Source organism: Novosphingobium sp. KA1 (genome assembly GCF_017309955.1).
In the GTDB taxonomy this organism is placed as follows: Bacteria; Pseudomonadota; Alphaproteobacteria; order Sphingomonadales; family Sphingomonadaceae; genus Novosphingobium.
This window is the reverse complement of the sequence record NZ_CP021247.1, coordinates 1,265,001-1,487,337: the sequence shown is the minus strand read 5'-3', so window position 1 is coordinate 1,487,337 and position 222,337 is coordinate 1,265,001. Positions and strand designations below refer to the sequence as shown.

Here is a 222,337-nt window from a genome sequence, read left to right as displayed (position 1 = left end):
AGCCCTACGAGAAGTGGCTTGAAATGGCGCAGTACAACCTCGCCGACCTCGACGTGATCGAACCCGAACTGGCCCAGCTTCCGGAACCGACCGGCTCGCTGCTCGATCGCCAGCAGGCCTTCGGCTACACCCAGGAAGACACCTCGCGCTTCCTCGAACCGATGGCCGTGGCAGCAGACGATCCGCTCGGCTCGATGGGCACCGACACGCCGATCCCGGTGCTGTCGAACCGCTCGCGCCTGCTCTACGACTACTTCAAGCAGAACTTCGCGCAGGTCACCAACCCGCCGATCGATCCGATCCGCGAGGAACTGGTCATGAGCCTCGTCTCGATGATCGGCCCGCGCCCGAACCTGCTGGGTCATGACGCCGGTGCGCACAAGCGCCTCGAAGTCAGCCAGCCGATCCTCACCGACGAGGACCTGGCCAAGATCCGCTCGGTCGAGGCTGCGCTGGACGGCGCGTTCCGCACCGAGACCATCGACATGACCTGGGACGCCTCTGCCGGCGCCACCGGTCTGGAGATGGCGATCAAGGAAATGTGCTGGGCGGCCACCGAGGCCGTGCTGGCGGACAAAAACATCCTTGTCCTGTCCGACCGTGCCCAGGGCCCGGACCGCATCCCGATGCCGGCGCTGCTGGCGACGGCTGCCGTCCACCACCACCTCGTCCGCCAGGGCCTGCGCATGCAGACCGGCCTCGTGGTGGAAACCGGCGAGGCGCGTGAAGTCCACCACTTCTGCGTGCTCGCGGGCTTCGGCGCGGAAGCGATCAACCCTTACGTCGCGTTCGAGACGATCGAGGACATCCGCGCCCGCAAGAACCTGCCGGTGACCGCCGAACAGGCGCGCAAGAACTACATCTACGCGATCGGCAAGGGCATCCGTAAGGTCATGTCCAAGATGGGCATCTCGACCTACCAGTCGTACTGCGGCGCCCAGATCTTCGACGCGGTCGGCCTGTCGAGCGCCTTCGTGGAGAAGTACTTCACCGGCACCGCCACCACCATCGAAGGCGCCGGGCTGACCGAAATCGCCGAAGAGACCGTCCGCCGCCACGCTTCGGCTTATGGCGACGATCCGGTCTACGCGAACATGCTCGACGTCGGCGGCATCTACGGTTCGCGCGTGCGCGGCGAGGAACATGCCTGGACATCGGAGAACATCGGCGCGCTCCAGCACGCGGTGCGCGGCAACGTGCCCGAGAAGTACCGCGAGTTCGCGCAGTCGATCAACGACCAGTCCAGCCGCCTGCTGACCATCCGCGGGCTGATGGACTTCGTGCCCGGTGCCTCGGTGCCGCTCGACGAAGTCGAACCGGCCAGCGAAATCGTCCGGCGCTTCGCCACCGGCGCGATGAGCTACGGCTCGATCTCGTGGGAGGCGCACACCACGCTGGCGCTTGCCATGAACCGCATCGGCGGCAAGTCGAACACCGGTGAGGGCGGCGAGGATCCCAGCCGCTTCAAGCCGCTGCCGAACGGCGATTCGATGCGTTCGTCGATCAAGCAGGTCGCCTCGGGCCGCTTCGGCGTCACCACCGAGTACCTGGTCAACGCCGACGACATCCAGATCAAGATGGCCCAGGGCGCCAAGCCCGGCGAAGGCGGCCAGCTGCCCGGCGACAAGGTCGACAAGACGATCGGCGCGACGCGTCACTCGACGCCGGGCGTCGGCCTGATCTCGCCGCCGCCGCACCACGACATCTACTCGATCGAGGACATCGCGCAGCTCATCCACGACCTCAAGAACGTGAACCCCACGTCGCGAGTCTCGGTCAAGCTGGTGTCCGAAGTCGGTGTCGGCACCGTGGCCGCAGGTGTCTCCAAGGCGCGTGCAGACCACATCACGATCTCGGGCTACGAGGGCGGCACCGGCGCTTCGCCGCTGACCTCGCTGACCCACGCGGGTTCGCCCTGGGAAATCGGCCTTGCCGAAACCCAGCAGACGCTGCTGCTCAACAACCTGCGCAGCCGCGTGGTGGTTCAGGCCGACGGCGGCCTGCGCACCGGACGGGACGTGGCCATCGCGGCACTGCTCGGCGCCGACGAGTTCGGCTTCGCCACTGCCCCGCTGATCGCGGCCGGCTGCATCATGATGCGCAAGTGCCACCTGAACACCTGCCCGGTCGGCGTCGCCACCCAGAACCCGGTGCTGCGCGCGCGCTTCACCGGCCAGCCGGAACACGTGATCAACTACTTCTTCTTCGTGGCCGAAGAGCTGCGCGCGATCATGGCGGAACTGGGCTTCCGCACGCTCGCGGAGATGGTCGGCCGCGTCGACCGTCTCGACATGAAGAAGGCGATCACCCACTGGAAGGCCAAGGGCGTCGACCTGTCCAAGGTGCTCTATCAGGCCCCGCTGGGCGACAGCCCGTCGCTCAACTGGAGCCAGACGCAGGACCACGGTCTGGAGCACGCTCTCGACAACGTGCTGATCGAAGCCGCCGCCGACGCGCTGGACAAGCGTGAGCCGGTGCGGATCGAAAAGCCGGTGATCAACGTCAACCGTACCGTGGGCGCCATGCTTTCGGGCGAAGTCGCCCGTCGCTACGGCCATGCCGGCCTGCCGGACAACACGATCAACGTGAAGCTGACCGGCGTTGCCGGGCAGAGCTTCGGCGCCTGGCTTGCCCACGGCGTCACGCTCGACCTGACCGGCGACGGCAACGACTATGTCGGCAAGGGTCTGTCGGGCGGCCGCGTGATCGTGCGCCAGCCGGGCCACGTGAACCGCGACCCGCTGCAGAACATCATCGTCGGCAACACCGTGCTCTACGGCGCGATCTCGGGCGAGGCGTTCTTCAACGGCGTCGCCGGCGAACGCTTCGCGGTGCGCAACTCGGGCGCCGTCACGGTGGTCGAAGGCTGCGGCGATCATGGCTGCGAGTACATGACCGGCGGCGTGGTGACCGTGCTGGGCAAGACCGGCCGCAACTTCGCGGCGGGCATGTCGGGCGGCGTTGCCTACGTCTATGACGAGGACGGCCAGTTCGAGAAGCTGTGCAATCCCGCCATGGTCGATCTCGTGAAGTTCTCGGCCGAAGCCGACGAGGAAGACGGTGCCGGCCGTCCGCAGCAGCGGACCAACGGCGTCCACGACCTCGGCATGGGCGACATGCTGCGCCACGACGCGGAACGCCTGCGCGTACTGCTCGAACGGCACCACCTGCACACCGGCTCCAAGCGGGCCCGTGCGCTGCTCGACGACTGGGCGACCACTGTGTCGAAGTTCGTCAAGGTGATGCCGCGCGACTACGCCAAGGCTCTCCGCCAACTCGAGGCCGAGCGGCTTGAAGCCGCTTCGGTGGCCGCAGAATAATTCGAAGGTAATAGAAATGGGCAAGGAAACCGGCTTCCTCGAACTGGACCGCCAGGATCGCACCTATGGCGACAAGGCCGAGCGTCTGACGAACTACAAGGAGTTCATCGTTCCGCTCTCGGCCGAGACGCTCAAGAACCAGGCCTCGCGCTGCATGAACTGCGGCGTGCCGCACTGCCACACCGGCTGTCCGGTCAACAACATCATCCCCGACTGGAACCACCTGGTCTACGAGGACGACTTCAAGAACGCGCTGGAAGTCCTCCACTCGACCAACAACTTCCCCGAGTTCACCGGCCGCATCTGCCCCGCCCCGTGCGAGGCGGCCTGCACGCTGAACATCATCGACCAGCCGGTCACCATCAAGTCGATCGAATGCGCGATCGTCGACAAGGGCTGGGCCGAAGGCTGGATCACGCCGAAGGTCGCGGCCAAGCGCACCGGCAAGTCGGTGGCGGTCGTGGGTTCGGGCCCGGCGGGTCTGGCCGCGGCCCAGCAGCTGGCCCGCGCCGGCCACTCGGTGACGGTGTTCGAGAAGAACGACCGCGTCGGGGGGCTGATGCGCTACGGCATTCCCGACTTCAAGATGGAGAAGCACCTCATCAACCGCCGCATGGTGCAGATGATGGCCGAAGGCGTGGAGTTCCGCACCTCGGTCGAAGTCGGCGTGACGGTTTCGGTGGCTTCGCTGAAGGAAAACTTCGACGCCGTGGTCTTTGCCGGCGGTGCCGAGGATCCCCGTCCGCTGAACATCCCCGGTTTCGAACTGCCGGGCGTGCGCTTCGCGATGGAATTCCTGACCCAGCAGAACAAGCGCAACGCAGGCGACGACGAAATGCGCGCCGCTCCGCGCGGCACGCTCTCGGCCACCGGCAAGCACGTCATCGTCATCGGCGGCGGCGACACCGGTTCGGACTGCGTCGGTACCTCCAACCGCCAGGGCGCGGCTTCGGTCACGCAGCTGGAAATCATGCCCAAGCCGCCGCTGCACGAGAACAAGGCGATGTCCTGGCCGAACTGGCCGCTCAAGCTGCGCACCTCGTCGAGCCACGAGGAAGGCTGCGAGCGTGACTGGGCGGTACTGGCCAAGCGCGTCATCGGCGACAACGACGTCACCGGCCTCGAATGCGTCCGCGTCGAGTGGAAGGACGGCAAGATGCAGGAAGTGGCCGGCAGCGAGTTCACGCTCCAGGCCGACCTGATCTTCCTTGCAATGGGCTTTGTCGGTCCGCGCAAGGCGGGCATGCTCGACCAGTCGGGCGTCGACCTGGACGCACGCGGCAACGTCAAGGCGACCATGGCCGACTACCGCACCAGCGACCCGGCGATCTGGTCGTGCGGCGACATGCGCCGTGGCCAGTCGCTGGTGGTCTGGGCGATCCGCGAAGGCCGCCAGTGCGCGCGCGCGGTGGACGAGGCGCTGATGGGCGTTTCCGAACTGCCGCGCTGATCGGCACAGACATGGCACCGGTCGCTCGACCGGTGCTGCAAGAGGGGCGCCCCCACGGGAGCGCCCCTTTTTGTGTCCGGAGCGACCATGGCCTTACTGCCATTCCCCTAGCCCCTCGAAAGCGGCCGATTCATCGGGAGCGCTTAGCCTCGCTGCCGTTGCCGAGGCTGTCGAGGGCGGACACAGAAATGATAAGGGACCAGTCCAAACGGATTGGCCGGCTGCTTGTAGGGCTGGTGGCGCTCGCCATCGTCATCGCCGGCTTCAGCACCTACAAGATCCGCTTCGGCGGTCCGATCCAGGCGAAACACGCGCTTCAGGACGAGATGCTCGCCGATATCCTGCCGCCGCCCGCCTACGTGGTGGAACCCTATCTCGACGCCACCCTGGCCGTGAACGATCCCGCCCAGGCCCCGGGCCGGCTGGAAGAGCTGGCCCGGCTCCAGGCCGAGTTCCGCGACAGACAGGCCTATTGGCGCGATGCACCGCTGCCGCCGGACGTCGAACCGCAAATGACCCGGGTAATCGCCACCGCCGCCGCGTTCTGGGAGGCGATCGACCGCGAGTTCGTACCGGCGGTGCGCGCGCGCGACAAGCAAGCCATGGAGCGCGTGCACCGAACCATCCTGACCCCGCTCTACCACCGCCAGCACGAGGAGGTGGTCAGGCTGGTCGACATGTCGCGTGCCTATTCGGCCCGCGAACTGCAGCGTGACATGCTGCTGACAACCGCTTCGCTTGCCCTCAGCACGCTGATCGCGCTCAGTGTAGCCGCGGCGATCGGCTGGACCGCCGCGCAGGCGCAATCCCGTGTCGTCCGGCCGCTCGAAGATGCGAGGCTGGCCTTCGGCGAGCTGGCCGCGGGAAGGCTGGAAACCGCGATTCCTGGCCTCGATCGAACCGACGAACTCGGCGCGATGGCGCGGGCAATGGACGTGTTCCGCCGCGCCGCCATCGATAACCGCGACGCAGAATCCGCGCAGCACGATCTTGTCGAGACATTGTCCAGCGGCCTGCGCAAACTGGCCGACAAGGACCTGGAGGCGCAGATTCACGACAGCTTCCCTGCCGATTACGAGCAGGTGCGCCAGAACTTCAACGCCGCCGTCGCAGCGCTGGCCGACGCCATGGCGACCGTCGGGACGGGATCGGGCAATCTGTCGCGCACCATCGTCGAAATCCGCATGGCCACCGACGACCTTTCCGCGCGCAACCAGCAGCAGGCCGCCAATCTCGAGGAAACCGCCGCTTCGATGCAACTCGTCAGCAACCGCGTGCGCGAGAGCGCGGCCACGGCGACGCGGGCACGAAGCGCAGTCACCCAGGCTCATGCCCAGACCGGCGAGAGCGCAGGGGTTGTCCAGCAGGCGGTGACCGCCATGGCCGCGATCGAATCGTCCGCGCAGGAGATCGGCACCATCGTCGACGTGATCGACTCGATAGCCTTTCAGACGAATCTGCTTGCCCTCAATGCCGGGGTCGAAGCGGCACGTGCGGGCGATGCCGGCAAGGGCTTCGCCGTTGTCGCCGCCGAAGTCCGCGCGCTGGCGCAGCGTTCGGCGGATGCCGCCCAGAACATCAAGCTGCTCATCGCCAGAAGCGCCGAACAAGTCGGCGCAGGTGTCGCCCTCGTCTCCGAAAGCGGCTCGCGGCTGGGCGAGATCGCGGCCCGCATCGCCGAATTGAACGACATGATTGCCGCCATGGCCCAATCGGCCATGGATCAGTCGACCGAACTCGACCAGGTCAGCACCGCCATCAGCGAACTCGACCGGGTCACCCAGCGCAATGCCGCGATGGTCGAGCAGACGACCGCCGCAACCCGCGAGCTGGAAAGCGAAGCGCATACGCTGACCGCGCTGATGGCGCAGTTCCGCACCCAGCGCGGCATTGGCCATGCCGGATCACTGCCCGCGCCCGACTCGCGCACCGAAATCCGCAGGCTGCAACCGGCGGCCTGAATCCGTCCCGGCGTTTCCTGCCACGCAGGCTTGACCCACCCGCCATGCAGACCGATTCTCCGGCAGTTACGGAGACGAGGCCATGCTTCTCGAAATTGCGGAAATCGACGTCCGCCCAGGATCGGAACCGGCGTTTGCCCAGGCCATGCGCGGGGAAGGGGTCGGCCTGCTGGCCAGTTGCGACGGCGTGATCTCGGTGCAGTTCGGCCAGGGCGTCGAACATGCGTCGCGCTTCGCCTTCAACGTCGTGTGGACCTCGCTCGAGGCGCACGAAGCAGCTCGCAAGCTGGATGCCTTTGCCCGCTTCCGCAGCCTGTTCGGCGATCTCGCCATCGGCGGGACCATGCATCACTTCGAGATGGATGCGCCGGTGGCCGGCAGTTCAGCCTGAACGGGCGGCGTTTACCGGCACTTGCCAGTCGATCCGGCCCCGTCCGTGGGCTTCGAGAAAGGCATTGGCCTGGCTGAAATGGCCGCATCCGAAAAAGCCCGCATAAGCCGAAAGCGGGCTCGGGTGCGGCGCGGTCAGGACAAGGTGATGGCTCGAGCCCAGTCCCGCCACGCGCATCGCCTTTTTCCGGGCATGGCTGCCCCAGAGCAGGAACACGCAAGGCTCCGCCTGGGCGGCGACTGCCGCGACCGCCGCATCGGTGATTGCCTCCCAGCCGCGTTTCTGGTGTGAACCGGGCTGCCCGGCCTCGACGGTGAGCGCATTGTTGAGCAGCAGCACGCCCTGGCGTGCCCAATGCTCCAGACTGCCGTGCCCCGGCGCGATCACGCCGCAATCGCTCGCCAGTTCCTTGTAGATGTTGACCAGCGAAGGGGGCACTTTAACCCCCTCCATCACCGAGAACGCCAGGCCATGCGCCTGCCCGGGGCCATGATAGGGATCCTGCCCCAGGATCACGACCCGCACCTCGTCCAGCGCCGTGAGTTCCAGTGCCCGCAGCCACTGCCCGGCGGGGGGATAGATGGTCTTGCCGGCCCGCGCCTCGGCCTCGAGCCAGCCTGCCAGCCGGCGCGACTCGGGGCTCGCCAGCACCGGGGCCAGCGCCTCTGCCCAGGCAGGAGGCACCCCTTGCATGGCCTCGGCTGCTTCCATCGCTGCGCTACTCCCGATTTGTCCGCATCTGACCGTCCACAAGGGCATCCGCCCATTGCGAAAAGCCAGCCCAGTCCCTAAGCATTTCCGGACTATGGCTGTCTATCTCCACGAAGAAGATCTCCCCGAAGGCGTGCTCGCGCCCGGGCCCGTCGCCGTCGACACCGAAACGATGGGACTGATCACCCCCCGCGACCGGCTTTGCGTGGTCCAGATTTCCGATGGCAAGGGTGACGAACATCTCGTCCGCTTCGCCCCGGACAGCGCCTATGACGCGCCGAATCTCAAGGCCGTGCTGGCCGATCCGGCCCGCCTGAAGCTCTACCACTTCGCCCGTTTCGACCTTGCCGCGATCGAACACTACCTCGGCGTCGTCGCCGCTCCGGTGTTCTGCACGAAGATCGCCAGCAAGCTGACCCGCACCTACACGGACCGTCACGGTCTCAAGGATCTGGTGCGCGAGCTGCTGGGCAAGGAAGTCTCCAAGCAGCAGCAGTCGAGCGACTGGGGCGCGGCAGAGCTGACCGACGCGCAGAAGGACTATGCCGCCTCGGACGTGCGCTACCTGCACGCCATGCATGAAATTCTCGTCGTGCGTCTCGCGCGCGAGCATCGCACCGAGATCGCGCAGGCCTGCTTCGACTTCCTGCCCGCCCGCGCGAAGCTCGACCTCGCCGGCTGGCCCGACCACGACATCTTCAGCCACGAAGCCGCCTGAGCCGGAGAGCACGCGCGCATGTCCGAAGACGCCATCCAGATCCGCAACCGCCGGCGGCACTTTGCCGCTCCCGGTGGCTCGCATGATCGCCTGGTGGGCTTCCTGGCCAAGGCGCTGCCCACCGGCATTGGTCTGATCGCCGCCGTGATGATCCTGGTGCCACTCTCGCCGCGCGGCGAGATCAGCTTCCTGCTCGATCGCAACAAGGTGGCGGTGACCGGCGAGCGCGTGGCCGTGTCCAACGCCGCCTATCGCGGGCAGGACAAGGCCGGACGAGACTTCCTGGTCACGGCCGGAACCGCGGTGCAGCACGCGCCAGACGTCCCCGTGGTCGAAATGCTCGACCTCGTCGCCAAGATGAACATGAAGGATGGTCCCGCCAACATCGCCGCACCGCGCGGGGCCTACAACTTCGATGCCGATACCATGAAGGTCGACGGCCCGGTCAATTTCCAGGGCGCCGGTGGCTACAACATGACCACCAGCCAGGTGAACATCGACATCAAGCAAAAGACCGCGGTGGCAACCGGCGGCGTTTCGGGAGCCGTTCCCAACGGCACCTTCACCGCCCAGACCATGCACGCCGACCTCGACAACCGCGTCGTTACGCTCGAAGGCAATGCCCGGATGCGCATGACGCCCGGCAAGCTCAGGATCCCGCAATGAACTTCCGCTCCGGCCTTTTCCGTACCGCGATCGCCGTGCCGGTCTTCGGCCTGGCCGCTCTTGCCGCCTCGCAGCAGCTCGGCGCCCAGGTCTTCTCCGGTCACGACACCAATGCCCCCGTCGATTTCGGTGCCGATCGGATCGAGATGCAGGACAAGCAGAACCGCGTGATCCTGACCGGCAACGTCGACATCAAGCAGACCGACTTGCGCATCCGCGCCGCCCGCACGGTGATCGACCTTGCCGATGCCAAGCAGCTCAAGGTCAATCGCATGACTGCCAGCGGCAGCGTCGTGGTGACGCGCAATGACGAGACCGCCACCGGCGATAACGCGATCTACGATTTCAACCAGCGCATCATCACCATGGTCGGCAATGCCACGCTCAAGCGCGCCGGCGGCGATACGCTGCGCGGGGGGCGCTTCGTGATCGATCTCAAGAGCGGTGTCTCTTCCGCTTCCGGCGGCCGCGTCACCGGCACGTTCAACGTTCCCAAGAAAAAGTAAGTTCATCGTTGCCGGACAAAAGTCCGGCATCGCGAAAGAATTTTCCTACACGCATCGATCTGCGTATCTGGATTCGGGCCTTCTTCTCTTCCCTTGGAAAGGAGTCCCGATGTCCAGCAATCCCATTACCGTGCCCAGCGGATACGCCACTGCCTTCGCGATCGGCTTTGCCGATGCCGCCAGCGGCAATCTCTCCATCGTCGACAGCGGGCGCCCGCTTCCCGTGTCGCCCATTCGTGCCGCCGCCTCCGCCCCGCTGACCGGTAGTACCGCGGCCTCCGGCACGTTCGGCCCGTTCACACCCATAGCGCAGCGTCCGGTCTTCATCACTCTGGGCGGCACCTGGCAAGGCACGGTCTCTCTGCGGCGTTCGCTCGACGGGGGGCAGACCCTGCTGCCGCTCACTCTCGGCGGTCAGGCCTGGGCCACCTTCAGCGCCAACGCCTGCGAGCCGCTCTGGGAAGAGCACGAAGACGGGGCGACCTTGTTCCTCGCCGTCACGCTGACCAGCGGCACAGTGAGCTACCGCCTCTCGCAGTAAGCAGAGGCTCGCCTCCCTCCCCATCTTCCAGATCCGGAGACACGCATGTCCCAAGATTTCCTTGCCCGCGGCATGGCTGCGGCGCAGCGCCGTGACCTTGCCTCGACTCAAGCCGGTCAGGGTGCCGCACTGATCGGCACCGAGGATGGCCGCACGGTCACCGCCTGCCTCGCCGACTTCAAGGGAGCCCTGACGCTCAAGGCGTTCGGCGCCCGGGGGGACGGCACCACATCCGACCATACCGCCCTGCTCTCGCTGTCGAACCGCTCGGACACCATCATCGTCCCGCCCGGCAACTACCTCATCGACAACAGCACCGTCCGCCAGATCAACTACTTTCGCGGCAGGCTGATCTGCTCGCCGGGCGTGACGTTCACGTTCACCGACAAGAGCCAGCGCGGCCTTCACTTCTATGGCGGATCGCCCAAGCTGTCCGGACTGCGGCTCACCACCCGCGATGCACCGCTCAGCCGCGAACTCAACGCACCGATGCTCTGCATCGACGAGGCCAGCGACGTCGTGATCGACGATCTCGAGATCGTGCGCTCGGCCGGTGCAGGAGCGTTGTTCCGCCTTTGCTCCGGCTTCCAGGGAACAAACATCCGCATCCGCAACACGCTGGCGGACGGGCTGGACTTCTTCAATTCGAGCAAGATCGCGCTGACCAATTTCCTTTCGGAAAACACCGGTGACGACGGCCTGGCGTTTCTTTCCTACACGTCGCTGGCGCAGTCCTACGACATCGTCGCGCGCAACATCATTGTGAAGAACAGCGATACCCGCGGCATCAGCGTGGTTGGCCCGGAGCGCGTGATCATCGATGGTTTCACGGTGGAATCGACGCGCGGGACCGGCGTAATCGTCTACCAGGACACCGCGAACGGCCTGCGTCAGCCGGGCAATGTGAAGATCTCGAACGGCATCATCAAGGATGCCGGACAGCGGCTCGTGTCCGGCACCTACAGCGGCAATCGATACGGGATCGAGATCGCCAATTGCGGCGACGCCGACTTCCTCAACATCCACATCGAGAATTGCGCCGCGTCCGGCTTCGTCTCGTCCAACACGCAGCCATCCGTGCTCACCAGCCGCAACGTCCGGGTCAAGACAAGCGGCGACAAGGGCTTCCACGTTTCGGTACCCAGCGGCGGGGCCTGGCACCATGATGGCTGCGAAACGATCGACACGCAGGGACACGGCTTCAATTCCACGGTCGCGGTGGGCGGCATCATGACTTTCGGCACCCGCATCGTCCGGCAAGGCGCAATGGCCGGGGGCGGCAACGGCGTCAACAATCGCGCCATATCCGACAGCATCGGCGGCGCGGTGGCGGGACGATCGACCGTGATCATCGACAACCAGGCGGCCAACACCGGCTACATCTACTACAACGATGGCAATGGCAACGGCAGCGTGGGCGACTTCGACTTCACCACCTCGAGCGGTTATTACGCCTTCCAGCAGAACGCCAACAACATAGCGCTCCAGGGCATCCGGCGCAGCAAGCGCAGCAACCAGCTCACGCAAGTGTCGGGCAGCATCGCGCTCAGCGGCACGCGCGGCGAACAGGACTACTTCACGACCGCTGCCCTGACCGGCGCGCTCGACATCGTGCTGCCCACCTTCGGCCTCTGGCACAACGCCGAGTTCTCGCTATCCCGCTTCGACACGAGCGGCAGCTATGCGGTCACCTTCAAGTCGGGAAGCACCACGATTGCCGCGATCGAAGCCGGCGGCAATCCGGCAAAGATGGTGGTGCGCTACGACAGCGTGAACAACCTGTGGCGCAAGGCCGGTCGATACGATCTCTCAAACAGGCTGGAACCAGTGCGCCCCGGCAATGGGCGCACTGTACCCGCCGTCAAAATGCGCGATCGTGCACAAGCACGCGCAGCGTGAGGAACACGATCTGGATATCCCGCAGGATGGTCCAGCCCTCGAGATACTCGAGATCCGACTGGAGACGGTTGACCAGGTCGGATTCCCGATCGGTGGCGCCGCGATACCCGCGCACCTGGGCCAGGCCCGAAAGCCCGGGCTTCAGCGAATGGCGCTGCCAGTAACGAAGGTCGACTTCCCAGAACAGCTTGTTGCCGGCCAGCGAACCGGTTGCGTGGGGGCGCGGGCCGACCACGCTCATATCGCCCAACAGGACATTGAGCAGCTGCGGCAGTTCGTCGATGCTGGTCCGGCGGATGAAACGGCCGACAGCAGTGATCCGCTGGTCGTCCTTCGAGGCCGACTGATTGCCATCCCGATCGCACAGCGCCTGCGTCATCGAGCGGAACTTGTACATGTTGAAGAAGCGGTTGCCGCGACCCATGCGGCGCTGGGTGAAGAACACCGGCCCGCCGTCCTGCAGCTTCACCGCCAGGGCCACCGCGATCATCAGTGGCGAGAGCGCCAGAACTGCGATGCCTGCGAAAGTGACGTCGAACAGGCGCTTGATCGCCCGCTCACGCAGGCCCAGCGGCCCTGCCGATACCAGCAGCAACCCGTGGTTGGCAGTGACGCGCGCGCCCTGGGCACCGAGGCGGGCCACTTCATCATCGAGCACTTCACCGTCGACATTGGCGCCCTTGAGGATCATCGCCCATTCCATCCGGCGATCCGCCGGGCAGCTGATGATGACCCTGTCGATGTTGCGCAGCGCCAGCCCGAGCCGGTCGAGCGCATGGGGATCGGTAAGGTCGGCACGCAAGCCCATGGCTGCCGCCGAAATCCGGATCGCGCCGGGCAGACGCAATTGCGGGCCGCCGTCATCGATGATCAGTTCGTTGATGACGTTCGATCCGCAGCGCCAGGTGACGAAACTGCGCAGTTGCAGCCGGGACCAGGCCATCAGGACCAGCGCCAGGATCGCTCCGCCGCTGAAGGCGCCGCGTGAGGCCTCGCTCGACGATTTCATCAGGAACTGCACAAAGACGACCACCGCCAGCGCAACAAGCATCGCCACTTGTGCCCGCAGCACCCCGCGCCAGCCTTCGCGCAACGAGAGGGTCGAATAGGAACCGTTGTACAGCGCCAGGGTCAGGAAGATCGGCAGCAGCACCTGGGCGTACACCAGCGAACGCGAGGCGCCGTCGGCGGTATCGTAGAGCAGGCCGGCCAGCCCGAATCCGACCAGCACCGCCGCCATGTCACCGACGATCAGCGCCAGATAGCATTGCAGGCGTCGCCGCTCGAGCGAGGGGGCAACCAGGAGGTCATCGGCTTCAGACCGCTGCCCTGCTTGTTGCGTCACTGAAAAAGGCGCGTTCACCCGTTCAACACTCCCCATTGCCGAACCTACGCTGTCCGCTTTGCCAAAGTTCTGCCTCAGCCGCTGCGAACCATGCCCTGTTGCAGCGCAATACGTATATTACCTTAGTGCCAGGACAGGCAATGGGAAAAGACCTTAGGGCTAAGACGTTCTATTTGTCCGATGTTCAACATCGAGACACGCGATTCTGGCGATTTCGAGCAATCCGCGCGCAAGAAGAAGTTCTGCATCCTGACTATTGGCAAGAAGTGTTTGATGCAATGCAACAAGTCGGGCTACCAGACGTTCGAGCCGGGGGCCGCGCCATATGCGCAATTGCACCGTCAACACCGGCTTGTCTTTCCAGAACACGCGCCGCGCGGCAGATTCTGCTTCGAGCAGGGCGCCGACATCGCCCCCCCGGCCGAGACGGGCGTTGAGGCCGGCAAGCTGCGCGGCCCGGCGCTCGAATGCCAGCAGCAGGCCGACCGGATTGATGCTCATGTCATGCAAGCGCTTCAGTTCGGGCCCGATCGCGCTGCGTTTGCCCCCCAGCACGGCGTCGACCAGCGGCGCGAAGTCGTCGTCCTCGGTGGAAGCGCCGATGGCGTCGAGATCGGCCGAAGTGACCGGCCGAGGCGTTTCGGCGCTGGCATCGAGGTAGAGAGCAAGCTTGTTGACTTCCGAGCGCGCCAGCCGGGTGTCGAGGCCCGAGGCCCGCGCGATCCGTTCGGCCAGTTCGCCCCCCATCTTGAGTCCGGCCCCGTTGGCCAGCGTGCGCACCGCGCCGGTGACCGTGCCGAGATCGGGGGCGTGGAACATCACCGCCAGCCCGTCATTACGCGCGGCCAGCAACTTGGCGGTGCGGGACTTGTCGGTGGCGCCGGTGGCGACAATCACCACCGGATAGGATTCGACCGGGTTCTCGATAAGGATCTGCACGGCATCGTGCGCCTCGTCGCCTTGCGCGCGGACCCAGATATGCCGGGCAGTGCCGCCGAACAGCGAATTCGAGCGCGCCTCATCTCCCAGCCGGACCGGATCCTTGCGCAGTTCCGCGCCCGCCATCTCGACACGCTCGCCGGGATCGGCAAGCAGCGAGACGATCCTTTCCGCCGCATCGCTTGCCCCGGCTTCGTCGGGGCCACAGAAGAAGAAGACCCGGGCCTGCTGCGCGGCGCGCGCCGCCATGCCCGCAAAGTCCTTGCGCGTGGCCTTCACGAAAGAGCCGCCATCAGCAGCGCGTCATTGCCGCGTATCGCCCCGCAGCCGCAACGCGACCCCGGTAACGATGCGCGTGGCGACGTCCTTGGAGAGATTTTCGAGCGCGGTCTGTTCCGCCGCGATCGTCGCATAGTCCGACGAGACGACGTCGATGCCCGCATCCGAAGCCGCCGTCGCATCGAGCACGATCTCGCCGGTGGAGGTATCCACCAACTGATAACGCGCGCGCAGGGTCCGGCGTTCGCGTCCGATCGTATCGTCCGAAAGCAGCGCGAAGCCTTCCAGCTTGTCGTCGAGGCGGACATCGAGCCGGTACCTCGGGGTGACGCCCTTGTCGGAGCCGAGCTTGTCGACCAGCGCATTGCGCACCAGCCAGCCGGCCCGCCCCTCGATCGCGGCGACCTGCACATCGGCAAGGCCGCGCGCGACAGCACCGTTGCCTCCCCCCGCATACATCGGGGTGAGGCCGCAGCCGGAGAGCAGCAGGGCTCCGAAAAGGACGCTCAGACGCTTCACGCGACGAGATTCACCAGACGGTCGGGTACGACGATCACTTTCCTCACCTCGGCACCATCGAGTGCACGCTGCACTTTCTCGCTGGCAAGGGCAAGCGCTTCAAGCTCTTCCTTCGACGTGCCCTTGGCCACGATCAGGGTATCGCGCAGCTTGCCCTTCACCTGAACGGCCACGGTCACCTCGTCCTCGACCAGCAGTGCCGGATCGACTTCGGGCCATGCCGCCTGCGCCACGAGACCTTCCCCGAAAGTCGCGAAGGCTTCTTCGGCGAGGTGCGGCATCATCGGCGAGACGAGCAGCAGAACCGTGCGGATCGCGTTCGAGCGGCTGGCCGAAGGGGCAGCCTTCTCGACCGCGCCGGTCAGTTCGTAGATGCGCGCCACGGCCTTGTTGAAGCCCAGCGATTCGATGTCCGAGGCAACAGCGGCCACCGTCTGGTGGACCTTGCGGTCGATTGCCTTGTCCTCGCCCTCGGCCGCAGCGTCGTACTGGGCAAACAGACGCCACAGGCGCTGGACGAAGCGGCCGCAGCCCTCGATGCCGGCTTCAGACCAGGGCAGATCGCGCTCCGGCGGGCTGTCGGACAGCATGAACCAGCGGATCGCGTCGGCGCCGTAAGTCGCGACGATCTCGTCGGGGTCGACGACGTTCTTCTTCGACTTCGACATCTTGATGACGCGGCCGACTTCGACAGCGGCACCGTCAGCCTTCAGCGTCGCGCCATCGGAGGTGCGGTCGATCTCGCTCGGGGCGAAGTAGATGGGCTGGCCATTGGCCGCGTTGACGCGCGAATACGTCTCGTGCGTAACCATGCCCTGCGTGAACAGGCTGGCGAAGGGCTCCTTCACCTCGACCTTGCCGATGCGGGCCAGCGCGCGCGTCCAGAAGCGGGCATAGAGCAAGTGCAGGATCGCATGCTCGATGCCGCCGATGTACTGCTCCACCGGCAGCCATTCGGCGATCTTCGCCGGATCGAACGGACGATCCTCGGGCTGGCTGGCGAAGCGCAGGAAGTACCACGAGGAATCGACAAAGGTGTCGAGCGTGTCGGTCTCGCGGCGGGCGGCGTGGCCACACTGCGGACAATCGACATGCTTCCAGGTCGGGTGGCGCACCAGCGGATTGCCGGGGGTCGAAAAATCGACGTCCTCGGGCAGGGTGACCGGCAGGTGCTTCTTGGGCACCGGCACCACGCCGCAAACCTCGCAGTGGATGAACGGGATCGGCGTGCCCCAGTAGCGCTGGCGCGAGACGCCCCAGTCGCGCAGGCGCCACACGGTCTTGCCCTCGCCCCAGCCTTCCGCCTCGGCGCGCGCGATGACCGCGGCCTTGGCGTCCTTCACGGCCATGCCGTTGAGGAAGTCGGAATGGACGCAGACGCCGTCACCGGCCTCGGATTCGCCTTCGAAGGGCTTGTCGGCATCGGCCTCGCTCGCCGCGACGACGCGCAGGATCGGCAGGCCGTACTTGGTGGCGAACTCGAAGTCGCGCTGGTCGTGGCCCGGAACCGCCATGACCGCGCCGGTGCCGTAGTCCATCAGCACGAAGTTGGCGATAAAGACCGGCAGGTCGGCGCCGGTGAACGGATGCCTGGCCTTGACGCCGGTATCGAAGCCCAGCTTCTCCGCCGTTTCAAGTTCGGCCGCAGTGGTGCCGCCCTGCTTGCACAGCGCGATGAAGTCCTCGACCTCGGGGCGGCCGACGGCAGCCGCCTGCGCGATCGGGTGATCGGCAGCGACGGCCACGAAGCTGGCGCCGAAGATCGTGTCCGGACGGGTCGAGTAGACTTCCACCGAACCGATGCCGCCGATTTCTGCGGTCAGATCGAACGTGAACTGCAGGCCTTGCGACTTGCCGATCCAGTTTTCCTGCATCGTGCGGACCTTCTCGGGCCACTTGTCGAGGGTGGAGAGGCCTTCCAGCAGCTCGTCGGCAAAGTCGGTGATCTTGAGGAACCACTGGGAGAGCTTGCGCTTCTCCACCAGCGCGCCCGAGCGCCAGCCGCGCCCGTCGATCACCTGCTCGTTGGCGAGCACGGTCTGGTCGACCGGATCCCAGTTGACCGCCGATTCCTTGCGGTAGACCAGGCCGTTTTCATAAAGATCGATGAACAGCGCCTGCTCGTGGCCGTAGTATTCCGGCTCGCAGGTGGCGATCTCGCGGCTCCAGTCCAGCGCGAAGCCGAGGCGCTTGAGCTGCGCCTTCATGTTCGCGATGTTCTCGCGCGTCCAGCCGCCCGGGTGCACGCCCTTTTCCATGGCCGCGTTCTCGGCGGGCATGCCGAAGGCGTCCCAACCCATCGGATGGAGCACTTCGTGGCCGGTCATGCGCTTGTAGCGCGCCAGCACGTCGCCCATCGTGTAGTTGCGCACGTGGCCGATGTGGATGCGCCCCGAGGGATAGGGGAACATCTCAAGCACGAAGCTGCGGGGCTTCGACGAGGTATCGTCAGCCTTGAAGCACTGGGCTTCGTCCCACGCAGCCTGCCAGCGCGTGTCCGCCTGAGCCGGGTCGAACCGCTCGGTCATTTCTATCAAGTCTCCTGCGGAACCTTATTGGTTCCGGGTTTTGCGGCACCGGCCCACGCCCCCACCAGACCTCCCACTCAGTGTATCCTAGATGGGAGGTCGGGTGGGGGCGCGGGCCGGCGCCGCGCCAAAACTGTTATCCGCCGATGGAATCGCGGCGCAGGTCACGGGCGCGGGTGAGGATGATGTCCTCGAGCTTCTGCACGGTCGCCGCCTGGACCGGTGCCGGCGCCCAGGCGCCGTTCGACGCGACTTCGCGCTGCGCGGTCACCCGCAGGGCATCGGCGCGCAGGTCCTTGTCGAGGATCATGACGGTGACCTTGACGCGCTCGTTCGGTTCCTTGGGATTGGTGTACCAGTCGGTGACGATCACGCCGCCGGCGCTGTCCGACTGGAGCAGCGGCATGAACGAGAGCGAATCGAGGCTGGCGCGCCACAGGTAGGAATTGACACCGATGGTGGTCACCATCGAGGGCGCGGACGCGGCAGACTTCGCCTGCTTCTGCTTCCGGCCGCCACCGCAACCGACCAGCGCAAGCGCCGCCACGGCGCAGAAGCCCGCGGTCGCCAGCGATCGAGCGGTGAAGAGGCCCTTGTCGGTGCTGCCTGTCATTGTCGGTTCCCAGTTCCTGTCTTGGCGTAGAGCGGCCGGACGTTCCGGCGATTTGCCATCCATCGCCTCTATAGCCGCCGTTGCCGGGGCGGCAAGTGCGGCCGCATCGGCTCGGCACGCTAAACTGCACGCCGGCTAAACGCTTCATGAACGCGGACCTGCCCACTTGCCGGCCCCGGCGCACGCCCCCTCTCCCTTGGTCCATCATCCTGTGTTAAGGTAAGGCAGTGATGATGACCACGACTGCCGATCGAGTTTCCAGCCCCTCCCCGAAGCAGGAGGAGATGCACGTTCTCTCGGCACGGTCACGGAAGGGCATCGAGGGTACCACGATGGAAATGCAGCGCGCACGCTCGTCGAAAGGCAGCATGAAAGCCGGCATCATGCTGGCTGGTTGCGTGGGCGTGCTGGCGCTGCCCAGCGCGGTCCTGGCCTTTTCCACCTCGTTCAAGGGTATCGGCGGGCGCAACCCGGCGGTCGATTCGCTCGACCCCGACACCTCGTCGGAAAACCTCTCGCGGGTGATCGCGATGCGCTCACTGGGCAAGGAACAGCCGTTCCCGTTCACCCCGGCCGGCACGCCCAATCGGCCGGACCGTGCAGTCACCGTGGCCGTGCGTGTCGATTCCGAGGCGGCCAAGTCGATCATCGTCGTGCACAACCGCCTGCAGGTGGCGCAGGCGGACAATGACGTCGGCCGCCTCAGGATCGCGCCCGCCGCCTTCAACCTCGGCGTCTCGCGCGGTTACCAGAATTTCTCGGCGGACACCGCACAGCAGCAGCCGGTCGGCCACGGCATCGCCGACGCGCCCGAACTGCGCAAGTTCAGCCTTGCGGCCGGCCCCGCCGACAGGAACGATTCGCGCTTCAGCACCCGCATCTCGATCGACGAGAAGCGGGCCGCCGGGCGCGCCCCGCACACCTTCACGAGCGAGGCAGGCGAAGTCGACCTCGGCGGCGCCTATCGCCTCACCAAGAACATCGATGTCACCGCCGGCCTGCGCTACTCGCAGGACCGCGAGCGCCTTGTCCCGCTGACCGATGGCAAGCAGGATTCCCAGGCGATCTACGTGGGCACCCAGTTCAAGTTCTGACCCCGTCGCGCTCGGGCGCCCGCAAGAGCCGGCTTCCCGAGCGCCTGTTGGCGCCCTCCGATTGAGCGCCATGCAATCGCGATTGCGCTTGTATCAATCATTTCGGCGCAAATTGCGCACCGGGGCGACAGGCTCCGACTTGCCCTCGTCATGTGCATTTCATAGCCTGCCCTTGGTGGATGCACTAAGCGAAAGGCTTGATATGGCGCGTGTTGCGATCGTTACCGGCGGAACCAGGGGTATCGGCGAGGCAATTTCCCTCGCCCTCAAGGAACGTGGACATACCGTAGTTGCAAATTACGCCGGCAATGAAGAGAAGGCCAAGGCCTTCACCGAACGCACTGGCATCCCCGCCTACAAGTGGGACGTAGGCGATCACGAAGCCGTTCTCGCGGGCGTAGCCGAAGTGACGGAAACGCACGGCCCGGTCGATATCGTCATCAACAACGCCGGCATCACCCGCGACGGCGTGCTGCACCGCATGACGTTCGACGACTGGAACGACGTCATGCGGATCAACCTGGGCGGCTGCTTCAACATGGCCAAGGCCACGTTCCCCGGCATGCGCGAGCGCGGCTGGGGCCGCATCGTCAACATCGGCTCGATCAACGGCCAGGCCGGCCAGTACGGCCAGGTCAACTATGCCGCGGCCAAGTCCGGCATCCACGGCTTCACCAAGGCTCTGGCCCAGGAAGGCGCCAAGTACGGCGTCACCGTGAACGCCATCGCGCCCGGCTACATCGATACCGACATGGTCGCCGCGGTGCCGGCACCGGTGCTGGAGAAGATCGTCGCCAAGATCCCGGTCGGCCGCCTCGGCACCGCTTACGAGATCGCCCGCGGCTGCGCCTTCCTCTGCTCCGAGAACGCCGCCTTCGTCACCGGATCGACGCTGTCGATCAACGGCGGGCAGCACATGTACTGAGGAAGCCGGACCGGCGCGCCACCAGCGCGCGCCGGTCCGCTCCGGTCCATCCGGCTCAGGCGGCCGCGAAGGCCTGCCCGAGCCATGCGGCCAGTGCGGCCAGATCGTCGCCCTCGAGGGCCACCGCGTGGCCAAGGTCAGGTACCTTGGGCCAGCCGCAATCGACGAACTCACGCCCCTGCCACTCGCGCGCGCCCTCGTAGCGAGGAATCACGTGGAAGTGGACGTGGGGGTCCACCATCATCAGCATCAGGTAATTGAGCCGGGCATAATCGACAGCGCCGGCCAGCGCCGCCTCGATCGCGGCGCTCACCCGCTTGAGCTCGGCATGCGCCTCGACCGGCAGATTGCCAAACGCGGTCGCCTCGGACCTGGCCGCCAGCACCAGCGAACCCAGCGTCGGCTGGGCCGGGCGGGCCAGCACCAGCCAATGCTCGAACTCAGCCACCAGGCTGGCCGGATAGCCGAACTTCTCGATCGTCGCGTTCATGATTGCCGTCTCCGTGTCGGGCCGCTCAGGCGTCCGCAAGCCAGGAGGTGATCCTGCCGCCGCGCGCCCGCACAATCCATGCCTGCACCAGCCGTACCGCGTGGATCAGGCAGGAAATCGCCGTCCACCAGGCCACCGCGACAAGGCCAAGGTCGGGGCGCGCGAAAACCATCGCCACGAACAGGATCACCATGTTGGGATTGCGCCGCGCGGTGATCAGCCGGAACTGGCTGTCGAAGCGCTGCCAGACGTGGATGTGCATCGTCCCGTTCTGGCGCATGAACACGCCCTCGATCAGGCGCTGGACAACATAACCGCCCTGAATCGCCCCCTGGACCCACCAGAAGGTGGCCGTGTCATAGGCCAGCCCCCAGGTCGCCAGGCCGGTCGCCCAGAACCACCACCAGAACGGAGGATGGACGAGGTCCATGCCGTGGTCGAACACGTTGCCCCAGGCCGAGGACGTGATCGTGCAGCGCGCCAGCTTGCCGTCGACAGTATCGAGCACCATGAACACGAGACCGAGCGCCATGCCCAGCCAGTAGTGGCCATAGGCAAACAGCACCGTGGCGACGACGCAGAACACGGCACCCACCGACGTCACCATGTTCGGCGTGATGTGCAGCTTCGCGCAAATCCGCGTCAGCACCAGCGCCCATTCCGGCCAGAGGTACTTGGTCAGCACGTCGGTCACGCCCTTGTAGGCGCCGAAGTAGCTGGCCCGCTCGATCGGGCGCACGGTCTCGCGCGTCAGCGCCATCAGGAACGGCGTCTCGCGCTTGCGCAGTTGCTTGTTCTCGATCGTCGGACCGCTTTCGAACGCGACGACATCGAGTCCGGCCGAATCGATGAGCTCCGAACCGGTGCGCATCGCCTGCACGATTCGCGCGGCCTGCTCGCCATCGGCGGCATGGGCGAGCGCGGGAACGCCGCCCAGCGTCAGCACCATGCCGGGTTTGGCAGAAATGTGGCGGAACCATGCCGGGTCCCAGGCGAAGGCCGCGTTCGACAGAACGGCAGGGCCATTGCCGAGACTGCCGGCAGCCGCATCCGCGGTGACAAAACCGTTCGCGCGGGCGATCCGCCCGACCCGTTCGGTCATGGTAAGTCCCCATAGTTTCACGGGGTTATCGCCGACCGTGACAACGACCGGCGCGATTTGGGAGGAAGAAGACGTGGAAACCATGTCTCTGGCGTTAGTCTTTAAGCGGCGATTTGGGAATGCGCTAAGAGCCCGTTTGGAAATTCGCGGAAAGCGAATTTCGCGGCGCCAGCCCACTCTCAAAATGCCCTTTCGGGCATTTTCAAACAGATTCTAAAGTGCCCCGCGTTTCCGCCCCGGCTTTCGTGACCCGCCAGAGGCTTGCAGGAAATGCGCAACGAGTTGCTTCAATTTCAACCCCTCATAAAACCGCCATGGAACTGTAACTTGAATGTGTCATGGAATGTTTCTTGGTGATTTCCGGGGCAGGCAGCACTACATAGGGCCCCGTGTACGGAACCATCTACGAATTCGAGACGCTGCCGCAGGTCGGTGAGCAAGGCCCGCGCAGGATCGCACGCCCCGGACGACAGGCTCGTCGCGGGCGGTCGGTCCCGCTCGTCGGCATCATCCGCAATCCCCGCAGCCACCGCAACAAGGGCCATGCGCCCGAGATGGCGGATTGCTCCAACATCCTGACCGAGACGCCGCGCACGCGCAGCGCCCTCTACAGCGTGCTGGAAGGTTTTGCCCAGCGCGGCATCGACTACCTCGTGGTCGACGGCGGCGATGGCACCGTGCGCGACGTGCTGACGTGCGGCGCCGAGATCTTCGGTGACCAGTGGCCCACGTTCATCGTCCTGCCCAAGGGCAAGACCAATGCGCTGGCGATCGACCTCGGCCTGCCCAATCACTGGTCGCTGGCCGAAGCCCTGGCCGCCGCCCACAAGGGCCATACGCTGTCCCGCCGGCCGCTGCGCATTTCCTCGCGCGATGGCAGCAACGGCTGCGTGCAGGGCTTCATCCTGGGCACCGGCGCCTTTGCGCTCGCCACCGAGGCCGGGCAGGAAGCGCACCGCCGCGGTGCCTTCAACAGCTTCGCGGTCGGCCTGACAGTGCTCTGGGGCATCATCCAGACCCTGTTCGGCCGCACCGGCAATCCCTGGCGTTCGTGCACCCCGACCCGCCTGATCGACCACCACACCGGCAGCGACCTGCCTTACGACGGCCCGGGCGATCCGCATGAGCGGTTCATGACCGTGGCCACCACGTTCGAGCAGTTCCCGCTCGGCGCGCGGCCGTTCGGCCGCCACGTCGCCCCCGGCATGAAGATGGCGGTGATCGACTGGCCGGTGCGCTGGGTGGTGGCACTGCTGCCGCTGATCATGATGTTCGGCCTGGCCGGGCGTTTCCTCGAGAAGCGCGGCACCCACCGCTTCGCCACCAGCGCGGTCGATCTCGACATCGGCGGCCCGTTCATCCTCGACGGCGAGGCTTTCCCCTCGGGCGACTACGTGCTTGAGGAAGGGCCGCAGATCACCTTCGTGGTGCCCTGAACTCCACGCGAAAGATGTTTCACCCGCAACCGGCCCGCGCTTTCGGGCCGGTTTGTTTTTCGCCCCCCGTTGATTTCAGAGCCATCCTGCCCGAGAGCGTGAAGCCATGAGCGAAGATCTCGAAGGACGCGTGCGCGGCGCGCTGGAACGGCAGGTCGTGCCCGAGGTCCGCGCCTTTGCCCGAAAGCTCGCCGAAGCGGCGCCGGGCACTGCCGCCGTACTGTTCTACGGCTCGAACCTGCGCACCGGCTCGCTCGAAGGCGTGCTGGACTTCTACGTGCTTGTCGATGGCCCGCAGGTCGAGAAGATCTGGCCCCGCGTCAGCTATCATGAGTGGGACCGCGAAGGTGTGACCCTGCGCGCCAAAGTGGCGACGATGGCGCTGGAAACGTTCCGCGCCGCCGCTGCCGGCGAACTGGTCGACACCACGATCTGGGCTCGCTTCGTTCAGCCCAGCGCGCTGGCCTGGCAGCGCGGCCCCGCCGCCGCCGAAACCGTGGCAGACGCGGTAGCAGGCGCGGCCCGCACCGCCGCCCGCCTTGCCGTCGCGCTCGGTCCCGAGAAAGGCACGGCCGAAGATTACTGGCGCGCCCTGTTCCGGGCGACTTATGCCGCCGAATTCCGGGTCGAGAAGTCCGGCCGCGAGGATTCGATCCTCTCGGTCAATCAGGTCCATTTCGACGGTCTGCTGCCGCTCGCCCTCACCGCCGAGGACATCCGCTTCGAACGCCAGAGCGACGGCACGATCCGGCCCGACCTGCCCCGCCCCCGGCGCGAGGCGCTGCTGCGTTGGTGGGCACATCGCCGCCGCATGGGCAAACCCTACAATGTCATGCGCCTGCTCAAGGCCTCGACCACGTTCGACGGGGCCGCGCGCTATGCCGCGTGGAAGATCGAGCGCCATACCGGCGTGCCGGTGACGGTCACGCCCTGGCGCGAACGCCATCCGGTCCTCGCCGCCCCCGGCGTGCTCTGGCATGTCTGGCGGACAAAACGAGCCATGGAGCGCAAGTCCGCATGATCTCTCCCGCCCCCGTCCTCCCGGCCGCGCTGATTCTCGCCGGATCGCGTCCCGGCGCTCCCGACCCGGTCGCTGCCGCCGAGGGTCTGAGCCACAAGGCGCTGGTCGGGATTGCCGGGAAACCCATGCTTGCCCATGTCGTCGCCGCCTTGCGCGATGCCGGGGCCGAGCGCATCGCCGTGGTCGCCAACGACCCGGCTGTCATCGCGCTGGCCGAAACCCTGGGCTGCGAAGTCCTGCCTGCCGCGGCGGGGCCAAGCGCGAGTGTCGCCGCCGGCTTTGCCGCGCTTGGGGCACCGATGCTGGTCACCACCTCGGACCACGCTCTGCTGCGCGGCGAATGGGTCCGCGACTTCCTGCAAGACACCCCCGAAGATGCCGACGTCGCCGTGCTGCTGGCCGAACGCGGCCGCATCGAGGCGGCCATGCCCGGCTCGAAGCGCACTTACTTGCGCTTTGCCGATGGCCAGTGGTCGGGCTGCAACCTGTTCCTGCTGAAAACGGCGCAGGCCGCCAAGGCAATCGAAACCTGGAAGCTGGTCGAGGCCGACCGCAAGCGTCCCTGGCGGATTGCCGCCAGGCTGGGGATCGGCATCCTGCTTGGTTATGCGCTGGGCCGCCTGACACTGGCCGCCGCCCTTGCCCGGCTCGGTTCGAAGATCGGCGTCAAGGCCCGCCTCGTCGCCGCGCGCGACGGTCTGGCTGCGGTCGACGTCGACAAGCCTTCCGATCTTGTCGACGCCCGCGCCATCCTTGGCCGCAGGTAAAGGCGAACCCGCGGCAATCCATCCGTTACATGTAGCGCATCTGCACCCGGATCGATTTCACCTCGTCGCCCACCGCCACGCCGACCTTGGTGTAGCTCGGCTTGCCAAGGTTGAAGATGCTGATCGAGGGGTTGTTCGACATCGCCCCGCCATCGGTGCTGATATCGGTCTTGCCATTGCCGTTGACGTCATGACGCACGGCAACGCCGTAAGTGCCGCCGGACGGCAGCGGCAGGCAGAACGTCATCGTCCCGGCGCGCGCGGGCACCTCGATCCGCGAGATCCACTTGCCCGACTGCAGCCACTCGGCCGAAGTCGCGCGGTAGCTCTGAACACGAACCGTCCCCTGCGAGGCCTTGATGCCGTCAACCGTGACGAGCATGGCCGGCCCGGCACCGGCCCGGCACTTGCTCATGTCGTTGCGAATCTCCTCGTGACCGCGCACGGCTGCCCCGGCCGAGACCGCCAGGCCCAGCACGCCCAGTACCGCAGCGGCAACCGGGAGACGGCGCACCCAGCGGCGCGCGGGCAGCGAAGACTTCACGTTCATAACTGGCCTCATCACACATCACGATGCGCCTGCGCCGGTTCCGGTCGCCATGCGACCGCCCGGACCTTGCGCCATTTCACGCCGCGAATTGGCGCCAAGGCCGTGAATGCACTCTGAATTGCCAATTCACAATCGGTGAAGCCGCAAGCCCGGCCGCCGCGATTCCCCTCGAGATTGCCCGGTAAAGCGCAATCTCGCCTTTCCCGCGCGGCCTTCCCGATCTATGGGGCCGCTCCATATCGCGTGTGGAAAACGGCCCGCCGCCTTCTTGTCGCCACTAGATGTGGTGTCTTATTCATTGTTGCCGAGGAGTTCCCGTTTCCATGACCGTGCCGCTGATTTCGCCTTCGATCCTCTCCGCCGACTTTGCCCGCCTGGGCGAGGAAGTCCGCGCGATCGACGAGGCCGGTGCCGACTGGATCCATGTCGACGTGATGGACGGCCACTTCGTGCCCAACATCACCATCGGCCCCGCCGTCGTGAAGGCGCTGCGCCCGCACTCGGCCAAGGTCTTCGACGTCCACCTGATGATCTCGCCGGTCGACAGCTATCTCGAAGCCTTCGCCGATGCCGGCGCGGACTACATCACCGTCCATCCCGAAGCCGGTCCGCACATCCATCGCACCGTGCAGACGATCAAGAACCTCGGCAAGAAGGCCGGTGTCTCGCTCAACCCGGCCACGCCCGCCAAGATGCTGGACTACCTGATCGACGATATCGACCTCGTCCTGATCATGAGCGTCAACCCCGGCTTCGGCGGCCAGAGCTTCATTTCCAGCCAGCTTCGCAAGATCGAGGCCGTGCGCAAGATGATCGACAAGTCGGGCCGCGACATCCGCCTCGAAGTCGACGGCGGCGTCGATGCCAGGACCGCGCCGCTCTGCGTGGCCGCCGGTGCCGACGTGCTGGTCGCGGGTTCCGCCACCTTCCGCGGCGGCCCCGGCCAATATGCCGCCAATATCCGGACGCTCAAGGGACTGGACTGACCATTGGCCACACGCTCCCATCCGCGCGGCAAAACCGGACGTCCGGGCGCGGAGGGGAGCAACCGGCTGGTCTCAGGCGCGTTGTCGGGGAGCCCGGGATCGGCGGGAGGGGAGGAAAGTGCAGTGGACAGGGGTATGACATCGACCGTCTCGCCGGCTGACGACGCCCCGGCCTCGGCCACCGCCGCCGTTCGTCCCGCGAGCCCGTTCGACGCGGCCGAGGCGCAGCCCCGCTACGAGACAGGGCGCCAGCTGGCGCTCGCCGATTTTTCGACGCCCGCCGCGGGCGCCGCCGACCGCTTCATCCGCTTCGCCTACCGCCTTGGCGTTCCCGCGACGATGCTGACCTCGCCGATCGGCCGCAAGCCGCGCACCCGCCTGCTGGCCACCGTCAACAACACCGTGCCCGGCAACGGCGCGGCAGGGACGGCGCTGCGAGCCGGTCACTTCCTGATCCACGGTGCCAGGACACCGATCGCCCAGGTCGATTATGCGGGCGCTGCGCGGGTCACCCCGCCGCTCGAACGCGTGGTGCACAGCTTTGCCTGGCTCTCCGACCTCGAGGCCTGCGCCCCGCGGGAACAGTGCACGGCCGTGGCCGAGCGCATCCTCACCGCATGGCTCCAGGCCAATCCCGCCCCGCCGGCCAAACCGGGCAAGGGGCCGGCATGGGCAGTGGGCAATACCGGCATGCGGCTGATGAACTGGATGGTGCACGCGCCGCTGATCCTTTCCGGCGACAAGGCCTTGCGCAACCGCACCCTCGCCCACATCGCCGCCACCGCGCGCTGGCTCGACCGGCGCGTCCACAATGCCGAGGACGGGCTTGCCGCCGTCGCCGGCTGGTGCGCGATCATCGCCGCCGGCCTGCTGCTGCCGGACGGCCGTCCGCGCCGTCTCTACGGCGAGGCGGGGCTGATCAAGGCGCTGGGCGATCTGATGGGCGACGATGGCGGCGTGCTTTCGCGCAGCCCGCTCGCGCAGATGGAGGCGATCGCCCTGCTGGTGCGCCTGCGCAACTGCTATCACGCGACCCGCAAGGACCCACCACCGACGGTCGAGCGCGTGGTCGAGATGCTGGTCCCGCCGCTCCTGGCGCTGACCCACGGCGACGGTTCGCTGGGATCATGGCAGGGCGGCTGGGCGGTCAGCGCGGAGGACGTGGAAGGACTGGTTCAGGCCAGCGGCGTGCGCACCCGCCCGCTGCGCGACGTGCGCCAGTGGGGTTACCAGCGCGTCTCCGCGCATAAGGCGATCCTCCAGTTCGACACGGCGCCGCCGCCGCTGCCCGGCCATGCCCGCTACGGCTGCGCCTCGACGCTGGCTTTCGAACTGTCGCAGGGCAAGCACCGGCTGATCGTCAACTGCGGCGGCGCCGCCAGCGGCGGCGGGCTTGTTCCCGTGCGGCTGGAGCAGGCCCTGCGCGCCACCGCAGCGCATTCCACGCTGACACTCGACGATGCCAATTCCACCGCGATCCTCATCAACGGCGCGATCGGCTCGGGCGTCAGCGAGGTCGATGTCGACCGCAAGTCGCTGGTGCAGGAGAACGGCGGCAATGCCACGCGCCTCGAAGCCAGCCACAACGGTTATGCCGCCCGCCACGGCCTCACCCACCGCCGCATCCTGATCCTGCGCGACGATGGCAGCGAACTGCGCGGCGAAGACGTGCTGCTTCCGGCGGGACGCAAGGGCAAGCGCGGCAAGGTCGGCTTCTCGATCCGCTTCCACCTGGGACCCGAGGTCGAGGTGGCGCCCACCGCCGACGGCCAGGGCGCGGCACTGACCCTGCCCGACGGCAGCTACTGGCAGTTCCGCAGCACGGCGGGCGACGTTGCCATCGAGGATTCGCTCTGGGTCGACGGCATGGGGCGCCCGCAGGCCACGCAGCAACTGGTGATTCAGGGCATGGTCTCGCGCGGCGGCGGAAACTTCGGTTGGCTTCTCAAGAAAATGCGATAGTTTCGGCCGGGATACGCCACCCGTTGTGGCTTACCCACCTTGCGGCATCGCCCCTGTGGACCTAGAGGGCGCGCAAATCTTTGCCCGCCCTATTCGCAAGAGGCTTCACCGATGACCGATATCGTTCCGATCCGCCGCGCATTGCTTTCGGTTTCCGACAAGACCGGCCTCGCCGATCTCGGCAAGGCGCTTGCCGCGCGCGGGGTGGAGCTGGTTTCCACCGGCGGCACCGCCAAGGCGCTGCGCGACGCCGGCCTCGAGGTGAAGGACATTTCGGACCTCACCCATTTCCCCGAAATGATGGACGGCCGCGTCAAGACGCTGCACCCCAAGGTCCACGGCGGCCTGCTGGCGGTGCGCGACAACCCGGAGCACGCCAAGGCCATGGCCGATCACGAGATCGGCGCGATCGACCTCGTCGTCGTCAATCTCTATCCCTTCGAAGCGACCGTCGCCAAAGGCGCCGACCGGGACGAGATCATCGAGAACATCGACATCGGCGGCCCGTCGATGGTGCGTTCGGCCGCGAAGAACCATGCTTTCGTCGCCATCGTCACCGATCCCAAGAACTATGCCGGCCTGCTGGCCGAGCTGGAAACGACCGAGGGCGGCACCACCCTGTCGTTCCGCAAGCTGCTCGCCGCGCGCGCCTACGCGCAGACCGCCGCTTACGATTCGATGATCTCGCAGTGGTTCGCCTTTGCCGATCAGGGCCTCGAGTTCCCCGAGATGCTCAGCGTCAACGGCCGCCTCGCCACCACGCTGCGCTATGGCGAGAACCCGCACCAGAAGGCCGCGCTCTACACGCCGGTCGGCCCGTTCACCAAGGGTCTGGCCCAGGGCGAGCAGGTGCAGGGCAAAGAACTGTCCTACAACAACTACAACGACGCCGACGCCGCCTTCGAACTCGCTGCCGAGTTCAAGGGTCAGGACCCGGCCGTGGTCATCGTCAAGCACGCCAACCCCTGCGGCGTGGCGCAAGGCTCCAGCCTGCTCGAAGCCTGGCAGGGCGCGCTGGCCTGTGACGACGTTTCGGCCTTCGGCGGCATCGTTGCGGTGAACACCACGCTCGACGGTCCGACCGCCGAGGCGATCTGCCAGATCTTCACCGAAGTCGTCGTCGCCCCCGATGCCGACGAGGAAGCCCGCGCGTTCTTCGCCAAGAAGAAGAACCTGCGCCTGCTGCTGACCGGAGGCCTCCCCGATCCGCGCCGGCCCGGCCTGACCGTGAAGCCGATCACCGGCGGTCTGCTGGTGCAGGGCCGCGATGCCGGTGCCATCGGCCTTGATGACCTCAAGGTCGTGACCAAGCGCGCGCCGACCGAGCAGGAACTCAAGGACTGCCTGTTCGCCTGGACCGTGGCCCGCCACGTCAAGTCGAACGCGATCGTCTATGCCAAGGACGGTGTCACCGCCGGCATCGGCGCGGGTCAGATGAACCGCCGCGATTCCTCGCGTATCGCCGCGATGAAGGCCGCCGAAGCCGCCGAGAAGTTCGGCTGGACGCAGGCGCGCACGGTCGGCTCGGCCGTCGCCTCGGACGCATTCTTCCCCTTCGCCGACGGCCTGCTGGCCGCCGCCGAGGCGGGCGCGACGGCCGTGATCCAGCCGGGCGGCTCGATCCGTGACGAGGAAGTCATCGCCGCTGCCGACGAGGCCGGTCTGGCGATGGTCTTCACCGGCATGCGCCACTTCAAGCACTGATAGGACCGGGAGGAAGGCGCGCATGGGGGTAGACTGGCTCGGACCGCTGGTTGCCCTCGCCTTCCTCATCGGCATGGCCGCATCGGCCGTGCTGGTGCGGCTGGGCAAGGTTCGACGCACGCCGCAAATCATGCTGGCGCTGGCGCTGCCGTTCGGCTGCGCGGTTCTCCCCATCACGATACTGGTCATCGCTTCGCTGGGATGGGGTGCGATCGGCGCATTTCTGCGCTGAAATTCGTCCGAAACGGGTTCCATTGCCGAACGACAATGACGGAAATGGGGCAGTTCCCGCGATTCAGCGCGGCATCCGAACCGTTCGTCGCACAACGCCTCACAGGTCGTCGATATTCACTCGACGGAAAGGCGAATCGGGCCAAGGGGCGTCACGCAATTTTCGTGAACCACTGGATAGCTGAACCGATCATGGGACTTTTCAAGGCCGACTTCTACCGCTTCTTCGCTCTCGGCTTCGCCGGCGGCGCGCTGCTGGTGTTCGGCGCCATGGGAATCGGCAACCACGCGCTCACCGAAAGCCTGGTGCCCCCGGCCCAGGCGGCATCGCTCCAGCACTGATCATGCCGGGAGCATCCGCAGGGATGTTCTTGCGATTGCGTCGCGGCCGGCGAGCCCCCATATGGGCCGCATGGCAAGTGCGCACAAACATCACGAACACTCGGGCGAGGGCCTGATCGAAGAGGCTCGCTCCGTCCTGCTCGCCGCCGGCGAGCAGTGGACGGAAATGCGCGCCGACGTGTTTGGCGCGCTCGCCCAGCGCGAACGCCCGGCCTCGGCCTACGATCTGGCCGAAAGTGTCTCGGCGCTGCGCGGCAAGCGGGTGGCGCCCAACAGCGTCTACCGCATCCTCGACCTCTTCGTGCGCACCAACCTCGCCCGCCGGGTCGAAAGCGCCAATGCCTACCTCGCCAACAGCCATCCCGGCTGCCAGCACGACTGCATCTTCCTGATCTGCGATGTCTGCGGCCAGGCCGTCCATATCGACGACGACGCCCTGACCGGAGCGCTGGTCGCCGCCGCGAGGCAGGCCGGTTTTGCCGATGTGCGCCCGGTCGTCGAACTGCGCGGGACCTGCGCCGCCTGCAGCTGACGGCGCCGGGGCGGAAGCAAAGCCCCAACCCCGCACAGTGCCTAAATCAAAGCGCCTTGCGCATTCGGGCCAACGGCACCGGCGCGCCGCCACGATCGTCCTCGATTCTTTCGATCACCTGGTAGCCGGCGACTTCGTAAAGCGGCTCACCCGAGCGCGTGCCCATCAGTTCACAGCTGGCAAACCCTTCCTTGCGCGCCTGCGCCTCGCAGTGCGCCAGCAGCGCCCGGCCGATGCCGCGGCGGGCAAAAGCGGGATGGGTGTACATCGCCCGCACCCGCGCGGCCTCGCTGGCCGGATCGAGCAGACGCGGCTCGCGCAGGCCCGCACTGTGGTCGCCCCCATAAAGCGTCGCACGCCGGCTCCAGCCGCCGCAGCCGACGATCTCGCCATCGAGTTCGGCGGCAAAGTAGGTGCCGTCATCCACCAGCTGGCGGTCTAGGCCCATGACCGCGCGGCTCGATTCGATCTGCGCGGGATCGAGAAACCCCTGCTGCAAGGTGCCGATGGCGGCATCCATGATCGCCATGAGGCGCGGCAGGTCGCCCTGGGTCGCGGGGCGGATCGAAAGGACTGTCGATGACTCGATCGAGGACGGCAACGAGAGGCTCCTGAGACTTGGGGGGAACGGCTAGATGGCAGCTTTGCCGCTCCCCCGCCACCCTTGAGAAAGACCTCAAGACGGGGGGCAGGCCGAGCATATGGCGATCGGGATCGGGGAACCCGCAGACCGTTACGCCCCCGCCGGGCGCCGTATGCGGACGCCGCTGGTACCCCGGCACGCCGGCCAGCCGCATCGCCGCGCCATCGCCCAAGCGGAAGATCGCTGCAAAGTCGTGTTCCGCGATTACCGGCAGCTCCACCGGCAGCTCCAGGGAATCCGCGCGGAATGCGCCGGGGTTGGCCCAATCGACCGTGCGTACGAAGGCAATCGGCCGGGCACCGTTCAACGGAATCATGGGGACCTGCGGCGCATATTCCTGTATCGTGGACCATTCGCCGCCTAAGGCGCAGCGAAAATTCGACACCAGAACCACTCCCGTGTACACGACACCCATGACAGCCAACCCGGCAACACCGCTTCTCGATACCGTCGATACGCCTGACGACCTGCGCAAGCTGAAGCCCGCGCAACTTCGCCAGTTGGCCGACGAACTGCGCACCGAAATGATCTCCGCCGTCGGCCAGACGGGCGGGCACCTTGGCTCGGGCCTTGGCGTGGTCGAACTGACCGTCGCCATCCACTACGTGTTCGACACGCCGGTGGACCGCCTGATCTGGGACGTCGGCCACCAGGCCTATCCGCACAAGATCCTCACCGGACGGCGCGACCGCATCCGCACGCTGCGCCAGGGCGGCGGGCTTTCGGGCTTCACCAAGCGCTCCGAAAGCGAGTACGACCCCTTCGGCACCGCGCATAGCTCCACCTCGATCTCGGCCGCGCTCGGTTTTGCCGTCGCCAACAAGATCAAGGGTGCACCCGGTCGCGGCATCGCCGTGATCGGTGACGGCGCGATGAGCGCGGGCATGGCCTATGAGGCGATGAACAACGCCGAGCAGGCGGGCAACCGCCTGATCGTGGTGCTGAACGACAACGACATGTCGATCGCGCCGCCGGTCGGCGGGCTGTCGGCCTATCTGGCGCGTCTCGTCTCTTCGGGCCGGTTCCTCGGCCTCAGGGAACTTGCCCGCAAGTTCGCCCGCCGCCTGCCGCGCCCGCTGCACATGGCCGCGAAGAAGACCGACGAATTTGCCCGCGGCATGGCCATGGGCGGCACCCTGTTCGAGGAACTGGGCTTCTACTACGTCGGCCCGATCGACGGGCATGACCTCGACGCGCTGATTCCGGTTCTGGAAAACGTGCGTGACGCAGGCGAGGGCCCGATCCTGGTCCATGTCGTGACGCAGAAAGGCAAGGGCTATGCCCCGGCCGAGGAAGCGGCCGACAAGTATCACGGCGTACAGAAATTCAACGTCGTCACCGGCGAGCAGGCCAAGGCGCCCGCCGGTCCGCCCAGCTATACCGGCGTCTTCGCCAAGGCGCTGGTGGCCGAGGCGGAGCGCGATCCCACGATCTGCGCGATCACCGCGGCCATGCCCTCGGGCACCGGACTCGACACGTTCGCCCGGCAGTTCCCGGACCGCATCTTCGATGTCGGCATTGCCGAACAGCACGCGGTTACTTTCGCCGCCGGGCTGGCCGCCGAAGGCATGCGCCCGTTCTGCGCCATCTATTCCACCTTCCTGCAGCGCGCCTTCGACCAGGTGGTGCATGACGTCGCCATCCAGAACCTGCCGGTGCGCTTCGCGATCGACCGCGCCGGTCTGGTCGGCGCCGACGGTGCCACCCACGCGGGCTCGTTCGACATCACCTATCTGGCAACGCTGCCCAACATGGTGGTGATGGCCGCTGCCGACGAGGCGGAACTGGTCCACATGACGCACACCGCCGCGCTCTACGATGCCGGCCCGATCGCTTTCCGCTATCCGCGCGGCAATGGCGAAGGCGTGGCCTTGCCCGAAACTGCCCAGCAGCTGGAAATCGGCAAGGGCCGGATCGTCCGCGAAGGCTCGAAGGTGGCGCTTCTCTCGCTGGGCACCCGCCTCGGCGAAGCGCTGAAGGCGGCCGACACGCTGGAGGCCAAGGGTCTTTCCACGACCGTCGCCGACCTGCGGTTTGCCAAGCCGCTCGACACCGACCTGATCCGCAAGCTGATGCTCAGCCACGAAGTGGTCGTCACGGTGGAAGAAGGCGCCATCGGCGGTCTCGGCGCGCATGTGCTGACCATGGCGAGCGACGAAGGGCTGACCGATGCGGGCCTCAAGATCCGCACCATGCGCCTGCCCGACGTGTTCCAGGACCACGACAAGCCCGAGGCGCAGTACGACGAGGCGGGCCTCAACGCCCCGCAGATCGTCGATACCGTGCTCACGGCGCTGCGGCACAACAGTGCCGGCGTGAACGAAGCACGCGCCTGAACGTGGATAGCGGCGCTGTCGTCTCTCCGGCGGCGGCGCCGGAAGCTGGGCCGGTAACCGGCATAAGCGACTCGACGAGGCTGCGCGCGATCCTGGCGGGATCGGCGGGCAACCTCATCGAGTGGTACGACTTCTACATCTACGCCTTCACTGCGCTCTATTTCTCGCCCGCCTTCTTTCCCAGGAGCGACCAGCTGGTGCAGCTGATGGCGACCAGCGCGATTTTTGCGGTAGGATTCCTGCTGCGCCCGATCGGCGGCTGGTTCTTCGGCCGCTATGCCGATCGCCACGGCCGGCAGAGCGCGATGGTGCTCTCGGTCATGATGATGGGCGCAGGCGCGCTCTTGATCGCGGTGCTGCCGACTTTTGCGCAAGTGGGCATCCTCGCCCCGATCCTGCTCCTGATCGGCCGTATGGTGCAGGGGTTCTCCACCGGCGGGCAATACGGTACCGCCGCGACCTATCTCAGCGAGATCGCCGGACGCAGGCGCCGGGGCTTCTGGTCCTCGTTCCAGTACGTCACCCTGGTCGGCGGGCAACTCTGCGCGACGGTGGTGATCGTGCTCCTGCTGCAGGTGCTGAGCAAAGCCGAGATGGCGGCATGGGGCTGGCGCGTCGGCTTCCTGATCGGCGCGGTGGGCGCGCTGGCCATCGTCCTGTTCCGCCACCACATGCACGAGACCGCCAGCGCCGAAGACCGCGCCGGCGAGACATCCGGCAGCCTTGCCGAACTGTTCCGCGTGGCAACCCGCCCGTTCCTGATCGTGGTCGCGCTGACGGCGGGCGGCAGCCTGTCGTTCTATACATTCACCACGTACATGCAGAAGTACCTGGTGCTGACGGTGGGGCTCTCCAAGGAGGTCGCGACCAGCCTGATGCTGGGTGAACTGGCGCTGTTCATGGTGCTGCAGCCGCTGATGGGCCTGCTCTCGGACCGGATCGGGCGGCGCAACAACATCCTGATCTTCGCCGTGCTGGCGACCGTCTGCACGGTGCCGATCTTCACCGCGCTGGCAGGCGCCAAGGCGGTGGGCCCGGCCTTCCTGCTGGTGCTGGCGGGGCTCGTCATCAACAGCTTCTACACGTCGGTCAGCGGGTTGTTCAAAGCCGAGATGTTCCCGACCCACGTCCGCGCGCTGGGCGTCGGCCTTGCCTATGGCGTCGGCAATGCGCTGTTCGGCGGCACCGCCGAGAACGTTGCGCTGGCGTTCAAGTCGGCGGGCCACGAAAGCCTGTTCTACTGGTACGTCTCGGCGATCGGCGCGGTGTCGCTGGTCGCCGCCTTCCTGCTCAAGGACAGTCGCCACGACAACCTGCTCGACCGGCTGACGGTGTGACCACGGCCACTGCCCGAGCCGCATTCCGGAAACATCCCGTGCTGACGGCCCTGCTGGCCCTTTTCGGACTCTACGCCGCGGTCGTGCTGGCGCTGTTCGCGGCGCAGCGGGCAATCCTCTTCCCGGCCCCCAAAGGCCCATCGCAAATCCCCAGCGGATTCGAAAAAGCCGAACTGCACACGCGCGACGAACTGACGCTCACCGCCGCATGGCGCCCCGGAGCCCCCGGCAAGCCCACGGTTCTGTTCTTTCATGGCAATGGCGACAGTCTGCCCGGCGCCGCCGTCGCAACGCAGGGCCTGAGCAAGGCTGGATATGGACTGCTGCTGGCCGACTACCGCGGGTATGCCGGCAATCCCGGCAATCCCACGGAGGCCGGACTGATCGCCGATGGCCATGCCGCGCTCGCCTTCCTGACCCAGCGCGGCATCGCACCGCGAACAATCGTGCTGATGGGGGCCTCGCTGGGTACCGGCATCGCGACACGACTGGCCAGCGAGACGCCGCCCCGGGCTTTGGTGCTCGTCTCGCCCTTCACCAGCCTTCGCGACGCGGCGGCCGACGCATTGCCCTGGGTTCCGGCGCGCCGGCTTATCCGTGATTCCTTCGAAAGCGCCGCCCTCATGCCCGACGTGAAGGCCCCCGTCCTCGTGCTCCATGCGCGGGACGACCGGGTGATTCCCTTTGCACAGGGTGAGGCGCTTGAACGGGCGGCGCTCGATGGTCACCTGATCCCGTTCAGCGCTTACGGCCATCAATTGCAGTTCACGGCCCCCGCGCAGGACGCCGTGCTGAACTGGCTCGCCGCCCGGAGGCTGTAAACACCCCGGACCACAGTATATGCGGCCCGGGGCTAGGCATCTTACCAGTCGTAAGCCTTGGGCAGGTAAGTGCGATCGAGGCTCCTGTAGCGTTGGCGCAAGCGGCTCTGGTGGTTTTCGAGCGGCTGCTTGACGCCGTCGATGAACACATCGAGCGGGGCCGATGACAGCTCCAGCGGATCGCCGTCCCAGATCACCACGTCGCCAACGGCGCCGGGCGCCAGAACACCGGCCCGAACTCCGCCATTCTTGCCGCCCAGGCCGCTGATCTCGGCAGGCACCGAGGTGATCGCGGCAAAGGCCTCGCCCCAGGTCAGGCCCGCGGCGCCCGGCAACTTGCCGAGAGCGACGAGGTTGCCCGCCTCCTGCGGCGCATAGCGCGGCTGGTTGGAGGTATTGAACATGCCGATGGCGACCTTCACCCCCGCCTTCTTCATGCGCCCGACGTTGGACTGCGTCGCCGCCAGCGCCTCGAACGCAGAGGGCAGATCGCGCAGCGGCATCGTGATCACCGGCACCTTGGCCGCAGCGATGTCGCCCGCCACCAGCCAGCCCTCGGTCGCGCCGACCAGCACGAGGTCAAGCTTGGGGAACTCGCTCTTGAGCGCCAGCACGCTGCGGATGTCGGAGGCCCGCTCGACCCCGACGTAGAGCGGCTGCCGGCCGTCGATCACCTGGGCCAGCGCCGCAGCGTCGGCACGGGTCAGCAGCGCATCCGGGCTGCGCGCGGCATTGGGCGAAGCGGCCACCTCGCGTGCTTCCCGCAAGGCATTGCGCAGTGCGACATGGGCGGCCACGCGGCTGCCACCAGCCAGCCTGGCGCCCTGCTCGCCCAGTTGCACGAACTGGAAGGCGCGCGCCTTGGTCACCGCATCGGGATCGGCGCCGAGGTCGATCACCGCGCCTTGCCCGGCGAAGATCGAATGGCCGTTGTAAGGCGAGACCGTCGCGCGGGTAACGCCGCCTTCGCGGCTGACGGCGATATGCTCGCTGTCCGGATTGACCGCCGGGCTGACGTCAAGCGCGGCATTGAACGGGCTTTCGTCCGCCTCGCTATCGTTGCTGTCCTTGACGCCCTCGACATCGAGCAGGCCAAGGTCGGTGACGGCGGCGAAGAGGCCGGGCGTCACCCACTTGCCGGTGCCGTCGATGCTCTGGACACCGGCGGGAACGGCCACGCCCGCACCGGCGGCAACCACCTTGCCGCCGCGCACGACGACGGTGCCGTGCTCGATAGGCGCGGAGCCGTCACCCGTGGCGACAGTGGCGTTGGTGATCGCGAAGTCCTGCGCAAAGGCGGCAGGCGAGAAGGCGGCCGCCGCGAGCGCGGCCGCGATGATGGCGCGGCGGCTCATTTCACATCTCCTTCACCGGGCTGGCCCAACTCGAAATCGCTGACCGGGCGGCGCTTGGGGTCCATCGCGTCGAACAGCAGGGCGCCGTCCACCCAGACCTTCTCGGGGCGGGAATAGACCGAGAGCGGATTGCCGTTCCACAGCACCACGTCAGCCATCTTTCCGGATTCGAGGCTGCCGGTCCTGTCGCCGATGCCCATGGCCTTGGCGGCGTTGTAGGTGAACCAGCTCACCACCTTGGCGTCGGGAATGTCGATGCCGATGCGGCGGCCGTCGGCCTGCGCCTTGGCGGCTTCCTGGTTGAGGCGCTGGATGCCGTTCTCGTCGTCCGAATGGATCACCACGCAGGTGCCGGCATTGGCCAGCAGCGCGGCGTTCTCGGGAATGCCGTCATAGGCTTCCATCTTGAAGCCGTACCAATCGGCCCAGACGGCGGCGCAGATGTCGTTCTCGCGCAGCAGGTCGGCGATCTTGTAGGCTTCGACCGCGTGGTGGAAGGCGGTGACCTTGTAGCCCATCTCCTTGGACATATCGATCACCTGCGCCATCTCGTCGGCACGGTAGCAGTGGTTCTGGACAAGGATCTCGCCCTTCAGCACGCCTTCCAGCGTGTCCTTGCCAAGATCGCGGTCGGCATGGTCGCCGTCCATGTACTTGCGCGCATCGATCCAGGCCTGACGGTCCACCGAGAAGTTGCCCATGCGGGTCGATGGCTTCTGACCCTTGCCGCCATAGACCCGCTTGGGGTTCTCGCCGCAGGCCATCTTCAGCGCATAAGGCGCGCCGGGGAACTTCATGCCCTGCACGGTGATCGAGGGCACGTTCTTGAGCGTGACCGCGCGGCCGCCGATGAGGTTGCCTGAACCCGGGAGGATCTCCAGCGTGGTGACGCCGCCATTGGCCAGCGCGCGGGTAAAGCCGGGGTCCTGCGGCCAGACCGAATGCTCGGCCCAGACGTCGGGCGTGGTCGGGCTGGTCATCTCGTTGCCGTCGGACAGCGCATCGACGCCGGGCGAGGGATAGACGCCGAGGTGCGAATGGATGTCGATCACGCCCGGGGTCACGAACTTGCCGGCGGCGTCGATCTTCGTGAAACCGTCGGGGATCGCCATGTCGGCGCCGCCGATGCCGACCAGCTTGCCGTCCTTGAACAGCACCACGCCGTTCTCGATCCTGCCGCCGCGCCCGTCATAGACGGTGGCGCCGACCAGCGCCGTGGCCGTGCCCGGATAGGGCTTGTAGGTGGACGGATAAGGATTGGCGGCGATCGGGGCCGGCTTCTTGTCCTCTTTTTTTGCATCGACGCTGTTCGCGCTCAGGGTGAGCGCGGTGCCCAGCACGAGCAGCGACGTCCAGCGCCGCAATCCCGGCGATTTGGTCATCTTGAATTCCCCTGTTGTGAAACCGGCCCGGAAACGCTGTGTTTCCGGGCCGGGTTGAATGTGTCAGTGTGCCTTGAGCGTTGGATGGGCGCCGGCTTCCTGCGCCTCCAGCCCGATCTCGGAGGATCCCTCCAGCTCGATGTCCTTCAGCGTATCGACGTGCATCCAGCGCTTCACCAGACGGGCGACGAGGATGACCGCGACGCCGATGCCCACGACCCACCAGCCGATGGTGCCATAGATCGCGACAGTGCCTTCACGGGTCATCGCGCCATGTTCGCCGCCGGTTGCCTGGCCGATCATGCCGGCCACGAAGTTGCCGCCGGCGGTGGCGAAGAACCACGCGCCCATGATGAAGCTGGCGAGGTGGCGGGGGGCCAGGCGGTTCATCGCGCTGAGGCCCACCGGCGAGAGGCAAAGCTCGCCCAGCGTGTGGAACCAGTAGATCAGGAAGATGAAGAACACCCCGACCTTGGCACCCTGCCCGGCAACCGCATCGCCCCAGACCAGCGACACGAAGCCGAGGCCGACCAGCACGAGGCCGAAGCCGAACTTGGCCGGGGCCGAAGGCTCCACCTGCTTGCGGCCGAGCGTGCGCCACAGCCAGGCCAGGATCGGCGCGAAGGTGACAATAAAGATCGGGTTGACCGCCTGGAACAGCGAGGTCGGCACGCCGCCACGCTCCACGAAGCGGTCGGTGAACAGCGAGAGCGAGCCGCCCGCCTGTTCGAACAGACCCCAGAAGATCGGCTGGAACGCCAGCAGGAAGATGATCGCGAAGATGCGCTCACGCGGTTCCTTGGGCATGCGGAAGGCTTCGACCAGCAGGTAGCCGAGCAACGCCACGGCCGAGATCAGCAGCAGCGTGCCGACGATCGCCTGGAACTGGATCAGCGCCCAGAGCACCGCGACCGAGGCCGTACCGATGACGTAGAGCGACCATTCGCGCTTCTTCGTCAGCGGCCCCGGGGCCTCGCCGCGGCCGTTGAGCGCGGGCTTGCCGACGATGAAGATGATCAGGCCCAGCACCATGCCGATGCCGGCAAGGCCGAAACCGTAGCCCCAGCCGATCGTCTCGCCGAGATAGCCGACCAGGATCGTGCCCAGCGCGGCGCCGGTGTTGATGCCCATGTAGAACAGCGAATAGGCGCCGTCGCGGCGCTCGTCGGTGAGCTTGTAGAGCTGGCCGACGATCACCGAGATGTTCGCCTTGAGGAAACCCGAGCCGACGATGATGAAGGCAAGCGCCAGCCAGAACACGTTGATCGTGGGATCGCTCTGCCCGCCGGTGCCCTCGAACGCCATCAGCACGTGGCCGAAGGCAAGCAGCACACCGCCGAACAATACGGCCTTGCGCTGGCCGAGATAACGGTCGGCGAGATAGCCGCCCAGCACCGGAGTGATGTAGACGAGGCTGGTATAGGCGCCGTAGATCAGGTTCGCCTTGCCGTCATCGAACAGCCAGTGCTTGGTGAGATAGAGGATGAGCAGCGCGCGCATCCCGTAGTACGAGAAGCGTTCCCACATCTCCGTGTAGAACAGCACGAACAGGCCGCGCGGGTGGCCGACCACTTCCTGGCTCTTGCGCGAGGCGATGACGCCGCCGATGGCCAAAATGGCGAACAGCAGGACCGCGCCGATCGCGCCGACCCAGTCCCCCTCATTCCAGGTTCCGATATCCTTCATGCGCCCTCTTGTGCATCTTTCACGGCCGCCCGTAGCGGCAAAGAGCGCGACGTTAACGGGCAAATCGGCGCTGTAAATGGGCGAAAGCACCCGCGGCACCGTGCCGTCCCGGCCGCTGCCCCCGAGTCGCGGGCCGATCCGGACTCATCCTGTCGTAGCATTGCGCGAAATGGCCGGTGATGGCATTTTCCCGAACAAGCTTGCCCAAGTCACACGAAATATTGTGATTCGAGCGTGGCCTGCGGATTTTTTCCGGCGGAAATTTTTCCCGCTGGCTCTAGGGAAGGTGCGCAATGATCAGATCCGAACTGCTGCAAGCCCTGTCCAAGGAAAATCCCGAACTGCGCGGGGAAGACGTCGAACGTGCGGTCGATACCTTCTTCGACGAGATCGCCCAGCGCCTTGCCGATGGTGGCCGGGTGGAACTGCGCGGCTTCGGCGCCTTCTCGACCCGTCATCGCGACAGCCGCAAGGGCCGCAACCCGCGCACCGGTGAAAGCGTGGAAGTGCCCGAAAAGCGGGTGCCCTACTTCAAGCCGGGCAAGGAAATGCGCGCGCGCCTCAACGTGGACTGAAAGACACCTAGGGGTACCTGAAACGCACCTGAAACGCACCTGGGCGGGACATGGCCTGTGCCGCCAGCCATTGATGTCCGTTTCACGCGTGTATTCCCAAGGGCTATCCTCACGATAGCCCTTCGCCACTGTTGCTCCTGTCGCTTCAATCTGTCAGATCGCCCCTCACATGCGCGGCAGAGTGCGTGAACGATGCGCTGTGCGGGCGTGGCGGAATGGTAGACGCCGGGGACTTAAAATCCCCTGATCCTTGATCGTGCGGGTTCGAGTCCCGCCGCCCGCACCAGTTCTTCCCGCACCTGTTATCCCCCGCACTCGTCCTTCCCGGACTCGCCCTTCGCGTACTGGCCCTTCGCGCCGCCCTTTACGCTTCGGTAACGTTCCTGCCGGTACGCAGGACATCGACCGCTTAGCTCCTTCTGATACCGATTCCCGGCCCTGGCGGTTCGGCGATGCTGGTTTGCGCCCCAGCCGGATCTCCGGCCCGGGCAGAAAAAGGGTGCCTCGCGACATGATTTCCGCAGATCGCCAGCCGGATGATGGCCCGCCCCCGGCGGATAGCCCGAGCTCCGGCGATTCCGCCCCGGAGCAGCGCGTCCAGCCGCGGTTCGCACTGCTGCTGCGGCAAGCCAAGCTGCTGGCCGACGGCTGCGAATACCTGTGCATCGTGCGCGACGTCTCGGAAAGCGGGGTCAAGCTCAAGCTGTTCCATCCGCTGCCGCCGCTGCGGCCCGACAGCAGCGGCTTTGCGCTGGAAATCACCACCGGCGAGAGTTTCCCGATCGCATGCGTCTGGGAACAGGAAGGCGAGGCGGGCTTCCGTTTCACCGCCCCGGTCGACCTCCTGCGCTTCATCGCCGAGGCCGGTCCTTTCCCCAAGCGCCCGGTCCGCCTCAAGGTCGAGCACCCGGCGCTGATCGCCTTCGCCGGTCAGGAACACTTCGCGATGATCCAGGACCTGTCCCGGCAAGGCGCCGGGATCGAGACCGAGCAGCTGCTCGCCATCGGCCAGAAACTGCGCTTCAGCGCCCGCGAACTGCCGCATTTCGACGCCACCGTGTGCTGGCGCCAGCATCCTGCCTATGGACTGGTCTTCGACCAGTTGCTGAGCCTCGAACAGCTCGCCTTGCGCACCTATCGCATCCAGCATCCGCTCGCCCCGCTGGCGGGCGAATGATCCCCTCTCACCCGGCCCGGAACGTCATCGCCGCCCCGTTCATGCAATAGCGCTTGCCGGTCGGCGGCGGGCCGTCATCAAAGACATGGCCAAGATGCCCGCCGCAGCGCGCACAGTGGACTTCGGTGCGCGGCACGCCGATCGCGTAGTCCGTCGCGGTCTCGATCCCGCCGGGCAGCGGCTTCCAGAAACTGGGCCAGCCGGTATGGCTGTCGTACTTGGTGGCCGAGGAAAACAGCGGATGGCCGTCCGCCGCGCAGAGGAACGTGCCCTTGCGGTGCTCGGCATTGAGCGGCGAGGAGAACGCACGTTCGGTCCCCTGCTTGCGCAGCACGTGGAACTGCGCCGGGGTCAGCCGCCGCCGCCATTCGGCGGTGCTGAAGCGCACCGGATAGTCCTTTGCCTCCGCCGCATTGCCGCAAGCCGAAAGTACCGGCAGTGCGGCCCCCGCTCCCAGCCAGCCGAGTATCTGACGACGAGTGGACCGCAGCATCATCGCGCCTCTCCCGAAATATCCGCCAGGCTTAGCGGATATTTTCAGTTCGATGCAGTCTGCTCTCCGGTTACACGCCTGCGCCCCCAGCGCCGCTTGCGCAGGCGCGCCGGGCCCGACTTCATCACCCGCGAGCGGAACAGCCGCGCGCCGATGCGCACCAGGATCAGCACCCAGAGCGCCTGCCAGCCGATCGCCAGCACATGCGGCATCAGCGCCGGGTCCTGCGCGCCGCGCGCCAGCATCGCGAAAGGCGAGCTGAACGGGAACAGCATCGCCGCCTGTTCCATCAGGCCGCCGGGCTGGGTCATCGCGAAGCTGGCGAAAAAGAACACCATCAGCTGCAGCATCGTCACCGGCATCGACAGCGTCTGCACCTCGCGCACCGTCGAGGCCATCGAGCCGATCGAGAGGAACACCGATCCCAGCAGGAGATAGGCCATGGCAAAATAGACGACGCCCAGCGTGACCAGCAGCGGCCAGCCGACCGCCGGTTCGGGCAGCGCCGGGAACAGCGGCCCATGCGCCAGATAGAGCAGCCCCGCCGCCCCCGTCCATGTCGCGATGCCGACCAGCGAGACGCCCAGCATCGCGAAGAGCTTGCCGAAAAACACCGAATCCATCGGGATGGCCGCAGCCAGCACTTCGATGATCTTGTTGCCCTTTTCCTCGACGAGGTTGGACAGCACCATGCCCGCCAGCATCATCGTCAGCAGGAACAGCATCATCTGCGCGCTCTGTGCCGTGGTCAGGCGCCCGCGCCGTTCGCTCGCGGTGCTGGTGGCGGCCACCCGCAGGGCGACTTCGGGATAGGCCAACGCCTCGCCCGAACGGGCCTGCGCCGCCAGCATCGAGACCGGCCCGCGCCAGTCATGGATCAGGCCTTCCGGCCCGGTCAGCACCGGCATGGCGAGGTTGCCCGAGAGCACGGCGGCGACATTGCCCTTCTTCGCCGCCAGTTCCCGTGCGGTATCGACCGATTCGCCAGGGCCAAGCCGCCGCAGCACCACCAGCCCCGGCAAGGCATCGCCCGCAACCGGCGCCAGCCGCGCCCGCGCCGCGCCGAGCGCATCGATATCGGCGCCGCGCATGACGACCCCGAGCTGCGGCTGCTCCGCGCTCGCCTGTACCCGCGCGCCGACACTGCCCGCCAGCCCGCCGACGATCACCGGGAACAGCGGCCCCAGCAGGAAAAAGAAGAAGCTGCGGCTGAACAGGATCGCCGTGAAATCACGCCGCGCCACCACCCAGGCCGCCGCCAGCACCGAAAGTCGGCCGGTCCGCATGGCATCGTTCATCGGCGCTGCTCCTGGCCCTGGTCCTGTTCCGGGCTTTCCTCCAGCGCCCGCGCCGCCGCCTCGCCGGCGATGGCGACAAAGGCATCGTGCAGCCCGGCCCGCTCGATGGAGAGCGAGAGAATGCCCGCATCGCCCTCGATCAGCGCGCGCAGCAGCGGCTCCACGCCGGTTTCGGGCAGCGAGAAGATCCAGAACGCGCCTTCGCTGCGGGCGTCCGCGGGCAGCGCGGCCCGCCACGCCCCCCCGCGCGCGCGGGTCTCCAACCGCACCTGCGGGCGGATCCGGTCGCGCGCGACATCGACCGGCCCCGCAAAGGGCACCTTGCCGCCGGCAATGATCGCCACATCGTCGCAGAGGCGCTCGGCATGGGCGATAACGTGGGTGGAGAAGATCACGGTTGTCCCGTCTTCGGCAAGGCCGCGCATCATCCGCTCCAGCTTGCCCTGGTTGAGCGCATCGAGCCCGGAAAACGGCTCGTCGAAGATCACCAGCTTCGGGCGGTGGACCAGCGTGCCGAGGATCTGCACCTGCTGCGCCATGCCCTTGGAAAGCTGCCGGATCTGCCGCTCCGCCGCATAGCCGAGGCCGTGGCGTTCGAGCAGTTCGTGCGCCCGGCGGCGCCCTTCCTTCAGCGGCAATCCGCGCAGCGCGCCCAGAAAGGCGATCGCCTCGGTGGCCTTCATCGCCGGGTAGAGCCCGCGCTCCTCGGGCAGATAGCCGATGGCGTGGGCGACATCGTGCGGCCGCTCCGCCCCCAGGATGCGGCGCGTGCCCGCGTCCGGGTCGATGATGCCGAGCAGCATGCGCAGCGTCGTTGTCTTGCCCGCGCCGTTGGGGCCGAGAATGCCGTAGACCGCGCCCACCGGCACCCGCAGGTCGACCCCGTCGACGGCCGTGAACCCGTCGAAGCGCTTGACCAGCCCGCTCGCCTCGATCGCAAGGGGACGCGGATCGACGTGCGCCGGATCGGCTCCCTCATTGCTGGCCACGGGCCAATCTCCTAGTGCGATGTTCATCAAGGCCGTCTACCCCCATCCCGTGAACCGGAGCATCCGCAAGCTTGGTTAACAACCCTCTAAGTGATTTGACCCCCTTGGACTTGTTAAAGGGTGATCTGGAAGCGCAGGCCCGCGCACTGGGCTTCTGCGCCTTCGGAATCGCGTCCGCCGAAGAGGACCCCGAACGCGCCGCCCGTCTCGATTCGTGGCTGGAGGCGGGCATGTACGGATCGATGGAGTGGATGGCCGACCGCGCCCACCATCGCCGCTCCCCCCAGGGCCTGTGGCCCGAGGCCCGCCGCGTCATCGCGCTGGGCATGAGCTACGCCCCGGCGTCCGACCCGCTGCAGCTGGCCGAAGTGCCAGACGTGGGCCGCATCTCGGTCTATTCGCAGGGCGCCGACTATCACGACGTGGTGAAGAAGGCGCTCAAGCACCTCGCCCGCTGGCTGGTCGAGGAAGCGCGCAAGCGCGGGCTGGGCGAGGCCGGGGTCAAAGTCTTCACCGATACCGCCCCGGTCATGGAAAAGCCCCTCGCCGCCGCCGCCGGGCTGGGCTGGCAGGGCAAGCACACCAATGTGGTCAGCCGCGAGCATGGCTCCTGGCTGTTCCTCGGCGAAATCTACACGACGCTGGACCTGCCGCTCTCCGCGCCCGGCCGCGACCGCTGCGGATCGTGCCGCGCCTGTCAGGACGCCTGCCCCACCGCCGCCTTCCCCGCGCCCTACCGCCTCGATGCGCGGCGCTGCGTCAGCTACCTCACCATCGAGCACAAGGGGCCGGTGCCGGAGGAATTCCGCGCAGCGCTGGGCAATCGGATATACGGCTGCGATGACTGCCTTGCCGTCTGCCCGTGGAACAAGTTCGCCGAGACCGCCCACACCATCAAGGCCTTCCTCCCCCGCGCCGAACTGACCGCGCCGCAACTCGGCGACCTGCTGACGCTGGACGACGCGGGCTTCCGCAAGCTGTTCTCCGGCTCGCCGATCAAGCGGATCGGGCGGAATCGCTTCGTGCGCAACTGCCTCTATGCGGCGGGGAACAGCGGGCGGGCGGCGCTGCTGCCGTTGGTTGAGGCGCTGTGTTCGGATGAGGATGAAGGGGTGGCGGATGCGGCTGTCTGGGCTTTGGGGAGGTTGAAGGAAGAAAGGGGAAGTCCTGGGGGATGATCCCCCAGACCCTCGGAATGTCTTCGTTGCGCGCGCAGCCGCGTTTTGCACTCCCTGCGGCGCAGCCAATATGTCTCCCGACGCCCCCATGGGCGCGCAACGGATAGCGCAGGGGACCACGGAGACGGTATTGGGGGTGCAGGGGGGCTATGCTCCCCTGCTTAATCCTTCTTCCTCAGGCCTTGACGCCTTCCATGGCCCCCATAGCCAGTTCCAGCGACCGCACTTGCGCATCCGGGTCGAACATCGCGCCCGAGACGATCAGTTCGTCCGCCTGCGTACGCTTCTGGAAGGCGAGGATTTCGTCGCGCACTTTCGCCGGGGTGCCGATCGCGCTGACCGAGCGGACTTGCGCCAGCATCGCGCGGGCCGAGCCGGGCAGGCTTTCGCGGTAGTCGCGGATCGGCGGCGGCATCTTGCCGGGCGTGCCGGTGCGCAGGGCGACGAAGCTCTGGTCGGTGGAGGAGGCGAGGTAGTGGGCTTCCTCGTCGCTGTCGGCGGCGTAGACGTTGATGGCGGCCATGAAGTGCGGCTTGTCGAGCACTTTGCCGGGCTGGAAGCGTTCGCGGTAGATGCGCGCGGCTTCGTCGAGCATGGCCGGGGCAAAGTGCGAGGCGAAGGTGTAGGGCAGGCCCAGCATCGCCGCCAGCTGCGCGCCGAAGGTGCTGGAGCCCAGGATCCACATCTCGACATCGGCGCCGACCGCCTGCGGCGAGGAGACCCCGCCCACCGCCTGTCCGGCAAAGCGGGCCTGCAGTTCCGCCACGTCCTGCGGGAAATGCTGCGAGGCGCCGACGATGTCCTTGCGCAGCGCATTGGCAAGGCGCCCGTCGGCGCCCGCCGCGCGGCCGAGGCCAAGGTCGACGCGGCCGGGGAACAGCGCGGCCAGCGTGCCGAACTGCTCGGCGATCACGTAAGGGGTATGGTTGGGCAGCATGATGCCGCCCGCGCCGATGCGGATGGACTCGGTCGCCGCGCCGATATGGGCGAGCACGACCGAGGTGGCGCCGCCCGCGATCCCGTCCATGCCGTGGTGTTCGGCCACCCAGAAGCGCTTGTAGCCGGCCTTTTCGGCGACTTGCGCGGTGCGGGCGGAGATCGCCAGCGCCTGGGAGACCGTGCCGCCTTCGCGGACGGGGACAAGATCGAGAACGGAGAGTGGGAGCATTATCTGGCCTTTGCGGGGGGCGCCTTGGCGTCGGAACCGAGTTGGGTGAGGTAACCCCTGGCGGTAGCCGCCTGCGGGCTGTCCGGGCTGGTGGCGACAACCGAGTTCCAGCTGCGCCGCGCCGCCTCGTTGCGGCCCGCAAGCACGGCGATGACGCCTGCCTCGAGGCCGACTTCGGGATCCTGCGGGGCCAGCGAGGCGGCCTGCTCGATCTGGGTCTGGGCCTCGATCAGCTTGTTCTGGCGGCGCGAGAGGGTGGCGGAGAGCAGCCAGGCCTGGGCATTGGCGGGATCGGCGGCGCGGGCTTCGGCCAGCGCGTTACCCGCCTCGTCCGGCTGGCTGAGCGCCACCAGCGCCCGCGCGCGGTCCAGCGCGATCGAGGCCAGCAGTTCCTTGTCCTCGGTCTGGCGGGCATCGGCGGCGGCAGGGGCGAGCAGCGAGAGCGCATCGCCCGGCTTGCCGTCGGCCAGCGCCGCGCTGCCCGCCATCGCGCCAAGCCGCGCGCGGCTGGGATGGTCTTCGAGATCGGCCGCGTCGCGCGCCTGGACAAAGGCGGTGCGCGCCTCGCCCCAGCGGTCAAGCTGGGAAAGCGCGGCGCCGAGGCAGAGCCCGGCGCGCACGCGGGCACGGCCCTGCGCCTCGGCCATGGCCTTGCGGGCGATCTCGGCGGAACCGGCGGGATCGGATTCGACCGCCAGCATGCAGCCGGTGTTCGATTCGGGAATGGCGGGCCCTGCGGCCTGCGCCGCCTGCTCGGCACGGCGCTTGCGCTCCTCCTCCATCTTTTTCTCGACGATCTCCTTGGGGAGCTGCGAGGCGTAAGGGCTGGCGATGCCCGCCGCATCGACATTGGCTTGCATCAGGAGGAGGGGAAGCAGCAGGGGCATGGGGGGATGGTCTCCGGGTCAGGCCGCCGGGTTGCGGGCGAGGACCAGCTCGGCCACGCTGCGCAGGAGCAGGTGGATGTCGGCATCGCGCGAGAGGCGGTGGTCGCCGTCCTTGATGAGAGTCACCTGCACCTCGGATGAACGCAGCTTTTCGGCCAGCCGCACCCCGATTTCCCATGGCACGTCATCGTCGCGCTGGCCGTGGAGCAGGCGCACCGGGCCGTCGAAGGGAATGACCTTGTCCAGCATGAGGTTGGCCTGCCCGTCGGCCCAGAAGCCGGGGTGGGTGGGCGTGGGTTCGGGGCCGTAGGGATTGTCTTCCCAGATCGTCTCGCCATCGGCGAGAACGTTCTTGTCCATCTGGGCAATACCCCATTCGGTAAAGTCCGGCGCGGCAGCAATGCCGACCATGCCCTTCACGCGGTCTCCCAGCTTCTCGGCAACCATCAGCATCAGCCAGCCGCCCATCGACGAGCCGACCAGCAGCACGTCACGCAAGTTCGCCGCCTCGATCAGCGCGATCACCTCGTCCCGCCAGCGGCTGAGGGTGCCATGCTCGAACGCGCCGGGGCTCTGGCCGCAGCCCGAATAGTCGAGCAGCATGCAGGCGCGGCCGCTGGCCACCGCCATGTCGAACAGGGCCGCGGCCTTGCTGCCGGTCATGTCGGACATGTAGCCGGGCAGGAACACGATCGTCGGGCCGAGGCCGGGCGTGAAACGATGGGCGATCTGACGCCCGTCGGGCATCTCGTGGAAACGAAGTTCGGTCATGCGCGCGATAGTTGGGGGCACGGACCGGCGGGGGCAAGAGGCCAGGCGGGAAAGAAGGGCGGATGGTTGTGGCTGCTTTTAGGGATTTTCATCCTCATGCAGGCGTTCCGGATTCGCCCCATGTCGGACATTCACCGTCGTAAAACTATTTGGCGTTCAAGACCGTTGCTACCGTGGGGATGCGGGATCAGTTGCTGTTAATCAGTTTAAGTGCGAGGGTCTCGAAATGATTAGCCAACGGCATATTCATCGTCAGCGCAAAGCCATGAACGTAATGCTCGGGCTTACCGCAGCTTTTTTGACGCCTCTGTGGCTAGCAACAATTTTTGATCAACTGTTTCATCTCGGCTTAGGCTGGGATAGGCAGCTACTTTGGCTCGCGCCATCAGCGGTCCTATTCATGGTAGTTTTCCGCTTTTTCTGCATCAGTATCTTTCGGTTCGCAGGGGGTGTATTCAAAGACCGCTAGCGCCCCATTGTGGTCGTTATGGTAAATTCGAACTGCGCTTCAGCATTGTCAGCGCAGGTGTTCAGCTTATAGTCTGGCCATGAACTTTGTGCGCCCGATAATGCCGCCCCGTGCGTCCGAACTGTTTTGTTTTGCAATGGGTGGTATTGTCGCGGTTGGGTCGCTAGCGTATTTGATCTGGAGCGATTTCAGAGGCTTGGTTGAAACGACGGAAGTGCCGTTATTTTGGCTACGTTTCTTGCTCGCGGAGTCGCCGTTGGTCCTACTTGGCGTACTATTTCGGTATCATCGGATCCGGAAATTGGCGGCGTTGCGCGAGTACGAGCGCATCTTGTCACAGCTTTCAACAAAAGCGTAGACGTCCGCTCTCCACCCAAAGCTGCCCTCTCCACCCGCTCAGGCTGAGCTTGTCGAAGCCCCTGCGAGCCGTGGCGCAAGGCAGACGTTCCGAGGGTCCGGGGGATCTCCTGAGTTTATCGAAGGGCCCCGGAATCTTCCCTTCCTTTCTTCTGAAACCGTCCGCCTGACCCGCAGCGATCCCGGCTTCTGCCGCGATGACGGAGATCTGCGGGATGGTCGAAGCCCATTTCCCGCTCCCCCCCGTCCCAACGGTTGCCCCCGAAGCGCCGAACCGCGTAAGGCGATGTTAAAGCACCTCCCTCAGGATGCCGCAGCATCATGTCCGCGCAGATTCTCGATTTTCCGACACGTCCCGGCCGGCTGGCCCTGCGACTCGAATGGTTCGCCACCGAGCGGTCGGTGCTGCTGGCGATCTGGGCGCTCTATTTCGCGCTGCGGGTGGCGGTGCTGTTCATCGACCTGGTGCCGACTTCGGATGCCGAGTGGTATTTTTCCCGTGCGGCGAGCCTTGCCGCCGGGCGCGGGTATCTTGGCAATGACGGGGCGCCGACCGCGTTCTGGCCGGTCGGCTGGCCGGCGGTGCTGGGTTTGGCGTTCAGCCGGTTCGGCGCCTCGGCGGTGACGCTGGGCGTGTTCAACCTCGTCTCCTCGCTGCTGATCGGCGGGCTGACGCTGGCGCTGGGGCGCCGCCTGTTCGCCAGCGAGGCGGCGGCGCGGCTGGCGCTGCTGCTGCTCGCGGTCTATCCCAATGCCATCGGCTACGTGCCGCTGGCGCTGACCGAGGTGTTCTACACGCTGCTGCTGATGGCGGGGTGCTGGGCGGTGATCGTGCGGGAGAACCGCTGGCAGCTGGTCGGCGCCGGGCTGGTGTTCGGCCTGGCCACGCTGGTCAAGGCGCAGACGCTGGTGGTGGTGCCGCTGCTTTTCGCGATCGACTGGCTGCGGATGAAGCCGATGGGCAAGCGCCTGCCCGGCCTCGTGCTCGACGCCCTGGTGGTGCTGGCCGCCGCCGCCGTGGTGATCGCGCCCTGGACGGTGCGCAACCGGGTGGAGCTGGGGCACTGGGTCATGGTCTCGACCAATGGCGGCTACACCTTGCTGACCGGCAACCACGACCGCGCCAATGGCGACTATTCACCCGATGCGCCGGTGGTGGACCGCCTGATGGCGCGCGGCGATCTCGACGAGGTTGCCCGCGACGGCGAGGCACGGCGGCTGGGCATGGCGTGGATCAGGCAGAACCCCGGAAAGTTCCTCGCGCTTGCCCCGCGCAAGCTGGCGCGGCTCTGGCTGCCCGATGGCGAGGCAGAATGGGCCTATCAGGGCGGCGCGCCGGGGTATGCCGGGGCCGAGGGGGTCTACCGCGCGGTGCGCTGGATCAACCAGGGCTATTACGGGCTGCTGATGCTGGGCTTCGCGCTGGCGCTTGCGGTGATGACCCTGCGCCGCCGTCATGACCGCATGCGCTGGGCGGGCTGGTGGCTGCTGCCCTATGGGCTGGCGCTCTATCCGACCGCGATCTGCCTGGTGTTCTCGGGCCAGTCACGCTTCCACTATCCGGTCATGCCGTTCGTGTGCATGGCGGCGGCATGGGTGGTGGTGGCGGCGCTGGAGCGGCTGGCCTGGCGCAAGCGCCGCGTGACGGTTCACTGAGCGGGCGATCGAAACTTCGCAAAAAGCGAATCTTGCAGCACCAGACCAACCGTGGCCCAACCCCTAGGTCGTAAACGCATAAACGGCACCATCGAGGTTTGCGGCAAAATGGCTCAGCGGCAGGAGGGAAGACGCTGGAATATGTCGATATTTCAAGACTTCCCGACGCAGCGCTGGGCCATTTTTGGCAAATCCCGCAGCGACGCCCAAATGGCTTCCATCTCGAACCGAAGCGGCCTTGGACGGGCAACCAGCCCGCCCGGCGGCACCTTCGGCCCGAGCTGTTCGCCATTTGGGCGCCTCGATGGTGCCGTTTATGCGTTTACGACCTAGAGCAGAACGGGTCCGATCACGCGAACGATGATAGTGGTGCCGGTGGGCGCGCCGCGCTCCGCCGTCTCATGACGGGCGGACAGGCTTTCGTGCAGCGCACCGAGGCCAAGGCCAAGCGCCGCCACGATAGCCACCCACGCGCCGATCCTGCGCCCGCGTCCTGACAGGCCCGCCCGCCCGTTCATCGTCCATCACCCCTTCTGGAATATGTCCTCGATCCTCATATCAAAGATCTCGGCGATGCGAAATGCCAGAGGCAAGGAGGGATCGTAACGCCCCGTCTCGATGGCGTTGACGCTCTGGCGGCTGACGTCCAGCCGCTCGGCGAGATCCTGCTGGCTCCAGCCGCGCCGGGCGCGCAGGTCCTTGAGGTGGTTCTTCATGCCGGGCAGTGGGCGCCCATGGTCAGGCGATTGAACAGCATCCCGACAAACAGCCCCAGCGCCCAGAGCGGGAAGACAAAGAACAGCGCCAGCCTGGGCACCGTGGGGGCGAACAGTTCGAGCAGCCCCCAGACACTGCAGACGGCCAGGGTGAATGCGGTCGCCACCAGGAACTTGCGAATTTCCAGCATGCGCAAGTACTCGTCCTCGAGCTCGACCAGCAAGCGCCCCATCGCCCAGACCCAGCCGACAACCGCCAGCCCCGGCAGCAGGGCCAGGCCGATCGTGCGGGCATCGGCCGGCGCATGGTCGGGAATCAGCCGCACCGCAAGCGCGATCGCCCCGACATAAAGCAGGCTCAGCGGCAGCATCCGGCGAAGATAGCGGCGATAGGCGGGGTTCTTGCGAAAAGTCGTCATGTCGAAAACCACTCCGGTCCGCGCCGGAGCAGCCCGGCGGTCATGTAAAGCAAACTTGTCACCCCGCATCATTGGAGTCAAGCGTCCTTTACATTCACAATGACGGGATGACATCCCGGCCGGCAATCGCTACATTCGCACCGATGACGCAGCTGTGCACCACCACTGGCACGACCACTACCACCACCCGGCGCTCCCGGGGACGGTGGGTCGCGGCCTGAGCAGGCAGCCACCGTCGCCCGGGGTTCGGGCGAGCGGCGTCTCTTTCCCGAATCGAGCGAATTTCTAAGGCGCAAAAGCTTCACCCGCGCGCGCGCCTGTGCCATTGGGCCACAAAATCGGCGCGCAGCCGGAAACCGGAAAGACGAGTTCGATGTCCGAGATGTTCAAGATCAGCCTGCCCGACGGTTCGGTTCGCGAGATGCCGCAAGGCTCCACCCCTGCCGACGTCGCCGCCGCCATCGGCCCCGGCCTTGCCAAGGCCGCGCTTGCCGCGAAGATCGACGGCGAGCTGGTGGACCTCAGCCGCCCCTTCACCGGCGATGCCAGCCTCGCGCTCGTCACCAGCCGCGACGAGGACGAGGCGCTCGACCTTGCCCGTCACGACTTTGCCCACGTCATGGCCGAAGCGGTGCAGGCGCTGTTCCCCGGCACCCAGATCACCTTCGGCCCTTCGACGGCGGACGGTTTCTACTACGACTTCGCGCCCAATCCGGAGCGCGGGCCGTTCACCGACGAGGACCTGCCGGCGATCGAGGCGGAGATGCGCAAGATCATCGCCGCCGACAAGCCGCTGCGCCGCGAGGTCTGGGACCGCGAGACGCTGATCAGCCGCTGGAAGCAGCAGGGCGAGAACTTCAAGGCCGAATGGGCCGCCGAACTGCCGGGCGACGAGCCGCTGACCGTCTACTGGTCGGGCGAGGACTGGCTGGACATGTGCCGCGGCCCGCACCTGCCCTCGACCGGCAAGCTGGACCCGGCGGCCTTCAAGCTGACCCGCGTTTCCGGCGCCTACTGGCGCGGCGACCAGAACAACGCGATGCTCAGCCGCATCTACGGCACCGGCTGGCTCAACAAGAAGCAGCTGGCCGCCCACCTCACGCGCCTCGAGGAAGCCGCCAAGCGCGACCACCGCAAGCTCGGCAATGAGATGGACCTGTTCCACCTCCAGGCCGAAGCGCACGGTTCGGTGTTCTGGCACCCCAAGGGCTACGTGATCTATCGCGCGCTCGAGGATTACATGCGCCGCGCCGTCAGCCAGGCCGACTGCAAGGAAGTGAAGACGCCGCAGGTCATGGACGCGCGGCAGTGGGAAGCCTCGGGCCACTGGGGCAAGTACCGCGAGAACATGTTCGTCATCCCCGACGAAGTGCCCAACACCGAGGATGACGGCCCGATCATCTCCAACGACGCGCAGTGGATGGCCTTGAAGCCGATGAACTGCCCGGCGCACGTCTTGATCTTCAAGCAGGGCATCAAGTCCTACCGCGACCTGCCGCTGCGCATCGTCGAGAACGGCTGCTGCCACCGCAACGAGCCGCACGGCGCGCTGCACGGGCTGATGCGCGTGCGCCAGTTCACGCAGGACGACGGCCACATCTTCTGCCGCGAAGACCAGATCGTCAGCGAAGTGCAGGCCTTCTGCGAGATGGCGGACCGCGTCTACAAGGACTTCGGCTTCACTTACGCGATCAAGCTGGCGCTGCGCCCGGACAACCGCATCGGCACCGAGGAGCAGTGGGACAAGGCCGAAGCCGAACTGCGCGACGCCGTCGTGCGCGCCGGCCTCGCCACCGAGGAGTATGGCTGGGAAGAACTTCCCGGCGAAGGCGCGTTCTATGCGCCCAAGCTGGAATGGCACCTGACCGACGCGATCGGCCGCACCTGGCAGGTCGGCACGATCCAGTCCGACCGCATGCTGCCCGAACGCCTCGACGCCCACTACATCGGCGAGGACGGCGAAAAGCACCGCCCGGTCATGTTGCACCGCGCGATCTTCGGTTCCTACGAGCGCTTCATCGGCATCCTGATCGAGCACTTCGCCGGCAAGCTGCCGGTCTGGCTCGCCCCGGTCCAGGCGGTCGTCACCACGATCGTCTCCGATGCCGACAGCTATGCGCAGGAAGTCTCGCAGAAGCTGAAGGCCGCTGGCGTGCGGGTCGAGACCGACCTGCGCAACGAGAAGATCAACTACAAGGTGCGCGACCACTCGCTGAAGAAGGTTCCGCATCTGGTGGTGGTCGGCAAGCGCGAGGCCGAGGAAGGCACCGTCGCCATCCGCACGCTGGGCGCCGAGCACCAGAAGGTCATGACGCTCGACGAGGCCATCGCCATGCTCAGGACCGAATCCACCGCGCCGGACCTGCTTGAAGGTCTTCCGGCATGATTCGCCGCGAGCTGATCGACACCGCGTGGATTCCCGATGGGGAGAAGCTGGAGCTCTACAAGCACGATTCCGATTACATGATCGTGCTGGGGCACAACGAGCTGATGTCCACGCGCAAGTGGGGCAGCGAGGAAGCCCTCGCGACGATGGCCTACGAGCGCATCAAGGGCATCACCAAGCGCCCCCACTTCCTGATCGGCGGCTACGGCATGGGCTTCACCCTGCGCGCCGCGCTGCGCACGCTGCCCGAGGATTCGAAGATCACCGTGGTCGAACTGGTGCCCGAGATCATCGAATGGGCCCGCGGGCCGATGGCGGAGCTGGCGCAGGGCTGCCTCGACAATCCGCGCGTCAATCTGGTGATGGGCGATGTGGCGCACGTGATCGACGGATCGCGCGCCGCCTACGATGCGATCCTGCTCGACGTCGACAATGGCCCCGACGGGCTGGTGCGCGAGGACAACAACGTCATCTATTCCAAGGCCGGCCTGCGCGCGGCGCGCAATGCGCTGACCCCGGACGGCGTGCTGGCGGTCTGGTCGGCGGGCGCCGATCCCGCCTTCACCCGCCGTCTGGAACGCGCCGGGTTCAAGGTGGACGAAGTGAAGGTGCCCTCGCGCAGCAACGGCAAGGGACCCAAGCACGTGATCTGGTTCGCCACGCCGGAGTGATCCCGGCGGGCGGATCTCCGCACCCGACGTCCGCAATTCCAATACTTGCGTCGCCCCCGCGAAGGCGGGGGCCCCGCTTCCTTTGCGCCCCGCCTCAAGAAAAAGCGGGATCCCCGCCTTCGCGGGGATGACGGGGAGAGGTTAGACTGGATTGTTTGAAACGTCCGGATAGTCAGCCCCGCAGGCTGCGATCCCCGCGCGCCCGAATCCGTCGCGCCTTGGCCCGTCCAGCCGCTGCCACCAGAACACTGGTGCTCAGCAGAATGCCCGAAACCAGCATGCCCACGGCGACCAGTCCGGGCGGGCTGAAATCGGTGCGGGCGTCGAGTTCCGCCCATTTGCCCAGCCGTATGCTGGCGCGGGCGGTCTGGCGATCCTTGGAAAGACGCATCACGGCTCCTTAGCGCGAGTTGCGCAAAGGTTAGCCCTCCTGCGCCAGCCGATCCAGCCAGGCCTGCGCCTGCCTGGGCTCCCCCACCGCATGCGAGGATACCGGCCCGCACGCGGCGAGGAATTCGGCGTGAAGCGCAAACGGCTCCATATCGAGCTGATCGCGCAACGCGTCGATCTCGTCGGCCAACTCTGTGAGCCCGTCCACCAGCGGCGCGGCCTTGGCGCGGGCCTGCTTGTCCTTGTTGTGGCCGAACAGGCCCCACTGCCCCGCCGCCGTCACCTTGAGCGCCGCGACCAGCGCGGCGCGATATTCGCTTTCGAGTTCGGCGCGGCGGGTGTCCATGCGCTCAAGACGGTCTATTTTGGCCATGGACCGCCTCTAGAGCGTTTTGGGCGCAATCACCACAGGATGCCGTGCTTGTCCGGCAGGATCGGCGGCGGCGCTTCCTCGCCGATCGACTGGAGCAGGTCGATCTCGATGGTGCGGCACATGGCGTTGAGCGGCAGGTCGTGCACCGTATTGGCGAAGGGATCGACCAGATCGTCGCCGATCGCCAGCACCGCCAGGAACATCACGCCCGCCAGCGTCGAGCCGAGCGGCGTCGCCACGCCCAGCGTCTCGACCAGGCCGATCGGCAGCAGGATGCAGAACATGTGGGTGAAGACGGTGGGGAAGAAGCGGTACTGGTACGGCAGCGGCGTGTTCTTCAGCCGCTCCATGCCGCCCTGGGCATTGGCGATGTCCACCAGCACGGCTTCCATCTGCGTCTGCTGGATGGTGTCGATCCAGCCCTTGCGGCGGGCCTCGTCGATGCGGCGGCCGGTATCGTCGAGAATGCCGTTGGCGACATTGGTGCGTTCCAGCGATTCGTCCGCATCCCCGCGCGAGAGCATGCGCAGCACTTCGGCGTCGGGCTTGATGCGGCGCAGCTGGCAGCGCAGCGCGTTGACGTAGGCAATCTGGCGCAGCACCACCCGGCGCTTCAGCTCGGTGGCTTCCGGATCCGGCATGAAGTTGCGGGCACTACGCGCGATGTTGCGGCTGGCATTGATCATCAGCCCCCAGAGGCCGCGCCCTTCCCACCAGCGCTGGTAGGCGGAATTGCTGCGGAAGCCGAGGAACAGCGCCAGTGCCGAGCCGAACAGCGTCACCGGCAGTTCGGGCGCATGGAACGGCAGCATGAAGTACGTCACCGTGACGATGACGTCCCAGACGAACAGCAGGGTAATCGGCTTCCAGATCTCGCGCAGGATCTGGACGGGTTGCAGCGAAGGGGTAACGATCATCGGTTGATGGATTCCTCCACGGCAGTCGCCGCCTTATCCTTGACGGGGATGGCCGTCTTTGTGGTGGCGGCATGAGAGAGCGCGACCGAGGTTCCCGAAACCGGCCGCAGGGTGAACCATTCGGCCCTGTCGACGGCGACCAGGAAGCCCAGCACGCCCAGGCCGAACAGCAATAGCAGAAAATTCCCGATCAGCGATTGGCGAAGACGCGCCCGCTCGGCTTCGGTCGTGGGTTGCATGGGGTATCTCCAGTTCAAGTCGCGTGAACGCCTAGATTGGGAGACGATGATTTCGTTTGCATCGACCAATCGTGACAATTCATTGCTGCATCGCAGCAGACACGATGTGCAGTGCAGCAGAAACGATAAGACGCAATCGGGTGCGTCAAAACATTTTGAAACAGAATGGAAAGTTTTCCGGCGCGTGTGCCGAGAGCACATTCCCGCCGATCAGAAGGGCAGTTCGGCCCTGGCGAGAATCAGCGCCAGTGCGCAGCCGCACACGACCATGGCGCGCAGAATCTCCGCCGCAACGGCGGGACGGGCGATGGGGGCAAGGGCAAGAATGCGGGCCATGAAAGGAGTCATGCGCCGGACAGGGTTGCCAATCGGTTAAGGCGGCGGGGAGCGCGCGGCTCCCCGCCGTTTGTCACGTCGAGGGCATCTGCTGGCTGGAGCAGTGGAACGAGCCGCCACCGGCCAGAACCGCATCGGCCATGACGCCCACGGTCTCGCGATCGGGGAACAGTTCGGCGATCGCGGCAATGCCGTCCGCGTCGTGCTCGGTGCCGTAGATCGGCACGACCACCAGATTCGAGGTGATCGCGAAGTTCATGTAGCTGGCCGGCTCGATTCGGCCGTCCGACTCGACCCGCCCCGGCGAGGGCACTTCGCGCACGGTCACCCCCATCGCCTCGGCGCGGGCCTTGGCATCGGCATAGATCGCGGCGTTGGGATCGTTCACCCCGGTCGCGCGCGGCAGCGCCAGCACGTTGGGCGCCACGAAACGCGCCAGATTATCGACATGGCCGTCGGTATGGTCGTTGATCAGGCCGTCGCCCAGCCACAGCACACGGTCATAGCCCAGATCGCGCTTCAGGCGCATTTCCAGATCATCGCGGCTCAGGTGCGGGTTGCGGTTGGGGTTGAGCAGGCACTGTTCGGTGGTGGCGACGAGGCCGGTGCCGTCGCCGTCCAGCGCGCCGCCTTCGAGAATCCAGTCGGAGGTTTCCACCTCCAGCCCGGCATCGCGCGCCAGTTCCGCGCCGATTTCCTGGTCCCCGTCCATCAGGTACTTGCCGCCCCAGCCGTTGAAGCCGAAGCGCATGGCCTTGAGCGCGCCCGTGCCGTCAGCACAGACCAGCGGCCCGGTATCGCGCAGCCAGACGTCGCCATAGCGGCGCACTTCCAACTTCACCTTCGACGAGACGAGCGAGGCCGCGCGCACGCGGTTGGCCTCGTCGCGCACGATCAGGCGCACTTCCTGGCCCGATTCGGCCACGGCCGAGGCAAACTCGGCCATCTGCACTTGCGCGGCTTCGAGAAAGCCCGGCCATTCCACCGGATCATGCGGGAAGCCGATCCAGATCCAGTCCTGCGGATGCCATTCGGGGGGAAGGGCGAACGTCACTTGTGGCAGCCTCCTTGAGCCGCCGCGCAAGCCTTGTCGCGGATCGCGCGGAATTCGTCGGTTTCGTGCCAGTTCGGCCAGAAGTCCGAATCGGCGAGCGTGCGGCCGAGCCGATAGTAGAGCCCCGCGCTCTGGGCAATGCCGTCCCAGTTCCAGCTTTCCGAGTATTCGTCCTTGGGGCCGTGGTAGCGGTTCGAATTGTAGTCCTCGCTGGCCGCGTCGCCTGCGGCCTTGCCGCCGTCCACCCAGTCGGTGCTGGCGGCGATGTCGAACATCGGCACCCCGCGCTTGGCCATCGAGAAGTGGTCGGAGCGGTAGTAGTAGCCGCGCTCGGTGTGTTCCTCGGGCGCTTCGGTCAGGCCCTCGTCGATCAGTTCATCACGGAAGATCGCGGTAAGGTCGGACTTGTCGCCGCCCGTCATCGCATAGGAGCGCGTGCGGCTGCCCGGCATCAGCGCGTCCATGTTGACGCCGCCGACCGTGTGGTCGAGCGGATAGACCGGGTTGGCGGCGTAAAATTCCGAACCGAGCAGGCCCGATTCCTCCAGCGTCACCGCGACGAAGACCTGGCTGCGCGCCGTAGCGCCGGCCTTGCTGTTCGCCTCTGCAATGGCGGCCAGCGCGGCGACGCCGGTGGCATTGTCGACCGCGCCGTTGCAGATGCCGTCGCCGGTCTTGTCCGGCGTGCAGTGGCCAAGGTGGTCCCAGTGCGCCGAATAGAGCACGTATTCATCCGGGTGCAGCTTGCCCGGCAGCACGCCGACGACATTGTGCGAGGTGGAGCGGCGGATGGCGTTGTCGAAGCCGAGGCTGACCTTCAGGCCCAGCGGCACCGGCTTGAAGCCCTTGTGCCTTGCCGCCGCCGACAGCGCGGCGAGATCCTGGCCCGAAGCCTTGAGGATCGCCTCGGCTACCGGCTTCCGGACCCAGCCGTTGGCGGCGGTCTGGTCCATGTCGTCGTTCGGGGTGGCGACGCGGTACTGCGCGCCGGTCCAGCTCGAATTGACGACGTTCCAGCCATAGGCGGCGGGGAACGTGTCGTGCACGATCAGCGCGGCGGTCGCCCCCTGACGCGCGGCTTCCTCGAACTTGTAGGTCCAGCGGCCGTAATAGGTCATGCGGCGGCCCTTGAACGGGCCTTCCTCGGTAGCCGCGTCATAGTCGGCATCGTTGACCAGGATGACCGCGGTTTTCCCGTGCATGTCGATCCCGGCATAGTCGTTCCAGCCCAGTTCCGGCGCATTGATGCCGTAGCCGACAAAGACCAGTTCGCTGTCCTTGATGCGGGTCTGCGGCGTCACGCGGTAGCTGGCGGCCACATAGTCGTCGCCGAACTTGAACGAGAGCGGCACCTTGCTGCCCGTCACCGTCAGCGCGGAATGGTTGCTGCCGGTGATCTCCACGGTCGGCACGTCCTGCAGCCACTGGCCCTTGTTGCCCGGCTGGAGCCCGGCGTTCCGGAAGGACGCGATGATGGTGTCGAGCACCTTGGGCTCCGCACTCGTGCTGGGCGCGCGGCCTTCGAAGTCGTCGGAGGACAGCGTCTTCACCAGCCCCTTCATCGTCTCGACCGAAAGCTGCGGGGCCGGCTCGGCGGTCATCGGCGGCGGCGGCAGGGCGGTGCCCTTGGGCAGCTTGGGCGCGGCCACAGCGGCCGTGCCGAGGCACAGCGCAGCAGTGGCGAGCAGGGAAGCGGTGCGTTTCATTGTCTGGGCGGACCTGTTGTATTTTGGGATGACCGGCCTCGTGCCAGAGGCAGGCGGCAGGCACAAGGCGAAGCCGACGCACTTGCCCTCGCGCTCGCGCTTGGGCAGGAACCCCGGCATGGATGCCCACCTGCAAGCCGACTGGACCGGCGCGATCGAACGCGCCCGCGCCCATGCCCCTTACCTCGCCTCGCTGCTGGACCGCCATCCGGATCTTGCCGCGCTGCTGGCCGCGGGCAAGGGCGAGGAGGCGCTGGCCTTCGCCCGCACGGCCGGCGGCGGCACCGACGATGTCGGCATCGCGCTGAGGCGCGAGAAACAGGCCATGGCGCTCGCCCTCGGCATCGGCGACCTGGCCGGGGCCTTCCCCTTGCTGCGCGTCACCGGCGAGCTTTCGGCACTGGCCGACCGCGCACTCGACGGCGCCATTGCCGAAGGTATCCGCCGCCGCGTGCCCGATGCGGAGCCTGCCGGTTTCCTTGCCCTCGCGCTCGGCAAGCATGGCGCGGGCGAACTCAACTACAGTTCGGACATCGATCCGATCCTGCTGTTCGATCCCGAACTGCTGCCCCGCCGCGAGCGCGACGAACCGGGCGAGGCCGCCCAGCGCGTGGCCCGCTCGGTGGTGGAAACGCTCGGCAAGGTCACCGACCACGGCTACGTCTTCCGCATCGACTTGCGCCTGCGCCCGGCTTCCGAGGTCAGCCCGCTGGCGATCTCGATCAACGGCGCGCTCAGTCATTACGAATCCTCCGCGCTGGCGTGGGAGCGCGCCGCCTTCATCCGCGCCCGCGCCTGTTCGGGCGACATCGCCGCGGGCGAGGCCTTCCTTGCCGCGATCCGCCCTTTCGTCTGGCGCAAGAGCCTCGACTTCGGCGCGATCGCCGAGATCGGCCGCCTCACCGCGCAGATCCGCGCCAACACGCGCGGCAGCGCCACGGTCGGCCCCGGCTTCGACCTCAAGAAAGGGCGCGGCGGCATTCGCGAGGTGGAATTCTACGCGCAGACCCACCAGCTCATTCACGGCGGCCGCAACCCCGCGCTGCGCCTGCGCGGCACCCGCGCCACGCTGGAGGCACTGGCGGACGCCGGGCTGGTCCCTGCCGAGGACGCCCGCCTGCTGGGTGAAAGCTATGACCGCCTGCGCACTATCGAACACCGCCTGCAGATGGTGCAGGACCAGCAGACCCACGCCCTGCCGATGCGGCCCGAGGCGCTGGACGCCGTGGCCCGGCTCGACGGGCTGCCCGATGGCGAGACCCTGCTCGGCGAACTGCGCGCGATCACCGATGCCGTGGGCGAACGCTACGATGCGCTGGTCATGGCGAACACCCCGCTCGGCCCGACAACGCAAGTCGCCATGCCCGCGCAGGATGACTTGCGCGACGAACTGGCCGGACTCGGGCTTGCCGAGGCCGAGGCCATGGCCCAGCGCGTCGAAGGCTGGCTTTCCGGTGGCATGCGGGCACTGCGTTCGGACGCGGCGCGGGCTGCTTTCGCGTCCGTGCGCGCCGATCTCTTCGCCGCACTGGCCGCCGCACCGGAGCCGGAGCGCGCCTTTGCCCGCTTCGAGAAGCTGCTCAACAACCTGCCTTCCGCGATCAACCTGTTCCGCCTGCTGGAAGCACGCCCCGCACTGCTGGAGCGGCTGGCGCGCATCCTCAGCCTCGCGCCCACTCTGGCCGATGCCCTGGCCCGGCGCGCCGACCTGCTCGACCCGCTGATCGACGCCAGCGCCTTCGACCTGCCCGGTCCGGTGGAGGACCTGGTGGCCGAGTTCAGCCAGTTCGAGGCCGGCGCCGACTACGAACAGAAGCTGGGCACCGTGCGCCGCAAGGTCGGCGATCGCCGCTTTGCCCTCGGCGTCCAGCTGATCGAGGGCGCCAACGACCCGCTCGACATCGGCCATGCCCTCGCCCGCATCGCCGAGGCCGCGCTGGTGGTGCTGACCGATGCGGCGCTGGCGGAATTCCGCGAGGTTCACGGGCACGTCGCCGGCAGCGAACTGGTGGTGCTCGGGCTTGGCAGGATGGGCGGCGGCGTGCTCACCCATGCCTCCGACCTTGACCTTATCTACCTGTTCACCGGCGAATTCGCGGGCGAATCGGACGGGCGGCGGCCCCTGGGCGCCACGCTCTACTACAACCGCCTGTCGCAGCGGGTGACCGCCGCGCTCTCGGTGCCGACCGCCGAGGGCGCGCTTTACGAAGTCGACACCCGGCTGCGCCCCTCGGGCGAACAGGGACCGCCCGCCGCCAGCCTCGACAGCTTCACCCGCTACCAGCAGGAACAGGCCTGGACCTGGGAACACATGGCATTGTGCCGCGCCCGCGCGCTTTACGGTTCGGCCGCGGCGCGCGGCGAACTTGGCGCCGTCATCCGCGGCGTGCTCGCCGCCCCGCGCGGGCAGGACAAGCTGAAAACCGACGTGCTGGACATGCGCGCGAAGATGGCCGGGCACAAACCCGCCAGGGGCCCGCTCGACGTCAAGCTCATGCGCGGCGGGCTGGTCGACCTCGAATTCCTCGTCCACTTCATCCAGCTCGGCACCGGGCGCGGCCTCGATCCCGATCTCGGCGCGGCGCTGCAGTTGCTGGTCGCGGACGGGCTGCTGCCCGCGACGCTGGTGGAGGCGCACGACGTGATGACCCGCCTGCTGGTGGCCGGACGGCTGTTTGCCCCCGATACCCAGGTGCCGGGCAAGCCCTCCTGCATGGCGCTGGAACGCGCCTGCGGCTATGGCACCTGGCAAGACCTTGAAGCCGCCCTTGCCCTCTCCCGCGCGCACGTCGCCGCGAGCTGGCGCGAGACCTTCGGCGAAACACTGGAGATCCTGTGATGACCACCCGTCCCGCCGCCGGCGACCCGTTCCCCGACATCGCCCTGGAAACGCCCGAAGGCGGCAGCGTGAAGGCTTCGGACTTTGCCGGCCGCAAGCTGGTGGTGTTTTTCTATCCCAAGGACAACACCCCCGGCTGCACCACCGAGAATCTCGACTTCTCGGCCCTCAAGGGGGAATTCGACGCGGCCGGAGTCGCGCTGCTGGGCGTCAGCAAGGATACGGCGAAGAAGCACCAGAACTTCATCGCCAAGCACGACCTCAAGGCCCCGCTCGCCAGCGATGCCGAGGAAGGCGGCTTGTCCGACGCGCTCGGCATCTGGACCGAGAAGCAGAACTATGGCCGCACCTACATGGGCATGGTCCGCACCACTTACCTGATCGGCCCGGACGGCACGATCGCCCGCGTCTGGGACAAGGTGAAAGTGAAGGACCACGCCGCCCAGGTGCTGGAGGCCGCCAAGGCGCTCTGACCATGTCCTCTCCCCTGCCCGGCGTTGCCGCCGCCATCCGCGAAGTGCTGCTCGAACGCGATCCCCGTGCCAAGGTCATGGCCACCCGCAAGGTCGCCCGCGACTGGCGGCTGGGTCGCCTCGCTTATGCCTTCGATGTCGCCATGCCCGACGAACCGGGCCGCCCGGACGCGCCCGAACTGCTGCCGCCGGGCCGCATGCCCAAGCGCGGCAAGGGCGGTTCGCAGCGCGGGCGGATCGCGCTCTGGCACGCCCTGGCGCATATCGAATTTGTCGCCATCGACCTCGCGCTCGACATGGCCGGGCGCTTCGGCGGCGAGATGAATCCCGGTTTTGTCGGCGACTTTCTCTCGGTCGCGGCCGACGAGGCGCTGCACTTCGCGCTGATCGACCGGCACTTGCGCACGATGGGCAGCCACTACGGCGCGCTTCCCGCGCACAGCGGCCTGTGGGAAGCGGCCGGCAATACCCGGCACGACGTCGCCGCGCGGCTCGCGGTGGTGCCGATGGTGCTCGAGGCGCGCGGGCTCGACGTCACTCCCGCGACGCTCGAACGGGTCCGCAACCTTGGTGACGAACGCGGCGCACGCATCCTCGAGAGAATCCTTGACGACGAAATCCGGCACGTCCGTTTCGGATCAACACATTTCGCCGCATGGGCCGAAACGATGAATGGAGAGCCTGCCGACCTCTGGAAAACCCTTGTTTCCCGCCATTTTGGCGGCGCCGTTAAGCCACCGTTCAACGACTCGGCGCGCCTCGCTGCCGGTTTATCGCGGGATTTCTACCTTGGGGTTGTCTGTCAGTAATCGATCGGCATAACTCCAACTCGCGAGACGGCGGGGGGTTCCGACCATCTCTAAAACTAGGGTTCGCGGCGCGCCTCACGGTGCGCCAGTGATAAATACAAGCGTCGTGTCCTTTGCGGATTTCGGCGGATAACAAGGTATTACGAGTGGTCGTCACGAAACTCATTGCCAAGTTCCGCACGGTAACCGCCACGGTTGCGTTCGCGGGTCTTTCCCTGGCAGCCCATCCCGCCATGGCCAACAGCGCCGCCGCCGACATCTCGGGCCCGCAGCGCGCCGCCCAGTCGGCCAGCCAGTCCGCCAGCGGCGGTGAGGACGAACAGTTCCGCACCCTCTTCAGCTCCTGGCAGAATTACGAGGAAACCGGTCTTGCCGCCGCCAAGGCCAAGCCCGCGATCCCCGGCACCGCCCGCCTTTCGGGCGTCGCGGTTCCCTCGCGCACCCCGCTGGAAGGCCTGAAGCTCACCAGCAGCTTCGGCATGCGCGAACACCCCATTTTCGGCGGTCGCCGCGCCCACAAGGGCATCGACCTTGCCGCTCCCATCGGCACCCCGATCTACGCAACCGCTGACGGCGTTGTCGGCAAGGCTTCGTGGTTCGGCGGCTACGGCCTGTTTGTCGAACTGGAGCATGGCGGCGATCTCGAGACCCGCTACGGCCACATGTCGCGCCTTGCCGTTGCCGAAGGCCAGATGGTCCACAAGGGCGAGGTGATCGGCTACGTCGGCACCACCGGCAATTCGACCGGCCCGCACCTCCACTACGAAGTCCGCGTCGACGGCCAGGCCGTGAACCCGATCCCCTACATGCAGGGCGATCGCATGGCCGCTGCCGACAAGACCGAAATCGGCGGCTGATCACACAAGTTTCAAACCGGCCAGAGACTGCGGGAGAGACAGTCCGGTCAACAGGTTTGGAGAGGAGGGAAGAGGCGGCTTCGCGGCCGCCTTTTCTTATGGCGGCGGGTTTTCTCATGCCGGTTTTTCCGCCCCTATGACTGACCGCGCTTCCCCGCTAGCGTGACGGGTGATGACTTCGCCCTATCACCCTCCCATCAAGCGTTCGGTCGAGATCGCCGGACACAAGACCTCGATCAGCCTCGAACCGGTGTTCTGGGACATGCTGCGCGCCGCCGCCGCCGAAGCCGGCGTTCCCGTCAACGCCCTCGTCGCGCGGATCGATGCCGAGCGGCTCGAGGCCGAAGTGCCGCCCGGCCTGGCCGGAGCGATCCGCGTCTGGCTGGTGTCGCAGCCCCGGGAGTCCGCTTCCCCGCTTGCCTGAGCCCGGCGGCACGCTAGGGTAGTTTCAGGCCCGATGCTTCAGGCCCGATGCTTCAGGTCCGGTGCTTCAGCCCCGGTTCAGCGCGAGAGGTTTCAACAGCTTCCATGTCCTTCGCGCGTCTTGCCGCACTGGCCCTGAGCGTCCTTGCCCTGATTGGCTGGTCCGCCACCCCGGCGGCCGCCCAGTCGATCCTGCGCGACGCCGAGACCGAGGCCCTGCTCAAGGACATGGCCCGCCCGCTGATCGTCGCCGCCGGGCTCGATCCCGCCCATGTCGACATCGTCCTCGTCAACGATCCCTCGGTGAACGCCTTTGTCGCCGGCGGGCAGGCCGTCTACGTCAATTCGGGCCTCATCAACGAGGCCGACAAGGCCGCCCAGGTGCAGGGCGTGATCGCCCACGAGCTGGGCCACGTCACCGGCGGCCATGCCGTGCTCAACCAGGGCGCGAAAAGCGCGACCAGCATCTCGCTGCTCTCGCTGCTGCTGGGTGCGGCCGCCGCCGCCGCCGGCGGCGGCGAGGCGGCGATGGGCGTCATCATGGCCGGCCAGTCCGCCGCCATGGGCAAGTACCTGGCCTATACCCGCTCGCAGGAAGCCTCGGCGGACGCCGCCGGCGCGCAGTATCTTTCGGCGGCCGGGATCAGCGGGCGCGGCTCGCTGGAGTTCTTCCAGAAGCTCCAGAACCTCGAATTCCGCTACGGCTACCGCCCGCAGGACGGCGACGAGTTCTACTCCACCCACCCCCTCACCGGCGACCGTATCCAGACCCTGCAGGACACCTACGAAAAGGATCCGGCCTGGACCAGGCCGGACGATCCCAAGATCCAGGCCCGCTACGTGCGCATGAAGGCCAAGCTGTTCGGCTATCTCGCCGAGCCGCGCGACGTGCTGCGCGTCTATCCGCTGACCGACAATTCGGTGCCCGCGCACTACGCCCGCGCCTATGCCTGGCACCGCCAGTCGGAAATGGACCGCGCCACCGCCGAGGCCGACGCCCTGCTGATGACCGATCCCGACGATCCCTATTTCCTCGAGCTCAAGGGCCAGATCCTGCTCGAATCCGGCCAGCCGAACGAAGCGCTGGTCCCCTTGCGCAAGGCCACCGAACTGACCGGCTACCAGCCGCTGATCGCCACCCTGTTCGGCCACGCCCTGATCGCCACCGAAGATCCCCAGCACTTCAAGGAAGCCGAGACGGTGCTGCGCAACGCCGCCGCGCGCGACCGCGAGAATCCCTTCACCTGGTACCAGCTCGGCACCATCTACGCCGCCAACGGCGACATGCCCCGCGCCCGCCTCGCCAGTGCCGAGCAGCAGTCGCTGTCCGGCCAGATGGACGCCGCACTGATGAACGCGCAGGCCGCCGAAGCCGGGCTCAAGCAGGGCACGCCCGACTGGCTGCGCGCGCAGGACATCGAGATGGAAGCGCGCGGCGCACTGGAACGCGACAAGAAGCGCCGCTAGAGACCGCATTTGAAAATTCGCGGCGCGCGAATTCTGCCCGCACCGGCCCTCTCCCCCACCCGACCACCCCGAAGCATGCCCGGACGGGTAACCGGGTGAGGGAGAGGGCCGGTGCAACGACCGACACAGACAGTACGGGACAAACGAAAAGCATGGGTATTGGCACCAGGATCGCCGCAACGCTGGCCGGCCTTGCAGTGGTGGGCGGCGGCGTGTGGTTCGCCGGTCCGACGATCGCCGGGCACGTGATTCACGACTATCTCGTCACCAATCCCGAAGTGCTGAACGAGGCGATGGACGCCCTCCAGCGCAAGCAGGCCAAGGCCCAGCTGGCAGGGGTCAGGCAAAGCGTGGAGACGCCCTTCCCCGGCGCCGTGCTGGGCAATCCCAACGGTGCCGTGACCCTGGTCGAGTTCACCGACTATGCCTGCGGCTACTGCCGCCGCAGCCTGCCCGACGTGGCCCAGCTGCTCGCCAAGAACCCGGACCTGCGCATCGTCGTGCGCGAACTGCCGATCATCAGCGAGCACAGCGCCGCCGCCGCGCGCATGGCGCTCGCCGCGGCCGAGCAGGGCAAGTACCATCCGTTCCATGACGCCATGTTTGCCGCCGGCCAGCTCGATCCCGAATCGATCGAGGCCGCGGCCAAACAGGCCGGTCTCGACATGGAGCGCGCCCGCAAGGTCGCCGCCAGCCCGGTGGTCGAGCAGGAACTGAGCCGCAATGTCGACGTGGCGGGCCGCCTCGGCTTCTCGGGCACCCCGAGCTGGATCGCGGGCGACCGCATGATCTCCGGCGCGGTCGGCTTCGAACAGCTGTCGCAGGCGGTGAACGAGGCGCGCGGGAGCTAGGTTTCCGCATCCGAAACGACATCATATCTTAGGCGGATTTACGCTGCGGGCGCTTTTCGTCTAGAAAGCCCGCATGTCCGTCTTGCCGATCCAGCCCATCCCCTTCTTTGCCGACAAGGACAAGGCGTTCTGGCGCCTTCAGGCCGTGGGCTGGAGCGGGGCGATGCTGCTGCGCACGATGTCGGCGATCGCCAACAACCAGCCGATCGCCTTCCTCGTGCTGGTGCTGATCGCCACGATCACCGGCTTCTCGATCTCGCTGGTGCTCTCGGTCATCTACCGCGCGCTGTTCCGCAAGCGCGCGCTGGTCACCTGGGGCCTGACGTTCCTCGCGCTGTCGATCGCGGTCGGCCTGCATTCGTTCATCGACGCCTGGGTGGTCTCGCTGTGGCGCGCCGATGGCGACACCAATTTCACCGGCCTGTTCCTTGGCGTGTTCTACCTCGACGCAACGCTGCTGGGGGCCTGGACCGCGCTCTATTACATGGTCAACTTCTACCTCCAGGTGGAAGAGCAGAACGACCAGCTGATCCAGCTGGAGAACCAGGCGACGCAGGCCCAGCTGGCCATGCTGCGCTATCAGCTCAACCCGCATTTCCTGTTCAACACGCTGAACTCGATCTCCACCCTGGTGCTGCTCAAGCAGACCGAGCCGGCCAATGCGATGCTCAGCCGGCTCTCCTCGTTCCTGCGCTACACGCTGATCAACAAGCCCTCGGCGCGGGTCACGGTGGCGACCGAGGTGGAGACGCTCAAGCTCTATCTCGACATCGAGCTGATGCGCTTCGAGGAGCGCCTGCGCACCACCTTCCAGATCGATCCCGCGACCGAGACCTGCCTGCTGCCCTCGCTGCTGCTCCAGCCGCTGGTCGAGAATGCCATCAAGTATGCCGTGACCCCGCAGGAGACCGGAGCCGAGATCACCGTGGCCACGCAGCTCGTCGGGCCGATGCTTCGCATCACCGTCTCGGATACCGGGCCGGGCTTGCAAACGCCGACGACCGACAACAGGTTGTCGGGCATGACCTATGATGGAGGGGAGCCGGTATCCACCGGCGTCGGCCTGTCGAACATCCGCGATCGCCTCAGCCAGGCCTACGGCGAGAACCACCGCTTCGAGACGGTGGAGCCCGTCGAAGGCGGCTTTGCCGTGCTGATCGAATTCCCCGCGGAACGCCAGCCCTCCCTCGAGGACATTGCAGAACCCCTGCGCCAGCCCGCTCTCGTGGGGCGATGATACGCCGGGCGATGAATCAAGGTCCGATCTCGTCGGGCGTGAAACAATTTTGGCTCCCATGCGTTTGCGGGGCCGGAGAACGTAACACATGACCATTCGCACTATCCTCGTCGATGACGAGAAACTCGCGATCCAGGGCCTTCAGATCCGTCTGGAGAAGTATCCGGACGTCGAGATCATCGACACCTGTTCCAATGGCCGCGAAGCCATCCGCAAGATCAAGACCGAAAAGCCCGACCTCGTCTTCCTCGACATCCAGATGCCCGGTTTCGACGGTTTCTCGGTGGTCAAGGGCGTCATGGAAATCGAACCGCCGCTGTTCGTCTTTGTCACCGCCTACCAGGAACACGCCGTGCGCGCCTTCGAGGCGAATGCCGTCAACTACCTGATGAAGCCGGTCGACGAGGCGAAGCTCGACGACACCCTCGCCCGCGTGCGCCAGCGCCTTGCCGAAAAGCGCTCGGCCGACGAGGCGGAAAAGCTCAAGACCGTGCTGGCCGAAGTCGCCCCCGACGCGGTCGACGCGATCCCCGAGGAAACCGACCCCAACGCGGACCGCTACGAAAAGCTCATCAACATCAAGGATCGCGGCCAGATCTTCCGCATCGACGTCGATTCGATCGAGCATATCGAAGCGGCCGGCGACTACATGTGCATCCGCACCGCCGACAACTCGCTGATCCTGCGCGAGACGATGAAGGACCTCGAACGCCGCCTCGACCCGCGCGTGTTCCAGCGCGTCCACCGCTCGACGATCGTCAACCTCAACCAGGTCCGCCAGGTGAAGCCGCATACCAACGGCGAATGCTTCCTGGTGCTCGATTCGGGCGCGCAAGTGAAAGTCAGCCGCTCCTACCGCGACGTGATCGCGCGGTTCGTGCACTGAGGTTTCGCGCGGACACGATTCCTTACAAACCGTGCCGTCGCCCCCGCTCTCGCGGGGATGACGGCTCAGAGGCTGTTTGGAAAATGCCCATGAGGGCATTTTCAGATGCGGCGCGCCCTTGATTCAGGCCTTGATTCAGGCGCGTCGTTCAGTCTTTCGGCCCCACCGAGAACCGCGCCGCACGTTCCGCCAGCCGCTCCACCGCGGCCCCATGGATCGCCCGCGACGTGCAGAGCACGCCGAACGCGCGCGGGTCGTGCTTGTTGTAGTTGAGCGGCTGGCCGAAAGCATCGGTCACTTCCGCCCCGGCCTCCCGCGCGATCAGACCGGCGGCGGCGATGTCCCATTCGAAACCCCAGCGCAGCGTGGCGAGGATGTCCGCCTCGTCGGCGCCGACCATCGCCATGCGCAGCGCAATCGAATTGGGCTGGTCGACCAGCACCAGGTCCGCATCCTCCGCCGCCAGCTTCTTGGCCGGCACCCGCGCGCCGGGCAGCGTCTCGCGCTGGCTGGCGCTCAGCCGCACGCCGTTGCGCCATGCGCCCTTGCCCGCCTCGGCGAACCAGAACTCGCCGCCGGCCTCGCGCGCCCGCGCCGGGGCGTAGAGGTAGCCGAGCAGCGGCCGCCGCGTGTTCACCAGCGCCACCGAGATCGCCCAGCCGCTCCTCCCGGCAATAAAATCGCGGGTGCCGTCGATCGGATCGACCAGCCAGACCAGTTCGTGCGCGGTGCGGTGGTGCGAGTCGGCGGTTTCCTCGGAGAGCCAGCCCGCCGAAGGCAGCAGCGCGGAGAGTTCACGGCGCAGGAATTCGTCCACCGCCAGATCGAGCGTGCAGACCGGGCTTCCGGGGTCTTTTTCCCAGTGTTCAAGCACATGCCCGTCCCCCGGCCAGCCGGCCAGGGCGATGCGGCCTGCCTCGCGGACGATGGCTTCAAGTCTGTCGCGGTCGATCATGCACCAGCCTGCGGCTTCGGGACGGACGGTTTGGGATGCGCGGTCAGCGGGATTGCAGCCCTCGCAACGGTGTCCTTGCGCGAGGCAACGGGACTTTTCAAGCGCGCGGGGATGTGCTTATGCGGCCCGTAAAGTTCGGGGCTCCCCGCGCCGTTTCCACGGACACTCCAGCAGAAAGCGATTTCAGCGATGAACATTCACGAATACCAGGCGAAGGAACTGCTTGCGAAGTTCGGCGTCGGCATCCCGGCCGGCATCCCCGCGCTCACCGTTGAAGAAGCGGTTGCCGCCGCCAAGCAGCTGCCCGGACCGCTCTATGTCGTGAAGGCCCAGATCCACGCCGGCGGGCGCGGCAAGGGCAAGTTCAAGGAACTCGGCCCCGACGCCAAGGGCGGCGTGCGCCTCGCCAAGTCGGTTGAGGAAGTCGAGGAATTCGCCAAGGAAATGCTCGGCAACACCCTCGTCACCGTGCAGACCGGTGAAGCCGGCAAGCAGGTCAACCGCCTCTACGTGACCGACGGCGTCGACATCGCCAACGAATACTACCTGTCGATGGTCGTCGACCGCGCTTCGAGCCGCGTCGCCATGATCGTCTCGACCGAAGGCGGCATGGACATCGAGGATGTTGCCCACAACACCCCCGAGAAGATCACCACCGTCACCATCGACACCGCTGCCGGCTTCCAGGCCCACCACGGCCGTGCCGTTGCCTTCGCCCTGAAGCTCTCGGGCGAACTCAACAAGCAGGCGCAGAAGATCGCCAAGCAGCTCTACGAAGCCTTCGTGGCTCTCGACTGCGACATGCTCGAGATCAACCCGCTCGTCGAAACCAAGGACGGCAACCTGCTCGTCCTCGACACCAAGATGAGCTTCGATTCGAACGCCCTCTACCGTCACCCCGACGTGCAGGCCCTGCGCGACGAGACCGAGGAAGATCCGGCGGAAGTCGAAGCCTCGAAGTACGACCTGGCCTACATCAAGCTCGATGGCGACATCGGCTGCATGGTCAACGGTGCCGGCCTCGCCATGGCGACGATGGACATCATCAAGCTCAACGGCTCGTTCCCGGCCAACTTCCTTGACGTCGGCGGCGGCGCCACCAAGGAAAAGGTGACCGCGGCGTTCAAGATCATCCTGCGCGATCCCAACGTGAAGGGCATCCTCGTCAACATCTTCGGCGGCATCATGAAGTGCGACGTCATCGCCGACGGCATCGTTGCCGCCGCGAAGGAAGTGAACCTCTCGGTTCCGCTCGTGGTTCGCCTCGAAGGCACCAACGTCCAGCAGGGCAAGGACATCCTGGCCAACTCCGGCCTGCCGATCGTCCCCGCCAACGACCTGGGCGATGCGGCCAAGAAGATCGTGGCAGAGGTCAAGAACGTCGCCGCCTGATAGGCGCCGTTTCTTGGATCTTTCGCGATCCCGTATCGGATAATGCAGCGGCGGGGGTTTTCGGGCCCCCGCCGTTTTGCGTTTGATCGCTAGACGAACCGCATTCGCGTGAAGCCGACCTTTGCGGCGTCATAGTAATTCTCGGCCACCGATTTCTGCCGGGGCGATGCGCATTTTCGCGGATTTGCGCTATGGCACACGCCGTGATCCCACCCTGGGCTCATCTCGTCGCCGGCGGGGCTTGACGTATACGTCAATTGCCTATTAGGCGTGCCTTGAGTGGATTTAATCGAGCGGCTAAACAGGCCGCGCCTGAAACTGAGAGGACCCGATCAGATGAAGATCCTCGTGCCCGTAAAGCGGGTGATCGACTATAACGTAAAGCCGCGCGTGAAGGCGGATGGCACGGGTGTTGACCTGGCCAACGTCAAGATGAGCATGAACCCGTTCGACGAGATCGCTGTCGAAGAAGCCATCCGCATCAAGGAAGCGGGCAAGGCTGAAGAGATCGTCGCCGTCTCGGTCGGCCCGGCCAAGGCGCAGGACACGCTGCGCACCGCGCTCGCCATGGGCGCCGACCGTGCGATCCTGATCGAGACCGACACTGAGGTTGAGCCGCTGGCCGTCGCCAAGATCCTCAAGGCGATCGTCGCCGAAGAGAATCCCGGCCTCGTGATCCTCGGCAAGCAGGCGATCGACGACGATTCGAACCAGACCGGCCAGATGCTCGCCGCGCTGCTCGGCCGCCCGCAGGGTACGTTCGCCAGTAAGGTCGAAATCGATGGCGATCACGTTGCCGTGACCCGCGAAGTCGATGGCGGTCTGGAGACCGTCAAGCTGGCGCTGCCCGCGATCGTCACCACCGACCTGCGCCTCAACGAGCCGCGCTACGCTTCGCTGCCCAACATCATGAAGGCGAAGAAGAAGCAGCTCGATGTGAAGACCGCCGCCGATTACGGCGTCGACGTGGCCCCGCGCCTCAAGACCCTCAAGGTCTCGGAGCCGCCCGTCCGCTCGGCCGGTATCAAGGTCGCCGACGTCGATGGCCTCGTCGCCAAGCTCAAGGAACTGGGCGTCGCCTGAGGGCACAGCCCGGGAAGGATTTGAAACGATGAAGACGCTCGTTTGGGTCGAACACGACAACGCGTCGGTCAAGGACGCAACGCTCCACACCGTCACCGCTGCCGCCAAGCTGGGTGAAGTCCACCTGCTGGTCGCGGGCTCGGGCTGCCGTGCCGCCGCCGAGGCTGCCGCGAAGATCGCCGGCGTCGCCAAGGTGCACCTGGCCGACAACGCCGCCTACGAACACGCGCTGGCCGAAAACGTCGCGCCGCTGATCGTGGAGCTGATGGGCCACCACGACGCGTTCCTGGCGCCCGCCACCACCACCGGCAAGAACGTCGCCCCGCGCGTCGCCGCGCTGCTCGACGTGATGCAGCTGTCGGACATCCTCTCGGTCGAGGGCGAGAAGACCTTCACCCGCCCGATCTACGCCGGCAATGCCATCGCCACCGTCGAAACGAGCGATGCCAAGCTGGTGATCACTGTGCGCGGCACCGCCTTCGACAAGGCCGCTGCCGAGGGTGGTTCGGCTGCCATCGAAGACGTCGCAGGTGCCGGTGACGCGGGCCTGTCCAGCTTTGTCGGTGCCGAACTCGCCAAGTCGGAACGCCCGGAACTGACCAGCGCCAAGGTGATCGTCTCGGGCGGCCGCGCGCTGAAGGATTCGGAAACCTTCGAACAGGTCATCATGCCGCTTGCCGACAAGCTCGGCGCCGCCGTCGGCGCCTCGCGCGCGGCGGTGGACGCGGGTTATGTGCCCAACGACTACCAGGTCGGCCAGACCGGCAAGATCGTCGCTCCCGAAGTCTACATCGCGGTGGGCATCTCGGGCGCGATCCAGCACCTTGCGGGCATGAAGGACTCCAAGACCATCATCGCCATCAACAAGGACGAGGACGCCCCGATCTTCCAGGTCGCCGACGTCGGCCTCGTGGCGGATCTGTTCAGCGCCGTGCCGGAGCTTACCGGCAAGCTCTGAGCGGCGCTAAAGGCCTGAAAAACAAGAACCCCGGCGCTTGCAGCGTCGGGGTTTTTCGTGGCATCCGCTTGTCGAAACGGGGGCCAAACGACAGTGATGAAACCGATCCGGCATGCTCTTGCCCTGGCTGGCGTGCTCGCGCAGCTGGCCTGGCCCGCCGCACCGGCCGTGGCCGCAGCCACGATAGCGACTGAAACCGAGCTCGAGCCGGCTTCACCGTGGAGCATCGATACGGCCGACAATTCCTGCCGCCTGCGCCGTATGTTCGGCACCTCGCAGGCGCCCGTGCTGCTCCAACTGTCGGCTGCTTACCCCGGTACATCCTTCGAATTCCGCCTCTACGGCGCGCCGGTAAAGCAGCTTCTGCCCGACGACGACGCCACCGATGGGCTGCTGGTCGATTTCGGAATCGGCGATCCCACCAGGGTCAGGGGTCTGGCCGGGAGCAGCAATGCCACGGCCGGCCTGCTGGTCTTTGCGACAAAGCTGCCCACACTCGGCGATTCCTACGAAGTTCGCGACTTCGATCCGGCTTTCCTCGAACAGTCGTCCCGGATGGCCTTTGCGAGCGCGGATCATCGCATTACCCTGAACACCGGAAACCCTGCTGATGCATTGGCGGCCATGTCCGAATGCACCACCGCGCTGGTGGCCCGTTGGGGGCTGGACCCGAAAACCCAGGCCAGCCTGTCCAGACCGGCGGCCCCGAATGACAAGGCCAGCTTCACACGCAGGATTTTGTCGATCCAGTACCCCGTCGCCCAGGCCCGCGCCGGCAAGGGAGGGCGCGTCGATGTGCTCGTCTTGCTCGACAGCAACGGCTCCGTGACGAAGTGCATGGTGCCCAACGCGATCGGACATTCCGACTTTGGCGAAACGACGTGCGCGGCCATCATGAAAGTGCCGTTTGCACCGGCGCTGGACAAGGACGGAACGCCGGTCCCCTCCTTCTACGGTATCAGTGTGCTGTTCCTGATCGGATGACCCCGGCTCTCAGGCCTTGCGGACCAGCCGCTCGTAGAGATTGATCGCAGCGCCCCGTCCGTCTTCCGGCTCGTGGCGGCCATAGGAAACGAAGCCCAGGCCTGCCGCGACGCGTTCAGAGGCCACGTTGCCGTCCTCGATCATGCAGGCAATGCGGCGCGGGCCGTGGGCCTCGTCGAACCATGCAATCGCGGCACGCATGACTTCCTGCGCCAGCCCCTGGCCCCAGCAGTCCTGACGGACGATCCAGCCCGCCTCGGGCGTATCGTCCATGCCCTTGCCGAAGCCGCGCCAGCTATGGAACACGCCGCAGTTGGCGATGAGGTCACGCTCGCCGGGACGGCGTACATAGAAAGTGCCGTAGCCATAGAGCGCCCAGCTGCCGGCGTTGCGGCCGAGCCGGTTGAACTGGTCCATCGGATCGGGGCTGGCGGGGCCCAGGAAGCGGCGCATGTCCTCGTGGGCGAGCAGCTTGCAAAGCCCCTCCAGATCGTCCGCAGCCGGCTTCCACAGTTCGAAACGCGCGGTCTTGAGAAAGGGGCCCTGCGTCACAGCAATTGCTCCGCGCCGTGGATGCACAGGCCGAACAGGCCGCCGACCAGAGTGCCGTTGATGCGGATGAACTGGAGGTCGCGGCCCACCGCGCCTTCGATGCGATCGGTCACGGTGCGGGCATCCCAGCGCTTCACGGTTTCCGACACCAGCCGCACGATCTCACTCCCATAACGCGAGGCGACGCCGACCAGGGTGCGGCGCGCGAAGCGGTTGACCATGTATTGCAGCTTGCGATCCTCGCCAAGGGCCTCTCCCAGCTGCGAAAGACTCTCGCCCAGCGCGCCCGAGAGCGCCTTGTCGGGATTGCGCACGGCCTTGAGCAGTCCGGCCCGGGCGCGTTCCCACATGCCGTCGATCCACGCGCCCATCGCCGGGTTTTCAAGGAGGTCGGTCTTGATGCGCTCGACCCGCGCCTGCATCTCCGGATTGTGCCTGAGGTCCTGCGCGAGTTTCACCAGCGCCTCGTCCACTTTGGCGCGCAGCGGATGGTCGGGCTGGACGATCACTTCGGCCAGCAGCCGGTAGGCCCCGTCGAGCACGCCGTTGGCCAACCGCTCGTCCAGACCCGTCCAGCGCATGATGGTGTTGGCGCGCTGGTGGATCATCTCGCGGATCATCGGCTCGTTGGCCTCGATGGCCTCGCCGATCTTGCGCAGCACGCTTTCGAGGACCGGCAGGTGCCGCCCTTCGGCAATCGCGTTCTCCAGCATCTGGCCCAGCAGCGGCGCCGCGTCGATCTTCTCGATCTGGCGGCGCAGCCCGGCTTTCACCATGCCGCCCATTTCCTCGGGATCGAGCGATTCGAGCACGTCGCCCACGAGTTGCGCCGCCCCGGCGCGGATGCGCGACTGCTCCTCGCGGCGCGGGTCGGCGAGGAAGCCGCCCAGGCTGGCGGCGATGTTGAACCCGTTGAGCCGGCGGGCGACGACTTGCGGCGTCAGGAAATTGTCGCGCAGGAACGCCGCCATCGAATCGGCGATACGGTCCTTGTTCTCGGGGATGATGGCGGTGTGCGGGATCGGCAGGCCCAGCGGATGGCGGAACAGCGCCGTGACCGCGAACCAGTCCGCCAGCCCGCCGACCATCGCCGCCTCGGTGAACGAAATCGCATAGCCCAATGGCCCGCCCCATTCGGGGTGGTCCATCAGCAGCCGCTTCAGCACGACAAAGGCCGCCGCCATGAACAGCAGCAGCCCCGTCGCGAACAGGCGCATGCGCCGCGCCTTGTCCGCCCGATCAAGGTCTCGCCTTACCACTCGAATGCTACGCATGGGCAGCGGCAAGGTTCCTCCCGAGATCCAGGTTTCCGCTCATTCGGCAGCGATCGGCTGCGGCAAGGGATCGTGGCCATGGTCCAGTCCGTGCCCGGCCGCGTGCGCGTGGTGGGGCTCGAAGGTCAGCAGCTTGCGCCGCAGCCACGGCCCGATCCGCTTTTCGAAACCATCGGCCAGACTGAAGGCCGCCGGCACGATGACCAGCGTCAACATCGTCGAGAGCACCAGGCCGCCGATCACCACCAGTCCCATCGGCGCGCGGAACGCCCCGTCGCCCGAAAGCGAGAGCGCGGTCGGGATCATGCCGGCGGTCATCGCCACGGTGGTCATGATGATCGGCTGCGCACGCTTGTGCCCGGCGTCCATGATCGCCGCGAGCTTGTCGACCCCCTTCTCCATCTCCTCGATGGCAAAGTCGATCAGCAGGATCGAGTTCTTGGCAACGATGCCGAGCAGCATCAGGATGCCGATGTAGACCGGCATCGAGATCGGCTGCCCCACCGCCGCCAGCGCCAGCAGGCCGCCCAGCGGCGCCAGCAGGAGCGAGGCCATGTTCACCAGCGGCGAGACAAACCGCTTGTAGAGCAGCACCAGCACCGCAAAGACCAGCATGATGCCGCTGATCACCGCGATGATGAAGTTCATGATCATCTCGCCCTGCCACTTGTCCTCGCCCACCGGCGCGTTCGAGACGCCCAGCGGCAGGTTCTTCATGATCGGCAGGTTCTGGATCTTCTCCATGATCGGGCCCTTGACCTGGCCTTCGCCAAGGTCGGCACCCACGAAGATGCGGCGCGACTGGTTGTAGCGCTGGATCTGCGTCGGCCCGGCGCCGAAGCGGATTTCGGCGACCCGCTTGAGCGGCACCGAGCCGCCGCTGGCGGTTGTCACCGGCAGGTTCTCGATCGTCGAGAAGTCACGGCGATCGGCACGGTCGAGGATCACGCGGATCGGCACCTGGCGGTCCGAGAGCGAGAACTTGGCCGCATTCTGGTCGATCTCGCCCAGCGTGGCGATCCGGATCGTCTGGCTGAGCGCGGCAGTGGTGACGCCAAGCTGGGCCGCAAGGTCGGTACGCGGCACGATCACCAGTTCCGGACGCTGGAGGTCGGCGGCGATGCGCGGGGCGACAACGCCGGGGATCGTGCGCATCTGCTCCACGAGCGTCTGCGCGGTCTTGTTGAGCAGCACCGAATCGCTGCCCGAAAGCATGACCGAGATGTCGCGTCCGCTGCCGAAGCCGCCCGACTGGGTGGCAAAGCTCACGCGGGCGTCGGGGAAGGCCTGGAGCACCGGCGCCATGCGGCGCTCGAACTCGATGCTGCTGGCCTCGCGCTCGTCGGCGGGCTTGAGCGCGATGTAAAGCGTTGCCCTTGCCTCGCGCGACGCCTCGAGGATGTGCTTCACCTCGCTCTGGCCTTCGAGCAGCCGCGTCACGCGGTGCGCGACCTTGGCGGTATCCTCGATCGTGGTGCCGGGGACCAGCTCGATGTTGACGCGGCTGGTATCGTTGTTGGTGTTCGGATTGAACTGCTGCGGCAGCCCCGCAAGCAGCGCGAACGTGACGACCAGCGCATAGATGCCCATGCAGAAGGCATAGAAGCGGTGATCGTGCATGCGGGCGATCACGCGGTCGGTGAAATAGCGATACCAGCGGCCGAAAGCGCCCACGAACCACGCCAGCCAGCGCAGCACGAAGCCGAGGACATAGATCGCCACGGGAATGCCCAGCGGCGCGGCCACCGCGGCCAGCACAAAGGCCGCACCCTTGAGACCAAGCGCCCCCAGCCCCTTCTGCACGCCGAGGAAGACCAGCGTCGCCAGTCCGCCGCCGGCCGCCAGCAGGGCGACAAAGGCAAGCGCGGCGCAGACCGGATACCACCAGCGCAGCGGCTGGCGCACCAGAGCGGCCTTGCGGCGATGCGCCTCGCGGCTGTCGAGCGTCCAGGCGAGGACCTTCATGTAGAAGTCCATGGCCTTGCCGCCGCCATGCTCGGCATGGCCGTGCGCCTTGAGGAAGTAGGCCGCGACCATCGGCGTGATGAGACGCGCGACGGCAAGGCTCATCAGCACGGCCACCACCACGGTGAAGCCGAAGGGCTTGAAGAACTGGCCCGAGATGCCCGGCATCAGGCCCACCGGCAGGAACACCGCGACGATCGAGAACGTGGTGGCGACAACCGCCAGCCCGATCTCGTCGGCGGCGTCAATCGAGGCCTGGTAGGCCGACTTGCCCATGCGCATGTGGCGCACGATGTTCTCGATCTCGACGATCGCGTCATCGACCAGCACCCCTGCCACCAGGCTCAGCGCCAGCAGCGAGAGGAAGTTCAGCGTGAAGCCGAGCATGTCCATGAACCAGAACGTCGGGATCGCCGAAAGCGGGATCGCGATCGCCGAAACCAGCGTCGCCCGCCAGTCGCGCAGGAAGAAGAAGACGATGATGATCGCCAGCACCGCGCCCTCGACCAGCGCCTCCATCGAACTGGTGTACTGGCCCTTGGTATAGTCGACGTCGGAGAACAGCCGGGTGATGTGGATGCCCGGGTTGTCCTTCTTGATCTTGTCGATCGCCTTCATCGCCTCGTTGTAGACGGTGAGGTCCGAGGCGCCGAGCGAGCGGCTGAACCCGAAGGTCACCACCTCGCGCCCGTTCAGGCGGGCAATGCGCGTGGGTTCGGAATAGCCGTCGTAGACGTGCGCGATATCGGCAAGCTTGATCTGGCGGCCGCTGCCCAGGTTGATGCGGGTCTGCGACAGCGCATAGGCATTGCGCGCATTGCCGAGCACGCGGACCGACTGGCGCGAACCGGCGATCTCCGCCTGGCCGCCCGCGGCATCGGTGTTGACCTGGCGCAGCACGGTGTTGACGTCGCTGGCGGTGACGCCGAGCGCGACCATGCGCTGCGGATCGACGACGACACGCATCTCGCGGTCGACGCCGCCGTTACGCTCGACCGAGGCCATGCCCTCGATCGCCAGCAGGCGCTTGGCGATGGTATCGTCGACGAACCAGGAGAGCTGCTCCATGGTCATGTCGTCGGCGCTGACCGAGAAGTAGGCGAGTTCGGTCTCGTTGGCCTCGAGCTTGGTCACGACCGGTTCGAGGATGCCTTGCGGCAACTGGCCGCGCACCTGGTCCACCGCGTTCTTGATCTGGTTGGTGGCGACGTCGGGATCGGTGCCGATCGAGAACAGCACCACGGTCAGCGAATTGCCTTCCGAGGCGGTGGACTGGATCTCCTCCACCCCCGGGACCGAGCGCACCGCCCCTTCGACGATCTGGGTGATCTGCGTCTCGATCTCGGTCGGGGCCGCGCCCGGCTGCGAGATGCTGACCCGCACGCCCGGGAACTGGATGTCGGGCATGTTGTTGACGTCCATGCGCATGAACGCAACGACGCCCGCGATCATCACGGCGATGAAAAAGACGATGGGAATGATCGGATTGCGGATCGACCAGGCCGAGACATTGCGAAGGCTCATCGCGCGAATCCCGTCAATCGGCCTTGGCGGCAGAGACAAGCTGGGGCTTGACCTTGTCGCCGTCGTTGAGGAACCCGCCGGCGCGCAGCACGACCTTCTCGCTGCCCTGCAGGCCCGACTTCACGACGATCCCCCTGGGCGTGACGATGCCGGTCTGCACCGGCTGGCGGTGCACCACGTTCCTGGCATCGACGACATAGACGAACGAGCCCTTGTCGTCGTTCTGGATCGCCGATTCCGGAAGCAGGGGCGCATCCACCGCGCCGCTGCCGATGACCGCGCTGGCAAAGCCGCCGGGGCGCAGGGCCGGATTGTAGGCAAGCAGGATGCGCGCGACGCCCTGGCGGTTGTTCGGGTCGATCACCGGCGAGACCTGCCAGACATGGCCGATAAAGGTATCCTTCGAGCCGACCGGCGTCACCCGCGCTTCGGCGCCGACGCCGATGCGCGACAGGTCATCCTCGCTGAGCTGGGCGAGCAGTTCCATCTCGCCTTCCTTGGCGAGGCGGAACAGCACCGCGCTGCCGCCACCAACCACCTGGCCCTGCTCGACGTTGCGTTCGAGCACGAGACCGGCCGCGGGGGCGACGATGTTGAGCCGCGCTGCCTGCGCCTGAAGCTGGCCGAGCTGCGCGCGGGCGACACGCACTTGCGCATTGGCGGAATCGCGCGTCGCGGTCAGCCGGTCGATGTCCGCAGCCGAGATGAAGCCGCGATCGACCAGCTTGAGCGCGCGGTCGAGGTTGGCCTGGGCGAGACGGGCATCGGCCTGGGCCACCGAGATCTGCGCGGACTGCCCGGCCTGCTGCTGGGTCTGCACCGAACGGTCGACCACCGCGAGAACCTGGCCCTGACGGACCCAGTCACCCGGCTCGACCAGGACCGAGCGGACCTGCCCGCCCTCGCCGACCGAACCGACCGGCATGTCGCGGCGCGCCGCCAGCGAGCCGGTGACGGAAATCTCGCCCTGCACCGGCACCCGCCCGGGCACCACCACGGTCACCGCCGGGGTCTGCGCGTCGGCATCCTTGGGGCTTTCGGCCTCGCCACCCTTGTGCACCGCGAACCAGATGCCGATCACCGCCACGGCGGCGGCAACGATGATCCAGAGCCACTTGCGCGAGGGACGCTCCTGTTCGGCATCGCCCGTCGGCGGCCCTGCCTCCAACCTGCTGTCGGACATGGCCACCTGCGCGTTCTCCCCGGAATCAATTCTGCTGTCGTAATTCATCTTCACCGCAAGCCCTGCGACCGCCCCCTGAACACGCTCCGATCTGCCGCCATGGAATAGCCCCCATGCCTCACCCCTCGAACCGTGCCGCCGCACAGGCGCGAGGCACCAAGCCACGCGCCGCCCAGCGACGGAAAAAACATGCGAAACGACATATACCTGCGACAGAAGCGAGGCAATCGACTGTCGGCCTGCGGCTAACCATGATCGACCAGCGTCGAGCGCCTAGGCGGCGTGGACACATTCCGCATTGCCACGGTTGCCCTGCAAGCTGCGCCAGCAAGGCGCGAAGCCGCAGGAAGAGCGGGCCTCTTTCAAGGCGGAGCAACGCTGCTGGCGCAGCTTGCAGGGCAACCCCTACGGGGCTGGAGGCAAAAGCCGTCCCTTCGGCGTCGGCTCGGCTGGAAGTATCGACATACTCCTGCGCCTCACCTTCTTGAATCGACGGCTTTTGTCTCCAGCCGTGGCAATGCGGAATTTGTCCACGCCGCCTAGTCACCGGCGGGAAGGGCCCGGCGGTTTTAGGGAAGCGGCGGAAGTAAAACGCAAAACGGCGGCGAACCGGAGTTCGCCGCCGTTTGCATGGGCTGAGGGAGCCTGGTCAGCGCCCGGATCAGTACTTCTGCTGACGCTCGTAAAGATCGCGGTAGTGCTGAATGCGCGTGACGCGCAGCCCCTGCATGCCCGACCGGTCGACCGCGCGCTGCCAGGAAGCGAACTCCTCGAGGGTAAGCTTGTAGCGTTCGCACACTTCATCGATCGTGAGCAGCCCGCCGTTGACGGCCGCGACGACTTCCGCCTTGCGGCGCACTACCCAGCGCGTGGTGTTCGGCGGCGGCAGCGAGTCGAGCGTCAGCGGCTCTCCAAGCGGCCCGATCACCTGCGCGGGACGTATCTTCTGGTTCTCGATCATCAACACCCTCGTGCACCGGTGCTGCGTCCGCCGGTGACGGATGCGAAACTGACTACCCTGGACTTGCGAATGGTTAAATCATTTGGGTTAATGGTTGGTTCCCCGCCGTCATAAGCATGAATCACATTTGCCGCGGGCTTGGCAAAGCTGCCGCAACCCGGGACACGTGCCGCCGAAGGCTCGGCGTCGAGCACCGCACGCAGATCGTGTGCAGCGAAAAGTCGGGAACGCAAGGCAAACCAGTCGATCGGAACGAAAGCCGGGATGAACTCCTCGCCGTCGCGACCAGACGCATGCCCTGCTTTGCAGGTTTCATGTTCAAAAGCGATGTTCATGCGCCCTGCTTACAACAGGGGTAGTCAAAGGACGGTAAAAGCCCTCTTTACCGATTCTTTACCTTGATTAACCGTCGCACACGTCGCTTCGTCCCGCCCCGGCGTTTCCCCGTCGCCACCTGGTCGTGCAAGAACGGTAGGATTCTCGGGCATCTCGCTGTATGGGGCAGGCCATGACCGCCCTTTCCGATCTTGCCGGACTGGTGGCCGGCCTCGACCCCGCCGACCTGTTCCAGCTCCCCGCGCCCGTTAACCTTCGGCGTATCGTCGTCGCCATGTCCGGCGGCGTCGACAGTTCCGTCGTCGCCGCGCTGGCCGCCGCCACCGGCGCCGAGACCATCGGCGTCACCCTCCAGCTCTACGACTATGGCGCCGCCACCGGCCGCAAGGGCGCCTGCTGCGCCGGCGACGACATCCGCGATGCCCGCGCCGTCGCCGACAGCCTCGGCATCGCCCATTACGTCTTCGACCACGAGAGCCAGTTCCGCGAGGACGTGGTCGAGCGGTTTGCCGACGACTACATGGCCGGCCGCACGCCGATCCCCTGCATCCGCTGCAACATGGGGCCCAAGTTCACCGACCTGCTGACGATGGCGCGCGACCTCGGCGCCGACTGCCTTGCCACCGGCCACTACGTGCGCCGCGTGATGGGTCCGGCCGGGGCGGAACTGCACCGCGCCGCCGATCCGGCGCGCGACCAGAGCTATTTCCTCTACGGCACCACCGAGGCCCAGCTCGATTTCCTGCGCTTCCCGCTGGGCGGCCTGCCCAAGACCGAGACGCGCCGGCTGGCCGAAGCCGCCGGCCTGCGCAACGCCGCCAAGCCCGACAGCCAGGACATCTGCTTCGTGCCGGACGGCGATTATGCCAAGGTCGTCACCAAGGTCCGCCCCGAAGGCAATGCCCCGGGCCCGATCGTCCATGCCCTGACCGGCGAGGAACTGGGCACTCACCGCGGCATCATCCACTACACCGTCGGCCAGCGCCGCGGCATCGAGATCGGCGGTCAGCCGGAGCCGCTCTACGTCACCCGGATCGAGGCCGAAGGCCGCCGCGTCGTGGTCGGCCCGCGCCGCCTGCTGGGCGTTGCCGCCGCCCGCATCACCGAGACCAACCGCATCGGCCCGCTGCCCGAAGCGCCGCTGACCGCCAAGGTCCGCTCGCTGGCCAAGCCGGTAGCGATCACGCTCGACGGGCCGCTGGGCGAAGGCGCGGACACGACGATCCGCTTCCACGATACCGAATACGGCGTTGCCCCCGGACAGGCGGCGGTGATCTATGCGGGCGACCGCGTGGTCGGCGGCGGCTGGATCGAGGGCACCACCCCGGTGGAGAGCCCCGAGCACGTGGCCGCCTGAGGGAAACCGGCGATGCGCGGGACTTCCCGCGCATCGCCGTCCGGCATTACTGCACGCCCAGGAACGGTACCGGGCCCGATCCGCTGTAGGTCGGCAGCTTGCCGTCCCACTTCTCCACCGCGCGCATCCGCACGATCTCCGGATTGGTGCGGATCGCCTCGGCCTCGACCTGGATCGCTTTTGCATCGCCTTCGGCCTTGGCGATCCGCGCTTCGGCATCGGCCCTGGCCGTGGCGACATTGGCCTGCGCGGCGAGCGCGGCCTGTTCGTTGGCGATCTTGGCGTTGATCTGCTCGAGCACCCGGTCGGGCACGCCGATGTTGCCCGCCCAGTAAACCTGCTCGACCTCGAGCCCCACCGGCGAGAAGAACGCCTGGACCCGGCGCTGCGCGGTCTGGATCAGCTCCGCCTTGTGGTCGCCGTAGATCTGCTCGACGCCCAGCTGCGCCGCGCGCTCGACGATGGCATTGCGAATCGCGTTGCGCATCGGCCCGGCAATGATCTGGTCCATGTCGGTGCGGTAGCGCTGGAACAGGATCGGCGCCTTGCTCGGATCGATATGATAGCTCACCGCCACGTCGGCCTTGAGCGAGAGCCCGTTCTTGTCCTGGAAATTGAAGCTCTCGTCGGTCGGGCTCTGCTCGGTGGCATTGCCCGTCCAGGTATAAGTCCGCGTGAACACCGGATACTCGTAGATATGCGTGCCGGGAGGCGCGAGGTACCAGCCCACGCCCAGCGCATCGGGCGAAACCCCGCCCGCTATGTTGTTGACGCGGATGCCGACGTTGCCCGGTTGCACCCGCGCCACGCTGGACGACACCACCAGCCCCGCCGCGATCACGCCGACCACCAGGCCGCCGCGCCCGACCAGGCTGCGCAAGGCGCGCCCCAGCCCCCTCAGGCGGCGCGTGCTGTCCTGTTCGCTGTCGAGATAACCCATCCATCTTCTCCTTGCGGGAAGAACCGCTCCCCTGTCGTTGCCGATCGACGGCAAGCAGGCAGGGCGGGCGCTGCGGCGATTGAGCCGGTGCCAGCCGGGCAGGACGCGGGAACCGCCTTGCGGCGGGGCGCCTTTTCCGGCGGCGATCGTTTGTCGGGTGGGTTCGGGGTCGACGGATGCGCGGGAACTGCCCGAAGGCAGCGCGCGCAGGCGAGGACGACGAAAGCAACAGCCAAAAATCGCTGCGTACAATGGATGCGGGAGCATCCTGCACTGGACCTAAAGCTCAAGCCGTAACGCCGCTACACCTGCTCCTTCATGGAAATTGCCGTTTCGACAGGCGTGAATCTATCGCAACCGCAGCGGCCCGCAAGGGAAACCGGATGGCAATGATTGCATTCGGTGCAACCCGATTGCAATCCTTGCACGCGTCAGCGCGTCCAGGGCTCCAGCTGGCAGCCGCGATCGGGGGCAAACGTCGCGGTCTGGCTGGCCAGAAGCGGCACGCTGGCCTTCACCGCATGGCCTTGCGCATCCTCGGAAAGCGAGACCAGACCAGCCACGCGGCCCAGTCTGGCCGCCGCCAGATCGCCCTTGCACGAACCGATGTCCCGCTCGGACACGAATCGGCACACGCAGCCGGTGCGCGCGGCGAACGCGGTGGCGACGATCGCCTGCCCGCGCAGCCCCGGCCAGGCCATGGCCAGCAACGCAGCCAGCACCAGCGCCGCCAGCAGCAGGGCATAGCGCAGCCACCGCGCCGACGGCCTGTCCCCCGCCCTGTATGTTCCGGCTGTTGCCATCCGTTCGCGCCTCGCACATCACACCCGCGTCATGCCGGTGCGCCGCCCTCCCCATATCCTCGCCTTCCTCATGGTGCCAGTCCTGCTGGCACCGCTCTCGGGCTGCGGAAAGTCCGAGCCGGACGGCCCTCCCCCGCCAAGCGCGGAATCGCAGGCCGCCATTCACGACGATGGCGGCGCCCCGCGCGAATCGCTCGGCCGCGCGATCGACGGCCTGTTCGATGAGACCGAAGTCGGCCGCACCGATGCCCTGCTGATTTTCAAACGCGGCTCCATCGCGGCCGAGCGCTATGGCGCCGGAATCAAGCGCGATACCCGCCTGCAAGGCTGGGGCATGGGCCAGTGCGTGACCGCGCTGATGATCGGCCAGCTGGTCAGCGACGGCCGGTTGCGGCTCGACGAATCGGCGCCGATCCCCGAATGGCAGCGCCCCGGCGACCCGCGCGGCGAGGTTACCTTGCGCCAGCTCCTGCAGATGCGCTCCGGCCTGCGCCACGAGGAAAGCGGTCCGCCCGCGTCCGAGCCTGCCTCCGAAATCGCCCGCCAGTCCGACCGCATGCGCATGCTGTTCCTCGACGGGCGCGACGACATGGCCGCCTATGCCGAGGCGCAGCCGCTCGAAGCCCGGGCCGGTACGGTGTTCGAGAACAGCGCGGCGACGCCGGTGATTCTCTCCGATCTTGCCGCCCGCGTGCTCTCACCCGATCCCACGCCCGACCGCCGCCGCGTCGCGGTGGGCGAATACCTGCGCAACCGGGTGCTGCTGCCGCTCGGCATGAATTCGACGCTGGTGGGGTACGATCTCAAGGGCACGATGATCGGCTCGGCCATGGTCCATGCCTCGGCGCGCGACTGGGGCAAGCTGGGCGAGTTCCTGCGCCACACCGGATCGGTGCAGGGCGCACAGGTGCTGCCGCGCCGCTGGGTGCAGTTCATGCTTTCCCCCTCCCCGCGCAATACCGCCTATGGCGCCGGGGTCTGGCTCAACCGCGCCAAGGCCAGCGAGGCCAAGGGCGAGGCCGGCGCAACGCTGTTCCCCGGCATGGCGCCGGCCAATGCCTTCGCCTGCGTGGGCGAATATGGCCAATACGTGATCGGCTCGCCCGACCAGTTGCTGACGGTAGTGCGCCTTGGCGAAAGCGACCGCGCGCAGGAAACCGAACTGCACGACCGGCTGGGCAAGCTGCTGGCGATGTTCCCCGGCGGGGTCTGAGATTCTCTATCGCGCCAATGCCCCCGGGGCATTTTGCGGCGGCACCAGCCCGCGCCCCCAGCCGGTCTTGCGGACAACCGATCCTAATCCATCGTCACGCGAATCGGCGGCAGTACGTCCTTGCCCGCCGGACCGATCTCGTCGACCAGCCCTTCCGGATCGGGGTGGATCAGGATCTCGAGATCCGGGAACACCGCGTGAAGCCGGTCCTCGATCGCGTCCATGACCTTGTGCGCCTCGCGCACGGTCATCTCGGCATCGACCCAGACGTGGAACTGCACGAAGTCCCTGTTGCCCGATGTCCGCGTGCGCAAGTCGTGAACGCCGGTGATGTCGGGGTTCTGCGCCAGCACTTCGAGGAAACGCTGCTTCTTCTCGGCCGGCCATTCATGGTCCATCAGCTGGTCGAGCACGGCCTGCGACGCGCCCCATGCCCCCCAGGCCAGCCACGCGGCGATGCCCAGCCCGAACAGCGCGTCCGCCCCCGCCAGCCCCGCGTAGTTCTCCAGCACCAGGGCGACGATCACCGCGATGTTGAGCAGAAGGTCGGACTGGTAATGCACGCTGTCGGTATGAATGGCGATGCTGCGGGTGCGGCGGATCACGTGGCGCTGCCAGGCGACCAGCGCCAAGGTCACCACGATCGCCACCGCCGAGACGGCGATGCCGCCCTCGGCCCCTTTCACCTCATGCCCGGAAACCCACTGTTCGACCGCGCGGCTGGCGATGCCCAGCGCCGAGATCGAGATCAGCACGATCTGGAACAGCGCCGCGATCGCCTCCGCCTTGCCGTGGCCGAAGCGGTGCTTGTCGTCCGCCGGCTGCGCCGCGATCCACACGCCGAGCAAGGTCGCCAGACTGGCGACAAGATCAAGCGTGGTGTCGGCCAGGCTGCCGAGCATCGCGGTCGATCCCGTGCTCCAGGCCGCCCAGGCCTTGAGCGCGAGCAGCACGGCGGCCGCGCCGATGCTGGCAAAGGCGGCGCTGCGGGTGAGGAAGGCGTGGTCGCTCATGCCGGGCCGGTCAGGGATAGAGCAGCGAGCTGGTCCAGCCCGCCGGAGCCGCCTCGTCGCGCACGAAGCGGCGGCGTTCGTGGAGCCGGAAATCGCGGTCGTGCCAGAACTCGATGGCCGAGGGGACCACGCGGTAGCCGGTCCAGTGGCGCGGGCGTTCCACCGCGCCGCCTTCGAAACGGCCGCGGACCTCTTCGTAGCGGGCCAGGAAGGTCTCGCGGCTGTCGAGCGGGGCCGACTGGTCCGAGGCGACCGCGCCGAGCTGCGAATCGCGGGCGCGCGAGTGGAAATAGGCATCCGCCTCGGCATCGCTCACCGGCGAGAGCACCCCCTCGATGCGGATCTGGCGGCGCAGGCTCTTCCAGTGGAACAGCAGCGCGACATGGGGGTTCTGCGCGATCTCGCGGCCCTTGCGGCTATGGCCATTGGTGTAGAACACGAAGCCGTCCGGGCCGTGCCCCTTGAGCAGCACCATGCGCACCGAGGGCAGTCCGTCCGCCGTCGCCGTTGCCAGCGCCATCGCGTTCGAATCGTTGGGTTCGCTCGCCCGTGCCTCGTCGTACCAGGTCTGGAACAGCGCAAAGGGATCGCCGTGGGGAATGACCTCGTGCGCCTGCTGGGAGTCCATCTGCAATTCCTGAATTGGTGCGGGCCGCTCCACACGGGAACGGCAGGCACGGTCTACACGTTTCGGCCGGAGAAATCCCGCGAGCCGCAACACTCCTGCCCGCCCTCGCCCTGACCTGCCTTGATCCTCGGCAAATCCCGTGCGGGGGGAAGCACATGCGCCTCGCCATAGCTGCGGTGAAAGAACTAGGAAAGCATCGCTTGCCGAGCGGCGCGCACGATCCTAGCTAGGGCCCATGGCAGCAGACCCTTATTCCACCCTTGGCGTATCGCGCACGGCCAGCGAGAAGGACATCAAGTCGGCTTATCGCAAGCTGGCCAAGGAACTCCATCCCGATACCAACAAGGACAACCCGAAGGCGGCCGAGCGCTTCTCCGAAGTGACCGCCGCCTACGACCTGCTTTCCGACAAGGACAAGCGGGCCAAGTTCGATCGCGGCGAGATCGATGCCGATGGCAACCCGATGGGCTTTGGCGGATTCGGCGGCGGCGGCGGTCAGGGCGGTTTTGGCGGCGCGGGCTTCGGCGGCGGCGGGCAGCGCGGCTTTTCGGGCGGCTTTGGCGGCAATGACGGGATCGACCTCGAAGACCTGTTCGGCGGCATCTTCGGCGGCGCGGGACAGCGCGGCGGCGGCGGCGGGTTCGGCGGTATGGGCGGCGGCGGTGCGGGCCGCGGCCGCGCCGCGCCGCGCGGCGCCAACGTGACCTACCGGCTCTCGGTTCCCCTGCTCGACGCGGCGGAACTCAAGCCGCAGCGCATCACCCTGTCGGACGGCAAGACCATCGACCTCAAGCTGCCGCTCGGCCTCGAGGACGGCACCCAGATGCGGCTTGCCGGCAAGGGCGAGCACGGCCCCGGCGGCGCCGGCGATGCCATCATCACCCTGCAGATCCAGCCGCACAGCCATTTCCATCAGGACGGCGACGACTTGCGGCTCGACCTGCCGGTCACGCTCGACGAGGCGCTTCACGGCGCCAAGGTGAAGACCCCGACGCCTTCGGGCGCGGTAATGCTCTCGGTCCCGGCGGGCGCCAGCTCGGGCAAGGTCATGCGCCTCAAGGGGCGCGGCATGACCCGCAAGGACGGCTCTCGCGGGGACCTGCTGATCAGCCTCCAGATCACCCTGCCCGAAGGCGATGCAGACCTGCTGAAGCGCCTCGAGGGCTGGAAGGATGCGCGCGACGTGCGCGCCAAGCTGGGGGTCTGAGGGGCCCGTCTGGAATCCGGCGAAAGCCGGATCTGCCACGAAAATGCCCTTCAGGCATTTTCCAGGGATGCGCGGTTTGCAAACCGCGCATCCGCACCCTTCCAACGGGCCCGCAATTGCTCTAGTGCGCACCGGTTATGACCGAACAGCGTGACTATCGCAGCACCGTCTTCCTGCCGAAGACCGATTTCCCCATGAAGGCCGGGCTCCCCCAGAAGGAGCCGGGTATTCTTGCGCGCTGGCAGGAACAGGACATTTACGCGCAGACCCGCGAAGCCCGCGCCGGCCGCGAGAAGTTCGTGCTGCATGACGGCCCGCCCTATGCCAACGGCGACATGCACATCGGCCACGCGCTGAACCACATCCTCAAGGACATGGTCGTGCGCACCCAGACCCTGCTGGGCAAGAACGCACCCTACGTCCCAGGCTGGGACTGCCACGGCCTGCCCATCGAGTGGAAGGTCGAGGAAGAGTACCGCAAGAAGAAGAAGAACAAGGACGAGGTTCCGGCGGAAGAATTCCGCGCCGAATGCCGCGCCTATGCCCAGAACTGGGTCAACGTGCAGCGCGAGCAGCTGAAGCGCCTCGGCGTCAACGGTGACTGGGACAAGCCCTACCTCACCATGGACTTCCAGGCCGAAGCCACCATCGTCACCGAACTCTTGAAGTTCGCCGAAAACGACATGCTCTACCGCGGCGCCAAGCCGGTGATGTGGAGCCCGGTCGAGAAGACGGCGCTGGCAGAGGCTGAGGTCGAGTACGAGGACATCGTCTCGACCCAGATCGACGTGGCTTTCGAGATCACCGAATCGCCGAATGTACCGGAACTGGTCGGCGCCTATGCGGTGATCTGGACGACCACCCCGTGGACGATCCCGACCAACCAGGCGCTCGCTTATGGGCCTGAGGTTGAGTACGTTCTGGTTGAAGGTGCGTGGGGCAAGGAACTCACAGATGCCTCGTTCGAAAACGGCGCCAATCTCCTTAACAAGAAGCTCATTGTTGCCCGTCAGCTCCTGCCGGAAATCGGCAAACGCTTCGGCGTAACCAGCTGGGATGAGTTTGGCGCTTGGAAGGGTTCCGAACTCGCTGGCACCCTCGCCCGCCACCCGATGCACGCGCTGGGCGGCTTCTTCGCCGAGCCGCGTCCGCTGCTCGCGGGCGATTTCGTCACCACCGAGAGCGGCACCGGCCTCGTCCACATGGCGCCCGACCATGGCGAGGACGACTTCCTGCTCTGCAAGGCCAACGGCATCGGCCCCAAGTTCGTGGTCGAGGCCGACGGCAAGTACCGCGAGGACTGGGGCTGGCTGGGCGGTCAAGGCTCGGTCATCAATCCCAAGTTCAATGCCCCCGACGGCCCGATCTGTGCGGACCTCAAGGAAGCAGGCGCACTGCTGGCGGCTTCGGCCGACTACAAGCACTCCTACCCGCACTCGTGGCGTTCGAAGGCCAAGGTGATCTTCCGCTGCACCCCGCAGTGGTTCGTGCCGATGGACAAGGTTCTCGGCCACCTGCCCTCGACCACCCGCGCCGAGCGCCGCTGGGAAGGCGAGGGCGGCGCCATCGATCCGCAGGACGAAACCGCCGAAGCCTCGCCGACGCTGCGCCAGGCCGCGCTGGACGCCATCGCCGAGACGCGCTTCGTCCCCGAAAAGGGCCGCAACCGCATCGGCGCCATGGTCGAAGGCCGCCCGGACTGGGTGCTCTCGCGCCAGCGCGCCTGGGGCGTGCCGATCACCCTGTTCGTGAACCGCAAGAGCGGCGAATACCTCGTCGATGCCGAAGTGAACGCGCGCATCATCGCCGCCATCCGCGAGATCGGCGTCGATGCCTGGTCGGACGCGCGCGCGCAGGAATACCTCGGCGACACCTATAGCGCCGATGACTACGAACGCGTGGTCGACATTCTCGACGTCTGGTTCGATTCCGGCTCGACCCACGCCTTCGTGCTCGAATCCGGCCGCTGGCCCGAACTGGTGCCCGCCGAGGATCACGTCGGCCCGACTGCCGACCTCTACCTCGAAGGCAGCGACCAGCATCGCGGCTGGTTCCAGTCCTCGCTGCTCGAAAGCTGCGCCACGCGCGGCCATGCGCCCTACAAGGCGGTGCTGACCCACGGCTTCACGATGGACGCCAAGGGCTTCAAGATGTCGAAGTCGCTCGGCAACACCATCAGCCCGATCAAGGTGATGGAAACCAACGGCGCCGACATCATCCGCCTCTGGGCGCTCTCGGTCGACTATACCGAGGATCACCGCATCGGCGACGAGATCCTGAAGGGCGTGGCCGACCAGTACCGCAAGCTGCGCAACACCATGCGTTACCTGCTGGGCGCGCTCGACGGATTCTCGGACGACGAGAAGCTGCCGGTGGAAGAGATGCCCGAGCTGGAGCGCTACGTGCTCTCGCTGCTGGCGGGCGTCGATGCCACGCTGCGCCAGGCGGTCGCCGACTTCGACTTCAATACCTACGTGCGCACCCTGCTGGACTTCTGCAACGAAGACCTCTCGGCCTTCTTCTTCGACATCCGCAAGGACTGCCTCTACTGCGACGCGCCGTCGGACCCGAAGCGCCGCGCCTATCGTACCGTGCTGGACACGCTGTTCCACGCGCTGGTGCGTTATGCCGCGCCGGTCACCGTCTTCACCGCCGAGGAAGTCTGGCAGAGCCGCTTCCCGGGCAGCGACAGCGTGCACCTGCTCGAATGGCCGGTGGTTCCGGCCGTGGAAGCGGACGCCGCCCGCTGGGCAGACCTGCGCGCCCTGCGCGTGAAGGTGACGGAAGCCATCGAACCGCTGCGCCGCGAGAAGATCGTCGGCTCCAGCCTTGCCGCGACCGTGACTGTTCCCGCGAATGCTCCGGAAGGCGACCTCGCCGAACTGTTCATCACCGCGAAAGTCGAGCGCGGGCAGGGCGATGAGGTGACTGTCTCGCCCTCCACCGACCACAAGTGCGGCCGCTGCTGGCGCCACCTTCCCGAGGTTTCGGAAGACGGCGCCCTGTGCGGGCGCTGCGACGACGTGGTCGGCGCGCTGGAGACACCCGCATGAACCTGTGGCGCAACCGCCTGATCGGGCTGCTGGTCGCGGCTGCGGTCTTTGTGGTCGACCAGGCGGTGAAGCTGTGGATGATCGGCAACCTCAAGACCCTGCCCACGGTGGAACGGGTGATCGAGATCCTGCCGATCTTCAACTTCCGCTGGACTGAGAACTACGGCGTCTCGCTCGGCCTGTTCACCGCCGGCTCGCCCGAGGGCCGCTGGGCGCTTGTCGCCATGACCGGCCTGATCGCCATCTTTGTGCTGGTCTGGCTGCTGCGCGAACGCAAGATGGCGGAAATCGCCGCACTTTCGCTGGTTCTGGGCGGCGCGCTGGGCAATATCCGCGACCGTTTCAGCTACGGTTATGTCGTCGACTATGCCGACCTGCACTTCGGCGAGTTCCGTCCTTTCCTCGTTTTCAACATCGCGGATGCCGCCATCACCATCGGCGTCCTGATTATCCTTGCCCGTTCACTGCTTTCGCGCGACAAGCCGGACACGAACGGCGGTCACGACACGGCTGATGCCGCCCCGGAGATTTGAGTTGATGCCCATGAAGAAGACCGGAGCCCTGATCCTCGTCGCCGCCGGTGCGGCGCTCGTGTCCGGCTGCGGAACCACCAGCATGTTCAATCACGCCGGTCCCGACGAATTCGCAGTCCAGCGCCAGACGCCGCTGGTCGTGCCGCCCGATTTCGCGCTGACCCCGCCCAAGGAAGGCCAGCCGCGCCCGAGCGACGACACCATCCAGCAGCAGACGCTCGATGCCCTGTTCGGCGGTCCGCAGGCCCGCAGCGATGTCGAGAAGACGACGCTGAACCTTGCCGGCCCCGCCGATCCCGCGATCCGCTCGACCGTGGGCGATCCGGGCACCTACACCGTCGCCAAGGGCCAGGTGACCCGCGCGATCCTCGCCGCCCCCGAAGGCGACGGCCAGAGCGCGCAGACCGCCATCGGCGGCTGAGGTTCTCGAACCCCGATACGAAAAGAGCCGGAAAGCGAACCCCGCTTTCCGGCTCTTTTCGTATCGGGGTGCGCGGCTTCCAACCCTGCGGATCCCCCGCTCGGATCAGCCTTCGCCGGCCACTCCGTCCTCTCCCGCCTCGTCGTCGATCCGCTCCACCAGCAGCTTGTCGATCTTGAGGCCGTCCATGTCGACCACCTCGAAGCGCCAGCCCTGCTCGGTGAAGTGCTCGCCCTCCTTGGGCACTTTCTTGAGCACCGCCAGCACGAAACCCGCCGCCGTCGCAAATTCGCGGTCGTCGGGCAGGGTGACGCCGAGCCGGTCGGCCAGCCCGTCGGCCGGCATCAGGCCCGAGACCAGCAGCGAACCATCCTCGCGCGCGACCAGCAGCGGGCCATCGCCTTCGTCCTGGTGGCTCACGAAGCTGCCCGCCAGGGCCTCCAGCATGTCGGAAGTGGTGACGATGCCTTCGAGGTGGCCGTACTCGTCGTGGACCACCGCCATCGGAACTTCGGACTGCTGCAGCTTGCGCAGCGCATCCATCGCATCGAGCTGGTCCGGGATCACCTCGACCTTCTTCATCAAGGCCGCGATCTCGACCGGGCGCCCTGCCACCAGCGCGGCAAGCACTTCGCGCAGCTTGAGGATGCCGAGAACCGTATCGGGCGCGCTTTCCCGCGCGACCGGCAGCAGCGAGTGCGGCGAGGATTCGATCTTGGCGCGCAGAGTCTCGATGTCGGCATCGATGTCGATCCAGTCGACCTGGTTGCGCGGGGTCATCACCTCGCGCACCGGGCGGTCGGCCAGACGCATCACGCCGGTCATGATCGCGCGGTCTTCCTCCTCGATCACCCCGGAACGGGTGGCCTCGGCAAAGATCATCTGGAGTTCTTCCGCGGTGATCTGCTCGTCACCGCCGCGGCGCACGCCGATCAGGCGCAGGATCAGGCCCGAGGAGCGATCCAGCAACCAGACGAACGGCGCCATCGCCTTGGACAGCCAGATCATCGGCTGCGCCATGACCAGCGCCACCGCTTCCGCCGAACGCAGCGCCAGTTGCTTGGGCACCAGTTCGCCGACAACGAGGCTGGCGTACGTCGTCACGATGATGACCAGCGTGAAGGCGCTCTCGTGCGAGAAGCGCGCGGGCACGCCCCAGGCTTCGAGCCGCTCGGACACCGGCTGCTCCATGCTGGCACCCGAATAGGCGCCGGCGATGATGCCGATCAGGGTAATGCCGATCTGCACGGTGCTGAGGAACTTGCCGGGGTCCGCCGCCAGGTCGAGCGCGGTCTTCGCGGCCCGGCTACCCTTGTCGGCGGATATCTTCAGACGCGCCGCGCGCGCCGAGACAATGGCCAGTTCGGACATGGAGAACAGGCCATTGATCAGGATCAGGCCGGCGATGATGAGGAGGTCAGTCCAGGGAAAGGGCGTCACAATGAAACCGCGCTAGCAGAAATAGCGGCCGGTGCGAAGAGCATGTTGCAAATGCAGCATTCCGTCACACACCGGAAACACCAACGGGCAATGCAGCCAAGATGCTGATTACAACGGCTTGCACGGGAACTCGCGGGCATCCCACTCGTTCCTGCGGGATTATCCATATGCTATTCATGTGCACGACTGCACATAGTCGCCGGAAGAACTCGCTGAGGAAGGGCAAGAATATGATGAAATCCCGCCTGCTGACGTCGGCTGTCGCCGCGATCTCGCTCGTGGCCGTCTCGGGCTGCGTCACCGATCCCAATACCGGCGAAAAGAAGGCCTCGCGCACCGCGATCGGCGCGGGCGCGGGCGCGGGCCTGGGCTATCTGCTGGGCAGCGTGATCGGCGGCCGCAGCGCCCGCATCGTCGGCGCCGGCATCGGCGGCGTGGCCGGTGCGGTGGTCGGCAACCAGATGGACAAGCAGATCAAGGAACTGAAGGAACAGACCGCCGGTTCGGGCATCGACGTGACCCAGGAAGGCGACGGCATCCTCGTCAACCTGCCGGACGTGACCTTCGGCTTCAACTCCACCGAGATCACCCCCTCGTTCCAGCAGGCGCTGAACAAGGTGGCGGATTCGATGAAGCAGTATCCGAACAGCCTGATCGACGTCTACGGCCATACCGATTCGGTGGGCTCGGACGCCTACAACCTCGACCTCTCGAAGCGCCGCGCCGATTCGGTGGCCCGCTACCTGATCATGCAGGGCGTCTCCTCGGCCCGCATCCAGACGCAGGGCATGGGCAAGAACTACCCGGTCGCCGACAACGGCACCGAGGAAGGCCGCGCCAAGAACCGCCGCGTCGAGATCAAGATCACCCCGGTCACCACCGACCAGGCCCAGGCCGCGCACTGACGGCGCACTGGCCGCGCACTGGCCGCGAAAAAGCAACATCGGGAAGGGGCCGGACACGCAGTCCGGCCCCTTTTTCCTGTGTCGGGCGGGCAAAGCATCCCGGCAGCGCCCGAGCAATCTCGACATTGCGCTCCGAACGCGCGAAAGACCGGCGCCATGACCAGCTTCGCGATCCCCGGTTTCGACCTCGCCGCCTTTGTCGATGCAACCCTGGCCGAGGATCTCGGCATGGGCTTTCCCGGCGGCGGCCACGATGTCACCAGCGAAAGCGTGATCGCGGCCGAGACCCGGTTTTCCGGGGTGATGGATTCGCGCGATGCGATCACCGTTGCCGGCCTGCCGATCGCCGCCGCCTTCTTCCGCAGCCTCGATCCGGTGATGGAGATCGAGATCCTGGTCGAGGAAGGCGCAAGCGTCGCCCCCGGCACCAAGCTGATGCGCCTCACCGGCAATGCCCGCGCCATGCTCACGGGCGAGCGCTCCGCGCTCAATACCGTGCAGCACCTCTCCGGCATCGCCACGATGACACGGGCCTACGTCGATGCGATGGAGGGCCGCGCCACCCTGCTGGATACCCGCAAGACCATTCCCGGCCTGCGCCACCTCGAAAAGTACGCGACCCGCATGGGCGGGGCCAAGAATCACCGGATGGGCCTGTGGGATGCGGCCATGATCAAGGACAACCACGTTCTTGTCGCCGGCGGCGTCGGCCCGGCCGTGGCGCGCGCCAGGGCGGCGGGCGTTACCCAGATCATCTGCGAAGTCGATCACCTCGACCAGATCGAACCCGCCATCGCGGCGGGCGCACATCACCTGCTGCTCGACAACATGGGGCCGGACATGCTGCGCGAGGCGGTGGCGCTGGTGAATGGCCGGGTGCCCACCGAAGCCTCGGGCGGCGTCCATCTCGCCACCATCGGCGCCATCGCCGCTTCGGGGGTGACCTTCGTCTCGGTCGGCCGCCTCACCCAGAGCGCCCCGGCGGCGGACATCGGGCTGGACTTCACCCCGCTCTAAGCCGGCCTCAGCGCCGCGCCCTGAAGAAGCTGCGGAGCATCTGCGCGGCTTCGCTTTCGCCGATCCCGGCGTAGACCTCGGGCCGGTGCAGGCACTGGTCATGCTCGAACACCCGCGCGCCATGCTCGACCGCGCCGCCCTTGGGGTCCGATGCGCCGTAATAGAGCCGCGCGATGCGCGCGTGGGAGATCGCGCCCGCACACATCGCGCAAGGTTCCAGCGTCACCCAGAGCTCGCAGCCTTCGAGTCGCTCATTGCCGAGAATCGCCGCCGCCGCGCGAATCGCCTCGATCTCGGCATGGCTGGTGGGGTCGTGCCGCTCGCGCGGGCCGTTGCGCGCAGCGGCGATCACCGCGCCGTCCTTCACCACCACGGCACCGATAGGCACTTCGCCGCAGTCCGCGGCTTCCCGCGCTTGCGCGAGGGCGAGTTGCATGTATGGGGGGAGCGGCCATCGGGTCATTCCCAAGCGCTAGCGGCTGAAAAAGCTGTGTGCAACTTGACCATCGCGGGGGGAATCGCTAAGGGCGCGCCTTCCCGTACTTAACGGCAACAGATTTTTTCGAGCGAGAGTTAGACATGTCCCGCATCTGCGAACTGACCGGCAAGGGCCGCCAGGTCGGCTGCAACGTCAGCCACGCCAACAACAAGACCAAGCGCGTCTTCCTTCCCAACCTGCAGAACGTCACGCTTCTGTCGGACGGCCTGGAGCGCAGCTTCAAGTTCCGCGTTTCGACCCACGGCCTGCGCTCGGTCGAGCACAACGGTGGCCTCGACAACTGGCTGCTCAAGGCTGCCGACGCCAAGCTCAGCACGCGCGCCCTCAAGGTGAAGCGCGAGCTCAAGAAGAAGCTGGCCGCCTGATTCTCGCACGCTTCCTTCGGGAAGCGTGATTTTCAGGACATGCAACAAGGGCGTGCAGGCATTAGGCCATGCGCGCCTTTTTGCATGTCCGGATTCCGGGCCTTTTTGCATGTCCTGATTCCGGACAGTGCCCTTCCGAGCAGCTTCAACCTGCTAGCCCTAAGGCAAGTCCGCCGGATCGACACGCATCTTCCAGAGCAGCGTGCGCTGGAGCGGTGAATAGTTGTCATCGGAGATCACCCAGACGGTCAACTGGCCATCGGCGCGCGGCACCACCGCCAGCCCCTCGAAATTGTCGACCGGGAGGTCCGAGGACAGCTGCGCCACTTCCGTGACCCGCCAGGGTTGGCCGGCACGAATCGCCTTGGGATCGCCAATGGCGATGCGTCCGGAAAAGCGCTGGGGCATAGGCCATATCAGCCGCCGCATCAGCACGAGCAGACGCCCGTCGGGCAGTTGCACCATGTCGGTGGGGCTGAAGCCAGCCGGTCCGTCGAACGTGAATTGCTGCACGCGCGCGTTTTCAGTGGGATCTCCGGCAAAAACGACGGCGGGGTGGAGCCGGTCACTCCAGCCCGCAAATCCCTCACGCAGCAGGACGAATCGACCGTCGGCCAGACGGGTCATCGCCTCCGGCCCGGTGTTCACGCCCCAATCACGCATCGATGGAGGGCTGACCCGCCGTTCGACGTGCAGGTCCGCCACATCGAGTCCGGGAGTCATCCGGAAGATCGCATTGCGCCCTTCGAGCCCCAGCCAGATCGTGCCGGAAGCATCCTGCGTGGCCGACTCAACGTCGCGCGACGATTTCGAGTCGTCATCGGAAAGCGGCAATTCCCCGATTCGGCTGTTCACTTGCGGTTCGCCGGGCGCCCGAAAACGCAGGTAATTGCCCGAATCGCTGAGTGCCAGAAACTCTCCGCCCGGGCGGATCAGCAGAGCCGAATAGCTGCCGAAACGACGGGTTCGACTGCGCAATTCCCAGATTCGTTCGAGATGGAACGGCCCCAGATGCGCCGCCATCCGATCGGGCGAGGGAAGGGCAACGGGTGTGAACCCGAGTTCGAACGTGTCCCTCAGGGCCGGGATCGGCGTACGCGCCCAGGTCAGCGGCAGAAGCGCCAGCACGGCGGAGAGGGCGATGACGCGGCGCACAAGAAACGGGATAGGCAATCGTGTCCGGGCCGCAAGCAGCTTTGTGCAATTATCCCGCGCAAATCATGGCATTGGCCCCGTGAACAGGATCGGATCGAGCCGCGCATCGTTCCACTTGATCGACCAGTGCAGATGCGGTCCGGTCGCCCGGCCTGTCATGCCGATCCGCCCGATCACCTGCCCCTGCTTCACATGATCGCCTTCTTTCACGAGAATCTGCGAACTGTGCAGGAAAGCGCTGTTGAGACCCATACCGTGGTCGATCATCAGGAGGTTGCCCTCCAGCGAGAACGGCCGTTCGGCGGCAAGGATCACCACCCCGTCGGCCGGAGCGACATAGGGCGTGCCGCTGGTGCCGGTCGCCATGTCGAGGCCCGAATGATAAGCGCCCGGCTCCCCCTGATAGACGCGCTGGGAGCCGAATCGGCCGGAAATGCGCCCCTTCACCGGCCAGATGAAATGCTGCCGCCAACCTTGCGCATCGGTCACGCGCGCGCGGGCGGCATTGATCCGGTCCAGTTCTGGCTGACGGATCTTCATGAAAGCCTCGCTCGGACCGCCGGGCTTGCGGGGAATGTTGATGTTCTCGATCCGCCAGGCGCGCGGGGCGACGGGGATCGTCCGCGACACCGTGCGACCATCGGCGAGCGTGGCGACCAGGATCGCGCTGGACCTGGCGTCCCGATCGAATGCCGCGAACCAGGCGCCGTCCGGAGCGATCTTCACCGCTTCGCCATCGAGGGTCAGCGAACGCGTGCCTTGCGGCACCTTGCCGCGAATCCAGCCGCCCTGCGTCACTTCGCCGGAATAGGTCATGCCCGAAGAACTGGCCACGGCGCCCGTCACGCTGCTTGTCGCGGCCGGCGACGCGCCGCCCAGCACGACCAGGCCGCACGCGGCGAGAGCGGCGCCGCCCAGCAGCGCGCCCCTGAATTTGCGGGTCATGCCTTTCCGAGCAGGCGCTTGGTCGCGATCTCGGCGGTGGCGTAAGGTTCCTGAAGCTCGACGCTCCAGTAGCGCAGTTCCTCGAGCGGGATTTTCTCACCGGTTACGGCGCAGAGCACAAAATGGCCGCCGCTCAGCACGCGGAAACCATTGGGGCCGTATTGAAGCTTGGCGGGACGATCGGCGGAAGACATCAGCATGGGCAAATCCTAGCAGGTCGCGCTGGTCAAAACAAATCACCCTGCCTGGGTTCTTCAGGTTTCTGGCGCACCGGGCGCCTGACAACCGCACCCTCGACCGGACCTGATGACACGGCCGCAGCCGCTGCAGGCGGGGTCGAATCAATAGAGCCCGCGCTACCTGAACCGGGCGTGACTTCCAGCGTACCGTCGCGGAATCGCAGCAGAAGTGCGGCCTCCTGCGCGGCCTTTTCGCGCGTGGTCAGGGTGCGGCCGTCGAGCGCGGTGACGCGGGCGAACCCCCGGTCCAGCGGCTTGTCGGGATCGAGCTGCGGCAGCACGCGGGCCATCGGCGCCAGCGAATCGCGCGCCATGGCCCAGCGGCGCTGGAGCAGGCGCGGATGCAGGCCCGCGCGCTCGATCCGCTCGCCGGAAACCTGCACGCGGTGGCGCAGCAGCGGGAGCGAGAGCTTTCCGGCAACGCGACCAAGCTGTTCGCGCTTGGCCCCGGCTTCATCGCGCAGGCCCCGGCGCAGGCGTTCGGAGAGTTCGTCCAGCTTCTGCGCCTTGGCCGCGAGAATCGCCTCGGGCCGGGGCAGGCGCTGTACGCGCGCTTCCAGCCGCTCGCGCCCCAGAGTGACCGGGCGCAGCGCGCAGCGACGCATGCGATAGGCCAGTTCGTCCAGCGTCGCGGCCAGTTCCGCGCGCACCGGCACCGCCATTTCGGCAGCGGCGGTCGGCGTCGGCGCGCGGCGATCGGCGGCATAGTCGCAGAGCGTGGTGTCGGTCTCGTGGCCCACCGCCGAGATCACCGGGATCGCCGATTCGGCCACCGCGCGTACGACCACTTCCTCGTTGAACGACCACAAGTCCTCGATCGAGCCGCCGCCGCGCGCCACGATCACCAGATCGGGGCGCGGCACCGCTCCGCCGGGCGGGATCGCCGAGAATCCCCGCACGGCATCGGCAATCTGCTGCGCGGCGCCTTCGCCCTGCACCAGCACCGGCCAGACCAGCACGCGGCTCGGGAAACGGTCGGCCAGACGGTGCAGGATATCGCGGATCACCGCGCCGGTGGGTGAGGTCACGACGCCGATCACACGCGGCAGGAAGGGCAGGGGCCGCTTGCGCTCGGGCGCGAACAGGCCCTCTGCCGCCAGCCGCGCGCGCAGCTTTTCCAGCAGCGCCAGCAGAGCGCCTTCGCCGGCGATCTCCATCGTCTCGATGACGATCTGGTATTTCGAGCGGCCGGGATAGGTCGTCAGCTTGCCGGTGGCGATCACTTCCACGCCGTCTTCCGGCCGGAACGCCAGCCGCTGGGCGCCGCCGCGCCACATGACGCCGTCGATCACCGCCTTGTCGTCCTTCAGCGCGCAGTAGAGGTGGCCCGATGCGGCCCGCTTCACGCCCGAAAGCTCGCCCCGCAGGCGCACGAAACCGAATCGATCCTCCACCGTGCGCTTCAGCAGATTCGAAATCTCGCTGATCGAGAGCGGCGCGGCGTTGTCCCCGGGCGCTTGCTTCGCTACCAGCCCACCGGAACGACCATCATCGAATTCGTCGTCATCGAAAGGCACGGGCAATGAATATCCTTCTTCTGGGCTCTGGCGGCCGCGAACATGCGCTGGCCTGGAAGCTGGCGCAATCCCCGCTCTGCGAGACGCTCTGGGCTGCCCCCGGTAATCCCGGGATCGCCGAAGTGGCAAGCTGCATCGACCTCGATGTCACCGACCACGGTGCGGTCATCGCCTTCTGCGAAGCGAATGTCGTCGGGCTGGTCGTGATCGGCCCCGAAGCGCCGCTGGTCGACGGCCTCGGCGATGCGCTGCGCGCCGAGGGCTTTTCGGTGTTCGGCCCGAACCGGAAGCCCGCCCAGCTGGAGGGCTCCAAGGGCTTCACCAAGGACCTGTGCGAACGCGCGGGCATCCCCACCGCCGGGTACGAGCGCGTTTCCAGCGAGGCCGCCGCGATGGCCGCGCTCGCCAGGTTCGGCGCGCCGGTGGTCATCAAGGCCGACGGGCTTGCCGCCGGCAAGGGCGTGACCGTGGCCATGACCATGGACGAGGCCGAGGACGCCGTGCGCGAGATCTTCTCCGGCCGCTTCGGCGAGGCCGGTGCCGAGGCCGTGATCGAGGAATTCATGGAAGGCGAGGAAGCCAGCTTCTTCGCGCTGACCGATGGCTCCACCATCGTCCCCTTCGCTTCCGCGCAGGACCACAAGCGCGTGGGCGACGGCGACACCGGCCCCAATACCGGCGGCATGGGCGCCTACAGCCCCGCCCCGGTGCTGACGCCCGCGCTGGAAGCCGAAGTGCTGGAACGCATCATCGCCCCGACCGTGCGCACGCTGGAGAACGAGGGCATTCCCTATTCGGGCGTGCTGTTCCTGGGGGTGATGCTCACCGCGCAGGGCCCCAAGCTCATCGAATACAACTGCCGCTTCGGGGATCCGGAGTGCCAGGTGATGATGATGCGCCTTGAATCGGACCTCGTCGAACTGCTCCACGCCTGTGCCGACAATCGCCTTGCCGCGATCCAGCCGCCCAAGTTCAGCCCGGATACCGCGCTGACCGTGGTGATGGCCGCGGACGGCTATCCGGGTACGCCCGCCAAGGGCGGCGCCATCCACGGCATCGAAAAGGCCGATGCGCAGGGCGCCAAGGTCTTCCACGCCGGTACCGCGCTGAAGGACGGCACGCTGGTCGCGAGCGGTGGCCGCGTGCTGAACGTCACCGCACGCGGCGCTTCGGTGACGGAAGCACAGGCCGGGGCCTATGCCGCCGTCGACGCCATCGATTTCCCCACCGGCTTCTGCCGCCGCGACATCGGCTGGCGCGAAGTGGCGCGCGAGAAGGCAGCCGGCGAGTAAGGCGATGGCAAGCAAGGCCGACACGGTTCTCAAACTCTCGCTGGCGGCAGCCGTGCTGATCGCGGGAACCGGCGTGGGCTGGTACTACGGGGTCGTCCTGCCCGGCCAGGCCGCGCGCGAGGAAGCCCGGGTGGAGTCCCGCGAAGCGGCCGAGCGCGAGGCCGAACAGGCGCGCCGGAAGGCCGCCCAGCGGGCCGAGGCGGAAGCCCGGCAGCGGCAGGAATCGGCGCAGCTGGAATACCAGGACTGCCTCAACTTCGCGGAACTCTCCTACAAGGAGCGCTGGACCGCCAGTTGCCGGGCGCAGCACGATGCCGACGTTGCCGCCTTCGAGGATTGCGCCGACGGCCTGTTCGCCACCGAGGAAGGCTGCCGCGCCCGCCATCCCATCCGCCCGGACCGCGACTGTGCACTGCCCGGCCAGACCGCGCAGAGCTATTCGGACGCGCGGGCGCAGCGCAAGAACGAGTGCGCGGCCCGCTTGCAGGCGGCGCAGGGCGGGCAAGGACAGGCGGCGGCGCAGCAGGCTCCGCCGGCCCAGTCCACCGGGTTCTGAGCGGCCTCTCGGCCTTCCTGGCCTTCAGCGCACCGGTATCCGCACGGGCATCCGCACTGGCATCCGCACTGGCACGATCTCGATGACCGGCACTTCCCAGGGGTGAATCGCGAGAATCCGGTCCAGTGCGGCTGCAAAGGCCGCATCCTCCGGCGGGCAGGGCGCATGAACGGCCAGGATCGCCGTGGGCGAAAGCGTCGTGCGCCCCGCTTCGCCCAGAGTCGGCCGGGCATCGGCACCCGGCTGAAAGCTCTCCCAACCCGGACTGAGTTCGAACACGCCTTTGTAAAGACCGAAGTCACCCAGCGGATTGTCCTCCCGGATCACCGCAAGAACCGCGGCCAGCACAGGATCACGCTCGGCAGCAGCGCCATCGCCCGCGAGCATCGCGGCCAGCGTTTCGGCAGCGACCGGCACATGGATGCGCACCAGGGTCGCGTCACGGGTCTTCATGCAGTTTCGCTTTCCATCAGCAGGCGCACGACCATGGCCAGCCGCTTGGCGTCCTCGCGCGCCAGATGTTCCTTGGGCAGCCGGGCCTTGGCTTCTTCCAGTGCGGCGACGACTTGCGGGCGGGTGAACCCGTGCTCGACCATCCATTCGCCGAGATAACGGATCGGGAAGGGCAGGGCGGCGGCGAGCCCCTGGCACAGCACTTCCAGCCAGTATTCGTCGAGCTCGGCATCGGAATAGACCGCGCAGTCGCCCACGAATGCGATGATTTCCGCAAGGACCTGCGATGCCGGCAGGCCGTCGCAGTCCAGCATCGCGCGGCTGATGCCGTGGAGCGCCTCGGCCTCCTGCGACCAGTCCCAGTGTTCCCAGGCCCGCAGCGGACGGATCAGCCAGGCACGGTTCTCGCCGTCGATCCGGGCGACCGCCACTTCGATGGGGTAGGACTGCCCATGTTCGGGCAGACAACTCGCCTCGAAATCGATGACGGCCAGCGCTCCGGCCGGATTCCCATTCGCCATGCTACCTCCGGGAGACCTAGGGTAATGTACCAAGGTCTCCCGGAGCGCATGGCGCGTCAATGGTGCGGGAGAATTATCCCAGAACCGGCGCGGTGAGCGCCTTGAGGTCCGCTTCGGGGCGGGCGCCGTAGTGCGAGATGATCTCGCAGGCACAGATCGCACCGAGCTTGAGGCACTGCTCGAGGCTCTTGCCGCGCACGTGGCCGAACAGGAAGCCGGCAGCGAACAGATCGCCCGCGCCGGTGGTGTCGACCACGCGGTCGATCGCCTCGGCGCCGATCTCGACGCGCTGGCCTTGCGACAGGGCAACGGCGCCTTCGGCACCGCGCGTCACGACCAGCACCGGGATCTTCGGCGCCAGTTCGGCCACGCCCTTCTCGAAATCGTCATGGCCGACGAGCGCCGCCATCTCGTGCTCGTTGCAGAACAGCACGTCGATCTTGCCGGTCTCGATCAGGTCGAGGAAGTCGGCGCGGTGACGGTCGATCACGAAGCATTCCGAAGGCGTGAAGGCGATCTTGCGACCGGCCGAGCGGGCCGCGTCGATTGCCTTGCGCATCGCCGCACGCGGCTCTTCCGGATCCCAGAGGTAACCTTCGAGGTAAAGCACGGCGGCACTGGCGATCGCGCTTTCGTCGAGCGCTTCGGCCGGCAGGTAGTGCGAGGCGCCGAGGAAGGTGTTCATCGTGCGCTGGCCGTCGGGAGTCACGAAGATCAGGCAGCGCGCGGTCGGCGGGTTGCCGGGGCGGGCGGGCACGTCGAAGGCGCTGCCGCCGGCGCGGATGTCGTGGGTGAAGACTTCGCCGAGCTGGTCTTCGGCCACCTGGCCGATGAACGCGCACCGGGCGCCCAGCGCGGCAAGCCCCGCCAGCGTGTTGGCGGCCGAACCGCCCGAGATCTCGCGGGCGGGGCCCATGGCTTCGTAGAGGCTCTTGGCCTGGTCGGCATCGATCAGCATCATGCCGCCGCGCGACAAGCCGAGTTCCTCGATCAGCGCGTCGTTGCAGTTGGCGATCACGTCGATGATGGCATTGCCGATGGCGATGACATCAAGAGTGGGCGGCACGGTGGGCTGGGCCATGCGGAGAGAGTCCTTAAAATGATCTGGAAATGTTCGGGAGTTGCCACCGCGAGTAGCGCGCGGCCGGCCGCTTCGCAAGCGCGGCGCGGTTGACAGCCGTTTTCCCGCGCGCGATGCGGGGGGCAATCATGATCCAGACGCGCAAGAACCCGGCCATCCTTCCCGAAAATTGCCGAAACGGCCCGAACCGGCGCCTGATCGGGGCGCTGTCGGCCGCCGCGCTGGCCTTGATGGTCTCCGCCTGCGGCGGCGGCACGGTGCAGAGCACGCCCCACCCCACCCGCACGCCGCATCGCACTCCGGGCCGCGTCCCCGACGTGCGCCAGCCCAGCCACGTCAACCGCGCGCCCACGCTCCAGGCGATTCCCGGTGTGGCGGGCGTGATCGGTGCCGACCGGACGCAACTGGTGCGCCAGTTCGGCGAGCCCCGTCTCGACGTGTGGGAAGGCGATGCGCGCAAGCTGCAGTTCACCGGCACCGCCTGCCTGCTCGACGTCTATCTCTATCCCCCCGCCGGATCGAAGGAGCCGGTCGCGACCTATGTGGACGCCCGGCGCGGCTCCGATGGCCAGGACGTCGACCGCGCCGCCTGCATCGCCGCCTTGCGCAAGCGCTGACAGTCCGTTTGCAAATTCGCCGCAGGCGAATTTTGCGGCACCGGCCCTCTCCCCCGCCCTATCACCCATCGATATATCCTGCAGGTGGGAGGGTGGGGGAGAGGGCCGGTGCCGCTAACCTCTTCGAACCCCCGTAATCTTTCGACAAAGGTCGATTCCCGTCCGATTTGCGAACTGGCGCCTTGGGGAACTTTCGCGCTATTCCGGTAGACCATGTCGGATGTCGCCAATCAGCCGCGCGTGCCTGCGCGGGTCGTTCTGCTCTCGCTTGCCGCGCTCTGGGCCTGTTATTTCCTCGTCGCGACGCTGCGCGGGGCGATCATGGGCTACGAGTTCGTCTGGGCCATCTTCTCGCGCCGGCTGACGATCTGCATTCTCTCGATGCTGGTCATGGCCGCCGTCTGGCCGCTCCTGCAGATGCTGGAGCGCAAGTCGGGCGGAGTCAGGCTGGCGATCGTGCTGATCGGCGCCCTGCCGCTGGCGTTCCTGCTCAGCGTCATCAACCAGACGGTGTTTTCCGACATCGAGATGAGCCCCGCCTACGGCAGCGAGGAAGAGGCCGAGGCCGTCAAATCGGGCAATGTCCGGATCAGCCGCGACGATGCCGGCAACATTCTCCTCGATCTGCCCACCTCGGTCACCCAGCCCGCCCCGCGGCTGCCCGGCACGCCGACCGACGATGCCAGCGCCCCTTCGGCTCCAGCTCCGCCCGAGCCGACCACCACCAGCGACAACAAGGCCCACTCCATCACCATCCACACCAACAAGAGCCTGGGTGAGGAATATGGCCGCTGGGCCACGGTGACGGACTATGCCTTCACCCGCTACTTCCTCGTGCTGGCCTGGGCCGCGCTCTATTTTGCGCTGGCCAAGGCGGAAGAAGCCCGCGTGGCGGAGCGCCGCGAGGGCGAACATCGCCGCGCAGCAGCCGCTGCGGAACTGCGTTCGCTGCGCTACCAGGTCAATCCGCACTTCCTGTTCAATACGCTGAACTCGCTTTCGGCGCTGGTCATGACCGGCAAGCAGGACGATGCAGAAACGATGATCCAGACGCTCTCGACGTTCTATCGCCGGACGCTCTCCGGGGATCCGACAAGCGACCTCAAGCTTGTCGATGAGATCGAACTTCAGAAACTCTATTTCGACATCGAGGCGGTTCGTTTCCCAAATCGCCTGGTGACGACGATAGATATTGACGATGCCGTTTCCGATGCGATGGTGCCGGGCATGATCCTGCAGCCGCTTGTCGAGAATTCGGTGAAGTACGCCGTTGCCGCCACCCAGCGTCCGGTGACGATCGCCATCCGCGCGCAAGCGGAGGGCGACACACTGGTAATCTCCGTCAGCGACGATGGCCCCGGCGGCAAGGTCAAGGGCGTGCAGGGCTTCGGCATCGGCCTTGGCAATGTCCGCGACCGGTTGCGGGCCCGCTACGGCAATGCCGCGCAGATCACGTTCGGCCGGCGCGAGGAAGGCGGTTTTGCCACGGTCCTGCGCCTGCCGCTGAACTTTGGGTCCCCCTCTGCGGGCCCGCTGGAGCATTCTCGTGCCTGAACCCGTACAAAGTCTGGACACCGCGCCGCTGCGCGCGCTGATCGTCGACGACGAGCCGCTGGCGGTGGAGCGCATGCAGGTGATCTGCGCGCGTATCGACACGATCTCGGTGATCGGCACCGCGAGCGACGGCGAGGCGGCCTTGCGGCTGATCGAGGCGCTCTCGCCCGACCTGGTGCTGCTGGACCTGACGATGCCGGAAACCGACGGTCTCACCGTCGCCCGGCGCCTTGGCGGCCTGCCCGAGGCACCGGCGGTGATCTTCGTGACCGCGCATGACGAATTCGCGGTGGAAGCCTTCGATCTCGATGCGGTCGACTACGTGCTGAAACCGGTCGCCCCGGAACGGCTGGAACGCGCGATCTCGCGCGTCGGCGCGCGGCGCGGCGAACGCACCGTGCCCACCGGCAAGTGGCTGGAGGAATTCTGGGTGCCGCACCGCTCCGAACTGGTGCGTGTGCCCGCCGGCGATGTCGAGCGGATCGATGCCGAGCGCGACTATGTGCGCCTCCATGTACGGGGCGCCAGCTACCTGCTGCTGCAGACCATCACCAGCCTCGAACAGCGCCTCGATCCCGAACAGTTCATCCGCATCCACCGCAGTTGCATCCTGCGGCGCGATCATGTGACCGGCCTGCGGCACGAGGGCCTGGGCGTCTGGTCGGTCGAGACCGCCGATGGCGAAGCCTTGCGGATCGGCCGGACTTACCTGCCTTCGGTCAAGAAAATGGCGGGCCGCTAGGGCCCGCCAGTCTGCATCCAATTATTTTTTAGGGACTTCGTTGGGAGCCTTCTGGAAAATCCACGGCCGGTGATCCTGCCGGGCTTTTCCGGCACCGGCGTCCTCCCCCACCCGACCATGCAGAGTTCTGCCGCCGGGTGATCGAGTCAGGGAGAAGGCCGGTGCCGCTCATGCGGCGCGCTGGCTGCGCATTCCCGGCCGCAGCCTCAGTTGGCGACGGCGACGCGGGCGCGGTTGGCACGTTCGACAGCCATCGCCATGTGGTCGTGCGACTGGGCGCGGGCCTTCTTGTAGCAGGCGACGGCCTGGGGATCGCGGATGCGCGTGCCGGTCGAGAGCTGATCGTAGGTGCAGGCGTTACGGGCGGCGGCATCGAGGCGGCGGGCGAGCGTCTTCTGGCCTTCGAGGCTCGTCAGGTTGAGGTCCGCGTAGCTGACCGTGATGTCCTTGGCCTGGGCCGGTGCGGCAACCGAAAAGGTCAGGCCGGTCAGTACGAGCGCTGCCGCGGCGGCGGCGATGGAAGTGGTCTTGATCATCGTGTTTTCCTCCTGGTGGTGGGCTATTTGCGGGAAGTCCCCGTTTCGGCCCGGTGAGTTTCTTCTGCCCCGGCCGGCCCCGCGATTCACGCGGACCTCGACCGCAGCGGCCCGCCTGTCGACGAAAGGGCAATGCGAAGGACGAACGACATGGGCACTCGACGAAGGACGTCTGCTCAAGTCCTTCCCGTTATTGGACGATGCTGGAAATGCGCCCCGAATCGCCGGCGATTCGCCGCCGAGCTGGCAAGAACTGCCCCGTCCATGTACAGTCGCCGGCAGCCATGGGACTTGTCGTCATCTTCTGTCTTGGCGTGCTCAACTTCGCAGCGCACAAGGCGGTGCTCGAATCGGGGCATTCCTTGCTTGGCCAGGTCCCCTGGCTGATCCAGCCGCTCGGCGGGCGGCTGAGCCTGCTGGTCGAATTCGCCATGCTGCTCGGCGCCATGATCATGGTCGCCGCCGGATCGACCGGATGGGCCTGGCTCTACACCCTCTATTCGATCGTCAACGGCATCGCCGCCTGGCTGATCTTCTCCGGCCGGGCGTGACGCAAGCGACCGGGAACCGCTTGCGGTTCTGGCCGGTTGTGAGGCCATGACGAGCCAAACCTCCCCATCCGCCCCGCGCTGCTGGCTGGTGTGCAACGCCGCCAGCGGCAGCAACGACGATGCCGCCGTCGCCGAAGTCGAGGCCGCACTGACGGCAGCCGGATTCGTGCTCGAACGCCGCATCGGCTTTCCCGGCGAATCCGCCCCCGAGGCCCCGGAACTGGCGAAGAGCGGGATTGCCCTGCTGGCCATATTCGGCGGCGACGGGACGACCCATTCCGCGGTGGCCGCCGCACGCGGCTGGGACGGCCCGGTGCTGGTGCTGCCCGGCGGCACCATGAACATGCTGGCCAAGCGCCTCCACGGCGACGTGCCTGCCGGCGAGATCATCGCCCGGCTCGCCCCGGACCGGCTGCCGACGAGTCGGCCCACGGTCATTTCCACCCGCCACGGCATCGCGCTGACCGGGATCCTGGCAGGTCCCGGAACGGTATGGAACGAAGTGCGCGAAGCGATGCGCGCGGGCAATGTGCTCGATTTCGTGGCCGCCACCCGCGATGCCATCGCCTGGTCGGTCAATGGTCCCAAGGTCGTTTGTGATGGAGTCGACAGCGCCAAGGTCGACGGAACGCGCGAGGACGGCTATGCCGCCATCACCGTGACTCCCGCCGCCAATGGACTTGAAGCGAAAGGCTATTACGCCGAGACGCCCGGCGATTTTGCCGGACAGGGCATCGCCCTGCTCAACCGCGATTTTCGCGACGGCCCGCACGACCGCCTCGGCCGGCACGAACAGCTTCGGCTGGTCTGTCCCGAAGGCGAACCGATGGGCCTGCTGATCGACGGCGAACCATTCGACGGGGGAACGCAAGAGCATTTCCTTCCCACGACCAGCGAGGTCGATCTGGTGACGACGATCGATGAATCCTGAGGTTTCCGACCATTCCCGCCCCTTGCGGCTGTTCCATCTGAGCGACGTGCATTTCGGGCTGGAAGATCCCGCGGCCATCGCCTGGGCCGAGCAGGCCATCGCCCGCGAAAAGCCCGATGCCGTCGCCATTACCGGCGACCTGACGATGCGCGCGCGGCATCACGAATTCGATGCCGCCTGCGCGTGGATCAAGGGGCTGAAAGCGCCGGTTACCGTGGAAATCGGCAACCACGACATTCCCTATTTCAACCTCTACCAGCGCTTCTTCGATCCCTATCGCCGGTTCCGCGCGATCGAGCGCCAGGTCGAGGCGCAGCTCGATCTTCCGGGCCTTGCCATCGTCCCCTTGCGGACCACGACGCGCGCCCAGTGGCAGCGGTTTCCCTGGTCCAACGGCTGGGTGACCGACGCCGCGCTGCGCGAGACCCTCGCCGCCATCGATGCGCTGCCGAAGGGCACCCGGGTGCTGGTGGCGGCGCATCATCCGCTGCTGGAACGGCGGGCGCGCGACAACAAGCTGCTGACCATCAACGGCAGCAGCACGATGGAGGTTCTGGCCGGCCGCAAGGTCATGGCGGTGCTTTCCGGCCATATCCACGATGCCTTTGATCTTACGGCAGAAACGCCCGCAGGACCGCTGCGGATGATCGGCGCCGGAACACTGTCGCGGCGCATCCGCTCGACCCCGCCGAGCTTCAACGAGATCACCATCACCGGCGAGGAGATCCATGTCGTCGCACGCAATCTCGAGCATGTGCCGACCGCCGCGATGCAGATCGACGAAGTGCCCGAAAACGCCCTGCCGCCGCGCCAGCCGGGCGAGCCGGTGGCCCCGGTCGGCGCGGTTCCGCCGGTCGATCCGCCGGTGCATTGAGAGGCGGCACTGAAACCGCACTGAACGGGTACAGAACGACACCTAGGCGGCACTGAACCCAACCAGAAAGGGCCGCAGCATCCCTGGTGGATGCTGCGGCCCTGTTCTTTCCGGCTACCGCGGGGCCATGTGTCCCGCCGCAGCCCATTCCCGTCACTGATAGTCGCGGTCGACCTTGCCGAGACCGTTGATGTCGGTCTGCAGGTGGGCGGGCTTGCGCACCAGCCTGACCGAGCCGATGCCGTTGATCGAGACCGAGACGTCACCCGTCGCGCCGATCGTCACGTTGCCGACCCCGTCGACGCCGACCTTGGCGTCCTGGACCTGCAGCTTGGCGAGATCGAGGTTGCTGGCGCCTTCGGTCTGGACATCGAGCTTGCGGACCTTGCCCGCGGCATCGAGGTTGATCGCGCCGTCGGCCTTCAGGGTCAGGCTGTCCTGGTCGAGGCCGGTCAGCGTCACGTCGCCGGGGGCATCGAAGTCGAAGCTTTCGATCTCGGGAGCGGTGATGCGCACCTTGAGGCCCTTGCGCATGTGCATGTCGCCGTCGATGTCGAGCTTGCCGTCCACGAAGGTCAGCCTGTCGATCACCTTCTGCGGGCCGCTGACGACCATCTCGGCCTTGTCGCCCCTGGTGAAGACCAGCTGCACCGGAACGTTCATCGCCAGGTGGCTGCCGGGCTGGAGCGCGAACGTGCGGGTCTTGTCGGGGCCGTGGTCCTTCTCGTCGTCGAACTCGAAGTTCCAGCCGCCGTTTTCGTGGATTTCCTGGCGGAACGTGTCCCCGCCGATGACCCAGGCCGCGCCGAAGGCGACGATCGAGAGGATCACGCCGCTGGCGAATACGATGAGCAGCTTCCTGAACATCTCTTGGTTCCTTTCTCTCTCGTGCCGATCAGTCTTCGGGGTGGATGGCGGGTTCGATCACGCGGTAGTGCAGGCGGCCGAACCACATGAGGGCATTGATGATCCAGATGCTGACCAGCGTCAGCAGCGCACCGACCGCGACCGAGGCGCTCATCGTCCCGAGACCGCCGAGGATGGCGACCAGGGCACCGCCCGGAAAGCCGCTGAACGGCCCGGCGATGAGCACGAAGCCGCCGACGAAGAACATCACCAGCGTCGCCACGAAGAGGCCGAACATCACCCCCAGCACCGGCAGCACGACCGGCAGCAGGATCAGGATGTCGATGGTGGCCAGGCCCATGAAGGCCAGGATCGCGCCCCAGGCCGACGAGGGCGAACGGTCGCTCTCCCAGTTCTTGAAGCCTGCCTCGAAGCGCAGTTCGCGCGCCAGCCTGGCCGGGTTTCCGAGGGCTGCGGCGACTTCTTCCTCGCTGCGGCCTTCGGCGGCGCCGGCTTCGAAGTGCTCTTCGTAGTCGGCGACGATGTCGGCGATGACGTCCTGCGGCACACCCTTGAGGCCGGCCTTCAGGCGCCGGATGAATTCGTTACGCGTCATGGCTCTGCTCCCCTTCTGCAACGGGCGCCGAAGCCGTCTCGACCGGCTCTGCCGCGCCTGCGATCAGGCCGTCGACGGCAGCGGTGAAGCCGCGCCATTCGGCAACCTGTTCGGCCAGCCGCGAACGGCCGGTCTCGGTGATGCGGTAATACTTGCGGGGGGGACCGGAGGGCGATTCCTCGAGGTAGGTCACCACGAGGCCATCGCTCTGCATCCGGCGCATCAGCGGGTAGATCGTGCCTTCGCCCATGTCGACCGCGTCGGCCATGCGGCTGGCGATCTCGTAAGCGTAGCTGTCACCCCGCGAAAGCAGCGCCAGGACACAGAGCCCCAGCACCCCCTTCTTCAACTGGATCTCGATTTCGGACATCGAATCATCTCCTGCGGATGACGAGTGTATATAACCAGCTACTGTGCAACGCAAGATACCTTGCATGAGAAAATACAGGGCACGGCAAGATACCTTGCTATGACGAGGTATCTTGCCATGCGATGGGTTTCCCGATCGCGCCGGGCAAGGGAACGAATTGGCAGGAAATCGGGGGTATGACAGGTGTTCCGCAAGATCGCCGCCCGCCGAAAGACCCCGCCGCCCCATGCGCAAGACCCTTCCCGCCGCCCTGCTGTTCGCCTCCGCCAGCCTCGCCCTGTCGGCGCAGATGCCGGCGCAGGCGCAAGTCTATTCCGGCCGGGTCGTGGCGGTGGACGGCGATTCGCTGGACATGACCGGAGCGCGGATCCGCCTGTTCGGCATCGATGCCGTGGAGAAGGACCAGACCTGCCAGCGGGGCGGGACCAGCTGGTCCTGCGGTCTCGATGCGCGGCAGGCCCTGTCGGGGCTGGTCGCGGGCCGCGAGGCGGTTTGCACGCAGCAGGATACCGACGACTATGGCCGGGTCGTGGCGATCTGCCGGGTGGGCGACATCGATCTGTCGGACGCGGTGGTGCGCATGGGCTATGCTGCCGCGCTGCCGCACTTCACGCCGGCCTATGTGCCCGCCGAAGCCGATGCCCGGGCGCGCAAGGCCGGGATCTGGGCCGGGACGTTCGAGCAGCCGGCAGACTACCGCAAGGCCCATCCGCGCGCGCCAGAACGTCCCCGGACAGAGGCCCGGCCAGAGCCCCGAACAATGTCTCGGCCAGCATCTCGGCCGGCGCCCCAGCATGCTCCTGCGCGCGCCGCCAGCCGCTCCGCCGCCGTCTTCTTCCGCAATTGCCGGGACGCCTGGGCAGCCGGGCTGGCCCCGATGCGCATCGGCGAGCCCGGCTATCGTCCGGGCCTGGACGGCGATAGCGACGGTGTCGCCTGCGAACCGCTCCCCCGCCGCTGAAGCGCGATCGCGCGCGGACGATACAAGCAGCGGACAACAAAAAAGGGCCGCGGTTTCCCGCGACCCCTTTTTGTAAAGCCTTGGCTCTCGAAAAAGCGGATCAGCGCTTCGAGAACTGGAAGCTGCGGCGTGCCTTCGCACGGCCGTACTTCTTACGCTCGACCACGCGGCTGTCGCGGGTGAGGAAGCCGGCTGCCTTGACGGCGGCGCGCAGGGCGGGCTCGTACTTCGACAGGGCCTGGGCAATGCCGTGCTTCACAGCGCCGGCCTGACCCGAGAGACCGCCGCCCTTGACGGTGGCGATCACGTCGTACTGGCCGTCACGACCAGCAACCTGGAAGGTCTGGTTGATCACGAGGCGCAGGGTCGGACGTGCAAAGTACACTTCCTGGTCGCGGCCGTTGATGATCACCTTGCCGGTGCCGGGCTTGACCCACACGCGGGCCACGGCGTCCTTGCGGCGGCCGGTGGCGTAGGCACGGCCCTGGGCGTCGATTTCCTGGGCGCGGAGCGGGGCGTTCGAGACGACCGGAGCGATCGTTTCAGCCGAATCGGCCACGGCGACTTCGCCGAGGTCCTTGAGGTCGGCCAGGCTCTGAACGGTTTCGGTATCAGACATTACGCGCCAACCTTGTTCTTGCGGTTCATGGAAGCAACGTCGAGTGCTTCGGGCTGGGTGCCACCGTGCGGGTGCTCGGTGCCGGCGTAGAGGTGCAGGGCACGCATCTGGTCACGGCCGAGCGGGCCGCGCGGGATCATGCGCTCAACAGCCTTTTCAAGCACGCGCTCGGGGAAACGACCGGCGAGAACCTTGTCCGCGGTCACTTCCTTGATGCCGCCGGCGTAGCCGGTGTGCTTGTAGTAGGTCTGCTGCTTGAGCTTGTTGCCGGTGAACTTCACCTTCTCGGCGTTGATCACGACAACGTGGTCGCCGCAATCGACGTGCGGGGTGAAGCTCGGCTTGTGCTTGCCGCGCAGGAGGTCGGCGATGACGACCGCGAGACGGCCAACCACCAGACCCTCGGCATCGATCAGATGCCACTTCTTTTCCACCTCGGCCGGCTTGATCGACCGGGTGACCTTCGTAAGCGCCTTCATGGCTGGTCTATCCCTAATGTTCAGGTCGCGGAGGCCGAATCGATCGCTTGCACGAATCTTCACCCTCTGCGGGAAGGCGGCCAAATCGTCGAAATGGCCCTGCAAGTCAAGCAGACCGGGGCTTTTCAGAGAGGTAAAATAATACCGTCATGGATTTTGAGCCATCCGGATAGATTCCCTCATATCATTTCGTCGCCCTCGCGAATGCGGGGGCCCCGCTTGTTCTTCTTCGCGGCGGCACAAGGGAAGCGGGATCCCCGCCTTCGCGGGGATGACGAGGAAAGGAAGGAGACGAGGAAAGGAAGGTTCAGTCCGTTCCGATACTGGCCAGCCAGGCCAGCGTGCCCGGCGCCCCGGTCTCGCAGCGCCAGCCGAGCACCGCCGGCTGCTCGTAAGGATGCAGCTCGGTGAGCCGGGCCACGGCGGCATCAAGCAGCTCGGCATTGGTCTTCACCATCAGGCCGAGTTCGTGCGCGCTGTCCTTCTCGCCGTTCCAGACAAACACCGAGGTCATGCCCGGCATCAGGTTGCCGCAGGCGGCCAGGCCTTCGTCGAGCAGGGCGTGGATCACAGCCAGCGCGCTCTCCTGATCAGGAAACGGGCTCCAGATCAGCGCGGCAACCGGCTCGCGCGGCGTGGCCTCGCTCACATGCCGATCCCGACCTGGTCGCGGCGGCCGAGGCCATGCGCGCCCCAGGCCGTCGCCGCCACCAGCAGCGCGCCGCACAGCTGGTGGGCGACCGCCAGCCACAAGGCCACGCCCGACCACACGGTGCAGATGCCGAGGATCACCTGGATCCCGAAGGCACAGTGGATGGCGATGGAAACCTTGCGCAGGCGCAGCGCCTTGAGGCGGCGGGCCATGACCACCAGCACCGCGACCACCGCCCAGGCCCACCAGCGGTGGACGAAGTGGGTCAGGAACGGATCGTTGACGAGCGCGTGAAGCGCGCCTTGCGCCCATTCGACACCCTCGGGGAAGAACGTGCCCTGCATCAGCGGCCAGGCGTCCATGCTGAACCAGCCGGCACCGGCGACATAGCCCGCGCGCAGGCCCGCCACCATCGCGCCCATGAACAGCTGGAAGAACAGCATCGCCAGCGCCAGCGCGCCGAGCCGGGTCATGCGGGCCGGGGCCTGTCCGCGCGCCAGCTCGCGCAAGTCGAGCGCGGTCCAGACAAGGCCGCCCAGCGTCGTCAGCGCCACCAGCAAGTGCGCGGCGAGGCGGAAGTGACTCACCCGGTCGGCCGCTTCGGCGGTGAGGCCCGAGGAGACCATCCACCAGCCGACCACGCCCTGCAGCCCGCCCAGCGCCAGCAGCGCCACGAGGCGCGGCTTGTAGCCCAGCGGGATCGTGCGCTTGAACCAGAACCACGCCAGCGGCAGCGCGAAGGCCATGCCGATCAGCCGCGCCAGCAGGCGGTGGACCCATTCCCAGAAGTAGATGAACTTGTACTGCGCCAGCGTCATGCCCGCCGGGCCGTTGACGTCGATATACTGCGGGATCTGCTTGTAGTGGTCGAACTCGGCCTGCCACTGCGCCTGCGTGAGCGGCGGGATGGCGCCGGTGAGCGGCTTCCACTCGGTGATCGACAGGCCCGACTCGGTGAGGCGGGTGATGCCCCCCACCGCCACGATCATCACCACCAGCGCGGCGACAAAAAACAGCCAGCGGACCATGGGGACGATATCGTCGGAAGTTCCGAGCAGCGGGCGACCGTCAGTATTTCTCATGGCCGACGTCCCTGCGATCTTGCGCGGATTTTCGCAAGGTTAACCTTTGCGCCGGAACCGAAACTTTTGCGTCGGATCGTTCGGCGCCGCAAGACGCGGGACCACCGGGAGGACATTTATTCCGGGCCGCCCCTTGAATGATGATACAACATCACATAGATGGTGGCCATGCGCAGCACCCTGACAGCGATTCGCAACCGGATGGACCGGGCCGGTATCCTTCTCAGCGGGCTTTGCGCGGTCCACTGCGTCCTCGGCGTCGTGCTGGTCGGCTTCCTCGGCCTGGGCGGCGATGTCATCGGCGGGCAGGTCCTGCTCTCGCCCGAGATCCACCGCGTCGGCCTGATGCTGGCGGTGGTGGTCGGCGTCATCTCGCTCGGTTTCGGGGTTGCCCGGCACGGACGGATCGCGCCGCTGGTGATCGGCGGCCTCGGCCTCGCGCTGATGGCGGCGGCGATTCTGGTCGGCCACGGCACCGCCGAGTCGGTGCTCACCATCATCGGCGTCTCGCTGGTTGCCTTCGCGCATATCCGGAACATGCGCCACACGCATTGAGCTAGGCGGCGTGGACAGATTCCGCGTTGCCACGGCTTTGGCCTCCAGCCCCGTAGGGGTTACCCTGCAAGCTGCGCCAGCAGCGTTGCTCCGCCTAGGGTAACGATCGGCCCTTTCCAAATCCGCTCCCGGCGCTATCTGCGGCGCATGGCTGCAGACATCTCCCTCACCGTCAACGGCGAGCCGCGCCGCACCGCGTCCGGCTCCAGCATTGCCGACCTTGTCGCCGAGATCGGCCTCGACCCCAGGAAGGTCGCGGTGGAGCATAACGGCGAGATCGCCCCGCGCTCGACGCTCGGCGACGTCATGCTGTCGGACGGCGACGCGCTGGAGATCGTCCACTTCGTCGGCGGCGGCTGACGCCCGGCCTTTCCTTCCGCCCCCCGCTTTTCCGCCCTCCTGACTCCCGCTCCCCCGAAAGGATGCGCACCTTGACCGATATTTCTGCTGACACGTCGCTCGACACCTGGACCGTCGCCGGCCGCACGTTCACCTCGCGCCTGATCGTGGGCACCGGCAAGTACAAGGACTTCGAGCAGAACGCGGCGGCGGTGGCGGCCTCGGGCGCGGAAATCGTCACGGTCGCGGTGCGCCGCGTCAATGTGTCGGACCCCAAGGCGCCGATGCTGACCGACTATATCGACCCGAAAAAGATCACCTACCTTCCCAACACCGCCGGCTGCTTCACCGCCGACGACGCCATCCGCACCTTGCGCCTGGCGCGCGAGGCGGGCGGCTGGGACCTCGTCAAGCTCGAAGTGCTGGGCGAGGCGCGCACGCTCTACCCCGACATGCGCGAGACGCTGAAGGCCACCGAGATCCTCGCCAGGGAAGGCTTCCTGCCGATGGTCTACTGCGTCGACGATCCGATCGCCGCCAAGCAGCTCGAGGACTGCGGCGCCGTGGCGGTGATGCCGCTCGGCGCGCCGATCGGCTCCGGCCTCGGCATCCAGAACAAGGTGACGGTGCGCCTGATCGTCGAGGGCGCCAAGGTGCCGGTGCTGGTCGACGCCGGGGTGGGCACCGCTTCCGAAGCGGCCGTGGCGATGGAGCTGGGCTGCGACGGCGTGCTGATGAACACCGCCATTGCCGAGGCGAAGGATCCGGTGCGCATGGCCCGCGCGATGAAGTACGCGGTCATGGCCGGACGCGACGCATACCTTTCCGGACGCATGGCGCAAAGGCGCTACGCGGACCCTTCGAGCCCGCTTGCCGGCCTGATCTGATGGTTAACGGAATTCTTTAGATCTGCTTCCGCGACTGGTCGTAAGCAAACGATTGCATCGTTAAGCCGTCTGAAAGCAGGCCTGCGCAAAAATGATTCTCGTGAGGAAGGCGTGAACCTTCCGCGAATCACGGGAGCCAGGACATGAGCACCATCGGTACGGCCACTGTCACGATCAGCGAGCTGCGCGAATTCGCCAGCTTCACGGCGTGCGAGCAGCGCTACATCCGGCGCAGCCTCGATGTCGGGCTTGGCCGGCAGGACGCCTTCAAGCTCTGGGCGCGCGACGCGGCCGAGGCGGGCTCGATCCGCCAGCAGTACGCCGCCTATGGCGCGCTCAAGGCGCTGCGCAAGCTGCGCCCGGACGACAGCGGTTTCGACGATCTCGAAAGCGTGATGGGCAAGCTGATGTCCATGGCCGCCTTCGATCTGGCGCAGGACAGCATCGGCTCGTTCTCGGCGTTCCGTTTCCTCTACGAACGCCTGCTCGGCGCCTGGGTCCGCCCCTGGCTGCCCGGCGCCTTCTGCGGCGCCGCCGCGCTGCCGCAGATCCACCCGGAACGCCGCAAGCTGCTGCTCCACTCGATCAGCGAAGCCGCCGCCACCGCCCAGGGCTGGTCGGAGCGCGAGCCCAGCTTCTACCCCGAGTGGATCGAGAAAGAGGCCGCCTGAGCCGGACAAGAGATTCCTTCCCCCATTCCTTCCGGAGAGCCTTCCGGGTCGCAAGGAAACGGCAGCGAACGACTGCCAGAAACGAACCAGTTGCTTGCTGGAGGACGCGCCGGGTGGAAACATCCGGCGCGTTTTCGTTTGGGCGCAGCGTCGTCATCCCGGCGAAGGCTGGGGTCATTGTCGGCCTTTCGTAACTTCGCGAGCGATCCCAGCTTTCGCTGGGATGACGGGGGTAAAGAATGTCTTCTTTTCAGCTGATTGCAGCCGTTCCGGGTATGCCCCGTAGCTGACCTCGCAACCCCGCTCAGGCTGAGCTTGAGCGGGGTGGGGTAAAACGCGGAACGGCAGGATGCGCGCGCCCTTGCGGATCTAAGCTTAGCGTGAGAGTTCTCGCCTGCACGTCTCGAGGGAGGAGCAGGTATATGAAGTCTTGGCTGAGTCCCGAACCCGCGCTTGGCCTTTTGGCTGCTTCAGCAAGCTTGCTTGCGCTCACCTTGCTAATCGTAGGATTCTGGCCCGTTTTCAGAGGCGCTAATTCCGACGCTTGGATGCATAGCCTCGGGACCGGCGCTGCTGTAATGGGCGGGTGGCTCGCAGGACAGCTGTTTCGACAATTGCGAGCAGCGTTCAGGCGTAGAAAACAGGCTTCACGCACGGTCACGTAAGGACAGCTTCCCACCCAAAGCCAACCTCCCCACCCGCTCAGGCTGAGCCTGTCGAAGCCTTCGGCCGCGTGGCGCCTGGTTCCCCATCGTTCGACACGCTTAGGATGCGCGGAGGCTGAACTGACAATCGACAAGGCAAATCTTGCCAGACGCGGGCTCATGCCCCCAACCCGAAACTGCCCCCACCACCCTATCCAACTGGCCGGCACCGCAATTTTGCCTATAGTGTCCCCATGAGCGCCGCCCCATCCGCCGCCCCCCGGTTCCCCACCTTCGGGCTTTCGCCCTGGTCGATCGTGGTGCCGTTTCTGGCGCTCGCCGCCATCCTCATCGGCAAACCCAGCGGCATCGCGCTGACCGCGACGGTCGCCGTGGCGCTGGGCGGGGCGGTGATGGCCGCCGTCTACCACGCCGAAGTCATCGCCCACCGCGTGGGAGAGCCGTTCGGCACGCTGATCCTCGCCTTCGCGGTGACGGTGATCGAAACCTCGCTGATCGTCTCGATCATGCTCAGCGAGGGGCACGGCGCCCAGTCGCTCGCCCGCGATACGGTGATCGCGGCGGTGATGATCACCATCAACGGCATCGTCGGCGTCTGCCTGCTGCTGGGCGGCGGGCGCCATCACGAGCAGGGCTATACCCAGTCCGGGGTCAACCACGGCCTCGCGATTCTCGCCACGCTCTCGGTGCTGACGCTGGTCATGCCCAACTACACCACCAGCAGCGCCGGGCCGTTCTACAACGACAACCAGCTGATCTTTGTCGCCTGCGATGCGCTGGTGCTCTACGGCACCTTCGTCGTTGCCCAGACCATCTGGCACCGCGACCACTTCCTCTATCCGGACAAGGACGAAGCCCCCCACGAAACGGTACCCACCGCCAAGGCCATCGCCGCGGCGGCGATGCTGCCGCTGGCCCTCGTCGCGGTGGTGCTGCTGGCCAAGGCGCTGTCCCCCTCGATCGAGGCCGGGGTGGCGGCGATGGGCGCGCCGCCGGCGCTGGTGGGCATCATCATCGCCGCGCTGGTGCTGGCGCCCGAGAGTCTGGCCGCGCTCTCCGCCGCGCGCGCCAACCGGGTGCAGACCAGCCTCAACCTCGCCATCGGCTCGGCGCTGGCCACGATCGGCCTCACCATCCCGGCGGTCGCCATCGCCGCGATGGCGATGGGGCTGGACCTTGAACTGGGGCTCTCGGCCAAGTCGACCGTGCTGCTGGGTCTCACCCTGCTGGTGGCGACGATGACGCTCAGCACCGGCCGCACCACGATGGTGCAGGGCATGGTGCACCTGGTGATCTTTGCGAGCTACCTGTTCACCACGCTGGTGCCGTGACGCGCAGGGGCGCAGCGCCCCTCGTTTGGAACGCTTCGCTGCCACCAACCCTTGTCGTCATCCCCGCGAAGGCGGGGATCCCGCTTTTCCTTGCAGGCGTGGCGAGCAGGAAGCGGGGCCCCCGCCTTCGCGGGGGCGACGAGCAAGTTCAGTATATCTCCCCTCAGCTGCGGTAGAGCGCGTCCAGCCGCTCGCCATACCGCTCCTTCAGCTTGTGACGGCGGATCTTGAGGCTGGGGGTCATTTCCTCGTTCTCGATTCCGAAGGGCTCGTCGGCGAACGTGTACTGGCGCACTTTCTCGATCACCGAGAGGTCGGTGTTCACCCGGTCGACCGCCGCGCGGATCGCGGTGCGGAAGGCGGGCAGGCTCTGCAGCGCCTTGAAGTCGAACTTCTCGTCGTTGGCCTTGGCCCATTCGAGCGCCCAGTCGGCATCGGGCACGACCAGCCCGACCACATAAGGCCGCCGGTCGCCATGGACCATGGCCTGCGCGATCTCGGGCTGGAGGGTGAGCATCGATTCGATCTTCTGGGGCGAGACGTTGTCGCCCTTGTCGTTGACGATCATGTCCTTCTTGCGGTCGGTGATCCTGATCCGCCCGCGTTCGTCGACATGGCCGATGTCGCCGGTGTGCAGCCAGTCATCGATCAGCACCGCACGGGTCGCCGCATCGTTCTGCCAGTAGCCCTGCATGACCAGTTCGCCGCGCACGAGGATCTCGCCGTCCCCGGCGATCCTGAGGTCGACCCCGCGCAGCGGCGGACCGACGGTGGCATGGTCGATCCCGGCGGAGGGGCGGTTGCAGCTGATGATCGGCCCGGCCTCGGTCTGGCCGTAGCCTTGCAGCAGGGTCAGCCCCATCGAATCGAAGAACACCCCGATCTCGGGATTGAGCGGCGCCCCGCCCGACACCAGCGCCTTGATCCGGCCGCCGAACCTGGCGCGGACCTTGGGGCGCAGGGTATGTTCGAGCACCAGGTTCATCGCCCTGTCGCCAAAGCGCCAGCGGCCGTGTTGGCGCCGGTCGCCGAGGCCCATCGCCAGTTCCATCAGCTTGGCGGCGACCGCGCCCTGCTTCTCGATCTGCTTCATGATGCGCGTGCGCAGCACTTCGAACAGGCGGGGCACCACGACCATGATCGTCGGGCGCACTTCCTCGATGTTCGAGGCCAGCTTGTCGAGCCCTTCGGCATAGTAGATCTGCCCGCCGACGCCGATCGGCAGGAACTGGCCGCCGGTATGCTCGTAGGCATGGCTGAGCGGCAGGAACGAGAGGAAGGTCTCGCTGCGGTCGAGCCCGAAGTCCTCCATGACGATCTGCGCCGCGCCCGCGACATTGGTCAGCAGCATGCCGTGGTGCTGGCGCACCCCGCGCGGGGCGCCGCCGGTGCCGCTGGTGTAGATGATGCAGGCCAGGTCCTCGCGGCCGATGCCGACCAGCTGCGCCTCCACTTCGGCGCGCGCGGCGACCGGATCGCCGGTGAAGAGGCCGTCCCAGTCATGCGTCTCGAAGGTGCCGCCCTGCAGCGCCGGCAGCGTCTCCATGCCGATGACGTGGCGGCACAGGTCGGTCTGGACGATGGCCGGCAGCAGCGCCTTGCCGAGCTTGGCCGAGGAGACGATCGCCGCGCTGGCGCCCGAATTCTCAAGGATATGGATGTGATCGCGGGTGGTGTTGGTGGTGTAGGTCGGCACCGTCACGCAGCCCGCCGCCATGATCGCGAGATCGGCGATGCACCATTCCGGCCGGTTTTCCGAGACGATCAGCACCCGGTCGCCCGCGCGCAGGCCCATGCGCCGCAGCCCGGCCGCCATCAGGCAGACCCGCCGCGCCACTTGCGCCCAGGTGATCGGCTGCCAGGCGCCGCCCTGCTTGGACCACAGCATCGGGGTTTCGCCGAGGGCGTCCGCGCGCTTCAGGAACAGCGAGATGACGTTGGGGCTGCTGTCGAAGTCAACAAGATCCATGTTGACCGGTATCCTCTCGTAAAATGGCGGCACTTGCGTGAATGCCTAAGGGCCGTCCGCGTGACGACGTTAGGGAAACGTTTAGGCGCGGGCACAGGTTGCGACAAGCGCGCCGCACACCGTGCACGGGAACGTCAGGCGATGAAGAACGAGGCTATTCGCGGCCCACGGCATCGGCGATGGAGGCGAATCCATCACGCTTCATGAGCGATGTCAGACCCTTGCAGATCCTGCGGGCGATGTTCGGGCCCTCGTAGACCATGGCGCTGTAGACCTGCACGAGGCTGGCACCGGCACGGATGCGGGCCCAGGCGTCCTCGGCCGTGGCGATACCGCCGACACCGACGAGCGGAATCGCCCCGCCGGTCGCCTTGCGGAAATCGCGCAGGCGCTGAAGCGCCAGGTCGCGCAGCGGCGCGCCGGACAGCCCGCCGGTCTCGCCCGCATGGGGCGAGGCAAGAGCAGGACGCGAGATCGTGGTGTTGGAGACGATCAGCGCGCCGAGCTTGCGGTCGATAACGATGCGGGCGATCGCGTCGATGTCGGCCGCTTCGAGATCGGGCGCGACTTTCAGGAACACCGGCGGACGGCGCCCTGACCCGCAGGCCTCGTCGCGCGCGGCGATCACCGCGTCGAGCAGGCCGGTCAGCGCCGATTCGTCCTGCAGCGCCCGCAGGCCCGGGGTGTTGGGGCTGGAGATGTTGACCGCAAGGTAAGTGGCATGCGGCGCCATCATCCGCGCCATCGTCGCATAATCGGCGACACGGTCGTCCGAATCCTTGTTGGCGCCGATGTTGATGCCGACCACGCCCGGCCGCTCGCGCCGGGCCGACAGGCGGGCCAGCGCCGCCTCGCCGCCCTTGTTGTTGAAGCCCATGCGGTTGATCACCGCGCGGTCCTCGACCAGCCGGAACAGGCGCGGCTTGGGATTGCCGGCCTGGGGCAGGGGGGTGATCGAACCGACTTCGGCAAACCCGAATCCGAGCGCCAGCAGCGCATCGGGCACTTCGCCGTCCTTGTCGAAGCCCGCGGCCATGCCGACCGGATTGGGGAAGGCGATTCCCGCCACTTCGCTGGCCAGCGCAGCCGGACAGGCAGGGGCGCGGCCCGGGCCGGCCAGCTTGAGCCCGGCAAGGGCAAGACCATGGGCAGACTCGGCATCGAGTCGGAACAGAGCGGGGCGGATCAGGGAATAGAGCACGACCGCGCGCATAAACCGGACCGCCGTCCGGCTCAAACCCTTCTTGCGCGCCGTCGCCGCGTGCCGGGAATGGCGAAATTCCGCCATCGTGGTGGGATTCGAGCCACGCCGTGTCGCAATTATACAATAAATCGGCGGTGCCCTTGCATACAGGGGAGATGCGACCCGAAGGGCTCGTAGCGGGATGCGCACGAGTTCTTTATTACCTAAGGGCGGTTTCCGGCTAGCTGGAAACCGCCTTTTTTTCGGCCTTTCGCGAAAGACTTACCCGGGAACAGTGGTATTTTCGCAACAATGCGCGTGCGAATGTCCATTGAATCCCGGGGGTTCCTGCACTAGGTGCAAATCGGAAGAAATCGATCCACTTTGCCCGCGGGTCCCGAAAGCTCCGAATCGATGCGTTTATCGAGCATGGCGGATTATGCCGTCGTCATCATGTCTGCTGCCGCCCGGCATTGCGGCGGGTGTCCGCTCGTCGCGGGCGATTCGAAGCATGGGCGAGTCTCGGCCGCGCAACTGGCCGAGGAAACCCGGCTTCCCGCACCCACCGTGCAGAAGCTGGTCAGCAAGCTGACCGCAGCGGGCCTGCTGATCTCGTCGCGCGGGGTGGGCGGCGGCCTCAAGCTGGCCCGCTCGCCCGAATCGATTTCGGTTGCGGATATCGTCGAGGCAGTCGAAGGGCCCATCGCGCTCACGGCCTGCCTCGAAAAGGGCAAGCCCGGCGGGAATTCCGCCGAGCAGCCGGATTGCCAGATCGAGGGTGGCTGCCATGTGCGCCCGCATTGGCCGCAAGTGAATGCGGCGCTGCGCGGTGCCCTGGCGCAAGTGGCCCTGACCCAGCTCGTCGAGGAAGTTTGAATGACCGAAGAAACCGCTCCCGCCTTAGGCACTGACGCGCCCGAACTGCGCGACCAGGCCGCGCGTGAGGCTGCGGCCCGCGTGGCGGAGTACGAGCACGGCTGGGTCGCCGACATCGAGCAGGAATATGGCCCCAAGGGCCTGTCCGAAGACACCGTCCGCTTCATCTCGGCCAAGAAGGACGAGCCGGAGTGGATGCTCGAATGGCGCCTCAAGGCCTATCGCCGCTGGCTGGACATGCCGATGCCGGACTGGGCCAAGCTCAACGTGCCGCCGATCGACTATCAGGACGCATACTATTGGGCCGCGCCCAAGAAGAAGCCGACCCTGAACAGCCTGGACGAGGTCGATCCCGAGATCCTGCGCGTCTACGAGAAGCTGGGCATTCCGCTGGAGGAGCAGAAAGTGCTCGCCGGCGTCGAGGGCTCGCGCAAGATCGCGGTCGACGCGGTGTTCGATTCGGTTTCGGTCGCCACCACCTTCCGCAAGGAACTGGAGCAGGCGGGCGTGATCTTCCGCTCGATCTCCGAGGCGATCCGCGAATATCCCGAGCTGGTGAAGAAGTGGCTCGGCAAGGTCGTGCCGGTCCAGGACAACTACTTCGCGGCGCTCAACTGCGCGGTCTTTTCGGACGGCACCTTTGTCTACATCCCCGAGGGCGTGCGCTGCCCCATGGAGCTCTCCACCTATTTCCGCATCAACGCGGAGAATACCGGGCAGTTCGAACGCACCCTGATCGTGGCCGAGAAGGGCAGCTACGTCTCCTACCTCGAAGGCTGCACCGCGCCGATGCGCGACGAGAACCAGCTTCACGCCGCCGTGGTCGAACTGGTCGCGCTGGACGATGCCGAGATCAAGTACTCGACCGTTCAGAACTGGTATCCCGGCGATGCGAACGGCAAGGGCGGCATCTACAACTTCGTGACCAAGCGCGGCCTGTGCCAGGGTGCCCGCTCGAAGATCTCGTGGACCCAGGTGGAAACCGGCTCCGCCATCACCTGGAAGTATCCCAGCTGCGTCCTCAACGGCGAGGATTCGGTGGGCGAGTTCTACTCGGTGGCGGTCACCAACAATTACCAGCAGGCCGATACCGGCACCAAGATGATCCACAACGGCAAGGGCAGCCGCTCGACGATCATTTCCAAGGGCATCTCGGCCGGCAAGTCGAACAACACTTATCGCGGCCTCGTCCGCGTGGCTGCGAATGCCGAAGGCGTGCGCAACTTCACCCAGTGCGATTCGCTGCTGCTGGGCAAGGAATGCGGCGCCCACACCGTGCCCTATATCGAAGTGCGCAACCCCAGCGCCCAGATCGAGCACGAGGCGACCACCAGCAAGATCAGCGACGACCAGATGTTCTACGCGCAGCAGCGCGGGCTCGATACCGAGCAGGCCGTGGCGCTGATCGTCAACGGCTTCGCCAAGGAAGTGCTTCAGCAACTGCCGATGGAATTCGCCGTCGAAGCGCAGAAGCTGCTGGGCATCAGCCTTGAAGGAAGCGTGGGGTGACTTCCCCCATTCCCGCTCCCCTCTCCCCTGTGAGTGCGGCGGCCAAGGCCAGTTGGCCGCTGGATCGCGCCCATGGGAACAAAGACCAAAGACACGAAGGACCAATCCATGACCGCCGCCCGTAAGACCCTCGGCATCAGCAAGGACGCCGCGCCGAAGGCGGACGCCAAGGCCAGCTTCAACGTGACCGGTGCACGCCTCGAAACGCTCAAGGAGCGGGCCAAGGAAATGCGCCGCAACCCCAGCGAGGCGCAGAAGGCGCTCTGGGCAGAGCTGTCCGGCTCGAAGCTGGGCGGCGTGAAGTTCACCCGCCAGTCGGTGGTCGGCTCGACCATCGTCGATTTCGCCTGCCCCTCGCGCTGGATCGTCGTGCAGCTCAGCCCCGAGGATTCGAACCCCGACGTCAACGAGCTGCAGGACCGCAAGCTGATCGAAGTGGGCATCCGCGTGCTGCGCTTCTCCGAGGACGAAGTGCTGGACCGCATCGAGGGCGTCGTGCGCGAGATCACCACCGAACTCAACGTGCCGTTCGACAAGCGCTCCGCGCGCCGCAAGGCCGGTGCCACTGCCGCCCCCCGTTTCGACGAGGGAGCCGAAGGATGACCATGCTCAAGATCGATAACCTTCAGGCCAACGTTGCCGACAAGCCTATCCTCAAGGGTCTCTCGCTGACGATCAATCCGGGCGAGATTCACGCGATCATGGGGCCGAACGGCGCCGGCAAGTCGACGCTGGGCTACACGCTGGGCGGCCGTCCCGGCTATGACGTGACCGGCGGTTCGGTGGACTTCCTCGGTCAGGACCTGCTCGAACTGGAACCGCATGAGCGCGCCGCCGCCGGCCTGTTCCTCGGCTTCCAGTACCCGGTCGAGATTCCCGGCGTCTCCTTTGTCCAGTTCCTGCGCGAAGCGGCCAATGCCCAGCGCAAGGGCCGCGGCGAGGAACCGCTTTCGGGCGGCGAATTCCTGAAGCTCGCCCGCGAAAAGGCGGGCCTGCTGCGCATGGACATGGACATGCTGAAGCGCCCGGTGAACGTCGGCTTCTCCGGCGGCGAGAAGAAGCGCGCCGAGATGGTGCAGATGGGTATCCTCGATCCCAAGCTGGCGATTCTCGACGAGACCGACTCCGGCCTCGACATCGACGCGCTGCGCATCTGCGGCGAGGGCATCAATGCGATCATGCGCAGCGCGGACAAGGCGGTGCTGCTGATCACCCACTACCAGCGCCTGCTGGACTATGTGAAGCCGGACTTCGTGCACGTCCTGGCCGCCGGCCGGATCGTCAAGTCGGGCGGCCCCGAACTCGCGCTCCAGCTGGAGGAAGAGGGCTACGAGGCCGTCGTCGCATGACCATGGTCTACCTCCTCTGGCACGACAACGATCCGGCGATGGAAGAGGGCGAACTGGTGGGCGTCTATGGCTCGCAGGCGGAAGCCGCCTCGGCCATCGCCCGTTCGGCCCGCCATCCGCAGGGTTTCTCGATCGACGCCCATGTGCTGAGCGGCCGCGCCGCCGCCGCCGTCGCCTTTGCCGGGAGCGCGGCCAATGACTGACGCCCTGACGCTGCCCACCCGCAAGGACGAGGACTTCCGCTATTCCGACCTCACCGCGCTGGCGGGCCTCTGGCCGATCGAGCGCGAAGAGATCGTGGTGGCGGCGGATGCCGAGCAATCGCTGCAGATCGTCGAGGACGGCGCTGCCGCCGTCGCCCGCCATCTGGTGATTTCGCTGGGCGCCCGCGCGAAGTTCGACCTTCGCGTGCTGGCCGCAGGGCCGGCCTATGGCCGCGTGGCGGTGGATGTGCGGCTGGCCGAAGGCGCCGACTTCACGCTGGGCGCGGCGCAGCTCGCGACCGGCAGCGAGACGCTGGAAGTGGTGACCAAGGTGGTCCACGCCGGGAAGGACGCGACCTCCAGCCAGATCGTGCGCACGGTGCTGGCCGGCCATGCGGTCGGCTCCTACCTCGGCTGCATCGGCGTCGAGCGCGGGGCGGACGGCACCGATGCCGAACAGTCGGTCCGCGCCATGCTGCTGGACCGCACGGCGACCGCCAATGCCCGGCCGGAGCTGGAAATCTACGCCGATGACGTCAAGGCGGCACACGGCTGCGCGGTCGGCGAACTCGACGCCAATGGCCTGTTCTACCTGATGAGCCGCGGCCTCACCCCGCCCGAGGCCAAGCGCCTGATGCTGCAGGCCTTCGTCGCCGAAGCCTTCACCGGCGCGCCGGACGAAGACGCGCTGAACGCGGCCGCGATTGCCCGTCTGGAGACGTTGGTGAGGGCTGGCCTGTGACCACTGGCACGCTCGTCCTCAAGGACCAGTTCCCCGGGCTTGCCTGCAACTGGCACTACCTCGACACCGGCGCCACCGCGCAGAAGCCGCAGGCGGTGATCGACGCCACCCTGAATGCGCTGGGCCGCGACTATGCGACCGTGCATCGCGGCGTCTATGCCCGCTCGGCCGAGATGACGCTGGCCTTCGAGGCGGCGCGCCGCAAGGTCGCCGCGTTCCTCGGCGGACATGAGGACGAGGTGGTCTTCACCCGCGGCGCGACCGAGGCGATCAACCTCGTCGCGCAGACCTGGGGCGTGCAGAACCTCAAGGCGGGCGACCGAATCCTGCTTTCGGTGCTGGAGCATCACTCCAACATCGTGCCCTGGCAGCTCTTGCGGGACCGTACCGGCGTCGAGATCGACGTCTGCCCGCTGACCGAGGACGGCCGGATCGACCTCGATGCGGCCGAGCGCATGCTCACCCCCGCGCACAAGCTGGTGGCCTTTGCGCATGTTTCCAACGTGCTCGGCTCAGTGCTCCACGTGGAACATGCGGCCAGGCTGGCCCATGCCGTGGGCGCGAAACTGCTGATCGACGGCTGCCAGGCGGCGCCGCGCATCGCCCTCGACGTGGCGGCGATGCAATGCGATTTCTACGTCTTTTCCGCGCACAAGCTCTACGGTCCCACCGGGATCGGCGCGCTCTGGGCCAGGAAGGACCTGCTGGATGCGATGCCGCCCTGGCAGGGCGGCGGGTCGATGATCGACCGCGTCACCTTCGGGAAGACCACCTACGCCCCGGCGCCGCAGCGCTTCGAGGCGGGCACGCCGATGATCGTCGAGGCGCTTGGCCTTGCCGCCGCCATCGACTGGCTGACCGCGCAGGGTCTCGACCGCGCCGAGCGCCACGAACGCGATCTGGCCGCGCGCCTGCGCGCCGAACTGGGCAAGCGCAACGACATTACCCTGTTCGGCCCGGCGGATTCGGTCGGCATCGTCTCTTTCGCCATGGACGGGGTGCATCCGCACGACCTCGGCACCATATTGGATGAAGAGGGCGTTGCGATCCGTGCCGGCCACCACTGTGCACAGCCGCTGATGGACCACCTTGGCGTTCCCGCCACGGCCCGCGCCAGCTTCGGCATCTACAGCGACGACAGCGACATCGAGGCGCTCATGAAGGGTATCGAGCGCACCCGGAGAATTTTTGGATGAGTGACGAGAAGCCCACATTCACCGTCGAGGAAGTCGATTCGGTTGCCCCCGCGCCCCGCGCGCGGGTCGAGGACGTGCCTGTCCCCCCGGCCGAGCGCAAGCGCGACTATCTGGACGGATTCCTGGCCGAAAAGCCGCAGGGGATCGACCCCGGCCAGCCCGGCGGATCGATCTACGACGGCGTGATCGACGCGCTGAAGGAAATCTTCGACCCCGAAATTCCGGTGAACATCTACGACCTCGGCCTGATCTACGGCGTCGAAGTCTCGCCCGAGGCTTCGGTCGCGGTGACGATGACGCTGACCACGCCGCATTGCCCGGTGGCCGAATCGATGCCCGGCGAAGTCGAGATGCGTGTCTCGGCCGTGCCCGGCGTGCGCGATGCCGAAGTCCATCTCGTCTGGGATCCGCCATGGGACATGGCCAAGATGTCCGACGAGGCGAAGCTCGAACTGGGCATGCTCTGATGGCGACGCTTGCCCCTGCCATGACCGCCAAGATCGCTGTACGCCTGGCCGACTATGCCGACGCGGCCGATGCCGCGCGCGTGGTCGCGCTGCTCGACAGCTATGCGCGCGATCCGATGGGTGGGGGCAAGCCGCTGTCGGACGATGTGCGCGCGCGGCTGGTGAGCGGCCTTGCCGCGCACCCCGGCGCCTTCTCGCTGCTGGCCTTTGCCGGTGACGAGGCGCTCGGATTGGCCAACTGCATCACCGGATTCTCGACGTTCGCCGCGCGCCCGCTGGTGAACATCCACGACATGGCCGTGCTGCCCGAGGCGCGCGGCAAAGGCGTGGGCCGGGCGCTGATGCTGGCGGTCGAGGCAGAGGCCCGCACGCGCGGCGCCTGCAAGATCACGCTCGAAGTGCTGAGCGGCAATAGCGCCGCCAAGGGCCTCTACGCCGCGCTCGGCTACGGCGACTATGCGCTGGACCCGCAAGCGGGCACCGCGCTGTTCTGGGAAAAGAAGCTATGACCACGACCACCGATACGAAGCCCGCACGCCAGCGTCCGGCGGCGGTCATCCTCACGCCCAATGCCGAGGCACGCATCGCCAAGCTGATGGGCGAGGCGCCCGAAGGCACCATCGGCGTGCGCCTCTCCACCCCGCGCCGGGGCTGCTCGGGGCTGGCCTATTCGGTTGACTACGTCAGCGAGGAAAAGGCCTTCGACGAGAAGATCGAGACTCCCGGCGGCCTGTTCTACATCGACGGCGCCTCGGTGCTCTATCTGATCGGCAGCACGATGGACTGGGTGGAAGACGACTTCACCGCCGGATTCGTGTTCGCCAACCCGAATGCCAAGGGTTCGTGCGGCTGCGGCGAGAGCTTCACCGTCTGAGTTTTTCCGAAACGGAACGGCTCGGCACAGAAAAGGGGCCGATCCCAAGGCGGGATCGGCCCCTTTGCCGTTTTCAGGTCCTGCGTTTCCGGCGCGGGGAGGGGATCACGCCGGCAGCAGGTGCTCCTTGGCGATCTTTTCCTTCCACACCAGCGGGGCGAGCTGGTGGACGTTCTTGCCCTCGGAATCGACCGCCACGGTCACCGGCATGTCCTTGACGGTGAATTCGTAGATCGCCTCCATGCCGAGGTCCGCAAAACCGACGACCTTGGCTTCCTTGATCGCGCGGGCGACGAGGTAGGCGGCACCGCCCACGGCCATCAGATAGGCCGACTTGTGCTTGGCGATGGACTCGGTGGCGGCGGGACCGCGTTCCGACTTGCCGATGCTGGCGAGCAGGCCCTGGCCCAGCATCATGTCCATGAACTTGTCCATGCGCGTCGCGGTGGTCGGACCGGCGGGGCCGACAACTTCCTCGCGCACCGGATCGACCGGGCCGACGTAGTAGATCACCCGGCCCTTGAACTCGACCGGCAGTTCCTCGCCCTTGGCGAGCATGTCGGCAATGCGCTTGTGCGCGGCGTCGCGGCCGGTCAGCATCTTGCCGTTCAGCAGCAGGCGGTCGCCCTGCTTCCAGCCCTGGACGATCTCGGGGGTGAGGGTGTCGAGGTCGACGCGCTTGGCGCCGGCATCGGGGGCCCATTCCACCTTCGGCCAGTCGTCGAGGTTCGGCGTTTCGAGGAAGCTCGGGCCCGAACCGTCGAGCGTGAAGTGCGCGTGGCGGGTGGCGGCGCAGTTGGGGATCATGGCCACGGGCTTGCCGGCGGCGTGGCACGGCCAGTCCAGGATCTTGACGTCGAGGATGGTGGCCAGGCCGCCAAGGCCCTGCGCGCCGATGCCGAGCGCGTTGACCTTGTCGAAGATCTCGATGCGCAGCGCCTCGATATCGTTCTGGGGGCCGCGTGCCTTAAGCTGGGCCATGTCGATCGGCTCCATCAGGCTCTGCTTGGCGAGCTTGACGCAGTGCTCGGCGGTGCCGCCGATGCCGATGCCCAGCATGCCCGGCGGGCACCAGCCGGCGCCCATCTGGGGCAGCATCTCGATCACCCAGTCGACGATGGAATCGCTGGGATTCATCATCTTGAACTTCGACTTGTTTTCCGAGCCGCCGCCCTTGGCGGCAACGTCCACCGAGACCTTGGAGCCCGGGACCATGCTGACCGAAAGCACCGAAGGCGTATTGTCCTTGGTGTTGCGGCGGGTGAAGGCGGGGTCCGCCAAGACCGAGGCGCGCAGCTTGTTCTCGGCGTTGTTGTAGGCGCGGCGCACGCCTTCATCGACCACTTCCTGCAGCGACTTCTCGGATTCGAGGCGGCAGTTCTGGCCCCATTCGATGAAGACGTTGACGATGCCGGTATCCTGGCAGATCGGCCGGTGGCCTTCCGCGCACATGCGGCTGTTGGTCAGGATCTGGGCGATGGCATCCTTGGCGGCGGGGCCTTGCTCCGCCTCGTAGGCGTCGCCCAGCGCGCGGATGTAGTCCATCGGGTGGAAGTAGCTGATGTACTGGAGGGCGTCGGCAACACTCTCGATGAGGTCGTCTTCGCGGATCGTCACCATTTCGGTCATGGAAAGAGTGCTCCCGGTTTCCTGTCGGTTCACGTGATTTTGCGGGCTCCTTGAGCCTCTTTGAAAATACGCGCAAGCGCGCAATTTAAGCGGCATGGGCTTACGGCCCGTTCGCATGCCAAGGAAGCGCATTTTCGGCGCCTTTCACGTCAAAATTCGCAAGTGCCCTTTGCAAGTGCCTGTGCCATCGTCCAAACGTCGCGATAGATCGACCAAGGACTTGCAAATGGCTTGGCCTCATTCGCGGCTTGGCCTAGTAAGGCCGCCATCACGTCCGTCTTTGCGGGGGCTGGAGGCGCATATCGCCCCGGACCTGCTCGCAACAGCATGAGGAATGGGACCCAAATGACCTTGACCGAGGATCGGTCCGCCAGCGCGGTTGCCCGCCAGGCCATGATCGTCAGCCAGCTGCGCACCAGCGGCGTCAACGAGCACTGGGTGCTCGAAGCCATGGCCGGCGTTGCCCGTGAGGACTTTGTCCCCGCCGGCATGCGCGATGCCGCCTATATCGACCGCGCGATCACGCTCGAAAACGGCCGCCAGCTCGCCGCCCCGCTGTTCTACGGCCGCCTGCTGGCCGAAGCCGCCCCGACCCGGGACGACAAGGTCCTGCTGGTGGGTGAGGCCGAGGGTTACCTCGCCGCCCTGCTGCGCCCGCTGGTCGGCACGCTCGACGTGGTCGCCCCGGCTGCCGCCAAGGACGTGACCAGCACCGGCCACACCCTGCTGGTGGTCGACGGCGCCGCCGAGGAACTGCCCGAAGCGCTGACCGCCTCGCTCGCCGAAGGTGGCCGCGTGGTCACCGGCCTTGTCTTGCGCAAGGTTCCGCGCCTTGCCACCGGCACCAAGACCGGCGGCACGCTGGCGCTGCTGCCGCTGGCCGAAATGGGGATTCCGGTACTGCCGGAGCTTGCCGCTCCCAAACGCTGGAACTTCTGAGCATGGCCCGGTTCGCGCTGCGTGCCGGGCTACTCACGGGGGGATGTCTGATACTGGCAACGGCCAGCGCACCGGCGCTGGCCGATACCCTCCGCGACGCGCTTGTCCTGGCCTATCAGACCAACCCCACTCTCGAAGCCGCCCGCGCCCAGCAGCGCGCGACCGACGAGGGTGTTCCCATCGCCAAGGCCGCGGGACGCCCCTCGCTGAGCGCGACCGGGACCTACACCGAATTCGTCCAGCAGAGCAGCAACGCCTATACCGCGCCTGACCGCGTGTTCACCGGGGCTGCCGATCTCGGCGTGCCGATCTATTCGGGCGGCGCCGTGCGCAGCCGCGTCGCGGCCGCCAGGATCCGCGTCGCCGCCGGGCAGGCGGACCTCAGAGGATCGGAAAGCGCGCTGTTCTCCTCGGTGGTCGCCGCCTACATGGACGTGATGCGGACCGAGGCGATCGTCGGCCTCAACCGCAAGAACGTGAACGTGCTGCAGGTCAACCTGCAGGCCACCAGCGACCGTTTCGAGATCGGTGAACTGACCCGCACCGACGTCGCCCAGTCGCAGTCCCGCCTCGCGACCGCGCGCAGCGACTTGCGCACCGCCGAGGCCAACCTTGCCGCCGCGCGCGAGACCTATATCCGCCTGATCGGCAAGGCGCCCGAGACGCTCGACACCCCGCCGCCGCTGCCCAACCTGCCGGCCAGTGCCGAAGAGGCGGTGCAGAGCGCGCTCGATGCCAATCCCGACATCCTCGCCTCGCGCGAGCGCAGCAAGGCGGCGGAAAAGGACATCGACGTTGCCGGTGCCGGCCGCCTGCCGACCGTCTCGCTCTACACCTCGGGCACCTACAACAACTATCTCGGCACGCTGGGCGGCATCAACCATGCCGCGACCCCGCAGACCGACCGTTCGGCCACCGCCGGTGCCCGGATCTCGATCCCGATCTTCCAGGGCGGCCTTCCCGCCGCCCAGCGCCGCCAGGCCCAGGCCACCGCCTCGGCCACGCTGGAACAGGAAATCGCCACCGAGCGCGACGTGATCGCCCAGGTGCGCTCCGCCTATACCGCGTGGATCGCCTCGAAGGACCTGATCGTCTCGACCCAGACCGCCGTCGATGCCGCCGCGCTCAGCCTCGAGGGCGTGCGCGCGGAGAACTCGGTGGGCAACCGCACGATCCTCGACATTCTCAACGCCGAGCAGGAACTGCTCAATTCGCAGGTCCAGCTCGTCACCGCCCAGCGCAACGCCTATGTCGCCGGATTCAGCCTGCTCGCCGCGATGGGCCGGGCCGAGGCCCGCGACCTCAACCTCGACGGCGGCACGCTCTACGACCCGGCGGTCAACTACGACCGTGTGAAGGGCAAGTTCCTCGACTGGCAGAGCGACCCGGCGCCGGTGGCCAAGTCCACCCGCACCGTTGACACGCCGGTGCAGGACGGCGAAATTCGCGGGGAGTAACTCTCTCTTAACCGTGATTCGCGGACAAGCATGGGGTGCGCGCCGCAGGGATGGTCCCGGCGGCGCGAAACGGGGCGCAAGGTGGGGCCTGGGCAATGCGGCAGAATGGTGAACCCTCGGTCGAGGAGATCCTCCAGTCGATCAAGCAGGTGATCGCGCGCGACAACCGGGCGATGGCCCGCAGCGAACGCCAGCGCCGCGCCGGCGAACCCGCGCGCCCGCACACGCATGCCGTCACCGGCGCCGCCACTTACGAGGACGATGTCTTCGAACTGCCCGAGGCCGCCGAACTCGATCCCGCCGATGACATGCTCGCCGAGGAGCCGGCGCTGCTCGACGACGATGCCCGCGTGTCGATGCGCGAATCGCTGGCAGCCCTCGCCATGCTGTCGGAGCCCGGGGTGCCGCCGCAGATCGTCCGCTCGGGCGAAACCTCGCTCGAAGGGCTGACCCGCGAACTGCTGCGCCCGGCGCTGGCCGAATGGCTCGACAAGAACCTGCCGCCGATGGTCGAACGCCTCGTCGCCGCCGAAATCGCCCGCATCGTCGGCAAGAAGCTCTGACAGGCCGGAGGCCGGAGAATGGGGACTGGGGACTGGACCTCGGCGCCCCGGCTTCCTAACTCGGTCCCATGGCAAGACCCGATCCAGCGCTGCTCGACACCGCGCGTTACCCGTTTTCGTGCGCGATCGAGCCGCGCTTCAGCGATCTCGATCTCAATCACCACATCAACAACGTCGCCATGGCCGGCATGCTCGAGGACGGGCGCGTGCGCTTCTACCGCGCCGCCAGCGGTCAGGACGACTTCGCGGGACTGGCGACGATGGTCGCCAGCATCGCCATCGAATACCTCGGCGAGACCCACTATCCGGAAACGCTGACCATTCACGGCGCCATCGAGAAGCTGGGGCAAAGCAGCCAGCAGGTCGTCCAGATCGTCACCCAGGGCGGCAAGCCGGTGGTCTTTGCCCGCACGGTGATCGTCATGGTCGGCCCGCAAGGCCCGGCGCCGCTGCCGGAGGCCTATCGCGCCCGCGCCGCCGAGTGGTCGCTGCGCCCGTGACGGCCTCGCAGCACGAGATCGCCAAGGCGCAGCAAGCCCTCGCCAAGGCCGGCGGCGACCAGATCCGGCGCCACATCTTCCTTTGCGCCGAACCGCAGAAAGGCGAATGCTGCTCGCCGGAAAAGGGCGCGGCGGCCTGGAAATACCTCAAGAAGCGGCTGAAGCAGCTTGGCCTCGACGGCAACGGGGGAATCGCGCGCAGCAAGGCGGACTGCCTGCGCATCTGCTTTGCAGGGCCGGTGGCGGTCGTCTGGCCCGACGGCGTCTGGTATCACTCCTGCACCGAAGAGGTGCTGGAACGGATCATCCAGCAGCACCTGATCGGCGGCGAACCGGTCGAGGAATTCCGTCTCCGCACCGCTCCGGCCTGACGCTTGCCCCCCGCGTTACTGGTCCTCTTGCTCGTCCTCGAAAGGGTCGACGATCGATTCGTCGTGCCCGGTCCCGCTCGACAGGAAGGCCAGCCCCATCAGCGCCGAGGCCAGCAGCATCGAGAACCCCACGCCGACCGCGGTGGCGATGTAGAAGTGGACCGAAACCGTTCCGTTCGAACGGTAAAGCAGGATCACCGAGGCCAGCACCAGCCCCACGGTGACGATCATCATGTAGGCCATGATCCGGCGATAGCGCGCCCAGGCATGGGCGGCCTTTTCGGGATCCTCGAGAGGCGAGCGCGGGAACATGGGGCCCATGTGGCGCGTCCCAGGGCCGCTAGCAAGCGAATCCCGCAGGCCATCCCGGCGCGGCCCTAAGCGCAGCCTAGGCAAACGGACGAAGTGGCGGCGCGCCTGCGGCTGTGATAATCTCGAGTCCGCGAACCGTACAACGGGGGCGTGAGGAGAGGAGAGACGCGAACAATGACGATTGCGCGCATTATCGAGGGCCGGGGGCCCGTCCAGACCTGCCAGATCGATACCGTCGTCAGCGAGGCCGCCGGGATTCTGGCACAGCGACGCATCGGTGCCCTGCCGATCATGGACGGCGAAACGCTCGTCGGCATCTTTTCCGAACGCGACGTGCTCTACCGCCTGCATGACAGCGGCCCGGACATGCTGCAAAAACCCGTTGCCGAAGTGATGACCTCGCCGCCGGTGACGGTCGAACCTTCCACCCCGGTGCTGAGCGCGCTGGCGCTGATGACCCGGCGCCGCATCCGCCACCTGCCGGTGGTTCAGGACGGGCGCATGGTCGGCTTCGTCTCGATCGGCGACCTGGTGAAATACCGCATCGACAAGGTGGAATCCGAAGCCGCCGCGATGCGCGACTATATCCAGATGGCCTGAATCCGTCTGAAAATCCGCCTTCGGCGGTTTTTGGGGGGAGGGGGCCGGTACCGCCCCCAAACCTTGCCGGAACGCGCCGCGAGGCTTACATCGCGGGCATGGACCAGACCGTAACACTCAGCCCCTCGGCAGCGGCGCGCGTCGCCGCAATCGCCGAAAAGCAGGGCAAGCCCGCGATCCTTCGCCTCTCTGTGGAAGGCGGCGGCTGCTCGGGCTTCCAGTACAAGTTCGGCCTCGCCGAAGCGCCCGAATCCGACGATGCGGTGGCCGAGACCGATGGCGTGCGCCTCGTTGTCGATTCCGTCAGCCTCAACCTCGTCAGTGGCTGCGTGGTCGATTACGTGGAATCGCTTGGCGGCGCCGCGTTCCGGGTCGAGAATCCCCAGGCCGCCGCCGGCTGCGGCTGCGGGTCCAGCTTCTCCGTATGAAAAAGATCGCCACGTTCAACATCAACGGGGTCAAGGCACGCCTGCCCCGCCTGCTCGAATGGCTGGAAGAGACCCGCCCCTCGGTCGCCTGCCTGCAGGAGATCAAGAGCCAGGACGAAGGCTTCCCGATCGCCGAGTTCGAGAAGATCGGCTATCAGGGCATCTGGCATGGCCAGAAGGGCTTCAACGGCGTCGCCATCCTTGCCGATGGCGAAAAGCCGGTCGAGATCCAGCGCGGGCTGGAGGGTGAGCCCGAGGACGACCATTCGCGCTATCTCGAAGCGGACGTGTTCGGCCTGCGGGTCGTGTGCATCTACCTGCCCAACGGCAACCCGGTGCCCGGCCCCAAGTTCGACTACAAGCTGCGCTGGATGGAGCGCCTGCGCCACCGCATGGCCGCGATCCGGGCCGAGGAAGTGCCCGCGATCATCACCGGCGACTACAACGTGATCCCGACCGATCAGGACATCTGGTCGCCGTCCGCGATGGCCGCCGACGCGCTGATGCAGCCGGAATCGCGCGACGCCTATTTCCGCCTGCTCGGCGACGGCTGGACCGACGCCGTGGCCACGCACAACCCGCGCGGCGGCATGTGGACCTTCTGGGACTACCAGGCCGGCGCCTGGCAGCGCGACCACGGCTTCCGCATCGACCATGCGCTGCTCTCGCCCGAACTGGCCGACCGGCTGCACGCCTGCGGCATCGACAAGGCCTATCGCGGCCGCGAGAAGGCCAGCGACCATACCCCGGTCTGGGTGCAGCTCCGGGACTGATTGTTTGAAAATCCGCCATGGGCGGATCTTGCAGCACCGGCCCTCTCCCCCACCCGACCACCCAAGAGAGTACCCTGTAGGGTGGGGGCGAGGGCCGGGTACCGCACGCAAAATGCCCTCACGGGCATTTTTCAAGCCAGCAAACCAGAACGGGCCCGGAAGCGATGTGCTTCCGGGCCCGTTCTCTCATGTTCGGAACGAAGGCGGGGATAAGCCCGCTATCCGCACCTCAGCGATAGAAGATGTGATCGTCGACCTGAGCGATCTTGGTCAGGCGCCACTTGGGTGAGACGCGCTTGGCGTGGAAGAACAGGGCGTCGTCCGCCTCGCTCTTCCAGCTTTCTTCCACCGCGATACGGGCGATGGCCAGCGCTTCGCGCCAGTCGGCCGAAGACTCGCGGATGCTGGGCATGTGCTTGCCCTGCACGAACGAGAACTGGCCCGGCTGATAGACCACGCCGCAGTAGCTGGCGGGGAAACGACCCGATTCGGCGCGGTTGATGACCACGCGGCCCACGGCAAGCTGGCCTTCCAGCGTTTCGCCGCGGGCTTCGAAATAGATGGCGCCGGCAAGGCAGCGCGTCTGGCGATCGACCGAACCGCCGCTGGGCTGCATGGCAACCAGTTCGGCAAGGGATTCGGCGTCCTGCGGATCGCTTTGGCTGGCATCTTCGGCCTGGCTGTCCGTCACGGCTGCCCCGTCGGTGGGGAGGGACTGGACGACCGGCGTCGAAACGAATGCCGTCTGGGTTTCCGATTTAGCTGCAACCAGAACCGGCTGGTTTGCGGCAGCGCCCGAACCCTGTGCGCTGAAGAGGGCGGTCATAACCGTTGCAGCAAGCGCGACCACGCTTGCCCACTGCACTTTGCTTCGCATCAAATCTTGTTCAAAGGCGGTGAACCAGTCCGACGCAGGCGGGAACGAAAGGCTCTTTGGAGCGTTATCGTTCGCAAATCCTGCCGACGATTCCCCGTCTGCGTGCTAGCCAGGCGGACCGAATTGTTGCCCAAGCCGCATTCGCGTCTGGAGGGCCACTTAACTTGCGGGCCGTGCAAGTCAACCTGAATTAGCCGCCGATGCCGATGAGTCGTTCAGGTCTTGCGACATCCAGTTCGACGATCCAGAGGTCCGGGTCCTGCGCCCCGCGCTTTTCGACATAGTCCGAAAAGTCCCGCGAATCGGGCGTTTCCTGCCGTTTCGAACACGTCCAGGCGCGGCTGCCGTCGAGCTGCGGCATGCGTTCGTAAGCCCTTGCATCGCGACCGTTTTCGAGCAGCACGAGCATGATCGTCCCGGCGTCGCGTTCACCCTTTTGCATAACCATGCCAAACCCGCCGGCACTTTCGGCGGTACGGATCAGGGCACCGACTTCGAGGTGCGCGGGCAGGCGGGCGTCCATGGATCAGGCGACCCCGGCGTAGCCGGGCAGGCCCGAAAGCGCGATGCGCGAACGCATGAACGTGCCGGTGCCGCGCCCCACTTCGTCCCCGGCTTCATCGATCAGCCGGGATTCGGCGACCAGCACCCGGCGGCGGCCACTCACCCAGCGCCCTTCGGCAACGATCGAGCCGCCCTTGATGGGCTTGCTCAGCAAGAGATTGAACGAGGTGGTCAGCAGGAAACGGTCGGTGACCAGCGTATTGGCCGCATAGAAGGCGGCATCGTCGAGCATCTTGAAATAGATCGTGCCATGCGCGGCGCCCGCCGCGTGGAAGCACGAAGGATCGACATCGAACCGGATCCGCGCCAGCCCCTCGCCGGGAACCTCCAGCCGCGAGGTGAACAGCCCGTTGATCGGTGCCGAGGCATAAAGGCCTTCGAGCGCCCGCCAGTGCAGGGCCGCGCCGCTGGCGTCGGCTCCGCTGACTTCGGGGTCGATCCCAGACACTGTGGAACCGACCTCGGAGTCCTCAGGCGGCATCGCGGTCGATGACATTGCTGATGAGGCTGTAGATCGCCTCGGTGCCGGGCGCATCGATCAGCGCCTCGTGCATACGTTCATCGCGCATCATGCGCGAGATCGCGGCAAGGGCATGGAGATGGGCAGCGCCCGCCGCTTCGGGCGAGAGCAGACCGAACACGATGTCGATCGGCATGCCGTCGGCCGCTTCGAATTCCACGGGAGAATCGAGCCGCATAAACACCGCGACGGGACGGGTGATACCGTTCATGCGGGCATGGGGAATGGCAATTCGACGACCGAATCCGGTGCTGCCGAGCGCCTCGCGTTCGAGAATGCGGGTCAGCACCATCTCGCGGTCGAGCCCGTAGACGGTGTGGAATACTTCGGCAAGGCGGCTCAGGATGGACGCCTTGGTGTCTGCGCTGGCCGTGGTCACGGCATCGGGCAACAGAGTGAAAAGACTGCTCATTTTCGGTTCTGATTCTGATTTAAGATCGGTTGCTAATGGTTAAACGTCCACAACCCCCGGGGGTACCGGGGGCTGCTTCCTCTCCTCCGATCAGAAGTGCAGGCGCCGGGAGACGCTGTGGTCGCGTCAGTGCGGCTCGACCCAGCCAATCGAACCGTCGCCGCGGCGGTAAACCATATTATGACGGCCAGTGCCAGCGTTTTTGAACAGCAATGCCGTGGTATTACGCAGGTCCAGCATCATCACCGCGTCCGAAACCGTGGCTTCGGGAACGTCGACGCGGGTCTCGGCAATGACCACGGGGGCGTCCTCGACCTCGGCCTCGTGATCGTCTTCGACAAGCGTGTCTTCAAAGATCGTATAGGCGGCTTCCTCGGCGGCGACGGCAAAGGCAGTCTGCTCGTGGCGGTCCTTGATGCGGCGCTTGTAGCGGCGCAGCTGCTTGTCGATCTTCTCCGATGCCTGGTCGAGCGCGACATGGGCGTCCTGGGCAAGGCCAGTGCCCTTCAGCACGAGATTCTGCATCACGTGCATGATGATATCGCAGCGGAAAGCCCCGGCGGGCGCACGACCGAACGTGACATGCGACGACAGCGCGCGGCTGAAGTACTTGTCGATGATCGTCGTCAGTCGTTCGCTGGTGTGGATCTGCAGGGCCTCGCCAGTTTCAACCTGGTGACCAGAGACGCGGATGTCCATGAGCGAATACTCCTTCTGCTATGATATCATTCACCCCAGAGCGGGGTATCGACCGACTTGAGAAACGCCTCGTGAAGAGAAAGTTCCGCTTCGGTAGCCGCGTGGGGACGCGGCTGGCGGAAGGGCCGGTCCTTGCGCACAAGGACTTTGGCTTCCGCCACGATTTCAGTGGTTTCGGCCCCCAGTTCGAGACCGATCTGGCGACCGCCGCGCAGCTCGACATAGACCTGCGCCAGCAGTTCCGCGTCTAGAAGCGCGCCGTGTTTGGTACGATGACTTCGATCAATTCCGTAACGCGTGCAAAGCGCATCGAGCGAAAGCTTGGCGCCGGGATGGCGCACCTTGGCGAGCGCGACCGTATCGACCATGCGCGAACGATCGACCTTGGGCAGCCCGATCCGGTCCAGTTCGTGATCGATGAAGTTGAAGTCGAACGCGGCATTGTGCGCGATCATCGGGCTGTCCTCGATGAAGTCGAGGAAGTCCTGCGCGCCTTGCGCGAACAGCGGCTTGTCGGCGAGGAAGGCGTCGGACAGTCCGTGCACCGCCTCGGCCTCGGCCGGCATCGACCGTTCGGGGTTGAAATAGGCGTGGTAGCTGCGCCCGGTCAGCACCCGGTTGACCATCTCGATGCAGCCGATTTCGACCAGTCGGTCCCCGTTCTTGGGGTCGAATCCCGTGGTTTCGGTATCGAAGATGATCTCTCGCATCTGTTCTCATATCTGCCTGCCGGGGCGGCTTCGCAAGGCCCCGGGAACGATTATTCCGCTTGGCCCAACGCGCCCAGGATGCGCTCCACCTCTTCCCGTGTTCCTGCATGCGACAGGCCGGTGTCGATGACATGGTCGGCACGCCTGCGTTTTTCCGCATCCGGCACCTGAAGCGCCAGAATTTGTTCGAATTTCTCCTCGGTCATGCCGGGCCTTGCCAGCACGCGGGCACGCTGCACATCGGCCGGGGCGGAGACCACGGCCACGGCATCGAGCCCTTCATGGCCGCCTTTTTCGTAGAGCAGGGGAATATCGAAAACCACTAGGGGCGCATCGGCATTTTCCCTTAGGAAAATCTGCCGTTTGACCGCGACCGCGGGGTGGACGATCGACTCGAGTCGCGCCATCGCCTCGCGGTTGCCGAACACCGCCGCGCCCAGCCGGGCGCGGTCGACTCCCTGCGGGCCGGTGGTGCCCGGAAAGGCCGCCTCGATCGCGCCGAGCAGGGCCCCTTGCGGACCTTGCAGTTCATGCACCGCCGCATCGGCATCAAAGACCGGGACCCCCAGTTCGCGCATCATCGCCGCCACGGTCGACTTGCCCATGCCGATCGAGCCGGTGAGGCCCAGAATCTTCGGACGCCTTTGCGCGGCGCTAGCCCTGGTGGTGGTCACGCTTCCAGCCGGCGCCGCAATTCCTCGTCGCTGGCCGCATCGCGCGGCGGCTCGTGGCCGAAGAAGTGGGTGAAGGCGACACCGGCCTGGCCGATCAGCATCGCCAGGCCGTCGACCGTGGCAAAGCCCGCCGCGCGGGCCGCCTGCAGGAACGCCGTGTCGCGCGGGCTGGTGACGATGTCGTAGACCACGCTGCCCGGCGGCGCATGGGTGAAGTCGAAGGGCAGGGCTTCCTGCCCGGTCATGCCCAGCGGGCTGGCATTGACCACGAGGTCAAGGCACTGCGCGCGGTCGTCGAAGGCAAAGTCGGTCGGCGCGGCGAAGTGGCCGAGGTGAATCGCGTGATGGTCCTGCTGGGCGGTGAGTTCGTCCAGCATCGCGCGGGCCTTGTCCGGGTCGCGCCCGGCCAGCACCACCACAAAACCGCGCTCGGCGAGCGCCGCGACGATCGCCCGCGAGGCGCCGCCGGTGCCCAGCACCCGCGCCATGCGGAACAGGTGCGTTTCGGCAAGGCGCGATTCCAGCGGTTCGAGGAAGCCCGGCGCATCGGTGTTGTAACCGGTCAGCGTGCCGTCCGCCTCGCGCACCACGGTATTGACCGCGCCGATCCGGGCCGCCAGCGGATCGAGCCGGTCGAGCAGCGGCACGATCGCCTGCTTGTGCGGCATCGTCACGTTGCAGCCGCGCCAGTCCGGATCGGCGCGGCGGGCGGCGAGATAGTCGGCCAGCCCTTCGGCGGCGACCAGGCACCGTTCGTAGCGGGCCGCGATGCCCAGCTTCTCCAGCCAGAATCCGTGGATCACCGGCGACTTCGACTGGGCGATGGGATCGCCGATCACTTCGGCATAAGGGGTGCCGGGCTCCGGCGCGTTCCCGCTTACGGTCATTGTTCGATCTCTCCGAGACGGCGCAGCGCCGCCTGCACTTTCAGCAGCGGCATGCCGAGGATGGTGAAATAATCGCCTTCGATCTTCTCGAACAGCTGCACGCCGCGCGCCTCGATGCGAAACACGCCGACGCAGCCCGCCACTTCGGGCCATTCGGCATCGAGGTAATGCTCGATGAAACGATCCGACAGGGTCACGACGTGGAGTGACGCCACGGCGTCTTCGGCCCAGACGATCTCGCCGCCGCGGGCCAGCGCCGCGGCGCTGTGGAGATTCAGCGTCTTGCCCGAGAAGAACCGCAGATGCTCGGCCGCCGCCTCGCGGCTGGCGGGTTTGTCGAACCGGCGGCCGCCGCATTCGACCAGGGAATCGCTGCCGAGCACGAGTTCGCCGGGAGCAGCTGTGGACAACTGCCCCGCAAGGGCAGTGGATACCGCCAGGGCCTTGGCCCTGGCCAGTTCCAGCGCCACTTCGGCCGGGCTGGCCCCCGCCAATCCCGATTCTATCCACCGCTCATCCACATGGGCAGGCTGGGTACGGAAGGCGATGCCGGCCGCTTCGAGCATGGCACGGCGCGAGGCGCTCTGGGAGGCGAGTACGATCATCGCTGGTTCCTGGAAATCAGACCGGACCGCCGATGTCGCGCGCCTGTGCGTCCTCGGCCTTCCGTTCGTTGTAGATATTGATGATTGCCGCCGCGGTTTCCTCGATCGAGCGGCGAGTCACGTCGATCACCGGCCAGGAATTGTCCGCGAACATGCGCCGGGCATACTTCAACTCGTCCTCGACCCTATCGGTCTTCACGTAATCGGTGTCGGGCGACTGGCTGAGCGAGAGCAGGCGGTTGCGGCGGATCTGGATCAGGCGCTCGGGCGCGGTGGTGAGGCCGACGACCAGCGGCCGCTTGAGGCCATAGAGCAGCGGCGGCGGCGGGCTTTCCACGACAATGGGGATATTCGCGACCTTGTAGCCGCGATTGGCGAGGTAGATCGAGGTCGGCGTCTTGCTGGTGCGCGATACCCCGGCCAGCACGATGTCGGCCTCTTCCCAGTCTTCCCAGGCGATGCCGTCGTCATGGGCAATGGTGAACTGGATCGCGTCGACCCGCGCGAAGTAGGCGTCGTCGAGCCGGTGCTGGCGCCCCGGGCGGCCCTTGGCTTCCTGCCCGAGCAGGGCCTCGAGCGCGTCGGTCACCCCGTCGAGCACCGCGATCGCGGGCAGGCCGAGTTGCTGGCAGCGTTCCTCCAGCCGCCCACGGGTTTCCTCGTTGACCAGCGTGAAAAAGACCAGGCCGGGATTGGCGGCGATCTCGCCCATGATCCTGTCGAGGTGCTGCTGCGAACGCACCATCGGCCAGAAGTGCCGCAGGACGTCGGAATCGTCGAACTGGGCGAGCGCGGCCTTGGCGATCATTTCCAGCGTTTCGCCGGTGGAATCCGAGAGAAGGTGGAGGTGGAAACGCGCCATTTTCGGCCTTTTTCGGGGTTTTCAGGGGGCCCACAGGGGCTCTGTGGATATGTCCCGGCATAAACCACGGGATGGATACGGTGACAACTCGGGAGGCGGTTTTCCTCCCCGTTGAACCGATTCAATGGGGTGAGTCTTAAACAAGATTCAAAACCGGCCCACAGCCTGTGGGAAACCGGGATAAAGAATCTTTGACTCAGACTCTACGGAGAGTCGCGGATGACTCTTGAACCTGTTCAGCCCGGGATAAATCGGGCAGGGTTCAGCCGTCCCCGATATCCACAGGACCAACAGACTCTATCATCCTTTTAAGAATCTTATTTTTTTGGACTGGACCTGAATCTCGATGCCTGGCCTTCTTCTCGACACCCTGCGCAAAACGAACCCGGGCAAGCGCCCGATCTGGCTCATGCGCCAGGCGGGTCGCTACCTCCCCGAATATCGCGCCCTGCGCGCCGACAAGGGCGGATTCCTCGCGCTGGTCTATGATACCGACGCGGCCGCCGAGATTACCCTCCAGCCGATCCGCCGCTTCGGATTCGACGGTGCCATCCTGTTTTCCGACATCCTGATCGTGCCATACGCCATGGGACAGGACCTCGAGTTCCTTGCCGGCGAAGGCCCAAAGCTCTCTCCGCGTCTGGTCGACAGCGCCCTTGGCAATCTCTCCGCGGTGCCCGAACGGCTCACGCCGATCTACGAGACGGTGCGCAAGGTTCGCGCCGCCCTCGATGACGACAAGACGATGCTCGGCTTTGCAGGAAGCCCCTGGACGGTCGCTACGTACATGTGCGCGGGCGAGGGGAGCCGGGACCAGCATGAGACCCGCGCCATGGCCTATCGCGACCCTCAGGCCTTCGGAGAGGTGATTCAGGCTATCGTGGGGGTGACTGTCGAATATCTCAGTGGGCAGATCGAGGCCGGGGCTGAGGCCGTGCAGTTGTTCGATTCCTGGGCAGGCTCGCTCTCGCCCGCCCAGTTCGAGCAATGGGTGATCGCGCCCAATGCCGCCATCACCGCCGCGATCAAGGCGCGCCATCCCGGGACTCCGATCATCGGCTTCCCCAAGGGGGCCGGCGAAAAATTGCCCGCCTATGCCCGCGAGACCGGGGTGGACGCGGTCGGAATCGACGAGACGATCGACCCTGTCTGGGCCGCGCGCGAATTGCCGCAAGGCCTGCCGGTGCAGGGCAATCTCGATCCGCTGCTGCTGCTTTCGGGCGGCGAGGCGTTGGAATCCGGTGCGCGCCGCGTGCTCGATGCCTTTGCCAACCGCCCGCACGTGTTTAACCTCGGGCACGGAATCGGCCAGTTCACGCCGATCGAGAACGTCGAGGCGCTGCTGCGCATCGTGCGCGGCTGGTCACGCTGAACAAGGCCCTTCCGCGCACGGGAGGGCTTCAACCCACTGGAATCACCTTGAACCGCGCGGGGCGAGGGTGCAGGAGGGGCGCGATCGCCGTCCCACTGCCGCTCCAACGAGACCCCGCGCGCCGATGCAGGAAACGCTCTCCATGCTCTATCTCTGGCTGAAAGCCGGACATGTCATCTTCGTGATCTTCTGGATGGCCGGGCTGTTCATGCTGCCGCGCTATTTTGTCTATCACCAGGAAGCCGAGCCGGGTTCGGCGGAAGCGGCGCGCTGGATCGACCGCGAGGCGAAGCTGCGCAAGATCATCCTGACCCCCTCCATGATCATGGTCTGGGTTTTCGGCCTGGCCACGGCCTTCTCGATCGGCGCCTGGAGCCAGGGCTGGCTGCATGCCAAGTTGCTGTTCGTGCTGGGTCTTTCCGGCTACCACGGCTGGCTGGTCGGCTATGCGAAGAAGCTGGCCAAGGGCGAACGCGTGCTGACCGGCAAGCAGCTGCGCCTGCTCAACGAGATTCCCGGCCTCGCCGCCGTGGTCATCGTCATTCTCGCGGTCGTCAAACCCTTCTGACCCGCACCCGCAGGCGCGCGTCCGGGACCGCCCAGGACTGCACGCCCCCCCCCGGCCCTCCAGAGCCGAAGCATCGCATGCAGGATCCACTGGGCGCAGGCGCCGTCCGCCCTGTGGATCGCGCGTTGACCAAAAGCCGCGTAATCCCTATCTGATCGTTGTCCCGGCACAGGGCGGCGAGCCCATTCTCCTGCCCGGATCCGCTTTCCCCAAGCCCATCCGATCCGCCGGCCGACCTCCATACAATTTCCATTCGGAAACCAGAAAAAATGCATCTCAAGGAACTCAAGAAAAAATCGTCGGCCGAACTGGTCGAAATGGCAGAGGAACTGGGCGTGGAAGGCGCGTCGACGCTGCGCCGCCAGGACCTGATGTTCGCCATTCTCAAGGAAGTGGCCGAGGACGGTGAGGAAATCATCGGGCAGGGCACGATCGAAGTGCTGCCGGACGGCTTCGGCTTCCTGCGCAGCCCCGAGGCGAACTACCTTGCCGGTCCCGACGACATCTACGTCTCGCCCAACCAGGTCCGCAAATGGGGCCTGCGCACGGGGGACACCGTCGAAGGCGAAATCCGCGCCCCCAAGGACGGCGAGCGCTATTTCGCGATCACCAAGCTCATCAGCGTCAACTTCGACAATCCCGACGTGGTGCGCCACCGCGTCAACTTCGACAACCTGACGCCGCTCTATCCCGACCAGCGCCTGAAGCTCGACACCTCGGACCCGACGGTCAAGGACAAGTCGGCCCGCGTGATCGATCTCATCAGCCCGCAGGGCAAGGGCCAGCGCGCCCTGATCGTGGCGCCGCCGCGCACCGGCAAGACCGTGCTGCTGCAGAACATCGCCAAGGCCATCACCGACAACCATCCGGAAGTCTTCCTGCTGGTGCTGCTCGTCGACGAGCGCCCGGAAGAAGTCACCGACATGCAGCGCAGCGTGAAGGGCGAGGTGATCTCCTCGACCTTCGACGAACCTGCCCAGCGCCACGTCCAGGTCGCCGAAATGGTGATCGAGAAGGCGAAGCGCCTCGTGGAACACAAGCGTGACGTCGTGATCCTGCTGGACTCGATCACCCGTCTCGGCCGCGCCTACAACACCGTGGTGCCCAGCTCGGGCAAGGTGCTGACCGGCGGTGTCGACGCCAACGCCCTGCAGCGCCCCAAGCGCTTCTTCGGCGCCGCGCGCAACATCGAGGAAGGCGGTTCGCTCTCGATCATCGCCACCGCGCTGATCGACACCGGCAGCCGCATGGACGAAGTCATCTTCGAAGAGTTCAAGGGCACCGGCAACTCGGAAATCGTCCTCGACCGCAAGGTGGCGGACAAGCGCATCTTCCCGGCGCTCGACGTCGGCAAGTCGGGCACCCGCAAGGAAGAACTGCTGGTTCCCAAGGACCAGCTCACCAAGATGTGGGTCCTGCGCCGTATCCTCATGCAGATGGGCACGGTCGATGCGATGGAGTTCCTGCTCGACAAGATGAAGGACTCCAAGACCAACGAGGACTTCTTCTCGACGATGAACCAGTAAGCGGGGATCGGGGGCGTGAGCATTCTCGATACTTTTGCCGCGACCGCCGCGACCGCCGCGATGGGCGGTCCGGCGGAGATCTGGCACCATATCGTCACCGATTTCTCGAACCTGGGGACGCCGGCAGCCATGTCGGCGTTCCTGCAGGTGCTGATGATCGACGTGGTGCTGGCGGGCGACAATGCCATTGTCGTCGGCGCCCTGGCCGCGGGACTGCCGGCCGAGCAGCGCAAGAAGGTCATCGCCATCGGCGTGATCGCGGCGCTGGTCATGCGCATCGGCTTCGCGCTGGTGGTGACCTGGCTGCTGGGCATCGTCGGCCTGGTCTTTGCGGGCGGGCTGCTGCTCTTGTGGGTGGCGTGGAAGATGTTCCGCGAGATCCGGGGCGGTGAGCATTCGCCGGGTTCTCCCGAGATCGAGGGAGACGAGCATTCCGGCGTCAATCCGGCCAAGAGTTTTGCCGGAGCGGCGATTTCCGTTGCCGTGGCCGACATCTCGATGTCGATCGACAACGTGCTGGGCGTGGCAGGGGCGGCGCGCGATCATCCGGGAATCCTGATCGTCGGCCTGATCGTGGCGGTGGCGCTGATGGGCGTCGCGGCGAATTTCATCGCCCGGTACATCGAGCGTTATCGCTGGATTGCCTGGATCGGTCTGGTGGTGATCCTCTACGTGGCGGTGAAGATGATCTACGAAGGCTGGATCGATCCACAGCTGGGCATCATCACCCTGATGTGACGAGAAACAGAAAAGGGCCCGGGAGCCAGACTCCCGGGCCCTTTTTGGTGTTCAGGGAACCAGGACCGTGGACCCTGTCGTCGCCCGGGATTCCAGGGCCCGGTGGGCCTCGGCGGCATGCTCGAGCCGGAAGGTCTGCCCGATCCTGGGCGAAAGGACGCCATTGGCGATCCGGTCGAACAGCTTTTTCGCGCTTCCCGCCAGTTCCTCGGGCGTGGCGACATAATCGGCGAGCGTCGGGCGGGTGAGATAGAGCGAACCGGCGCGCATCAGGTCGAGCGGGGGCAGCGGCGGTACCGGGCCGGAGGCATTGCCATAGGTCACCATGAGCCCGCGCCGGCGCAGCGAGGCGATCGAGGCGTTCCACGAAGACGCGCCGACCCCGTCGTAGACGACATGGCACATCGCACCGGACGTGATCTTGCGGATCTTCTCAGGCAAATCATTGAAATCGCAGGACAGCGAATGCTCGCCGGGTACCCCTGCGGCCTTTTGCGGCGAACCGCTATGGGCGATCACGGTCACGCCCTTGTCAAGCAGCCAGGGCACCAGCAGCGAGCCGACACCGCCCGCGGCCGAATGGACCAGCGCGACATGGCCGGCGGCGGCGGGGAAGGTATCTTCGGCAAGATAACAGGCCGTCAGGCCCTTGAGCATGACGGCAGCGGCAATCTCGGGCGCGATTCCTTCCGGGATGCGCATGGCCTTGTCCGCCTGAAGCAGCCGGTGCGTGGCATAGGCGCCCCCGGCGCTGGTGGTGCCGATACGCTCCCCGATGGCGAATCCGGAAACACCCTCGCCCAGCGCGATGATCCGCCCGACGCTTTCGGAGCCGAGGCTGATCGGCAGGGGATCGGGATAGAGCCCCTTGCGGTAATACGTATCGATGAAGTTGAGGCCGACGGCTTCGGTCTCGATGACGATCTCGCCGATGCCGGGCGAGGGCACGGTGAAGTCTTCGCGTTCGATCACGTCGGGGCCGCCATGCCGGCGGGCGATCATGCGGTATCCGGTAGTCATCCGATTTGGGTCCTTCAGAACACGCGGCGGAAGGTATCCGCCCGCGCCACCTTCCACGCGCGTGCGTAAGGCGTGGAGTCGGGATCGGCGAGCAGCTCGCCGGGCTTGAGAAAGGGATAGACCTCGTCGAGCGGACCGGCCTTGGCACTGTCTATGCGCTGGTACATGTCGTGCTGGTTGAGGTCCCAGGGGCTGTCGTAACCCATCGAGACAACGATCTCGCGCAGGGCTTTGAGCGTCTCCTTCTGGAACCGGGCCACGCGTTCGGCCTTGTCCTCGACCACCAGGCCGCGCTGGCGCCAGAACGACTGGGTGGCGACCCCGGTCGGGCAGGCGCCGGTATGGCACTTCATCGATTGCACGCAGCCCAGCGCAAACATGAACCCGCGCGCGGCGTTGCACCAGTCGGCGCCCAGCGCGAAGGCGCGGGCCATGCCGGCGCCGGAATGAATCTTGCCCGATGCACCGATCCGCACCCGGTCCTTCAGGTTGGCGCCGACCAGAGCATTGCGCACCAGCATCAACCCTTCCCGCAGCGGCATGCCGACATTGTCGGTCAGTTCCTGCGGCGCCGCGCCGGTGCCGCCCTCGGCGCCGTCGACCACGATGAAGTCCGGGGTGATTCCGGTTTCGATCATCGCCTTTACCATGGCCATGATCTCGTGCGGCTGGCCGACACAGAGTTTCATGCCGGCGGGCTTGCCGCCCGACAGGGTGCGCAGTTGCACGATCCATTCGAGCAGTTCGATCGGTGTCGAGAAGGCCGAATGCGCGGCCGGGGAGAGGCAGTCCTTGCCCGCCTCCACCTTGCGTGTCTCGGCGATTTCCTGCGTGACCTTGGGGCCGGGCAGGACACCGCCATGGCCGGGCTTGGCACCCTGGCTGAGCTTGATCTCGACCATCTTCACCTGATCGCTCTGCGCCTGCCGGGCAAAGAGGTCGGGATCGAAGGTGCCGTCCTTGTGGCGGCAGCCGAAATAGCCGCTGCCCAGTTCCCAGATCAGATCGCCTCCGTAGGTGCGGTGATAGGGGCTGATCGACCCTTCGCCGGTATCATGCGCGAAGCCGCCGAGCGCCGCACCCTTGTTGAGCGCCTCGATCGCATTGGCGGAGAGCGAGCCGAAGCTCATCGCCGAGATGTTGAGCAGGGCGCTTTCGTAAGGCTTGCTGCAATGCTCGCCGCCGATCTTCACGCGCCAGTCCCTGGCGGCGTTCTCGTTCGGGGCGATCGAATGGCCGAGCCATTCGTATTCGTCGGAATAGACGTCCAGCTCGGTACCCATCGGGTGCGAGTCGTTCTCGCCCTTCGAGCGGGCATAGACGAGGCTGCGTTCCTCGACGGTGAAGGGGCGGCCTTCGCGGTCACCCTCGACGATATAGGCGCGCAAGTAGGGGCGCAGGTCTTCGAAGAGCCATCGCATGCGGGCGATGAGCGGATAGTTGCGTCGTAATGCGTGGCGGCCCTGCACGAAGTCCCAGAGGGTCAGCAGCAGGATCGGCACCATGAGCCACAAGGCCCCGCGCCACCATGGAAGGAACCAGCAGGCGGCCGTGAGAGACACGACCGCGAGCGGGACGGCGTAGCGCGGGGCAAGGGTCATCGTCGTTTAGCCGATATGCTCCGCGAAGAACGCCTCGGTCCGGCCATCGGCAAGCGCGGCGCCGGCTTCGTCGCGGCGGGCGCCGATCTCGGCGGCGAAGCCGTGGTCGAGGCCTTCGTAGTCCCAGAGGGTGACGCGGGCATGGTCATCGAGCCCCTCGTGGATCGCCTTCTGCGCGGCGGCGTCGACAAAGTGGTCGGCGGTGGGAATGTGCAGCATCAGCGGGCGGGCGATCGCGTGCTTCTCGTTGAGCATCTGGTCGATCATCACGCCGTAGTACCCGACCGAGGCATCGATGTCGGTACGCGCGGCGACCATGTAGGCGATGCGGCCGCCCATGCAGAAGCCGACGAGGCCGACCTTGGCGACATCCTGTTCCCGGCGGATCCAGTGAATCACCGCTTCGAGATCGCGAATGCCGAGATCGAAGTCATGGCCCATCATGTAGTCGATCGCCTGCTTGAACTCGCCTTCGTCATAAGGGCTGAGTTCGACGCCGGGCTTCTGGCGCCAGAAGCTGTCGGGCGCGACCGCGAGATAACCCTTGGCGGCCCAGCCATCGGCCTTCTGGCGAATACCGGCATCGACGCCGAAGATCTCCTGCTGGACGATGATTGCGCCCCGCGGGGTGCCTTCGGGGCGGGCGACGTAAGCGGGAATCAGGCCCTCGCCGTCGAGCGTGGGGATTTCGGTGTTGGTCATGGGGAGTCTCCTGAGAACCTTCGGGTCTTTGGAACCGTTTGTCGGAGGTAGGCCCGGGCGATGGACTTTGCCAGCGCACTGTGCCAGCTATGATACAGAAATTCCAAGCGGGAGCGCGGTGATGAAGGTCAATGTCGAGGTAGAATGCTCGCCCGAAGAGGCCCGCCGCTTCCTTGGCCTGCCCGATGTGACCAAGGCCAACGAGGTCTATGTCGATGCGCTCAGCAAGGCGATGCAGGGTGTCGGCAGCGTCGATCAGCTTCAGGAACTGACCAAGCAGGTCGCGCCGATGGGCGAATTCGGGCTGAAGCTGTTCCAGCAGCTGATGGAAAGCGGTGCGGCCATGGCGCTGAGCGGCGTGCTCAATCCGCAAGGCGGCAAGCCCAAGAAGGACAACTGAGCCTTCACGGGCGGACCCGCTCGGGCTAGGCGGGGTCCATGTCTGAGACCGTTTCCGCCTCCACCATCTTTGCCTTGTCGAGCGGTGCGCCGCCGGCTGCCATTGCCATCATTCGTGTGAGCGGCCCCGAGGCCGGGGCAGCGCTTTGCGCTCTGGCGGGTTCGCTGCCCGAACCGCGCCGGGCGCGCTACCGCGTGCTGCGCGATCGCGAAGGGGCGGTTCTCGATCAGGCACTGGTGCTGTGGTTCCCGGGACCGGCGACAGCCACCGGCGAGGACCTGGCCGAGTTCCATCTTCATGGGGGCAGGGCGGTGGTCAACGCCGTCGAGGCGGAACTGGCCCGGTTGCCGAAGTTGCGCCGCGCAACTCCCGGGGAATTCACCCGCCGCGCCTTTGCCAACGGCCGGATCGATCTCGCCGAGGCCGAAGGGCTGGCGGACCTGCTCTCCGCCGAAACCGAACTGCAGCGTCGTTCGGCGCTGGCGATGGCGGGCGGTGCCTTCTCACGGCAGGTCGAGCAGTGGCGCGACCGGGTGCTGAAGGCTTCGGCTTCGGTCGAGGCAGTGCTCGACTTTGGCGACGAGGATGATGTTGCCGATCTGCCTGCGGACTTCATCGCCCAGCTTGTCGATCTGCGCGAAGAGCTTGCGGACTGGCTCGACCGTCCGCGTGCCGAGGCGCTGCGCGAGGGCTACCGGGTGGTTCTGGCGGGACCGCCCAATGCCGGCAAGAGCACGCTGTTCAATGCGCTGGTCGAGGATGAGGCGGCGATCACGTCTCCGCTCGCCGGGACCACACGCGATGTGCTGACGCGCGCCGTCTCGATTGGCGGCGTGCCGTTCCTGTTCGGGGATACGGCCGGGCTGCGGGACGAGACCGGTGACGTGATCGAGGCCATCGGCATCTCGCGCGCCCGCGATGCGCTGGACCGGGCGGATCTCGTACTCTGGCTTGGCCCGGAAGGTGAGGGGCCGGAAGCGTCGTGGGAGATCGCGGCGCAGGCCGATGTGTTCCACGTGGAACACAAGGCCGAGGCGCGCCACCGGATCTCGGCGGTGACCGGTGAGGGCATGGACGGCCTGCGCCGCGATCTTATCGAGACGGCGCGGGGGGCGATGCCGCGTCCGGGCGACGCGGCTTTGAATGCGCGTCAGCATGCTCTTGTCGGCGAAGCGGAAAGGGCACTGGCCGCAGCGGGACGGGAGAGTGATCCGCTGCTGGTGGCCGAGGCGCTGCGTCTTGCGCGTGTGGCGTTCGATGCGCTGATCGGCCGGGCGACCACCGAGGATATGCTCGATGCCCTGTTCGGACGGTTCTGCATCGGCAAGTGAATAGAGTGTGTTCCACGTGGAACACACCTTTGACGCGATTCACGCTTTCGAGTAAGCGCGTCGGATGCATTCCTTCGACGTGATCGTGATCGGCGGCGGCCATGCCGGCTGCGAGGCGGCGGCCGTGGCCGCCCGCATGGGCGCGCGCGTGGCGCTTGTCAGCTTCGACATCGACGCCGTGGGCGCCATGAGCTGCAATCCCGCCATCGGCGGATTGGGCAAGGGCCACCTCGTGCGCGAGGTCGATGCCTTTGACGGACTCATCGGCCGGGCCGCCGATGCGGCGGCGATTCACTATCGCATGCTTAATCGCTCGAAGGGCAGCGCGGTGCAGGGCCCGCGTGTCCAGGCCGACCGCAAGCTGTTCAAGGCGGCGATCCATCGCATGCTGAAAGAGCAGGGCGATCTGACTCTGGTTGCGGGCGAAGCCGCCGCGCTGGTGATGGAGCAGGGCAGGGTGGTCGGCATCGATCTGGCCGATGGCTCTCGCCTCGATGCGCGCGCGGTCGTGCTCTGCACCGGCACGTTCCTGGGCGGGACTCTGTTCCGGGGCGAGGAACGCATGATCGGCGGCCGGATCGGCGAAAGCTCGGCGCAGAAGCTGGCGGCGCAATTGCGCGAAGCCAAGCTGCCGATGGCCCGTCTCAAGACCGGCACCCCGCCGCGTCTCGACGGCCGCACCATCGATTGGGCGCGGCTGGGCGAGCAGCCCTCCGATGTCGAGCCCTGGACGATGTCGGCCATGGGGCAGCGCCGCGAAGTGCCGCAGGTGTTCTGTGCCATCACGCGGACGAACCCGCGCACGCATGAGGTGATCCGCTCCAACCTCCATCGCTCGCCGCTGTTCTCGGGCGCGATCGGGGCGCAGGGGCCGCGTTATTGCCCTTCGATCGAAGACAAGATTCACCGCTTTGCCGACCGTGACGGACACCAGATTTTCCTTGAGCCCGAGGGCCTCGACAATCCGCTGGTCTATCCGAACGGCGTGAGCACCTCGCTGCCCGCCGACGTCCAGCTGGACATGCTGCGGACGATGGAAGGGCTGGAGCGTGTCGAGATGGTCGTGCCGGGTTATGCGGTCGAGTACGATCACATCGATCCGCGTGCGCTGCGCACGAGTCTGGAACTGCGCGAGATGGCCGGACTCTATTGTGCCGGGCAGATCAATGGCACGACCGGATACGAGGAAGCCGCCGCGCAAGGGCTGGTCGCCGGCATGCATGCGGCTGCTGCGGTACTGGGCCGGGAGCCCGCTCCGCTGGACCGGGCCAACAGCTACATGGCGGTGATGATCGACGATCTCACCCTGCACGGCGTGAGTGAGCCCTATCGCATGCTCACCGCGCGTGCCGAGTACCGTCTGCGCCTTCGCGCGAACAATGCGACCACGCGGCTGACTCCGCTGGCTATCGACGCGGGTGCGGTCGGTCCGGCTCGACGGGAATGGTTCGCGCGCCGATTGGAAGCGCGTGCGGAACTGGAAGCGGCTTTCGACGTGCCGGTGGCGTCCGCCGAGATGGCGCAGGCTGGGCTTCCTGTGCGCGCCGACGCAGGCCGTCTCCCTATCCGGGAGTGGCTGCGGTTTGGCGGTGTCGATCTGGCGGGACTCTCGCCATGGATCGCCAGCGAGCATCTCGCCGATTCCGCGCTGGCGGAAGAACTGGCCGAAGATGCGGCCTATGCGCCTTATCTTGATCGGCAGGAACGCGAACTGCGCGATCTGCGCGCGAGCGAGTCCCTGCCGCTCCCCGACGATTTTCCCTATGCCGAGATTCCCGGCCTCTCGCGTGAGATGGTCGAGCGATTGACCAGGGTGCGACCGGAAACGCTCGCCGCCGCCGGTCGGATTCCCGGTATCACTCCCGCAGCGCTTGCGGCGCTGCTTGTCCATGCCCGCAAGGAAGCAGCGTGATTTCCACTGAAGACGAAGCGCGCGACTGGCTGCGCGCTCTGCCCGAATACGACCAGGCCGCGCAGGAGCGGCTGGAGATTCTGGTCCGCATGCTGGCTGAAGAGAACACCCGGCAGAATCTGGTTTCGGCGGCCAGTCTCGATCAGGTCTGGCTGCGGCATATCGTCGACAGTGCCCAGCTGCTCCCGCATGTTCCACGTGGAACATCCTCGCCCTGGATGGACCTTGGCACCGGCGCGGGTTTCCCCGGTCTGGTGATCGCGGCGCTGCGTCCCGAGTGTGACGTGCTGATGGTCGAATCGCGGGCGCGCCGAATCGAGTGGCTCGATCGCGCCCGACTGGCGATGGGGCTCGACAAGGCGAGGGTGCTTGGTCAGCGTCTGGAACTGGTAGAAACACGTGAGGCGCGCGTGATCTCGGCGCGCGCTTTTGCACCGCTGGAAAAACTCCTCACCTTATCCTCGCGGTTTTCCACAAGCGACACGGTCTGGCTGTTGCCCAAAGGGCGGTCCGCACAGCAAGAATTGGATGACCTTCGCAAATGGCGGCATGTGTTCCACGTGGAACAGTCCCTGACGGATCCGCAAGCGGGCATCATTGTCGGCACGCTGGCCGGCGGGAAGGGTAAGACCAAGTGATCCGTATCGCGATTGCCAACCAGAAGGGCGGTGTCGGAAAGACCACGACGGCGATCAACATCGCTACCGCGCTCGCCGCCACTGGCTGGAAAACGCTGCTGATCGACCTCGACCCGCAAGGCAATGCCTCGACCGGGATCGGCATTTCCGCAGCGGAACGAACCGCCTCGTCCTATGACGTGCTGGTCGATCGCGCCCGGGTTGCCGAATGCGTGATGGAAACCAAGATTCCCGGCCTCGACCTGTTGCCGGCGACGGTGGACCTTTCGGGCGCCGAGATCGAACTGGTCAACGCCGAGGACCGCGCCAATCGCCTGCGCACGCAGCTGCGCCCCGATCTGGGCTACGACGTCTGCCTGATCGATTGCCCGCCCTCGCTGGGCCTGCTGACGCTCAACGCGCTGACGGCGGCGGATACCTTGCTGGTGCCGCTGCAGTGCGAGTTCTTTGCGCTCGAAGGCCTCAGCCAGCTTCTGCAGACGGTCGAGCGGGTGCAGCAGCGGTTCAATCCCGATCTCGGTATCATCGGCATCGCGCTGACCATGTTCGACCGCCGCAACCGCCTGACCGACCAGGTCTCCGAAGACGTGCGTTCGGTGCTGGGATCGCTGGTGTTCGAAACCACGATCCCGCGCAACGTGCGCCTGTCGGAAGCGCCGAGCCACGGCGTGCCGGCTCTTATCTATGACCACACCTGCGCAGGCAGCCGCGCCTACATGGCGCTTGCCCGCGAACTGATCACCCGACTGCCCGAGAAGAGGAAAGCGGCATGAGCGAAGAATCCATTGTCGGCGTCCCCCAGCAGGACGCTGTAGCTGCGGAAAAGCCATCGCCGGTACGCCAGAAGCCCAAGGGGCTGGGGCGCGGCCTGGGGGCGTTGCTCGGTGAAACCCGGCGCGAGGAGCCGCTCTCCGCCGGTGGAGAAAGCACCGGTGCGCCGTCGACGCGCGCGGGCGGTCTTGCGGTTCTGGCGATTTCCGACATCACCCCGCATCCCGATCAGCCGCGCCGGATCTTCGACGAGGAAGCGCTGGAGGAACTTGCCGCCTCGATCGCGCATCGCGGGGTCATTCAGCCGATCATCGTGCGGCCGATGCCGCGGGGCGGCTATCAGCTGGTTGCCGGTGAACGCCGCTGGCGCGCCGCGCAAAAGGCGCAGCTGCACGAGATTCCGGCGCTGGTGCGCGAGCTCACCGAGCGTGAGGTCATGGCGCTGGCGCTGATCGAGAACCTCCAGCGCGAGGATCTCAATCCCATCGAAGAGGCGCGCGCCTATAACCGCCTGGCCGAATTCGAGGGCATGACCCAGGCCGAGATCGCCCGCATGGTCGACAAGAGCCGTAGCCATATCGCCAACTTCCAGCGCCTGCTGGCACTGCCCGACGGCGTGATCGCCAAGGTCGAGAACGGCAGCCTGTCGATGGGGCACGCGCGTGCGCTGATTGGCTGCGACGATGCCGAGGAAATCGCCGAGGCCGCGATCGGCAAGCAGATGTCGGTGCGCGATGTCGAGAAGCTGGTGCGCAAGAAGCTGCGCGGTGATGTGGCACCGCGCCGGGCGCGTACGGCCCGCAACGCGACGGAAGATGCCGACATCGCCGCCGTGCAGAACCACCTCGAGGAATTCCTCGGCATGCCGGTGAAGATCAGCGCGGATGCCGATCCCAAGTCGGGGACGGTGACGATCCGGTATGCGACGCTCGATCAGCTCGATCTGGTGTGTCAGCGTCTGACGGGCGGAGCCATTTAAGAAAAGGGGATGATTCTGGGGCCATGGGCCCCAGACCCCGTTACCGTCTTCGTCGCGTCTCGCACGATTGGTTGAGCTTGAACTGCAGCGTTTGAGTCGTTGAATGCACTGGGGGCGGCCAGTTTCCGCAATGAGTGCGCATCGGTCAGGCGAGGCGGCGACGGAGACAGAATTGGGGGGGCAGGGGGGCGAAGTCTATCCCGAGCTTCGCCGATGGGCTCCCCTGCGTTATTCTTAAATTCTTGACAGAACTGAATTAAATCGCCCCGGCAACTGCCGCCGCGAAGCGCTCGATCCCCGCAGCATCCTCGTCGTCGAAACGGCCGGGCAGGGGGCTGTCGAGGTCGATCACCGCGATCACCTTGCCCTCACGCAGCACCGGCACCACCAGTTCCGAACGGCTTGCCGCATCGCAGGCGATATGGCCGGGGAAGGCGTGGACGTCGGGCACGACCTGGATCTCGCCGCTTTGTGCCGCCGTGCCGCAGACGCCCTGGCCGAAGGGGATGCGGATGCAGGCGGGCTTGCCGATGAAGGGCCCCAGCACCAGTTCGTCTGCGACGTTGCGGTAGAAGCCGGACCAGTTGAGGTCGGGCAGGTACTGCCAGAGCAGCGCGGCGAGGTTGGCCATGTTGGCAACCGGGTCGGGCTCGCCGGCGATCAGCGCCTGCGCGGCCTCGACAAGTTCGCCATAGAGTTCGGGCTTGGGCGTGTCGCCCTTGGGTGCGAAGTCGTACATGGCGGAGGGGTTACTCCAAGTCCTTGTTGCCGCCTAGCCGGTGCGCGCTTATTCCATGCGGCATGCGCTCGATACTCATCAAAGTCGCCGTCGTCCTGCTGCTGATCGTCCTCGCCATTGTCGGGGTGATTGCCTGGGCGCAGTATTCCAACACGTCCGACCTGCCGCTCGATGCGACGACGGGCAAGGACCCGAAGCTGGTCGAGGCCGATCCGCAGACCATTCCCAGCGTCAAGCTGGTGAGCACGGTGGGCTGGGCCCAGGGCGAGAAGCCCACGGCGGCGCCGGGGCTGGCCGTCAGCCGCTTCGCCGAAGGCCTGGACCATCCCCGCACGATGCTCACCCTGCCCAATGGCGACGTGCTGGTGGCCGAAGCCAATGCGCCTGCCGGCAACAAGCCGGGCGGCCTCACCGGCATGGTCATGGGCTGGATGTTCAGCCAGGTCGGCGCCGACGTACCATCGCCGGACAAGATCGTGCTGCTGCGCGATGCCGATGGCGACGGCAAGGCGGAAACCCGTTCGGACTTCCGCACCGCGGACATGCATTCGCCCTCGGGCATGGCCTATCGTGACGGCAAGCTCTACATCGCCAACCACGATGCCGTGCTTGAATTCGCATTCACGCCCGGCGAGACCAAGCTGGTCGGCAAGCCGCTGCGCAAGATGATGGACCTGCCGGCTGCCGGCAATCACTGGATGCGCAACCTGCTCATGAGCGAGGACGGCGAGCATCTCTATGTCGCGGTGGGGTCAGCCACCAATATCGCCGACAACGGCATGGAAGCGGAATCGGGCCGCGCGGCGATCTGGGAGATCGACGTCGCGACCGCCAAGGTCCGCCAGTTCGCGGCCGGTATGCGCAATCCCAACGGCATGGGCTGGAATCCCTCGACCGGGGAACTCTGGGCCACCGTGCAGGAGCGTGACATGCTCGGCCCCGATCTGGTGCCGGACTATCTGACCAGCGTGCCGGTCGGCTCGCAGTATGGCTGGCCGTGGATCTACTGGAAGACGACTTTCGACGACCGCGTCCAGTGGCCGATGCAGACCTACATGCTCGAATATACCCGCAAGCCCGAATACGCGATGGGGGCCCATGCGGCCGTGCTGGGCATGGTCTTTGCCAAGGGCGGCATCGTGCTGGGCGACAAGTATGCCAACGGTGCCTTCGTGGCGCGCCACGGTTCGTGGAACCGCCGCCCGGCGGTGGGCTACGACGTGGTCTTCGTGCCCTTCGACAAGAACGGCAATCCCCGGGACGTGAAGCCGATTCCGGTGCTCTCGGGCTTCCTCAAGGACGCTTCGCATACGCGTGGCCGCCCGACCTGGCTGGCCTTCGACAAGACCGGCAGCCTGCTGGTCAGCGACGATACGGCGGGCATGATCTGGCGCGTCAATGCGCCGGGGGCCAAGCCGGCCGCCGCGATCACGGCGGTGGAGACCGAGCACATGAAGCCGCTCAAGGAACTGAAGGATCCCACGGTTCCGGGTGTCGATACGATCGCCGGTTTCAAGAAGGGACCGGACCGCCTGCTGCCCTGACGGGCAGACCTGCGTGGAAACGAGAACGGGGGGCCATCGGCCCCCCGTTTTTGGTTCAGACGACCTTGCCCATGCGCCCGGCCAGTTCGGTGACATATTGCCAGGCCACGCGCCCCGAGCGGGCCCCGCGCCGACGCGACCATTCCAGCGCGTCGCTTTCCTCGAATTCCAGCCCGTACTGTTCGGCATAGCCGTGGATGATCGCGAGGTAGGATGGCTGGTCGCAGTTGTGATAACCGATCGACAGGCCGAAGCGGTCGGCCAGGGCGAGGCGGTCGTCCACCACGTCGCGGGTGTTGATCGGATCGTCCTGCTCGCTCATCGCGCGGCCGACGATGGCGCGGCGGTTCGAGGTCACGGCAAGGCGGACATTGGCCGGACGGGCCTCGACGCCGCCTTCCAGCCACGAACGCAGCAGGCGCGGGCCGGTGCCGTCGCCTTCCTCGAAACCGAGATCGTCGATGTAGACGAGGAACTGGCGGTCGACCCGGCCGAGCAGCGCAAACAGCGCGGTGACGCCGTGGAGCGCTTCCTGCGCGACCTGCACCAGAGCGATGCGGCCCGGATGCAGGTCCTGCGCCGCGCGGATGGCGGCGCGGATCACCGCCGACTTGCCCATCCCGCGTGAGCCCCAGAGCAGCATGTCGTGGGCGGCGTGGCCTTGGGCGAGCCGCTCGACATTGGTGACGACACGTTCCTTCTGGGCATCGATGCCGCGCAGCATGGCGAGCGCGGGGGCTTCCAGAGTCGTCACCGCGCGGGCTTCGCTGCCGGTCCAGACATAGGCGGGGTGGGCCAGCCAGTTGACGGCCGGGGCGGGCGGCGGGGCCAGGCGTTCGAGAGCGGCGGCAATACGGGTCAGGGCGTCAATCTGGTCGGTCACGCAGTCAGTTCCTCGCTGGTGAGATCATAGAGCAGGTCCGCGCCCTTGGCGGCCTGTGTGAGTGCAGCCATGGCTTCGGGCACGATGTGCTGGGCAAGATAGCGGGCCACCACCTGCTTGCGCTTGGCGAAGCTGGCGGAGAGGTCCAGCGCGGGAAGGGCCGCGACCTGGCGTTCGAGCTGCCAGCCCGCCACCGCCACGGCGCAGGCTTCGAGGAAGGGCACGCTGGCGGCCAGGCGGTCGTCGAGCGAACCGGCGATGAAGCGTTCGGCCATGGCCTTGCAGCCGCGGGCGAGGTCCTGCAGCGCTTCGGAGGCTTCGGCGGCGATCTCGTCCATCAGGGCGAACAGCACGCCGCCCTGTTCCATGCCCAGCTTGCGGGTCACGAGATCGGCGGCCTGGATGCCGTTGGTGCCTTCGTAGATCGGGGCGATGCGGGCATCGCGGTAGTGCTGCGCGGCGCCGGTCTCCTCGATGAAGCCCATGCCGCCGTGGACCTGGATGCCGAGGCTGGCCACGTCCACGCCGATGTCGGTGCACCAGGCCTTGACCAGCGGCACCAGCAGTTCGGCGCGCTGCTGGGCGGCACTATCCCCCATGCCGCCACGATCGAGTTGGCCGGTGGCGTAGTAGAGCAGGGCGCGGCCGCCTTCGGTCAGCGCGCGCATGCGCAGCAGGGTGCGGCGCACGTCGGGATGCTCGACGATGGCGACGGGGGCCTTGTCGGCCGACCCGGCGCGGGCGGACTGCACGCGGTCGTTCGCGTAGGCCATCGCCTGCTGCATCGCCCGCTCGGCGATCTGCACGCCTTGCGCGCCGACATTGATGCGGGCGTTGTTCATCATCGTGAACATGCAGCGCAGGCCCTCGTTTTCCGCGCCGACCAGTTCGCCGATACATTCGCCGTTGTCGCCGTAACTCATCACGCAAGTCGGCGAGGCGTGGATGCCGAGCTTGTGTTCGAGGCTGACGACCTTGAGGTCGTTGCGCGCGCCGGGCGTGCCGTCGGCCTCGACATGGTACTTGGGCACCACGAAAAGCGAGATCCCGCGTGATCCCGCGGGGGCGCCGGGCGTGCGGGCCAGCACGAGGTGGACGATGTTTTCGGCAAGGTCATGCTCGCCCCAGGTGATGAAGATCTTCTGCCCGGCAATGCGGTACTTGCCGGTGTGCGGGCCTTCGGTGACCGGCACGGCGGTGCTGCGCAGCGCGCCGACGTCGGAACCGGCCTGCGGTTCGGTGAGATTCATCGTGCCGGACCATTCGCCGCTGACGATCTTCGCCAGGTACCGGGCCTGCTGGCTTTCGCTGCCGTGGTGAATCAGCGCCTCGATGGCGCCCACGGTCAGCATCGGCAGCAGCGAGAAGGCCATGTTGGCGGTGCCCATGGATTCCAGCACGGCAACCGCGAGCGACTGGGGCAGGGCCTGTCCGCCGAATTCCTCCGGTGCGGAAATCGCATTCCATCCCGCTTCCACGAAGTCGCTGTACGCCTTGGCGAAGCCTTGCGGCAGCACCACCTTGCCATCGACGAGGCGGGCGCCTTCGCTGTCCCCCAGGCGATTGAGCGGGGCCCATTCGCCAGCCGCGAACTGTCCGGCGCCTTCGACCACGGCTTCGACCACGTCGGGGCTGGCGGCGGCAAAGCGCTCGGTTTCGGCAAGCGCGTCGAGCCCGGCGTTGACGCGCAGGGCAAGAACCTGATCGATGCTGGGGGGATTAAAGCTCATTTTCGCGGTTTTCCTTGGCTTTCCTCGCGACGCGCTATAGCGCCGGGGCATGGAGCGCACCAGTCGACCCGAACGCCTCGCCGCCGATTCCGCCGGGATTGCCCGCGCCGCCGAACTGCTGCGCGCGAATGGGCTTGTCGCGATTCCGACCGAGACCGTCTACGGCCTGGCCGCCAGGGCCGACCGCGACGATTCGGTTGCCGCGATCTACCGGGCCAAGGGGCGGCCGAGTTTCAATCCGCTGATTGTCCATGTCGCCGACCTTGCTTGCGCGCGGCGGATCGCCCGGTTCGACGACCGTGCCGAGGCACTTGCCGCCGCATTCTGGCCCGGCGCGCTGACCATGGTGCTGCCGCTCGCCGAAGGCGCCGAGATCGCGCCCGCCGTGACCGCCGGATTGCCGACCGTGGCGCTGCGCTGCCCCGCGCATCCGGTGATGCGCGACATCATCGCCCAGGCCGGACTGGCGCTGGCGGCACCGTCCGCCAACCGCAGCGGCGGGGTGAGTCCGACAACCGCAGAACACGTCGTCGCCTCGCTGGGCGAGCGGGTCGACGCGGTGGTGGACGGCGGGGCCTGCGAGGCGGGGGTGGAATCGACGATCGTGGCCTTGCGCGGGGATGGGCGCTGGCAGGTGCTGCGCCCCGGTCCGATCGCGGAGTCGCGGATTCGTGCGGTTCTCGGAACCGATGCCGACGCCGTGACGTCACGGGAGATCGAGGCACCCGGGCAACTCGCCAGCCACTATGCGCCGGGAAAGCCGGTACGCCTCGGCGCATGCGAGGCTGCGGCGGACGAGTTCCACATCGGTTTCGGCGCGGTGGCCGGCCATGCCTCGCTCTCACCTGCGGGCGACCTCGCCGAAGCGGCCTCGCGGCTCTATGCGCTGCTGCACGAAGGCGCCGCCGCCGATTTCTCGCGTATCGCGGTGGCTCCGGTGCCGGAAGGCGGAATCGGTGCCGCGATCAACGACCGCCTGCGCCGCGCCGCGGCCTGAATCCGGTCAACGCGGCGGCGTGATGCGCGGTGTGGCGGCTGGGGTCAGATACTGGATTTCGGCGTAGTCGTCGCGGGCCTTGGTGCAGGCATCGCGGTCGCCGCGATCACAGTCCTTGAGGTGGCGCTGGTACTGGCGCTGCAGCTTGCCAAGCTTCTCGTCCCGCTTGCGCATGGCGCGGCCGCGTTTCTCGTCGGCCTCGGACTGGCTGGTGGTGGCCATGTCGACCGCCGACCCGGCAATGCGCACCGGTGCCGTCACCACTGCGCCCACGGTGCTGACGCAGCCGCCCACCGCCAGCGGCAGCGCGAGGAGGGCGAGCGGGATCAACGGGGTGCGCAAGGAGCGGGTCATGGCCGCGAACCTGTCACGCCGCGGCTGACAGGACAATGAATGGCTGCGCTTGGACTGGCACAGGGGGGCTGGGGGCTTGGGACGGGGGCTGGGGGTAAAAGGAAGGGCCGCCCCCTTGCGGGAGCGGCCCTTCCTGAAATCGAGCGATGGCCCGTTCCGATCGAGGATCAGACGGCTTCGGCGCTCTCGTAGTACTTGGGAGCGTACTCGTTGAGGATCGCGAGGATCTTCTTGAGCGCGCCCTGTTCGTCGGTCTTTTCCATGGCCGCCAGTTCGCGGGCGAGGCGCGAGGAAGCGGCCTCGAAGATCTGGCGTTCGGAATAGCTCTGCTCGGGCTGGTCGTCGGCACGGAACAGGTCGCGGGTCACTTCGGCGATCGACACGAGGTCGCCCGAATTGATCTTGGCTTCGTATTCCTGGGCGCGGCGCGACCACATGGTGCGCTTGACCTTGGGTTTACCCTTGAGCGTGTCGAGTGCTTCGCGCAGAGTCTTGTCCGAAGACAGCTTGCGCATCCCGATGGCTTCGACCTTGTTCATCGGAACGCGCAGAGTCATGCGTTCCTTTTCGAACCGAAGCACATAAAGTTCGAGCTGCATCCCGGCAATTTCCTGCTTCTGGAGCTCGATAACACGGCCCACGCCGTGCTTGGGATAAACGACGTAATCTCCAACATCGAAGGCATCGGCCTTGGTTGCCATTTATCGTCCTTTCACCTGCAGGTTCTTTGCCTTACCTACGGCCTGGGAGAAACCCGGGGGGTGCGACAATGGAGACAATAGTCTCCGCCGCCCGGTCAGATCACTCTCCCAACCGTCTGCTTTCGAACCCTGCCTCGCAATGAAAACGGCTGCCAAAACGGGCGGGGAGCCCGGGCAGTCGACCGATTATATAGCACCGATGTGATAAAATTACCAGAGCCGTACGCAGAATTAACCCTGCACCACGCGGGGATACCCATGCGCGGTACAGGATCTGGTCGCAAGTGCCTCTGGTCAGAAGGAAACCGCGAGGATTCCGGTCCCCTCCAGAACGCCAGAGCGGGGTAAGATCAGTCGCCTTCGCCGGGTTCGGGCGAAAAATACTTTTCGAGCTTGTTCTCTTCGCCGCGCATGGCGTCGGCATCGGCCGGCGCGTCCTTCTTGGTGGTCAGGTTCGGCCACTCGGCGGAATACTTGGCGTTGAGTTCGAGCCACTGCTCGAGGCCGCTCTCGGTGTCGGGCAGGATCGCTTCGGCGGGGCACTCCGGCTCGCAGACGCCGCAGTCGATGCACTCGCTGGGATTGATCACCAGCATGTTCTCGCCCTCGTAGAAGCAGTCCACCGGACAGACTTCGACGCAATCCATGTACTTGCACCGGATGCAATTGTCGGTGACGACATAGGTCATGGCTGCGTATTCCTCTTAGACGGCCTCGTTGCGGTTGGCCGCTGCTATGGGATCAGCGGGCCCCGCGTCAAGCACTCTATAGCAGGACTGCGCCTCGGGGGCAGGGCCGCGGCGCTCGGGAAGGGATAGGATTTCTATCACCCTTGCACCCTGCGCTGTCGGCAGGGTGAGGATATCGCCGCAGACGACCTTCTGGTGGGCCCGCTCGATCCGTTTGCCGTTGATTCGCAGATGGCCGGATTCGGCGAGGCTCTGGGCAAGCGGCCGGGTCTTGGTGAGGCGCAGGAACCAGAGCAGCTTGTCGATCCTCAAGCGCTTGCCTCCGTTCCCGTGCCCGCGGTGTCCATCAGCGGGAGATCAGTTCGCCCAGCGCCGCGAAGGCGCTGTCCTTGCGGATCGGCTGGGGGGGCTGTTCCTCGGCCTGCCGCCGTGGCGGCCGCCAGCGCCAGCGCACCGGGGCCGGGGGACCGTGGGCATCCTCGGCCAGCGGGCGGGGCATGACCGGCTGGAAACCGGCCATGCGCAGCAGGCGGGCATAACTGGCGGTGGTCAGCCCCATCGACACGGCGCGCGCCGGATCGAGCGCAAAATCGCGCGATGCGGGGCCGCTGCCGCGGGCCTCGTGGGCTTCGCGCAGCAGCTTCTCGGCCATGTCGAGGCGGATCAGCTGCTTGCCGAGATTGCGGTAGCCGGGCGCGCGCTGGCGCTTGGCGGCATCCATGGCGGGCGGCATCGCGGCGTCGGGCTCGCCGCCCGGGGCCTGTTTTCCGGCGATCCGGGCAAGCTGGCGCCACAGCGCGATCGGGCCGGGTTTCAGCATGGCGGGAACGAACAGGTCGAGCGCGCCGACCCGCACGCCGAGCCTGGCGAGCATGGTACGGCGCTGCTTGTCGAGCCGGTCGACCCCGGTTTCCTCCCGCGCGCAAAGGCCGCCGCATTCGACCAGCGCGATCAGCAGGGCGCGCAGGTCCGGTCCGGCATCCTCGCTGCGGCTCGCCTCGTCGAGTTTTGCCAGCGGCGCGAGCGGCGCCAGCGCGGTGTCCAGCCAGGCTTCGAGCGCGGCCACCAGGGCCTTGCGCGAAGGGCCGGGCACGGCATCGAGCACGCGGTCGGGCACCAGGGAGGGCGTCAGCAGCGACCGGCCGGGCCCGAGCGCGGCGATTTTCTCGCCTTCCCAGCGGAGCTGGCCCGCATTCAGGGTCAGCTCCGCGTTGCCGTCGTGAATCGCGGCGGCCAGGGCATCGGCGCGGCGCTGGAGCAGGGCGGGCAAGTGGCGCTCGGCCGCCGCCAGCAGCAGCTTGCGATCGGTGAGGCGGGTGCCGGGATCGACCTGGAAGGCAAAACCGCGCAGCGAGCCGATATGCTCGCCTTCGACCAGCACTTCCTCGTCTTCGAGGCGGACCGAGAGCAGTCCGGCGTCGGGGCCGAGTTTCTTCATGAGCACGGCAGTCCTGCGATTGATGAAACGTTCGGTAAGCTTGCCGTGAAGCGCGTCGGAAAGCCGCGCCTCGACCGCCCGGGCGCGCGCCGCCATTTCCTCGCGGGCAAGCACCCAGTCGGGGCGCTGGGCGATATAGGCCCAGGACCGGATCGCGGCAATCCGCCCCTGCAGCGTGTCGATATCGCCGCCGGTACGGTCGAGCTGGGCAATCTGCTGGGCCATGTAGTCGGCGCCGAGCTGGCCGTGGCTGAGGTCCTGCCAGAGCCGGGCGACAAAACGCGAATGAGTCTCCGCGCCCTGCTGCCGGAAATCGGGCAGGCGGCAGACGTCCCAGAACCGGGCGACCTGGGCATGGCCGCGCACCGACGCGGCAATGTCGCCGTCCTCGGACAGGCGCTTGAGCACGGCAAGGTCGATGGCTTCGGGGGCCGGGGCCAGTTCGGCGCGGTCGGGCGGGGATTCGAGATCGCCGATCAGCGCGGCGATGCTGTCGAAACGCGGTTCGGGTTCGCGCCAGAACAGCTTGGTCAGCGGCGGGAAGCGGTGCTCCTCGATCGCGTAGATCTCTTCCGGCTCGAATTCGGAATCGTGCCCGCCCGATCCGGTCAGCGTGCCGAAGCTGCCGTCGGTCTGGTGACGTCCGGCGCGTCCGGCGATCTGGGCCATTTCCGAGGTGGTCAGGCGGCGATGGCGGCGCCCGTCGTATTTCGAGAGCCCGGCAAAGGCGACATGCTGGACATCGAGGTTGAGGCCCATGCCGATGGCATCGGTGGCGACAAGATAGTCGACTTCGCCCGACTGGTAGAGCTCGACCTGCGCATTGCGTGTCTGCGGGCTCAGCGCGCCCATGACCACGGCGGCGCCGCCGCGAAAGCGCCGCAGCATTTCGGCGATGGCGTAGACCTGCTCGGTCGAGAAGGCGACGATGGCGCTGCGCGGCGGGATCCGGCTGAGTTTTTTCGCGCCGATATGCGAGAGCGTGGAAAAGCGCGGGCGGGTGATCACCTCGACGCCGGGCACCAGTGCCTTCACCAGCGGCTCGATGGTGGAAGAGCCGAGGATCATCGTCTCCTCGCGTCCGCGGGCGTGGAGCAGGCGGTCGGTGAAGACATGGCCGCGCTCGCGGTCGGCACCGATCTGGGCCTCGTCGATGGCCACGAAGGCAAGGCTGCGGTCGGTCACCGGCATCGCCTCGGCGGTGCAGAGCAGGTAGCGCGCGTTTTTCGGTTCGATCCGCTCCTCGCCGGTAATCAGCGCGACGTTGGCCTCGCCCTTGATCTTGCAGACGCGGTCGTAGACCTCGCGGGCGAGCAGGCGCAGCGGGAAGCCGATGGCGCCGCTGGAATGGGCGCAGAGCCGCTCGATGGCGAGGTGGGTCTTGCCGGTGTTCGTTGGTCCGAGCACCGCCTTGACCCCGCTGGGAGCGTCGTTTCGCGACGAAGCATGCGGCTTGTAAGGCATTACCCGCCTGATTTGGCATTGGCGCCGGGCGCCCGCAAGACTCGGTCCGCCGAAAAACGGGTCAGAAATCCACAGCGTTAGGTGGCAATTAACCTTGTTGGCGCAGAAGGCAGGGCCAAGCCCTTCGTCGGGCGCGCGATTTTTGAAGCCGCTGGCTTCGCAACAAGGACGGGCATCTGTTCAAGGATCTTGGACATGGCGGGGGGCTGGAAGGGAGCCTCGAAGCGGGGCAGGGCGGCGCCGGGGTTGCCGTGCTGTCGCATGCGCAAGTCGTGCCCGAATCCCTGGCTGCACCGTCTCCCGCCTCCCCGCCGGACGCCGCCGCCAGACCGCGTCTGGCGCAGCGGATCGGCGCCTGGAAGCATGGCATCGAGCATTGGTGCCAGCGCATCGAGATCGCCCCCGACCTTGCCTGCGACATCGGCAGCCGCCGCTGGCTGCGCGGCATGGCGACGATGCTGGGCCTTTCGGTGGCCGCGATCGCGCTGTGGCCCGATGTCTCGTCGGTCGAGGCGGCCACCACGGTGCCGCTCAAGGCGCGCGAGCGCGACGAGTTCCGCAGCCAGACGATCGCTCCGCTGGCCCTCGGCGCCGATGCCGGGCGGCACATGGGCGCCAGCCCGCTGGTCCGCCCGCTCGGCAGCGTACCGGAACGGCCGAGTGTCGATCTGGTCGCCACCCTGGGCCAGGGTGACAGTTTTGCCCGGATGCTCGAACGGGTCGGGGTCAGCGATGACGATGCCGGGCGCATCGGCGCGCTGGTCGGGCAGGCGGTGCCGCTCGACCAGATCGAGCCGGGCACGCAGTTCGATGTGACGCTGGGCGCCCGTCCTGCCCCCGGCGCGCCGCGGGCGCTGACCGCGATGAACTTCCGGGCGCGTTTCGACATGGACCTGACGGTCCAGCGCGGCGGCGGCGGCCTGTCGCTGGTGCGCCATCCGATTCATGTGGACGAGACGCCGCTGCGCATTCGCGGCACGGTCGGCTCCAGCCTCTATCGTTCGGCGCGCAACGCCGGGGCGCCGATCGCGGCGATTCAGGCCTACCTTCAGGCCATCGACAAATACGTCAGCCTCGAAAGCGACATCCGCGGCAACGACGAATTCGATATCGTCATGGCCTACAAGCGGTCGGCCAAGGGCGAGCGGCAGGTGGGCAACCTGCTCTATGCGGGGCTGGAACATGGCGGCAAACCGCGCCTGCAATTGCTGCGCTGGGGACAGGATGGCGAGATGGTCGCCGCCGCCGGCCTTGCGGAATCGCGCAGCACGGCGGCGGGCATGCCGGTGGCCGGGCACCAGACTTCGCCCTACGGCATGCGCCGCCACCCGATTCTGGGCTACGTGCGCATGCACGCCGGGATCGACTATGGCGCGGCTTATGGCTCGCCGATCTATGCCGTTGCCGACGGTGTGGTGAGTTTCTCGGGCCGCCACGGCGGGCACGGCAACTATGTCCGCATCGAGCATGGCGGCGGCCTTGGCACCGGCTATGGCCACATGAGCCGCATCGCCGTTCCCGCCGGAACCCGCGTCCGGGCCGGGCAGGTGATCGGTTATGTCGGGTCCTCGGGGCTTTCGACCGGGCCGCATCTCCACTTCGAAGCCTATCGCGGCGGGCAGACGATCAATCCGGCAGGCCTGCGCTTCGTTTCGGGCCCGCGTATCGACGGCAAGGAAAAGAACGCCTTCGATGCGCGCATGAAGGCGCTGCTCAACGTGCAACCGGGCGAGGCGCTGAGTTCGGTCGCGCCGGCGCTCAATGCATCACCCGGCGCCCGGCGCGAGATCGATCGGCTGGAGCCCAAGACCTTCTGATCTGCTCGCTTTCCGGCATGCGCGCGGCGCAAGCGGGTTTGCGGCCTTGGACAGTCCGTCTCATTGAACCGGCTGGCATTTTGCGGCTAACACGGCGGTCATGACTGGAGCCTATCCCCACACCCGCCTGCGCCGTCCGCGCGCCAAGGCCTGGAGCCGCGCCATGTACCGCGAGACGGTGCTCACCCCCGCCGACCTGATCTGGCCGGTCTTCGTGACCGAGGGTGAGGGTGTGGAGCAGCCGATCCCCTCGCTTCCCGGCGTGTCGCGCTGGTCGGTCGATCTGCTGGTCGAGCGCGCGAAGGAAGCGGCGGACCTTGGCATCCCGTGCCTGGCCCTGTTCCCCGATACCCAGCCCGAACGCCGCAGCGAAGACGGCGCCGAGGCGCTCAATCCCGACAACCTGATGTGCCGCGCGCTGCGTGCCATTCGCGCGGAACTGGGCGATCGGATCGGGTTGCTGACCGACGTGGCGCTCGATCCCTATACCAGCCACGGACAGGACGGTCTGCTGGGCGAGGACGGCTATGTCCTCAACGACGAGACGATCGCGGTGCTGGTCGGCCAGTCGCTCAATCAGGCGCGGGCCGGTGCGGACATCATCGCGCCTTCGGACATGATGGACGGTCGCATCGGCGCGATCCGCGACGCGCTGGAGGACGAGGGCTTCGTCAACGTCCAGATCATGAGCTATGCCGCCAAGTACGCCTCGGCCTTCTACGGCCCGTTCCGCGATGCGGTGAACACGCGCGGGCTGCTCAAGGGCGACAAGAAGACCTATCAGATGGACCCCGCCAACAGCGAGGAAGCGCTGCGCGAGGTCGAGATGGATCTGGCCGAGGGCGCGGACAGCGTCATGGTCAAGCCGGGTCTGCCCTATCTCGATATCGTGCGCCGGGTGAAGGAGACCTTCGAGGTTCCCGTCTTCGCCTATCAGGTTTCCGGCGAATACGCGATGATCGAGGCGGCGGTGGCGGCAGGGGCTGCGGACCGCGATGCGATGGTGCTGGAAACCCTGCTGGCCTTCAAGCGCGCGGGTGCTTCGGGCGTGCTGACCTATCATGCCGTCCACGCCGCGCGGCTCCTGCAGAAGTGACGTCATGACGGACTTCCGCCTCGAAACCGACCGGCTGGTGCTGCGGAGCTGGCAGCGCGGCGACATGGCGCGTTTTGCCGAGGTGACCAACAATCCCGAGGTCATGCGCTGGCTGGGCGGGGTGATGGATGCGGAGCGGCTGGCCCAGTCGGAAGCCCGCATGATCGGCTTTCACGAGAGCTATGGGCACACGTTCTGGCTGGTCGAGCGCAAGGCCGATCATGGCGATCTCTCGGGCGAGTTGCTGGGATTCTGCGGGCTCAAGAAGATCGACGCGCCGGGGGCTTCGTTCCCCGGCGAATTCGAGATCGGCTGGCGCCTGCGCAGCGATGCCCATGGCAAGGGCTATGCGAAGGAAGCCGCGATTGCCTCGCTCGATGCCGGTTTCGGACGGTTCGGGGCGGCGGAGATCTATGCCATCACCGTGATCGAGAACGAGGCCAGCTGGGGCCTGATGCGCCGGCTGGGGATGCGTCGGCGCGAGGAGCTCGATTACGACGATCCGCGTTTCGAGCCTCCCTTGCGCCATACGATCGTCTATTCGATCACCCGCGACGAATGGGCCGCGCAGCCGCGCTGATCGCGGCGGGAGAGGAACGACAATGAATCGCACCGACGTGACTGTGGCCGCCTTCAATGGCAAGGCGCCGCGTATCCATTCCAGCGCTTTCATCGCGCCCGGTTGCCGGATCATCGGCGATGTCGAGATCGGGCCGGACGTCAGCATCTGGTACAACTGCGTGATCCGCGCCGACGTGAACCGGGTGGTGATCGGTGCGCGGACCAATGTGCAGGACGGAACGGTGATTCACTGCGACAGCCCCAAGCCCGCGCGGCCTGAAGGGTATCCGACGCTGATCGGCGAGGACGTGCTGATCGGGCATATGGCGATGGTTCATGGCTGCACGCTGGAAGACCGTGCCTTTGTGGGCCTTGGCGCCATCGTCATGGACGGCAGCCATATCGAATCCGACGGGATGCTGGCGGCGGGCGCGCAGCTTACCGGCAAGCGCATCGGCGCGCGGCAGCTCTGGATGGGGCGTCCGGCCAAGTATCTGCGCGATCTGGACGAGGCGGCGATTGCCGGCAATCAGGCGGGTGTGCAGGCCTATGTCGAGCGTGGGCGCCAGCATGCCGAGGCGCTTGGTCTCCTGCGCTGATGGCAAAACCAAAGCTGGCTCTTCCTTCTGCCGAGGCGGTGCGGGCCCTGATCGATTCCGAGCAGCGGCTGGCCGTGCGCGTGACCCCCGGTGCCAAGGTCGAGGCGTTGGAGATCGCCGAGGGGCGGCTTCACGTGAAAGTCCGCGCCAAGCCCGAAGACGGCAAGGCGAACGAGGCGGTGCGCGCGATTCTGGCGGCGGCGCTGGATCTGGCACCCTCGCGCATTGCCTTGTTGCGCGGCGCAACTTCGCGCGAGAAGCAGTTTTCTATCGCGCTGTAGCCTGCGCGATGCGGTAGCCGGCGAAAGTCATCGCGGCGGCGCAGGCCACCGCCAGCAGCAGGCAGGCGGGTCCATAGGCAAGGAACAGGCTTGCACCGATGGCCGCTCCGCAGGCGAGCGCCAGCCACAAGGCAATGAACGAAACCAGCCCTTCTTCGCGCCGACCGGTGACGATGCCGCCAAGCCCCTGTCCGATCCGCACCAGGGCGCCGGTCAGATAGGTGAGGGCGATCGGCGTCTCTCCCTGACGCAGCGCGGTGTTGAGCGCGCCCATCGCCAGCACCAGCATGGCCATCATCGCCGCTTTTTGTCCAAAAACCGCCAGCAGCGCGCCGAACAGCAGCAGGCTGGTGACCAGCCCCAGCACCACCGGCTTGCGCCAGATGCCCGCCCTTTCGGCGGCCACATGACCGAGCGCCACTCCCAGCACGAAACCAACGATCAGCAGGGCGGGTATTGCCGCGCGCGGAGTGTCGGCGATCAGTTCGGTCGCCAGCCGGGTCGTGTTGCCCGACATGAACGAGACGAAATAACGGTCGGCAGAGAGGAATCCCACGGCGTCGACATAACCGGCCAGCCCGGCAAGGGCGGCGGCCAACAGGCGGCGGGGACGATCGAGCCGGTTCACATCGCGACGATAGCGGCAGGTTTGCGCTTTAGCGACCCATGCCGCGCGCCATGCGGGACAGCACGTCGGTCATGGCCTGCGCGATGCTTTCGGGCTGCGGCGCGACATCGGCGATGGCCCGGGTCATGGCATCGGCCCATTGCCCGGCCGTCTGGCGGTCGATGGGGAACTCGCGGTGCATGCTCATCATGCATTTGCCGGGGTTGGCCTCGAACCAGTCGCGCGGACCGCCCGCCCAGCCGGCGAGGAAGCGCGGCAGGCTCCGGCGCATCGGTTCGAGGTCCGGGGCATGCATCGCGCGCAGTTCGGCATAGGCCGGGTCCTGCTCCATCAGGTCGTAGAAGCGGTTGGCGATGGCGTCGAACACGGGCGCGCCGCCAATCTGGTCGTGCGGGGATTGGGTCGTTTCGGTGGTCACGGGGCAGGTCTCTCCGGCGCGCAAGTGGTGATGCTGACGGAATAGACCAGAGGTTCCACGTGGAACTTGATTCGCGTCAATCGCGCACCAATGCCCGCAAGGTTTCGATGCGATCTGCCTCGTGCGCGGGCTTGTCGGCGCGAATGCGGTGGATGCGGGGGAAGCGCATGGCGAGGCCCGACTTGTGGCGCTTGCTGGGGTGGACCGAATCGAAGGCGACTTCCAGCACCAGCGACTTGTCGGTCTCCCGCACCGGGCCGAAGCGATTCACCGTGTGACCCCGCACATGGCGATCCAGCCATTTCAGTTCCTCATCGGTGAATCCGAAATAGGCCTTGCCCACCGGCAACAGCTCGGCGCCCCCATTCGTCAGATCGTCCGGGTCTCCGTCCCAGCAGCCGAACGTGTAGTCGGAATAGAACGAGGACCGCTTGCCGCTGCCACGCTGGGCATACATCAGCACGCAGTCGATCAGCAGCGGATCACGCTTCCACTTGTACCAGAGCCCGGTCTTGCGCCCGGCGACATAGGTACTGTCGCGGCGCTTGAGCATGACTCCCTCGATCGCATCCTCGCGCGCCTTTTCGCGGATGGTGGCGAGCTCGGCGAAGGTCGCGGCTGGAATCACCATGCTGAGGTCGAAATGGTCGGGATCGAGGCGCCGGATCAGCGCTTCCAGTCGGGCGCGGCGTTCGCTCCAGGGCAGGGGGCGCAGGTCCTCGCGCTCCAGTATCAGCACATCGTAGAGGCGCACGAAGGCCGGGTATTCGGCGAGCATCGTCTTCGAGACGGTCTTGCGGCCAAGGCGCTGCTGCAAGGCGTTGAAGCTGGCGGCGCCGCCTTCCTCGCGCCCCTGATGCGAGCCGCGCACCAGCAGTTCGCCATCCAGCACGGCATCGACATGGAGTGCTTGGGCGATTTCCGGAAAGCTCCCCGAGATATCGTCGCCCGAGCGCGAATAGACGCGGGTTTCGCCGTTTACCCGCACCACCTGTACGCGAATGCCGTCCCACTTCCATTCGGCGGCATAGTCGGAAAGATCGAGTTCGGCCGCTTCCAGCGGATGCGCCAGCATGAAGGGACGGAACAGCGGCAGGTCTTCGGTGGAGGGCGCCTGCGCCCCGTGCGCGGCCCAATCGAACAGTGCGGCATAAGGCGGTTGCTGGCCGTGCCAGTGCTCCTCCACGTCCTCCACCGCCACGTCGAAAGCCTGTGCGAAGGCGGTCTTGGCCAGCCTTGCGGAAATGCCGATCCGCATGGCGCCGGTCGCCAGCTTGAGCAGGGCATAGCGCTGGTCGGCATCGAGCCGGTCGAGCAGGCGCGGCAGTTCGGTCATGACATTGGCGCGAGTCATGCGGGACAGCGTGTCGACGGCTTCACTGACCGTTGGCGGGTCTTCGGCGCTTTCCGGGCCCGGCCAGAGCAGGCTGGCGGTTTCCGCCGTATCGCCCACGTAGTCGCGGCTGAGCGACCAGAGTATCGGATCGACGCGCTCGGTCATCAGGTTGCGGATCGTCGAACTTTTCACGGCCGGAAAGTCGAGCCCGTCGGTCAGTGCCGCCAGCGCCCAGCCGCGATCGGGATCAGGCGTGTCGCGCAAGTAGTCCGCCAGAAGCTTCAGCTTCGCGTTGCGGCTGCGGGTATAGACCAGCGCATCGAGCAGGGCGGCGAAGCGCTTCACTCAATCGTCCTCGTCTTCATAGCCGACAAGGGCGAGCGCCCGCGCACGGCGCTGGTTCAGTTCGCACCAGCGCAGCATCGCATCCTCGCGCCCGTGGGTGATCCAGGTCTCGCCGGGATTCACCTCGGTCACGGTCTGCGTGAGTTCGTCCCAATCGGCGTGGTCGGAGATGACCAGCGGCAGTTCCACCATCCGCTGTCGTGCCCGCTGGCGCACGCGCATCCAGCCGGAGGCCATGGCGGTGATCGGATCGGGCAGGCGGCGGCTCCAGCGGTCATTGAGCGCAGAGGGCGGGGCGAGCACGATTCTGCCCGCCAGATCCGGCGTCTTGACGTCACTCACGCGTCGCACGTCGCCGAGATCGACGCCGAAACGTTCGTAGAGCCGGCACATCGCCTCCATTGCGCCGTGCAGATAGATCGGCTCCAGATGCCCGGCCCGGCGCAATTCGGCGATCAGGCGCTGCGCCTTGCCGAGTGCATAGGCACCGACCAGAACGCAGCGTTCGGGATTGGCGCAAAGCGCGGAAAGAAGCTTGGCGATCTCGTGCTCGACCGGCGGGTGGCGGAACACGGGGAGCGCGAAAGTCGCCTCGGTCACCAGCACGTCGCAAGAGACAACTTCGAAGGGCAGGCAGGTCGGATCGGGACGCCGCTTGAAATCGCCGGTGACCACGACGCGCTCGCCCGCATGTTCGAGCAGGATCTGCGCCGATCCCAGCACGTGCCCGGCCGGAATGAAGGTGGCGCAAACGCCTCCGGCCAGGCGCAGGGTTTCGCCGTAAGCCACCGGCACCGCGCCTTCGCGGGTGGCGTAGCGCAGTTCCATGATCGCCAGCGTCTCGCGCGTGGCCACCGTCTCGCCGTGCCCACCGCGCGCGTGATCGGAATGACCATGAGTCACCAAGGCGCGGGCGACCGGATGCGAAGGATCGATCCAGCAGTCGGCGGGGACGACATGGATGCCGTGGGGTTCGGGTCTGATCCAGGCAAAATCGCGGGCCATGAAAGGAAAATGGGGCGGAAACCGCGTGGTTCCCACCCCATTTCTTCTTGGGTCGGATCAGGCCCGATCAGTCGTCGGCATTGGCTTCCGGATGGGTACCGGGTTTCTTGGCCGTCTTCTTCGCGGGGGCCTTCTTCTTGGCCTTGACCACCTTCGGCGCGGCGGGCGTCAGTTCGAAGCTGAGCGCGTCCTCCTTGACCGAGACATGGACTTCGCCGCCCTGTGCCAGCTTGCCGAACAGCAGTTCTTCCGCCAGCGGCTGCTTGACCTTCTCCTGGATGACACGGGCCATCGGCCGCGCCCCATAGAGCTTGTCGTAGCCGCGATGGCCCAGCCATTCGCGGGCGTCGGAGTCGAACTGGATGTGGACGTTCTGGTCGGCCAGCTGCAGTTCCAGCTGGAGGATGAACTTGTCCACCACCCGGCTGATCGTTTCCTTGGCGAGGTAGGCGAAGGGCACGATGGCATCGAGACGGTTGCGGAACTCCGGCGTGAAGAGCTGCTTCACCGCCTCGTCGCCGGCATCCTGCTTGGAGACGTCGCCAAAGCCGATGCCCTGGCGGGCCATGTCCGAGGCGCCCGCATTGGTGGTCATGATCAGCACCACGTTGCGGAAGTCCACGGTCTTGCCGTGGTGATCGGTCAGCTTGCCGTTGTCCATCACCTGCAGGAGGATGTTGAACAGGTCCGGGTGCGCCTTCTCGATCTCGTCGAGCAGGAGCACGCAGTGCGGCTGCTGGTCCACCGCATCGGTGAGCAACCCGCCCTGGTCGAAGCCGACATAGCCCGGAGGGGCACCGATCAGGCGGCTGACCGAATGGCGCTCCATGTATTCGGACATGTCGAAGCGCTGCATCGGGATGCCCATGATCTGGGCCAGCTGCTTGGCGACTTCGGTCTTGCCGACGCCGGTGGGGCCGGAGAACAGGAACGAACCGATCGGCTTGTCCGGATCGCGCAGGCCGGCACGGCTCAGCTTCATCGCGGTGGAAAGCACCTCGATGGCCTTGTCCTGGCCGAAGACCACGCGCTTGAGGTCGCGTTCGAGATTCTCGAGCGCCTTCTTGTCGTCCGAGCTGACCGACTTGGGCGGTATGCGCGCCATCGTCGCGATCACCTGCTCGATCTCGCGGGCGGTGATCGTCTTCTTGCGGCGGCTGGGGGGCACCAGCATCTGCATCGCGCCCACTTCGTCGATCACGTCGATCGCCTTGTCGGGCAGCTTGCGGTCATTGATGTAGCGCGCCGAAAGCTCGACCGCGGTCTTGATCGCGTCCGGCGTGTACTTGACCTTGTGGTGTTCCTCGAAGGCCGAGCGCAGGCCCCGCAGGATCTTGATGGTATCTTCCACGGTGGGTTCGTTGACGTCGATCTTCTGGAACCGGCGCAGCAGCGCGCGGTCCTTCTCGAAGTGGTTGCGGAACTCCTTGTAGGTGGTCGAACCGATGCAGCGGATGGTGCCGCCCGACAGTGCGGGCTTGAGCAGGTTCGAGGCATCCATCGCGCCGCCGCTGGTGGCGCCGGCACCGATCACCGTGTGGATCTCGTCGATGAACAGGATCGCGTGCGGCATCTTCTCGAGTTCGGAGACGACCTGCTTCAACCGTTCCTCGAAGTCGCCGCGATAGCGTGTGCCCGCCAGCAGCGAGCCCATGTCGAGCGAGTAGATCACCGCCTCGTTGAGCACCTCGGGCACTTCGCCCTCGACGATCTTGCGCGCGAGACCCTCGGCGATGGCGGTCTTGCCGACGCCGGGATCGCCCACGTAGAGCGGGTTGTTCTTCGAACGGCGGCAGAGGATCTGGATCGTGCGGTCCACTTCGGGGCCACGGCCGATCAGCGGGTCGACCTTGCCCAGCAGCGCCTTCTCGTTGAGATTGACGGTGAACTGGTCAAGCGCCGAATCCTTCTTGCTGGCGCTCTTGGTCTCGGTCTTCTCTTCGGGCGTCGGGGCCTGGTCCTCGGCCCCCTTGGGCGACCGTTCCTCGACACGCTTGCCGCCCTTGCCGATGCCGTGGCTGATGTAGCTGACGGCGTCGAGGCGGCTCATGTCCTGCTGCTGCAGGAAATAGACGGCATAGGAATCGCGCTCGGAGAACAGCGCGACCAGCACGTTGGCGCCGGTGACGGTGTCCTTGCCCGAGGACTGGACGTGCAGGATCGCACGCTGGATCACCCGCTGGAAACCGGCGGTGGGGGCAGGGTCGCCCTTTTCCTCGGTCTTCAGCGACTGGTATTCCTGATCGAGATACTGGCGCACGACGTCGCCAAGGTCGCCGAGATCCACGCCGCATGCCTGCATGACCTGTGCCGCGTCCGGATCGTCGATCAGGGCGAGCAGCAGGTGCTCGAGCGTGGCGTACTCGTGGCTGCGCTCCGATGCGTGCGAGAGCGCGGCGTGAAGGGTCTTTTCTAGGCTTTGCGCGAAGCTGGGCATCTAGGAAACTTCCTTGTGGGAGGGAAACGCCCTTTTTGGGACCTTGTCAGGGTGTCCGGGGCGTTCGGGGCGGGAGAGCTTGGAGCGGCGGCGCTGGAGGGAAGGGAGGGGCGGAAAGAAAATATGCGGCCAAGCGGGTTTCGTGTTCCATATAGGCACACTCAGGACGGTTGCGAGGGTCTGGATTCAAACTGGATCCTGTCCCCCCGCCGATCATGAGGTTTTTGGCCGGAACAGGGCGTCGGCGGCGAGCCGGTGGGCCTGGGCCGCGCGGTGATGGGCGCGGATTCGCTCGATTTCAGCTTCAAGGAGTGCGACGCGTGCGCCAAGTTCATCCAGAGAAAAGCGCTCCAGGCTTTCGCTGGCGAGAAGGCTGGCGGCTCCGAGGGAACCCTCGGGCGACCGCCGCCGCGGTCGATCATCATCGTCCATTGCGTCGCAGCATCGGACTGTCATTGCGCGCTGTCAATGGCCTCAAAGTATGTTCCCTTGTATAGGCCGTCTGTGGCATCAGGATGGATATGTTAGTTAACGTAGTTAAGCAGATGACCGCGGTCGGCTTCGATGCGCCCGGCGGTCCCGATGTGCTCAGGCCCGTGACCGTCCCGGTTCCCCAGCCGGGGCCGGGCGAAGTGCTGGTCAAGGTCGCCTTCGCCGGGGTCAATCGTCCCGACGTCGTGCAGCGCCAGGGCAAGTACCCGCCGCCGCCGGGCGCCTCGCCGATCCCGGGCCTGGAGATTTCCGGGCGTATCGCCGTGCTGGGCGAGGGGGTGACCGAGTTTCTCCCGGGTCAGGCGGTCTGCGCACTGGTCAGCGGCGGCGGCTATGCCGAATATTGCCTTGCCAAGGCGGCGCACTGCCTGCCGGTGCCCGAGGGCCTGGGGCTCGACGAAGCGGCGGCGCTGCCCGAGACCCTGTTCACCGTGTGGCACAACGTGTTCGAGCGCGGTTATGCCCGCGATGGCGAGACGCTGCTGGTCCATGGCGGCACCAGCGGCATCGGCACGATGGCGGCGATGCTTGGCAAGTATTTCGGGCTCACCGTGATCGTCACCTGCGGCTCGGCCGAGAAGTGCGCGCGGGCGCTCGAGATCGGCGCGGCCCATGCGATCGACTACAAGGCCTGCAACTTTGTCGAGGAAGTGGCGCGGATCACCGGCGGCCGCGGCGTCGACATCGTGCTCGACATGGTCGGCGGCGACTATGTGGCGCGCAATCTCAAGTGCCTTGCCCCCGATGGCCGGCACGTGACCATCGCCGTGCAGGGCGGCGCAAAGGCCGAGATCAACATGGCGGTGGTGATGACCCGCCGCTACACCCTGACCGGATCGACCCTGAGGGCCCGCTCCGACGCGTTCAAGGGCCTGCTGGCGCAGGAGATCCTCGCCAATGCCTGGCCGCTGGTCGAGGAAGGCGAACTGCGGCCGGTGATGGACGCGCGCTTTGCGCTCGGAGAGGCGGCCGCCGCCCATGCGCGCATGGAAGCAGGCGATCACGTCGGCAAGATCGTGCTGGAGATCTGATCGCTGCAGGGCGGGCCGGTCTTGCGCGGAAAATGCGCGGCGGCGCATTTTCATTACGCAAGCCGGCAAGTCTTCCGGTGATTGTGGCCCGCTTTTGCCAAGTCGTTTCAAATTCGCGCGCGATCGAAGGGATGAAACCGAGCCTTTTGCTTGCCCAAAGCGCAAAGTTTCCCTAAATCGGGCCCGTACGGCCGCTCCGCAAAGGGGCGGCCCTTATTGTTTCCGCCGGAGATAGAGACATGAGCCAGCCCACTCCGCTGATGCCGCACGCGACCGCCTCTTGGCTGGTCGACAGCACCGCGTTGACCTTTGAGCAGATCGCCGAGTTCTGCGGCCTGCACATGCTCGAAGTGCAGGCGATGGCCGACGATCTGGCATCCAGCAAGTATACCGGACGCGATCCCGTGCGTTCGGGCGAACTGACCATGGAAGAGATCGAGAAGGGTCAGGCAAACCCGGAGTACAAGCTCCGCATGCACAAGATCCCGGTCACGTCCAATCGTACCAAGGGCCCGCGCTATACGCCGGTGTCGAAGCGCCAGGACAAGCCGGACGGCATCGCCTGGATCCTGCGCAACCACCCCGAGGTGTCGGACGCGCAGATCGGCAAGCTGATCGGCACGACCCGCAACACCATCGCCGCGATCCGCGACCGTTCGCACTGGAACATCGCCAACATCACGCCGAAGGATCCGGTCACGCTGGGCCTGTGCTCGCAGCGCGAGCTCGACTTCATCGTGTTCAAGGCCGCCAAGAAGGCCGGTATCGAGGACGATGGCCGCAACGACGAGCGTCTGACCGACGACCGCGAAGCGCTGATCGAGGAACTGCGCGCCGAGCGTGACGCCGCCTCGCGCGCCGCTTCGGAAGCCGCGCAGGAAGCCGAAGTGGCCGCCTGGCTCCAGGCCAAGCGCGCTGCCGAAGCCGCGGAAGAGCAGGGCGAGTAACCTCGCCCCGCCATCCGCAAGGCCATCGGGCCGCCGGACAAACAAAAAGCCCCGCGACGAGCGATCGTCGCGGGGCTTTTTGTTTGTCCGGCCTGGAGCAGTTTTCGATCCGATTGCATCGGATCAACTACTCCAAGATTTTGGTTTTACGCGCTTTCGGAGTCATCAGGTGATTCCACCTGCGCTAGGCCGGGAAGAATTACTCCGCCGGTTCCAGCGCGCTCTTGTCGGTGATCTGCGGGATGGCCGGCGGGGTGTGGCCGCCGTTCGGGTTGAGCCGGCCTTCGAGCCGGGCGCCCTGCTCGATGGTGAGCGCGTCGTAGGCGACGTCGCCCTCGATGCGGGCCGTGCGCAGGATCACCACCTCGCGGGCGGTGATGGTGCCGCGCACCGTACCGGCGATGCGCACGCTTTCGGCGCTGATGCCGCCGGCGATCTCGCTGGCGTCACCCTGGATGAGCGCCTTGCAGGCGATGTCGCCGGTGACACGGCCCTCGACGTGAAGGTCGACGGTGGCTTCGATGTTGCCGGTGATGGCGGTATCCGCGCCGAGCACCGAAAAGCTGCTGGAGCCGGTGCGGGCGGTCGTGGTCGAAAAGGTCTTGGCCATGGCGTTATCGGGCTTCTTGCTGAACATTATGGGCGGCCTCGAGGAATGTGCGCGGGTTCATGGGCCGGTTGTTGTTGCGCACCTCGAAGTGGAGATGCGGTCCGGTTGACCGGCCGGTCGAGCCCATTGCGGCGATGCGGGTTCCGCCGTCGACGAGCTGGCCGGGGCGGACGTTGAAGCCGGAGAGATGGCCGTAGCGGGTCATCAGACCGTTGCCGTGGCTGATCTCCACGCAGTTGCCGTAACCCTGGCGCTGACCGACAAAGGTCACGCGCCCCTTGGCGGCGGCATAGATCGGCGAGCCCATCGGGCCGGGGAAGTCCAGCCCGGCGTGGAAGGCGGCGCCTCCGGTGAAGGGATCGGCACGGTAGCCGAAGCTCGACGAGACATAGGCGACGTGGGCGGGGCTGACCTGCGGGATCGAGGCGAGGCCATTCTCCAGCGAATCCATGCGCGCAAGGCTCTGGCCGAGGCGCTGGAAACGCGGATCGATCGAACCGTCGGCAGCGGTTGTCAGCTTTTCGAGCGGACCACCTTCGCCGCCGCGGGCATTCGCCATGGCGTTGGGATTGAGGCCGAGCTTGCGGATGGTCTGCGCGGCGCTGGCGGCGCGGCGGTCGGCATAGCGGGTGAGGCGTTCGACAAAGGCCAGCTGTTCGGCTTCCACCCCGGCCAGCTTGCCGGCCTCGGGCACGGCGGCGCTGACCTTCTTTACCGTCGCGGCGGCTTCGCTGGCGCTGTCGGTCACGGTTTCGCCGGCCTGCTTGTCATCGGGCAGTTCGCCGATGTGCGCTTCGACCACCGTCTCGATGAACTTCTGGCGGCGGGCAAGGTCATCCACAGTGCCGTCGAGATTGTCGCGGTACTGCTGCACCCGGCTCTCGGCCGTGGCAACCTTGGCTTCGCGCAGGCGCAGCAGGGCATGGTCGCTGGTCGCGCTGAACTGCGACACGGCGACCGCGCCCATCGACACGCACCATGCGCCGAGCAGCGCGGCACAAGTGCCCGCAGCCACTTTCTGCATGCGCGACGAAATACGGATGAAGCGGACCTGCCCCTGCGAGCGCATGATGAACTCGCGTTCGGGAAAGGCCGCCTGGAGACGCGATTTCAGCGTCCCGGCAGAGATGAACTTCAAAACGACCCCGCTTTGGAAATTTTTTTCTGACCCCGGGCGGCCGGGTAGCAGGGGAGGGGGGCAAAGGCGAATCGACTCGCCCCGATTGGTTGCAAAAACAGGATGAGTCGGACCTTCCCTGCGATGAACCGAGGGAACGAATTCGATTTCGAGAGTGGCGGGTCTGTGGAAATCGCTCCGATTCGCAGGCGCAACAGGCTGATTTCATACGGAAGTTTGAATGAATCCAGGCTGAATGCATTGACGGGCTTTGCCGTGACGGTTGCGTGACATGCATCGAAACCGCCTCCCGCGCATCGATCGGTCCGGTCGGTGACAGCATGGCGCAACAATGCTAGGCGGCTGCCATGACCGAGCAGACTATTCTTGCCGCCGACCAGATCGGTGAGCGTGCCGCCGAGACGCCCGAGGCCCTTGTCGCCCGGCTCGCGCGGGCCGGCCGGGCTGCCCAGCGCGCACTGGCCAAGACCAGCGACGAGCAGAAGGCCGATGCCCTGCGTGCCGCCGCTGCCGAACTGCGCAAGGCGGAACCGGCGATTCTTGCCGCCAACGCCCTCGACATCGCCGCAGGTGAGGCGAAGGGTCTGAGCGGGGCGATGCTCGACCGACTGCGGCTCGATTCCGGCCGCCTTGCCGGGATCGCCGATGCGGTGGAACAGGTCGCCGGTCTCGCCGACCCGGTGGGCGAGGTGATCTCCACCAGCGAGCGGCCCAACGGCCTCCAGCTCTCGCGCGTGCGCATTCCCATCGGGCTGATCGGCATCATCTACGAGAGCCGCCCGAACGTGACGGCCGATGCCGCCGCGCTCTGCCTGCGCTCGGGCAATGCCGCGCTGCTGCGGGGCGGCACCGAGGCGCTCCATTCGAACCGGGCGATCATGGCGGCGATGACCGCGGGGCTGACCTCGGCAGGGATTCCCGCAGCGGCGATCCAGCTCCTGCCGACCCAGGACCGCGCCGCGGTGGGGGCGATGCTGACTGCGGCGGGGCTGATCGACATGATCGTGCCGCGCGGTGGCAAGAGCCTGGTCGCGCGCGTGCAAGCCGATGCGCGGGTGCCGGTGCTCGCTCACCTCGACGGCATCTGCCATACTTATGTCCATGCTGCTGCCGATCCCGCGATGGCGGCACGGCTGGCGCTCAATGCCAAGATGCGGCGCACCGGCGTCTGCGGCTCGATGGAGACGCTGCTGCTCGATACCCAGTTCCCGGCCTCTGCCGAGGTCGTGCGCGGCCTGCTCGATGCCGGGTGCGAACTGCGCGGCGATGCCCGTGCGCGGGCGCTCGATCCGCGAGTCCTGATCGCCAGCGACGAGGACTGGGATACCGAGTACCTTGACGCGGTGCTGTCGGTGGCGGTGGTTGACGGGCTTGATGCCGCGCTCGATCACATCGCGGCGCATTCCTCGCACCATACCGACGCCATCGTCACCGAAGATGCGACGGCGGCCGAGCGGTTCCTCGCCGAAGTCGACAGCGCGATCGTGATGGTCAATGCCTCCAGCCAGTTCGCCGATGGCGGCGAGTTCGGGCTCGGCGCCGAGATCGGCATCGCCACGGGTCGGCTCCACGCGCGCGGTCCGGTCGCGCTGGAAGGGCTGACCACCTACAAGTGGCTGGTGCGCGGCACCGGGCAGGCGCGGCCCTGACGGGACACGTCGTGCGCGGTTCGGGCCCGATCACCGGGCTGCTGGGGGGCAGTTTCAATCCGGCCCACGGCGGCCACCGGCGCATCAGCCTGTTCACGGCCGAGGCGCTGGGGCTGGACGAGGTCTGGTGGCTGGTTTCCCCCGGCAATCCGCTGAAGCCGAAAGCGGGCATGGCGCCGCTCGCCGCGCGGGTCGCTTCGGCGAAGCGGCAGGCGCGGCGCGCACGAATCCGGGTCACCGCGATCGAGCGGGAACTGGGGACCCGTTACACCGTCGATACCCTGCGCGCACTGGTCCGGCGCTATCCGCACAGGCGCTTCGTGTGGCTGATGGGGGCCGACAATCTGGCGCAATTCCACCGCTGGAAGGACTGGCGGACGATCGCCCGACTCATGCCGATTGCGGTAATTGCCCGTCCGGGGTATGATGGCGCCGCTATCGCGAGCCCCGCGATGGCCTGGCTGGGGAGATTCCGGAGGTCCCAGTCCAGCTTTCGCAGTCCGGAAAGGTGGAGCGCACCTGCGCTGGTGACATTGCGATTCGACCCCGATGCGCGGTCGGCCACGGCTATTCGCCAGGCCGATCCGGAGTGGGCCCGCAAGTCGATGGAACGACTTTCGCGAGCTGACTTCATTCGAGATGGTGTCACGTACCACCGCATCCCCGGACATGCAGCGTGAGCAGGCGTTTCGCCCTTCTCTCGCACGTCCGCATATCAAAAGTGAGATTGCAACTGACGGGGTGCCCGCACCCTGTCATGCGTGATCGTGAGAAAGGAGCAGTAACCCTCTAGATGCCACAGGCACAGATACAGCCGGAACAAACCGGCGCTACGCCCCCGGCCACTGTCGAGTCCGATGACCCGCAATTGGCCCTCGTCCTGCAGAGCCTTGACGACGATCAGGCGCAGGACATCGTGACCATCGACCTCGAAGGCAAGTCGAGCATCGCCGAATACATGGTGATCGCCTCGGGCCGCTCGACCCGCCAGGTGGCGGCGATGGCGCAGAAACTTGGCGAACGTCTCAAGCACGGCGGTTTCGGCCATGCCCGCGTCGAAGGCCTGCCGGCTGCCGACTGGGTGCTGGTGGATGCCGGCGGCGTCGTCGTGCACCTGTTCCGCCCGGAAGTGCGCAGCTTCTACAACCTCGAGCGCATGTGGGGCTTCGACGGTCCTTCGGGCGCGGCCTGATTCGTCGTCCGGATCTGTTCCGGCGGTGAATCCGCAACTCGGCCGCGACGGTGGCCGGGGCATTGAAACGGTACTGGCGCACCTGCTCCGCGCCAGCCGGTCGCGCGCCAGGAAGGGCTTGCGCGACCCGCTTCGGAGGGCGATGGAGGAGAGATGCTTCTCCATGTCATCGCCCGCGGCAAGATCGCCCGCTCGCCCGAGGCCGAGCTGCTCGATCGTTATGCCAAGCGCATCACCTGGCCTTTCAAGCACAGCGAACTGCCTGACGTCGGCGGCAAGGTGCCGCCGCCCGTGCAGACGCCGGTGCGCGAGGTCCTGCTCGACGAACGCGGCAAGCTGATGAGTTCGGAGGAATTTGCCGGACTGCTCGGCCGCTGGCGCGATGAAGGCGTGCGCGAATGCCGCTTCCTGATCGGCGCGGCGGACGGCCACGGCGACGAGGCCCGCGCCAGGGCCGATCATTTGCTCTGTTTCGGCCGCATGACCTGGCCGCATCTGATGGTGCGCGCGATGCTGGCCGAGCAGCTCTGGCGCGCCACCGCGATCCTGGCGGGCCATCCCTATCATCGTTCCGGCTGAGGCGGCGGGCACGTGATCTCCGGTCCCGGTCTCTGGGCTCTGTGCGGTTCGGCGCTCGTCATGACCGCGATCGTCGGCCTGCGCTATCTGGCGACCTCGGGGCTGTTCGCCTGGATCACCGCCAGAATGCGGCCGGGTCTCTATGACGGCATGACGCGCCAGATCCGCGCCGAGATCGGCTGGTCGCTGGCGTCGAGCGCGATCTACGGGATTCCTTCGGGCGTGGTCGCCTGGGGCTGGCAGGCCCACGGCTGGACGCGGATCTACGGCGATGCCGGGCACGCAAATGCGGCGACTTATCTGCTCTGGTGGATGCCGGTCTCGCTGTTCCTCTATCTGTTCCTGCACGACACCTGGTTCTACTGGACCCACCGCTGGATGCACCGTCCCCGCGTGTTTCGCCTCATGCATGCGGTCCACCACGCCAGCCGTCCGCCGACCGCCTGGGCGGCGATGAGCTTTCATCCGCTGGAGGCGGTGAGCGGTGCTTTCGTGATCCCGGTGCTGGTGTTCCTCATCCCGATTCACGTCGCCATGCTGGCCATGGTGCTGACGATCATGACCGTCATGGGAATCGCCAATCACATGGGCTGGGAGATGTTCCCCCGCCGCCTGGTCGAATCCCGCCTCGGCCACTGGCTCATCACCGCCAGCCACCACCATCGCCATCACGAGAACTTTCGATGCAATTACGGTCTCTACTTCCGCTTCTGGGATCATCTGTGCGGAACCGACCGGGGGCTGTCGCGGCCCTGATCGGCGGCGCGGTGCTGGCCTGCGGGGCAGCGGAGGGACCGGCGCAAGTCGGCGTCACGGTGACCGGGCTGCGTTCGCACAAGGGGCAGATCCTGGCCTGCCTCACCACCAACCCGCGCGCCTTTCCCGACTGCAGCAAGGATCCGCAGGCTCGAAAGCTGACTGTAGCCCTGTCGGGTAGCCGGGAGACGGGACCGGTTCGCCTCGATTTCGGCGCGGTGCCGCAGGGACGCTACGCCATTTCGCTGATTCACGACGAGAATGCCAATGGCCGCCTCGACACCACGATGGCTATCCCGCGCGAGGGCTACGGGTTTTCGCGCGATGCGCCGGTGCGGATGGGGCCGCCGCGATTCGACAAGGCGGCCTTCGATCTCGGCGCGGCGGCCCAGCACCTGGATATCCGCATGCGATATCTGCTGTGATCCACCGCGCCGCTCTTGCCGTCCCTGTCCACGCCGCCTAGCGCTGGAGCCGTGACCAAGGCGCACGACACCATCGAGGAACGGATCGAGGAGGTCGTCGATTCGGCGACCGCCGGATTGGTGCCGCCCCCTGCAAACGGTACGTTTTCGCCGTTCCGCTACCCGGTTTTCCGCGCGATCTGGATCGCCAACCTGTTCTCGAACCTCGGCTCCACCCTGCAGAGTGTCGGTGCGGCCTGGTTGATGACCGAACTGACGCCCTCGCACCAGCTGGTCGCGCTGGTCCAGGCCTCGGCGACGGTTCCGATCATGCTGCTGGGCGTCTTTGCCGGAGCGATTGCCGACAACTACGACCGCCGGGTGGTCATGCTGGTGTCGCAGGTGGCGATGCTGGTGGTTTCCGCGCTGCTGGCGGTCATGGCCTATGCCGGGTGGCTGACGCCGCTGCTGCTGCTGACCTTCACGCTGGGGGTGGGTACCGGTACCGCGCTCAATTCGCCCGCCTGGCAGGCCTCAGTGCGCCAGCAGGTCGATCACCGCCAACTGCCGCAGGCGATCGCGCTCAACTCGATCTCGTTCAACATCGCCCGCTCGATTGGCCCGGCGCTGGGCGGGCTGCTGATCTCGATCTGGAATCCGGCCTTTGCCTTCGCGATCAACGCGGTGAGTTACGTCGGCTTGATCGCGGTGCTGCTGTGGTGGCGGCCCGAGCCGCGCAAGATCGATGCCCGGCCGATCCTGCCCGCGGTCGCTGCGGGCCTGGCGTTCTGCGCGCGTTCGGAGCCCTTGCGGCGCATCCTCATCCGCGGTTTTGCCCTGGGCTTCTGCCTGGCGACCTTCCAGTCGCTGCTGCCCGGCGTGGTCCACGAATCGCTGCACGGGCGCGAGGTCGACTATGGCATCATGCTGGGCCTGTTCGGCATCGGTTCGATCCTGGCGGCACCGTCGATCGGACCGATCCGGCGAAGGCTGGGGCTGGAAGGCATCCTCATGCTGGGATCGGCGCTCTACATCACCGCCCTGCTGGTCGCCGCAGCCGCTCAGAGCCTGATCGCGGCCATGCCTTCGGCGTTTCTCGCCGGAATCAGCTGGGTGCTGATCCTGACCACGATCAACACGGCCGTGCAGATGCGTTCGCCCGACGCGGTGCTGGGGCGCTGCCTGTCGATCTACCAGGCGGTGACGTTTGGCGGCATGGCGCTGGGCGCCTGGACCTGGGGCTCGCTGGCCGACGGCAGGGGCATTCCCTTTGCTCTCCACGGCGGCGCCGCGACGCTGTTCGTCTCGTTCGTGCTCCTGCGCTTCCTGGCGCCGATGCCACGTCCCGGCGAAGGGGTCTTGCGCCCGCGTTGAGGCGGAAGGAATCGACCTCCATGCCCCGGGTGCCATCTTAAATATTGATTCACCACGTTGAGGCACAATCGGAAGCCTTGGAAATGGGGTATTCCGACGATGGACACGTTGCGTGGCGATTTCGCCACTTCGGACGGAGCGGACAGCGCCTACGGTTCGGTGGGGCCGGACAGCGGCTATGAAACCCGCTCGGCGGTGGTGCCGGGGGATGAGCGGCGCATGCAGGTGCGGGCCTACAATTTCTGGGCCAGCCTGCTGGGGGAGCGCCAGTTCCCCGACGTTTCCAGCCTGCGTCCCGAGCAGCACCCCGATTTTGGTCCCTACAGCGTCCTGCTGGATTTCTCGGCCGGCATCGACAATCCGAAGATCGGCTGGCTCGGGGGGCTGCTCGCCGAGGAATGCGGGGTCGAACAGTCGATTCGCAGTCTGGCCGAGGTGCCCAGCCGCTCGCTGCTGTCGCGCATCACCGACCATTACATGCAGATTCTCGCCAATCAGGCACCGATCGGATTCGAGGCGGAATTCGTCAATCTGCGCGGGGTGACGATCCTCTATCGCGGCATCCTGTTGCCGTTCTCGCACGATGATGCGCAGATCGACTGCATCTACGGCGTCATCAACTGGAAGGAGATGGCGGACCAGGCGAGCACCGATGCGCTGCTGCGCCAGGTCGACGAGACTCTCGGCCTGCGCATGCCGCTGCGGGCGCCGCCGCCGCGGGGGGCCTGGGCGGATGGTCCGGCCAATGGCCGGGGCGCGGAACGATCGCTGGCGGATTCGGCCGGGCTGCCGGCGGTGGCTTTTGGCGAGGCGGAAACCGCGTTCGACACCGATGCCACGATCGATGCCGGAATCATGCCGCTCGATGCCTACATGGTCACTGAAGACCAGGACGCCCGTTTCGACGAATCGGACATCTTCGAACTGACCGCCGACATGGAACTGGCCGACTGGCTCGCGTCCGCGCGCGAACTGGCGCAGGCGGCGGTGGGCTGCGAGGACCGGTCGCGCCAGGCGCTCTACGCCGCGATCGGCCGGGCCTACGACTTCGTGCTGGCGGCGGCCGACGCGCCTGAGGAACTGGCCGAACTGCTGGAGGATGCGGGCCTCAAGGTGCAGGAACGCGCGCCGCTGGTGCCGCTGATGAAGCTGGTGTTCGGCGCCGATTACGACAAGACGCGGCTCACCGAGTTTGCTTCGGTGATTGCCCATGGCCAGCGGCTCGGGCTGGACCGCGGCGCCTTGACGTCATTTCTCACCGTGCAGCCCGGCGGAATCAAGGCGGTGGTGCGCGACGAGCGCCGCCAGCGCCGCGAGGAGACCGAGCGCGGCGAGCAAGGCGAGACGCGCCGCGAGCGCATGGCCAAGGGGCTGCGTGCGCTTTCGCCCAAGGCCTTGAGCGAAGTCGGCAAGGACAGCGAGTTCAGCATTCTTGTCGCCCGCCGGGACGAGGCGGGGCAAGTCATCCTGCTCGGCGAAGTCACGGACGACGAAGTGCTGCTGGACCGCGCCGCTCGCCACCTGCTGGGCTGATCCAGCCGGAGCGGCTTTTGCACCGATCGCATCGGCAAGGCGGATTCGGGGCGCTGGTCTTCGCGTTCCGGTAACTTCCCGGCCAAAGAAAACGGGCGGCCATCCAGCTGGATGGCCGCCCGTTTTCTTTGGAAGGGTCAAGCGGATCAGTACGTCGCCGGGGGATCGCTGGCCGGGAAGCTTTCGTCGATGGCCTCGTCGGTCTTTGACCAGCGCTTGGGCTGCGTCTTCATGCTTTCCGGGCCGGCATCGCGTACCGGATGGGCGGCATCCTGCGTGCCGGCGGTGGTTGCCAGCGGGTCTTCCTGATCGCGGGTCGCGTACTTGTAGAGCGCGTAGCCGGCGGCACCGGCGACGGCCATCTTGATGAGTCCCATCGGTCCTGCTCCTCTTGGTGGCGGCGCGCCTGCCGGAAGGGCGGCGCGCCATGTTCCACGTGGAGCAACGTCAAGAGCCGGGGACGGTTGCCTCAGTCTCCGCCGACCCGTTCGATCTGCGCGCCGACCAGAGCCAGCTTTTCCTCAAGGCGCTCATAACCACGGTCGAGGTGGTAGAGGCGGTGGACCTGGGTTTCGCCTTCGGCGGCAAGCCCGGCAATCACCAGGCTCATCGAGGCGCGCAGGTCGGTCGCCATGACTTCGGCGCCGGTCAGCTTGGGAACGCCGTGAACGATCGCGGTGCGGCCCTTGGTCTCGATATGCGCGCCCATGCGGTTGAGCTCGGGAACGTGCATGTAGCGGTTCTCGAAGATCGTCTCGGTCAGCACGCTGGAACCTTCGGCGCGGCACAGCAGGGCCATGAGCTGGGCCTGCATGTCGGTGGCGAAGCCGGGGTAGGGCGCGGTCGAGAGGGTGACGGGCTTCAGCGGGCCATCGGCGGCGACGTGAAGACCGGCAGCGGTCGCCTCGACGTGGACACCGGCGTCGCGCAGTGCCTGTACGGTGGCTTCCATGTCCTCGATGCGGGCACCCTTGAGCGTGACTTCACCGCCGGTGATGGCCGCCGCGCAGGCATAGGAGCCCGCCTCGATGCGGTCGGGCATGACCATGTAGGTAGCGCCGTGCAGGCGCTCGACCCCGTGGATGGTGATGTCCGAGGTGCCGATGCCCTCGATCTGAGCGCCCATGGCGACCAGCAGGTTGCACAAGTCGACGATCTCGGGCTCGCGCGCGGCGTTGTGCAGGGTGGACTTGCCCTTGCACAGCACGGCGGTCATCAGCGCGTTCTCGGTCGCGCCGACGGAGACCACCGGGAACGAATAACGCCCGCCGGGCAGGCCGCCGTCAGGGGCAATGGCGCGGACGTAGCCGGCGGCCAGTTCGATCTGCGCGCCGAGCGCTTCGAGCGCCTTCAGGTGCAGGTCGATCGGGCGGTTGCCGATCGCGCAGCCGCCGGGCAGCGAGACGGTTGCTTCGCCCATGCGGGCGAGCATGGGGCCCAGCACGAGGATCGAGGCGCGCATCTTGCGCACCAGGTCGTAGGGCGCGACGGAACTGGTGATGCGGGTCGCCTGCAGCGTCATCACCCGGCCGAAGTCTTCGGGGCGGCTGCCGGCGATCATCGTCGAGATGCCGAACTGGTTCATCAGGTGCTGGAACCCGTCGATGTCTGCCAGGCGCGGCAGGTTGCGCAGCGTCAGCGGCTCTTCGGTGAGCAGCGCGCAGGGCAGCAGCGTCAGCGCCGCGTTCTTGGCGCCGGAAACGGGGATGGTGCCGGAGAGGCGCTTGCCGCCTTCGATGATGATCTTGTCCATTGCCTGCTCTTTAAAGGGATTTGGCCGCGCAGCAAGCACGGCTCGGAGAAAGCAGGATGGACTGTTGCGCTGCAACTGCGAAGCGGCTTTAATAGCAATGTAACCAAATGGAGTCAGACCATAAACCATGTCTGCGCCTCAGTTTAAAAAACCCGTCCGCAAAGCCGTGTTCCCGGTTGCCGGTCTCGGCACGCGCTTTCTTCCTGCAACCAAGGCCATTCCGAAGGAACTTCTGCCGGTCGTCGACCGTCCGCTGATTCAATACGCGGTGGATGAAGCGCGCGAGGCGGGAATCGAGGAGTTCGTCTTCGTGACGGGGCGCGGCAAGACCGCGATAGTCGAACATTTCGATACGGCTTACGAACTCGAGGCAACGATGACCTCGCGCGGCAAGTCGCTCGATCCGCTCGAACCGACCCGGATTCAGCCGGGCAATCTGGTGACCGTGCGCCAGCAGGTGCCGCTCGGCCTTGGCCATGCGGTCTGGTGCGCGCGGGCGGTCATCGGGGACGAGCCTTTCGCGATCTTCCTTCCCGATGAACTCATGTACGGCTCGCCCGGTTGCATGGCGCAAATGGTCGAGGCTTACAACGAAGTGGGCGGCAACCTTGTCTCGGTGCTGGAAGTGCCGATGGAGGAAGTGTCGAGCTACGGCGTGATCGCGCCGGGCGAAAGCCGCGGTGCGCTGACCGAAGTGAAGGGGCTGGTCGAAAAACCCAAGGTGGCGGAAGCCCCCTCGAACAAGATCGTCTCGGGCCGCTACATCCTCCAGCCGGAAGTGATGGACCTGCTCGCCAGCCAGGGCAAGGGCGCGGGCGGCGAGATCCAGCTGACCGATTCGATGGCCAAGCTGATCGGCGTCCAGCCGTTCCATGCCGTCACCTTCCAGGGCCAGCGTTTCGACTGCGGTTCGAAGGTCGGATTTGTCGAAGCCACGCTCGCCATCGCGCTCGATCGTGCCGACATGGGTGAGGACGTGCGCAAGATCGCCAGCCGGTTGCTGGCCTGATTGCCGCAGTTCGAGGCGCCCTGCCGTGGGCGCCTCGAACGCCAATTGCTCAAGCCAGTTGCTCAAGCCAGTTTCTGGCGCCAGCTACTGAGGCCAGCTACTGGCGCACGGGGTCTGCGAGCCGGGCCATGATCGAGGCGACATAGGCCCGGGTTTCGCGGATGTTCGGAATACCGCCGGCTTTCTGGACGCGGCCGGGCCCGGCATTGTAGGCGGCCAGCGCCTTTTCGATATCACCGCTAAAGGCATCGAGCTGCATGCGCAGGTACCGCGCGCCGCCCTCGAGATTGGCCATCGGATCGCCGGCATTGACCCCCATCTGCGCTGCGGTGCCGGGCATGAGCTGGGCAAGCCCGCGCGCGCCGACCGGCGACACCGCCAGTTCGTTCCAGCGGCTTTCCTGCCAGACGACTGCTTCGAGCAGGCTCGGGCTGATGTCGTACTTGGCGGCAAGCTGGGCGACCCGCAGGCGCCAGCGGGTAGGGCCTGCGGCATCGAGTGCATCGGTGATCGAGAGCGGGTGGAGCGTGGCGGCTTCCATGTCGGTCGGCGGGGCGGCGTTGGCGGACGTGCCATCGGCAAATTCCACCGTCGTGACGCCATCCGGATTCGCGGCGGAAGCGGCGCCTGAGCCGAGGGGCGCACCGGGATTGAGCGGATCGGCGGAGCTGCGGGCGGGGCCACCGGCAACCCACTGGTAATCGCCACCGGAGCCGATCTGCAGGACGTCGGCTCGGGCAAGGCCGGGCATGCCCGTCGCGCCGAAGAGCAGCACGGTCGGGACCAGCGCAGCCAAGACCAGCGCGTTTGGGCCCGAAGCCCGATTCGTACGATTCGATTTCCGCACCATCATTTGCCGTTTACCCCGGATCACCGCCGAGTCTCAAGCCGGTCGCGCGGCTTGCACGCGGCCGGCCAGGATCGAACAGGGGTCAGTCGAGCGCCAGGGCGCTACGGATCGCGCGCCAGGAGAGCAGCTTGAAGTTCTGCGCATGGGGGGCGTTGTCGCCGTCCTGCGCCACCATCAGGCCCTCGGGATAGGCAGGGCCGAAGTCGCCGAGCGCGACCTCGATGCCGTCGGTATCGCTGGTGCCGCCAAGGGGGCCGCCATCGATGCGGAACCGTCCGGCAGGCTTGCCGGTGCCAAGGTCGAACAGGGCATAGGCATTGTCGCCCTGGCTGGATGCGACCAGCCATGCCCGCCCGCCGTCTTCGCGGGCAACCGCAAGACCTTCCACGTCGGCGACGAGGCCGTCCGCTGCCCCCACTTTGGCGAAGGCTTCGGCGACCAGCCTGTCCCCGGCGAGGGGGACCTTCCAGATCCCGACGTCCTCTTCGGCAACAAACAGCACTTTGCCGGCATCGTCGACCACGCAGCCTTCGGATTGCGTCGCGAACTTCACGAGGCGCAGGTAGTCGGGCACTATCCGGCCCTCGCGCTCGATCAGGCGGCTTTCAGCGACCGAACCGTCCTTGAGCACGACATAGGCGCGGGCGAGTTCGCCCGAAGCCAGGGCGCCGCCCATGCAGAAGCCATAGGCCTCGGCGGGAGCGTGACCGGCGGGCAGGAAGGTTTCCGCGCCCAATGAGGTGAGCTTGCCGCTGGCGCCATCAAGCGCGAACAAGGCGATGCGCGGTTCGGCCCGGTCGGTGCGGTCGCTGGCGCCAACGAGGATCGTCGTTTTGCCGCCGCGGCGCACTTCTCGCAGGTCCACGTTGTTGAGCGCCCCGGCCGCGGCAAAATCGCGCACCTTGCCGTCGAGCCCGTAGACATAGAGCCCGGCCTTCTTGTCGGTGCCGAGAACGAGGCTGGCGGCGGGGTTCGCGGCATTGCGCCAGATCGCCGGATCGTCGGCGGCATCGACATTGGCGGTGCCGACCGGGGTGGTTTCACCCGCAGCGGCAACATCGACAGCGGGAAGGCGGATCGCCGGCGCCGGTGCGGTGGTGGCGCAGCCGGCCAGCAGGGCCGAAAGCACGAGGGCCGGGAGCAATGCTCCCGACCCACATGTCACGACACTGGCGATGTGCGTGAGCGCGGCCTTCATCAGAAGGTCACCCGCGCGCCGAACTTCACGGTCGAGCCATATTCCTCGTACTGCAGCACGCGCTTGGCGCCGGCGAGGTTCTGGTAGGCGAAGTACTTGGCGTTGTTGACGTTCACCCAGTCCGCGAAGAGGCGGATGTTGTCGGTGAGCTTGTACTTGGCCGAAAGATCCAGCTGGAAGTGCTGGTTGACGGTACGGTCGGTGTCGAACGAATCGCCGACCTCGTCGAGGTACTTGTCGCGGAAGGTACCGGCAGCGCGCAGGCTGATCGGGCCCTTCTCGTACCCCAGCACCGCGTTGAAGGTGTTCTTCGATGCGTTGGGCAGCGAGATGCGGCGGGCGACCTGCACGCCGTCGTCATCCGAGAACACCGTGCCGCGGGCGTAAGTGTAAGTGTAGTTGAGCTGCGTCAGCAGGCCATCGAAGGGCGAGGGCAGCATCGTGAAGGCCTGGCTAAAGCTGACTTCCACACCGGCGATCTCGGCGGTGTCGCCGTTCATCGGAATGGTGATCTCCTCGTAGGCGATGCCGTTGTAGGTGCCGCTTTCCTTGGAGTTCAGCGAGTAGGTGTAGTCCTTGATCGACTTGTAGAAGCCGCCGACCGAGAACGCACCGTTGTTCGCGAAGTAGTATTCGAACCCGGCGTCGAAGTTCCAGGCCTGGTAGGGCTTGAGTTCGGGGTTGCCGACTTCCAGTTCGAGGTCGTCGTTGATCGTGTTGCGCGGCGCCATCTGCGACAGCTTGGGACGCACCACGGTCTTGTAACCGGCGAGGCGGGCAACGAGGCTGGGCTGCGGGCTGTAGCGCACCGTCAGGCTGGGCAGCCAGTTGGTGTAGTTGCGCTTGTAGGTCTGCGGATCGATGGTGAAGGTATCGTCGCCGTTGTCGGTGACGAGGCTGCCGTTGAGTTCGTTGTGGGTGTGCTCCATGCGCACGCCGCCGATGACGCGCAGGGTGGCGCTGTCCCAGCGGGCAAGGGCATAGCCGGCCGCGATGTCCTCACGCACCGAATAGTCGCTGATCGCCGAATTGTAGCCGCTCTCGAAATCGTTGACCACGAACGCGTCCGGGTTGGACAGCAGGTAGGCGGCAGGGCCGCCCTTGCTGGCGACCGGGCCCATGTCGGTCAGGCGGTAGGTCTGCTTGCCCAGCACGTCGGCCAGCGTGTAGTCGGCATCGTCGGCCAGGTCGTAGTAGGTCATGTTGAAGTCGTAGGACTTCTTGCGCCAGCGGGCCTTGCCGCCGGCCTGCACGGTGAAGTCGCCATTGTCGCCGGCGAACGTGCGGGCGAGATCGGCCTTGATCGCCCATTCCTGGTCCTGGCTGTCGGACAGGGTGGTCAGTTCGGTCTTGTTGAACGCGTACTCCGAAGCGTCGTTGAACGTATCGGCGCCTTCGGTGACCGAGTAGGTCGGGTAGTAGGTGTTCGAGTAGTCCATATCGACCACGGTGCCGCTCTTGAAGCGGGCGCGGAAACGGGTCGGATCGATCGAGAAGGTCTCCTTCTCGGTGGACTTGGCGTAGCTCGCCATCCAGTTGAACTTCCACACGCCGGTGTCGGTGTCGCTGCCGATCGAGACCGAGCGGATGCGCTGGCGTTCGAAGCGGTCCTTGAGGTCGCGCTCGACGGTGATGCGCTCGTCCGAACCGTCGAAGGTGGCGCTGCTGTCGGTGCTGGCGCTGGGGCTATCGAAATCGCCGAAGTCCAGCGTGGTGCGGCGGCGGTACTCGTGGTCGTCGAACTGTGCCCAGTTGCCGCGGATATAGGCCTTGGTGGTGTCCGACACCCGCCAGTCGGCCGAGAGCGCCGCGTTGATGCGGGTGCGCTCGACGTCATAGTCACGGTATTCCACCGATTCGGCCCAGGCGTTGCCGCTGTCGTCGACGTTCCAGCCGCCGGTCTCGACGTTGTCGGTCTCGAACTTGCGCTTGTAGTAGCTGACCGAGCCGGCGATGCCGAAATCGTCGCCCAGCTTCTGGGTGAAGTCGAAGGCGCCCTTGGGGGTGACCTTGCCCGAATAGTCGTTCCAGCTGCCTTCGGCGCTCAGCGAGTAGCGGTTCTTTTTCGAATCGAAGGCGCTGGTGGTGTTCACCTCGATCGAGGCGCCGATGAAGTCGCCGTCCATGTCGGGGGTGAAGCTCTTTTTCACTTCGATCGACTGGATGGTGTCCGACGAGATCACGTCGAGCGCGACCGAGCGGACGTCCGATTCGGGCGCGGGCAGGCGCACGCCGTTGACCGAGGTGCCGTTGAGCTCGGGGTCGAGGCCGCGCACCGAAACGTAACGGCCTTCGCCCTGGTCGTTGAGGATGTTGACGCCGGGCAGACGGCGCAGCGATTCGGCGACGTTCTGGTCAGGGAACTGGCCGACCGCGTCGCGGGTGAGGACCGAGACGACACCGTCGGCGGCCTTCTGGCGCGACAGGGCGCTGGTCATGTTGGCGGTGAGGCCGGTGACCAGAATGTCGCCGCCGCCGATCGCGGCGAGGTCGAAGTTGCCGTCCACGCGGCCGGTGGCGGGCACGGTGACAGACCGGGTCGTCACTTCCGCGCCGACGTAGCGGGCTTCCAGGGTGTAGGTGCCGGCGGGCACGTCGCCAAAGATGTACCGGCCCGAACGGTCGGTCTCGACGCTGCGGTCGAGTTCGACGATGCGCACGCTGGCCGACTGCAGGGCACGGACACCGGTGGCGTCATGAACGCTACCGGCAACTTCGCCTGCGTGAGCGATCGTGGCGAAGGAGGCCGAGGCGAGCAGCCCCGCGAGGAGGCGCATGGAGGACGTCATTTTGAGGCAAACCCCTGTTGCTTCGAAGAAGTTGGGGCGGCCTCTAAGTCCGTTCGATGACAGTTTTGTGCTGATGAAATGGCAGTTTTATGACCCTGCCGCGGTGCAGCAATTCGGCCACAGTACACGATCGGCAATCGCTGACCTGCCTGAAAAGGCACCAGTTCCGCCGATGTAAGGAGAGGGGAATGGTGCTGCTGGGGAGGATTGAACTCCCGACCTCGTCATTACCAATGACGCGCTCTACCACTGAGCTACAGCAGCGCCTGATCCGAAGGCCTCGCGGCCAGCGCTTCAGCGCTTGCCCACGGTCACCCGGGGCAGGGGCGCGCTAATGTCCGTGACCGAAGCAATTGTCAAGCGGTGCTTGCGCATTCTTTTTCGCAAGGCCATTCCGAGGGGGACGGAACGGCCCCCGAAAGACCCATTTACCATGACGCAGACCCAGCAATCCCGCGAGGAACGGCTCGCTGCCAAGCTTCGCGAAAATCTTCGTCGCCGCAAGGTGCAGGCGCGTGCTTTCGATGCTGCGACGCAGGATGAGCAAGGGGCGATGGCCGAATCCGATTCGCCGGATGTAGAGGCGGATACGACGGCTGCCGAAAAAGTCGTCGCCGCTGGAGGTGAAATCGAATCGGGCGCTCTTTCCAAATCGCCCCCGGAAAGCTAGGGGCTGCGCCCAGACATATCGTCAGTCTGCCAAGAGGCGTTCCCCGCCGGAGCGCCGATGAGACCCGGGAGTATGCTTTGCCTCGCCTGATCCTCGTCCGCCACGGCCAGAGCCAATGGAACCTTGAAAACCGCTTCACCGGCTGGTGGGATGTCGACCTGACCCCGCTCGGCGAGGACGAAGCCCGCGCCGCCGGCGCGCTGCTCAAGGAAAAGGGCATTGCCCCCACCGTTGCTTTCACCTCGCTGCAGACCCGGGCGATCCGCACCCTGCACCTGGCGCTGGAAGCGGCCGGGCTGCTGTGGATTCCCGAGACCAAGGACTGGCGCCTCAACGAGCGTCACTATGGCGGCCTTACCGGCCTCAACAAGGCGGAGACCGCTGCCAAGCACGGCGAGGACCAGGTGAAGATCTGGCGCCGCAGCTTCGACACGCCGCCGCCGGTGCTGGAAAAGGGCAGCGAGTTCGATCTCTCGACCGACGCACGCTACGCCGGGATCGACGTGCCGCAGACCGAAAGCCTCAAGGACACCATCGCACGCGTCCTGCCGTATTACGAAGGCTCGATCGTGCCGCACCTCAAGGCCGGTGCCGACGTGCTGGTCTCGGCCCACGGAAATTCGCTGCGCGCGCTGGTGAAGCATCTCTCCAACATCTCGGACGACGAGATCACCGGTCTGGAAATCCCGACCGGCCAGCCGATCGTCTACGAGCTGTCGGACGATCTCGCGGTTCTCGACCGCTATTATCTCTCGGAGCGTTGAGATGAGCGCCGTGGTGCCGGTCGCCATCATCATGGGCAGCCAGTCCGACTGGCCGACCATGGGCAAGGCTGCCGAGATGCTCGACAAGCTGGGCGTCGCCTATGACGCCCGCATCGTCTCCGCCCACCGCACGCCCGAGCGCATGGTGGATTTCGCCAAGGGCGCGGCCGACGAAGGCTTCAAGGTGGTGATCGCCGGTGCCGGCGGCGCCGCGCATCTGCCGGGCATGGTCGCCGCGCTCACGCACTTGCCGGTGCTGGGCGTGCCGGTGCAGTCCAAGGCGCTGTCGGGGCAGGACAGCCTGCTCTCGATCGTGCAGATGCCGGCCGGCATTCCGGTCGGCACGCTGGCCATCGGCGAAGCGGGGGCGGCCAACGCCGGTTTGCTGGCCGCCGCGATCCTGGCCACCACCGACGAGGCGCTGGCGCAGCGGCTCAAGGCTTTCCGGGCCGCGCAGACCGACAGCGTGGCAATCCGTCCTTCCTGATAGATCGAGTAACGGCGTCATGATTCCCCCCGGCGAAACCATCGGCATTCTCGGCGGCGGCCAGCTTGGCCGGATGATCGCGATGGCGGCAGCGCAGCTGGGCTACCGCTGCCATATCTATGCGCCTGAGGCCGATTCGATCGCCGCCGAAGTCAGCGCGGCCTTCACTTGCGCTGCCTGGGACGATGGCGAGGCGATGGCGAAGTTCGCCGCCGACTGCGCCGTCGTCACGTACGAGTTCGAGAACGTGCCGGTCGCCCCACTGGCGGCGCTGGGGGCGACTCCGCTGCTGGCGGGGCCCCTCGCACTGGAAACCGCGCAGGACCGGCTGAACGAGAAGCGCTTCGTCACCGAGCTTGGCGGCACGCCTGCCCCGTTCTTTGCGGTCGACAATGCCGCTGATCTGGCCGCGGCGATGGCCGAGATCGGCACCCCCGGCATCCTCAAGACCCGGCGCGACGGCTACGATGGCAAGGGCCAGTGGCGGATCATGACGCCGGAAGATGCCGAAGGCCTCGAGCTTCCGGCCCAGGCGCTGATCTACGAAGGCTTCGTCACCTTCTTTGCCGAATTCTCGGTGATCCTGTGCCGGGGCGCCGATGGCGACATCCGCTATTTCGATTCGGCCGAGAACGTCCACGAGAGCGGTATCCTTTCGGTAAGCACTGTTCCGGCGCCAGCCGCGATTCTGGAACAGGTTCCCGCCGCCCGCGCACTGGCCGCGAAAGTGGCCGAGGCGCTGGGCTACGTCGGTGTGCTCACGCTCGAATTCTTCGCCACCGCAAACGGCCCGGTGTTCAACGAGATGGCGCCCCGCGTGCACAATTCGGGGCACTGGACCATCGAGGGCGCGGTGACCTCGCAGTTCGAGAACCACGTGCGCGCGATCTGCGGGCTGCCGCTGGGCAGCACCGCGCTGGCAGCCGACGCGGTCGAAATGCGCAACCTGATCGGCGACGAGGCCGATGCCTGGCCGGCGATCCTGGCCGATCCCGCCAATCACCTCCACCTCTACGGCAAGGGTGCGGCGCGCCCCGGCCGCAAGATGGGGCACGTGACGCGCCTCTCCTTCTCGCAGGACTGAACGGCGACTTGGCTCAAGACATCTTCCTTGTCTATGCGCGCGCCGCAAACGGCACGATCGGGCGCGACGGGGCTCTGCCCTGGCACCTGCCGGCTGACCTCAGGCGGTTCAAGGCGCTGACGATGGGAAAACCCATGATCATGGGCCGCAAGACCTTCGACAGCTTCCCTTCGCCGCTGCCCGGCCGCCGTCACATCGTGCTGACGCGCGATGAAGCATGGCAGGCTGAAGGCGCCGAAGTTGCCCATAGCGTCGACGCAGCGCTGGAACTGGCAGGCGAGGGCGAGGTCGCGGTGATCGGCGGCGCGGAAATCTACGGCCTCTTTGCAGGCCTGGCGAACCGCATCGAACTGACCGAGATCCACGGGGACTATGAAGGCGATACCTTCATGCCCCGTCCCGGCAGCGAATGGCGCGAGATCGCGCGCGAAGAGCATAGGGCGGACGGTAACCGCCCCGCCCATGCTTTCGTGACGCTCGAGCGCGACTTATAGGCCCGAAACGACATGATTCGCCTCGACAACCGTGAGCCCTTTCCCGAAGACATGCGCGGCGCCGTGCTGGCGCTGGGCAATTTTGACGGATTCCACCTCGGCCATCAGGCCGTTGTCGGCGAGGCGATCCGCTGGGCGCGCGCCGAAGGCCGCAAGGCGATCGTCGCCACGTTCGATCCGCATCCGGTGCGCCATTTCCAGCCCGAGGCCGAACCGTTTCGCCTGACCACGCTGGACCAGCGGCAGGAACTCTTCGGCGAAGCGGGCGCGGACGCCATGCTGGTGTTCCATTTCGACGGCGCCATGGCCGGCATGCATGCCGAGCAGTGGATCGAGCAGATCCTTGCCGGGCAGCTTGGCGTTGCCGGTGTCGTCACCGGCGACGATTTCACCTTCGGCAAGGCGCGTAGCGGCAATCCCGGCGTGCTCGAGGACGTCGGCGGCACGTTCGGAATCGCCGCGCGTGCGGTCGGCGCGGTACTCGACGGCGGCCTGCCGGTCTCGTCCAGCCGCATTCGCGAGGCGCTGCAGGCGGGTGACTGCGAAACCGCCGCGCGCCTGCTGACACGGCCCTTTGCCATTCGCGGCCATGTCCAGCATGGCGACAAGCGCGGCCGGGTGATCGGATTCCCGACCGCCAATCTCGACATGGCGAACTACTTGCGCCCGCGTTACGGCATTTATGCCATCACCGGCCATCTGCCCGGCGGCCGCACGGTGATCGGCGCCGCGAACATGGGCATCCGCCCGACCTTCGATCCGCCCAAGGAACTGCTGGAGCCGCATTTCTTCGATTTTTCCGGCGATCTCTACGAGCAGGAAATCGAGGTGGCCTTCCACCACTATCTGCGCGGCGAAGCCAAGTTCGATTCCATCGAGGCGCTCAAGGCGCAGATGGCGCTCGACTGCGACAGGGCCCGCGAACTGCTCGCCGATCGGGCCTGAGAACGCGCGGGTCGCGGCGCAAATCCTTATCGGATTTGAATAACCCGGCTCGAACGACTATCTCGATGCGGTGCAGGTCGATCCGCCGAACCCGCCCCCGACGGCGATTTCCGTGACGTCTCCAATGACGTCCCCCGAGACGTCTCCAATGACGTCCCGCGAGACGTTCCCGACAACACCGGAAGCGCGACGGCGGGCTGCCTTGCTCTGGCGCGAAGGGCGTGGTCCGCGTTTCCCGCGTCCCAACCTGACCGCGCGCCCGTTCGTCATCATGCGCCGGGTGATCGAGGGGACCTGGGAGGACGGGTTCATCCACGCCGGCAACCTTGCCTACATGACCATCGTCGCGCTGTTTCCCTTCTGCATCGCGGTTGCCGCGATCTATTCGGCACTGGGCGAGCAGGGTCAGCTCGATCGTTCGATTTCGGCACTGCTGGCGGCGCTGCCGCTGCGCGTGCGCGAGGCACTCGCCCCGGTTGCGCACGATGCGGTGCGGGCGCGGCACGGCTGGCTGCTCTGGGTCGGCGGCGCGCTGGGGGTATGGACCGCGACCAGCCTGATCGAGACGATCCGCGATATTCTCTACCGCGCCTACGGCATTACCAAGAAGCGGGGGTTCTGGCGCAACCGGCTGGTGTCCAGCGGCGTGATCTTCGGTGCGGTGCTGCTGATGTTGCTTTCTTTGTCCTCGCAAGTGCTGATTTCGCTGATCGAGGACATGCTGCTCGACCTGTTTCCCGGCCTCGGGCGTTTCGATTACCAGCTGGCCCTGTCGCGGGGGGTGACCGCGGGCACGCTGTTCGGTTCGCTTTATGCGCTGTTTTACCTGCTCACGCCCTCCCAATACCAAGGGAAGGGCTTCCCGAAATGGCCGGGAGCGCTATTGGTGGTCCTGTGGTGGCTCACTACCGCCTGGGTCCTGCCCAGAGTGTTGCGCAATTTCATCGCTTACGATCTGACTTACGGAAGTCTGGCCGGAGTGATGATCGCGCTTTTCTTTTTCTGGTTTGTCGGACTAGGGATGGTTGCGGGCGCCGAACTCAACGCGGCCCTCACCGTCAGTCGCGAGGAGCAGGAGATGCTCGCGGGGCAAAAGGGCGGCAACGGCGGAATCCTGGACAGGGCCGCCGAGAACAACGAAGCACAGGAAGAACACGAATGACCGGTCTGATGCAGGGAAAACGCGGCCTGATCATGGGCCTTGCCAATGACAAGTCCCTGGCCTGGGGCATCGCGAAGAAACTGCACGAACAGGGCGCCGAGCTGGCTTTCTCCTATCAGGGTGATGCGCTGGCCAAGCGCGTGAAGCCGTTGGCGGAAAGCCTCGGCAGCGATTTCCTCATCGATTGCGACGTTTCGGACATGGCGGCGCTCGACGCCGCGTTCGAGACGCTGAAGGCCCGCTGGGAGACGATCGACTTCGTCGTCCACGCCATCGGCTTCTCGGACAAGAACGAACTGCGCGGCAAGTATGTCGATACCAGTCTCGACAACTTCCTGATGACGATGAACATCTCGGCTTACAGCCTGGTTGCCGTCACCAAGCGCGCGGAGCCGATGATGCGCGAGGGTGGCTCGATCCTGACGCTGACGTATTACGGCGCCGAGAAGGTCGTGCCGCACTACAACGTCATGGGCGTTGCCAAGGCGGCGCTGGAAACCTCGGTGAAGTATCTCGCCAATGACCTTGGCCCGCAGAACATCCGCGTCAACGCCATCTCGGCAGGTCCGGTGAAGACGCTGGCCGCTAGCGGCATCGGCGACTTCCGCTACATCCTCAAGTGGAACGAGCTCAACTCGCCGCTGCGCCGCAACACCACGATCGAGGATGTCGGCGGTTCGGCCCTCTACTTCCTCTCGGAGCTGTCCGCGGGCGTGACCGGCGAAGTCCACCATGTCGATTCGGGTTATCACCTCGTCGGCATGAAGCAGGAAGACGCGCCGGACATCGCGCTGAGCTGAGCGCGATCCGGGCATGAAAAGGGCCGGAAGGAGCGATCCTTCCGGCCCTTTTCATTTGGGGGCAGCTGCCGATTACTTGGGCCGGGGCAGCGGGGTGTCGGTCTTGGCCGCGTCGGCGGCGGCATCGGCCTGGGCCTGCTGGCGGCGCTGCTGCTCGAAGTAGGCCTTTTCGGCTTCCTCGACGCGCTTCTGCTCGTCGGCGGCGGTGGCGTCGATGGTCGAGAGGCGCTTCTGGCGTTCCGCGGCGATCAGTTCGCCGAACTTGACGTCGGTGCCGTTGGCCTTTTCCGCATAAGCCTTGTCGATCAGTTTCTGGGTGCAGCCCGAAGCGCCGCCAGGGCCGACCGGCGAGCAGCTCATGTTGCCGAAAGCGCCAACGGTTTCATAAGCCTGCACCTTGTTGGTCCAGGCATCGGACTTGGGCGAATCGATGCCGCGCAGCGGTTCGGGAATGCGGTAACGCTCCGATTCGGCCTTGCGTGCGCAGACCGTGATCTCGTGGTCGGAGGAGACCGGGCAGGGATCGTCGCCGTAGATGATCAGCTGGTTGACCTTCTCGTCACCGGCGGAGGCTTCCTGCGCCGAGGCTGGCGCGGCGCCCAGGACAAGGCCGAGCCCGATTGCGGTGGCCAGCGTGGCGGCGGAGGTCAGGAGGCGCGTCATCGAAAATTGCTCCAGTCAGAGAGTATGTCGCAGCCCGGATATAGGGGCGGCGACCCTTGAACGGTAGCTTAAGCGTGCCGCCGTACCATGGCCTGTATCAACAAGGGCTTCAAGCAGCGCTGGAAAATCAGATCCTTTCCGAGAGCTTGATGGCTGCCTTGCAGCCCAGGCGGATGGCGTGGAACAGCAGCGGATAGGCGGGCGCACGCTCGGCCCCCGCCGCCAGCGCGGCATCGCGGTGTTCGCGTTCCTCGTCGCGGAACTGCGCGATCACTTCGCCGAGTTCCGGGTCTTCGTCACCCAGATCTTCGAGCTGTTCGGTGTAGTGGCGGTCGATCTCGGTCTCGATCGCGGCGGTGCAGGCCATGGCGGCTTCCGGGCCGATCAGCGCGGTGGCCGCGCCCAGCGCGAAACCGGCAACCGACCAGACCGGCTGCAACAGGGTGGGGCGCACCCCGCGCTCGGCGATCAGGCGGTCGAAGCGCGCCTTGTGCTCGGCTTCCTGCTCGGCCATGCCGGCGATCTCGGTCGAATGCGGCGCACGGGCACCCATCACCGCCATCTGCCCGGCATAGATACGCACCGCGCCATATTCGCCGGCGTGGTCGACACGGATCATGCGGTCGGTCTTCGAAGTCATGACGTCAGCCTTTTGCGGCCGGGGCGCTGCGGCCGAGAAGCGTAAAGATCGTGAGCGCGCCCAGCGTGGAGAGCAGGAAGTTGAAACCGGCCAGCGACACCCCGCCCAGCGTCCAGGGGGCGACGTCGCAGCGGATCAGCGGGGCGGCCATGATCGCGTCCATCGGGTTGACGCCCGGCGCGAAGGTGCTGGAGGTGCAGGCGGTGAACCCGCTCCACCAGCCGTATTCGACGCCGGCGTGGAATCCGCCGATGAGGCCCGAACTGAGGATGCCGAGGGCTGCCACGGCCACCAGCGGGCGCACCGGCCGCCAGAAGAACGCGAGCAGGGCAAAGGGCAGTGCGAACATCTGGCCGTAGCGCTGCCACCAGCACATCTCGCAAGGGTGCAGGCCGAAGCCGTACTGGCTGATGTAGGCACCGCCGAGGGCGATCACCGGAATTGCCAGCGCAAGCAGGCGGGCACTGCGCAGGGAGGTGCCGGGCAGGGAGGCTGCGACGGATACGGTCATGTCTGGTCTTCAGTCCTTGCGGGCGACGGAGCCGGGGGTTGCCGGAGTGGCGGCGGTGGCCAGCGCGGGCTTGCCGGCGGTGCGGCGCAGCGTGTCGATCGCGTAGCTGAGCTGGAAGTCGGTGACGCCGCGCTTCTTGAGTTCCTCGGCGCTGACCTTGAAGCGCGGATCGTCCGCCTTGTCGGTCTCGAGTTCCTTGTCGTCGATCGACGCCTCGTTGATGAGGTGGCTGCGCAGATCGGATTCGCGCACGGCCCGCTCGGCCCTGGCGCGGGCGTCGGGGTCGGACAGCTGCGGCACCTTGATGTCCGGCAGGATGCCACCTTCCTGCACCGAGTGGCCCGAGGGCGTGAAGTAGCGCGCGGTGGTGAGCTTGACCGCACTGTTCTTGTCGAGCGGGATGTAGGACTGCACCGATCCCTTGCCGAAGGTGCGGTCGCCCATGATCACCGCGCGGTGCAGGTCCTGCAGCGCGCCGGCGACGATCTCGGAGGCCGAGGCCGAGCCCGCATCGACCAGCACGACCAGCGGCATGCCCTTGACGACATCGCCCTTGAACACGGTTTCGGCGCGGTAATACTGGTTCTCGCTGGCGATGCGGCCGCGCTGCGAGACGATCGTGCCATGGTCGAGGAACAGGTCCGACAGCGCTACCGCCTCGTCGAGCGAACCGCCCGGATTGGAGCGCAAGTCGAGCACGAGGCCGTCCAGCCTGGTCCCCTTCCTGGCCGCCTGCATCTTGAGGTCGGCAATGCCCTTGTTCACGAAGTTGCCGACATCGCGCGAGAATTCGTTGACCGAGATGACGCCGACGTCGTCCTTGAGTTCCCAGGTCACGGGTTCAAGCTCGATGACGCCGCGTGCCACCGTCACGTCGAACGGTTCGGTGCGGCCGGGGCGGAAGATCGTCAGCTTGATCGAGGTGCCGGCGGGGCCGCGCATCTTCTCGACCGCCTCGTCGAGATCGCGCTCGTAATAGAGCACGCCGTCGAGATGGGTGATGTAGTCACCCGCCTTGATCCCCGCCTTGTCGGCCGGGCTGCCCTTGAACGGCGAGACCACCTTCACGGCGCCGTCATCCTCGACCACGGACAGCCCGAGGCCGGTGTAATTGCCGTCGATCATCGTCTCGAGCCGCTGCTTGGCGGGGCCGTCGAGATAGTTCGAATGGGGGTCGAGGCTGGCGAGCATGCCGTCGATCGCCCCCTTGAGCAGCTTGTTGTCGTCCACCGGGTCGACGTAGTTGGCCTTGATCAGCTCGTAGATGGTGAAGAGCTTCTGGAATTCGCGGCCCGCATTGCTGTCGACGGCGGCAAGGCCGGAGGTGGCGGCGGGCAGGACGGCGACGGCGGAAACCAGCAGGGTCGCGCGGAGAAGGGAAACGAACTTGGTAGGGCCAAACTTCATCGGGCTATATTTCATCCGGCTGGGTCGCCTCTCGTGAATCGCATCCGGCAGGGACCGTGGTCGTCGACTGTCGCATCGCACGTGTCAGTCAGCCGTGCATACTATCGGGGCGCTGCGGCAATTGCCAGCGGGGACATCTGTCCGCGCATGTTTAGGGCGATTCGCGCAAGGGGGCTCCGGCGGGTCAGAGCGAGCGCACATATTGCAGCGGGTTCACCGGGGTGCCGCCGCGGCGCAGTTCCACCTGCACACGCGGATCGCCGGGGCCGGTCTCGCCAAGCGGCGCGCCGGTGACGACGCTGTCGCCCACCGCCACGTCGAGCCGGGCAAGGCCGGTGACCAGCGAGGTCCAGCCGCCGTCGTGCTCGATGATGACGATCCGGCCGTAGCCGTTGTAGGCCCCCGCATAGGCGATCCGCCCCGGCGCCGGTGCCACGATCTGGGCATTGCCGCGGGTGGCGAGCGACAATCCGCGGGCGGGGCTTTGTCCCGGCAGCACTTCGCCGAAGCCGGTGACCAGCCGTCCGGCGACCGGCAGGATGTAGCTGGGCAGGCCTTCGGGCGGGGCGTCGAACCGCGTGGCCTCGATCACCCTGGCGGATTCGGGCCGGTCGGGGCGCATGACCGGGCCGGGCAGGGCGGAAAGCTGCGCGCGCAGCGCGCCCTGCCTGCCCACCGCGTCGACCAGGTCGGACAGGTCGCGGGCCTTTTCGGCCAGCGCCAGGGCATGTTCGCTCTCGCGCGCGGCAATGCCGCTGGCCTGCCGTCCGGCGAGGCGCTGGCGGGTCTCCAGCACCGCGAGGCGATTGCGCTGATCCTTCATCTGCACCTGCGAGGCGGCCAGTTCGCTGCGTGCCGCCCGCGCCTGCCGTTCGAGCGCGCGGCCGCGTTCGATCTCGGCGCGCAGGCCGGCGGTGCGGCGCTGCACTTCGGGCAGCATCGTGTCGAGCAGGGCGCGCATATAGACCGCGTCCTGCAGCGAGCCGGGGCGGAACATCGCCAGCACCGGCGGGCGGCGGGTGAGGCGCTGGAGTGAGCCGGTCAGCCGCACGAGCGGGGCCTGGCGCCGCGCCAGCCGCTCGCGCAGGGCGGTCCGCTGGAAGCCGAGCAGCTGGATCTTTGCTTGCTGGGCCGTGATCCCGGCTTCGGTTTCCTGGATGCGGGCGGCCAGCGCCGCGGCATCGCGGGCGGTCTTTTCGGCCTGCTCGGTAACGCCCCGGGCCTTGCGTTCGAGCAATTCGGCGCGCCGGCGGGCGCGTTCGCCGTCCTGGCGGGCGGCGATCATCTCCTGTTGGGTCCGGGTGGCGTCAACCGCGGGGTCGAGCACGGCGAAGGCGCCGGTCTGGCTGAGTCCGGAACCGGCAAGCAGCCCGAAAAGCACGACAGCACCCGCCGCAAGAGCGGTGGATGCTGCCAGGATCGTGCGTTTTTTCGGGCTCACGCGCGTCTGACTAGATCAGCGCGAGTCCGGCGGGAAGGGGGCGGAGCAAGAACCGGAGGAAACTGGCTCCGCAACTCGCTCGGCGACCCTTCTTGCATCAGTTCAGCCGGTGCGGCGAACGGCGCCCTTGTGCGAGCCGACGCTCTTGGGGCCGCGCGGACGGAAGTTGCGCTTGCGCTCACCCTGTTCCTCGCCGCCTTCGCGGCGTTCGCCATGATGGGCACCGCGCGGAGCGTCCTGGCGCGGACGATCGTCGCGGCGGCGCTCGTCACGGCGGCCGTCATGGCGCCCGTCATGGCGATGGCCGCCATCGCGCTGGCCTTCACTGCGCTGACCGTCACGACGGGTGTCACCGTCGCGGCGCTCGCCACGCGGCTGCTGGCTGCGGTTGCCGCCATTGCCGCGGCCGTTGCCGCGGCCACCCTGACCGCCGCTGCGGCCATTGCCCTGCGGCGCGGAAGGCGCGCTGCGGGCAGGCGCGGGCAGGCGCGAGGCCTGCTTCTGGAAGTCTTCGGGCAGGCCGAGCGTGGTCAGCTTGACGCGGGTCAGCTTCTCGATGTCGCGGATATAGGGCTTCTCGTCCGGCGCGACGTAGCTGACCGCGACACCGTCGGCACCCGCACGCGCGGTGCGGCCGATGCGGTGGACGTACTGTTCGGCCACGTTCGGGATTTCGAAGTTATAGACATGGCTCACGCCCGAGACGTCGATGCCGCGTGCGGCGATGTCGGTCGCCACGAGGATGCGGATCGTGCCCTGCCGGAAGCCGCCGAGCGCGGCGGTGCGCTGGGCCTGGCTCTTGTTGCCGTGGATCGCGGCGGCCGGGATGCCGGCAGCGACGAGGTGGCGGACCACGCGGTCAGCGCCGTGCTTGGTGCGGGTGAACACCAGCGCACGGTCGATGGCGCCGTGTTCGGCCTTCTCGGCGGCGTCTTCGGCAAGGCCGGCGCGCAGGCTGAGCGTCAGCAATGCCTGCTTTTCGGCCTGGTTGATGAAGGTGGCGTACTGTTCGACACGTTCGGCCGTGGTCGACTGCGGCGCCACTTCGACGCGTACCGGATCATTGATGAACTGGCGGCCGAGTTCGGCGATCGCCTGCGGCATCGTGGCCGAGAAGAACAGGCTCTGGCGCGACTTGGGCAGCAGCGCGGCGACGCGCTTGAGCGGCTGGATGAAGCCGAGGTCCATCATCTGGTCGGCTTCGTCGAGCACAAAGATCTCGACATGGCGCAGCGTCAGCGCGCGGCTGTCGATGAGGTCGAGCAGGCGACCGGGGGTGGCGACAAGGATATCGGTCCCGCGTTCGAGCGCGCGCGCCTGCTTGCCGGCGGGCACGCCGCCGAAGATGCACTGGACCGAGAGGTTCAGGAACTTGGCGTAGCCGCGCATGTTCTCGGCGATCTGGGCCGCGAGTTCGCGGGTCGGCGACAGCACGAGCATCCGGCAGCCGGCGTTCTGGCGCGGCTTGGGATCACCCGCGAGCCGGTGCAGCGACGGCAGCGAGAAAGCGGCGGTCTTGCCGGTGCCGGTCTGGGCGATGCCAAGCAGGTCACGGCCTTCGAGCAGTGCCGGAATCGACTGGCGCTGGATCGGCGAGGGATCGGTGTAGCCCTTGGCGGTGAGCGCACGGAGAATCGGCTCGGCCAGACCAAGTTCGGAGAAATAGGACATCAAGTCACTTTCACAAGCAGCCCGGGCGCGCCGACAGAAAGGGGCGCGCGGAGCTAGGTGTCGTTTCGGGCGACCCTGCGTGAAGAAGGAAGCTGGTTCAGGGGCAACCGCTCGTCCGGGCCGGTTCTGGCGATGGACGCCGGAAACCTCACGCTGCTCTCGGATTGCGGTGGGAAATGGAGCCCACACGCCGGTTGCTTGGTGTGCATTTAGGACAGGGCTGGGGAAAACGCAAGAAAATTGCGTTTTCGGGGAATGCGGTCTGGCGCAAATCGCTGATTCGCCTCGACGTGCTCCTGTGGATTCGCGAAGATCTTATCCTTCCTTGCCCCATTGCAGGGTCTGCGGATCGCCCTGGGTGACCAGCCGCCGCAAGGCGGCGCGGGCGAGGCGTTCGGTTTCCACCTTGCGGCGAGCGGCGGCCAGCTGGTGCAGCGGGGCGGGCCGCAGGATCTCGGCATCGTAGCCGTCGGCCGCGATCACGCCGCAGCGTTCGGGCAGAAATGCGTCGGATTCCAGCGGTGCGCGGTCCAGCGTGGGCGGCAGGGCCCAGTAGAACCGGTCGCAATAGTCCAGATAGTCGGTCCACTTGCCGTCACCCAGCAGGTCGGCCCGGCTCACCTTGATCTCGACGATGATGACGTGGCCTTTGGCATCGACACCCATCAGGTCCGCCCGCCGTCCACAGCGCAGCGGCATCTCCGGCAGGCACCAGATGTCATTGCGTGCAAACAGCCGTCCAACCCCGCGGGCGACGTCCAGGGCGGTGATCGACGCTGGCGTGCTCGAAATCGGACTGCTCGGAATCGGACTGCTCGGAACCGGATTGATTGGCGAAAAGGGAGAATCGATGTCGGCCATGCCGCATCATAGGAACATAATGGGAACTTTCAACCTGCCAGGCGGCGTGATTCGCCGAGGGAATGTTCGGTCAGAGGAAGCGATTCGCTCGGAACCAGCGCGACCACGGCATCGCGTGCGGTTATGAATTCTTCCCAGAGCGAGCGCGCCGCGGCGTGCGGTTCGGCCCCGCGGTCAAGCGCGCAGAGCAGGGCACAGAGGCCGGGTTCCATGATTGCGGTGAGGTCGTCGATGCCCTGTTCGGCAAGACGGCATTGCCAGCCGCCGACTTCCCGGATGATCGCGGGAAAGGCGCGGACTTCGAGGCCGGTGTTGTGGTCATCGGTTCCGGCGATCGCGGCGACGACCTGTGCGGCCTGGTGGAGGGCGGCCCACTTGATGGCGATCGATCCCATGGCCGTGGGCGCGGCCGCCTGCGAGGGCTGCGGCCAGGAGGCGATGTAGTCGTTAGCGCAGTTGTCAGCGCCGCCGTGGGCGCAGTCGCCAACCGTGCCATTGCCATTGGGGCGATGATGGGGATTGACGATATCGGTCACGACCCAGCCGTCGGCTGTCGTCCAGTCATTGTCCGAGGGAAAACCGGTTGCGTCCATGGGCGAATCGATAGCCCAGAGGCGGTTGCGAATTTGCTAACCCGGCATCCGCATCACATTTTCCGGTGGACTGCGGGGCGATAGCGATATTTGTCTCTGGCAAGGCGGCTCATGCTCTGCTAGTCGCCCCGGCACTGCACCCGTAGCTCAGCTGGATAGAGCGCTGCCCTCCGAAGGCAGAGGCCACAGGTTCGAATCCTGTCGGGTGCGCCATTTCTCCTAAATCGTCGACGGTTGTTCCCGGTCGCTTCAGGTTGGTGGCTCAGGCTGCTACCGCCAGTTCGGCCCCGCTGTGGAAGCGGGCGCGGTAGTCGCCCGGCGTCAGGCCCAGCACGCGGTGGAAGCTGCGGCGAAACGCGGTGGTGTCCTCGTAGCCGACCGACCAGGCGATCTGGTCGATCGGGCGGCGGGTGAATTCCAGCAGTTCGCGCGCCTTGCCGATCCTGAGGTGCTGCACGTACTCGCTCGGTTTGAGGCCGGTGGCAGCCTTGAAGCGGCGTTGCAGGGTGCGCTCCTCGAGCCCGGCCTGAAGTGCCATTTCGGCGAGCGTGGTGGCGCGGCCGGCGCGTGCCTGCAGCCAGTGCTGGAGCTTCAGGATCGCCTCGTCGCCGTGGGTGAGGCGCGGGGCGAAACTGGAATAGTGCCGCTGTTCGCGCCCGGCCGGGTCGATCAGCAGGAACTTGGCGGTCTCGATGGTGACAGTGGGGCCAAGCAGGCGGTCCACTAGCCGCAGGCCGAGGTCCGTCCAGGCCATCAGTCCGCCGGCGGTGATGAGGTCGCCGTCCTCGATGACGATGCGGTCCGAATCGACCTGCACCTCGGGAAACCGCTCCTGCAGATCCTGCGCGAAAAGCCAGTGGGTGGTGGCGGGGCGTCCGTCGAGCAATCCGGTGGCCGCGAGGATGAAAGCGCCGCCGCAGGTCGAGGCGAGGGTGGTGCCGCGCGCATGGCGATCGAGTAGCCAGCGCGCATAAGGCGCCGCCTCGTCGCGGCCCGCTGGACCGGAGAGGCGGCCGGGCACGATCAGGACGGCCGGTTCGCCCGGCTGGGCGGGGGCGGTGTCGTGGCAGCGGTGGAAGGTGCCGTCTTCGCCTTGCGCCCAGTGGCTGACGCGCAAGGCCAGGCCGCCATTGCGGACGGAGAAGTGCGAGGCGATGGCAAAGAGGTCGGTGATGCCGTGGACCATGGCGGTCTGGCACCCCGGGTAGAGCATCAGGCCCACTTCATGTCCCCCGGACCCTGACCGTGTCGAAGCTGTCGGTTTCATCGTCGCGCCCACTCCATCCAGATCGAATGTCGGAATCGGCCTGCTCAATGTCGCCTGCGACAATCCCGGGTCTCGGAGCGGCAGCGTATCTCCTGTCTCACCCAAGGCAAAGAGGGCGCGCAAGGGGCGCTCTTCCGGGAAAAGGAGATAGACGATGACCACGATCACCACCAGGGACGGAACCCGCATCTTCTACAAGGACTGGGGCGACAGGAACGCCCGGCCGATCGTCTTCTCGCACGGCTGGCCGCTGTCCGCCGATGCCTGGGACGCGCAGATGGTGTTTTTCGCCGAGCAGGGTTTCCGCACGATCGCGCACGACCGCCGCAGCCATGGCCGCTCGGACCAGGTCTGGAACGACAATACCATGGACCAGTATGCCGACGACCTGGCTCAGCTGATCGAGACGCTGGACCTTCATGACGTCATCCTTGTCGGCCATTCGACCGGCGGCGGAGAAGTGACCCGCTATATCGGCCGCCACGGCACGGCACGCGTGGCCAAGGTCGCGCTGATCGGCGCGGTGCCGCCGCTCATGCTCCGGACCGAGGCCCATCCCGGCGGCTTGCCGATCGCTGTCTTCGACGCGATCCGTAAGGGCACTTACGAGGATCGTAGCCGGTTCTTCCATGATCTCACCATCCCCTTCTATGGCTACAACCGCGAGGGCGCGCAGATCTCCGAGGGGGTGCGCCGGGAATTCTGGCGCGAGGGGATGATGGGCGGCCTCAAGGGCCAGCTCGACTCGATCCGGGCCTTCTCGGAAAGCGACTTCCATGCCGACCTCATGAAGTTCGACGTGCCCACGCTGGTCCTGCATGGAGACGACGACCAGATCGTGCCGATCGGTGCCGCCGCCCTGGAAACGGTCAAGATCGTCAAGCAGGCCGTTCTCAAGGTATACGAGGGCAGCAGCCATGGTCTTACCCAGATCGAGGCGGACCGCTTCAACGGCGATCTTCTCGATTTCATTCGCAACTGAACCCCGGACCATCCGGCGGCCGCGATGATCGCCGGGCTTTCTCCCAGAAGGAGCCATGCCATGAAGACCTATCTTGTCACCGGTGCGTCCGACGGAATCGGCGCGCTCTATGCCGATCGCCTGGCCCGCCGCGGCCACGACCTGATCCTTGTTGCGCGCCGCAAGGGCAAGCTGGCCGAACTCGCAGCCCGGCTGGAGGCGGAAACCGGCGTCTCGGTGGAAGTGATCGGCGCCGATCTCGCCAAGGCGGAAGACGTGTTGCACGTGGAACAACGGCTGCGGGACGACGCGGCGATCGTCGGCCTCGTCAACAACGCGGGGATTGCCAACGAAGGATCGATCCTGGGGGCCGATGCCGATTACCTCTCGGGCATGATCGACCTCAACATCCTTGCGGTCACACGCCTGTCGGCGGCCATCGCCCCGCGGCTGGCGGAGCGGGGGGCAGGAACGATCGTGAACGTCACTTCGGTCACCGCGCTGATGCCGGAAGCGTTCACCGCGGTCTATCCTGCCACCAAGGCCTATGTCCTCGCCTTCAGCGAGGCGCTGGCGGCCGAACTTGGCCCCAAGGGCGTGCGCGTGCAGGCGGTGCTGCCGGGCATCACCCGTACCGCGATCTGGACCGAGGAGGCGATGGCGCACTTGCCCGCGCACATGGTCATGGAGGCGGGCGACATGGTCGATGCCGCGCTCGCCGGGCTCGACATGGGCGAGACTGTGACGATTCCCGCATTGCCTGACATGGCGCAGTACGAGGCCTATGTCGCCGCCCGCACGGCGCTGCGGCCGAATCTCTCGCTGGCCCGGCCCGCCGCGCGCTACGGCGTCGGCGCCGCAAGCTGAGGAGGCAGGCACATGACCCTTGGTCTTTCCATCGCCCAGTTCACCCTGCTCCATGTCGCGATCAGCCTGGTCGCGATCGCGAGCGGGGGTGTGGTCATGGTGGCTTTCGCCGCCGGACGGCGCATCCTTGCCGGGCTCTCCGGCCTGTTCCTGATGACGACGGTGGCGACGACACTCACCGGCTTCCTTTTTCCCTTTCACGGGGCGACCCCGGCCTTCCTGACCGGGGTGGTCTCTGTCCCGGTGCTGATCGGGGCTCTTGTTGCCTTTTACGGCTATCGGGTGAGGGGCAGGGCGGGGGCGGTCTATGCGGTTTCGGCCAGTGCCGCGCTTTATCTCAACCTGCTGGCCTTCGTGACCCAGGCCTTCCTCAAGGTGCCCGCGCTTCATGCGCTGGCACCCTCGGGAACCGAGCTGCCGTTCCTTGCGGTGCAAGTGGCGGTGCTGGGGGGCATGATCGGCCTGGGCCGGTGTGCGCTTCGCGCGGCGACGCAGGGCTGAAAACACGCCGCGCGGACCTTCCGACGGGCGCGGAGGCAGCTTTCCACCGAATTCCCAACCTTGCAGGGGAAGAAAGCCCGAATCATACCCTTGGCCACCTTGAGAGGCGCCCGGCCTTGCGGCATGAGAACAGGGTGCTTTCGCAGAAAACCCGCTATGCCATCCGTGCCATGCAGCACCTTGCCGACAACTTCGGACAAGGCCCTGTCCAACTGGCGCAGATCGCCGAGGCGCAGAATATCCCTGCCAAGTTCCTGACGACGATCCTTTCGGAACTCACCCGTTTCGGCATCGTCGATTCCCAGCGCGGCAAGGATGGTGGCTACTGGCTGGCGGTGCCGCCGATCGACATCACCTACGGCGATCTCATCCGCATCATGCGCGGATCGCTGGCGCTGGTGCCCTGCGCCAGCCGGTTCGCGCACGAGAAGTGCAAGAACTGCCTCGAGGAAGGTGACTGTCGAACCCGGGCACTGATGCTGGAAGTACGGGACCGCACCGCCGACCTGCTCGACGGCGTCCGGCTTTCCGACAAGATCGAACTGGTCCCCGCGCAGGCCGACGAAGAGGCCTGACCGCGCCCTTCTGCCTGCCGTGCAGTGCAGGTATCGCTTCGGCGTAAATAGATTTTGCTTGGGCGCGAAAATGAGAACCTTCCGCCTTTGCCTATTGTCTACTTTTTAAGTTGAGAATATGCATGGGTCGGCGGCCAGGAAAAGCCGCGCTCGGAGGAAGATTCGCAATGGCTCAACCGTCAACGGATACCCAGCGATCGGGATTGCACCTGGCCAGAGACGTCGCGCGAGACCGTGATGGCGCACAGCCCAAGGTGGCGCCGTTGCAGGTGGTTGCCGAGGCTCTCGACCGGATGCGTTACGGCGTGATCCAGATGACCGTCCACGACGGCAAGCTGGTCCAGCTCGACATAACGGAACGCAAGCGCTTCGCTTCTTAAGCGTGCGCTGCCGCGCCGAATCCCGGTTATCGGCCAAGATCTGATCAAGCCAAGTCAGCCAAACAGACCGGACCCCCGGATGTAAGGCCCCAAGCCATACGACTCATCAAGGGGGATTTCATGAGACGCCAATTCAGCGGGCCGCTACCGGCTCCGCTTCCGCTTGCCTGCCTGACGTTCACGCTGCTGGTCGCGACACCCGCGCTGGCCAGCGAAACGGCGGCGCCAACGGCCGCCGCCAATGTCGAAACCACTGGCGAAGCCGAGCAGGAATCGCCCACATCGGTCGGCACCGGCGCGCACGATCGTGGCGGCGAGATTCTCGTCACGGCGCGCCGCCGACAGGAATCGAGCCAGAGCGTGCCGCTGGCAATCTCGGTGGTTGGCGGCGAGCATCTCGATTCCACCGGGGCCTTCAACGTCGGCCGTCTCCAGCAGTTGACGCCGACGCTCCAGTTCTATTCGTCGAACCCGCGCAACACGGCGGTCAACATCCGCGGCCTCGGCGTGCCGTTCGGTCTCACCAACGACGGCATCGAGCAGGGCGTGGGCATCTATATCGACGATGTCTACAACGCGCGTGTCGCCTCGGCCACGTTCGACTTCCTCGACGTTTCCCAGATCGAAGTGCTGCGCGGCCCGCAGGGGACGCTTTACGGCAAGAACACCACCGCCGGCGCCATCAACATCACCACCAACCAGCCGACGTTCGACTTCCAGGGCAAGGCCGAGGTGTCGATCGGCAACTACAACTTCAAGCAGGCCAAGGTTGCCGTCTCCGGCCCGCTGTCCGATACCGTGGCGATCCGCCTCGCGGCCTCGACCACCGATCGCCGCGGCACGATCTACAACGTGACGACCAGCCAGTGGATCCAGAGCCAGGACAATATCGGCCTGCGCGGCCAGCTGCTCTGGAAACCCGCCGATGCGCTGTCGATCACGCTGGCGGGGGACTACAGCACGCAGGACGCCAATTGCTGCGGCTCGGTCTATGTCGGTTACGGCCCGACCCAGCGCGCCGCCAATCGCCAGTTCCCGGCGCTCGCCGCCGCGCTCGGCTATACGCCGGTCAGCACCAACCCGTTCGATCGCCTCACCGATCTCGACACGCCGCTCAAGGCGAAGAACAAGATCGGCGGCGCTTCGGTGCGGGTGAAGTGGGACCTCGGGGCCGGCACGCTGACCTCGATCAGTGCCTGGCGCTTCTGGGACTGGGATCCCTCGAACGACCGCGATTTCACCGGCCTGCCGATCGTCGCGCTCTCGCAGAATCCCTCGCAGCAGGACCAGTACACGCAGGAGCTGCGATACAACTATAGCGGCAAGCACTTCGATTTCGTGGTCGGCGCCTTCGGCTTCTATCAGCGGATCGACACGCAGGGCACCGAATCGCAAGGCTCGGCGGCCAGCCGCTGGAACATCAATCCGGGGACCGTCGCACAGGTCCCGCCGGGCTCCTCGGGCTGCGGACCTACCACGTCGAACAAGCTGGCCTGCGACCCTCCGGTTCTCGACGGCCTGGTCGCCTACAACAGCCAGTATCTCAAGAACACCAGCGCCGCGCTG

230 protein-coding genes and 3 tRNA genes (2 of these 233 only partly in view) are annotated in these 222,337 nt (G+C 66.5%); 128 read left to right on the top strand and 105 right to left on the bottom strand.

All coding sequences use genetic code 11. The features are described from left to right. From gltB to CA833_RS07445, 4 genes are all read left to right on the top strand, one after another. Window positions 1-3,320: the 3' portion of a glutamate synthase large subunit gene (gltB, locus tag CA833_RS07460; protein ID WP_207079674.1), read on the top strand. The gene continues 1,318 nt to the left of window position 1, outside the view; the window shows 3,320 of its 4,638 coding nt (coding positions 1,319-4,638); the start codon falls outside the window, past its left edge; the stop codon is at window positions 3,318-3,320. 16 nt (window positions 3,321-3,336) lie between these two features. Beyond that, window positions 3,337-4,770 (top strand): glutamate synthase subunit beta, encoded by a 1,434-nt coding sequence (locus CA833_RS07455; RefSeq protein ID WP_207079673.1) that lies wholly within the window; start codon window positions 3,337-3,339, stop codon window positions 4,768-4,770. Between the two features lie 188 nt (window positions 4,771-4,958). Next, the gene (locus tag CA833_RS07450) at window positions 4,959-6,731 is read left to right on the top strand and encodes a methyl-accepting chemotaxis protein (protein WP_207079672.1); all 1,773 of its coding nucleotides are present in this window, start codon (window positions 4,959-4,961) and stop codon (window positions 6,729-6,731) included. Window positions 6,732-6,813: 82 nt separating this feature from the next. Continuing rightward, on the top strand, window positions 6,814-7,122 hold the full coding sequence (locus tag CA833_RS07445; protein ID WP_207079671.1) for an antibiotic biosynthesis monooxygenase: 309 nt from the start codon (window positions 6,814-6,816) through the stop codon (window positions 7,120-7,122). On the opposite strand, the gene ung is transcribed toward CA833_RS07445, so the two are convergent. After that, complete coding sequence (gene ung / locus CA833_RS07440; protein ID WP_207079670.1) at window positions 7,114-7,833, bottom strand: uracil-DNA glycosylase; 720 nt, start codon at window positions 7,831-7,833, stop codon at window positions 7,114-7,116. The two genes, CA833_RS07445 and ung, sit on opposite strands and share 9 nt — an antisense overlap. Window positions 7,834-7,927: 94 nt before the next feature. Between ung and CA833_RS07435 the strand changes: the two genes are divergently transcribed. The 5 genes from CA833_RS07435 (at window position 7,928) to CA833_RS07415 (ending at window position 12,163) form a co-directional block, all read left to right on the top strand. Then, window positions 7,928-8,551: a ribonuclease D gene (locus CA833_RS07435; RefSeq protein WP_142636310.1), complete on the top strand. Its 624-nt coding sequence runs from the start codon at window positions 7,928-7,930 to the stop codon at window positions 8,549-8,551. 18 nt (window positions 8,552-8,569) lie between these two features. Beyond that, on the top strand, window positions 8,570-9,217 hold the full coding sequence (gene lptC, locus CA833_RS07430) for an LPS export ABC transporter periplasmic protein LptC (RefSeq protein ID WP_142636313.1): 648 nt from the start codon (window positions 8,570-8,572) through the stop codon (window positions 9,215-9,217). Continuing rightward, window positions 9,214-9,723: an LptA/OstA family protein gene (locus CA833_RS07425; RefSeq protein ID WP_207079669.1), complete on the top strand. Its 510-nt coding sequence runs from the start codon at window positions 9,214-9,216 to the stop codon at window positions 9,721-9,723. Before lptC ends, CA833_RS07425 begins: the two co-directional genes overlap by 4 nt. Before the next feature lie 109 nt (window positions 9,724-9,832). Further along, window positions 9,833-10,264 carry a hypothetical protein gene (locus CA833_RS07420; RefSeq protein WP_207079668.1) on the top strand — a complete coding sequence of 144 codons (432 nt, stop codon included), beginning with the start codon at window positions 9,833-9,835 and terminating at the stop codon, window positions 10,262-10,264. 45 nt (window positions 10,265-10,309) lie between these two features. After that, entirely contained in the window at window positions 10,310-12,163 is a 1,854-nt protein-coding gene (locus tag CA833_RS07415) for a right-handed parallel beta-helix repeat-containing protein (protein WP_207079667.1), read from the top strand. Here the strand turns inward: CA833_RS07415 and CA833_RS07410 are convergent. From CA833_RS07410 to CA833_RS07390, 5 genes are all read right to left on the bottom strand, one after another. Continuing rightward, window positions 12,126-13,526: a sugar transferase gene (locus CA833_RS07410; RefSeq protein WP_142636322.1), complete on the bottom strand. Its 1,401-nt coding sequence runs from the start codon at window positions 13,524-13,526 to the stop codon at window positions 12,126-12,128. The genes CA833_RS07415 and CA833_RS07410 overlap by 38 nt on opposite strands. Window positions 13,527-13,667: 141 nt before the next feature. Next, window positions 13,668-14,726, bottom strand: a complete 1,059-nt coding sequence (holA, locus tag CA833_RS07405; protein ID WP_207079666.1) for a DNA polymerase III subunit delta — start codon at window positions 14,724-14,726, stop codon at window positions 13,668-13,670. Between the two features lie 24 nt (window positions 14,727-14,750). Beyond that, complete coding sequence (gene lptE, locus CA833_RS07400; protein ID WP_142636326.1) at window positions 14,751-15,245, bottom strand: LPS assembly lipoprotein LptE; 495 nt, start codon at window positions 15,243-15,245, stop codon at window positions 14,751-14,753. Beyond that, window positions 15,242-17,773, bottom strand: coding sequence for a leucine--tRNA ligase (leuS, locus tag CA833_RS07395; RefSeq protein ID WP_207079665.1), 2,532 nt, complete (start codon window positions 17,771-17,773; stop codon window positions 15,242-15,244). The genes lptE and leuS overlap by 4 nt, the downstream gene beginning before the upstream one ends. Window positions 17,774-17,909: 136 nt before the next feature. Then, entirely contained in the window at window positions 17,910-18,386 is a 477-nt protein-coding gene (locus tag CA833_RS07390) for a DUF3576 domain-containing protein (RefSeq protein ID WP_142636330.1), read from the bottom strand. Between the two features lie 368 nt (window positions 18,387-18,754). Here CA833_RS07390 and CA833_RS07385 point away from each other — a divergent pair, with 368 nt between their 5' ends. Together CA833_RS07385 and phbB are read left to right on the top strand one after the other, a co-directional pair. Beyond that, window positions 18,755-19,480 (top strand): hypothetical protein, encoded by a 726-nt coding sequence (locus CA833_RS07385; RefSeq protein WP_142638003.1) that lies wholly within the window; start codon window positions 18,755-18,757, stop codon window positions 19,478-19,480. 202 nt (window positions 19,481-19,682) lie between these two features. Further along, a complete protein-coding gene (phbB, locus tag CA833_RS07380) occupies window positions 19,683-20,405 on the top strand; it encodes an acetoacetyl-CoA reductase (RefSeq protein ID WP_142636332.1) in 723 nt (240 codons plus the stop codon). Between the two features lie 55 nt (window positions 20,406-20,460). Here the strand turns inward: phbB and CA833_RS07375 are convergent, their stop codons facing one another. Both CA833_RS07375 and CA833_RS07370 read right to left on the bottom strand, forming a co-directional pair. Continuing rightward, complete coding sequence (locus CA833_RS07375; RefSeq protein ID WP_207079664.1) at window positions 20,461-20,895, bottom strand: HIT family protein; 435 nt, start codon at window positions 20,893-20,895, stop codon at window positions 20,461-20,463. Between the two features lie 25 nt (window positions 20,896-20,920). After that, window positions 20,921-22,081 (bottom strand): CDP-alcohol phosphatidyltransferase family protein, encoded by a 1,161-nt coding sequence (locus tag CA833_RS07370; protein ID WP_207079663.1) that lies wholly within the window; start codon window positions 22,079-22,081, stop codon window positions 20,921-20,923. 305 nt (window positions 22,082-22,386) lie between these two features. On the opposite strand from CA833_RS07370, the gene CA833_RS07365 reads away from it, so the two are divergent. The 3 genes from CA833_RS07365 (at window position 22,387) to CA833_RS07355 (ending at window position 25,221) form a co-directional block, all read left to right on the top strand. Then, the gene (locus tag CA833_RS07365) at window positions 22,387-23,433 is read left to right on the top strand and encodes a diacylglycerol kinase family protein (RefSeq protein WP_142636337.1); all 1,047 of its coding nucleotides are present in this window, start codon (window positions 22,387-22,389) and stop codon (window positions 23,431-23,433) included. Between the two features lie 106 nt (window positions 23,434-23,539). Next, a complete protein-coding gene (locus CA833_RS07360; protein WP_207079662.1) occupies window positions 23,540-24,454 on the top strand; it encodes a hypothetical protein in 915 nt (304 codons plus the stop codon). Further along, window positions 24,451-25,221 (top strand): nucleotidyltransferase family protein, encoded by a 771-nt coding sequence (locus tag CA833_RS07355; protein ID WP_142636341.1) that lies wholly within the window; start codon window positions 24,451-24,453, stop codon window positions 25,219-25,221. Before CA833_RS07360 ends, CA833_RS07355 begins: the two co-directional genes overlap by 4 nt. A gap of 25 nt (window positions 25,222-25,246) precedes the next feature. Here the strand turns inward: CA833_RS07355 and CA833_RS07350 are convergent, their stop codons facing one another. Next, entirely contained in the window at window positions 25,247-25,771 is a 525-nt protein-coding gene (locus CA833_RS07350) for a DUF2141 domain-containing protein (protein ID WP_142636343.1), read from the bottom strand. A gap of 323 nt (window positions 25,772-26,094) precedes the next feature. Here CA833_RS07350 and rpe point away from each other — a divergent pair, with 323 nt between their 5' ends. From rpe to CA833_RS07320, 6 genes are all read left to right on the top strand, one after another. Then, the gene (gene rpe / locus CA833_RS07345) at window positions 26,095-26,757 is read left to right on the top strand and encodes a ribulose-phosphate 3-epimerase (protein WP_142636345.1); all 663 of its coding nucleotides are present in this window, start codon (window positions 26,095-26,097) and stop codon (window positions 26,755-26,757) included. Window positions 26,758-26,892: 135 nt separating this feature from the next. Next, window positions 26,893-28,719, top strand: coding sequence for a heparinase II/III family protein (locus CA833_RS07340; RefSeq protein ID WP_207079661.1), 1,827 nt, complete (start codon window positions 26,893-26,895; stop codon window positions 28,717-28,719). 111 nt (window positions 28,720-28,830) lie between these two features. Further along, window positions 28,831-30,423, top strand: coding sequence for a bifunctional phosphoribosylaminoimidazolecarboxamide formyltransferase/IMP cyclohydrolase (purH, locus tag CA833_RS07335; RefSeq protein ID WP_207079660.1), 1,593 nt, complete (start codon window positions 28,831-28,833; stop codon window positions 30,421-30,423). 22 nt (window positions 30,424-30,445) lie between these two features. Further along, window positions 30,446-30,655 (top strand): hypothetical protein, encoded by a 210-nt coding sequence (locus tag CA833_RS07330; RefSeq protein ID WP_142636348.1) that lies wholly within the window; start codon window positions 30,446-30,448, stop codon window positions 30,653-30,655. A 191-nt stretch (window positions 30,656-30,846) separates the two neighbouring features. Beyond that, window positions 30,847-30,996, top strand: coding sequence for a hypothetical protein (locus CA833_RS07325; RefSeq protein WP_185928633.1), 150 nt, complete (start codon window positions 30,847-30,849; stop codon window positions 30,994-30,996). Window positions 30,997-31,066: 70 nt separating this feature from the next. Next, window positions 31,067-31,528, top strand: coding sequence for a Fur family transcriptional regulator (locus tag CA833_RS07320; protein WP_142636350.1), 462 nt, complete (start codon window positions 31,067-31,069; stop codon window positions 31,526-31,528). Window positions 31,529-31,574: 46 nt separating this feature from the next. Here the strand turns inward: CA833_RS07320 and CA833_RS07315 are convergent, their stop codons facing one another. Continuing rightward, on the bottom strand, window positions 31,575-32,057 hold the full coding sequence (locus CA833_RS07315) for a GNAT family N-acetyltransferase (RefSeq protein WP_207079993.1): 483 nt from the start codon (window positions 32,055-32,057) through the stop codon (window positions 31,575-31,577). Window positions 32,058-32,584: 527 nt separating this feature from the next. On the opposite strand from CA833_RS07315, the gene dxs reads away from it, so the two are divergent. The 3 genes from dxs to CA833_RS07300 are packed head-to-tail and all read left to right on the top strand — an operon-like array spanning window position 32,585 to window position 36,665. Continuing rightward, on the top strand, window positions 32,585-34,507 hold the full coding sequence (gene dxs, locus CA833_RS07310; RefSeq protein ID WP_207079659.1) for a 1-deoxy-D-xylulose-5-phosphate synthase: 1,923 nt from the start codon (window positions 32,585-32,587) through the stop codon (window positions 34,505-34,507). A gap of 2 nt (window positions 34,508-34,509) precedes the next feature. Beyond that, window positions 34,510-35,844, top strand: a complete 1,335-nt coding sequence (locus tag CA833_RS07305; RefSeq protein ID WP_305082436.1) for an MFS transporter — start codon at window positions 34,510-34,512, stop codon at window positions 35,842-35,844. 38 nt (window positions 35,845-35,882) lie between these two features. Then, the gene (locus tag CA833_RS07300) at window positions 35,883-36,665 is read left to right on the top strand and encodes an alpha/beta hydrolase (protein ID WP_207079658.1); all 783 of its coding nucleotides are present in this window, start codon (window positions 35,883-35,885) and stop codon (window positions 36,663-36,665) included. 41 nt (window positions 36,666-36,706) lie between these two features. Here CA833_RS07300 and CA833_RS07295 read toward each other — a convergent pair whose 3' ends face one another. The 3 genes from CA833_RS07295 to CA833_RS07285 form a co-directional block, all read right to left on the bottom strand. Then, window positions 36,707-38,020 (bottom strand): amidohydrolase, encoded by a 1,314-nt coding sequence (locus tag CA833_RS07295; protein WP_207079657.1) that lies wholly within the window; start codon window positions 38,018-38,020, stop codon window positions 36,707-36,709. Then, entirely contained in the window at window positions 38,017-39,402 is a 1,386-nt protein-coding gene (locus CA833_RS07290; protein ID WP_142636357.1) for an amidohydrolase, read from the bottom strand. Before CA833_RS07290 ends, CA833_RS07295 begins: the two co-directional genes overlap by 4 nt. Before the next feature lie 63 nt (window positions 39,403-39,465). Further along, entirely contained in the window at window positions 39,466-41,088 is a 1,623-nt protein-coding gene (locus tag CA833_RS07285; protein ID WP_142636358.1) for a peptide MFS transporter, read from the bottom strand. Window positions 41,089-41,381: 293 nt separating this feature from the next. Between CA833_RS07285 and CA833_RS07280 the strand changes: the two genes are divergently transcribed. The 3 genes from CA833_RS07280 (at window position 41,382) to CA833_RS07270 (ending at window position 42,840) form a co-directional block, all read left to right on the top strand. Further along, complete coding sequence (locus CA833_RS07280; protein ID WP_142636360.1) at window positions 41,382-41,663, top strand: integration host factor subunit beta; 282 nt, start codon at window positions 41,382-41,384, stop codon at window positions 41,661-41,663. Between the two features lie 201 nt (window positions 41,664-41,864). Further along, window positions 41,865-41,949 (top strand) — tRNA-Leu (locus CA833_RS07275). Between the two features lie 225 nt (window positions 41,950-42,174). Further along, entirely contained in the window at window positions 42,175-42,840 is a 666-nt protein-coding gene (locus CA833_RS07270) for a PilZ domain-containing protein (RefSeq protein WP_142636365.1), read from the top strand. A 7-nt stretch (window positions 42,841-42,847) separates the two neighbouring features. Here CA833_RS07270 and msrB read toward each other — a convergent pair whose 3' ends face one another. From msrB to CA833_RS07255, 3 genes are read right to left on the bottom strand one after another with little or no spacing between them, the layout of a single operon-like run. Further along, the gene (gene msrB / locus CA833_RS07265) at window positions 42,848-43,336 is read right to left on the bottom strand and encodes a peptide-methionine (R)-S-oxide reductase MsrB (RefSeq protein ID WP_207079656.1); all 489 of its coding nucleotides are present in this window, start codon (window positions 43,334-43,336) and stop codon (window positions 42,848-42,850) included. Window positions 43,337-43,377: 41 nt separating this feature from the next. Further along, window positions 43,378-44,631: an ABC transporter permease gene (locus CA833_RS07260; RefSeq protein ID WP_242526314.1), complete on the bottom strand. Its 1,254-nt coding sequence runs from the start codon at window positions 44,629-44,631 to the stop codon at window positions 43,378-43,380. Continuing rightward, complete coding sequence (locus CA833_RS07255) at window positions 44,628-45,647, bottom strand: ABC transporter ATP-binding protein (protein WP_207079655.1); 1,020 nt, start codon at window positions 45,645-45,647, stop codon at window positions 44,628-44,630. The genes CA833_RS07260 and CA833_RS07255 overlap by 4 nt, the downstream gene beginning before the upstream one ends. A gap of 83 nt (window positions 45,648-45,730) precedes the next feature. Between CA833_RS07255 and queG the strand changes: the two genes are divergently transcribed. Further along, complete coding sequence (gene queG / locus CA833_RS07250) at window positions 45,731-46,798, top strand: tRNA epoxyqueuosine(34) reductase QueG (protein ID WP_242526313.1); 1,068 nt, start codon at window positions 45,731-45,733, stop codon at window positions 46,796-46,798. A gap of 175 nt (window positions 46,799-46,973) precedes the next feature. Here the strand turns inward: queG and CA833_RS07245 are convergent, their stop codons facing one another. Genes CA833_RS07245 through CA833_RS07235 form a run of 3 tightly spaced genes read right to left on the bottom strand, consistent with a single transcriptional unit; the run spans window position 46,974 to window position 49,624 of the window. Then, on the bottom strand, window positions 46,974-47,966 hold the full coding sequence (locus CA833_RS07245; RefSeq protein WP_207079654.1) for an LLM class flavin-dependent oxidoreductase: 993 nt from the start codon (window positions 47,964-47,966) through the stop codon (window positions 46,974-46,976). Then, complete coding sequence (locus CA833_RS07240; protein ID WP_242526312.1) at window positions 47,966-48,826, bottom strand: hypothetical protein; 861 nt, start codon at window positions 48,824-48,826, stop codon at window positions 47,966-47,968. Before CA833_RS07240 ends, CA833_RS07245 begins: the two co-directional genes overlap by 1 nt. 45 nt (window positions 48,827-48,871) lie before the next feature. Beyond that, window positions 48,872-49,624, bottom strand: coding sequence for an alpha/beta fold hydrolase (locus CA833_RS07235; protein ID WP_207079652.1), 753 nt, complete (start codon window positions 49,622-49,624; stop codon window positions 48,872-48,874). A gap of 1,147 nt (window positions 49,625-50,771) precedes the next feature. Here CA833_RS07235 and CA833_RS07230 point away from each other — a divergent pair. Then, complete coding sequence (locus tag CA833_RS07230) at window positions 50,772-52,106, top strand: glycosyl transferase (RefSeq protein ID WP_207079651.1); 1,335 nt, start codon at window positions 50,772-50,774, stop codon at window positions 52,104-52,106. Window positions 52,107-52,435: 329 nt separating this feature from the next. Here CA833_RS07230 and CA833_RS07225 read toward each other — a convergent pair whose 3' ends face one another. Genes CA833_RS07225 through CA833_RS07215 form a run of 3 tightly spaced genes read right to left on the bottom strand, consistent with a single transcriptional unit; the run spans window position 52,436 to window position 53,241 of the window. Then, on the bottom strand, window positions 52,436-52,624 hold the full coding sequence (locus CA833_RS07225; RefSeq protein ID WP_207079650.1) for a hypothetical protein: 189 nt from the start codon (window positions 52,622-52,624) through the stop codon (window positions 52,436-52,438). A gap of 6 nt (window positions 52,625-52,630) precedes the next feature. Beyond that, window positions 52,631-52,822: a helix-turn-helix transcriptional regulator gene (locus CA833_RS07220; RefSeq protein WP_142636398.1), complete on the bottom strand. Its 192-nt coding sequence runs from the start codon at window positions 52,820-52,822 to the stop codon at window positions 52,631-52,633. Next, window positions 52,819-53,241 carry a hypothetical protein gene (locus tag CA833_RS07215; protein ID WP_142636400.1) on the bottom strand — a complete coding sequence of 141 codons (423 nt, stop codon included), beginning with the start codon at window positions 53,239-53,241 and terminating at the stop codon, window positions 52,819-52,821. Before CA833_RS07215 ends, CA833_RS07220 begins: the two co-directional genes overlap by 4 nt. A 373-nt stretch (window positions 53,242-53,614) precedes the next feature. On the opposite strand from CA833_RS07215, the gene thrS reads away from it, so the two are divergent. After that, entirely contained in the window at window positions 53,615-55,627 is a 2,013-nt protein-coding gene (thrS, locus tag CA833_RS07210) for a threonine--tRNA ligase (RefSeq protein WP_207079649.1), read from the top strand. Continuing rightward, the gene (locus CA833_RS07205; protein ID WP_142636404.1) at window positions 55,624-56,298 is read left to right on the top strand and encodes a spermidine synthase; all 675 of its coding nucleotides are present in this window, start codon (window positions 55,624-55,626) and stop codon (window positions 56,296-56,298) included. Before thrS ends, CA833_RS07205 begins: the two co-directional genes overlap by 4 nt. 172 nt (window positions 56,299-56,470) lie before the next feature. On the opposite strand, the gene CA833_RS07200 is transcribed toward CA833_RS07205, so the two are convergent. From CA833_RS07200 to CA833_RS07175, 7 genes are all read right to left on the bottom strand, one after another. Then, window positions 56,471-56,689, bottom strand: a complete 219-nt coding sequence (locus CA833_RS07200) for a hypothetical protein (RefSeq protein WP_207079648.1) — start codon at window positions 56,687-56,689, stop codon at window positions 56,471-56,473. 30 nt (window positions 56,690-56,719) lie between these two features. Next, window positions 56,720-57,061 (bottom strand): hypothetical protein, encoded by a 342-nt coding sequence (locus CA833_RS07195; RefSeq protein ID WP_207079647.1) that lies wholly within the window; start codon window positions 57,059-57,061, stop codon window positions 56,720-56,722. Between the two features lie 29 nt (window positions 57,062-57,090). After that, window positions 57,091-57,978, bottom strand: a complete 888-nt coding sequence (locus CA833_RS07190; RefSeq protein WP_207079646.1) for a bestrophin family protein — start codon at window positions 57,976-57,978, stop codon at window positions 57,091-57,093. Next, a complete protein-coding gene (locus tag CA833_RS07185; protein ID WP_207079645.1) occupies window positions 57,975-58,217 on the bottom strand; it encodes a hypothetical protein in 243 nt (80 codons plus the stop codon). The genes CA833_RS07190 and CA833_RS07185 overlap by 4 nt, the downstream gene beginning before the upstream one ends. Before the next feature lie 210 nt (window positions 58,218-58,427). Beyond that, a complete protein-coding gene (locus CA833_RS27160) occupies window positions 58,428-58,553 on the bottom strand; it encodes a hypothetical protein (protein WP_255535877.1) in 126 nt (41 codons plus the stop codon). A gap of 73 nt (window positions 58,554-58,626) precedes the next feature. Then, on the bottom strand, window positions 58,627-59,607 hold the full coding sequence (locus CA833_RS07180; RefSeq protein ID WP_207079644.1) for an agmatine deiminase family protein: 981 nt from the start codon (window positions 59,605-59,607) through the stop codon (window positions 58,627-58,629). Next, window positions 59,604-61,313 carry a M28 family metallopeptidase gene (locus tag CA833_RS07175; protein WP_207079643.1) on the bottom strand — a complete coding sequence of 570 codons (1,710 nt, stop codon included), beginning with the start codon at window positions 61,311-61,313 and terminating at the stop codon, window positions 59,604-59,606. The genes CA833_RS07180 and CA833_RS07175 overlap by 4 nt, the downstream gene beginning before the upstream one ends. A 118-nt stretch (window positions 61,314-61,431) precedes the next feature. On the opposite strand from CA833_RS07175, the gene glnE reads away from it, so the two are divergent. From glnE to CA833_RS07130, 9 genes are all read left to right on the top strand, one after another. Beyond that, window positions 61,432-64,152, top strand: a complete 2,721-nt coding sequence (glnE, locus tag CA833_RS07170) for a bifunctional [glutamate--ammonia ligase]-adenylyl-L-tyrosine phosphorylase/[glutamate--ammonia-ligase] adenylyltransferase (protein ID WP_242526311.1) — start codon at window positions 61,432-61,434, stop codon at window positions 64,150-64,152. Then, on the top strand, window positions 64,152-64,625 hold the full coding sequence (locus tag CA833_RS07165; protein ID WP_142636424.1) for a peroxiredoxin: 474 nt from the start codon (window positions 64,152-64,154) through the stop codon (window positions 64,623-64,625). Before glnE ends, CA833_RS07165 begins: the two co-directional genes overlap by 1 nt. Before the next feature lie 2 nt (window positions 64,626-64,627). Further along, window positions 64,628-65,434 (top strand): ferritin-like domain-containing protein, encoded by an 807-nt coding sequence (locus CA833_RS07160; protein WP_207079642.1) that lies wholly within the window; start codon window positions 64,628-64,630, stop codon window positions 65,432-65,434. Window positions 65,435-65,580: 146 nt separating this feature from the next. Further along, on the top strand, window positions 65,581-66,291 hold the full coding sequence (locus CA833_RS07155; protein WP_242526310.1) for a M23 family metallopeptidase: 711 nt from the start codon (window positions 65,581-65,583) through the stop codon (window positions 66,289-66,291). Window positions 66,292-66,463: 172 nt separating this feature from the next. Next, complete coding sequence (locus tag CA833_RS07150; protein WP_142636428.1) at window positions 66,464-66,715, top strand: ribbon-helix-helix domain-containing protein; 252 nt, start codon at window positions 66,464-66,466, stop codon at window positions 66,713-66,715. Window positions 66,716-66,819: 104 nt separating this feature from the next. After that, window positions 66,820-68,181, top strand: coding sequence for a M48 family metalloprotease (locus tag CA833_RS07145; RefSeq protein ID WP_142636430.1), 1,362 nt, complete (start codon window positions 66,820-66,822; stop codon window positions 68,179-68,181). A 152-nt stretch (window positions 68,182-68,333) separates the two neighbouring features. After that, the gene (locus CA833_RS07140) at window positions 68,334-69,032 is read left to right on the top strand and encodes a DsbA family protein (RefSeq protein WP_207079641.1); all 699 of its coding nucleotides are present in this window, start codon (window positions 68,334-68,336) and stop codon (window positions 69,030-69,032) included. Window positions 69,033-69,105: 73 nt separating this feature from the next. Further along, window positions 69,106-70,269, top strand: a complete 1,164-nt coding sequence (locus tag CA833_RS07135; protein WP_142636434.1) for a sensor histidine kinase — start codon at window positions 69,106-69,108, stop codon at window positions 70,267-70,269. Between the two features lie 88 nt (window positions 70,270-70,357). Next, the gene (locus tag CA833_RS07130; protein ID WP_142636436.1) at window positions 70,358-71,155 is read left to right on the top strand and encodes a LytTR family DNA-binding domain-containing protein; all 798 of its coding nucleotides are present in this window, start codon (window positions 70,358-70,360) and stop codon (window positions 71,153-71,155) included. Window positions 71,156-71,303: 148 nt separating this feature from the next. On the opposite strand, the gene CA833_RS07125 is transcribed toward CA833_RS07130, so the two are convergent. Continuing rightward, window positions 71,304-72,110: a 3'(2'),5'-bisphosphate nucleotidase CysQ gene (locus CA833_RS07125; RefSeq protein WP_142636438.1), complete on the bottom strand. Its 807-nt coding sequence runs from the start codon at window positions 72,108-72,110 to the stop codon at window positions 71,304-71,306. A gap of 189 nt (window positions 72,111-72,299) precedes the next feature. On the opposite strand from CA833_RS07125, the gene sucC reads away from it, so the two are divergent. From sucC to CA833_RS07105, 4 genes are all read left to right on the top strand, one after another. After that, window positions 72,300-73,502 carry an ADP-forming succinate--CoA ligase subunit beta gene (sucC, locus tag CA833_RS07120; RefSeq protein WP_142636440.1) on the top strand — a complete coding sequence of 401 codons (1,203 nt, stop codon included), beginning with the start codon at window positions 72,300-72,302 and terminating at the stop codon, window positions 73,500-73,502. Between the two features lie 336 nt (window positions 73,503-73,838). Further along, window positions 73,839-74,585: an electron transfer flavoprotein subunit beta/FixA family protein gene (locus CA833_RS07115; RefSeq protein WP_207079640.1), complete on the top strand. Its 747-nt coding sequence runs from the start codon at window positions 73,839-73,841 to the stop codon at window positions 74,583-74,585. A 28-nt stretch (window positions 74,586-74,613) separates the two neighbouring features. Beyond that, the gene (locus CA833_RS07110; RefSeq protein WP_142636443.1) at window positions 74,614-75,543 is read left to right on the top strand and encodes an electron transfer flavoprotein subunit alpha/FixB family protein; all 930 of its coding nucleotides are present in this window, start codon (window positions 74,614-74,616) and stop codon (window positions 75,541-75,543) included. A 96-nt stretch (window positions 75,544-75,639) separates the two neighbouring features. Further along, window positions 75,640-76,527, top strand: coding sequence for an energy transducer TonB (locus CA833_RS07105; protein WP_242526370.1), 888 nt, complete (start codon window positions 75,640-75,642; stop codon window positions 76,525-76,527). Window positions 76,528-76,536: 9 nt separating this feature from the next. Here the strand turns inward: CA833_RS07105 and CA833_RS07100 are convergent, their stop codons facing one another. The 6 genes from CA833_RS07100 to CA833_RS07075 form a co-directional block, all read right to left on the bottom strand. Further along, the gene (locus CA833_RS07100) at window positions 76,537-77,079 is read right to left on the bottom strand and encodes a GNAT family N-acetyltransferase (RefSeq protein WP_242526309.1); all 543 of its coding nucleotides are present in this window, start codon (window positions 77,077-77,079) and stop codon (window positions 76,537-76,539) included. Continuing rightward, the gene (locus CA833_RS07095) at window positions 77,076-78,296 is read right to left on the bottom strand and encodes a DUF445 domain-containing protein (protein WP_142638015.1); all 1,221 of its coding nucleotides are present in this window, start codon (window positions 78,294-78,296) and stop codon (window positions 77,076-77,078) included. Before CA833_RS07095 ends, CA833_RS07100 begins: the two co-directional genes overlap by 4 nt. A gap of 96 nt (window positions 78,297-78,392) precedes the next feature. Next, window positions 78,393-81,842: an efflux RND transporter permease subunit gene (locus CA833_RS07090; RefSeq protein WP_207079638.1), complete on the bottom strand. Its 3,450-nt coding sequence runs from the start codon at window positions 81,840-81,842 to the stop codon at window positions 78,393-78,395. Between the two features lie 13 nt (window positions 81,843-81,855). Further along, window positions 81,856-83,073 carry an efflux RND transporter periplasmic adaptor subunit gene (locus CA833_RS07085; RefSeq protein ID WP_207079637.1) on the bottom strand — a complete coding sequence of 406 codons (1,218 nt, stop codon included), beginning with the start codon at window positions 83,071-83,073 and terminating at the stop codon, window positions 81,856-81,858. 613 nt (window positions 83,074-83,686) lie between these two features. Then, window positions 83,687-83,986, bottom strand: coding sequence for a DUF1153 domain-containing protein (locus tag CA833_RS07080; protein ID WP_142636453.1), 300 nt, complete (start codon window positions 83,984-83,986; stop codon window positions 83,687-83,689). Further along, entirely contained in the window at window positions 83,986-84,321 is a 336-nt protein-coding gene (locus CA833_RS07075) for a hypothetical protein (RefSeq protein WP_142636455.1), read from the bottom strand. Before CA833_RS07075 ends, CA833_RS07080 begins: the two co-directional genes overlap by 1 nt. 173 nt (window positions 84,322-84,494) lie before the next feature. On the opposite strand from CA833_RS07075, the gene mnmA reads away from it, so the two are divergent. After that, window positions 84,495-85,679: a tRNA 2-thiouridine(34) synthase MnmA gene (mnmA, locus tag CA833_RS07070; RefSeq protein WP_207079636.1), complete on the top strand. Its 1,185-nt coding sequence runs from the start codon at window positions 84,495-84,497 to the stop codon at window positions 85,677-85,679. Between the two features lie 46 nt (window positions 85,680-85,725). Here mnmA and CA833_RS07065 read toward each other — a convergent pair whose 3' ends face one another. Together CA833_RS07065 and CA833_RS07060 are read right to left on the bottom strand one after the other, a co-directional pair. Further along, window positions 85,726-86,619, bottom strand: coding sequence for an SPFH domain-containing protein (locus tag CA833_RS07065; RefSeq protein WP_207079635.1), 894 nt, complete (start codon window positions 86,617-86,619; stop codon window positions 85,726-85,728). A 431-nt stretch (window positions 86,620-87,050) separates the two neighbouring features. Beyond that, window positions 87,051-87,422 (bottom strand): hypothetical protein, encoded by a 372-nt coding sequence (locus tag CA833_RS07060; RefSeq protein WP_142636459.1) that lies wholly within the window; start codon window positions 87,420-87,422, stop codon window positions 87,051-87,053. 31 nt (window positions 87,423-87,453) lie between these two features. On the opposite strand from CA833_RS07060, the gene CA833_RS07055 reads away from it, so the two are divergent. Further along, on the top strand, window positions 87,454-88,635 hold the full coding sequence (locus tag CA833_RS07055) for a serine hydrolase (RefSeq protein WP_207079634.1): 1,182 nt from the start codon (window positions 87,454-87,456) through the stop codon (window positions 88,633-88,635). An 83-nt stretch (window positions 88,636-88,718) separates the two neighbouring features. Here CA833_RS07055 and CA833_RS07050 read toward each other — a convergent pair whose 3' ends face one another. Together CA833_RS07050 and pdxH are read right to left on the bottom strand one after the other, a co-directional pair. Next, the gene (locus CA833_RS07050; RefSeq protein WP_142636463.1) at window positions 88,719-89,648 is read right to left on the bottom strand and encodes a cation diffusion facilitator family transporter; all 930 of its coding nucleotides are present in this window, start codon (window positions 89,646-89,648) and stop codon (window positions 88,719-88,721) included. Between the two features lie 10 nt (window positions 89,649-89,658). Then, window positions 89,659-90,276: a pyridoxamine 5'-phosphate oxidase gene (gene pdxH / locus CA833_RS07045; protein WP_142636465.1), complete on the bottom strand. Its 618-nt coding sequence runs from the start codon at window positions 90,274-90,276 to the stop codon at window positions 89,659-89,661. A gap of 235 nt (window positions 90,277-90,511) precedes the next feature. Here pdxH and CA833_RS07040 point away from each other — a divergent pair, with 235 nt between their 5' ends. The 4 genes from CA833_RS07040 (at window position 90,512) to CA833_RS07025 (ending at window position 95,490) form a co-directional block, all read left to right on the top strand. Further along, entirely contained in the window at window positions 90,512-91,483 is a 972-nt protein-coding gene (locus CA833_RS07040) for a DnaJ C-terminal domain-containing protein (RefSeq protein ID WP_142636467.1), read from the top strand. A gap of 137 nt (window positions 91,484-91,620) precedes the next feature. Beyond that, the gene (gene ileS, locus CA833_RS07035; protein ID WP_207079633.1) at window positions 91,621-94,536 is read left to right on the top strand and encodes an isoleucine--tRNA ligase; all 2,916 of its coding nucleotides are present in this window, start codon (window positions 91,621-91,623) and stop codon (window positions 94,534-94,536) included. Then, the gene (gene lspA / locus CA833_RS07030; RefSeq protein WP_142636471.1) at window positions 94,533-95,069 is read left to right on the top strand and encodes a signal peptidase II; all 537 of its coding nucleotides are present in this window, start codon (window positions 94,533-94,535) and stop codon (window positions 95,067-95,069) included. Before ileS ends, lspA begins: the two co-directional genes overlap by 4 nt. Window positions 95,070-95,073: 4 nt before the next feature. Then, window positions 95,074-95,490 (top strand): DUF3035 domain-containing protein, encoded by a 417-nt coding sequence (locus tag CA833_RS07025; RefSeq protein WP_142636473.1) that lies wholly within the window; start codon window positions 95,074-95,076, stop codon window positions 95,488-95,490. Window positions 95,491-95,595: 105 nt separating this feature from the next. On the opposite strand, the gene CA833_RS07020 is transcribed toward CA833_RS07025, so the two are convergent. Next, window positions 95,596-96,930, bottom strand: coding sequence for a hemolysin family protein (locus CA833_RS07020; protein ID WP_142636474.1), 1,335 nt, complete (start codon window positions 96,928-96,930; stop codon window positions 95,596-95,598). A gap of 230 nt (window positions 96,931-97,160) precedes the next feature. Here CA833_RS07020 and CA833_RS07015 point away from each other — a divergent pair, with 230 nt between their 5' ends. Together CA833_RS07015 and nadC are read left to right on the top strand one after the other, a co-directional pair. Next, window positions 97,161-97,835: an OmpA family protein gene (locus CA833_RS07015; protein ID WP_142636476.1), complete on the top strand. Its 675-nt coding sequence runs from the start codon at window positions 97,161-97,163 to the stop codon at window positions 97,833-97,835. A gap of 156 nt (window positions 97,836-97,991) precedes the next feature. Next, window positions 97,992-98,852: a carboxylating nicotinate-nucleotide diphosphorylase gene (gene nadC / locus CA833_RS07010; protein WP_207079632.1), complete on the top strand. Its 861-nt coding sequence runs from the start codon at window positions 97,992-97,994 to the stop codon at window positions 98,850-98,852. Between the two features lie 7 nt (window positions 98,853-98,859). Here the strand turns inward: nadC and CA833_RS07005 are convergent, their stop codons facing one another. Then, the gene (locus CA833_RS07005; protein WP_207079631.1) at window positions 98,860-99,315 is read right to left on the bottom strand and encodes a nucleoside deaminase; all 456 of its coding nucleotides are present in this window, start codon (window positions 99,313-99,315) and stop codon (window positions 98,860-98,862) included. Window positions 99,316-99,431: 116 nt separating this feature from the next. Here CA833_RS07005 and rpmB point away from each other — a divergent pair, with 116 nt between their 5' ends. Then, complete coding sequence (rpmB, locus tag CA833_RS07000) at window positions 99,432-99,716, top strand: 50S ribosomal protein L28 (RefSeq protein WP_142636482.1); 285 nt, start codon at window positions 99,432-99,434, stop codon at window positions 99,714-99,716. Window positions 99,717-99,875: 159 nt separating this feature from the next. Here rpmB and CA833_RS06995 read toward each other — a convergent pair whose 3' ends face one another. The 4 genes from CA833_RS06995 to xseA form a co-directional block, all read right to left on the bottom strand. Further along, entirely contained in the window at window positions 99,876-100,739 is an 864-nt protein-coding gene (locus tag CA833_RS06995) for an esterase-like activity of phytase family protein (RefSeq protein ID WP_242526308.1), read from the bottom strand. 195 nt (window positions 100,740-100,934) lie between these two features. After that, window positions 100,935-101,816 carry a peptidoglycan DD-metalloendopeptidase family protein gene (locus tag CA833_RS06990; protein WP_207079629.1) on the bottom strand — a complete coding sequence of 294 codons (882 nt, stop codon included), beginning with the start codon at window positions 101,814-101,816 and terminating at the stop codon, window positions 100,935-100,937. Further along, complete coding sequence (locus CA833_RS06985; RefSeq protein ID WP_142636486.1) at window positions 101,813-102,016, bottom strand: DUF2093 domain-containing protein; 204 nt, start codon at window positions 102,014-102,016, stop codon at window positions 101,813-101,815. Before CA833_RS06985 ends, CA833_RS06990 begins: the two co-directional genes overlap by 4 nt. Before the next feature lie 26 nt (window positions 102,017-102,042). Then, on the bottom strand, window positions 102,043-103,572 hold the full coding sequence (xseA, locus tag CA833_RS06980) for an exodeoxyribonuclease VII large subunit (RefSeq protein WP_207079628.1): 1,530 nt from the start codon (window positions 103,570-103,572) through the stop codon (window positions 102,043-102,045). Window positions 103,573-103,577: 5 nt separating this feature from the next. On the opposite strand from xseA, the gene purD reads away from it, so the two are divergent. Continuing rightward, window positions 103,578-104,864: a phosphoribosylamine--glycine ligase gene (gene purD / locus CA833_RS06975; RefSeq protein ID WP_207079627.1), complete on the top strand. Its 1,287-nt coding sequence runs from the start codon at window positions 103,578-103,580 to the stop codon at window positions 104,862-104,864. A gap of 4 nt (window positions 104,865-104,868) precedes the next feature. Further along, complete coding sequence (locus tag CA833_RS06970) at window positions 104,869-105,420, top strand: hypothetical protein (protein WP_207079626.1); 552 nt, start codon at window positions 104,869-104,871, stop codon at window positions 105,418-105,420. 24 nt (window positions 105,421-105,444) lie between these two features. Here CA833_RS06970 and CA833_RS06965 read toward each other — a convergent pair whose 3' ends face one another. From CA833_RS06965 to CA833_RS06955, 3 genes are all read right to left on the bottom strand, one after another. After that, complete coding sequence (locus CA833_RS06965) at window positions 105,445-105,873, bottom strand: hypothetical protein (protein ID WP_207079625.1); 429 nt, start codon at window positions 105,871-105,873, stop codon at window positions 105,445-105,447. Then, window positions 105,870-106,394, bottom strand: a complete 525-nt coding sequence (locus tag CA833_RS06960) for a hypothetical protein (RefSeq protein ID WP_207079624.1) — start codon at window positions 106,392-106,394, stop codon at window positions 105,870-105,872. Before CA833_RS06960 ends, CA833_RS06965 begins: the two co-directional genes overlap by 4 nt. A gap of 73 nt (window positions 106,395-106,467) precedes the next feature. Next, window positions 106,468-107,475 (bottom strand): adenosine kinase, encoded by a 1,008-nt coding sequence (locus CA833_RS06955; protein WP_207079623.1) that lies wholly within the window; start codon window positions 107,473-107,475, stop codon window positions 106,468-106,470. Between the two features lie 128 nt (window positions 107,476-107,603). Here CA833_RS06955 and CA833_RS06950 point away from each other — a divergent pair, with 128 nt between their 5' ends. The 3 genes from CA833_RS06950 (at window position 107,604) to CA833_RS06940 (ending at window position 110,388) form a co-directional block, all read left to right on the top strand. Next, complete coding sequence (locus CA833_RS06950) at window positions 107,604-108,092, top strand: hypothetical protein (RefSeq protein ID WP_242526307.1); 489 nt, start codon at window positions 107,604-107,606, stop codon at window positions 108,090-108,092. 213 nt (window positions 108,093-108,305) lie between these two features. Further along, window positions 108,306-109,646: a sensor histidine kinase gene (locus CA833_RS06945; RefSeq protein WP_207079622.1), complete on the top strand. Its 1,341-nt coding sequence runs from the start codon at window positions 108,306-108,308 to the stop codon at window positions 109,644-109,646. Then, complete coding sequence (locus CA833_RS06940; RefSeq protein ID WP_255535876.1) at window positions 109,639-110,388, top strand: LytTR family DNA-binding domain-containing protein; 750 nt, start codon at window positions 109,639-109,641, stop codon at window positions 110,386-110,388. The genes CA833_RS06945 and CA833_RS06940 overlap by 8 nt, the downstream gene beginning before the upstream one ends. A gap of 206 nt (window positions 110,389-110,594) precedes the next feature. On the opposite strand, the gene CA833_RS06935 is transcribed toward CA833_RS06940, so the two are convergent. Then, the gene (locus CA833_RS06935) at window positions 110,595-110,924 is read right to left on the bottom strand and encodes a UrcA family protein (RefSeq protein WP_142636501.1); all 330 of its coding nucleotides are present in this window, start codon (window positions 110,922-110,924) and stop codon (window positions 110,595-110,597) included. A gap of 284 nt (window positions 110,925-111,208) precedes the next feature. Here CA833_RS06935 and CA833_RS06930 point away from each other — a divergent pair, with 284 nt between their 5' ends. Genes CA833_RS06930 through CA833_RS06920 form a run of 3 tightly spaced genes read left to right on the top strand, consistent with a single transcriptional unit; the run spans window position 111,209 to window position 113,280 of the window. Beyond that, complete coding sequence (locus tag CA833_RS06930; protein ID WP_142636503.1) at window positions 111,209-111,475, top strand: hypothetical protein; 267 nt, start codon at window positions 111,209-111,211, stop codon at window positions 111,473-111,475. Between the two features lie 46 nt (window positions 111,476-111,521). Then, window positions 111,522-112,406: a diacylglycerol kinase family protein gene (locus CA833_RS06925; RefSeq protein WP_142636505.1), complete on the top strand. Its 885-nt coding sequence runs from the start codon at window positions 111,522-111,524 to the stop codon at window positions 112,404-112,406. Then, window positions 112,396-113,280: a metallophosphoesterase gene (locus CA833_RS06920; RefSeq protein ID WP_207079621.1), complete on the top strand. Its 885-nt coding sequence runs from the start codon at window positions 112,396-112,398 to the stop codon at window positions 113,278-113,280. The genes CA833_RS06925 and CA833_RS06920 overlap by 11 nt, the downstream gene beginning before the upstream one ends. Window positions 113,281-113,433: 153 nt before the next feature. Here CA833_RS06920 and CA833_RS06915 read toward each other — a convergent pair whose 3' ends face one another. The 3 genes from CA833_RS06915 to CA833_RS06905 are packed head-to-tail and all read right to left on the bottom strand — an operon-like array spanning window position 113,434 to window position 115,112. Continuing rightward, complete coding sequence (locus tag CA833_RS06915; protein ID WP_207079620.1) at window positions 113,434-114,147, bottom strand: GIN domain-containing protein; 714 nt, start codon at window positions 114,145-114,147, stop codon at window positions 113,434-113,436. 28 nt (window positions 114,148-114,175) lie between these two features. After that, a complete protein-coding gene (locus CA833_RS06910) occupies window positions 114,176-114,742 on the bottom strand; it encodes a DUF1700 domain-containing protein (protein WP_142636511.1) in 567 nt (188 codons plus the stop codon). After that, entirely contained in the window at window positions 114,732-115,112 is a 381-nt protein-coding gene (locus CA833_RS06905; protein ID WP_142636513.1) for a PadR family transcriptional regulator, read from the bottom strand. Before CA833_RS06905 ends, CA833_RS06910 begins: the two co-directional genes overlap by 11 nt. A 226-nt stretch (window positions 115,113-115,338) precedes the next feature. On the opposite strand from CA833_RS06905, the gene CA833_RS06900 reads away from it, so the two are divergent. Beyond that, the gene (locus tag CA833_RS06900; RefSeq protein WP_242526306.1) at window positions 115,339-116,073 is read left to right on the top strand and encodes a thermonuclease family protein; all 735 of its coding nucleotides are present in this window, start codon (window positions 115,339-115,341) and stop codon (window positions 116,071-116,073) included. Window positions 116,074-116,173: 100 nt separating this feature from the next. Here the strand turns inward: CA833_RS06900 and rpsI are convergent, their stop codons facing one another. From rpsI to CA833_RS06880, 4 genes are all read right to left on the bottom strand, one after another. Next, entirely contained in the window at window positions 116,174-116,692 is a 519-nt protein-coding gene (gene rpsI / locus CA833_RS06895; RefSeq protein ID WP_142636517.1) for a 30S ribosomal protein S9, read from the bottom strand. Further along, the gene (gene rplM / locus CA833_RS06890) at window positions 116,692-117,171 is read right to left on the bottom strand and encodes a 50S ribosomal protein L13 (RefSeq protein ID WP_142636519.1); all 480 of its coding nucleotides are present in this window, start codon (window positions 117,169-117,171) and stop codon (window positions 116,692-116,694) included. The genes rpsI and rplM overlap by 1 nt, the downstream gene beginning before the upstream one ends. Window positions 117,172-117,478: 307 nt before the next feature. Continuing rightward, window positions 117,479-117,820, bottom strand: a complete 342-nt coding sequence (gene cutA / locus CA833_RS06885) for a divalent-cation tolerance protein CutA (protein ID WP_207079619.1) — start codon at window positions 117,818-117,820, stop codon at window positions 117,479-117,481. Then, on the bottom strand, window positions 117,817-118,905 hold the full coding sequence (locus CA833_RS06880) for a COX15/CtaA family protein (protein WP_142636522.1): 1,089 nt from the start codon (window positions 118,903-118,905) through the stop codon (window positions 117,817-117,819). Before CA833_RS06880 ends, cutA begins: the two co-directional genes overlap by 4 nt. Before the next feature lie 168 nt (window positions 118,906-119,073). On the opposite strand from CA833_RS06880, the gene CA833_RS06875 reads away from it, so the two are divergent. The 5 genes from CA833_RS06875 to CA833_RS06855 all read left to right on the top strand — a co-directional run bounded on the left by CA833_RS06875 (window position 119,074) and on the right by CA833_RS06855 (window position 123,353). Continuing rightward, complete coding sequence (locus CA833_RS06875; RefSeq protein ID WP_207079618.1) at window positions 119,074-119,460, top strand: MerC domain-containing protein; 387 nt, start codon at window positions 119,074-119,076, stop codon at window positions 119,458-119,460. A 147-nt stretch (window positions 119,461-119,607) separates the two neighbouring features. Beyond that, window positions 119,608-119,820 (top strand): sulfur carrier protein ThiS, encoded by a 213-nt coding sequence (gene thiS, locus CA833_RS06870; RefSeq protein WP_207079617.1) that lies wholly within the window; start codon window positions 119,608-119,610, stop codon window positions 119,818-119,820. Window positions 119,821-119,891: 71 nt separating this feature from the next. Next, complete coding sequence (locus CA833_RS06865) at window positions 119,892-120,686, top strand: thiazole synthase (protein ID WP_242526305.1); 795 nt, start codon at window positions 119,892-119,894, stop codon at window positions 120,684-120,686. 143 nt (window positions 120,687-120,829) lie between these two features. After that, a complete protein-coding gene (locus CA833_RS06860) occupies window positions 120,830-121,357 on the top strand; it encodes a hypothetical protein (RefSeq protein WP_142636530.1) in 528 nt (175 codons plus the stop codon). A gap of 898 nt (window positions 121,358-122,255) precedes the next feature. Continuing rightward, window positions 122,256-123,353 carry a calcium:proton antiporter gene (locus tag CA833_RS06855; RefSeq protein ID WP_207079615.1) on the top strand — a complete coding sequence of 366 codons (1,098 nt, stop codon included), beginning with the start codon at window positions 122,256-122,258 and terminating at the stop codon, window positions 123,351-123,353. A gap of 163 nt (window positions 123,354-123,516) precedes the next feature. On the opposite strand, the gene CA833_RS06850 is transcribed toward CA833_RS06855, so the two are convergent. Both CA833_RS06850 and CA833_RS06845 read right to left on the bottom strand, forming a co-directional pair. Next, window positions 123,517-125,322: a long-chain fatty acid--CoA ligase gene (locus CA833_RS06850; RefSeq protein WP_207079614.1), complete on the bottom strand. Its 1,806-nt coding sequence runs from the start codon at window positions 125,320-125,322 to the stop codon at window positions 123,517-123,519. A gap of 154 nt (window positions 125,323-125,476) precedes the next feature. Further along, window positions 125,477-126,535: a quinone-dependent dihydroorotate dehydrogenase gene (locus tag CA833_RS06845; RefSeq protein ID WP_207079613.1), complete on the bottom strand. Its 1,059-nt coding sequence runs from the start codon at window positions 126,533-126,535 to the stop codon at window positions 125,477-125,479. Window positions 126,536-126,919: 384 nt separating this feature from the next. On the opposite strand from CA833_RS06845, the gene CA833_RS06840 reads away from it, so the two are divergent. The 10 genes from CA833_RS06840 (at window position 126,920) to CA833_RS06795 (ending at window position 133,721) form a co-directional block, all read left to right on the top strand. Further along, entirely contained in the window at window positions 126,920-127,381 is a 462-nt protein-coding gene (locus tag CA833_RS06840; RefSeq protein WP_142636540.1) for an Rrf2 family transcriptional regulator, read from the top strand. Then, window positions 127,382-128,890, top strand: a complete 1,509-nt coding sequence (sufB, locus tag CA833_RS06835) for a Fe-S cluster assembly protein SufB (RefSeq protein ID WP_142636542.1) — start codon at window positions 127,382-127,384, stop codon at window positions 128,888-128,890. Window positions 128,891-128,998: 108 nt separating this feature from the next. After that, complete coding sequence (locus CA833_RS06830; RefSeq protein ID WP_207079612.1) at window positions 128,999-129,493, top strand: endonuclease domain-containing protein; 495 nt, start codon at window positions 128,999-129,001, stop codon at window positions 129,491-129,493. Window positions 129,494-129,495: 2 nt separating this feature from the next. Then, a complete protein-coding gene (sufC, locus tag CA833_RS06825) occupies window positions 129,496-130,239 on the top strand; it encodes a Fe-S cluster assembly ATPase SufC (protein WP_207079985.1) in 744 nt (247 codons plus the stop codon). Further along, window positions 130,236-130,442, top strand: coding sequence for a hypothetical protein (locus CA833_RS06820; RefSeq protein ID WP_207079611.1), 207 nt, complete (start codon window positions 130,236-130,238; stop codon window positions 130,440-130,442). Before sufC ends, CA833_RS06820 begins: the two co-directional genes overlap by 4 nt. Continuing rightward, window positions 130,435-131,184: a SufD family Fe-S cluster assembly protein gene (locus CA833_RS06815; RefSeq protein ID WP_207079610.1), complete on the top strand. Its 750-nt coding sequence runs from the start codon at window positions 130,435-130,437 to the stop codon at window positions 131,182-131,184. The genes CA833_RS06820 and CA833_RS06815 overlap by 8 nt, the downstream gene beginning before the upstream one ends. Continuing rightward, window positions 131,181-132,380 carry an aminotransferase class V-fold PLP-dependent enzyme gene (locus CA833_RS06810; protein WP_207079609.1) on the top strand — a complete coding sequence of 400 codons (1,200 nt, stop codon included), beginning with the start codon at window positions 131,181-131,183 and terminating at the stop codon, window positions 132,378-132,380. The genes CA833_RS06815 and CA833_RS06810 overlap by 4 nt, the downstream gene beginning before the upstream one ends. After that, window positions 132,377-132,847 (top strand): SUF system Fe-S cluster assembly protein, encoded by a 471-nt coding sequence (locus CA833_RS06805; RefSeq protein WP_142636553.1) that lies wholly within the window; start codon window positions 132,377-132,379, stop codon window positions 132,845-132,847. Before CA833_RS06810 ends, CA833_RS06805 begins: the two co-directional genes overlap by 4 nt. A gap of 20 nt (window positions 132,848-132,867) precedes the next feature. Then, window positions 132,868-133,356, top strand: a complete 489-nt coding sequence (locus tag CA833_RS06800; protein ID WP_185928785.1) for a GNAT family N-acetyltransferase — start codon at window positions 132,868-132,870, stop codon at window positions 133,354-133,356. Then, the gene (locus CA833_RS06795) at window positions 133,353-133,721 is read left to right on the top strand and encodes an iron-sulfur cluster assembly accessory protein (RefSeq protein ID WP_142636555.1); all 369 of its coding nucleotides are present in this window, start codon (window positions 133,353-133,355) and stop codon (window positions 133,719-133,721) included. Before CA833_RS06800 ends, CA833_RS06795 begins: the two co-directional genes overlap by 4 nt. Window positions 133,722-133,826: 105 nt before the next feature. Here the strand turns inward: CA833_RS06795 and CA833_RS06790 are convergent, their stop codons facing one another. Continuing rightward, a complete protein-coding gene (locus CA833_RS06790) occupies window positions 133,827-135,350 on the bottom strand; it encodes a fumarate hydratase (protein ID WP_142636557.1) in 1,524 nt (507 codons plus the stop codon). A gap of 345 nt (window positions 135,351-135,695) precedes the next feature. Between CA833_RS06790 and CA833_RS06785 the strand changes: the two genes are divergently transcribed. The 5 genes from CA833_RS06785 to CA833_RS06765 all read left to right on the top strand — a co-directional run bounded on the left by CA833_RS06785 (window position 135,696) and on the right by CA833_RS06765 (window position 139,180). Then, a complete protein-coding gene (locus CA833_RS06785) occupies window positions 135,696-136,289 on the top strand; it encodes a protein-L-isoaspartate O-methyltransferase (RefSeq protein ID WP_207079607.1) in 594 nt (197 codons plus the stop codon). A gap of 2 nt (window positions 136,290-136,291) precedes the next feature. Further along, window positions 136,292-137,746 carry a TolC family outer membrane protein gene (locus CA833_RS06780; RefSeq protein ID WP_142636561.1) on the top strand — a complete coding sequence of 485 codons (1,455 nt, stop codon included), beginning with the start codon at window positions 136,292-136,294 and terminating at the stop codon, window positions 137,744-137,746. Between the two features lie 95 nt (window positions 137,747-137,841). Beyond that, window positions 137,842-138,309, top strand: coding sequence for a DUF2497 domain-containing protein (locus tag CA833_RS06775; protein WP_207079606.1), 468 nt, complete (start codon window positions 137,842-137,844; stop codon window positions 138,307-138,309). 68 nt (window positions 138,310-138,377) lie between these two features. Then, a complete protein-coding gene (locus CA833_RS06770; protein WP_207079605.1) occupies window positions 138,378-138,809 on the top strand; it encodes a thioesterase family protein in 432 nt (143 codons plus the stop codon). After that, on the top strand, window positions 138,791-139,180 hold the full coding sequence (locus tag CA833_RS06765; RefSeq protein ID WP_370584557.1) for a ferredoxin: 390 nt from the start codon (window positions 138,791-138,793) through the stop codon (window positions 139,178-139,180). The genes CA833_RS06770 and CA833_RS06765 overlap by 19 nt, the downstream gene beginning before the upstream one ends. 15 nt (window positions 139,181-139,195) lie before the next feature. Here the strand turns inward: CA833_RS06765 and CA833_RS06760 are convergent, their stop codons facing one another. After that, window positions 139,196-139,492: a hypothetical protein gene (locus tag CA833_RS06760; RefSeq protein ID WP_142638032.1), complete on the bottom strand. Its 297-nt coding sequence runs from the start codon at window positions 139,490-139,492 to the stop codon at window positions 139,196-139,198. 174 nt (window positions 139,493-139,666) lie between these two features. Between CA833_RS06760 and CA833_RS06755 the strand changes: the two genes are divergently transcribed. From CA833_RS06755 to xth, 3 genes are all read left to right on the top strand, one after another. Further along, window positions 139,667-140,092: a CBS domain-containing protein gene (locus CA833_RS06755; RefSeq protein WP_142636567.1), complete on the top strand. Its 426-nt coding sequence runs from the start codon at window positions 139,667-139,669 to the stop codon at window positions 140,090-140,092. 98 nt (window positions 140,093-140,190) lie between these two features. Then, window positions 140,191-140,520: an iron-sulfur cluster insertion protein ErpA gene (gene erpA, locus CA833_RS06750; protein ID WP_207079604.1), complete on the top strand. Its 330-nt coding sequence runs from the start codon at window positions 140,191-140,193 to the stop codon at window positions 140,518-140,520. Next, window positions 140,517-141,293, top strand: a complete 777-nt coding sequence (xth, locus tag CA833_RS06745; RefSeq protein ID WP_207079603.1) for an exodeoxyribonuclease III — start codon at window positions 140,517-140,519, stop codon at window positions 141,291-141,293. Before erpA ends, xth begins: the two co-directional genes overlap by 4 nt. A 229-nt stretch (window positions 141,294-141,522) precedes the next feature. Here the strand turns inward: xth and CA833_RS06740 are convergent, their stop codons facing one another. From CA833_RS06740 to CA833_RS06695, 10 genes are all read right to left on the bottom strand, one after another. Then, window positions 141,523-142,119, bottom strand: coding sequence for a cell wall hydrolase (locus CA833_RS06740; protein ID WP_370584556.1), 597 nt, complete (start codon window positions 142,117-142,119; stop codon window positions 141,523-141,525). A 241-nt stretch (window positions 142,120-142,360) separates the two neighbouring features. After that, window positions 142,361-142,693, bottom strand: coding sequence for a DUF1491 family protein (locus CA833_RS06735; protein ID WP_142636575.1), 333 nt, complete (start codon window positions 142,691-142,693; stop codon window positions 142,361-142,363). Window positions 142,694-142,696: 3 nt separating this feature from the next. Next, entirely contained in the window at window positions 142,697-143,215 is a 519-nt protein-coding gene (locus tag CA833_RS06730) for a PaaI family thioesterase (RefSeq protein ID WP_142636577.1), read from the bottom strand. Continuing rightward, entirely contained in the window at window positions 143,205-143,666 is a 462-nt protein-coding gene (locus CA833_RS06725; RefSeq protein ID WP_207079602.1) for a PTS sugar transporter subunit IIA, read from the bottom strand. The genes CA833_RS06730 and CA833_RS06725 overlap by 11 nt, the downstream gene beginning before the upstream one ends. Before the next feature lie 126 nt (window positions 143,667-143,792). Then, window positions 143,793-144,365 carry a ribosome hibernation-promoting factor, HPF/YfiA family gene (hpf, locus tag CA833_RS06720; protein WP_142636581.1) on the bottom strand — a complete coding sequence of 191 codons (573 nt, stop codon included), beginning with the start codon at window positions 144,363-144,365 and terminating at the stop codon, window positions 143,793-143,795. Window positions 144,366-144,391: 26 nt separating this feature from the next. Further along, window positions 144,392-145,075, bottom strand: coding sequence for a DNA polymerase III subunit epsilon (dnaQ, locus tag CA833_RS06715; RefSeq protein WP_142636583.1), 684 nt, complete (start codon window positions 145,073-145,075; stop codon window positions 144,392-144,394). Window positions 145,076-145,125: 50 nt separating this feature from the next. After that, entirely contained in the window at window positions 145,126-145,749 is a 624-nt protein-coding gene (coaE, locus tag CA833_RS06710) for a dephospho-CoA kinase (RefSeq protein WP_255535875.1), read from the bottom strand. Further along, complete coding sequence (locus tag CA833_RS06705) at window positions 145,746-146,636, bottom strand: shikimate dehydrogenase (RefSeq protein ID WP_207079601.1); 891 nt, start codon at window positions 146,634-146,636, stop codon at window positions 145,746-145,748. The genes coaE and CA833_RS06705 overlap by 4 nt, the downstream gene beginning before the upstream one ends. Continuing rightward, window positions 146,633-147,241 (bottom strand): nucleoside triphosphate pyrophosphatase, encoded by a 609-nt coding sequence (locus CA833_RS06700; protein WP_207079600.1) that lies wholly within the window; start codon window positions 147,239-147,241, stop codon window positions 146,633-146,635. Before CA833_RS06700 ends, CA833_RS06705 begins: the two co-directional genes overlap by 4 nt. A 16-nt stretch (window positions 147,242-147,257) precedes the next feature. Continuing rightward, window positions 147,258-148,103: a pyruvate, water dikinase regulatory protein gene (locus CA833_RS06695; RefSeq protein WP_142636589.1), complete on the bottom strand. Its 846-nt coding sequence runs from the start codon at window positions 148,101-148,103 to the stop codon at window positions 147,258-147,260. A 346-nt stretch (window positions 148,104-148,449) separates the two neighbouring features. Here CA833_RS06695 and hemE point away from each other — a divergent pair, with 346 nt between their 5' ends. The 4 genes from hemE (at window position 148,450) to CA833_RS06675 (ending at window position 152,307) form a co-directional block, all read left to right on the top strand. Then, a complete protein-coding gene (gene hemE / locus CA833_RS06690; RefSeq protein ID WP_207079599.1) occupies window positions 148,450-149,475 on the top strand; it encodes a uroporphyrinogen decarboxylase in 1,026 nt (341 codons plus the stop codon). A gap of 142 nt (window positions 149,476-149,617) precedes the next feature. Next, window positions 149,618-150,043 carry a CopD family protein gene (locus tag CA833_RS06685; protein WP_370584555.1) on the top strand — a complete coding sequence of 142 codons (426 nt, stop codon included), beginning with the start codon at window positions 149,618-149,620 and terminating at the stop codon, window positions 150,041-150,043. A 269-nt stretch (window positions 150,044-150,312) separates the two neighbouring features. Next, a complete protein-coding gene (gene rho, locus CA833_RS06680; RefSeq protein ID WP_207079598.1) occupies window positions 150,313-151,569 on the top strand; it encodes a transcription termination factor Rho in 1,257 nt (418 codons plus the stop codon). Window positions 151,570-151,629: 60 nt separating this feature from the next. Next, a complete protein-coding gene (locus tag CA833_RS06675) occupies window positions 151,630-152,307 on the top strand; it encodes a TerC family protein (protein WP_185928786.1) in 678 nt (225 codons plus the stop codon). A 51-nt stretch (window positions 152,308-152,358) separates the two neighbouring features. Here the strand turns inward: CA833_RS06675 and CA833_RS06670 are convergent, their stop codons facing one another. Genes CA833_RS06670 through CA833_RS06660 form a run of 3 tightly spaced genes read right to left on the bottom strand, consistent with a single transcriptional unit; the run spans window position 152,359 to window position 155,630 of the window. After that, window positions 152,359-153,327 carry a quinone oxidoreductase gene (locus CA833_RS06670; RefSeq protein ID WP_207079597.1) on the bottom strand — a complete coding sequence of 323 codons (969 nt, stop codon included), beginning with the start codon at window positions 153,325-153,327 and terminating at the stop codon, window positions 152,359-152,361. A 14-nt stretch (window positions 153,328-153,341) separates the two neighbouring features. Continuing rightward, entirely contained in the window at window positions 153,342-154,928 is a 1,587-nt protein-coding gene (locus CA833_RS06665; RefSeq protein WP_207079596.1) for an FMN-binding glutamate synthase family protein, read from the bottom strand. A 6-nt stretch (window positions 154,929-154,934) separates the two neighbouring features. Then, window positions 154,935-155,630, bottom strand: coding sequence for a dienelactone hydrolase family protein (locus tag CA833_RS06660; protein ID WP_207079595.1), 696 nt, complete (start codon window positions 155,628-155,630; stop codon window positions 154,935-154,937). A gap of 121 nt (window positions 155,631-155,751) precedes the next feature. Between CA833_RS06660 and CA833_RS06655 the strand changes: the two genes are divergently transcribed. The 6 genes from CA833_RS06655 to CA833_RS06630 all read left to right on the top strand — a co-directional run bounded on the left by CA833_RS06655 (window position 155,752) and on the right by CA833_RS06630 (window position 161,661). Continuing rightward, window positions 155,752-156,030: a DUF6489 family protein gene (locus tag CA833_RS06655; protein ID WP_142636605.1), complete on the top strand. Its 279-nt coding sequence runs from the start codon at window positions 155,752-155,754 to the stop codon at window positions 156,028-156,030. Window positions 156,031-156,068: 38 nt separating this feature from the next. Next, window positions 156,069-157,361, top strand: a complete 1,293-nt coding sequence (gene mnmE / locus CA833_RS06650; protein ID WP_207079594.1) for a tRNA uridine-5-carboxymethylaminomethyl(34) synthesis GTPase MnmE — start codon at window positions 156,069-156,071, stop codon at window positions 157,359-157,361. A gap of 64 nt (window positions 157,362-157,425) precedes the next feature. Then, window positions 157,426-159,273: a tRNA uridine-5-carboxymethylaminomethyl(34) synthesis enzyme MnmG gene (gene mnmG / locus CA833_RS06645; RefSeq protein ID WP_207079593.1), complete on the top strand. Its 1,848-nt coding sequence runs from the start codon at window positions 157,426-157,428 to the stop codon at window positions 159,271-159,273. Next, window positions 159,270-159,911, top strand: a complete 642-nt coding sequence (gene rsmG / locus CA833_RS06640; protein ID WP_207079592.1) for a 16S rRNA (guanine(527)-N(7))-methyltransferase RsmG — start codon at window positions 159,270-159,272, stop codon at window positions 159,909-159,911. The genes mnmG and rsmG overlap by 4 nt, the downstream gene beginning before the upstream one ends. Further along, window positions 159,908-160,684 (top strand): ParA family protein, encoded by a 777-nt coding sequence (locus CA833_RS06635; RefSeq protein ID WP_142636613.1) that lies wholly within the window; start codon window positions 159,908-159,910, stop codon window positions 160,682-160,684. Before rsmG ends, CA833_RS06635 begins: the two co-directional genes overlap by 4 nt. Next, window positions 160,681-161,661 carry a ParB/RepB/Spo0J family partition protein gene (locus tag CA833_RS06630; protein WP_142636615.1) on the top strand — a complete coding sequence of 327 codons (981 nt, stop codon included), beginning with the start codon at window positions 160,681-160,683 and terminating at the stop codon, window positions 161,659-161,661. The genes CA833_RS06635 and CA833_RS06630 overlap by 4 nt, the downstream gene beginning before the upstream one ends. A gap of 256 nt (window positions 161,662-161,917) precedes the next feature. On the opposite strand, the gene CA833_RS06625 is transcribed toward CA833_RS06630, so the two are convergent. Continuing rightward, window positions 161,918-162,400: a GAF domain-containing protein gene (locus CA833_RS06625; RefSeq protein ID WP_207079591.1), complete on the bottom strand. Its 483-nt coding sequence runs from the start codon at window positions 162,398-162,400 to the stop codon at window positions 161,918-161,920. Between the two features lie 62 nt (window positions 162,401-162,462). Between CA833_RS06625 and CA833_RS06620 the strand changes: the two genes are divergently transcribed. After that, the gene (locus CA833_RS06620) at window positions 162,463-163,944 is read left to right on the top strand and encodes a sorbosone dehydrogenase family protein (protein ID WP_207079590.1); all 1,482 of its coding nucleotides are present in this window, start codon (window positions 162,463-162,465) and stop codon (window positions 163,942-163,944) included. Window positions 163,945-163,999: 55 nt separating this feature from the next. Here CA833_RS06620 and CA833_RS06615 read toward each other — a convergent pair whose 3' ends face one another. Continuing rightward, window positions 164,000-164,827, bottom strand: a complete 828-nt coding sequence (locus CA833_RS06615; protein WP_207079589.1) for a DUF815 domain-containing protein — start codon at window positions 164,825-164,827, stop codon at window positions 164,000-164,002. After that, window positions 164,824-166,557 (bottom strand): acyl-CoA dehydrogenase, encoded by a 1,734-nt coding sequence (locus tag CA833_RS06610; RefSeq protein ID WP_207079588.1) that lies wholly within the window; start codon window positions 166,555-166,557, stop codon window positions 164,824-164,826. The genes CA833_RS06615 and CA833_RS06610 overlap by 4 nt, the downstream gene beginning before the upstream one ends. Before the next feature lie 49 nt (window positions 166,558-166,606). Between CA833_RS06610 and CA833_RS06605 the strand changes: the two genes are divergently transcribed. Beyond that, entirely contained in the window at window positions 166,607-167,554 is a 948-nt protein-coding gene (locus CA833_RS06605; protein WP_207079587.1) for an L-threonylcarbamoyladenylate synthase, read from the top strand. Between the two features lie 6 nt (window positions 167,555-167,560). Here CA833_RS06605 and CA833_RS06600 read toward each other — a convergent pair whose 3' ends face one another. From CA833_RS06600 to CA833_RS06580, 5 genes are all read right to left on the bottom strand, one after another. Beyond that, a complete protein-coding gene (locus tag CA833_RS06600; protein WP_207079586.1) occupies window positions 167,561-167,908 on the bottom strand; it encodes a hypothetical protein in 348 nt (115 codons plus the stop codon). A 167-nt stretch (window positions 167,909-168,075) separates the two neighbouring features. Next, entirely contained in the window at window positions 168,076-168,609 is a 534-nt protein-coding gene (locus CA833_RS06595; protein ID WP_142636627.1) for a CarD family transcriptional regulator, read from the bottom strand. A 350-nt stretch (window positions 168,610-168,959) separates the two neighbouring features. Next, a complete protein-coding gene (gene fdxA, locus CA833_RS06590; RefSeq protein ID WP_142636629.1) occupies window positions 168,960-169,298 on the bottom strand; it encodes a ferredoxin FdxA in 339 nt (112 codons plus the stop codon). Between the two features lie 15 nt (window positions 169,299-169,313). Continuing rightward, the gene (locus CA833_RS06585; RefSeq protein WP_142636631.1) at window positions 169,314-169,610 is read right to left on the bottom strand and encodes an RNA-binding S4 domain-containing protein; all 297 of its coding nucleotides are present in this window, start codon (window positions 169,608-169,610) and stop codon (window positions 169,314-169,316) included. 34 nt (window positions 169,611-169,644) lie between these two features. Beyond that, entirely contained in the window at window positions 169,645-172,200 is a 2,556-nt protein-coding gene (locus tag CA833_RS06580) for a helicase-related protein (RefSeq protein WP_207079585.1), read from the bottom strand. A gap of 272 nt (window positions 172,201-172,472) precedes the next feature. Here CA833_RS06580 and CA833_RS06575 point away from each other — a divergent pair, with 272 nt between their 5' ends. From CA833_RS06575 to CA833_RS06555, 5 genes are all read left to right on the top strand, one after another. Beyond that, window positions 172,473-174,017, top strand: a complete 1,545-nt coding sequence (locus CA833_RS06575; protein ID WP_242526303.1) for a M23 family metallopeptidase — start codon at window positions 172,473-172,475, stop codon at window positions 174,015-174,017. 100 nt (window positions 174,018-174,117) lie between these two features. Further along, window positions 174,118-175,113, top strand: a complete 996-nt coding sequence (hemB, locus tag CA833_RS06570; protein WP_207079584.1) for a porphobilinogen synthase — start codon at window positions 174,118-174,120, stop codon at window positions 175,111-175,113. 4 nt (window positions 175,114-175,117) lie between these two features. Further along, window positions 175,118-175,693, top strand: a complete 576-nt coding sequence (locus CA833_RS06565) for a GNAT family N-acetyltransferase (protein WP_142636639.1) — start codon at window positions 175,118-175,120, stop codon at window positions 175,691-175,693. Window positions 175,694-175,715: 22 nt separating this feature from the next. Continuing rightward, entirely contained in the window at window positions 175,716-176,273 is a 558-nt protein-coding gene (locus CA833_RS06560) for a gamma carbonic anhydrase family protein (RefSeq protein ID WP_142636641.1), read from the top strand. Next, entirely contained in the window at window positions 176,273-176,554 is a 282-nt protein-coding gene (locus CA833_RS06555) for a DUF167 domain-containing protein (protein ID WP_142636643.1), read from the top strand. The genes CA833_RS06560 and CA833_RS06555 overlap by 1 nt, the downstream gene beginning before the upstream one ends. Here CA833_RS06555 and CA833_RS06550 read toward each other — a convergent pair. The 6 genes from CA833_RS06550 to CA833_RS06525 form a co-directional block, all read right to left on the bottom strand. Continuing rightward, entirely contained in the window at window positions 176,541-177,182 is a 642-nt protein-coding gene (locus CA833_RS06550; RefSeq protein ID WP_142636645.1) for a YoaK family protein, read from the bottom strand. The genes CA833_RS06555 and CA833_RS06550 overlap by 14 nt on opposite strands. A 28-nt stretch (window positions 177,183-177,210) precedes the next feature. Beyond that, entirely contained in the window at window positions 177,211-177,600 is a 390-nt protein-coding gene (locus CA833_RS06545; RefSeq protein WP_142636647.1) for a group II truncated hemoglobin, read from the bottom strand. Between the two features lie 76 nt (window positions 177,601-177,676). Next, entirely contained in the window at window positions 177,677-179,281 is a 1,605-nt protein-coding gene (locus CA833_RS06540; protein WP_207079583.1) for a cisplatin damage response ATP-dependent DNA ligase, read from the bottom strand. Beyond that, window positions 179,282-180,286, bottom strand: coding sequence for a ligase-associated DNA damage response exonuclease (locus tag CA833_RS06535; protein WP_207079582.1), 1,005 nt, complete (start codon window positions 180,284-180,286; stop codon window positions 179,282-179,284). Between the two features lie 67 nt (window positions 180,287-180,353). Continuing rightward, window positions 180,354-182,723, bottom strand: a complete 2,370-nt coding sequence (gene clpA / locus CA833_RS06530) for an ATP-dependent Clp protease ATP-binding subunit ClpA (RefSeq protein ID WP_142636653.1) — start codon at window positions 182,721-182,723, stop codon at window positions 180,354-180,356. 213 nt (window positions 182,724-182,936) lie between these two features. Continuing rightward, window positions 182,937-183,155, bottom strand: coding sequence for a DUF1192 domain-containing protein (locus tag CA833_RS06525; RefSeq protein WP_142636655.1), 219 nt, complete (start codon window positions 183,153-183,155; stop codon window positions 182,937-182,939). A gap of 113 nt (window positions 183,156-183,268) precedes the next feature. Between CA833_RS06525 and CA833_RS06520 the strand changes: the two genes are divergently transcribed. Then, entirely contained in the window at window positions 183,269-184,246 is a 978-nt protein-coding gene (locus tag CA833_RS06520) for an NAD(P)H-quinone oxidoreductase (protein ID WP_370584554.1), read from the top strand. Between the two features lie 239 nt (window positions 184,247-184,485). Continuing rightward, window positions 184,486-185,193, top strand: a complete 708-nt coding sequence (locus CA833_RS06515) for a DUF1013 domain-containing protein (RefSeq protein ID WP_142636659.1) — start codon at window positions 184,486-184,488, stop codon at window positions 185,191-185,193. Between the two features lie 199 nt (window positions 185,194-185,392). Here CA833_RS06515 and CA833_RS06510 read toward each other — a convergent pair whose 3' ends face one another. Both CA833_RS06510 and CA833_RS06505 read right to left on the bottom strand, forming a co-directional pair. Then, window positions 185,393-185,803, bottom strand: a complete 411-nt coding sequence (locus tag CA833_RS06510) for a polymer-forming cytoskeletal protein (protein ID WP_142638036.1) — start codon at window positions 185,801-185,803, stop codon at window positions 185,393-185,395. Between the two features lie 4 nt (window positions 185,804-185,807). Continuing rightward, a complete protein-coding gene (locus CA833_RS06505) occupies window positions 185,808-186,941 on the bottom strand; it encodes a M23 family metallopeptidase (RefSeq protein ID WP_242526302.1) in 1,134 nt (377 codons plus the stop codon). 347 nt (window positions 186,942-187,288) lie between these two features. Between CA833_RS06505 and CA833_RS06500 the strand changes: the two genes are divergently transcribed. From CA833_RS06500 to CA833_RS06465, 8 genes are all read left to right on the top strand, one after another. Beyond that, entirely contained in the window at window positions 187,289-188,590 is a 1,302-nt protein-coding gene (locus CA833_RS06500) for a glutamate-5-semialdehyde dehydrogenase (RefSeq protein ID WP_207079580.1), read from the top strand. A gap of 11 nt (window positions 188,591-188,601) precedes the next feature. Continuing rightward, complete coding sequence (locus CA833_RS06495; protein WP_207079579.1) at window positions 188,602-189,270, top strand: nicotinate-nucleotide adenylyltransferase; 669 nt, start codon at window positions 188,602-188,604, stop codon at window positions 189,268-189,270. A gap of 113 nt (window positions 189,271-189,383) precedes the next feature. Further along, window positions 189,384-189,782, top strand: coding sequence for a ribosome silencing factor (gene rsfS, locus CA833_RS06490; protein WP_142636665.1), 399 nt, complete (start codon window positions 189,384-189,386; stop codon window positions 189,780-189,782). Window positions 189,783-189,935: 153 nt separating this feature from the next. Continuing rightward, window positions 189,936-190,361 carry a 23S rRNA (pseudouridine(1915)-N(3))-methyltransferase RlmH gene (locus tag CA833_RS06485; RefSeq protein ID WP_142636667.1) on the top strand — a complete coding sequence of 142 codons (426 nt, stop codon included), beginning with the start codon at window positions 189,936-189,938 and terminating at the stop codon, window positions 190,359-190,361. Window positions 190,362-190,421: 60 nt separating this feature from the next. Continuing rightward, entirely contained in the window at window positions 190,422-191,117 is a 696-nt protein-coding gene (locus CA833_RS06480; RefSeq protein WP_207079980.1) for a sterol desaturase family protein, read from the top strand. Then, window positions 191,084-191,542, top strand: a complete 459-nt coding sequence (locus tag CA833_RS06475) for a DUF2141 domain-containing protein (protein ID WP_312846151.1) — start codon at window positions 191,084-191,086, stop codon at window positions 191,540-191,542. The genes CA833_RS06480 and CA833_RS06475 overlap by 34 nt, the downstream gene beginning before the upstream one ends. 51 nt (window positions 191,543-191,593) lie before the next feature. Next, the gene (locus CA833_RS06470) at window positions 191,594-192,895 is read left to right on the top strand and encodes an MFS transporter (RefSeq protein ID WP_207079578.1); all 1,302 of its coding nucleotides are present in this window, start codon (window positions 191,594-191,596) and stop codon (window positions 192,893-192,895) included. Between the two features lie 99 nt (window positions 192,896-192,994). Further along, complete coding sequence (locus CA833_RS06465; protein ID WP_207079577.1) at window positions 192,995-194,428, top strand: hypothetical protein; 1,434 nt, start codon at window positions 192,995-192,997, stop codon at window positions 194,426-194,428. 146 nt (window positions 194,429-194,574) lie between these two features. Here CA833_RS06465 and CA833_RS06460 read toward each other — a convergent pair whose 3' ends face one another. Beyond that, entirely contained in the window at window positions 194,575-194,805 is a 231-nt protein-coding gene (locus CA833_RS06460; RefSeq protein ID WP_142636675.1) for a hypothetical protein, read from the bottom strand. Window positions 194,806-194,897: 92 nt separating this feature from the next. Continuing rightward, on the bottom strand, window positions 194,898-196,181 hold the full coding sequence (murA, locus tag CA833_RS06455; RefSeq protein WP_142636677.1) for a UDP-N-acetylglucosamine 1-carboxyvinyltransferase: 1,284 nt from the start codon (window positions 196,179-196,181) through the stop codon (window positions 194,898-194,900). A 127-nt stretch (window positions 196,182-196,308) separates the two neighbouring features. On the opposite strand from murA, the gene CA833_RS06450 reads away from it, so the two are divergent. After that, window positions 196,309-197,190 carry a UTP--glucose-1-phosphate uridylyltransferase gene (locus tag CA833_RS06450; protein WP_142636679.1) on the top strand — a complete coding sequence of 294 codons (882 nt, stop codon included), beginning with the start codon at window positions 196,309-196,311 and terminating at the stop codon, window positions 197,188-197,190. Window positions 197,191-197,287: 97 nt separating this feature from the next. On the opposite strand, the gene CA833_RS06445 is transcribed toward CA833_RS06450, so the two are convergent. The 3 genes from CA833_RS06445 to CA833_RS06435 all read right to left on the bottom strand — a co-directional run bounded on the left by CA833_RS06445 (window position 197,288) and on the right by CA833_RS06435 (window position 202,027). Continuing rightward, on the bottom strand, window positions 197,288-197,941 hold the full coding sequence (locus CA833_RS06445; RefSeq protein ID WP_207079979.1) for a lytic transglycosylase domain-containing protein: 654 nt from the start codon (window positions 197,939-197,941) through the stop codon (window positions 197,288-197,290). Window positions 197,942-198,122: 181 nt separating this feature from the next. Next, the gene (locus CA833_RS06440) at window positions 198,123-199,238 is read right to left on the bottom strand and encodes a phytase (RefSeq protein WP_207079576.1); all 1,116 of its coding nucleotides are present in this window, start codon (window positions 199,236-199,238) and stop codon (window positions 198,123-198,125) included. Further along, the gene (locus tag CA833_RS06435) at window positions 199,238-202,027 is read right to left on the bottom strand and encodes a TonB-dependent receptor (RefSeq protein ID WP_207079575.1); all 2,790 of its coding nucleotides are present in this window, start codon (window positions 202,025-202,027) and stop codon (window positions 199,238-199,240) included. Before CA833_RS06435 ends, CA833_RS06440 begins: the two co-directional genes overlap by 1 nt. Here CA833_RS06435 and CA833_RS06430 point away from each other — a divergent pair. Further along, a complete protein-coding gene (locus tag CA833_RS06430; RefSeq protein ID WP_207079574.1) occupies window positions 202,014-202,205 on the top strand; it encodes a hypothetical protein in 192 nt (63 codons plus the stop codon). The two genes, CA833_RS06435 and CA833_RS06430, sit on opposite strands and share 14 nt — an antisense overlap. Before the next feature lie 11 nt (window positions 202,206-202,216). Here CA833_RS06430 and CA833_RS06425 read toward each other — a convergent pair. Continuing rightward, a tRNA-Thr gene (locus CA833_RS06425) sits at window positions 202,217-202,291 on the bottom strand. Window positions 202,292-202,460: 169 nt separating this feature from the next. On the opposite strand from CA833_RS06425, the gene CA833_RS06420 reads away from it, so the two are divergent. The 8 genes from CA833_RS06420 (at window position 202,461) to fabI (ending at window position 208,433) form a co-directional block, all read left to right on the top strand. Next, on the top strand, window positions 202,461-202,697 hold the full coding sequence (locus CA833_RS06420; protein ID WP_207080171.1) for a hypothetical protein: 237 nt from the start codon (window positions 202,461-202,463) through the stop codon (window positions 202,695-202,697). 77 nt (window positions 202,698-202,774) lie between these two features. Beyond that, the gene (gene gpmA, locus CA833_RS06415) at window positions 202,775-203,461 is read left to right on the top strand and encodes a 2,3-diphosphoglycerate-dependent phosphoglycerate mutase (RefSeq protein WP_207079573.1); all 687 of its coding nucleotides are present in this window, start codon (window positions 202,775-202,777) and stop codon (window positions 203,459-203,461) included. Window position 203,462: 1 nt separating this feature from the next. Next, window positions 203,463-203,948 carry a 5-(carboxyamino)imidazole ribonucleotide mutase gene (purE, locus tag CA833_RS06410; RefSeq protein ID WP_142636689.1) on the top strand — a complete coding sequence of 162 codons (486 nt, stop codon included), beginning with the start codon at window positions 203,463-203,465 and terminating at the stop codon, window positions 203,946-203,948. 19 nt (window positions 203,949-203,967) lie between these two features. Continuing rightward, window positions 203,968-205,032, top strand: a complete 1,065-nt coding sequence (locus CA833_RS06405; RefSeq protein ID WP_207079572.1) for a 5-(carboxyamino)imidazole ribonucleotide synthase — start codon at window positions 203,968-203,970, stop codon at window positions 205,030-205,032. Window positions 205,033-205,040: 8 nt separating this feature from the next. Beyond that, window positions 205,041-205,526 carry a dihydrofolate reductase gene (locus CA833_RS06400; protein WP_207079571.1) on the top strand — a complete coding sequence of 162 codons (486 nt, stop codon included), beginning with the start codon at window positions 205,041-205,043 and terminating at the stop codon, window positions 205,524-205,526. A gap of 12 nt (window positions 205,527-205,538) precedes the next feature. After that, window positions 205,539-206,471, top strand: a complete 933-nt coding sequence (locus CA833_RS06395; RefSeq protein WP_207079570.1) for a bifunctional riboflavin kinase/FAD synthetase — start codon at window positions 205,539-205,541, stop codon at window positions 206,469-206,471. Window positions 206,472-206,742: 271 nt separating this feature from the next. Next, window positions 206,743-207,633: a YihY/virulence factor BrkB family protein gene (locus CA833_RS06390; RefSeq protein ID WP_242526301.1), complete on the top strand. Its 891-nt coding sequence runs from the start codon at window positions 206,743-206,745 to the stop codon at window positions 207,631-207,633. Continuing rightward, window positions 207,630-208,433: an enoyl-ACP reductase FabI gene (gene fabI / locus CA833_RS06385; RefSeq protein WP_142636695.1), complete on the top strand. Its 804-nt coding sequence runs from the start codon at window positions 207,630-207,632 to the stop codon at window positions 208,431-208,433. Before CA833_RS06390 ends, fabI begins: the two co-directional genes overlap by 4 nt. Window positions 208,434-208,505: 72 nt before the next feature. Here the strand turns inward: fabI and CA833_RS06380 are convergent, their stop codons facing one another. The 8 genes from CA833_RS06380 to CA833_RS06345 form a co-directional block, all read right to left on the bottom strand. Continuing rightward, complete coding sequence (locus tag CA833_RS06380) at window positions 208,506-209,096, bottom strand: hypothetical protein (protein ID WP_207079568.1); 591 nt, start codon at window positions 209,094-209,096, stop codon at window positions 208,506-208,508. A 127-nt stretch (window positions 209,097-209,223) separates the two neighbouring features. Then, window positions 209,224-209,736, bottom strand: coding sequence for a demethoxyubiquinone hydroxylase family protein (locus CA833_RS06375; protein ID WP_142636699.1), 513 nt, complete (start codon window positions 209,734-209,736; stop codon window positions 209,224-209,226). A gap of 4 nt (window positions 209,737-209,740) precedes the next feature. Further along, the gene (locus CA833_RS06370) at window positions 209,741-210,247 is read right to left on the bottom strand and encodes a disulfide bond formation protein B (protein ID WP_207079567.1); all 507 of its coding nucleotides are present in this window, start codon (window positions 210,245-210,247) and stop codon (window positions 209,741-209,743) included. A 9-nt stretch (window positions 210,248-210,256) separates the two neighbouring features. Then, a complete protein-coding gene (locus CA833_RS06365; protein WP_185928639.1) occupies window positions 210,257-211,654 on the bottom strand; it encodes a S41 family peptidase in 1,398 nt (465 codons plus the stop codon). A 184-nt stretch (window positions 211,655-211,838) separates the two neighbouring features. After that, on the bottom strand, window positions 211,839-213,095 hold the full coding sequence (locus CA833_RS06360; protein WP_242526300.1) for a murein hydrolase activator EnvC: 1,257 nt from the start codon (window positions 213,093-213,095) through the stop codon (window positions 211,839-211,841). A 102-nt stretch (window positions 213,096-213,197) separates the two neighbouring features. Further along, window positions 213,198-214,766: a DEAD/DEAH box helicase gene (locus CA833_RS06355; RefSeq protein ID WP_207079566.1), complete on the bottom strand. Its 1,569-nt coding sequence runs from the start codon at window positions 214,764-214,766 to the stop codon at window positions 213,198-213,200. Between the two features lie 315 nt (window positions 214,767-215,081). Beyond that, entirely contained in the window at window positions 215,082-215,627 is a 546-nt protein-coding gene (locus tag CA833_RS06350; protein WP_207079565.1) for an MmcB family DNA repair protein, read from the bottom strand. 29 nt (window positions 215,628-215,656) lie between these two features. Continuing rightward, on the bottom strand, window positions 215,657-216,220 hold the full coding sequence (locus CA833_RS06345) for a hypothetical protein (protein WP_207079564.1): 564 nt from the start codon (window positions 216,218-216,220) through the stop codon (window positions 215,657-215,659). A gap of 136 nt (window positions 216,221-216,356) precedes the next feature. Between CA833_RS06345 and CA833_RS06340 the strand changes: the two genes are divergently transcribed. Next, window positions 216,357-216,433: transfer RNA gene (locus CA833_RS06340), tRNA-Arg, on the top strand. A gap of 49 nt (window positions 216,434-216,482) precedes the next feature. On the opposite strand, the gene CA833_RS06335 is transcribed toward CA833_RS06340, so the two are convergent. Next, a complete protein-coding gene (locus CA833_RS06335) occupies window positions 216,483-217,433 on the bottom strand; it encodes a GlxA family transcriptional regulator (protein ID WP_242526299.1) in 951 nt (316 codons plus the stop codon). 208 nt (window positions 217,434-217,641) lie between these two features. On the opposite strand from CA833_RS06335, the gene CA833_RS06330 reads away from it, so the two are divergent. From CA833_RS06330 to CA833_RS06305, 6 genes are all read left to right on the top strand, one after another. Next, entirely contained in the window at window positions 217,642-218,469 is an 828-nt protein-coding gene (locus tag CA833_RS06330) for an alpha/beta fold hydrolase (protein WP_142636710.1), read from the top strand. Between the two features lie 60 nt (window positions 218,470-218,529). Continuing rightward, on the top strand, window positions 218,530-219,315 hold the full coding sequence (locus tag CA833_RS06325; RefSeq protein WP_207079563.1) for an SDR family oxidoreductase: 786 nt from the start codon (window positions 218,530-218,532) through the stop codon (window positions 219,313-219,315). A gap of 12 nt (window positions 219,316-219,327) precedes the next feature. Continuing rightward, entirely contained in the window at window positions 219,328-219,816 is a 489-nt protein-coding gene (locus CA833_RS06320; protein WP_207079562.1) for a hypothetical protein, read from the top strand. Between the two features lie 134 nt (window positions 219,817-219,950). Beyond that, a complete protein-coding gene (locus CA833_RS06315) occupies window positions 219,951-220,391 on the top strand; it encodes an Rrf2 family transcriptional regulator (RefSeq protein WP_142636716.1) in 441 nt (146 codons plus the stop codon). Window positions 220,392-220,558: 167 nt separating this feature from the next. Beyond that, window positions 220,559-220,771, top strand: coding sequence for a YezD family protein (locus CA833_RS06310; RefSeq protein ID WP_142636718.1), 213 nt, complete (start codon window positions 220,559-220,561; stop codon window positions 220,769-220,771). A 120-nt stretch (window positions 220,772-220,891) separates the two neighbouring features. Continuing rightward, window positions 220,892-222,337, top strand: the 5' portion of a protein-coding gene (locus tag CA833_RS06305; protein ID WP_207079561.1) for a TonB-dependent receptor. Its footprint extends 1,110 nt past the window's final position; only the first 1,446 of its 2,556 coding nucleotides appear in the window; the start codon lies at window positions 220,892-220,894; its stop codon lies beyond the right edge, outside the window.

Coding starts and splice junctions, on each gene's coding strand:
- sufB (WP_142636542.1), top strand. CDS start 127,382: ATGACCGAAGAAACCGCTCCCGCCTTAGGCACTGACGCGCCCGAACTG.
- CA833_RS06960 (WP_207079624.1), bottom strand. CDS start 106,394: ATGGCGAATGGGAATCCGGCCGGAGCGCTGGCCGTCATCGATTTCGAG.
- CA833_RS06395 (WP_207079570.1), top strand. CDS start 205,539: ATGATTCGCCTCGACAACCGTGAGCCCTTTCCCGAAGACATGCGCGGC.
- CA833_RS07115 (WP_207079640.1), top strand. CDS start 73,839: ATGAAGATCCTCGTGCCCGTAAAGCGGGTGATCGACTATAACGTAAAG.
- CA833_RS06670 (WP_207079597.1), bottom strand. CDS start 153,327: ATGACTACCGGATACCGCATGATCGCCCGCCGGCATGGCGGCCCCGAC.
- CA833_RS06990 (WP_207079629.1), bottom strand. CDS start 101,816: ATGACCCGCAAATTCAGGGGCGCGCTGCTGGGCGGCGCCGCTCTCGCC.
- CA833_RS06695 (WP_142636589.1), bottom strand. CDS start 148,103: ATGGCGCGTTTCCACCTCCACCTTCTCTCGGATTCCACCGGCGAAACG.
- CA833_RS07415 (WP_207079667.1), top strand. CDS start 10,310: ATGTCCCAAGATTTCCTTGCCCGCGGCATGGCTGCGGCGCAGCGCCGT.
- CA833_RS07025 (WP_142636473.1), top strand. CDS start 95,074: ATGCCCATGAAGAAGACCGGAGCCCTGATCCTCGTCGCCGCCGGTGCG.
- CA833_RS07390 (WP_142636330.1), bottom strand. CDS start 18,386: ATGACAGGCAGCACCGACAAGGGCCTCTTCACCGCTCGATCGCTGGCG.
- CA833_RS07445 (WP_207079671.1), top strand. CDS start 6,814: ATGCTTCTCGAAATTGCGGAAATCGACGTCCGCCCAGGATCGGAACCG.
- CA833_RS06345 (WP_207079564.1), bottom strand. CDS start 216,220: ATGGACGCAACCGGTTTTCCCTCGGACAATGACTGGACGACAGCCGAC.
- CA833_RS06930 (WP_142636503.1), top strand. CDS start 111,209: ATGGGACTTGTCGTCATCTTCTGTCTTGGCGTGCTCAACTTCGCAGCG.
- CA833_RS07280 (WP_142636360.1), top strand. CDS start 41,382: ATGATCAGATCCGAACTGCTGCAAGCCCTGTCCAAGGAAAATCCCGAA.
- CA833_RS06365 (WP_185928639.1), bottom strand. CDS start 211,654: ATGAAGTTTGGCCCTACCAAGTTCGTTTCCCTTCTCCGCGCGACCCTG.
- rpe (WP_142636345.1), top strand. CDS start 26,095: ATGACCGTGCCGCTGATTTCGCCTTCGATCCTCTCCGCCGACTTTGCC.
- CA833_RS06460 (WP_142636675.1), bottom strand. CDS start 194,805: ATGGGACTCATCAAGATGGCCGTCGCCGGTGCCGCCGGCTACGCGCTC.
- CA833_RS07270 (WP_142636365.1), top strand. CDS start 42,175: ATGATTTCCGCAGATCGCCAGCCGGATGATGGCCCGCCCCCGGCGGAT.
- CA833_RS07315 (WP_207079993.1), bottom strand. CDS start 32,057: ATGGCGATCATGGATGCCGCCATCGGCACCTTGCAGCAGGGGTTTCTC.
- CA833_RS07320 (WP_142636350.1), top strand. CDS start 31,067: ATGGCAAGTGCGCACAAACATCACGAACACTCGGGCGAGGGCCTGATC.
- CA833_RS06775 (WP_207079606.1), top strand. CDS start 137,842: ATGCGGCAGAATGGTGAACCCTCGGTCGAGGAGATCCTCCAGTCGATC.
- CA833_RS06905 (WP_142636513.1), bottom strand. CDS start 115,112: ATGTCCGAAATCGAGATCCAGTTGAAGAAGGGGGTGCTGGGGCTCTGT.
- CA833_RS06820 (WP_207079611.1), top strand. CDS start 130,236: ATGACCATGGTCTACCTCCTCTGGCACGACAACGATCCGGCGATGGAA.
- phbB (WP_142636332.1), top strand. CDS start 19,683: ATGGCGCGTGTTGCGATCGTTACCGGCGGAACCAGGGGTATCGGCGAG.
- CA833_RS07130 (WP_142636436.1), top strand. CDS start 70,358: ATGACCATTCGCACTATCCTCGTCGATGACGAGAAACTCGCGATCCAG.
- CA833_RS07095 (WP_142638015.1), bottom strand. CDS start 78,296: ATGCGCCTGTTCGCGACGGGGCTGCTGCTGTTCATGGCGGCGGCCTTT.
- rplM (WP_142636519.1), bottom strand. CDS start 117,171: ATGAAGGCGCTTACGAAGGTCACCCGGTCGATCAAGCCGGCCGAGGTG.
- CA833_RS06950 (WP_242526307.1), top strand. CDS start 107,604: ATGATCCAGACGCGCAAGAACCCGGCCATCCTTCCCGAAAATTGCCGA.
- rpsI (WP_142636517.1), bottom strand. CDS start 116,692: ATGTCTGATACCGAAACCGTTCAGAGCCTGGCCGACCTCAAGGACCTC.
- sufC (WP_207079985.1), top strand. CDS start 129,496: ATGCTCAAGATCGATAACCTTCAGGCCAACGTTGCCGACAAGCCTATC.
- fabI (WP_142636695.1), top strand. CDS start 207,630: ATGACCGGTCTGATGCAGGGAAAACGCGGCCTGATCATGGGCCTTGCC.
- CA833_RS06880 (WP_142636522.1), bottom strand. CDS start 118,905: ATGAGAAATACTGACGGTCGCCCGCTGCTCGGAACTTCCGACGATATC.
- CA833_RS06845 (WP_207079613.1), bottom strand. CDS start 126,535: ATGCGCGCGGTCGTGCTCTATTCCCTGATCCGCCCCGCTCTGTTCCGA.
- CA833_RS06665 (WP_207079596.1), bottom strand. CDS start 154,928: ATGACCCTTGCCCCGCGCTACGCCGTCCCGCTCGCGGTCGTGTCTCTC.
- CA833_RS06335 (WP_242526299.1), bottom strand. CDS start 217,433: ATGCTCTACCCGGGGTGCCAGACCGCCATGGTCCACGGCATCACCGAC.
- CA833_RS07005 (WP_207079631.1), bottom strand. CDS start 99,315: ATGACCCGATGGCCGCTCCCCCCATACATGCAACTCGCCCTCGCGCAA.
- CA833_RS07050 (WP_142636463.1), bottom strand. CDS start 89,648: ATGAGCGACCACGCCTTCCTCACCCGCAGCGCCGCCTTTGCCAGCATC.
- CA833_RS06925 (WP_142636505.1), top strand. CDS start 111,522: ATGACGAGCCAAACCTCCCCATCCGCCCCGCGCTGCTGGCTGGTGTGC.
- CA833_RS27160 (WP_255535877.1), bottom strand. CDS start 58,553: ATGGCCCGCATTCTTGCCCTTGCCCCCATCGCCCGTCCCGCCGTTGCG.
- CA833_RS06325 (WP_207079563.1), top strand. CDS start 218,530: ATGAAGACCTATCTTGTCACCGGTGCGTCCGACGGAATCGGCGCGCTC.
- CA833_RS07360 (WP_207079662.1), top strand. CDS start 23,540: ATGAGCGAAGATCTCGAAGGACGCGTGCGCGGCGCGCTGGAACGGCAG.
- CA833_RS07260 (WP_242526314.1), bottom strand. CDS start 44,631: ATGAACGATGCCATGCGGACCGGCCGACTTTCGGTGCTGGCGGCGGCC.
- CA833_RS06565 (WP_142636639.1), top strand. CDS start 175,118: ATGACGGACTTCCGCCTCGAAACCGACCGGCTGGTGCTGCGGAGCTGG.
- CA833_RS06795 (WP_142636555.1), top strand. CDS start 133,353: ATGACCACGACCACCGATACGAAGCCCGCACGCCAGCGTCCGGCGGCG.
- CA833_RS06735 (WP_142636575.1), bottom strand. CDS start 142,693: ATGGACGCCCGCCTGCCCGCGCACCTCGAAGTCGGTGCCCTGATCCGT.
- CA833_RS07355 (WP_142636341.1), top strand. CDS start 24,451: ATGATCTCTCCCGCCCCCGTCCTCCCGGCCGCGCTGATTCTCGCCGGA.
- lptC (WP_142636313.1), top strand. CDS start 8,570: ATGTCCGAAGACGCCATCCAGATCCGCAACCGCCGGCGGCACTTTGCC.
- thiS (WP_207079617.1), top strand. CDS start 119,608: ATGGCTGCAGACATCTCCCTCACCGTCAACGGCGAGCCGCGCCGCACC.
- CA833_RS06770 (WP_207079605.1), top strand. CDS start 138,378: ATGGCAAGACCCGATCCAGCGCTGCTCGACACCGCGCGTTACCCGTTT.
- CA833_RS07150 (WP_142636428.1), top strand. CDS start 66,464: ATGACTTCGCCCTATCACCCTCCCATCAAGCGTTCGGTCGAGATCGCC.
- CA833_RS06840 (WP_142636540.1), top strand. CDS start 126,920: ATGCGTTTATCGAGCATGGCGGATTATGCCGTCGTCATCATGTCTGCT.
- CA833_RS06935 (WP_142636501.1), bottom strand. CDS start 110,924: ATGATCAAGACCACTTCCATCGCCGCCGCCGCGGCAGCGCTCGTACTG.
- glnE (WP_242526311.1), top strand. CDS start 61,432: ATGGATGCCCACCTGCAAGCCGACTGGACCGGCGCGATCGAACGCGCC.
- CA833_RS06520 (WP_370584554.1), top strand. CDS start 183,269: ATGACCGCGGTCGGCTTCGATGCGCCCGGCGGTCCCGATGTGCTCAGG.
- CA833_RS06510 (WP_142638036.1), bottom strand. CDS start 185,803: ATGGCCAAGACCTTTTCGACCACGACCGCCCGCACCGGCTCCAGCAGC.
- CA833_RS07240 (WP_242526312.1), bottom strand. CDS start 48,826: ATGCAAGCCAATGTCGATGCGGCGGGCATCGCCAGCCCTTACGCCTCG.
- CA833_RS06785 (WP_207079607.1), top strand. CDS start 135,696: ATGACCTTGACCGAGGATCGGTCCGCCAGCGCGGTTGCCCGCCAGGCC.
- CA833_RS06985 (WP_142636486.1), bottom strand. CDS start 102,016: ATGCTGATGTCTTCCGCCGATCGTCCCGCCAAGCTTCAATACGGCCCC.
- CA833_RS07215 (WP_142636400.1), bottom strand. CDS start 53,241: ATGACGACTTTTCGCAAGAACCCCGCCTATCGCCGCTATCTTCGCCGG.
- purD (WP_207079627.1), top strand. CDS start 103,578: ATGAATATCCTTCTTCTGGGCTCTGGCGGCCGCGAACATGCGCTGGCC.
- CA833_RS06860 (WP_142636530.1), top strand. CDS start 120,830: ATGAGCACCATCGGTACGGCCACTGTCACGATCAGCGAGCTGCGCGAA.
- CA833_RS06660 (WP_207079595.1), bottom strand. CDS start 155,630: ATGACCAACACCGAAATCCCCACGCTCGACGGCGAGGGCCTGATTCCC.
- CA833_RS07245 (WP_207079654.1), bottom strand. CDS start 47,966: ATGCTCCCACTCTCCGTTCTCGATCTTGTCCCCGTCCGCGAAGGCGGC.
- CA833_RS06620 (WP_207079590.1), top strand. CDS start 162,463: ATGCGCTCGATACTCATCAAAGTCGCCGTCGTCCTGCTGCTGATCGTC.
- CA833_RS06595 (WP_142636627.1), bottom strand. CDS start 168,609: ATGGCAACCAAGGCCGATGCCTTCGATGTTGGAGATTACGTCGTTTAT.
- CA833_RS06970 (WP_207079626.1), top strand. CDS start 104,869: ATGGCAAGCAAGGCCGACACGGTTCTCAAACTCTCGCTGGCGGCAGCC.
- CA833_RS07385 (WP_142638003.1), top strand. CDS start 18,755: ATGAAAGCCGGCATCATGCTGGCTGGTTGCGTGGGCGTGCTGGCGCTG.
- CA833_RS07135 (WP_142636434.1), top strand. CDS start 69,106: ATGTCCGTCTTGCCGATCCAGCCCATCCCCTTCTTTGCCGACAAGGAC.
- CA833_RS07190 (WP_207079646.1), bottom strand. CDS start 57,978: ATGATCGTTACCCCTTCGCTGCAACCCGTCCAGATCCTGCGCGAGATC.
- CA833_RS06755 (WP_142636567.1), top strand. CDS start 139,667: ATGACGATTGCGCGCATTATCGAGGGCCGGGGGCCCGTCCAGACCTGC.
- CA833_RS07110 (WP_142636443.1), top strand. CDS start 74,614: ATGAAGACGCTCGTTTGGGTCGAACACGACAACGCGTCGGTCAAGGAC.
- CA833_RS06435 (WP_207079575.1), bottom strand. CDS start 202,027: ATGACGTCCTCCATGCGCCTCCTCGCGGGGCTGCTCGCCTCGGCCTCC.
- CA833_RS07220 (WP_142636398.1), bottom strand. CDS start 52,822: ATGAAGAACCACCTCAAGGACCTGCGCGCCCGGCGCGGCTGGAGCCAG.
- nadC (WP_207079632.1), top strand. CDS start 97,992: ATGACCAGCTTCGCGATCCCCGGTTTCGACCTCGCCGCCTTTGTCGAT.
- msrB (WP_207079656.1), bottom strand. CDS start 43,336: ATGATGCTGCGGTCCACTCGTCGTCAGATACTCGGCTGGCTGGGAGCG.
- CA833_RS07340 (WP_207079661.1), top strand. CDS start 26,893: ATGACATCGACCGTCTCGCCGGCTGACGACGCCCCGGCCTCGGCCACC.
- purE (WP_142636689.1), top strand. CDS start 203,463: ATGAGCGCCGTGGTGCCGGTCGCCATCATCATGGGCAGCCAGTCCGAC.
- CA833_RS07055 (WP_207079634.1), top strand. CDS start 87,454: ATGCCGGTGCGCCGCCCTCCCCATATCCTCGCCTTCCTCATGGTGCCA.
- CA833_RS07075 (WP_142636455.1), bottom strand. CDS start 84,321: ATGAACATCGCTTTTGAACATGAAACCTGCAAAGCAGGGCATGCGTCT.
- clpA (WP_142636653.1), bottom strand. CDS start 182,723: ATGCCCAGCTTCGCGCAAAGCCTAGAAAAGACCCTTCACGCCGCGCTC.
- CA833_RS07230 (WP_207079651.1), top strand. CDS start 50,772: ATGTCCGCGCAGATTCTCGATTTTCCGACACGTCCCGGCCGGCTGGCC.
- sucC (WP_142636440.1), top strand. CDS start 72,300: ATGAACATTCACGAATACCAGGCGAAGGAACTGCTTGCGAAGTTCGGC.
- CA833_RS07090 (WP_207079638.1), bottom strand. CDS start 81,842: ATGAGCCTTCGCAATGTCTCGGCCTGGTCGATCCGCAATCCGATCATT.
- dnaQ (WP_142636583.1), bottom strand. CDS start 145,075: ATGCGAGAGATCATCTTCGATACCGAAACCACGGGATTCGACCCCAAG.
- CA833_RS06580 (WP_207079585.1), bottom strand. CDS start 172,200: ATGCCTTACAAGCCGCATGCTTCGTCGCGAAACGACGCTCCCAGCGGG.
- mnmG (WP_207079593.1), top strand. CDS start 157,426: ATGCATTCCTTCGACGTGATCGTGATCGGCGGCGGCCATGCCGGCTGC.
- CA833_RS07200 (WP_207079648.1), bottom strand. CDS start 56,689: ATGCGTCTTTCCAAGGATCGCCAGACCGCCCGCGCCAGCATACGGCTG.
- CA833_RS07295 (WP_207079657.1), bottom strand. CDS start 38,020: ATGAGCCGCCGCGCCATCATCGCGGCCGCGCTCGCGGCGGCCGCCTTC.
- lspA (WP_142636471.1), top strand. CDS start 94,533: ATGAACCTGTGGCGCAACCGCCTGATCGGGCTGCTGGTCGCGGCTGCG.
- CA833_RS06780 (WP_142636561.1), top strand. CDS start 136,292: ATGGCCCGGTTCGCGCTGCGTGCCGGGCTACTCACGGGGGGATGTCTG.
- CA833_RS06625 (WP_207079591.1), bottom strand. CDS start 162,400: ATGTACGACTTCGCACCCAAGGGCGACACGCCCAAGCCCGAACTCTAT.
- CA833_RS06805 (WP_142636553.1), top strand. CDS start 132,377: ATGAGTGACGAGAAGCCCACATTCACCGTCGAGGAAGTCGATTCGGTT.
- CA833_RS06390 (WP_242526301.1), top strand. CDS start 206,743: ATGCGCCGGGTGATCGAGGGGACCTGGGAGGACGGGTTCATCCACGCC.
- CA833_RS06420 (WP_207080171.1), top strand. CDS start 202,461: ATGACGCAGACCCAGCAATCCCGCGAGGAACGGCTCGCTGCCAAGCTT.
- CA833_RS07420 (WP_207079668.1), top strand. CDS start 9,833: ATGTCCAGCAATCCCATTACCGTGCCCAGCGGATACGCCACTGCCTTC.
- CA833_RS06515 (WP_142636659.1), top strand. CDS start 184,486: ATGAGCCAGCCCACTCCGCTGATGCCGCACGCGACCGCCTCTTGGCTG.
- CA833_RS06610 (WP_207079588.1), bottom strand. CDS start 166,557: ATGAGCTTTAATCCCCCCAGCATCGATCAGGTTCTTGCCCTGCGCGTC.
- CA833_RS06790 (WP_142636557.1), bottom strand. CDS start 135,350: ATGACCGAAATGGTGACGATCCGCGAAGACGACCTCATCGAGAGTGTT.
- CA833_RS06370 (WP_207079567.1), bottom strand. CDS start 210,247: ATGACCGTATCCGTCGCAGCCTCCCTGCCCGGCACCTCCCTGCGCAGT.
- CA833_RS07080 (WP_142636453.1), bottom strand. CDS start 83,986: ATGATCGAGAACCAGAAGATACGTCCCGCGCAGGTGATCGGGCCGCTT.
- CA833_RS07175 (WP_207079643.1), bottom strand. CDS start 61,313: ATGAAACGCACCGCTTCCCTGCTCGCCACTGCTGCGCTGTGCCTCGGC.
- CA833_RS07125 (WP_142636438.1), bottom strand. CDS start 72,110: ATGATCGACCGCGACAGACTTGAAGCCATCGTCCGCGAGGCAGGCCGC.
- CA833_RS06705 (WP_207079601.1), bottom strand. CDS start 146,636: ATGACCGTAAGCGGGAACGCGCCGGAGCCCGGCACCCCTTATGCCGAA.
- CA833_RS07235 (WP_207079652.1), bottom strand. CDS start 49,624: ATGACCGAACTTCGTTTCCACGAGATGCCCGACGGGCGTCAGATCGCC.
- purH (WP_207079660.1), top strand. CDS start 28,831: ATGACCGATATCGTTCCGATCCGCCGCGCATTGCTTTCGGTTTCCGAC.
- CA833_RS06355 (WP_207079566.1), bottom strand. CDS start 214,766: ATGTCCTATTTCTCCGAACTTGGTCTGGCCGAGCCGATTCTCCGTGCG.
- CA833_RS06380 (WP_207079568.1), bottom strand. CDS start 209,096: ATGACGCGCCTCCTGACCTCCGCCGCCACGCTGGCCACCGCAATCGGG.
- ileS (WP_207079633.1), top strand. CDS start 91,621: ATGACCGAACAGCGTGACTATCGCAGCACCGTCTTCCTGCCGAAGACC.
- CA833_RS06430 (WP_207079574.1), top strand. CDS start 202,014: ATGGAGGACGTCATTTTGAGGCAAACCCCTGTTGCTTCGAAGAAGTTG.
- CA833_RS06685 (WP_370584555.1), top strand. CDS start 149,618: ATGCTCTATCTCTGGCTGAAAGCCGGACATGTCATCTTCGTGATCTTC.
- CA833_RS07370 (WP_207079663.1), bottom strand. CDS start 22,081: ATGGTTTCCACGTCTTCTTCCTCCCAAATCGCGCCGGTCGTTGTCACG.
- pdxH (WP_142636465.1), bottom strand. CDS start 90,276: ATGGACTCCCAGCAGGCGCACGAGGTCATTCCCCACGGCGATCCCTTT.
- mnmE (WP_207079594.1), top strand. CDS start 156,069: ATGTCTGAGACCGTTTCCGCCTCCACCATCTTTGCCTTGTCGAGCGGT.
- CA833_RS06855 (WP_207079615.1), top strand. CDS start 122,256: ATGAGCGCCGCCCCATCCGCCGCCCCCCGGTTCCCCACCTTCGGGCTT.
- CA833_RS06995 (WP_242526308.1), bottom strand. CDS start 100,739: ATGGCGGCGCATCTGGGGCCGTTCCATCTCGAACGAATCTGGGAATTG.
- CA833_RS06480 (WP_207079980.1), top strand. CDS start 190,422: ATGACCGCGATCGTCGGCCTGCGCTATCTGGCGACCTCGGGGCTGTTC.
- CA833_RS07450 (WP_207079672.1), top strand. CDS start 4,959: ATGATAAGGGACCAGTCCAAACGGATTGGCCGGCTGCTTGTAGGGCTG.
- rpmB (WP_142636482.1), top strand. CDS start 99,432: ATGTCCCGCATCTGCGAACTGACCGGCAAGGGCCGCCAGGTCGGCTGC.
- CA833_RS06725 (WP_207079602.1), bottom strand. CDS start 143,666: ATGAGCAGTCTTTTCACTCTGTTGCCCGATGCCGTGACCACGGCCAGC.
- CA833_RS07085 (WP_207079637.1), bottom strand. CDS start 83,073: ATGAATTACGACAGCAGAATTGATTCCGGGGAGAACGCGCAGGTGGCC.
- CA833_RS06445 (WP_207079979.1), bottom strand. CDS start 197,941: ATGCCCGGCCTTGCCCGAGCCGACGTCCTGCAGATCGGCTCCGGTGGC.
- CA833_RS06910 (WP_142636511.1), bottom strand. CDS start 114,742: ATGACGCGTAACGAATTCATCCGGCGCCTGAAGGCCGGCCTCAAGGGT.
- CA833_RS07015 (WP_142636476.1), top strand. CDS start 97,161: ATGATGAAATCCCGCCTGCTGACGTCGGCTGTCGCCGCGATCTCGCTC.
- CA833_RS07160 (WP_207079642.1), top strand. CDS start 64,628: ATGTCCTCTCCCCTGCCCGGCGTTGCCGCCGCCATCCGCGAAGTGCTG.
- murA (WP_142636677.1), bottom strand. CDS start 196,181: ATGGACAAGATCATCATCGAAGGCGGCAAGCGCCTCTCCGGCACCATC.
- hpf (WP_142636581.1), bottom strand. CDS start 144,365: ATGGACATCCGCGTCTCTGGTCACCAGGTTGAAACTGGCGAGGCCCTG.
- CA833_RS07425 (WP_207079669.1), top strand. CDS start 9,214: ATGAACTTCCGCTCCGGCCTTTTCCGTACCGCGATCGCCGTGCCGGTC.
- hemE (WP_207079599.1), top strand. CDS start 148,450: ATGCCTGGCCTTCTTCTCGACACCCTGCGCAAAACGAACCCGGGCAAG.
- CA833_RS06560 (WP_142636641.1), top strand. CDS start 175,716: ATGAATCGCACCGACGTGACTGTGGCCGCCTTCAATGGCAAGGCGCCG.
- CA833_RS07060 (WP_142636459.1), bottom strand. CDS start 87,422: ATGGCAACAGCCGGAACATACAGGGCGGGGGACAGGCCGTCGGCGCGG.
- CA833_RS06500 (WP_207079580.1), top strand. CDS start 187,289: ATGACCGAGCAGACTATTCTTGCCGCCGACCAGATCGGTGAGCGTGCC.
- CA833_RS07165 (WP_142636424.1), top strand. CDS start 64,152: ATGACCACCCGTCCCGCCGCCGGCGACCCGTTCCCCGACATCGCCCTG.
- CA833_RS07040 (WP_142636467.1), top strand. CDS start 90,512: ATGGCAGCAGACCCTTATTCCACCCTTGGCGTATCGCGCACGGCCAGC.
- CA833_RS07225 (WP_207079650.1), bottom strand. CDS start 52,624: ATGAACGGGCGGGCGGGCCTGTCAGGACGCGGGCGCAGGATCGGCGCG.
- CA833_RS07205 (WP_142636404.1), top strand. CDS start 55,624: ATGATTCGCCGCGAGCTGATCGACACCGCGTGGATTCCCGATGGGGAG.
- CA833_RS06320 (WP_207079562.1), top strand. CDS start 219,328: ATGACCCTTGGTCTTTCCATCGCCCAGTTCACCCTGCTCCATGTCGCG.
- CA833_RS06405 (WP_207079572.1), top strand. CDS start 203,968: ATGATTCCCCCCGGCGAAACCATCGGCATTCTCGGCGGCGGCCAGCTT.
- CA833_RS06630 (WP_142636615.1), top strand. CDS start 160,681: ATGAGCGAAGAATCCATTGTCGGCGTCCCCCAGCAGGACGCTGTAGCT.
- CA833_RS06815 (WP_207079610.1), top strand. CDS start 130,435: ATGACTGACGCCCTGACGCTGCCCACCCGCAAGGACGAGGACTTCCGC.
- CA833_RS07350 (WP_142636343.1), bottom strand. CDS start 25,771: ATGAACGTGAAGTCTTCGCTGCCCGCGCGCCGCTGGGTGCGCCGTCTC.
- thrS (WP_207079649.1), top strand. CDS start 53,615: ATGTCCGAGATGTTCAAGATCAGCCTGCCCGACGGTTCGGTTCGCGAG.
- CA833_RS06915 (WP_207079620.1), bottom strand. CDS start 114,147: ATGTTCAGGAAGCTGCTCATCGTATTCGCCAGCGGCGTGATCCTCTCG.
- CA833_RS07330 (WP_142636348.1), top strand. CDS start 30,446: ATGGGGGTAGACTGGCTCGGACCGCTGGTTGCCCTCGCCTTCCTCATC.
- CA833_RS06965 (WP_207079625.1), bottom strand. CDS start 105,873: ATGAAGACCCGTGACGCGACCCTGGTGCGCATCCATGTGCCGGTCGCT.
- CA833_RS07140 (WP_207079641.1), top strand. CDS start 68,334: ATGGGTATTGGCACCAGGATCGCCGCAACGCTGGCCGGCCTTGCAGTG.
- hemB (WP_207079584.1), top strand. CDS start 174,118: ATGACTGGAGCCTATCCCCACACCCGCCTGCGCCGTCCGCGCGCCAAG.
- CA833_RS07195 (WP_207079647.1), bottom strand. CDS start 57,061: ATGGCCAAAATAGACCGTCTTGAGCGCATGGACACCCGCCGCGCCGAA.
- xth (WP_207079603.1), top strand. CDS start 140,517: ATGAAAAAGATCGCCACGTTCAACATCAACGGGGTCAAGGCACGCCTG.
- CA833_RS07325 (WP_185928633.1), top strand. CDS start 30,847: ATGGGACTTTTCAAGGCCGACTTCTACCGCTTCTTCGCTCTCGGCTTC.
- CA833_RS06875 (WP_207079618.1), top strand. CDS start 119,074: ATGCGCAGCACCCTGACAGCGATTCGCAACCGGATGGACCGGGCCGGT.
- CA833_RS07105 (WP_242526370.1), top strand. CDS start 75,640: ATGAAACCGATCCGGCATGCTCTTGCCCTGGCTGGCGTGCTCGCGCAG.
- dxs (WP_207079659.1), top strand. CDS start 32,585: ATGACAGCCAACCCGGCAACACCGCTTCTCGATACCGTCGATACGCCT.
- CA833_RS06955 (WP_207079623.1), bottom strand. CDS start 107,475: ATGGCCCAGCCCACCGTGCCGCCCACTCTTGATGTCATCGCCATCGGC.
- CA833_RS06900 (WP_242526306.1), top strand. CDS start 115,339: ATGCGCAAGACCCTTCCCGCCGCCCTGCTGTTCGCCTCCGCCAGCCTC.
- mnmA (WP_207079636.1), top strand. CDS start 84,495: ATGACCGCCCTTTCCGATCTTGCCGGACTGGTGGCCGGCCTCGACCCC.
- CA833_RS07290 (WP_142636357.1), bottom strand. CDS start 39,402: ATGACCAAATCGCCGGGATTGCGGCGCTGGACGTCGCTGCTCGTGCTG.
- CA833_RS06535 (WP_207079582.1), bottom strand. CDS start 180,286: ATGGCCCGCGATTTTGCCTGGATCAGACCCGAACCCCACGGCATCCAT.
- CA833_RS07455 (WP_207079673.1), top strand. CDS start 3,337: ATGGGCAAGGAAACCGGCTTCCTCGAACTGGACCGCCAGGATCGCACC.
- erpA (WP_207079604.1), top strand. CDS start 140,191: ATGGACCAGACCGTAACACTCAGCCCCTCGGCAGCGGCGCGCGTCGCC.
- CA833_RS06945 (WP_207079622.1), top strand. CDS start 108,306: ATGTCGGATGTCGCCAATCAGCCGCGCGTGCCTGCGCGGGTCGTTCTG.
- CA833_RS06605 (WP_207079587.1), top strand. CDS start 166,607: ATGGAGCGCACCAGTCGACCCGAACGCCTCGCCGCCGATTCCGCCGGG.
- CA833_RS06525 (WP_142636655.1), bottom strand. CDS start 183,155: ATGGACGATGATGATCGACCGCGGCGGCGGTCGCCCGAGGGTTCCCTC.
- ung (WP_207079670.1), bottom strand. CDS start 7,833: ATGGAAGCAGCCGAGGCCATGCAAGGGGTGCCTCCTGCCTGGGCAGAG.
- CA833_RS06465 (WP_207079577.1), top strand. CDS start 192,995: ATGGACACGTTGCGTGGCGATTTCGCCACTTCGGACGGAGCGGACAGC.
- CA833_RS06655 (WP_142636605.1), top strand. CDS start 155,752: ATGAAGGTCAATGTCGAGGTAGAATGCTCGCCCGAAGAGGCCCGCCGC.
- CA833_RS06350 (WP_207079565.1), bottom strand. CDS start 215,627: ATGGCCGACATCGATTCTCCCTTTTCGCCAATCAATCCGGTTCCGAGC.
- CA833_RS06675 (WP_185928786.1), top strand. CDS start 151,630: ATGGGCGGTCCGGCGGAGATCTGGCACCATATCGTCACCGATTTCTCG.
- rho (WP_207079598.1), top strand. CDS start 150,313: ATGCATCTCAAGGAACTCAAGAAAAAATCGTCGGCCGAACTGGTCGAA.
- CA833_RS07435 (WP_142636310.1), top strand. CDS start 7,928: ATGGCTGTCTATCTCCACGAAGAAGATCTCCCCGAAGGCGTGCTCGCG.
- CA833_RS06830 (WP_207079612.1), top strand. CDS start 128,999: ATGACCGCCGCCCGTAAGACCCTCGGCATCAGCAAGGACGCCGCGCCG.
- CA833_RS06440 (WP_207079576.1), bottom strand. CDS start 199,238: ATGAAGGCCGCGCTCACGCACATCGCCAGTGTCGTGACATGTGGGTCG.
- CA833_RS07375 (WP_207079664.1), bottom strand. CDS start 20,895: ATGAACGCGACGATCGAGAAGTTCGGCTATCCGGCCAGCCTGGTGGCT.
- rsfS (WP_142636665.1), top strand. CDS start 189,384: ATGCCACAGGCACAGATACAGCCGGAACAAACCGGCGCTACGCCCCCG.
- CA833_RS06600 (WP_207079586.1), bottom strand. CDS start 167,908: ATGACCCGCTCCTTGCGCACCCCGTTGATCCCGCTCGCCCTCCTCGCG.
- CA833_RS07185 (WP_207079645.1), bottom strand. CDS start 58,217: ATGCAACCCACGACCGAAGCCGAGCGGGCGCGTCTTCGCCAATCGCTG.
- CA833_RS06920 (WP_207079621.1), top strand. CDS start 112,396: ATGAATCCTGAGGTTTCCGACCATTCCCGCCCCTTGCGGCTGTTCCAT.
- CA833_RS06800 (WP_185928785.1), top strand. CDS start 132,868: ATGACCGCCAAGATCGCTGTACGCCTGGCCGACTATGCCGACGCGGCC.
- CA833_RS06485 (WP_142636667.1), top strand. CDS start 189,936: ATGCTTCTCCATGTCATCGCCCGCGGCAAGATCGCCCGCTCGCCCGAG.
- CA833_RS06850 (WP_207079614.1), bottom strand. CDS start 125,322: ATGGATCTTGTTGACTTCGACAGCAGCCCCAACGTCATCTCGCTGTTC.
- CA833_RS07145 (WP_142636430.1), top strand. CDS start 66,820: ATGTCCTTCGCGCGTCTTGCCGCACTGGCCCTGAGCGTCCTTGCCCTG.
- CA833_RS06760 (WP_142638032.1), bottom strand. CDS start 139,492: ATGTTCCCGCGCTCGCCTCTCGAGGATCCCGAAAAGGCCGCCCATGCC.
- CA833_RS06700 (WP_207079600.1), bottom strand. CDS start 147,241: ATGATCGTACTCGCCTCCCAGAGCGCCTCGCGCCGTGCCATGCTCGAA.
- CA833_RS06555 (WP_142636643.1), top strand. CDS start 176,273: ATGGCAAAACCAAAGCTGGCTCTTCCTTCTGCCGAGGCGGTGCGGGCC.
- CA833_RS06730 (WP_142636577.1), bottom strand. CDS start 143,215: ATGCCGCCTGAGGACTCCGAGGTCGGTTCCACAGTGTCTGGGATCGAC.
- CA833_RS06450 (WP_142636679.1), top strand. CDS start 196,309: ATGTCTGCGCCTCAGTTTAAAAAACCCGTCCGCAAAGCCGTGTTCCCG.
- CA833_RS07065 (WP_207079635.1), bottom strand. CDS start 86,619: ATGGGTTATCTCGACAGCGAACAGGACAGCACGCGCCGCCTGAGGGGG.
- CA833_RS07255 (WP_207079655.1), bottom strand. CDS start 45,647: ATGAACATCGCACTAGGAGATTGGCCCGTGGCCAGCAATGAGGGAGCC.
- CA833_RS06740 (WP_370584556.1), bottom strand. CDS start 142,119: ATGACCGCCCTCTTCAGCGCACAGGGTTCGGGCGCTGCCGCAAACCAG.
- leuS (WP_207079665.1), bottom strand. CDS start 17,773: ATGACCGAGCGGTTCGACCCGGCTCAGGCGGACACGCGCTGGCAGGCT.
- CA833_RS06310 (WP_142636718.1), top strand. CDS start 220,559: ATGGCTCAACCGTCAACGGATACCCAGCGATCGGGATTGCACCTGGCC.
- CA833_RS06330 (WP_142636710.1), top strand. CDS start 217,642: ATGACCACGATCACCACCAGGGACGGAACCCGCATCTTCTACAAGGAC.
- CA833_RS06375 (WP_142636699.1), bottom strand. CDS start 209,736: ATGACTTCGAAGACCGACCGCATGATCCGTGTCGACCACGCCGGCGAA.
- CA833_RS07285 (WP_142636358.1), bottom strand. CDS start 41,088: ATGAAGGATATCGGAACCTGGAATGAGGGGGACTGGGTCGGCGCGATC.
- fdxA (WP_142636629.1), bottom strand. CDS start 169,298: ATGACCTATGTCGTCACCGACAATTGCATCCGGTGCAAGTACATGGAT.